Here is a 227001-nt window from a genome sequence, read left to right on the forward strand (position 1 = left end):
GGGGAGCTGGCGGGTCTGGGCGGCGGGCTTGCCGTGCTCGGGCTGGTCGGCGGCGTGGGCGGTGCCGGTCAGGGTGGCGGTGGCGATACCGGCGGCACCCAGGACGGTCAGGCCGGTGGTCAGCTTGCGGTTGCGCAGAGCAGTACGCATGTGAAGGGGGGATGCCTTTCAAAGGGGGACACATCCGACCGCGTCGTGCGGGGCGTACCCCGGCTCTCGTCGCGATCCGGCACCCACCCTGGAAACCGGCTCCCCGAGCCGACAACTGTGTGACCTACGACCCCGCTTCGTCCCCAACCCCCACCCCGACGCGCCGCACCGCCCCCACCCCCGCACCCCGCACACGGAACCTGCGAACCCGCTTCGTACGTGACCTGGCTCCTATGGGCACCCTCACAAAGCGGGCCCCCGGAGGCCCGCTGCTGCCTACGCCAGGAACGGTGACTGCATGCAGACAGTCACCGTTTTCGACTCGCCGGCCACCGTTCCGAAGCGTCCGTTGCCGCGCCGCCCGGAAGTCGACGGGAAGAGCCCGGCGGTCGGGCGGATACTCCATATGTGGACCCCGGGACCGGCCCCGGCGCCGCCCGCCCCCTCGGCCGGTTCAGCCCGGACACAGCCGAGGGGTCGGGGCACGGTCGGTCCGAACGCAGGCACGGGAACGGTCAGCAGACAGGGAGCACCATGAGGATCGTCGTCATCGATCACGTCACTCTGGACGGCGTCATGCAAGGTCCCGGCCGCCCCGACGAGGACACCCGCGGCGGGTTCACCCATGGTGGCTGGGCGGCGGAGCGGGCCGGCGACGCCGCCATCCACCGGGAGTGGGGGCGAAGGTTGGCAGCCGGCAGCGGGTACCTCCTGGGCCGCCGCACCTACCAGGACGTGCTGACCTACTGGAACACCCGGGACAGCCCGTTCCGCGCCGCCCTCAACGACGCTCCCAAGTACGTCGCGTCCCGCACTCTGACCGACCCCCTCCCGTGGCCCAACTCCACGGTGCTCGACGGCGACGTCCCCGCGGCCGTCGCCGCACTCAGGGACACCCCGGGCGGTGACCTGCACATCATGGGGAGCGGAGCGCTGATCCGCAGCCTCGCTCCGCTCGGCCTCGTCGACGCCTACCTGCTCTGCATCCACCCGATCGTCCTGGGCACCGGGCGCCGCCTGTTCGACGACGGTTTCGCCCCGGCCGCATTCGACGTCGCCGACGTGACCCGGACGGACAGCGGCGTCCTCGTCGCCGACTACCGCTCCCGGACGTGACGGAGCACCGTTCCCGGACGTGACACGGTCCCTGCGGGCTCAGCCCTCCGGGTAGAAGAGGAACAGCGTGCAGCCGGTGGGCGTCGCGGGGACATGCCAACTGCCCGCGGGCGCGTGCAGGAACGTGCCGGCCGGATAGTCGCGTGCGCCGTCGTTGAAGGTACCGGCGACCACATAGACCTCCTCGGGGCCGGGCTCGTGCACGTCGCGGTGCGGCCAGGAGGCACCCGGGTCCATCTCCAGCACGTTGGCGTGGGCTCCTGACGGGGCACGCCACAGCGGACGCAGCCGGATCCCGGGGAAGAGCTCACGCACGGGGGAGTCGTCGACCGAGACGGAGATGTAGCCCTCCTGGGCGAGAATGTCGGTTTGCATGTGCCACACGGTGCCGAACGTGGGCCGAGGCCCGACAGAGCCTGGGACGACACGGTGGGGTACTTTTCCGTCATGCATCGTGTGGTGGCCCTGGTGCGGCCGGTGCAGTCGACGTTCGAACTGGGCTGTGCCGTCGAGGTCTTCGGGACGCGGCGCCCCGGGGTACCGCAGCACTACGCGTTCCAGGTGTGCACGGAGAGCCCGGGCCCCGTCCCCACGTCGGCCGGGTACGCGATCTTCGTCTCCCTGGGGCTGGCGGCGCTCGACACCGCGGACACCGTGCTCGTCCCCGGCTGGCAGCCGGTGGACGCGCCGCTGCCCGGCCAGGTGCGCGACGCGCTGCTGCGGGCGCACGCGCGGGGCGCCCGGCTGGTCACCATCTGCTCGGGAGTGTTCGCGCTGGCCCGAACGGGGTTGCTGGACGGACGCACAGCCACCACTCACTGGGCGCGCGCCGCCCAACTGCGGCGTGAGTTCCCCCAGGTGCGCGTGGAGCCGGACCGGCTGTACGTGGACCACGGCGACATCGCGACCAGCGCCGGTGCAGGTGCGGGCATCGATCTGTGCCTGCACCTGGTCCGCCGGGACCATGGCGCCGCTCATGCCGCCCTCGTCGAACGGCACATGGTGATGCCGCCGCACCGTGAAGCAGGTCGCGTGCCGGCGGGACCGCACCCGCCGTCCGCGGAGGAGACACTGGACGGACTCCTCGCATGGGCCGCCGCGCGACTCGGCACACCGCTGTCGGTGGGCGACCTGGCAGCCCGTGTCGGTCTCTCCCCTCGCACACTGACCCGGCGCTTCGCGGAGCAGGTGGGTACCAGTCCCGGGGCGTGGCTGCTGTCCCGCCGGGTGGCTGAGGCACGCACCCTGCTGGAGGAGACCGATCTGCCGGTGGAGGCGATCGCGACCCGGGTCGGCCTCGCCTCAGCCGTCAATCTGCGCCGCCGCTTCCGGGCCCTGGTAGGCACCACCCCCGGCGCCTACCGGCAGGCGTCCCGGTGCGGTGCGGCCCGTCCAGCGGCACCGGCCTGCTGCCCACCCCGTGAGAGCGGACCCGGCCCCGAGCCGCCGGACGGCTGCCCGGCCACCGGCCGGGACGGAACTGCCGGGCCGGGACCGAAGCCGGGAGCGGTGACGGAATCAGGAGCGACGAGCGAAATCCCGGGCGGTGACCGGGCTCACGAGCGCGACATCCGTCACCGGGCGCGCTCCGACGGGAAAAACACGGGCGCGACCGGCGACCGCGCGAGAGGATGAGACATGCGCCCGGACGACTGGCACCGCATCGACGACCTCGACACCTTCCTCGCCCGCGCGGGCGACTTCCTGTGCTCGCGCCCCTCGCTGCACACCGTCCTCCTGACGGTGACCGAGACGCTGCGCACCCGCGGACCGTACGCGTACGGCACGGAAGCACCGGTGTTCGGCGTCCTGGAGGAGGCGGGCGAGGCGCGTGCTGCCTACTTCCGGACCCCGCCCCACCGCTTGTACCTCAGCCCTCTCACCTCCGGCGAGGCGGACGCCCTCGCCGGTCACCTCACCGCCCTCGATACCCCCGTACCCGGTGTCACCGCGCAGCGCAGCACCGCTGCCGCCTTCGCCGAGGCGTGGCAGCGGCACACCGGAGCGACGCCGGGGCTCGACAAGCGCCAACGGCTCCACCGCCTCGGCACGCTCACGCCTCCGCAGCCGCAACCGGAGGGCCGCAGCCGGGTCGCCGCCGCACAGGACCGGGGGCAACTCGCGCAGTGGTACGAGGAGTTCTGCGCCACCGTCGGAGAGCCCGCTCCCCGGGACGCCGCCTCCTGGGCGGACGCGCGCATCCGCTCGAGGCGGGTGATGCTGTGGGAGACCGCGGACGGTGCTCCCGTCTCGATGGCAGCCAGGACCCCGAAGGTCGCCGGACAGATCAGGGTCGCCCCCGTCTACACCCCGGCCCACCTGCGCGGGCGCGGGTACGCGGGCGCTGTGACGTCCGCCGTCAGCCGGGCGGCCCTGGCGGACGGCGCGTCGCAGGTGCTGTTGTTCACCGACCTGGCCAATCCCACCAGCAACGGCCTGTACCGGCGGATCGGTTACCGCCCCGTCGCGGACTTCGCCGTGTACGACTTCTAGGCGTACCGGTCACGAGTGGTACCGACGTCGTCCGTCGCGCCCCGCAGCACCCTTTGAAGCCGGTAAGGCTCCGGTGGGCGTGGCCGCCGTGGCGGCGTGCCGGCTGGGCTCGGCGGCCTGGCATGATCGAGGCATGCCAGAACGTATGGTCGCGGCCTGTGACGGTGCCGCCAAGATCAATCCCGGTCCCGCAGGCTGGGCGTGGGTGCTCGCCGACCCGACGGGCACCCCGCAGTCCTGGGAGGCGGGCCCGCTCGGTCGAACCACCAACAACGTGGCCGAGCTCACGGCGCTCGCCGAACTGCTGGAGGCCACCGACCCGGGGGTACCGCTGGAGATCCGGATGGACTCGCAGTACGCCATGAACGCGGTCACCAAGTGGATCGCGGGGTGGAAGCGGAACGGATGGCAGACCGCGTCGAAGAAGCCCGTAGCCAACAAGGACCTCGTCGTGCGCATCGATGCCCTGCTCGAAGGCCGGGACGTGGTCTTCCAGCACGTCCTCGCCCACCAGGTGAACGGTGACCCGCTCAACGCCATCGCCGACGCCGCAGCGAGCGTCGCGGCCTCCGAGCAGGCCCCCGCGGGTACCGCCCACGGCGCCATCGACGTACCGCGGCCCAGCCCCGCGACCGAGGACAAGCCGCGTGCGGCCCGCTCCCGCACGACGGGCACACGCCGCCCCCAGCGCAAGGGCGCGGGACCGGTGATCAAGGCCAAGTTCCCTGGCCGCTGCGGCCACTGCAACTCCCGCTACGAGGTGGGCGAGGAGATCGGCAAGATCGCCTCCGGCTGGGGCCACCGGGCCTGCCGGGAGGGAGCCGCCTCGTAGCCGGACGGGCACGACGACGGCTGCCGTGCGGGCCCCCGCGCCGTCCGTCCGGCGCCACCCGGACCCGCGCCGGACGGCTGCACCGGGCGGGACGAGGCCCGTGCAGTCGCGCCGCTTCGTGCGGACCTGGCGCACGCGTCGAGGACGACGTGCCGTGGTCACGACGTGGCGCGCGCCGGCCGTCCGTACCGCCGACCGCGCGGCGTCCACGCCGGGCTGCTGCCGGTTGTGCCGCACCAGGGGCCGATCAGCCCGTCGTGGTGACGGCGCGTGTCAGTGCGAGGGGGTACACCAGGCGTGCGGAATGCAGGGGACTCCAGCGTGCGAGGTCGGCGTCAACGGCCACGACGTCAGCGCCCAACGGCGTCGACGCTCATTACTGTTGCGGCTGGCGGACCTGTCCTCGCCGCGCGCCTGCACAACGCCGTCCGTAGGGTGACGGGTGTGGAAGCGGAGGCAGAGAACGTACTGGTAGCCGTCCCGCCGGGGCGGGTGACGCTCGCGGACCGGCGGACGCGGAGCAGTTGGACGGTCGAGGTCGCGCCGTTGCGGATGTCGGCGTTCCCGGTGACGCAGGCCTGGTACGCCCACGTCACAGGGCGGCGACCGGGCAGCGCACGAGGTGACCGGTTTCCCGTCGAAGGCGTCTCGTGGTGGGACGCGGTCCAGTTCTGCAACGCGGCGTCCCGGCGCGAGGGCCTGACACCCGCGTACCGGCTCCAGCGCGACGCCGAGACGGCCGAATGGGACACCTCCGCGGACGGATACCGGCTGCCGACCGAGGCGGAATGGGAGCACGCCTGCCGCGCGGGCACCACCGGTCCGCGGTACGGGGAACTCGACGAGGTCGCCTGGTACCAGGGCAACTCGTCCGGACGGCCGCGTCCCGTCGGCGGTAAGCAGCCCAACGCCTGGGGCCTCCACGACATGCTCGGCAACGTGTGGGACTGGTGCTGGGACCTCTACGACGCCGAGGTGTACGGCAGCTATCGCGTGCTCCGCGGCGGGGGATGGGCCGACGAGCACTGGAGCTGCCGGGCATCGGTGCGACGGCGCAGCCACCCCACCTTCCGGATCGACGACGTCGGTTTCCGCGTCGCGCGCTCCGGGTGAGGCGACGTCGCACCCTCGCACCGAGCGCCCGTCCTCGGCGCAGCCCCGAGCGGATCAGGCGTGCGTGTCGAAGGGCACGTCCGACGGTTTCGCGTCGGCGAGGTGCTGGTCGAAACGCTCGTCCGTGATACCGAGCTTGGCCGAGCCGAAGTCCGCCTGGACCAGCTTGTCGCGCAGGCCCTCCGGGTAGCCGTCCCAGCCGACCAACGCCGGGTACTGCCAGGTGCCCTTGTGGTTCTCCGGGGGTTCGTCGCCGCCGTCGTTCTTGGCGGCACGGAAGCAGTGGGTGGAGACGCCGTCCTTGTGGTAGACGACCTTGGCGTGGGTGTCCTCGAAGGGCAGATCCGCCTTCTTGTGCACGTCGAAACCGCCGTGCCGGGACGTCGACACGTACTCCACCTGGTCCGCGTGCACCCAGACCACGACATGCTCCCAGTCGTGCCGGTGCCCTGCCGCGCCGCCGCCGAGAGCAGCCTGGTCCTTCTCGAAGTAGGAGGCGTACAGCACGGCGCACCAGTCGTTGCTGCACTTGCTGCGGGAGTACACGTTGGTGTTGTCCAGATCGGACGCGTCGCGGCACTGGCCGTTCTCCGCGCCGCCGATCGCGAGCCCGCCGTTGAGGGTGCCGTCCGGGCCGATGGCGGGCGTGGCGTAGCAGCCGTCCTTGTCGTAGTCGTACGCCGGCTGGAACCTCTTCTCCAGCTCGGAGGCGCTCGTGGGCAGGGCGCCCGGCGGTTCGGCCAGAGCTGTGCCCGGCAACCCGACCACCAACGCGAGGGCGCCGACCGCCACGCCGAGCGTTCCGGCTACGCGCTGCCTCCTGCGGGCGGGCGCCGGGGCCGTAGAGGTGTCCGGTGCGACGTGTTGAGCTGTCATGCATCACTCCAGGTGTGGGGGGAGAGTGGCGCTGCGTGAGATGACCTCACGCGGGCATTCACCCTCGCGGCTCCGCCCTGCCCGCACAACCCCGCGTGCTCCGGGTGCTGTTGCGCCCGTCGAGTTTCCGCACGTCCACCACATGTACGCCGACGGTCGGGACATTCCCCCGGCGGTGTCGTCGACCGGCGGGAACCGCAACGACGGCACCAACTGTTGCCCGCGCCTGTCATGTCCGACACCCCTTGTCAGGGTGAGCCAGTCCTGTTCGGCGGCCCAGGCCCGCATCGCCCGGCTCCAGTGGGGGGCGGGCAGCCCGCCCCAGACCAGGACCACTGGCTCGCCGCGGTAAAACACTTTGATCTGTTCCAGGATCTCGATGAGGGACGCGGTGTCGTAGCTGCCGGGCTTGAGGTGGAAGCACAGGCGGGCCCGCGATCAGGGTCGGTGGAGTGGTGGACCCAGGGCCCCGGCCATTGACGCACGCTTCCAGTTCAGCCGGTGGCGCAGGAGCGGGGTTTGTCCTCGGGGCGCGTAGGTGCGGCGGATCCGAGGCAGCAGGGAGACGCCTGATTTGTCGAGAAAGATGATCCGGGCACGTGTGTTCACGGCCCCTTTTCGATGCGCGGCACCACTCGTGGGCGATCCAGCGGGTGATCTCCGACTCGTCCCGCTCTACCGCCCGCCGCTGGGGCCGATGCAGGCTCCACCCGAGCCGGCTGGTCACCAGCCGCCACACCGACGTCCTCGACAACACCACCCCGTCACCCGGGTGACGACCGTACCGACACGTGCCAGGGTCCACAGATCGGCTGCGAAACCATGAGGCCGGGCACCTTGCTCCAGTGTGGCTCCGACCATCTCGCCCTGGATGTCGTCCAGCTTGGGTAGGCGTCCGGTGGCTGCCCGTCTGGGCAGGGCCCGAAGCACCGCCTTGCTCCCATAGCCGCCGCCAACGCCGCACGCTCTCGGCACACTCGCCCACCGCCGTCGCGATCTGCGCGTTCAAGGCGCCGCCCTCGAACAACTCGACTGCCCGAACTCCACACGCCTCCGCCAACTGAGGCCGTGGCAACGGAGGAAGAGAAGAACCAGCCGCAGCGGTCGGAGGTCGACAAGCTACCCCGACAGCCTCCCACCCACGAGGCCATCCCATTCACCGAACTTACGAACAAAGAAGTAGAGGTCATCTCATTCGATCTCGCCCCTGAGGAGCGCCGAGATGCGGAGCCGGCCTAGGTTTTCGGGATGCCGTCCGGACGGTATCCGGGTATCCGAGGGATGTGGGTGCGCGCGGTACCGCTGACCTGAGCGGCGGCGAACTCGGCAGCCGGTACGGTCGCCGGCCGGGAACGGCTGGGTGGTGCGTAGCCGGCCCGCGGAGTAGGCGCCGTGGAGGCAGATCCCGGCCGCCGTGATCGCGTACGTACGGCCGTCCGTCTCGTCCAGTCGAGGCTGGGCGCGTTTGTCGCATCGGCCGGCGTCCAGGTGACCCCGATGGATGGCGGTGTCCAGTGTTCCGGGTCGGGGGCGCGACAGCCAGGTCTTGGCCGTGTCAGAAGGAGGGCGGGGTCATCGCCCCGACGATGACGGCGGGAATGGCCTCCTTGTTGTGAAGGTGGTGCGGCACCGAGGCGTCGTAGGTGATCGCGTCGCCCGCTTCCAGGACGGACTCCTTGCCGCCTACTGTGACATGCAGGGTCCCCGCCAGCAGCAGCATCACCTCCTCGCCTTCGTGCCGATACGGCGCGAGGGCATTGCTGTACCCGGGCGGAATCTCGGCGCGCATCATGCCGAGGCGGCCGCGCAGAGAGGGGGTGAGCATTTCGTAGACGAGGCCTTCGTCGCTCAGCGACAGCCGTCGGCGGTCTCCCGCCCGGACGACAGCCACGGGCTCCCAAGCATGCTCGGCGCCCCCGAAGAAGGCGCCCACGGGCACCTGCAGTGCGTCGGCGAGCTTGATCAGGGTCGTGTACGAAGGGTTGCCCGCCCCTCGTTCGATCTGGCTCACGAGTCCCTGGCTCACGCCCGCCGAGGCGGCGAGGGCCGAGATCGTGAAACCGGCGCGGGCGCGCAGCGCGGACAGCCGCCGCCCGAGCTGATCCACGCCTCTCTCGTCGGCTTCGGCCACGTTGCCGCCCTCCTCGTCCTGTTCCGGGCCGCTTACGCGGCGGCGCTCCGGCACCATCCTAGAAGCCCAAGGAGCGGCGAGTAGACACGCGTTTCATTATTCTGATGGCAGTGCAGTATATTGAACCCAGAGGTGGGATGACTGCCTCCCGAACGAAGTGGTGAGACACATGACTTTCCTCCCCCCGACCACCCCGTCCGAGGAGGCTGCCTGGCTCGTCCAGGTCGACTTCCCTTCCGAGGGCCCCTTCGGCGCCGACATGGCTGTGGCGTACGAGGAACTGGCGCACACCATCACGCGTGAGCCCGGCTTCGTCTGGAAGCTGTGGACGGAGAGCGTCGAGACGCGGGAAGCGGGCGGCGTCTACGCTTTCCGCACCGAGAAGGACGCGCGGGCCTACCTCGACAAGCACACCTCCCGGCTCCGCTCCTGGGGAATGTCGGGCATCCGGGGCCGGGTCTTCCGCGTCAATCCTGTGCTCTCGCAGATCACACGCGGACCGCAGCCGGGCTGAACCGACGGAGTTTCTTCCTGGCCTGGCAGCCGTCGGCGAAGTTCCCTTCCAGTTTGCGCATCCCGTCGCAGAGCTGCCGTTCGGCCGCTGCCAGCACCTTGGGATCGATGTGCTGGGGCCCAGGCGGCGGCGCGCCTCACGAGCTGGTGCGTGATAGTGGGTGAGGCGTCGTAGCTGGCTGATGGCATGATCCGGATGTGGCGGTCATGATCGATCGGACGGTGCCGGCGCATCGGCTGTTCACAGGGCTCTCTCGGGCTCATCCCGCCTGTCGGCCGGGGGGGGGGAGGCGTCATGGCAAGCCGGCCTCGAAGGGGCGCTGTCACGTTGCACGAGGTGGGGCCAGAGAGCGGGCTGTGGGCGCTGGCGCCCGTCACCAGCTGGTGTTCGTTGACCGGCTGGGGGCCACTCTGATCCATTTGCGCCATGATCTGCCGCACTCGGTGCTGGGCCTGCTCTTCGGCGTCGACCGCTCCACCGTCATCCGCGCCATCGGTGAGATTCGCGCCCTGCTGGTCTCACGCGGATGCGCGGTACCCGACCGACCCGGGCTTCGTCTGCGCACGCTGGCGGACGTGTCCCAGGCCAAGGGCATCGACCTGCGTCTGGACGCCACCGAGGTCCAGGTCCGCAGGCCACTGGCCGGCCGCGGCGGGCGACGGGCGTTCGTCTCGGGCAAGAAGAAACAGAACACCATGAAGGCCACCGTCATCGCAGACGAGCAGGGCCGCACGTTATGGACCGAGGCCCTACGATCCGGGCGGATGCATGATGCGACCGCCGCCCGCAACGGGGGCATCGCCGCGTGCTTCCACACTTTCCCAAGGCGGAAGTGCTGCTGGACGACGGCTGTCTCGGACTCAGACGCGCCCCCGGCCAAGCCGTCATACCGCCCAGAAAGCCGGACAAGGGCGCCTTCCCACATGTGCACGCGGCCAGAGAAGGAGCCCGTCACGAGCACTCATCGAAGCGCATCACCGTTGAGCATGCCCTCGCCGAACACAAACGCTGGAAGCAACTGACCCGCTGGATGCACCGCCGCGACCGTCTGCCCGGCACCTACTGCGCCATCGCCGGCCTTGTCTCCGACCGCAACATCACCGCCTGACAGCAGGCCACGACCGGGACAGACGCACCTCACCTGTTATCACGCACCAGCTCGTTAGACTTCGAGGTGGCAGGTGCCGTGCGGTAAGAATCTTCGGGGGAGTCGCATGACAGGCGAGAGCGGAGCGTCGCAGTTTCGTATGCAGTCACACATGGCTGCGGTCGACATGACCTCCCCACCTCCCCGGCGCACGAAGACGGGCATCATCGCCTGCGGCGCCGCACTGGCACTGGTGTCCGGCATCGGGTTGCTGAAGACGGACTACTACGACCCGAAAAGCATGGTCACCGAGGGGAGGCCCGGTGTCTTCACCCTGCAGCGCTGCGACCGCACCGGCGGCAGCGAACAGGGCCCCAGCACCTCCTGCTACGGCGACTTCCGCTCCGACGACGGGAAGCTGAAGCTGCCCGCCGTCGACTTGGAGGAAAGCCACGACACCGAAGGGACGAAGAAGGGCGAAAGCTTCGAGGCGCATGCCACAAAACCGGCTCAGGGCCGCCCTGTCCGCATCCTCCGCACCGACGACCAGGGGCAGAGCGATCTCACGATGCGGGGTGTCGGTGCGCTGGGGCTCGCACTCCTCGGCGTGATGCTGGGTGGTCTCGCCGGTCGGTCGGTCATGGCTCCGGGACCAGCGCGGTCCCGCCTCGGCGCCTGGCTGGGCTTCGGGGCTGTGGTGTCCACGCTGCTGTGGCTGCTCGGTACGGGTACGGGAAGCGGGTTCTGGGCCTGAGGCGATCCGGCGCCGGGGGATACCGCCGTAGCACCGCCCCAGCTGCACGAACACGAAACCTCGCCCCGATGCGTGAGCCACCGAACCGTGCCCGTACCAGGTGCCGGGCGTCGTGGGCCGGATCGTATCGACGTCTTACGGCCAGGGCGCCCGGACGAGGGCCCGCCGCGGTTCGCGCACACCGCGGTCCGCGGCTCCGCGACGTGCTGCCGACCGCGACGGGCTGGGCACGACGGGCTCACGTCATCCGCAGAAACTCCAGCAGGGCCGCGGCGGACCAGGAGAAGTTGCTGGAGTTGCGGCCCCGGCCGGTCAGCGGGTCGTAGTTCTCGTGGATGGGGCCGTCGCCGAGCAGCCCGTGGGCGCGGGTCAGCAACCTCTCCGTGATCCTGCGGGCGTCCCGGTGGTAACCGTAGGTACGCAGGCCGAGGACGGCGAAGTACGCCTGGTCGAGCCAGACCAGTCCGCGCCAGTATCCGGTCGGGTCGAAGGCCGGGTTGTCCCGGGCGACTGTCGGCATCGGCAGCGGGGTCCCGAACTGCTCCTCGTCGGTGAGTGCCGAGCGCACCCCGGCCGCCTGCCGGGCGGTGGCAGTCCCGGCCCACAGCGGGACGGCGCCCTCGATGCCCTTGCCGGCGCCGGTTCGGGGGCCGCCGTCCAGAGCACGGTCGTAGAAGAACCGGGTGTCCGGATCCCACATGCGGGAGCGGATCCGCTTGTCCAGCACGGCGCGCTCCCGCAGCAGCCGCTCCGCCTCGGTGCGGTGTCCGAGCACGCGTGCGGCCCTGGCAAGGTACTGCTTCTCGGCGGCGAGGTAGCAGTTCAGATCGACGGACTCCTGGCGGAGGGAGTAGCCGACCGTCCTGCCGCCGGCGTCCTTGTTGGCGGAGAGGGCCACGTCGTCGAACCGCGGGGCGTTGTCCATGCCGCTCTCCCACGCGGCGGCGGCGCGGCGCTCCTTGGTGGAGTCGTTGGCGGGGTCCACCGTGGCGCCGTACTCGGCCAGGCCGTTGCCGTCGTGGTCACGGTTGCGGTACCACCACGCGTGGTAGGCGGTGAGCTTGGGGTACATCCGGCGCAGAAACCCGGTGTCGCCGCCGCGCCGGTAGACCTCCCACACCGCCCAGGCGGCGAGCGGCGGCTTGGAGTTGCGCTCGTTCCAGTTGATGCCGCCTTGGCGCACGTTGTTGTAGAACACGGCGTCGGGGATCATCCCGGCGTCCTGCGGACGCTGGGCGGAGTGTTCGGTGATCTGGTAGTCGAACATCGCCTCGATCGCGGTCGCCGCCAGGCGCGGAGCGAACAGGGCGGTGGAGACGGCCTCCTTCCAGGAGTCCCAGGCCCAGGCTCCGCCGGCGAAGCCGGTGTAGGTGAGGGAGGGGGTGATGATGTCCCTCTTCAGTAGACCGGCCGGGCTGCGCCAGTTGGTCACGAGGGTCTGCACGGCTTTGGCCGCCGGGCGTCGCCGGTGCTGCGGCACCTGCGCCAGCGCCTCGGTGAGGTATCCGCCCCAGCGGCTCTCGGACCGGTCGGCGGCCCGCGCCGGATGCCTCAGCGCGCTGCGTACCGCTTCCGCGTCGGCGTGCCGCTCAGCGGTGGTGAAGGTGTAGCTCTCCACCCAGGCGAAGACGGCGCGCTCCCCGGGCCCCAGCCGCCGGGCCCGGCGTGCCGTGGTGCGGTAGTGGTCGGCGTGCACAGTGGTGTGCACCGGGTCCGCGTGCCGTACCTCGAAGCGCGCCTGGTCGGTCGTCAGGTACTGCTCGTAGTCCCGCACACGCGCGAAGCGCACGGCCACACCGGTCCTGGTGGCGGACAGGTGGGGCGCGCTGCGGACCGGTTCCTCCGTGTGCCGCAGCAGAGCCCCGGACCAGTCGGCGCGCACGGTACGCGCAGTGTCACCACGGTTGTCCACCTCGGCGGTGACCAGCGCGGTGCGGTTGCTGACGTAGCGCAGGGTCAAAGTGATGTCGAGCCCGGACACGGTGCAGTGCTGGGTGAGCCGTCCGGGGGCACTGTGTGCCTGGGGCGCGGAGCCCCCGTTCAGGTCCACCCGCTTGCCGGTGGGTTCATCGGTGAGACCGAACCGGGTGAACGCCCGGCTGAGGTACCACGGGTACTCCTCCGCGAGGTACAGCGGACCGCTGAAGCCGGAACCGGTTCCCAGGTGCTTCCGGGCCGCCGCCGGATCCGGCAGACCGTAGGCGTGCCAGGCACCGAGGTCCGCGAACGCGTTGAGCGGATTGTTCTCCGGCGGCTTGGCGGACGCGGGGAAGCCACGCAGGTCCAGCAGATCCGAGAGCTCGTCGGTCCGGTCTCCGTGCGGACGCCCCGGGTGCCGCTCCGTTTCCGGCCCGTCTCCGCCCGCTGGGCGCTGCGCCGCGAACGCGGGGGTCGCGCTGAGTGCTACGGCGCCGACCGGCGCGAGTGAGAGTGCGGCGAAGCCCCTTCTGGTGACATCCGACATGGCGCGGCTCCCGGTCCTTCCACGGCCCCGCGGCGGTACGGGCGTCGGCCACGTGTCATGCGTTCACTCATTGACCGCACCCGGCGCCCCGGCGGCGCTGCCGGGCCTGTTCACATTCATTTTCCGAAAGCGAACCTATGAGTTCACTCGTGCGGTGGCAAGAGGTTGATCGATCACAGCGGACCAGTCGTCCCTGCGCACCCGTGTCACAGTGCCCCACCGTCGCCCACTGACTCACGGTCAGCCACGCCGTCCAGACCGGCGGAACGCGCCCCGCCGCGGGAGCGGCACCGAGTGGCCGCACAGACACGAAGCAGCCGCGAAGAAACGCTGCAAAGACAGTCCGCAAAGCCCAGTGCGCCGTCGCGTAGGGGCCGAGGAGGCAAGTGACTGCCGGGGCACCGCTCGGGCCCGGTGCGTGCGGTGTGTCATCGGAGTCGTTGCGGCCGAGTCGGCTGGGGAGGCACAGAGGCCGACCGGGGTAGACGACAGGCATGCACCCGGCCGGCACCTTGCGCACGCGGATCGTGGGTGCCGTCTTCGCGCGTGTGGCGGGCTCGGAGGGGCCGGCGCGTCGCAGACGGATCCATCACAGGCCCGGACCGCGCTGATTCGACCCCGGGCGGCCGATCCGCGTCGTCCACGCGGACGCTTCCATGTTCGTCGGCGGTCTGGCAGCGCTGCTGTTGCAGTCCTTGCACCCGCCGGCCATGGCGGCAGTCGCCGGCCACTCCGGCTTCCGGAGCGATCCGTGGGGACGTCTGCAGCGCACCAGCACATTCCTGGCCACGACACCTTCGCGACCGCGCAGGACGCCCAGGCGGCCGTCGACCGGGTCCGCACCCTGCACGAGCAGATCCCCGGTACCACGCCGGAGGGGGAGGTCTACCCCGCGTCCGACCCGCGCCTGCTCACCTGGGTCCACACTGCCGAGGTCTACTTCTTCCTGCACGCCCACCACCTCTACGGCGCCCGTCCGCTCGGTCCGGATGCCTACGACGAGTACCTTGCCGACGCCGCTCAGGTCGCCACCGCCCTGGGGGCCGACGAGCCGCCGCGCAACCGGACGGAACTCCGTCAGCGGTTGGACGGCTGTCTTCCGTACCTGCGGGCCACACCGCCTGCCAAGGACGCCGCACGCTTCCTTCTGCGCGAACCTCCTCTCCCCGCCGTCGTCCGCCTGCCGTACAGCGCACTCGCCCTGGGCGCCATCGAGCTGCTGCCCGACCGGGCCCGGGCGCGGTCGGGGCTGCGCCCTCTCTCCGTGCCGGGCACACGGGTGCCCCGGGCCGGTGCCCGGACGGTGACCCGCACCATCCGCGGGGCGATGACGCCGCCACCGTCCGACGTGGGCACGCCCCGAGCCGCCCGCCCTCCACGGCAGGCGTAAGGGAGGCGCGACGGCCCCGGCAGCCGGGGCGGGGTGGGCGGGTGAGAGGGGCCGCGGTCCGGTCCCGGTGCACCGGTTGCACGTGTGCTGGGGCGGCGGAATGCGTACGTCAAGCGGGTGTACGCGCTTTGCTGAGGTTTGTCCAGGAAAAGTGGGGGTTATTCGTCGGGCGTCCGGGACCGAGCAGGCGTCCAGGTGCTGCCGGACGATCGCGGTGGCCCCCACGCTCACCTTGCGGGGGCCGGCGACCGCAGCGAACGAGAGGCCCGATGGGACAGCTTGGGGGCGAAGGCGACGCGATGCGGCACACGGGACCGACCGACCAGGTGCAGGCCCCGGCGGCGGGTCACGTAGCGCCCGACAGCACGGGACGGACCGGTGCCACGGGGCAGCCGGGTGTCGCGGAGGAGGGGCCGCGATGAGGTCGGTGCCGGGACCCAGCGACCATGTGGTGGTCGTAGGAGCCGGTCTCGCGGGTCTGTCGGCGGCACTGCATCTGCTGGGCGCCGGCCGGTCGGTCACCGTGGTGGAGGAGCAGGACGTCGTCGGCGGACGGGCAGGACTCCTCCGGCTCGGCGGCTACCGCATCGACACCGGGCCCACCGTGTTGACCATGCCCGACCTGGTCGAGGAAGCGATGGCGGCGGCCGGCGCCCGGATGGCCGACCACCTCGACCTGGTGCGCCTGGACCCCGCCTACCGGGCGCTGTTCGCCGACGGTTCCCGCATCGAGGTGCACACCGACGCCGGCGCGATGGAGGCCGAGATCGAGCGGGTGGCCGACGGGCGGGAAGCGGCAGGCTACCGGCGGATGCGCCGATGGCTGCACGAACTCCACCGGGTGCAGAGGCGCACGTTCATCGACGCGAACTTCGACTCGCCTCTCGGCCTCCTCACCCCGGACCTCGCCCGGCTGGCCGCGCTGGGCGGTTTCGGGTCCTGGCACGGCCGCATCGCCCACTTCCTCAAGGACGAACGGCTGCAGCGGCTCTTCTCCTTCCAGGCCCTGTACGCAGGGGTGGCGCCGACCCGCGCCCTGGCCGCCTACGCGGTCATCGCCTACATGGACACCGTGGCAGGCGTGTGGTTCCCCAGGGGCGGCATGCACGCGCTGCCCCGCGCGATGGCCGCCGTCGCAGCCGCAGCCGGGGCCCGCTTCGTCCACGGCAGCCGGGTCGAGGCCCTGGAACGCGCGGCGGGCCGTGCGGTGGCCGTACGCACCAGCCGTCAGGAACGCATCGAGTGCGACGCCGTCGTCCTCACCTGCGATCTGCCGGTCGCCTACCGGTTGCTGGGCGCGGCACCGCGCCGTCCCGTACCGCTGCGGTACGCGCCCTCGGCCGTGCTGCTGCACACCGGCGGGAAGCGCACCTGGCCCGCGCTGTCCCACCACACGCTCTCCTTCGGGCACGCCTGGCAGCACACCTTCCGTCAGCTGACCCGCACCGGCGAGCCGATGAGTGATCCGTCCCTGCTGATCACCCGTCCCACCAGCACGGACCCGGACCTGGCTCCCGCGGACCGGCATGTGCACTGTCTGCTGGCGCCCTGCCCCAACCTCCACCGCGGCCGCCACGACTGGGACCGGCTCGCCCCCGCCTACCGCGACGAGCTGCTGGCCGTACTGGAACGGCGCGGCATGCCGGGTTTCGGCGAGGTCCTGGAGGTGGAGAAACTGGTCACCCCTGCCGACTGGGCGCGTCAGGGCCTGGCCGCGGGCACCCCCTTCTCCGCGGCGCACACCTTCGCCCAGACCGGCCCCTTCCGGCCCCGCAACCTGCCCTCCGGATGGGAGAACGTGGTGCTGGCCGGCTGCGGCACCACCCCCGGCGTCGGCATTCCGACAGTGCTCATCTCCGGCAAGCTCGCCGCCGCTCGCATCACCGCCCGTACGGCCGCGCGCCGTCCGCGGCGGCCCGCCCGTTCGGCCCGGCCCGCCGGCCTCGAAGCCCGCGCGCATCCGCCCGCCCCCCACGGCCCGCCCGCGGCGGCGGCCGGCACGAAGGAAGGCCGTCCATGACCGCTCGCGAGCTCGACGCCGCAGGCGTGCGTGACGCAACGCTGCGGGACGCCTACACGCGCTGCCGCACCATCAACGCGCGAGGAGGTACCACCTACTTCCTGGCCACCCGCCTGCTGGCACCCGCCCAACGGCCCGCCGTCCACGCCCTGTACGGCTTCGCGCGGTACGCCGACGACATCGTCGACGATCTCCACACCGGCAGGACCCCGCGCCAACGAGCCCTCGACCTGGACACCCTCGGCGTACGCGTCGACGAGGCGCTGACCACCGGGCGCAGCGATCACCCGGTGCTGGCCGCACTGGCGGACACGGTGGCCCGCCACCGCATCGACCCCGCCTGCTTCGCGGCCTTCATGCGCTCCATGCGCAGCGACCTGACCACCACGGACTACCCCACCTGGCGGGAGCTGCGCTCCTACATGCACGGCTCCGCCGCCGTCATCGGGCTGGAACTGCTGCCTGTGCTGGGCACGGTGGTGCCCTTCGAGGAGGCGGCCCCGCACGCCGCCTCCTTGGGGGTGGCCTTCCAGCTCACCAACTTCCTGCGCGATGTCGGGGAAGACCTCGACCGCGGCCGCATCTACCTGCCCGCCGACCTGCTGGCCGCCCACGACGTCGACCGGCCCCTGCTGAACTGGTGCCGCACCACGGGCCGCACCGACGCCCGGGTACGCGACGCACTGCGCGAGATGATCGGTCTCACCCGAGGCATCTACCGGCACGCCGCCCAGGGTATCCGGCTGCTGCACAGCACGTCTCAGCCGTGCGTGCACACCGCGTTCGTCCTCTACAGCGCCATCCTCGCCCGCATCGAAGCGGCCGACTGCGCCGTCATCGGCCACCGCACCGTCGTACCCCGCCGGTACAAGGCCGCCGTCGCGCTGACCGGCCTCGCCCACCGGACCGCCCACCGCGCCGGCCGCCGGCCCACCGTCACCGCCGCCCCCACGTCCACCCCGAGCTGCGCCGGTGCTGCCCGCGGTCTGGTGGAAGGAGCCGTCTCGTGAAGCCGGCACCCCGGTGGCGCAGCCCCGTCCGCCTTGCCCCGTCACCGGCGTGGCACCGGCAGGAACCGACCTGGCGGGCTGCCAGGGCCCAGGTGATCGCCGCCGCGCTGAAGCGTGCCACGGTCCGCCCCACCGGCAACTGGTACGTGCTCTGCGCCAGTCGAGGGCTCCCTCCCGGCCGGGCCCGGGGCCGCACCGTCGCCGGTGAGGAGGTGGTGGCCTGGCGTACCCCGGCCGGCCAGGTCGTCGCAGGTCCCGGTGCCTGCCCTCACCTGGGGGCGCCGCTGTGCCGGTCGCCGGTGGTGGCCGGGGAGTTGATCTGCCATTGGCACGGGCTGCGCCTGTCCGCCGACGGCGGTCCCGGGTGGTCGCCGCTGCCCGCCCATGACGACGGCGTCCTGGTGTGGGTCCGTCTCGACCGCTCGGAAACCGAGCCGCCCGCGCCGCTGCCGGCCGTACCGGCGCGGCCGCCGCTGTCCCGGTCGGTGTCGGCCGTCACCGAGTTGGAAGGCGTCTGTGAGCCCGAGGACGTCGTCGCCAACCGCCTCGACCCCTGGCACGGAAGCTGGTTCCACCCCTACGCCTTCACCCAGCTGACCGTCCTCGCAGCACCTGCCGAGGACAGCGGGGAGGACGACGACCGCTTCCTCGTGGAAGTGTCCTACCGCCTCGGCGCCCGCGCGGCAGTGCCCGTCCTCGCGGAGTTCACCGCGCCGGGGCCGCGCACCGTCGTCATGCGCATCCTCGAAGGCGAGGGCACGGGCTCCGTCGTGGAGACCCACGCCGTCCCCCTGTCGGCACCCGGTGACGAGCGGCCGCGCACCGCCGTGGTCGAAGCGGTCGTCGCCGCCTCCGGGCGGACCGGCTTCGCGCTCGCCCGCGCCGCCGCTCCCGCGCTGCGGCCGTTGATGAAGCGTGCCGCGACCCGGCTGTGGCGCGACGACCTGGCGTACGCGGAACGCCGCTGGCGCCTGCGCAGCACCGGCCGCTTCCCCGGCAACTGACCGCCGCGCAACGCCGACGCCCGGGGCAAAGGAGGGAGCACATGAGGGACGTGGACATCGTCGTGGTCGGCGCCGGCGCGGCCGGGCTGTCCCTGGCCCGACGCCTGGTCGCCCCACCGGGACCGGGCAGGTGCGCGCCGTCGGTGGCGGTCCTCGAACCGCCTCCCGGGGCCCTCACCAGCCCGCCGCGCACCTGGTGCTTCTGGGAGCGGGGGAGTGGCCACCTGGAGGAGTTCGTCTCCGCTTCCTGGGGCGGGATGTGCGTACGGGACGCGACCGGCCGGCCGATCACCGGGGCCGGCCCCTACCGGTACAAGATGATCCGGTCGGCCGACTACCTCCCCGTGCTGACGAGGGAACTGTCCGCCTGCGACCACGTGCGGCTGGTCACGGCGACCGTGACCGGCGTGACCGGCGGCAGGGAGGGCGGCCAGGTCACCGGCGTCGACCCGCGGGGCCGGACCGTCCGCATGTCAGGCCGTTGGGTCTTCGACACCCGGCCGCCCCGCCACCTGCCGCGCGCCCGTACCACGCTCTTCCAGCACTTCCGCGGATGGTTCGTCGAGACCACCACCGACCGGTTCGACCCGCAGGTGGCGGAACTGATGGACTTCCGCACGAGGCAGCCGGCGCGGGGACTGTCCTTCGCGTACGTGCTGCCGTTCTCCCGGCGCCGCGCCCTGGTCGAGTACACCGAGTTCTCCGCCCAACCCCTGGACACGGCCGCCTACGAGGCAGCGCTCGGCGACTACACGCGCCGTGTCCGCTCGTTGGGGACGTTCGCGGTCACCGGCGCCGAGCAGGGCGCCATCCCGATGACCGACGCCCACTTCCCCCGCCATCGCGGCCCCTCGATCTTCGCGCTCGGAACCGCCGGGGGCGCCACCCGCCCCTCAACCGGGTACACCTTCGCCGCCGTGCAGGCCCAGGCCGCCGCCGTCGCGGACGCCTGCCGTGCCGGGCGGCACCCGGTACCGCCCCGCGTGCACAAGCGCCGCCACCTGCTCATGGATGCCGCCTGGCTGCGCGCCCTGGACGGCGGCCGACTCGACGGACCGGACTTCTTCACCCGCCTGTTCACCCGCAACCCGCTCCCACGGGTGCTGCGCTTCCTGGACGGCTCCTCCACCCCCGCCGAGGACCTCGCCCTCGGACTGCACTGCCCGATCGGTCCCATGAGCCGGTCCCTGGCCGAACTGCCGCTGCTGCCCCGCCGTACCGCACCGGGCACGAGCCCCGTGCCACCCCTCGCGCCGTCAAGGAAGCACACCCCGTGAAGACCCGCCGCCCCGAGCACCGGCTGTCCCGCGACACGAAAGCCGCATACCGGCCCGCTCCGCCGGGAGCCCCGCGCATGACCGCGCGGGCCCGTACCGCAGTCGTGGGCGGTGGCATCGCCGGGCTGACCGCCGCCACCGCCTTGGCCGAACGAGGCATGCGGGTCGATCTGTTCGAGCAGGAGGACGTTCTCGGCGGGCGGGTGGCCGGCTGGCCCGTCCGACTCGCCGACGGCACCACCCAGACGATGACCCGCGGGTTCCACGCCTTCTTCCGCCAGTACTACAACCTGCGCAATCTGCTGCGCCGTACCGACCCCGCACTGGGAATGCTCACCCCTCTCGCGGACTACCCCCTCCAGCACGCGGGCGGCGCCCGCGACAGCTTCGCCCGCATTCCGCGCACCCCGCCGTGGAACGTGCTCGGCTTCACCGCCACCAGCCCCACCTTCACCGCAGCCGGACTGAGGCGGATGCACCCCCGCGCGGCGCTTCCCCTGCTGGACGTGCACCCCACCGGCGTATACCGGCAACTCGACCGTCTCAGTGCCGCCGACTTCCTCACCGCCGTCAACTTCCCGCCGCAGGCCCGGCATCTGGCGTTCGAAGTCTTCTCGCGGAGCTTCTTCGCCGACCCCGGTGACCTGTCCGCCGCCGAACTGGCGCTGATGTTCCACATCTACTTCCTCGGCTCGGCCGAAGGGCTCCTCTTCGACGCCGCCGCCGAACCCTTCCCCACCGCGCTGTGGGACCCGCTCGCCGACTACCTCTCCCACCGGGGCGTCGACCTCGTCACCGGCACCACCGCCCACCGACTCACCGTACGGCCGCAGGGCGGCTTCACCCTCACCACCGCACCCTCCACCGCCCCCGGGACGCACCGCACCCGGCACTACGACGCGGTGGTCCTCGCCCTGGACACCGCGGGCCTCAACTCCCTGGTCGCCGCCTCACCCACCGTGGGCGGGCCCGACTGGCGGGAGCGGATCGGCGGGCTGCGGCAGGCCCCGCCCTTCCTGGTGTCCCGCTACTGGCTCGACCGGCCCGTCCGCGCCGAGCGGCCCGCATTCCTGGGCACCAGCGGGTACGGCCCGCTGGACAACATCAGCGTCCTCGACCGCTACGAGGGCCAGGCCGCCCGCTGGGCCGCGCGCACCGGCGGCAGCGTCGTCGAACTCCACGCCTACGCCGCCGACCCGCACGCCGACCAGGCCGCTCTACGCCGCCGCATGCGGTCCGAACTGTCCCGCGTCTACCCGGAGACCGCTGCCGCGACCACTCTCGACCAGCGTCACGAATGGCGCGACGACTGCCCCCTGTTCACCCCCGGCAGCTACCTGCACCGCCCCACCACCGCCACCCCCCACCCCCGGCTCGTCCTCGCCGGCGACCTGGTACGCACCGACGCCCCCGTCGCACTGATGGAACGCGCCGCCACCAGCGGATTCCAGGCTGCCAACGCGGTGTTGGCCAGCTGGCACGTACGCGGGCACCCGCTGCTGACCGTCCCGCGGCAAGGACGCCTCGCACCGGTACGTCTGCTTGCCCGCACACTCGCCCCCGCCTTCGCGCGAGCACCGTCTCCCGCGTAGCCGGAGGCGACGTCTCCCGCGGCGGGTCTGCGAGGGCTCGGGCGACGGTGAGCGGGAGGCGCCGCGCAAAGCGGCGAGGGCGGTGCTCCAGACGACGGCGGCGAGGTGACCGTGCGTGCCGTGCATCGGCCGCGGCGCGGGCCCGTACGGCTGCGTGGGGGGCGGAGTATGCCTGCCATCATCACGGGACGAGCACGCCGCGATGCGGGTGACCGGTGGCATGCGGGTGCCCGTAGGGTGACGGGCACCGGGGCGCCCGCCGCCCCGCCCGACCACAGACGTCCCTCCCACCATGCAAGGTCCAGCATCTTGGAAGCCTCCGACGACGCCGCGCTCGACGATCCGGTGGGCGCGTCGCTGCGCGGCCACCACGCACACCTGGCCCGCCGGCTCGGCCGGGCCGTCACCTATGCGCCGGAAGTGGCGACCTTCTCCGCGACGACCGCCCACCCGGGGCCGGAGGCGTGGGCCGACCTGGCCCGGCTGCTCGGCCGGGGCGAGTTCGCGGACCTGTTCAGTTGTCCGGCGACCCCGCCCGGCTGGGAGCCGGTCTTCGTCCTCGAAGGGCGTCAGATGGTCCTGGCCCGCGGCAGTCGGCCCGGTCCGCCGCGGCACGACGGCGACACGGGCGTCGTCGAGCTGGGGGCGGACAGCGTGCCCGAGATGCTCGACCTCGTGGCGCGGACCCGACCGGGCCCGTTCCGGCCGCGGACCCACGAACTCGGGACCTACCTCGGCGTCCGCGACAACGGCGTTCTCGTCGCGATGGCGGGCGAACGCCTCCGGCCACCGGGGTGGACGGAGATCAGCGCGGTCTGCACCGCTCCCGAGGCGCGTGGGCGGGGCCGTGCCGCTCAGCTGGTCCGCGAGCTCGTGGCGCGCGTCACGGCGCGCGGCGAGCGCCCCTTCCTCCACGTGGCCGAGGCGAACCCGGGAGCGCTTGCCCTCTACGAACGACTCGGGTTCGAGACCCGGAAACACGTGACCTTCCGGGGATACCGCACGCCCTGACGGCCGGTTCGGCACCTGGGACGAGCGCCGGGACGCCGGATGAGCCGCTTTCCAGGCGCCTGCCCGGTGTGCGTGCGCTCAGGTCCTACTGGGAGGGGGCGAGTTCTGCGAGGGTCCGGGCCGCTGGTGCGGGCTCCACGAGCCATTTCAGGTGGCTGCTCGCCAGAGTACGGACGTCGTAGACGTTGTCCGGCGTCAGTGCGTCGCCCTCGCGGATCAGCCGGTCCTGCATGGCGAGCGGCATGCTCGCGTCGTCGGTCAACCGCACGAACGCCTTCGGGATGCGGCCCCACGTCGCGGCCTGCGCCCGGTCGGCGGAGGTGCCGGCGTCCAGGTTCTCGTCGGGCTGGAAGGTGTTCAGGAACGTCAGGAACTCCTCGTCCGTACCGTCGGCGAGGAAAGCCGCCTTGAAGGCCGCGAGAGCATCGGGGTCCGAGGTGCGGAAGTTGACGCGGAGCAGGCCCAGTTCGGCAGGGTTCCCGACGGCGGCAAGACCCAGGGAGGCGGCGTCGACCGTCGCCATCTCCGGCTCGGCGTAGTACGCGCCGACGTCGAGAGCGACCGGGCACCAGGCCGAGACGTAGACGATGCGGTCGATCAGATCCGGCCGCGCGTTGGCCGCCGCGGTGGCCGTGACGCCGCCGCGGCTGTGCGCGACGAGGACCACCGGCCCGTTCTTCTTCGCCCGTTCCAGAACGCTGATCAGGTGCGCGGCGTTGTCGGCCAGGGTGACGCCCTTGATCGAGCCGGACGCGGTGGCGAGACCTTCGGTGTCCTGCGGCGCCTGGTAGGCGTGGGTGTAGGTCGCTGCGAAACCGTGCCCGGGCAGGTCGACGGCGACCGAACGGTGCCCCAGCAGGCCGAGTTCGGCCTGGAGCGGCGCGAAGGAGAAGGAGTTGGCGAAGGCTCCGTGCACCAGCACGAAAGTCGGCTGCATCTGTCTCTTCTTTCTCTGACCCCTGTGCATCGGCGGAGCGCGGCCGAGGTCGGACGGATCGGGGGAGGGGCCAAGGGCCCGCACGGTGCGCCAGGTGACGGCCGGGAGGCCGGAGAGGGAAGCGACGGCAGACGTGAAGGTAATAAGAAGGACCTGGGGAGTCAAGCGTGATCGTGGCGCCCGCCCCGAGCTTCCGGCCTCCACCTCCCTCCGCCGTCCCCGCGGGATTCCCGGCTTCCGGTCACAGCGCCGCGAAGAGGGGCAGGGTCCTCTCCGCGCCGGCGATCTCCTCGGTGAGGGGATGGTCCTCGGCGACCACCGGCAGCGTTTCGCGGGCGGTCCGGAAGGCCTCGGCGACGGGCGCGTCGGGCAGTTCGGCCGCACCGAGGTGCAGGGCGCGTACGGCGCCCAGGAGTTCGCAGGCGAGCACGGTGCGGTAGGCGCTGATGGCCGCGGAGGTGCTGCGGGCGGCCTGGGTGGAGAAGCTGGCATGGTCCTCCAGGCCGCGGGAGATGACCGCGGTGCCGAGGGTGACGGGCGCGGCCGCGTGACGCAGCTGGCTCAGGGCGTCGTGTGCGACGTACTCCAGAATCATGATGCCGGAGCTGCCGGGCGGGCCGGCCGACAGGAAGGGACTCAGGCCGGTGAGTTCGGGTTCGACCAGGTCGCTGAGGCGCGCAGCGGACAGTTCGGCGACGTGGTGGAGGGCGGCGCGCAGGTGGTCGAGGGAGAGCGCCAGGTAGGCGGTGGAGAAGTGGCCGTGGTGGTAGGCGTTCTCGGTGTCGATGTCGATGAACGGGTTCTCGGCCGCGGCGTTGAGGTCGGTGGTGAGCACCTTCTCCAGGGCGTCGACGGCGTCCAGGGCCGGGCCCTGGACCTGCGGGAAGGCGCGCAGCCCGAAGGGGTCCTGGATACGGCTGCCGGGTCCGGGTTCGCCGTCGTCCCACAGGAGTCGGCGCATCTCGGCGGCGCAGTGCACCGATCCGGGGTGCGGGCGCTGGGCGTGCACGCGCGCGGAGAACGCCTCGGGTGAGCCGTCGAGGGCGCAGTAGGACAGGGCGGCGACGGCATGGCTGGCGCGCAGCAGCTCCCGCAGATCGTGCCAGGCCAGTACGGACTCGGCCAGGGTGGCGGCGTTGCTGGAGATGAAGGCGAGCGCGTCGCCCGGGCTGATCGGGAGCGGGTCGAGCGAGCCGACGGCCCACGGGCGGCGCCCGGCGAGGGTGAGGGCGATCTCGGCCAGTGCGGTCAGGTCCCCGGTGCCGATGGCGCCGAGGGAGTGGACCTGCGGGACCGCGCCGACGCGGAGCGCCGTTTCGAGGGCGTCCAGCAGGCGGGGGTGCACACCGCTGCCGGCGGCTGCGAGCTGGTTGAGCCTGATGAGCAGAGTGGCCCGCACCAGGTGCGGGGAGACGGCCGGGCCGGTGCCGCCCGCGTGGCTGTGCAGCAGGCGGAGGCCGTGCTGGTCCGCGGCGTCGGGGTCCACGACGTGGTGCCGGTTGGCGCCGACGCCTGTGGTGCGCCCGTACACGGCTCGTTTGGCGCCGATCTCCCCGGCGACCACGTAGGCCTCGTGAGCGCGTTCGCGGGCCGCCGGGTCCAGGACGGCGGAGGCGCTGGAGCGGGCCACCCGTACGACGTCCGGGCAGCGCAGCCGGCGGCCGTCGACGTTGACGTGGCTGCGGTCGGTCATCATCACCCCTTGACAGAAAACTATTCACCTTCAAGGCTGCATGAAACCCTTCATTCATCCGGGTTGGCAAGAAGGGCGGCCAAGACGTCGGGTGGTGTGTCCCCGCACCCGCTGACGTGCGCCGTGCGCAGCGCAGACGGGTGGGTGGCCCATGCCCGACAACGAGGGGAGACCCGTGGAGAACGTCCCGGACACGAGTACGGAAACGAGCGAGCGGCACACCGCCGGGTCCGACGGCCGCACCACGGGTGCCGTCGATCCCGCGGAGCCTCCCGACCCCTCCGGCGCAGCGGTCTCCGGGCCCGGCCGCACGGGTCGCTTCGGCCGCCTCGGCCCGCTGCGCAGGCAGCGGCGGAACGAACCCGGCGCCGGCGCGGCGACCTCCTTCGACGACGCGCCTCTCAACCGCTTCCACGTCAAGATCACCGCGCTGACCTTCGGTGCGAACTTCTCCGACGGCTACCACCTGGGCATCATCGGCATCGCGCTGACCCTGGTCGGCCCGCAGATGGGGCTGGGTGCGGCCTGGGAGGGGCTGCTGGGCGCCTCCGCGCTCATCGGCATCTTCGTCGGCAGCATCGCCGTGGGCTGGGCGGCGGACCGGTACGGGCGGCAGCGCCTCTACATGTGGGACTTCCTGCTCATCACCGTGGCCTCGGTGGCGCAGTTCTTCGTCACCGGGCCCCTGGAGCTGTTCGTCCTCCGGCTTCTGATCGGCTTCGGTATCGGCGCGGACTACGCGCTGGGGCCGACGCTGGTCGCCGAGTTCTGCCCTCGCCGCTACCGCGGCGGACTCCTGGCATCCCTCACCGCCATGTGGACGGTCGGTTACACCGTCGCCTACTTCTTCGGCAACTACCTCGTCGGCTTCGGCGGTGAGAGCTGGCGGTGGCTGCTGGCGTCGAGTGCCGTTCCGGCGGTCTTCGTGCTGGTGATGCGGTTCGGCACACCCGAGTCGCCGCGCTGGCTGATCAGCAAGGGGCGCATCGACGAGGCCCGGGCCGTCGTGGCCCGGTACATCGGGCCCCGGGTCGACTTCTCCACCCTGCTGCACCGCCAGGAGCCGGCCGACTCCTACGACTACCGGGCGCTCTTCCGTGCACAGCACCGGAGGAACACCCTCTTCGGCGTCCTCTACTACAACTGCCAGGTCATCCCGTACTTCGCCATCTACACATTCCTGCCGGTGGTGATGGCCCGCGTCGGCCTGGGCGACGACGACTTCCTCGGCAACGGGCTGCTCAACGTCTTTTTGCTGCTGGGCGGAGTGGTGGGGCTGTGGTTCGTCTCCCGCTTCACCCGGCGCGGGTTCCTCATCTGGTCGTTCGTCGTGATGGCGCTCGCGCTGGCGCCCATCGGGGTGTGGCCGCACGCGCCGACGTACCTGCTGTTCCCCCTCTTCCTCGTCTTCACGTTCACCATGTCGGCCTCCTCCAACCTGGACCAGGTCTACCCGCCGGAGCTGTTCCCCACGGCGCTGCGCAGTTCCGGGGTGGGCCTGCTGAACGGGCTGAGCCGGGTCGGCTCGGCGGTCGGCACGTTCCTGCTGCCGATCAGCCTGTCCGCGTACGGCTTCTCCGTATCGATGCTGGCCCTGACCGTGCTCCTGGTCGTCGGGGCCGGGGTCTCCCTGGCCTGGGCCCCGGAGACCAAGGGCGTGGTCCTCCACTGAGCGCGCCGCCGGCCCGTGTCTTCCGCCCGGACAACGCCGCACCCGCCGACGCGGCGCTACCGGGCGTCGCGGAGCTGAAGGACGTACGCCGCGGTGAGTGCGACGGCACGGTCCTCGTCGCGTGACAGATCCGCGAGGACACCGGCGGCCTTCGCTCCCGGGATGTCCGCGAGCGCCTGTGTCATCCGTCGGCGGGCGGAGGGCGAGACGGACGCCTGGGTGAGGCAGTCGGCGAGCTCGGCAGCGATCCGGTCGGCCACTGCGGGATCGCTGGCCAGGGTGCTCAGTGCATCGGCCGCGTCGGCATCGGGGGAGCGCTCGCCGGGTCCTGCTTCCGTCTCCTCGACCACCATGCCGACGAGCGTCGGGACCGCGTCGGCTGCTCCACGCGCCCCGAGTGCCAGCGCCGCACACCTGCTGACCTCGGTGTCGGAGTCGGTGAGGGCGTCCCGTAGCACCGTGGTCGCCTCGCTGCCGGGAAGCTCGGCGACGGACCGGACGGAACGCTCGCGGACCTCGGCCACGGGCGAACAGAGGCCCTCCGCCAGAGGTTCCAGAGCTTCGGCGCCCGCGCGAGCCAGCGCCCATCGAAGGGCTCCCGCGACGTGCGGGTCCGTCTCGCTCAGCACGGCCTCGACCAGGGCATCCACCGGCACGGCTGCCCGGCCCACGGAGGACAGGGCGGCGCGCTGCCGCTTGCCGGCGCTTTCCGACCCCAACTCCTGAAGAAGCGCGACGATGTGCAGGACGCTCTCCCAGTCGGCGGGGTCCGCCGCGCCGATCCGGCGGAGTCGCGTGAGCAACTCCGTCTCACGGACGATGCGCTCCCGCGTCTGACGCACGAGGTCGCCGACCAGAGCCGAGGGCTCGAAGCCGGGATCATCCAGCGCACGCCCCACTTCGCGCAGCGACAGGCCCAGCGACCGCAGGCTCTCGACATGGAAGATGCGCCGGATGTCCTCGCTGGAGTACTCGCGGTAGCCGGCCCGGGAGCGGCCTGTGGGCCGCACGAGGCCGAGCGACTCGTAGTGCCTGAGCATCCGGGCGCTCACCCCGGAGCGCTGTGCCACCTCGCCGATCAGCACTCCGTCACCCCTTCCGCCCGGTGGGGCCGAGGGCAACGATGCGCTTCGCCTCCTCGATCGCGAACTCGAAGCCGGCGTCCGGGTCGCGCAACAGGCGCTCCGTTGCGAGGGCGTGCCGGCGTGCGCGGGTGTCCTGGGCCGTCATGGCGGCGCGCAGGGACGGCGCGATCGCCTCACCGAGCGCGATCAGCGCCCGGCTGAGGCTCAGCTGCGTCGCATGGTCACCGCGCCCGAGCTGCGTCACCAGCACGGCCGCCAGCGCGGGTCGCTCACCGTCGGGCACCAGCGCGACGGCTGCCCGCCAGGCGCACTTGGCCACCTCGTCGTCGGTGTCGGTCAGCAGCGCACGGGTGAGCGCGGGCCACGCCTGCCGATCACCGATCTTGGACAGCGTGTGCAGCGCCTGGCTGCGCGCTTGCGCATGCGGTGAACGGAGCTCGGCGACGAGCTCGGGTACCACGGTCGACGCCGCGTGGCGGGTGAGTGCCCACGTGAGCATCTCGCGCACGGAGAAGTCGGGCTCGGTCCCGCATCGTTCGACGAGCGTGTCGACGTACTGCGGGTCGGGGGACGTACCGACCGCCAGTGCAGCCTGCAGCCGTACCGATGAGCTGCTGTGCTCCAGCCTGTGAAGGGCTCCCACCGTGTGCGGGTCCCCTGCCGGTGTCGTCATCAAGACCACCTCCTCGACCGCAGTGAAGAGCTTGCCACCGTGTCAAGGTCAAGCGGCTCCGGCGCGGAGGCACTCACATCGCGCGCAGTCCGCGGTCGGCGAAGGTGATCAGCCATTCGAAGCTCTCGTCGATGTCGGCGCTCCATTGGAAGCCCTTGGCCGACTGCAAGGTGGCGAAGCCGTGGCAGAGACTGCGGAGCATGCGCAGCGCGTGGTCCACCTCCGGTTCCCGGATCTCGTAGCCGCGCAGGACGGCGGTGAACGCCGCGAGCAGGCGCCGGCCCGCGGCGGCCAGCGGCTCGTCCGGGGCGGACGGTTCCACCCCGATCGTCGCGGCGTAGCGCCCCGGGTGTTCCAGGACGAAGGCGCGGAAGGCGCGGGCTGCGGCCGCCAGGGCGTCGCGGCCCGCGTAGCCCTGGACCGCGCCGCCGACGGCGTCGGCGGCCTCGCCCACGTGTCAACGCCTCGCCGCCATGCGGGGATCGGCTGCGGTGACCTGGTCGACGCAGCAGCAGTCCCCGGTGGGGCGGTCTGCACCACCGGGGACTGCGTTCTGATGGGTCAGTCCTCGTACTGGGAAAGCGCCAGTCCGAGGCCGAAGAAGGTCGGGGCCCACTCGCCGACGAAGATGCCCCATCGGTCGGCCCGGTCCGTCTCGGCGGACTCGCCCTTCAGCGAGCCCATCCAGGCGACGACCGTCAGCCCGATCGAGGCGACGGCGGCCGTGTAGGCGTGCTCGCTGCGCAGGCCGGCGTCGTGCAGTTTCTTCACGATCATGGGGCTCCCTCCAAAGGGATCGAGTGCAGGGCCGGTCTCCAAGGTCACCCGGGTGGCGTACGGCTGCGACTCGGCACGGCCGAACGGGTGAAGCCGCCTCCTTTGCCCATCCGTGACGGCACGTGGCCGACTTTGTTACGGCGGAGTCACAAGAGAGACCTGGGGCTTCTGTGGCCGGGCGCCCCTCATAGGCTTCGAGGCATGCACATTTCATGCAGGCGCCCTGGTGCGCCCTTGCTCGCTCGTGGCGCCGCGGTATGCGGGACAGCTCTCGCTCTCGCCCTCACGGCGGGAGTCGGCACCTCCCAGGCCGCGGCCAAGGGCAACACCGTCGACTACTTCTACGCAGGCGGCAAGAAGGTTTCGAGCGTCGTCTTCGAGCCTCGTGACTCGGCCAAGGACGACGAACGTGTCGTCCTGGACGACCTGCGCAAGGACGGCTACGGGGTCTTTGCCGAGGTCTACGACGTCACTGCCGGTAAGCGCAAGGGGAGCTGTGAGACCAGCTCCTTCCGCTCGTGCCCGTTTCCGATAACCGAGGGGCACAAGGTGCGGATCAACGTCTACCGGAAGAACAGCAAGAGCATCGAGTTCCTGGACGAGGTGCACACCAAGAGCGGCAAGCTGCCGACCGCCTGACCCCCGGGCGCTCGCGCACCACGCTGCCGCGCCAGACCGCGCACCACATCCACTGCGCGCGCCGCCTCGTCGCGGCGCGCGCAGTCGGCTGTTCGGCGGCCGGTGCGGGACGGCCGCCGGAGCTGCCGCCCCCGGACGTGCGGCCGCCACGGCGCCTGCCGCGCCCGGCGCCCATGTCGTCGTCCACAGGCGGTGATGTCCGCTCGGACTTCGGGGGGCGGTCCGGTCGGTGCCGACGGTGCGAACGAAGGAGGGGTCTCCCGGTGCCGGGCCAGGCGGGGCCCCGGTGCCTGGGGAAGGCGACGTTCCACGGAAGAGGAGGCGGACAAGTCCGCCTCCTCTTCGCGTAGTTGCCGCCGCCTCCGGCCCGTTATGCGCGCCCCCTCGTGAACGGGCGGCCCGGCGTCTGCCCTCACATCTGAAAAACAGATCACTTACCACGGAAACATCTGTTGGACAGAATTCCAGGCCCCGCTGAGGATGTCTCGTGCGGCAGCACAGTCGACGCGACACCAGGATGGGCTGCCGCCTGAGTGGAGGCTGAAATTGCCGAGTGAAGAGACTGAAGTAGTCGTCGTCGGGGCCGGCCAGGCAGGCGTGGCGATGAGTGAGCATCTGGGAGCTCACGGGATACCGCACCTCGTGCTGGAGCGGCACCGCGTCGCCGAGCGGTGGCGTTCCGAGCGGTGGGACTCCCTGGTCGCGAACGGCCCCGCATGGCACGACCGTTTCCCGGGGCTGGAGTTCTCCGAGGTCGCCCCCGACGCCTTCGCCTCGAAGGAACAGATCGCGGACTACCTCGCCAGCTACGCCCAGAAGATCGGTGCCCCGATCCGGTGCGGTGTCGAGGTGAACTCGGTGCGCAAGCACGCCGGCCGGCCCGGATTCCGGGTCGAGACGTCGGAGGGCTCCGTCGACGCGCGTTTCGTCGTGGCGGCGACCGGACCCTTCCAGCGCCCCGTGATCCCGCCCATCGTTCCCGACGGCGCCGTACCCGTGCAGATCCACTCCAGCGGGTACCGCAACCCGCAGCAGTTGCCCGAGGGCGCGGTCCTCGTGGTCGGTGCCGGCTCCTCGGGGGTCCAGATCGCCGACGAGCTGCGCCGGTCGGGCCGCCGCGTCTTCCTGTCCGTGGGCCCGCACGACCGTCCGCCGCGCTCGTACCGCGGACGTGACTTCTGCTGGTGGCTCGGGGTGCTCGGACTCTGGGACGCGGAGACGCCTCCCCAGGGCGCCGACCACGTCACCATCGCCGTCAGCGGCGCACGCGGCGGCCACACCGTCGACTTCCGCGCCCTGGCCGACACGGGAATCGAGCTCGTCGGCCTGACGGCGTCCTACGACGACGGCGTGCTGCGCTTCGCGCCCGATCTCGCCTCGAACATCGCGGTCGGCGACGCCAAGTACCTGGCGCTCCTCCAAGCGGCCGACGCGTACATCGAGCGCAACGGGCTCGACCTTCCCGAGGAGCCGGAGGCCCACATCCTCGGGCCGGATCCGGAGTGCGTGACCGAGCCCCGGCTCGCACTCGACCTGGCCGAGACGCAGGTGACCTCGATCGTATGGGCGACGGGCTTCGCCACCGACTACGGCTGGCTCGACGTGGACGCCTTCGACGAGCAGGGCCGGCCGGACCAGCGCCGAGGCGTCTCCTCCGAGCCCGGCGTCTACTTCCTGGGCCTGCCCTGGCTCTCCCGCCGCGGGTCGAGCTTCATCTGGGGCGTCTGGCACGACGCCAAGTACGTCGCCGACCACATCATGACCCAGCGGGGCTACCTCGCGTACGGCACCACCGACCGGTCCTGCGCCGCACCGGCGACCCGGCACAACTGAGGAGCAGACGATGACCTCCAGCAGCGAGGGCCACCGGGCGAAGCCCCCGGTCGTCGCCGGCGGGCACACCCGGATCCGCCCGTTCAACACGCGCGACACCTATCCCGAACAGAACCTCGACAACGACCTGTGCCAGGCCGTCGTCGCCGGCAACACGGTCTACGTGCGCGGCCAGATCGGCCAGGACCTCGACACCAGCCAGTCCGTGGGCATCGGCGACGCCGAGGCGCAGGCCGAACAGGCCATGGCGAACATCAGGATGCTGCTCGAAGAGGCGGGCAGCCGGATGGAGCACCTGGTCAAGCTGACGATCTACCTGGTCGACCCGCGGTACCGCGAGGCGGTCTACCGCACGGTGGGCCGCTGGACCAAGGGCGTCCACCCGATCTCGACCGGCCTGGTGGTCTCGGCGCTGGCCCGCCCGGAGTGGCTGTGCGAGATCGACGCCGTCGCCGTGCTCCCCGAGGAGGAACTGGCATGACATTCTCTCTGGTGGTCCGCGACGGCGACCGGTTCGGCATCGTGGCCAGCTCCTCCAGCCCGGCGGTGGCCGCTCGGGTGGCCCATCTGCGGCCCGGCGTCGGAGTGGCCGCTTCGCAGAACGTCACCGACCCCACGCTCGGCACCAGCCTGCTGGCGGGACTGGCGGAGCACGGTGACGCGGAACGTGCCCTGGCCGACGTCACCGGCGCGGCGCGGAACGCGGCGACCATCGAACACCGGCAGTTGACCGTGCTGGGCCGCACCGGGCCCGGCCGCGCCTACAGCGGCTCCCGCACGCTGGGCAAGTACGCCGCCGCCACGGCGGACGACGCGGTGGCCGCCGGCAACATGCTCTGCGGCGAGCACATCCCCGGCGTCCTTCTCGACACCTGGGCCGCCGCCACCGGGGAGCTCGAAGAGCGTCTGCTCGCTGCCCTCAAGGCCGCCGTCGAGGCCGGCGGTGAGGAAGGGCCGGTGTATTCGGCGGGCATGGCGGTGGTCGCGGACGTCGACTGGCGGGTGACCGACCTGCGGGTGGACTGGGCGGACGACCCCGTGGACCGGCTCGGCGAACTCCTCGACGTCTGGCTGCCGCAGCGGGACGACTACGTGCGCCGCGGCCTCGACCCCGCCTCCGCACCCTCCTACGGCGTCCCGGGCGACCAGTGAGCGCCGCGCTGAAAGAGGCCGCCCGGCAGGCGGTCGACCGCCGGGCGGAGCAACTCATCGGCCTGTCCGAGCGGTTGCACGCCGACCCGGAGACCGCCTGGGAGGAGCACCGGGCCGCTGCTGCCGTGCCCGAGCTGCTGGACCGTGCGGGGTTCGACGTCACCCCGGCCTACCTCGGCCTGGAGACGGCCTTCCTCGCCCGGTTCGGCAGCGGGCCCCTCCGGATCGCGGTGTGCGCCGAGTACGATGCGCTGCCCGGCCTCGGCCACGCGTGCGGGCACAACCTCATCGCGGCGAGCTCGGTCGGCGCCGCACTCGGCCTGGCCGCCGTCGCCGACGACGCCGGCCTCACGGTCGAGGTGTACGGCACCCCCGCCGAGGAGGGCGGCGGCGGCAAGATCGAGATGCTCGACCGAGGAGCGTTCGCCGGCGTCGATCTGGCGATGATGGTGCATCCGGCGCCGGTCGACGTCGCCGAGGCCCGCCCGTTCGCCGTCAGCCACTCGAAGGTCTCCTACACGGGCAGGTCGGCACACGCAGCCGCCTATCCGGAGGCCGGGGTGAACGCGGCCGACGCCTTCACCGTGGCGCAGGTCGCCATCGGGCTGCTGCGCCAGCAACTGCCGGCCTCGGCGCGGGTGCACGGCGTGGTGACGCATGCCGGGGACGCTCCGAACGCCATCCCCGAGCGGGCGAGTGGCCGCTGGTACGTCAGGGCCGAATCCCTTGCCGAGCTGGCCACGTTGGAGCCCCGTGTCATGCGGGCGTTCGAGGCGGGTGCTCTCGCGACCGGCTGCGACCTGGAGATCGAGCCGGAGAGCAAGCCGTACGCGGAGTTCCGTACGGATGACACCGCCCTCGGGTACTACCGTGCGAACGCCCTCGACCTGGGGCGGGAGTTCGCACCGCCCGGCCAGGCCGCACGGATGAACCGCGCCTCGACCGACATGGGCAACGTCTCGCAGCGGGTACCGGCCATCCACCCCTACATCGGCGTCGGTTCCCTGCCCGCGACCAACCACCAGCGCGAGTTCGCGGCCTACTGCGTCGGCGGCACGGCACAGCGGGCCCTGCTCGACGGAGCGGTCGCGCTCGCCTGGACCGGCGTGGACCGCGCGTCGGCGCGGAGCACCGCGATGTGACGGGAGGCGGTCCGGCCGCAGCCGCACGCGTCGCCTACGTGCCGGATCGGTCCCGGGGAGCCGGCGCCGACCCCCCAGCGGTGGCCACCGTCGGCCGAGCGGCCGGACACGAGCCCGACGGCCGTGGCATCCGGGCACGCCCGTCCGGTGTGCTGCCGCCGGCACGACCCCTCCTGACATGCCGCCGTCGGCACAGCCCCTCCCGACGTGCCGTCCCGACCCTCGCCCCGACCCCCGGAGGAGACCGATGCCCACGACCCCAGCCCCCCGGCGTCCCGCCGGCATGAGGTACCGCACGGAGCGCGACATGCTCGGTGACGTCGACGTCCCGGCGGACGCCTACTACGGAGCGCACACCGTTCGGGCGGTCGCCAACTTCCCCCTCACCGGGGAGACCCTCGCCGCCCGGCCGCATCTGGTCCGTGCCCTGGCGGCGGTGAAGCACGCGGCGGCCGACGCCAACTCCGAGGTCGGCGCCCTCGACCCGGCCCTCGCCTCGGCCATCACCGCGGCCTGCGCCGAGATCCGGGACGGAGCGCTCCAGGATGAGTTCGTGGTCGACCTCATCCAAGGGGGCGCGGGCACCTCGACCAACATGAACGCGAACGAGGTGATCGCCAACCGGGCACTGGAGCTGCTGGGGGAACCCCGCGGCCACTACGCCGTCCTGCACCCCCTCGACCACGTCAACCTCGGCCAGAGCACCAACGACGTCTACCCGACCGCGGTGAAACTGGCGCTGGACGCGCACCTCGCCGCACTCCTCGCCGCCCTGACCGGCCTGCGTGCGGCCCTCGCCGCCAAGGCCGCGGAGTTCGCCGAGGTCCTGAAGATGGGCCGTACCCAGCTCCAGGACGCCGTACCCATGACACTCGGCCAGGAGTTCGGGGCGTTCGCCGCGACCCTCGCCGAGGACGAGCAGCGGCTCACCGAGGCCAGGGCGCTGCTGCACGAACTCAACCTCGGCGGTACGGCGATCGGTACCGGGCTCAACGCCCGCCCGGGATACCGGGAGCTGGCGGTGGAGCACCTGCGCCGGCTGACCGGGACGGCGACACTCGTCTCCTCGCCCGACCTGATCGAGGCCACGCAGGACGTGGGTGTCTTCGTCCAGTTGTCCGGAGTGCTCAAGCGGGTCGCCGTCAAACTGTCCAAGATCTGCAACGACCTGCGGCTGCTCTCCTCCGGGCCGCAGGCCGGGCTCGGCGAGATCTCTCTTCCCGCGCGCCAGGCCGGGTCGTCCATCATGCCGGGCAAGGTCAATCCGGTGATCCCCGAGGCGGTCAACCAGATCGCCTTCGAGGTCGTCGGCAACGACGTGACTGTCACCCTCGCCGCCGAGGGCGGTCAACTGCAGCTCAATGCCTTCGAACCGGTCATCTACCGGAGCCTGAGCGCCGGTCTCGACCACCTCACCGCGGGCATCACGGTCCTGACCGAGCACTGCGTGCGCGGTATCACCGCCGACGCGGACCGGCTCGCGGCGACCGTCGCCGCCTCCACCGGGCTGGTCACCGCGCTCGGTCCCGCACTCGGCTACGAAACCGCCTGCGCCCTCGCGCGGGAGGCGCACCGCACCGGCAGACCCGCGCTCGACCTGATACGCGAACGCGCCCTGCTGACCGAAGCAGAACTCGGTGCACTCACCAGCCCCGCCGCCCTGACCGGCGTGCCCGCGGCCTGAGAGCGCGGCGCCGGCGGCACCGTGCAGCGCCGGCTTCCCCACCCACCCCACAAGGAGGCGCGTATGTCCACCTGCAAGACCGGCGCCACGACGGACACCGAGGTCGAGGTGGCCACCGACGTGGTCACCCTGCGCAGAAGCGTCGTCGCGGGAGCCGTCGGAGTCTTCGTGCACTGGTTCGACTGGGCCGCCTACGCCTACCTCGCCGGCACCGTCGCGACCGTGTTCTTCCCGGCCGAGGACAGCACGACCGGACTGCTGGCGGTCTTCGGCGTCTTCGCCGTCTCGTTCGGCATCCGGCCGGTCGGGGCCCTGGTGTTCGGGCCGCTCGGTGACAGGATCGGCCGCAAGCGCACCCTGTCACTGGTGATCTTCATGATGTCCGGTGCGACCCTCACCATCGGGCTGCTACCCGGCTACGCGTCCATAGGGATCGCCGCCCCGGTGCTGCTGGTCGTCCTCCGCCTGATCCAGGGCTTCGCCGCGGGCGGCGAGTTCGGCAGCGCGGCCAGCTTTCTCGCCGAGAGCGCACCACGGCGCCGCCGCGGATTCGGGGTGAGCTGGCTGGAGGTCGGCTCCCTGCTCGGCTTCCTCGCCGGTTCCTTCGTCTTCCTGCTGCTGTCCACCGGGCTCGACGACGGCCAGCTCACCTCCTGGGGATGGCGCATCCCCTTCCTGGTCTCCGCGCCGCTCGGCGTCATCGGCTTCATCATCCGCAACAAGATCGAGGACACCCCGGAGTACCGGACGCTCGAAGCCCACGACACCGTCCCGCGCAGCCCCGCACGCGAGCTGCTCCGCTCCCACAAGCGGCAGTTGCTCCAGGCGGCGGGCCTGATGGCGGCCATGCACGTCCCCTTCTACGCGGTGCTGACCTACCTCGTCACCTACGAGACCGATCACCTGGGCCACTCGGACGACAGTGCGGCCCTGCTCTCCACCGCCATCTCCCTGCTGGGACTGGTTCTCGTGCCGCTGTTCGGCGCGCTGTCCGACCGCGTGGGACGTAAACCGGTCTTCGTCGGGGCGACGTCGGCCCTGCTGGTCGTCTCCTTCCCTGCCTTCCTCCTGATGCGGGCCGGGCTCGCCGGAACCTGGGCCGCCGGGCTGCTGCTCGGCGTGATCCTCGCGGCGATCCTCGGCACGTACGCCGTGTGGTCGGCGGAGGTCTTCCCCACCCGGACGCGGCAGAGCGGACTGTCCATCGCCTACAACCTCACCGCGGCGCTGTTCGCCGGCACCGTGCCCTATCTGATGACCGTCCTCATCTCGGCGACGGGCAGCACCCTGGTGCCCGGTCCCTACCTGATGGTGTTCGCGGTGGGCGGCCTGGTCGCCGCCCTGTCCCTCAAGGAGACCGTCGGCTCCCCGCTGCTGCGCCCCGAGGACCTCTCCGACGCACCCTCCGAGCGGGTCTAGACCCTGGCGCATAGGGTCGGGCGCGGACACGGTTCACCGGCGCAAGGGTCTCGCATGACGTCACCGTTGGGTTTCACCCTCGTTCAGCTCCGCTACTTCCTGGTCGCGGCGGAGCGTGCCTCGATAACGGAGGCGTCGCAGGAACTGCACATCGCGCAGTCCGCCGTGTCCGCGGCCATCTACAACCTGGAGCGGGACCTTCAGGTGCAGCTCTTCATCCGCCGTCGCGGCCGGGGGCTGATCCTGACACCGGCGGGGGAGCGGCTCCGACAGCAGGCGCGGGACCTGCTGGCCCGCGCGCGCGAGGTCGAACGGGAGGCCAGGGGAGACGGGGAGACCGTCTCCGGTCCGGTGGCCGTCGGCTGCTTCGTCACCCTGGCCCCCTACTATCTGCCGTCCCTCTTCAGCGAGTGCACCGCACGCTATCCGGACATCGAGATCGACGTGGTGGAGGCGGAGACGGACCAGCTCGTCCACTCCCTGGCGGCGGGCCGCATCGACTTCGCCCTCACCTATCATCTCGGGCTGTCGGCCGAGCCCGAACTGCACAGCGAGACGCTCGCCCGCGCCCCGGCCTACGTCATCGTCTCGGCCGAGCACCCGTTGGCAGGGCAGGGGAGCGTGGAGCTGACGGAGCTGTCCGCGGAGCCGCTCGTCCTGCTGGATCTTCCCCACAGCCGGGACTACTTCCACGCACTGGTGGCCGCCACCGGCACCGCGCCCGACGTCCGCTACCGCACGCAGAGTTACGAGACCGTGCGGTCCCTGGTGGCCAGGGGACTCGGGTACTCCGTTCTCAACCAGCGCCCCGCGACGAGTCAGACCTACGGCGGCGGCGAGATCGCGGAACTCCAGCTGGGCGACGCCGGCCCTCCGCTCGAAGTCCGGCTCGTGTCCATGGCGGGCATGGCCCAGACCCCACGTGCCCGTGCGGTGATGGAGCTGCTCAAGGAGATCGCCGCCCGGCCCGCCGAGACCTGAGCGGACCGGGCGCCGACCGGAGCTACGAGGAGGCAGCCGCCGACCGGGGCGGGCCGGAGGGGCAGGGCCGTCGGGTCTACGGATCGGCGCGTGCCGTCACGTGCTGTGCCTGATCCTGTTCTCCAGGCCGCCGCACAGGGGCCTGCCCCTCGCCCGGTGCCTCTCCCGCCCGTTCCCCGGACAGGTGGACAGTCGTGATGCCGGCGAGGACGAGATCGACCCCCGCGAGGAACTGTGCGCGATCGTCGTGCTCGCGCACCTGGTCCGCGACGGCATGGATGAACGGGAACTCGTCGCGGTCGAGCTCTTCCCAGGTCGTCGACACGGCGTCGAGGAACGCGGCGCGGTCGGTGCCGGGCTCCGGCACGCGCGCGTTCGCGGCGTTCTGAGCGGCGGCGCCGAGGATGTAGTGCACCAGCCCCGAGGTCGCGGTGAACCAGGCGGTCTCCGGTACGCCCAGGGCGCGGACCTGTCGGCCGACGCTCTCGAAGAGCCGCGGGGTCACCGGTCCCCCGGGGTTGCGGGAGAGCTGCACCGAGAGCTGCGGGGCGAGCCACGGGTGCGCATCGATCGCGTCGAAGAGGCCGAGCGCGACGGTGCGGATCCCGTCCTCGGGCGAGCTGCCGGGCTCCGCGGGCTCGACGGTCAGGGCGGTGGCGACGACGGCGTCGGTCGCGGCGCCGAGCAGTTCGTCCTTGTTCGCCACGTGCCAGTAGATCGCTCCTGGCCCGGTGGCGAGGCGTTCGGAGAGTGCGCGGAACGTCAGCCCGCCCTCGCCGGCCGCGTCGAGCAGTTCGACGGCCGCCTCGACGATCTGCTGCCGCGAGAGGGCTTCTGTGCGCCGCTGTGACCGGCGTGTCCGCGTTGCCATGCTGCCATTTTGACATGCCTGGAACGATGTTCCACAGTGGAATGGAACGACATTCCAGCAAGGTCGGCCCGGTCCCGCAGTCCCCGGCCGCGCCGCCTTCCCCTCGAAGGAGTCACCACGTCCACTCCCGTCACGATCATCGGCGCCGGGCTCGGCGGGCTCGCGCTCGCCCGCGTCCTGCACGTCCACGGCATCGAGTCCACCGTCTACGAGGCGGAGGCCTCCCCCTCGGCACGCGCTCAGGGCGGCATGCTCGACATCCACGACCGCAACGGCCAACCGGCTCTCCACGCGGCAGGGCTCACGGAGGAGTTCCGCGGCCTCGTCCTGGAGGGACGCGAGGCGATGCGGGTCCTGGCCCCGGACGGAACCGTGCTGTTCGACGAGCCCGACGACGGCACGGGGGGCCGCCCCGAGGTGCAGCGCGGCGCGCTGCGGCAGGCCCTGCTCGACTCGCTGCCGACCGGTACCGTCCGGTGGGGATGCAAGGCCGAGGGCGTCCGTGCGCTGGGCGGGGGCCGTCACGAGGTGACGTTCGCCGACGGCGGTACCGTCGTCACGAGTCTGCTGGTCGGCGCAGACGGCGCGTGGTCGAAGGTCCGCCCCCTGCTGTCGACCGCCGCACCCGCCTACACCGGTACCTCGTTCGTCGAGACCTACCTGTTCGACGCCGATATCCGGCACCCTGCCGCCGCCGAAGCGGTCGGCGGCGGATCGCTGCTGGCGCTCGCGCCGGGGAAGGGGATCCAGGCACACCGCGAGAGCGGCGGCACCCTGCACACCTACGTGGCACTGTCCAGGCCGCAGGACTGGTTCGCGGCAGTCGCTTCCGGTGACGCCGCCGAGGCCACCACCTGGGTGGCGAAGGAGTTCGACGGCTGGGCACCGGAACTCACCGCCCTGATCACCGACGGAGACACCGCGCCCGTCCTGCGCCCCCTCAACACCCTGCCGGCCGGACACCGGTGGGAGCGGGTGCCGGGGGCGACCCTGCTCGGCGACGCCGCCCACCTCATGATTCCGTCCGGCGAGGGCGCCAATCTGGCCATGTACGACGGCGCCGAACTCGGCAAGGCACTCGCCGCGCACCCCGACGACGTCGAGGCGGCTCTCACCACCTACGAGCAGGCCATGTTCCTCCGCAGCGCCGAGGAAGCCGACGAAGCCGCCCGCCTCCACGCGCACATGTTCGGCGCCGACTCACCGTACGGCCTGATCGCCATGTTCGCCGGACACGAGCAGACACCGTGACCGACGGGTCACGCACGAGAGGCCCTGCACACCCGCCGTTCTCCCGGCCGGGTGACCGATCCAACGCCTGGCATCCCGGCATCAGCGGGTCTTGAGGCACCTGACCGCGAGGACGGCTGGTGTGGGGGTGCCGCTTTCGGCGAACCGGTCGGGTACCAGGCCCGCGTCGAGGAAGGCGTGCAGGAGTGCGGGCAGGGGGAGATGGGTGGCACCGACCTTGTCGCGGATGCCCCGGTCCGTCCAGGAGGCTTTCGTCCAGTGGCTGTCGAGACAGCCGGGCCGGATGACCACCGCGTCAGGATCGTCACGGTCGGCGAAGCCACCGCAGAAGCAGGGATGGACTCCGATGTGCACGAAAGCGCCGCCTGGGCGCAGAACCCGGGCGGCTTCACGCAGCACCTGCGGGTAGCGGGGCATGTCCGTGTGCACCATCACCGCGAGGACCGCCGGCAGCGAGCCGTCCTGGACCGGCAACCGCTCGGCATCCGCCTGGGCGACCGGCAGCCGCTCACGCGCGAAGTGCAGCATTCCCCCGGACAGATCGACCCCGACCGGGGACCAGCCCTGTGCGCGGAGACGACCGGCGTGCACGCCCGTGCCGCATCCGACCTCAAGACAGGTGCCGCTGCCCTTGCCCAGGAACTCGTCCATGAGGTCACCCAGGCTCAGCGGGTGCCCGTCCTCCCCGGCGCTGTACGGGCGATCGAGGAACTCGGTCTCGTACCACTCAGCGATTTCGTCGTACGCCGCCGTCGGTGCCATCTCCTCCGCCTTCCTCGGCCGTCGTCCGGCCGTCCGCAGCTTTGACCAGACCTGCCCCGGAAAGCTGCCCCGAGGGGCGGACCCTTCCCCGGATTCCGCCCCAGGCGGAACCGTATGGTCCTTTGGACTCCCGCGCGTGTCCCTACGTCCCCCAGACCCGGAAGGCCGTCGGAAGCGACCTCAGCGCGTCCAGGTCGGCGCCCCGTGGGCGTGGCGGCGCGGGGGAGTCCCGGAGAGAGATCGGGAGCTGGCCCGGCGGCACGCGCGGAATGCTAACGGCCGCCTTCCAGCAGTGCGTTGAGTTCCGCGTACTCCAGCCCTTCGGCCAGCGACTCGTAGGTTCCCGAACCGAGCAGTTCTTGCGCGGCGCGGCGGACCAGGGCATGTGCGGCCTCGAAGAGGCGCGGGCCGACGCTCACGCGCGCGACCCCGCAGGCGGCCAACTCCGCGACCGGCGGAGAAGCGGGGCCCGCCAGCACGTTGAGCGGGGCGTCGATGCCCTCGGCGAGGGTTCGTACGGTCACAGGGTCGGCGACCCCCGGCACGAAGATTCCGTCCGCGCCCGCGGCCACGAAGGCGGCTGCCCGCTCCAGGGTGAGGTCGATCCCGCCGGCGCCCCGGAGAAAGGTGTCGACCCGCGCGTTCAGGAAGAGCGGCACGCCGGCCGCGTCGGCGGCCTCACGCGCTGCCGCGAGCCGCTCGGCCTGTTCGGCGACCGGGCGCAGCGGGCCCTCGCCGGTCCCATTCCGCGCGTCCTCGATGTTCACGCCGACCGCGCCCGCCGAGAGTACGGCGCGGATCGTGTCCCCGACACCGGCCGCGTCCCGCGCGTATCCGCTCTCGATGTCGGCGGTCACCGGCACCGCGACCGCCCCGGCAACGCGGGCGACGGCGTCGAGCGCCTGGCCGCGGTCCACACGGTCGCCGTCCGCCGCTCCCAGAGCCCAGGCCAGCCCCGCGCTCGTGGTGGCCACCGCGGCGGCGCCCGCCTCCTCGACGAGGCGGGCGCTCGCGGCGTCCCAGGCGTTCGGCAGGACGAGTGGAGTGCCGGGTACGTGTCCGGAACGGAGGCCGAGAGCCTGCTCACGCAGCACATGATGCGATGTCATGCGGACCACTCAACCAGCCGGATCCTGGAGGCGGCTGGCGGAAATGCGACGCGCACACCCCGCGGGGACGGGCCGATGCCCCCGCCCTTCGTGTCCGCCCTCCAGCGCGTCGCCCCTGTCGTCCGTCGAGGACCGATGAATTGCCGGCGTCCCGGCTGTCGGTCCCGGCGGAGCAGCAAACGGACACATCGTGTGACTGAGGGGAACCCGTGATCGACCTGGAACCCGCCTGCCGCCACACGATCGACCTGCCGGCAGCCGTGACCGACGAACAACTGACCGCCGCCAGCCCCTGCACCGAGTACACCGTCCGCGGTCTCATCGAGCACATCGACGAGGCCGCCGCGGGCGGCCGAATCCGTCGCCGCGCAGCCGGCGTTCCTGCGGTTCGGCGACGCATGGCGGGAGGGGGTGACCGACAGCGTACGGGCACGCGGTGAGGCGTGGGGCGAGCCGGCGGCGTGGTACGGCACGGCGCATGCGGCGGGCATCGCACTGGCCAACGACGTGTGGGACCGGATCGCCCTCACCGAGACGGTCGTGCACGGCTGGGACCTCGCCAGGGCGACCGGATGGGCCTACGACCCCGACCCGGAGACGCTGCGGGTGTGCTTCGACCACGTCGCCGCGTCCGTTCCGCACGCTCCCGTCGAGGGGCTGTGGGGCCCCGCCGCCGAAGTGCCCGCCGGCGCGCCGCTCCTGGACCAGGTGGTGGCCGTCACCGGGCGCCGGCCGTGACACCGGCAGCGGAAGACCCCGGCTCACGACGACAGCGCTGCCGCGAACCGTGTGGCCAGGGCGGCGGGGGCGGTGATGGCGGTGCCGACGACGACAGCCCAGGCCCCGGCGTCCAGAGCGGCGCGTGCGTCTTCCGGAGTACGCAGCCGCCCTTCGGCGCAGACCGGCACCTCCAGCCGGGCCGCCAGGTCGCGCACCAGGCCGAGGTCGGGCCCCGGCTGCTGAGGGCTGTCCGGCGTGTAGCCGGAGAGGGTGGTGGAGACCAGATCGGCGCCGAGCGCGGCGGCTTCCAGGCCCTCCTCGACGGTGGCGACATCGGCCATGAAGAGCTTGCCCGCCTCATGGACCGCGCGGATCGTCCAGGAGAGGGCACGCCCGTCCGGGCGCGGGCGGGAGGTGGCGTCGGCGGCGACGACATCGGCACCGGCGCGCGCGACGGCGCGCGCGTGCTCGGCGGTCGGGGTGATGTAGACGCCGTCGTGACCGTCCTTCCACAGGCCGATGAGGGGGAGGTCCACGACGGCGCGGACCGCTTCGACGTCCGCGACCCCCTGCACGCGGACCCCGGCGACGGGCGCGCCCCGGGCGACGGACGCCGCGATCGCGGCGATGTGGGCGGGGGAGCGCAGCGGGTCTCCGGGCGGGGCCTGGCAGGAGACGACCAGCCGGCCGCGCAGCATCGCGAGCAGTTCGCGGGCGTCCGCGGCGGGCATCGTGGTCCGGCTCGGCTCCGGAGTGCCGGTCGCGGTCTCGCTCATGGTGCGTCCTTCGTCGACGAGGGGGTGTGTACGTGTGCGGTCGCCCCGGCGCCGGTCGGGTGTGCGCGGTCCTCCCACAGCAGGGCGGCGGCCCCGACAACGGCCGCGCGGGGGCCGAGAGCGGCCGGTACGGGGCGGAGGCGGGAGGGTCCTGGCAGCAGCTCGGCGGCGAAGGCGTCGGTCAGTGGTTGCCAGAAGGGCGCCCCGATGGAGGCGACCCCGCCACCGACCACCACGCGTTCGGGGTCGAAGGTGTTGACCAGACCCGCCAGTGCCCGGCCCAGCGCCCCCGCCCCCTCGGCGAGCGCTTCGCGGGCGACGGCGGCGTGCGGGTCGCCCCGGAGCTCGACGGCGTCGTGCCCGTCGTCGGCGCCGTACCCGCGGCCATGCCCTCGCCCGTCGTCGTCCGCTCCCGTACCGTTCCCGCCGTCCCCGGCCAGGGCTGCCACATGCCGTAGGTCGACCGGCCGGGCGGCTTTGGTCTCCTCCGCGAAGCGGGCGGCGATGGCGGGTCCGGAGGCGACGGCTTCCAGATGCCCGGCCCGCCCGCAGTTGCAGGGGCGCCCCGTGGCTTCGGGCACCGCGATGTGCCCGAACTCGCCGGCCGTCCAGTGGCTCCCTCGCAGCAGTCGGCCCGCGGTGACGATGCCGCCCCCGATCCCGGTGCCGACGCTCACGTAGAGGGCCGTGGTGCACCCCGCGCCCGCACCGTGCACCTGTTCGGCCAGGGCGAAGACGTTGGCGTCGTTGTCGGCCGCGACGGGCATGCCGAGCCGTGCTTCGAGCTCCTCGCTCAGCCGGGTACCGGCCCAGCCGGGCAGCAGTGCGTTGGCGGACAGGACCGTTCCCTCGTCCCGGTCGACGACCCCTCCGGTGCCCACGCCCAGGCCCGACGCCTGTGCGTACCCGGGCAGTTCGCGGACAGCGGCGGCCACGGCGTCCAGCACGGCAACCGGGCCCTGTGCCGCGGGGGTGGGCCGCACGGCCGACGCCAGCAGAGCGCCGTCCTCCGCCACCAGGCCCACGGCGATCTTCGTGCCGCCGACATCGGCGCCCACTCGTGTCCCGCGCCCGACCGCGGCTGTCCCGGGTGCGGTCATGAGCGGGCCGCCCTGCGGACGGTGAAGCGGATGTCGTACCGGTCGGCACGGTAGAGCGTGGTGGTCGCCTCGACGGGGCTGTCCCGGCGGTCGAGGCCCACCCGCTGCACACGCAGGCCCGAGCTGCCGACCGGGACGCCCAACAGCGCCGACTCGGTCTCGCCCAGGTCCACGGCGCGCACGATCTGCTCGGCGGAGCTGATCTCCAGGCCGTGGCGGACGCTCAGCAGCTCGTACAGCGATCCGCTCAGCTCCTCCTCGGCCAGCCCGGGTACGCGCTCGGCCGGCAGATGGACCGTCTCCAGGCACATCGGCGAGCCGTCGGCCGTCCGCAACCGGCCGATCCGGACCACCTCGGCCTCCGGGTCGATCTCCAGCAGCCCGGCGATGTGCCGGCCGGCCCGTACCGTCCCTGCGGCCAGGAGCCGCGAGCCGGGCTCCAGGTCACGAGCGCGCATGTCCTCCGAGAAGGAGGTGAGAGCGAGCGACTTGGAGACCACGTGCGGTGCGACGAAGGTGCCTGCCCCCTGGACCCGGTAGACACCGCCCGCCGCCTCCAGGGCGTCCAGCGCCTGGCGCACGGTGTTGCGCGAGACGCCGTGGCGGGCGGAGATCTCCCGCTCGGTGGGCAGGGGCGTGTGCGGGGGAGAGCCGGCCATCTCGGCCAGCAGAGTCATCCGCAGCTCCTCGTACTTGGCCTGTCTGGCCACGCTCGGCCCTCCTGTGTCCTTCGTCGTCCATGGCGCCCGCCGGCGCGGTATGCCGCAGAGGCATGCTTGATAGGTACCAACCAATACGAGAAATTTTACGGTGAATCTTGTGCAAGGCCAAGCCTGGTGCCAGATTGGTACCGTCCAATACGGAGGGGCGCTCGAAGGGTGCCGAGAAGGGAAGCGTCATGACGTCACCCGGCAGTACCGTCGCACACCAGGGCCGAGCCGCCTTGCGGCCGGTCCTCGGGGTGACCCTGGTCGCCGCGCTGGGCGGGCTGCTGTTCGGCTACGACACGGGCGTCGTCTCCGGAGCGCTGCTGGCGATCGAGTCCGACTTCCAGCTGTCGGCGTTCGGCTCCGGCGTCGTCGTCAGCTCCCTCCTGGTCGGCGCGATGGCGGGCGCGGCCGGTGCCGGCGGCCTCGCCGACCGGCACGGGCGCCGCCCGGTCCTCGTCACGGCTGCCGTGATCTTCACCGTCGGTGCCCTTCTGGCAGCGCTCGCCCCCTCCGCTGCGGTCCTCGTGGCAGCCCGCGTCGTCCTCGGCCTGGGCATCGGCATGGCCTCGAACCTGGTGCCCGTCTTCATCGCCGAGCTCGCACCGCCCCGGTACCGGGGGCGGCTCGTGGGCCTCAACCAGCTGATGATCACCTTGGGCATCGTCCTCGCCTACGTGGCGAACTACGGGCTGGAGCATGCCCCCCACAGTTGGCGGTGGATGTTCGGGATCGCCGCCGTCCCGGCCCTCCTGTTCGGCACGGGCATGCTCCTGCAGCCCGAATCCCCGCGCTGGCTGGCCCTCAACGGCAGCCAGGAACGGGCCCGCGAGATCCTCGGCAGGCTGCGCGGCCACACGGAGGCGGCCGTCCTCGACGCCGAGCTGGCCGACATGGCCTCCACCTCGGGGACGCGGCGGACCGGTGCCGGACGGTGGCGTGCCCTCACCACGCGGACGGTGCGGCCCGCCGTCGTGGCGGGCGTGGGCCTGCAGATCCTGGGCCAGGCATCCGGTGTGAACACGGTGATCTACTACGCACCGAAGATCTTCGAAAGCAGTGGTCTGGGCTCGTCGTCCGCCATCCTCGCCACCGTCGGGGTCGGCGTCGTCAACCTGCTCATGACGCCGGTCGGAATGGTCGCCGTCGACCGCTTCGGCCGCAAGAAGCTGCTGGCGAGCGGCGCTGCCGTGATGACCGCGGCGCTCGCCGGACTGGCGGCCGCGCTGGCCGGGGGCGGCGCGGGGTCCTCGTACGCGTGGCTCGCGGTCCTGTGCGTCGTCGTCTTCGTCGCGGCGGTGGCCACCACCTTGAACGTGGTGGTCTTCATCATCCCCTCGGAGCTGTATCCCCAGCGGATCCGCGGCACGGCGATGAGCGCCACGATGTTCTCCAACTGGACGATGAACTTCGTCGTCTCCCTCACCTTCCTCACGCTGCTCGACGCACTCGGCGGCCCGAACACCTTCGCGCTCTATGCCGCCGTGTGTGCCCTTCTCACCCTCTTCGCGATCCGCCGCATCCCGGAGACCCGCGGCAAGAGCCTTGAGGAGATCGAACGCGAACTCACCTCGCGTACGGCCTGAGCCCCGCGGGCCGCCGGCCGTGAACCGCCGGGCCTGCCCCGCACGGCCCCTGGCCCGGAAGCGGGAGGAGCTGCACTGTCGGTCATCTGTCGGTGCTGTCGGTCGCGTGCAGGTGGTCTGTCGGGAGAGCGCTGAAACCTTGCACACGACGCTGCCGGTGCCCATCCGGCAGGCAGGCGACAGGCAAGGAATCAGCATGACCACTCATGTCACGATCATCGGCGCCGGGCTCGGCGGCCTCACGCTCGCCCGTGTCCTGCACGTGAACGGCATCCCGGCCACGGTCTACGAGGCCGACGCCTCACCGGCGGCGCGCGCCCAGGGTGGGATGCTCGACATCCACGACTACAACGGTCAACTGGCTGTGCGGGCGGCCGGATTGATGGAGGAGTTCCGCAGCATCGTCCTGGAGGGCCGTCAGGCGTTGCGGGTCCTCGACCGGGAGGGAAACGTCATGCTCGACCAGCCCGACGACGGCACGGGCGGACGCCCCGAGGTGCAGCGCGGCGAACTGCGGCAGATGCTGCTCGACTCGCTTCCGGACGGCACCGTGCGCTGGGGCCACAAGGCCGAGAGCGTGCGTGCTCTCGGCGGGGGCCGCCATGAGGTGACCTTCGCCGACGGCACCACCGTCGTGGCGAGTGTGCTGGTCGGCGCGGACGGCGCGTGGTCCCGGGTGCGGCCCATGGTCTCCGACGCCGTATCCGAGTACACCGGTACGGCTTTTGTCGAGGCCCACCTGTTCGACGCCGAGACGCGGCATCCTGCTGCCGCGAAGACGGTCGGTGGCGGATCGATGTTCGCGCTGGAGGCGGGGGAGAAGATGCTCGGGGCGCAGCGGGAGCAGGGCGAGACTCTGCATGCCTACGCGATGCTGTCCAAACCGCAGGAGTGGTTCGCCGCCGTCGACTTCACCGACACCGCTGCGGCCGCCGCGCGGATCGCGCGGGAATTCGACGGCTGGGCACCGGAACTCACCGGCCTGATCACCGCCACCGACACCGCGCTGGTGCTGCGCCCCCACCACACGCTGCCGGTCGGTCACCGATGGGAGCGGGTGCCCGGGGTGACGCTCGTCGGCGACGCCGCCCACCTCATACCCCCGAACGGCGAAGGCGCCAACCTGGCCATGCTGGACGGCGCCGAACTCGGTGAAGCCCTCGCCGCGTACCCCGGCGACACCGAGGCCGCTCTCGGCGCGTACGAGCTCACGATGTTCCCCCGCAGCGCCGAGATGGGCAAGGCCGAAGCCGACGTCCCTGACCACCCCACCATCGAAGACGTGATCGACTTCTTCACCGGACAGGAGCCCTCCGTGCAGGAGGGGTGAGGAACACGGGAGAAGCGGACGAGCGCACCGGCGCGGCGGTGCCTGGAGCTCCCGTCTAGTCGAGCATGCGGATCTTCACGGGGCCGCAGTCCAGGCGCTCGGCCTCGGAGGAGACGTACGAGGGGAAGACCTTCTTGATGAACTGATGGTTTCCCGTGTCGTGCCGGTCGTCCGCCATGAAGTCGACCACGCCCTTCGGGCACTCGACGCGCAGGGCTGCGGTGGTACCGGAGAAGGTGCCCGTGGCCTCGCGACTGCCCTTCTTGCCGCGGATGAAGTGCCCGAGCTCCACCACGGTGTGTCCGAACGCTCCCGTGACGTCTTCTTCCTGCACCGTTCGCAGGCGCACCGTGGGGCGGGGGTCGACGCCGGTGGCGATCTCGCAGCCGTGCACGGGGCTCTTGCCGTCGGTACCGGTGACCGAGGCCCGCATCCGGGGATGCGAACCGAGGTAGGAGGTGGGAAGCCGCACGCCCTTGAGGTCACACATCTGCCGGCTGTGGGGCATCGGCCGGAACTTCCGCGGTACCGGCTTCAGGCCCTGGGGGCTCTCCAACGAGCCCGTGCAGCCGAGTTCCTCCATGGTGCCGTTCGCGACATGAACGGCCGTGCGCGCGAGTGCCCGCTGGTAGTGGGCGGTGGCGTGGGCGCCGGAGGCACCGCTGCTCTCGTCGTCGCCCAGCGCCACATCGACCACACCCGGGCCGGAGAAGTCCCCCGGCTCACCGGTGCACGCGTCGGGCATCGCCACCCAGGCACGCGTGTCCGAGGCCATTCCCAGCAGTTTCCCGGAGAGGGGCGTCAACCGTGTCGAGAGGAATTCGTTCGCCCAGGGGATCTGATCCTGGTCGAGACCGTCCAGTTTGTGGACGCCGATGTCGACGGTGAGCCCGCGCGGGCGTTCGTCGGAGGGCATCAGGCGGCAACTGCCCTGCAACTCACCGTCGTCCACCCACGCCGGGCGTATCCCGGAGGCTTCGGTGTCACGGTCACCGAGCAGTTCCTCGACATCCTGATCGGTGACGGAGTCCCAACACGGCTTGGAGCTGAAGAGCGGCAGCGTGTCGGAGCGCCACGCCACGATGCCCGCACCGAGCAGTGCGCCCGCCGTCACCAGGGCGAGTACGTGCAGCAGACGTCTCCGGTCGCCGGTCACCAAGTTCACGGGGCTCCCTCACGTCGCTGTCCGCTGGTGAACGGCGAGCCTAACGGGACTTGTTCTGCTTCCCGTCGTGAGGGTGCCCGGCGGTTTCGGGGCCGCCGGGAGATCGGCCACGCCCTCGCCGGCCGTTGGGCGCGGGCCGACGCCTTCCATCGGCCCGCCAACCACTTCGCCTACGTCCGGGTTCCTCGCCCCGCCTTACTCGGCCGCAGCGCGGGCGGGGCCGGCGGCCGGGCTGCGGCCGCGTCCGAACTCTGCCAGCGCATGGAAGGCGGCCTTGGGCTCCCATGGCAGGCCCGGACGTGTGGTGCTCGTGCGCCCCTGGGGCAGGACCTTGACGACGCCGAGGGACGCCTTGTCGAAGTCGCGGTCGTCGCTGTCCGCGTCGTGCGGCAGGTCGTAGCGGGCGAGCGTGTAGACGAAAGCCGCGTCGATCCCGGAGTCCTCGAACAGGTCGAGGAGTTCCCGCACGTAGTCCGCCTGTTCCTGCTCGTCACGGTCGACCGGTCGGTTGAACCGCGCGGGGCGGGCCCCTTCGTCCCAGTCGATGACCGCGTCGCCACGGCTCGCAACGGCGGCGGCCCCGCGGTAGGCGGCGCACCCGAACTCGGTGACTGCCGCGGGCTTGCCGTGCGCTGTGACGGCCTGCAACCCGTCGGTCAGCCTGTCGGCGTTCTGTGCGTCGCGGTATCCGGCGTCGGTGGCGACGATGTCGAACGGCTCCCAGTCGACGCCCTCGAACGGCAGCGACGCGTATCCGATCCGCCCCCCGAACCGAGCCCGCACGGCGGATGTCACCTTGCCGAGAAAGGCGTTCATCAGGGCGGGCACCGCAGGGATCGCAGCACGCAGCCGCTGCGGGTCGGAGAGGACGGCGGCCCTCTCGGTGAAGGTCTCTCCAGGCAGGAAGCCCGACGTGAACAGCGAGATCTCCGAGCCGGTGAGGAAGACCACCTCGGCCCCCGTGCGCCGCAGCTTCTCGGCACGCCCGGCACTGTCGGTGAGGAAGTCGAGAAGTTCCTCCTGGGTGAGTCCGTTGGTGAAGGGGCAGTACCAGACTTCGAGTCCGGCTTCGGCTGCGAGACGGGCGCTGGTCTCCAGCCGGTCGCGGTCGCCGCCGGTGATCCGGACCGCGTCGCATCTCAACTCGTTGCGGATGACCTCCATCTCGCGGCCGACGGTGGCCGGGTCGAAAGGTTCTCGGGTAGTGGTGCCCCCGTTGGTGAAGCCGGTGTCGAAGTTGATGCCGAAGACGCGCACGGTGATTCCCTCCACGAGCTGTCGAAGGTACGGAGCGTACCCTGAAAACTTCAGAAGCTGCTCCGGGAAGATTTGTGACGCGTACGACCCGTACCTTGGAAGGCGCCATACGCAACGAGAGGGGCATGCAGTGCCGGAGTCCACGGACACGGGGCGGCGATCCGGGGCGCCGCGGCGGCGTGGCACCGTGCTGGAGGAGGCGATTCTCCGGGCAGCGGCCGACACATTGCAGGAGTCCGGCGTCCCCGGGCTGACCATGGACGCGGTCGCCAAGCGGGCGGGCACGAACAAGAACGCGATCTACCGCCGCTGGCCCAACCGCGTCGCGCTCGGCGTCGCCGCGTACCGCCGCCTGGCCGCCGTGCAGACCACGGTGCCCGACACCGGCTCACTGCGGGAGGACGCGCTGGAACTTTTGCGGAGTGCGAACAGGACCTGGTCGTCCCCGTACGGAGAGATCCTGCGCGGCCTCGTCGCGGCGGCCGGCGGCACGCGGGAGCTGGTCGCCGAGCTGCGTGACCCGGCCGTCGGAGACGATGCGCACGGGGCCGCATGGCTGACGGCGCTGGGCCGGGCGGTGGCCCGGGGCGAAGCCGCACCCGAGGCGCTGCACCCCCGGGTCGCGGCGACCCCGGCGGCACTGTTGCGCAATGAGTACCTGACACGGGGCATTCCGGCCGTGCCGGACGCCGCGCTCGTCGAGATCATCGACGAGGTCTTCCTCCCACTGGTCCGCGGCCGGAACCCGGCCTGATCGCGCCCCTGCCCCGCACCGGCACGAACGGGACGCCGAGCAAGGAACAGCCAGGGAGAACGGTGGCCCGTCGGCCGTGCCGGCGCCCCCGCCACCGGCTACGACGCGCGCGTGAACGGTGTCCCTCCCGGCGCCGAGGCCACGAGCTGGTCGGCGCCGACCGCGCTGCGAAGTCGCAGGACGGCACCGGGAGACGTGCACCGAACCGGGTGACCATGCGTCGCCCTACGAAGGTCGGTCCGGTGGGGTGACACCGAGGTCGACGCGCATGACGCGACGCATGCTGAACAAGGGCTCCCACACCTCGTCCAGGTTCACCCAGGCAGTTTCCACGCTCTCGCCCTGCTGCGGCGTGGCTGCATCGAGCCGCATCAGTAGACCGTAGAGATGACCGAGGTGCCGGTTCGCCGTGCCGGCTTCCTGCGCCACGGTGTCGGGCAGCACCATCTGCGCCTCGGCGTGACGCAGGCGGTGCTCGCGGCGAGCCCGGTCCAGGTCGGACCGCAACTCTTCGGTGACCTCGCCCTTCTCCAGGGGATGCAGGAATCTCGCCATCACGTTGGCCTGGTCCCGGGCGCCGGCGCTGAGGGTGGCGCAGCACGTGCGCCGCGCTTCGAGCCGGGCGTGGCGCGTGGCGTACTTGCGCTCGTCTTGTTGGAGCTGCCTTGTGTGTGCCCACTCGCGGGCCCTGGCGCGGTCGACGCCGCGTTGGGTGATCACTGCGGCTGCAAGCGTGCCGCAGATACCCAGAACGGCGACCACTACCTGCTGACTGAGCTGTTCAAGCTCCCCCGGGCGAATCCGTGTCGGCGCGCCGGGACTGTACCCACTGACGGAGGGCCGCGCTCAGCGGGAAGAGCACCACCCTGAGGTGCCGGTGGGGGGACGGTTACTCATCCGGGTGCTGCCGCTGGTTCGCCCGGGCCCATGTCCGGGGTGTGATCGCTCCACCGTAGAGCGGCATGGGGATCGGTTCGTCGTCCTCCCGCAGTTGGCTCCACACCCGGGAGAGCCCGAAGCTGCCGTAGCGGCGGGTGTGGGTGACCGCATCCAGGTCGACGACGGCGGTCAGCACTCCCGCAGTGGCGCCGGGAAGTTCGGCGATGACGGAGCCCTCGGGGCCGACCAGCACCGAGTGGCCCATCCCTGAGGGGCCGGCCGCGTTGACGCTGGCCACGAAGACCTGGTTGACCGTGGCGTTGGCACGGGCAAGGACGATCTCCTGTGGACGGTCCACAGTGCCCGTCCTGACCAGGTTGAGGACGAGGTCGGCGCCCAACCAGGCCAGATGCCTGGTGCACTCGGGGAACCATGCGTCGTAGCACACGGACAGCCCGACGCGGCCGACGCCTGGAAGGGGGAAGACCACGAACTCCCGCCCGGGGCGGGTCTCTTCGAAGGGGCGCCAGGGGAACACCTTCCGGTAGGAGGCTGCAAGTGCGCCCTGCGGGGAGTAGACGACCGCGGTGTTGTAGACGTGGCCGTCCTCACCCCGCTCGGAGACGCTTCCCGGGCACAGCCAGACGCCCAGGTCACCGGCGATCTCGCTGAAACGCCGGTGGCGCGGGCCCGAGGTGAGCGGTTCGGCGCTGTCGAGGACCGCCCGCTGGTCCAGCGGATCGGTGTCGTCCGTGGCCAGGTGCAACTCGGGGTACACCAACAGGCGGGTGTGAGGGTGCAGGCGCACCGTGGTGTCGGCGTGCGACGCGAAGGCGTCGAGGTCGTCCCGGTTGCGGCCGGGAACCTGCGCGAGTGCCAAAGGGAGCGGGCGGCTCATCACGACTCCTGCGTTGTCGGCGGCGGGGTGTGCGCTCGAATCGGCCCGTCGTTCCCCGGCGTCGGCGACGCGGCACACGCGGAGCCGTCCCCGATCCGCTCCGTCACCTCCTGGGTGGGACTCCCGAACCCGTCGCGACATGGGTGGGGGAGTGGGCCGGGACGGACGCCCTCCCGCCGCGGAGGAATTCCGGCGCCCTGCAATGTATCCGTATGCATCCACGGGTACAAGACCTGGCCTTCGCCCTCCGGCCTCCGGTGGGATCCGGACTCTGCGCCGCCTATTCGCCGTGACGTATCGACGCGACATGTTTGTCCAACTTGCGGGCGGAGTGGTCATTTCTGCGGTCTTCCAGGTCGAGGAAGGGTGTTCCCGCCGGGAAGGTCTTCCGGTCGGGAATCGGGCCGAGCGGTGGCGGGGTCGCATGCCTTGACGGTGTATGTGACCTGGCTTACGGTGCCTCGAAATACGTATGCACGGCAGTTGTGCCGCGTGCCGTCGGAGGTGCCATGACCACTGTTGCGCCACCCACCGCCCCACCCGCCGATGTGGCTGCTCAGCGGAAAGTTGTCCGCCGGGCCATCACCGCGGGCAGCATCGGCAATTTCGTGGAGCAGTTCGACTTCGGGTTGTACGGCTACATGGCGCCCGTGCTGGCCCCGGTCTTCTTCCCCGCGAGCGACCACACCGCCGGTGTGCTGAGCTCGTACGCGGTCATCGCTGTCGCGTGCCTTTTCCGTCCGTTCGGCGGCAGTCTGATCGGACGGTGGGGAGACCGGTTCGGCCGGAAGAAGGTGCTGCTGTGGACCATCGTGTTCATGGGCGTCTCCACTGCGGCGATCGGCGTCCTGCCCACCTATGCGCAGATCGGCTTCGTCGCGCCCCTGGCCCTGGTACTGCTGCGCGTTGTACAGGGCATGGTGGCGGGCGGCGAGTACGTGGGCGCGGTGGCGTTCGTGGTGGAATGGGCAGAACCGCACCGGCGGGGCTATTACACGTCTTTCGCTTCCAACAGCTGTTTCCTCGGGGTGCTGGCCGGAGCGGGAGTGGCCGGCCTGATGAGCGCGGTCCTCGACGCCTCGGCGCTGGAGAGCTGGGGTTGGCGCATCCCCTTCCTGGCGGTGCTGCCGCTGTCCTTCGTGGGTGTGTGGCTGCGCAACCGCGTCCCAGAGACCCCGGAGTTCGTCCGTGCGACGGGCGACGGCACCCACGTCGTCAAGGCGCCGTTCAGGGAGGCGCTGCACTCTCAGTGGAAGCCGATCCTGGTGTTCTGCGGTTCCTCCAGCATGCTGGCGATCCTGTCCTACACCTGGGTCACCTTCTACCCGGAGTACCTGACGGACACGTTGCACCTGTCGCAGTCCGCGGCCTGGTGGTCCAACGCCGTCTCGGTGGCGGTCCTGATCCCGCTCCTGCCGCTGGCCGGCACCCTCTCCGACCGGATCGGCCGCAAGCCGATGCTGATCACCGGCTCCGTCGCCTGCATCGTCGTCGTGCCGTTCGCCTTCCTGGTAGGCCAGCAGGGCACCTTCGGTGCCGCGGTGCTCAGCCAACTCATCTACATCGTTCCGGAGTTCTTCCTGACCGGGATCGTCACCGTCTGCACCGCGGAGCTGTTCGCGACCCGCACCAGGTTCAGCGCCAGTTCGCTCGCCTACAACTGCTCGTTCTCCATCTTCATGGGGATCACGCCGTTCGTCGCGGCGCTGCTGGTCTCCACCTTCGGCACCATCTACGCGGTATGGGTCTACCTCGCGGTCGCGGCAGTGCTTGCGCTGGTGGTCGTCACGATGTTCATGCGGGAGACCTACCGGAGCGATTTGGGAGCCGACAAGTTCGCCGCGTGAAGCCCGGGTCGTGGTACGCGTCCGGTGCACTGCCCTTCAACGGTCCGCCAGGCGGCCGGTCCACGTGGCTCAGGACGGACGGGGCCGGGGCTCGGTGATACGGGCGATCGCCTCGACCGTCAGCGACCGCCGATGGGGCCGGGTGTCGAGAGCGCGGTGGATGGACAGGCCCTCGATGAGCGCGTCGAGCTGCCGCGCCGTCGCCGGGTCGAAGTGCCGCTCCAGGACCCGCCGGCTGCTGTGCATCCACGAGCGGGTCAGCTCCCGGTAGGCCGGCTGCCGGGCCGCCAGGGTGTACAGCTCGTGGGTGAGCACCAGCTCCCTCTCACCGCCGTCCGAGAGCCGGTGTACGAGATCAGCGACCGCCTTCCGGGCTTCGGCGGGGGTGGTGGCGGCTCCCAGATACTCCTCGAAGAGCGCGATGATGGTGCCGGAGAAGCTGGTGAACGCTTCTCGCAGCAGTTCCTCCCGGCTCCGGAAGTGGTAGGTCATCGAACCCAGGGGCACCCCCGCACGGGCTGCGACCTTGCGATGGGAGAGGCCCGCGACGCCTTCCTCGGCGATCAGGTCCAGCGTCGCGCCGATGATGCGCTCCCGCCGTGCGGGGTCGACGTGTCCGGTGGCCACGGGTCCTCCTGACCGAGTAAGCGGATCACCTGGGCGGGGCCCGGCGGCCACCAGGCGAGGTCAGTTTGCCACGCCGAGGTGCAGGACCGTCGCCGTTCCGGCCGGGCGGGCACATCCTCATCTGGCGGAGACGGTGCCTGGGCCGGGGAGGGCGTACGACTCGTGCGGGCGTACGATCGTACGTTCCGGAGCGTACGGTTGTACGCCCGCTGCCGTCCTCTCCCTTCGGAGGCCCCATGCCACCGGCTCGTCGAGCGTCCCAGCGACGTTGGCGTGCATCCCTGTTCGTCTTCACTCTCGTCACCGGCATCGGGATGGCCTCCTGGATCGCGCGTACCCCCGCCATCCGGGACACCCTGGAGGTCTCCAGCGGGGGCATGGGCCTGGTCCTCTTCGGGCTCTCGGCCGGTTCGATGACGGGTGTGCTCCTCTCCGGCGGGATGGTGCGGCGCGCCGGTGGGCGGGCCACCGTACTCGTCAGCGCGGTTCTGATGGCGGTGGGGCTGGCCGTCGTCGCGGGTGCCACCGCCGCCTCGCTGGCCCCCGGAGTGTTCTGCGGGCTGGCGCTGTTCGGAGCGGGCGTCGGTCTCGGCGAGATCGCTCTCAACATCGAGGGGGCCGCCGTCGAACAGTGCACGGGACGTCCTGTCCTGCCCGTGCTGCACGGGGGGTTCAGCCTCGGCACCGTCGTGGGTGCCGGGGTGGGGATGGGACTGACGGCCTGGCGGTTCCCCGTCGCCTGGCACCTGTTCGCGGCGGCCGTGGTGGTCGCCGCGGCCTCCGTGTGGGCGATACGCGGCATACCCGCGGGTACCGGGGAGGCGGCCTCCGACCCGGAGACCGGCGGGCGTCGGGGGTGGCGGTCCAGGTTGCATGTATGGCGCGACAGGCGGTTGGTGCTGATCGGTCTCGTCGTTCTGGCCATGGCCTTCGCCGAAGGCTCCGCCAACGACTGGCTGCCGCTGTTGATGGTGGACGGGCACGACACCAGCGCCACCGCAGGCTCACTCACCTACCTGCTGTTCGCGGCTGCGATGACCTGCGGCCGACTGGCGGGGAACATTCCCCTGGCCCGCTACGGCAGGGTGGCGGTGATCCGCGCCGGCGCTGTGATCGCGGCAACCGGCCTCGCCGCGGTCATCTTCTCCTCCAGCCCCTACCTTGCCGTTGCGGCCGTCGTGCTGTGGGGCCTCGGCGCGGCCCTCGGGTTCCCCGTCAGCGTGTCCGCCGCCGGAGACGACGCGCAGGATGCCGCCACCCGGGTCGGTGCGGTCGCCACCGCCGGGTACTGCGCCTTCCTCGTCGGCCCGCCGCTGCTGGGATTCCTCGCCGACCACGTCGGGTTGCGGGCGGCCATGACCACCGTCCTCCTGCTGGTGATCGCCGCCACCTTCGGCACCGGTGCCATGCGCCCGCAGCGGCGCCCCACCGCCGTCGGATGAAGGGCCCACGGTTGTCCGTGTGCCGCCTCGCCCGGTCCGCCGCATCGACGACGGCGAACGCCCGAGAGCGCGGCAGTCCCTTCAGAGGGTGACGGGAACGGGCCGCGCGCTGCCGGACTTCGACGCACGCGCCACCGGCGGCCTCTACAGGTCACGGGCCTCCCGGGAGCCGTAGTACCTCCTGTGCCGAGCCACCTGCCCGGCACGCGTCGACGAGAAGATGGCGTACACGTCACCGACACATGCGCCCGGCCGACGCTCCTCCCTCTCAAGTGCTCTGCGCGTGAGGACGGAGACCTGGGAGGCAGGTTGCCGATGCATGGTGTATTCGGGTGCGTCGGGGCCCGGGACGTGCTCCAGGTGCATGCCGCGTCCGGCCAGCAGCCGCGCCAGTTCGTCGCAGCGGAGACGGCGGTCGAAGCGGCCGTACCGCTCCCGGACCGCCCTGTTGACACAGCGGCCCCCAGGGACGAGAGCCGATGCACCTGGAGGCTGAAGTGGTGCCCCGTCCACGGGTGGCCGCGCGCTTCCCTCTCCCAGAAGAACTCGACCATTCCGTAGTCGCGCCACATGCTGTGACCGCCGGAGGAGTTCTCGGCGAAGTCGGAGCCCAGGATCGCGGTGACCTATTCGGGACTGTCCGTCGGCTCGGCGCCGAGCACCGTACCCGACGTGAGCACATCCACGTAGAACGCGAGGGAATGCGGAGTCAACTGGTGTTCCTCGAAGGGCCGAGCGACCTGCGGTGGCTGCCTCAGCACAGGTGTCCGCTACCGCGCGGGCGCGGCCGGACGGGGTGATCCACTGGTCTTCGCCGATCACCGCGTGGCCGCCCCTCGGTCCCGAAGAGCAACTCGTGAACCTGCATCGTCGGGATCGGCGACGAATTCTCGTGCCCGCGCTGCGGTGAGAAATATTCTTGAAATCCAGCGGAAGCGCGGCAAGGCATTTACCGGGGGTATTGTTCTGCGAAGGGAATGGCGTGGCCGTCATCGATTTGTAGGATAAACCAATGCGCCGGGAGGCGGCTGCTCCTTGCGTCGTAGCTTCGTCTGAACCGCTGTCTGTTTCCGCAGGTCGTCTTGACCGATGGGCCCGCCGCAACTTAGCTTCAAGCACACCGACTCGAGAGCTGCTGGAAGGAGGCGAAGTCGGATGTCGACCCTCTCCGACCTTCATCGTCTCGCTCAGCGAGCCGCCTGGGTGCCGGGTCGTGTAGCACACGGCTGCTGAGCGGCCTTCCACCGTGCGTGCCCCATTGCGGCCCCCGGTGCCTCCCGATATCTTTCCCCGCCTGCGGCGCGACGCCGCGTGCCGATTTGCGTTCCGGGTTCTCAAACGGCGCCACCGAAAGAGAAAGTCCCTGTGATGGCGACTAGGATAGTCAGAACGACCGCGCACCGAAATGAGGTTGTGTCATGGTAGCGGCGCGGATCACGGTCAACGGGAAAGTCACCTCGATTTCCCCGGCCGCGTCCCACACAACGGTCCTGGATTTCCTGCGTGAGCGTGGCCTCACCGGAAGCAAGGAAGGCTGCGCCGAGGGCGAGTGCGGCGCGTGTTCGGTCCTGGTGGCTCGTCCCGGGGTGAACAAGCCCACCGACTGGGTGGCGGTCAACGCCTGCCTGGCTCCGGTCGCGGCCCTCGACGGCCAGGAGATCGTCACCTCCGAGGGGCTCGCCACCGTCGAGCCCGGGACGCCGCCCACGCTGCACCCGGTGCAGGAGGAGATGGCGGTCCGCGGCGGCTCCCAGTGCGGTTACTGCACGCCCGGGTTCATCTGCAGCATGGCCGCCGAGTACTACCGGCCCGACCGGTGCGCACACGCGGACGGGCAGGCGGACGCCGACTCGGCCGCCTGCGTCGACTCCGAGCACGGCCCGAACGGTTTCGACCTGCACTCCCTGAGCGGGAACCTGTGCCGCTGCACCGGCTACCGCCCCATCCGGGACGCCGCGTTCGCCGTCGGCGCGCCCACGGAGGACGATCCGCTGGCGCAGCGGCGGGAGCAGTCTCCGCCCGAGCCGGTCGCCACCGCATACACGCAGGACGACCGGGTGTTCCTGCGGCCGAGCACGCTGGCCGCAGCGCTGCGGATACTGGATGAGCGGCCCGACGCGGTCGTCCTGGCCGGAAGCACCGACTGGGGCGTGGAGGTCAACATCCGGTCGCGCAGGGCGGACTGCGTGGTCGCCATCGACCGGCTGGCCGAACTGCGGGAGCTGCGCGTCGAGTCCGACCACATCGAGATCGGTGCGGCGCTGACGCTCACCGAGATCGAACGCCGCCTCGACGGCCACGTCCCGCTGCTGGCCGAGCTCTTCCCGCAGTTCGCTTCCCGGCTGATCCGCAACAGCGCGACCCTCGGCGGCAACCTGGGTACCGGCTCGCCCATCGGGGACAGCCCGCCGGTGCTGCTCGCGCTGGAGGCCTCGGTGGTGCTCGCCGGTGCCGACGGTGAGCGAGAGGTCCCGCTGGCGGACTACTTCACCGGCTACCGGCAGAGCGTGCGCCGCCCGGGGGAGCTGATCCGCGCGGTACGTATCCCGCTGCCGCTGTCACCGGTCGCGGCCTTCCACAAGATCGCCAAGCGGCGCTTCGACGACATCTCCAGCGTGGCGGTCGCCTTCGCGCTCGACATCCAGGACGGGCTCGTCCGCAGGGCCCGCATCGGGCTGGGCGGCGTGGCGGCCACTCCGGTCCGCGCCCTGGCCACCGAGGCGGCCCTGGAGGGCAAGCCGTGGGCGGGGGAGACCGTCGAGGCCGCGGCCCAGGTGCTGCGGGCCCAGGGCACGCCGATGAACGATCACCGAGCCAGCGCCGACTACCGCTCCGCGATGCTCGGCCAGAGCCTGCTCAAGCTGTACGCACAGACCACCGAGGCGGTGCCGTCATGAGTCATCTGTCCGAGCGTCCCGAAATGCCTCTCGTCGGCGTCTCGATGCCGCACGAGAGCGCCGGCCAGCACGTCACCGGTACCGCGCTCTACACCGACGACCTGGTCCACCGCACCAAGGATGTGCTGCACGCCTACCCGGTCCAGGCCACGAAGGCCCACGGCAGGATCACCGCGCTGCGCACCGAGGCGGCGCTCGCCGTGCCCGGTGTGGTCCGTGTGCTGACCGGTGCGGACGTGCCCGGTGTCAACGACGCCGGGATGAAGCACGACGAGCCGCTCTTCCCCGACGAGGTCATGTTTCACGGCCATGCGGTCGCCTGGGTGCTCGGCGAGACCCTGGAGGCGGCGCGGCTCGGTGCGGCGGCCGTCGAGGTGGAACTGGACGAGATGCCCTCCCTGCTCACGCTGCGGGAGGCGATCGCAGCCGACAGCTTCCACGGCGCACAGCCCGTGGTGGTCACCGGCGACATCGACGAGGGCTTCGCCGAGTCCGCGCACGTGTTCACCGGCGAGTTCCAGTTCTCCGGACAGGAGCACTTCTATCTGGAGACGCACGCGGCGCTGGCGCAGATCGACGAGAACGGGCAGGTGTTCATCCAAAGCAGCACCCAGCACCCCTCGGAGACCCAGGAGATCGTCGCGCACGTGCTGGGCGTCCAGAGCCACGAGGTGACCGTGCAGTGCCTGCGCATGGGCGGCGGTTTCGGCGGCAAGGAGATGCAGCCGCACGGGTTCGCTGCCGTCGCGGCCCTCGGCGCCAAGCTGACCGGCCGGCCGGTCCGGTTCCGTCTCAACCGGACGCAGGATCTGACCATGTCCGGCAAGCGGCACGGATTCCACGCCGAGTGGAAGATCGGCTTCGACGCGGACGGCCGTATCCAGGCGCTGGAAGCCTGCCTGACCGCGGACGGGGGCTGGAGCCTGGACCTGTCCGAGCCGGTGCTGGCCCGCGCGCTGTGCCACATCGACAACACGTACTGGATCCCCAACGCGCGCGTCGCCGGTCGCATCGCCAAGACCCACGCGGTCTCCAACACGGCTTTCCGCGGCTTCGGCGGCCCGCAGGGCATGCTGGTGATCGAGGACATCCTGGGCCGCTGCGCGCCGCGGCTCGGACTGGACCCCATGGAGCTGCGGGAGCGCAACTTCTACCAGCCGGGCCAGGGCCAGGCGACACCGTACGGGCAGCCGGTCACTCAGCCCGAACGGATCTCCACCGTCTGGCAGCAGGTCTACCAGGACGGCGGCCTCGCCGACCGCAAGCGCGAGATCGCGGCCTTCAACGCCGCACACCCGCACACCAAGCGGGCCCTCGCGCTCACGGGCGTCAAGTTCGGCATCTCGTTCAACCTCACCGCCTTCAACCAGGGCGGCGCGCTCGTGCTGATCTACAAGGACGGCTCCGTCCTGATCAACCACGGCGGCACCGAGATGGGCCAGGGCCTGCACACCAAGATGCTGCAGGTGGCCGCGACCACGCTGGGTATCCCGCTGCACAAGGTGCGGCTCGCCCCGACGCGTACCGACAAGGTACCCAACACCTCTGCCACCGCCGCCAGTTCGGGTGCGGACCTCAACGGTGGCGCGGTGAAGAACGCCTGCGAGCAGCTGCGTCAGCGGCTGCTGCAGGTGGCCGCCTCCCAGTTGGGTACCAACGCCTCGGATGTGCGCATCGTCCAGGGGGTGGCCCGCGCTCTGGGCAGTGACAAGGAGCTGGCCTGGGACGACCTGGTGCACACCGCGTACTTCCAGCGGGTGCAGCTTTCTGCGTCCGGCTTCTACCGGACCGAGGGGCTGCACTGGGACGCGAAGACGTTCCGGGGGACCCCGTTCAAATACTTCGCCCACGGCGCCGCGGCGACCGAGGTGGAGGTCGACGGCTTCACCGGCGCGTACCGCATCCGCCGGGTGGACATCGTGCACGATGTCGGCGACAGCCTCTCCCCGATGATCGACATCGGTCAGGTGGAGGGCGGCTTCGTGCAGGGTGCGGGCTGGCTGACCCTGGAGGATTTGCGCTGGGACACCGGCGACGGGCCCCACCGCGGCCGGCTGCTGACCCAGGCGGCCAGCACCTACAAGCTGCCGAGCTTCTCGGAGATGCCCGAGGAGTTCAACGTCACGCTGCTGGAGAACGCCACCGAGGAGGGCGCGGTCTACGGCTCCAAGGCGGTGGGTGAGCCTCCGCTGATGCTGGCGTTCTCGGTACGGGAAGCGCTGCGGCAGGCGGCCGCGGCGTTCGGTCCTGCCGGAGTCGGCGTGGAACTCGCCTCTCCAGCGACCCCGGAGGCGGTGTACTGGGCGATCGAAGCCGCCCGCAGCGGTGACGTACAGCTCGACGGCCGTGCTCACAAGGCACCAAGCGGGCGTGGGGTACGCACCGGCACCAGCGCCTTGAGCAATGCCTGACATGACCTGGGTGGCCGCGGTCGCGCGGTTGCGAGCACGCCGGGAGCCCGGCGTGCTGGTGACCGTCGCGACCGTGCGCGGCCACGCGCCCCGCCGGGCCGGGGCCAAGCTCGTCGTGGGACGGAACGAGACCTGGGGCTCGATCGGCGGCGGCAACATCGAGGCCGTCGCGATCGATCGGGCCCGCGAGCGGATCGGCACGAGCGATCCCGATCCGGAGCTGGTGGAGTTCGCCCTCAACGACAAGGTCACCAACCGGCACGGGGTGCAGTGCTGCGGCGGAGCGGTCGGCGTCCTGCTCGAACCACTGCCGGTGGTGCCCGCGGTGGCGCTCTTCGGCGTCGGACACGTCGGGCTGGAGCTGGCCCGCATCCTGGCCCGTCACAACCTCGACCTGCACCTGGTCGACACCCGTACCGAGCTGCTCACCGACGAACGGCTCGCACCGCTCGGCGGAGCGGTCGCGCAGCTCCACGTGCACCACACACCGCTGCTTCCGGAGGAGGTGCTCGCGCAACTGGCTCCCGGCACCCACGTCCTGATCATGACGCACGATCACGCCGAGGACGCCGCACTGGTCGACGCAGCCCTGCGCACCACCGGTCTCGGCTCGATCGGACTCATCGGCTCGGCCGCCAAATGGGCGCGGTTCCGCAAACGGCTGGCCACCGAGGGCGGCCACGACGACGCCGCCATCGACCGGATCAAGAGCCCGATAGGGATGAGCGAGATCACCGGCAAGGAACCCGCCACGATCGCCGTGAGCGTCGCGGCGGACCTCCTGCGGACCTTCGAGCGGGAACGCTTGTAAGAAGCGGCCACCGCGACGGGCCCGTCAGGCCGGGGCCGACTACGCCGACTACGCCGACTACGCCGACTACGGGGCCGGGGGAGTGGTGAGGAACCGGCCGATCTCGCGCGCCACGGTCTCCGGCTCGTCCAGCATCGACAGCACGTGCGCATCGGGTACCTCCGCATAGCGCCCTGCCGGCAGCAACTGCGTCAGACGGTGGCCGTGTTCGGGAGGCATCACACGGTTGCGGGGCGACCACAGGACGAGGGCCTCGCCGGTGAAGTGGCGCAGCGCCTCGGTGTCCCGCACGAGTTCCTTCTTGTCGAAGGGCCCGCGGCAGTACGCGACCAGATCGCGCCGGACGCCGGGATCGCTGAGGAGAGGCTCGGTCCAACGCCGCATCATGTCGTCCGGCACCGGTCGCCGCGCCATCTGCCCGAACAGCATCGGTAGCCGCCGGAGCGCGCCGATCCGCAGCTGACGAGCAGCGAACTGCAGCCCGCCGGGGACGCGGGCAGCGAGGGACACCATGGCGCCGGGGAGGCCGGGCGGAAAGTTGTCGAATGCTTCGCAGGGGAGGATCACCTGCCGGGCGACGCGCTGATCCCGGCCCTGGGCGGTGAGGAACAGTGCCCCGCCCCAGTCGCTGTGCACCAGCGTGACGGCCTCCAGAGCGAGCGCGTCGAGGAGGTCGGCGACGAGGCGGACCTGTCCGGGCAGCGTCAGATCGGCGTCCGGCCGCATCGGCCGCCGATGGGCTCCGAGCGGCAGAACGGGGCGCAGGTAGGTGAACCCCGACGGCAGCAGGGGCAGCACACGGTCCCACACCGTGTGGTCCATGAGGAGCCCGTGGAGCAGAACGACCGGTGGGCCCGACCCCACCGTGTCGTACTCGATGACACCGGCCGGAACCTCGACGTCGCGCACAGCAGCCTCCAGCTCGCGGGAGAAGGTTGGGGGACCTCTCTAGAATGACCGTTCTATCATGAGCGCATGAGAACCGAAGAGCGCATCATGCTGGCCATGGCGGAACTGCTGCGCCGACAGGGCTACGCCGCCACGGGCATGACCCAACTCGCCCGCGCCGCAAGTGCACCCACCGGCTCCCTCTACCACCACTTCAAGGGAGGAAAGCGCGAGATCGCAGCGGCCGCACTGCGGCAGACCGGGGCTGTCTACCTGGAGCTTCTGCCGTTGCTGCTCGACGCGCACGACGATCTCGCCGCCGGGATCGAGGCGGCTTTCGCCGAGGCCGCCGAGGACATGCGCGACACGGGCTGGGCCAACATGTGCCCCGTCGGCACCGTCGCGGCCGAGATCGCCGACACCGAGCCGGAGCTGCGTGACGTGGCCGCAGAGGTGATGGAGACCTGGGTCGACGCGGGCAGCCGGTACCTCACCGCACGCGGGCTGACCGAAGCCGATTCCCGCACCCTCGTCTTCTCTCTGCTCGCCGCCCTGGAGGGGGCGTTCGTCCTCGCCCGCGCACTGCGCTCCACCGAACCGCTCCTCGCCGCCGGGCGCACGGTCGCCGCCCACGCCGCGGCGCTGCGCCACTCGCAGACGGAGGCCGTACGGTGACGCCTGTGCGGTGACCGCGGACACGGGTACGAGCTCCGCGCGCGGCCCGGGCCGGTCACCGGCTGCCGGGGAGCTCCCCGGTCCCGGCAACAGCGCGGGCGACGTCGCGGAGCTTGGTGTTGCTGTCCTGGGAGCTCTTCTTCAACACGGCGAAGGCGTCGTCCTCGGTGACCTGGTAGCGCTCCATGATGATGCCCATCGCTTCGCCGATCTCGTGCCGGGAGGCCATCGCCGTGTGCAACTGGGCGTGGGTGCGGGCACTGGAAAGCGCGACGGCGGCGTGGGAGGCCAGGAGCCAGCCGATGTGTTCGGACTCCTCCGTGAACGCTCCAGGTCGGGTCGAGTACATGTTGAGGGCGCCCAGGTTGTCCTCCTCCGTGTAGAGGCAGAAGCCCATGACGCTGCCGATGCCCAGCTCCCGGGCCCGTGGAGCGTACCGGGTCCAGCGGCTGGAGGTCGCGGTGATGTCTTCGATCCGGTACACGTCCTGCGCGTGGCGGGCGGCGTCGAAGCAGGGGCCCTCTCCGGTCTCCTCCTGCAGCTTGTCGGAGGCGTGCACGAGGTCGCCGTGCGCGGCCAGGGTCTGCACGCGGCCGGTCTTCTCGATGACGAGGACACCGGCGTCGGCGCAGCCGTCGACCAGTTCGACGGCGTGGGCCGCGATCCGCTGGAGCGTCTTGTCCACCGAGTCCTGGGCCAGGAGATCGCGGGCCATGCGTGCCAGCCGTATGTTGAACCCTGCGTCGTCCACCACGGCCCTCACCTCCTGTTTCGCGTCGCCGTCAGTGCGCACCTACGCTACCGTGCCCCGGTTCGGACGACGCCGCTCGTACCCGGCAGGGGGCTGCGGCCCGCATACTCCCTCCGAGGCATCTGCTCAGCCGATGTGGACGACACGTGCCCAGGACGGAGGGAGGTCCGGGGTGTGATCGGGGTCGTCCTCGTCGACGGCACGGGCGGGGCGGGGGAAGAGGCCCACGACGGTGCGGCAGGGCGGCTGGGCGGTGGGCCACGGCGTCTGGCCGTCCGTGAGAGCGACGACGACGTCCGGGCGAGGGCGGGAGCGGAGCGCCTGGGCGAATCCCGAGCGCAGGTCGGTTCCCCCACCCCCGATCAGTCCTATGTTCTCGGCGCGGCAGAGCGGGACGGCGACGCCGGCCGCGGCGTCGCAGGAGACCACCGAGACGAGGTCGCGTCGCCCGCCCACCGTCCGGGAGATCGCCGCCACCTCCAGCAGCGCGCTGCCCAGCTCCGCATCGCTCACCGATCCGGAGGTGTCGATCACGACGCAGACCCGGGGCGGCGTACGGCGCAGACTCGGCAGCAGCACCCCGGGCACGCTTGCCGAGCGCCGGGAGGGACGGCGGTAGCTGTGGTCCTCGCCCACGCCCGGCGCAGCCGCCGCCGAGCGCAGCGCCGCCCCCAACAACTGGCGCCACGGCTGCGGCGGATGGAACGCCTCGTCCGCCCATCGGCGCCAGCCCTTCGGGGCGTCGCCCGGCCGGCCCTTGATCCCCTCCGCGACCCGGAAGCGGACCGCGTCCTGCTGCTGCCTCGTCAGCCCGTGCGCCCCGCCGGGCCCCCGCTCCCACGGCCGGACCTGCCCGTCGGCGCCGCTGCCGCAGTCGAGCCAGGCCAGCTCCGTGGGCGGTCCGGACATCGACGCCGTCCGCAGGTACTCCTCCATCAGAAGCCCTTCGGGAAGCCGCAGCATCGACGGCAGCGCCGCCCCGGCAGGGCGTGGAAGCCCGTACCCGTAGATGTCGTCGTTGATCTCGAAGTCGGCGGCGATGTTCCGCCGGAGCCTCGCCACGCCGTCGGCCGCCGCGCAGGCCCCTGCCCCGCTCCGTGCGCCCGGTGCCTGCTCCTCGTGGTCCCGTGCGTACCGTTCGCCGCGCCCGTGGTGGTCCCGGAGCAGATGGGAGACCTCGTGCACCCACACGCCCGCCAACTCCTCGACCGGGGTGCGGGACACGAAACCGGAGGAGACGTAACAGCGCCAGTAGGCGTCCACCGCCATCGTCGGTACGGAGCGGTCCTCCACCACATGCAGCGCGAACAGCGCATCGGCCAGGTAGGGACGGACCTTGACCGCGTGCAGCCGGGCGCCCAGCAGCTTTTCCCGGTCCAGTGGGGCCCCCGTCCCGGCGGCCGGCCCACCCGCGCTGGTCGGCCTCGGCCCGCGGGGCCGCGCCTGGCGTGGCGGGGACGGGCGGGGCACCCGTTGCGGTCTCGGGCGCGGCCCCGGGCGCGTGTCCGCCCCCGTCATCGGGACGTCCTCGCCTCCTGCGTTCGTGATCGCAACGTCCTCGCCCCGTGCCCGCGTCACCGGACCGCCTCCGTCTCGTGTCCGGCACCGTCGGCGGCCGTGGCCTGCGTCACCGACCGGTCCGCCCGCCGGGCGAGACCGACGACCCCGGCCAGCCGCTCCACCGTCTCCGGCACCTCCCAGTCGTCGCGCCGCAGCGCGGCCAGCGCGGTCGCCGGCGCGACCAGCAGGTCCGGCGGGCCGGTCTCCAGCGCCCGGACCAGCACCGCCCAACCGGCCTCCCACCGTTGCCGCCGCGGCCTCGTACCGACGGCCGCCACCACCGCCTCCAGCGCCGCCTGACGCAGGTCACCCCGCTCCGGCAGGTCGGCGGAGGCCGGGTCGGCCAGCATCGACTCCGGGTCGGGCAGCTCCATCCGGTCCAGATGGGCGAGGAGCTCCAGCCCGGGGCCGTCCCCGACCGCGCCCCGCACCACGAGCGCCAGCACTTCCCGGGAGACTCCGGCCGCCGTACCGAAGGCCAGCAGGGTCAACGCGGCCTCCCAGCTCCGGGGCGAGGGCCAGGCGCCGCCGCGCCGCGTCTCCGTGCTCGGCAGCCGGTGGATCAACGTGGGCCGGGCTTCCAGGAACCCGCACACCGCACGCCGGGCGAAGGCCACCGCATCCGACAGCCGGTCCGGCTCCAGGCGGGGCAGCTGCGCGCGGGGCCAGACCCCACCCAGCCCGCGCACCACCACGTCCCGGTCGTGCACCCAGTGCAGGTGGACGAACCGGTTGGCCAACGGCGGGCTCAGCTCCCACCCGTCCGCAGCCGATGCGCGCGGATTGGCTGCGGCCACGATCCGTACGCCGGGCGGCAGTTGCAGCGCACCGACCCTGCGTTCCAGGACGACCCGCAGCAGCGCGGCTTGCACGGCCGGGGTGGCGGTGGACAGTTCGTCGAGGAAGAGCAGCCCCCGCCCGGCCCGTACGAGGTCCACGGCCCACTGCGGCGGTGCCATCGGCACCCCCTGGGCCGCCGGGTCGTCACCCACGATGGGCAGCCCGGAGAAGTCGGACGGTTCGTGGACGCTGGCGATCACGGTCGTCAACGGCAGGTCGAGCGAGCGGGCGAGCTGCGTCAGGGCAGCGGTCTTGCCGATGCCCGGCTCGCCCCAGAGCAGTACGGGCAGGTCGGCTGCGACGGCCAGGGTGAGTGCTTCGAGTTGCGCGTCGGCGCGCGGTTCGCTGGTACTCGTCCGCAGCAGCGACAGGAGGTCGTCGGCGAGGTCCAGGTGGGTTCCGGCACCGGACTCGTGGAGGCGGGCAGGCTCGTTCGGGGCATCGGCCAGGACGCCGTCCGAGGCCGTGACGAAAGCAGAGGAAGTCATGGGCATCACCTAGGGAGGGGAGAAGGGCGCGGGCAGACGGGGCGGCCCGTACCGGCTGTTGTGGGCGCAGGGCGTGGGACACGCGGCTGGGGCAGGGCATCGGCAGAAGCCGTGGAGAGAGGCCGGGACAGCGGGGAGAGGAAGGAGTCAGGAGTGCAGGCCGGTGCGGGGCCGGGCGCGGCTGTTCCGCTTACGGAGCACTGCGCCAGGCGTACGGCGGTCGAGCCGGGCACGACGACCGCCTCCCGCCGTGCCCGTGCGGGTGCCGGTGCCGGGGTGTGCGGGGACCAGCCCCGTGCGCCACAGCCCGTGGTCGACACGGCGGGCCGCAGCCGACTCCAGTTCCCTCCGCAGCGGTCCGTCGCGCAGGACCGCGCCGGGACCCAGGAGCCCTTCCACCACGGTCAGGGCCCCGGTGATGTCCCCATGGCGCAGCCGCTCCCGGACGGCCGGGAGGGCCTCCGGGCTACGGTGCACCGCGTCGATCGCCCGCAGGCAGGGCAGCGGTGGCCCGCCGAGCGCCACCAGCAGCTCCTCGCGCCGCAGCTGCGCCGGGTCGTGGTCGACCGCCGCCAGCGCCCCGTCCCGCAGCGCGATCCGGTGCACCTCACCCCGGCACTCCACCCGGTGGGGATCGCCGGGCTCGGGGACAGGACCGGCCGCCGCCGGGTACGACGGTGCCAGTGCCGCCGCGACGAGCGGATGCAGCCGCTCCGCCGTGACGAGCCCGGAGCGCAGCAGTTCCACATCGGGCAGCACCCTGGCCGCCGCCTCCGGCAGCACCGGAAGCCTCGCGACCTCCTGCGGCGGCACCGTGTCCTCCAGCGGCCGGAGAGTGGGGGCATGACTGTCGTCGGGGGCGACGAGTTCGAGTGCGGCCCGTTTCCCGGCGCCGAGCCGCACGGTGAAGGGCCCGCGGTGCCGTCCCCCGTCCCGCAACAGCAACTCCGCTTCGGCGGCCCACCGCGCCGTGGCCCACGGTGAGCTGTGCGCGGTGAGTTGGCCGAGTCGGACCGACCGGTCCGGCGGCGTGATGGAGGGTTCGCCGGCCGCACCGCACCGCGTCGTCAGTTCGCCGCTGCGTGCGGCGTCCCAGAGGTGCCGGTGCAGGTCGAGCCGGAAACGCCGGTCCGGATGGGGGTGCGGGTGGGGGCGCGGGACCGGGTGCGCAGGTGGGCGTCCGCACGGCTCCGGAGCGTGCTTGCCCGTCTCCTCCCACAGCCCCAGAGACATCCGTTGCCCGGCGTCCGCCCGGGCCGGCGGGGTCCGCACGATCAGTTGCAGCGGCGTGGCGCCGAGGTCCCGGTAACGGGCCAGACAGATGGTGAGGCCGGGGCGGAGCCGACCGTCGGGCAGGATCCGTGGCATGTGCCAGCGGAGGAGGTCCGGTGCCAGTCGCCGCAGATCCGCGCGAAGGCGGGTGAGGAGACCGCAGCCGTGACGGTCACGCACGGCGTGCAGGTCGAAGTCGATGTCGATCCGGGCGGCGGCGCAAGCCCCTGCCCAGTCACCGGCCTCGCGGCGCGCCGTCGCGGTCTCGATCATGGAAGGGGGCACGGCGTATTCACGTACGCGCTGCCACAGCAGGAGTCGGGCCGGGAAGTCGTCCGGGAGGTGAGGTGCCATCAGCACTCACCTTGCGCGGACGAGTCCCCCAATCCGTACGAGGAGAAGTTCATCATCGTCGGCATCGTAACCACTTGGCCCGTGGTCTGTCAGTCCCCTTCTTGCTGAGCCGCTTCGGTCCCCGGTGCCGCGGTGCCCCGTGCCAGGAACCGTGCCCGCGGCAGCAGTTCACGCCCTCGCCTCGGTTCGTGGCTGGAGTCCGGCCTCGGAGGAGGCGTGTCAGCGGCCCGTCGAGCCGTCGGCCTGCTCGCGGAGGATGTCCGCGTGGCCGGCGTGACGGCCGGTCTCCTCGATCATGTGCGCCAGGGCCCAGCGGACGCTGGGAGCGGGCCGGACCGGTCGCGGCCGGGGGACCGGGGCGCCGGCATCGGTGCATCCGTCGAGCACCTCGTTCGCGTACCGGACCGCCTCCCGGTAGCGGGCCACGACCTCGGCCACACTCTCGGCCGGTGCGGCTCGGAAGGTCGTCTGCCAGTCGGTGACGTGCTCCCCGAGAAACGTGGAGCGTTCGACGGACGTCAGGTGGTTGAGCAGGCCGAGCAGGTTCGTGCCCGACGGTACGGCGGGCGTGCGCACCTCCGGTTCGGACGCCCCCTCGACCTTCGCGGCGATCGATGTCCGGAGGTGGTCGAGGAAGCCCCGCAGGACCTCGATCTCGCTGTCCCCGGTGCGGGGCGGCGGGGTGTCGCCGCGGCGGACGCGGCGTGCCGTGCTGGGCACAGGAGGTTCCCTTCCTCTTCGAGAAGCACCGGCTGTCCGGCCCTGATGTCAGGCCGTGCGGCGGATGAGGAGGACGTGGTCGGTGACCTCGGCGGTGCGCCCGTCCGGCCCGGTGGCGATGCGGCGGGGCGCGTCGGCCCGTTCGGTCCGCCACGTCGCCGGGTCCAGACCGATGTCCGCGGCGACCTCCTGCGGGCCCGGGTACCGGATGTCGGGGTCCTGGATCCACGACCACGGGGCCGTCGAGCCGTGGTCGACGACCAGCAGCCGCCCGCCCGGGCGCAGCGCGTGCGCGGCCGAGCGCAGGACGGCCGTCCGGTCCAGGGTGAAGGGGGTGTGCAGGTAGTGGGCACATATCAGGTCGTATCCGCCGGCCGGACCGGACGGGAAGGATGCGTGCAGGTCGTGCCGGACGGCGTCGAGGCGCGCGTCCATGCCGCGGGAGCGGGCGAGGGCGGCAAGCCGCTCGACTGCCACGGCTGAGATGTCGGTGGCGGTGACGTGCCACCCCTGGCCGACGAGCCACAGCGCGTCGCCACCCTCGCCGCATCCCAGGTCCAGCGCGTTCCCGGGCGGCAGGCCCGTCACCATCTCGGTGAGTCGCGCGTTCGGCCGGGGACCGCTGGGTGCCTGCCGGTCCGCGTAGACGCCGTCCCAGAACGCGACTGCATCGGTGCTGCTCATCAAGTCTCCTTGCGTCGGGGTGCGGCCAGTCTTGCCAGGAACCCCACACTCCGGCACGCGAAGTTGCCGATATGGCAAGGATTGCCCGTGCGCCGACGGGGGAGAGAAGACGACATGCTCGACGCGGTGGGGCCGCGGCCTCACACGCTGTGCCGCGACGGCGGCATGTCCCCCTCCGACCTGTGACAGGGACGACCGGCGTGCCGGAGAGCGCCCTGTCCCTGCTGGAGAGCGGGAAGCGCAGGCGGCGGCGCGGTCGCGCTGCTCATCCTGTCCGGGCTTCAGGGGTGCATGCCCACGGGACATAACGGCCCGTGTCGCCCATGCCGCGTCGCGCTCGGGGTAGGTACTCGTCATGCGTTTCACCGATCAGCAGTCCTACCCCCTGCCGGCGGACCGGGTGCGGAAGTTGCGTATCGGCAGGTGGCTCTACCTCGCCGCGATCGTTCTCGACGCCGTCGCACTGCTGGGTGAGCTGTTCCACAACTCTCCTTCCGCTGTGCGGCTTTCCGTCACAGGCACGGGCGTCATCCTGTTCTCGCTGCTCCTGCGGGAAGTGTTCAAGTGCCTGCACCGGCACGAATCCGCACTCCGGCATCGGTAGCCCGGGATTCGAAAGGGGCCAACTGTCGCAGCCCGGGTCGGGTGCCGTCCGTCAGGTGCGGTCCGCCGGAGACGGGCTTCAGGTCAACATCTTCAGCTCTGCAAACGTGTCCCGCAGGTGCCGCGCGAAGCGGCGCTCGTCCGGGTCCGTGAGCCAGCGCCCGTACGCGACCTTGAAGACGGCCACGCCCGTCTCGGCGGCGAGGCTTGCAGTCGGCTCCGTGGTGCCGCGGTCACGCAGGCCCCCGGCGAGCGCCGAGCCGATCGCGGCGAGCTTGATCAGTTCGCGCTCCTGCAGCTCGGCATGGGCGGCGATGACGGCCTGTCGCTGCCGCACGCGCTCGCGGCGCTCGTCGAACACCGCCGCGGCCGATTCCAGCGTGGCGGCCACCGCGTCCAGTGGCGCCGCCTCCGGTGAGATCTCGGTGAGGGCGGAGACCAGGCTGTCCTGCAAGGCGTTCCCGCCGAAGAGGACCTCGCGCTTGTCGGCGAAGTGCCGGAAGAAGGACCGCTCCGTGAGGCCCGCCCGACCGGCGATCTCCTTCACGGTGGTCGCGTCGAACCCGCGCTCGCTGTACAGCGCGAGCGCCGCCTGTTCCAGGCGCCCCCGCGCGTTCGGCTCCCATCTACCCATGTTCCAGATCGTACGGGGACCCGGAGCACAGATGAGGTCAGTCGCTGTCGTCACCTGTTAGTCTGACGACAGTCACTGTCATCACCTCTCCAGTTGTCGCCTCCCGCCGCGGCACTGACAGTGACTGAATGAGGAGGTTCGTCCTATGCGCGTTCTCGTAACCGGTGCGTCCGGCTGGATCGGCTCCGCCGTCGTCCCCGACCTGATCGACGGAGGTCACCAGGTGGTGGGCCTCGCTCGGTCGGACGCATCCGCCGATGCCCTCGCCGCGGCCGGAGCACAGGTGGTTCGCGGCTCGCTCCAGGACCTCGACACACTGCGTGCGGCCGCCGACGCGGCAGACGGTGTGATCCATCTGGCGTTCAACCATGAAGTCGCCTTCGCACAAGGCGACTTCATGGCCGCCGCCGAAACCGACCGCGCCGCCGTCGAGGCGATGACGGCGCCACTGGCCGGCACCGACAAGCCGTTCGTCCTCGCCTCCGGCACGCCCGTCGAATCCGGTGGCCGCGTGGCGACCGAGCGTGACGGGCACGACCTGCCGCCGCTCGACGCCGTGCCGGACAGGGCCGCCGGCATGGTGGCCCGTATGGCCACTGCCGAGTACGTGCTCGGCTGCGCCGATCACGGGGTCCGCTCCGCTGTCGTACGTCTGCCGCGCACCAATCACGGCGACGGCGACCACGGCTTCATCGCGACCTGGATCGGGACGGCCCGCGACAAGGGTGCGGCCGGCTACTACGGCGACGGCACCAACCGCTGGCCGGCCGTCCACCGTCTGGACTCGGCGCACATGTTCCGCCTCGCGCTGGAATCGGCTCCAGCGGGTTCGACGCTGCATGCTGTCGCCGACGAGGGTGTGTCCCTGCGCGACATCGCCGAGGTCATCGGCCGCCATCTGAACCTTCCGGTGGTCTCCGTCCCACCGGCGGAGGCCCAGGACCATTTCGGCTGGCTGGCCACGGTGATGACCTCCGACCAGCCGGCGTCCAGCACCCTCACCCGCGAGCTCGTCGAGTGGCGCCCGACCCGGCCGAACCTCCTGGAAGACATGGACAAGGGGCACTACTTCCGCTGAAACCCGCTCGCCGGACCGGCCCCACCCAGCTCATGCCGAGCCCCGGCCGTGGCCGAGTGCATCCACGGACGAAGCCGGTGCTCCAGCCGTAGTGTGTGAGGTGTGGCCCGGCCTCACGGCTGTCTGCCACCCGCGGACACTCGTGCTGCCGCGGGCGGAAATACATATGGCCTCGGCACGCCGTCTGCACAGCGTCGGGCCGTGCCCGAGTTGAAGCAGTTGCACGCCGGTCACGTACCGGCGGCCCTCGCCTTCGCGTCGGCGAACCGTGCCTACTTCGCTGCCTCGGTCCCCGAGCGCGGCGACGACTTCCTCGACCGGCTCACCGACCGGCACAACGCCCTGCTGGCGGCGTCCGCGACCGTTCGGGAACTGTGCCTGCCGGCGGCGTCGCGGCATGGGCTGCACACAGTGCGGGCCGCCACCGTTCAGCAGGATGCGGCGCCCCGAAAAGTGCTGGCCGAAGCCGGGTTCGTCCCTGTCGGCCCCGCCGACCCGGCTCGCCTCTGCGGCAAGCCAGGCGCCCGGTACCAGCGCGATCCGGTGCCGGAGCCGTAGGACGCAACCCCCGCCGGTGGGGCCGTCCGGGAGACGGGCACGGGCTGCCGCCTGCGGCGATCCGGTGGAGCCCCTGTTCCGTCGGTGCCCACGAAAAGCCCCTGCCCGATCACCGTTCCCATGCCACCGCCCGCAGGCTCCCAGGTGCACGAAGCGGGAGGGTTCGCCCTGACGACGAGGCAGGGTACGCATGCGCGACCCGCCCACGCCGACAAGTGCGCCTTCGCAGCGAGCAACGTGGACGAAGGTGGCACCTCGCCCACGGCGTCGGGGAGCCGCTTCTTCGGTCCCGGCCCCCCGCAGGGGAGTCGTGGGCGGCGCACGCCTCCCGAAAAGGGGTGCGATGCTGTGCTGACGTGCTCCCCGCGGAAACGAGTCGGGGGACTCGGTGGACATGTCCGTCCTCGGGCAGGAGAGTAGGCGCCGGGACCTGGAAGGTGGACCGATGGACTGGCAAGACTTCGCCACGCGGATGGCTTCGATGGCGCGGGATCTGCTCGCGCAGGACTCCGTCGACGCGACGCTGGAGCGGATCACGGGCTCCGCGACGGAGATCGTCGAGGGCTGCGACGCCGCCGGCATCCTGATCATCCAGGGCAGTCGGGTCCAGACGCTCGCCCCCACCGAGGCCGGCGTCGTCCTCAGTGACGAGGCCCAGGGCCGCCTGGGCGAAGGCCCCTGCTTCGAAGCGGCTCGCCGCGGCGGCCACGAGCGCATATTCCGCATCGAGGACCTGACCGCGTACCAGGACCGGTGGCCCCGCTTCACGGCCGAAGCCCGCGACCTCGGCATCGGAAGCATGATGGGCTTCCTCCTCTACACCGAGAACGAGCAGCTCGGAGCACTCAACCTCTATGCGAGGCGTCCTGCCGCCTTCAGCGACGAGAGCGAGACGGCCGGCTGGCTGCTGGCCTCCCACGCGGCCGTCGCCCTCTCCAGCGCCCGCAACGCCGATCAGCTGGAGCAGGCACTGGAGACCCGTCACACCATCGGTGAGGCCATGGGTATCGTGCGGGAACGGCATCAGCTCAGCGAGGTCGATGCCTTTGCTGTGATGCGGCGGCTGTCCCAGGAGCGCAACATCAAGCTGCGGGAGATCGCCCGGCGTGTCTGCGAAACCGGCGGTATCGACACGTAGGGCCTGGCAGCTCCGGCTCCCGGCTGACCAAGCAGCGGACGGCAGGCAGGAGTTGAGCATCATGGGAACGGTCACCTCACGGGCGCCGGGGACCGACGTCACGTGCCGGGAGGAGCCGCGCTCCACACTTCGCCGCCCTCGTCCGCGCCGCCCAAGTCCCCTTTCCACGGGGTCACGTCGGGGAACGCCCCGGTGACCGTGCAGCCCGCAGTTCATGCCTGGCGGATCGAGGAGCGGGAGTACGTCCGCCAGGAGCAGCGGCGTGGTCGGCGTCATGCGTACGCACACCTCACGCCCGCGCGGACGGCGCTGATCGTGGTCGACATGGTGCCGTTCTTCGTGGCCGAGGCGCCCTATGCGCTGGGCATCGTCCCCCACATCACGCGCCTGGCGACCGCCTTGCGCGCGGCCGGAGCCACGGTGGCCTGGGTCCTGCCGGCGGGTACTCCCGCGCGTGAGGACTTCTTCGGTCCCCGCGCTGCTGAGCTGCTCGGCCACTGTGCCGGCGCCGGGCCGTTGCGGGAGCGGCTCTGGCCCGCTTTCGGGTCCACGACTCCGACCTTGTTGTGGAGAAGACCGCCGCCAGCGCCTTCTTCCCGGGGCGGTGTCTCCTCCCCGAACTCCTCGCGCAGCGCGGCATCGACACCGTCCTCGTCACGGGAACGGTCACCAACGTGTGCTGCGAGTCCTCTGCGCGCGACGCGAGCACCCTCGGATACCGGGTCGTCATGGTCGCCGACGCCAACGCCGCCCGTCGCGACGAAGACCACAACGCCACGCTCCACACGGTCTACCGCAGCTTCGGCGATGTGCGGTCCACCGACGACGTACTCGAACTCATCGACAGCGTTTGACCATGACGCACAGCGGACGCGCCGAGGCGGACAGACCTCCGAGCCGGGCGAGGCGACTGTGTGACGGACCGAGCCCGGACGGTAGGTGACCCCCTCTCGCCGCCTTCTCGGGCAGCGTGGGTGAGATCCCGTACCTGCGGCACCGGCCCCGAGCGGCATCAGGCGGTCGGCCGGTTGGCCTCGGTGGCTTCCTGTGCGGAGGCGAGTGCCTCGGGGGACCAGGACAGGTCCCCATTCCTCATGTCGTCGAGCACTGCTTGCAGCCAGCGCACTTCGGCATCCAGCAGTGCCAGACGGTACTCGTCCTCGATCAGCGTGATGCGGGGCAGTTCGGTCGCGGCCTCGTCGGTCTGACGCTCCAGGTCCGCGCGCTGTGCGAGGAGCCGCGAAGCTCGCCGCTCCAGCACCGGTACGGCTTCGGCCGGGCTGAGCATGAGCAGGTTCGACAGTGCCGCGGGGAAGACCGGGAACTCCGCTTTGGGGGACGACAGCATCTGCTCCAGCCACTCCCGGGCGACTGCCCGGCCCTCGTCGGTGACCTCGTAGAGCGTCCGCTCCGGGTACTGCTGGGCGCGTTCGGTCTGCCGGACGGCGATCAGTCCGCCGGCGAGGAGCCGATCGATGGTGCGGTACAGACCGGCCCGCTGGCTGACGTTGACCACCTGGTCCTTGCCCCATTCCTTGAGGAGTTGCTGGATCCCGTAGGGGTGCAGAGGCCGGTGGTGCAGCAGTGCCAGCACGGTGAGCCCCAGTGGCGAGCTCTTCACGGAGGTGGTCATGTCGGCATCGTAGACAACTGATAACTAGTTGCATTGATACTAGAAATGATGCAACTATGAGGCCACGGTCGGCACAGGGGAGGGCGTCAGCGACATGAGCGGCAACGGTTCTCGGGTACGTACAGCGTTGGTCATCGGCGGTGGTGTGGCGGGCCCGGTGACCGCGCTCGCACTGCGCAGAGCGGGCATCACGGCGACGGTGCACGAGGCGTACCCCAGCGCGGCCGACGGCGTGGGCGCTTGGCTGGCGCTGGCGCCGAACGGCCGCAGCGCGCTGGCCACGGTCGGCGCCGAAGAGGCGGTGCGAGCCGTCGGACAGCCCGTACCCGGAGTGGTGTTCACGGACGGCGCCGGCGGGCGCACGGCAGGCTTCGAGGGTTTCCGCGGACTGCCGGCCACTCTGGCACTGCGGCGGGATCGGCTGGCCCGGGCCCTGGCCGAGCGTGCGGCCGACGCAGGGGTGCGATGCGACTACGGCAAGCGCTTGGTGACGGTCGCGGAGATGCCCGACCACGTCACCGCCCACTTCGACGACGGCACCTCCGCGTCCGCCGACATACTGATCGGAGCCGACGGCATCCGCTCGACCGTCCGCTCCCTCATCGATCCGTGCGCACCCGCACCCGAGTACGACGGTGTGCTGAGCTTCGGGGGTTCGGCTCCGGCCGAAAGCGCGCCCGAAGCCGAAGTGGGCGTGATGTACTTCGCGTTCGGCCGTGCCTTCATGGGGTACTGGCAGGGCCCGGACGGCGGGATCGTCTGGTTCGCCGGACTGCCCGCGCACACCCCGCCGGGCCCGGCCGGTCCGGCCCGCGAAACCGCCGAGGACTGGCTCGCCAGGCTGCGTGAGCTCTTCGCCGGTCACGTCCCCGGCGAACGGCTGCTGCGGCACACGCGCGCCGAGGAGCTGATGATGGTGGGCCCGATGGAGCGTCTGCCCTCGGTGCCGCACTGGTACCGCGGCCGGATGGTGCTCGTCGGGGACTCGGTGCATGCACCGTCCTCCAGCTCCGGACAGGGCGCCTCGCTGGCCGTCGAAAGCGCCGTCGAACTGGCCCGCTGCCTGCGCGATCTGCCCGGGCCGGACGAGGCGTTCGCCGCCTACGAGGCACTGCGACGCCCGCGCGTGGAGGCGATCGGTCGTGCCGCTGCGGCCGTCAACGAGAAGAAGGCAGGCAAGGGCGACGCGTCCGCACGGCCCTTCCCTCCGCTGGAGGACACCTACCGCCCGCTCCATCTGCACCGGATCGACTGGGACGCGGCGGTCGGCGCCGAGCGTCGGCACAAGCACTGACAGCAGTACGGCGGCGGGGACGGCGCGTGTGCTCGGCCGGCCGCCTCGGAGGGGCAGGGTCCCTCTCCTCAGCGGACCGCAGCGCACTCCTGGCGTTCGCCCGCGTCAGGTGCGGGGACGGCGGACTCGCCGGCGGAGGCGCGACGGCCCCAGCCTCTGCGGCGGACGGTGCCGAGGAGGGCGCAACCGGTGTAGAGCAGGAAGGAGAGCGTGGTGACGTAGGGGCTGATGGGAATGTTGCTCCCGAGGGCGAGCAGAATGCCGCCCTCCATGGCGACGACCGCCAGGCTGACACTGAGCAGGGGAAGCAGGACGGGGGAGGCGGTGACGCGGGAGGCGGCCGCAGCCGGCGTCACGACCAGGGTGAGAACAAGCAGCGCACCGACGACCTGGACGGAGAGCGCGACTGTCACACCGAGTACCAGCATGAAGGCCAGGGAGAGCCCCTGTACGGGAACGCCGCGCGAGCGTGCGACCTCCGGGTCGGCGCTGGCGAAGGTCAGCGGGCGCCATATCGCGGCCAGTGCCACGAGGACGCCGGCGGAGGTGGCCAGCAGCAGCGTCGTCTGCGGCGCGTCGACGGCGACGATCTGCCCGGTGAGGAGGCCGAACTTGTTCGCGGCCCGGCCCTTGTACAGCGCGAGGAAGAGGACGCCGAGCCCCAGGCCGAACGGCATGAGGACACCGATGACCGAGTTGCGGTGGCGGGCCTTCGCCCCCAGGACGCCGATCAGCGCCGCGGCCACCAGAGATCCGAGTATCGACCCGGCGACCACGTTGACGCCGAACAGCAGCGCGGCCGAGGCGCCGGCGAAGGAGAGCTCGCTGATGCCGTGCACCGCGAACGGCAGGTCGCGCATGGTGACGAAGACGCCCGCCAGCCCTCCGATCAGGCCGAGTGCCGCCCCGACGACGAGGGAGTTGCGCACGAGGTCGAGCAGCGCGGCGTAGTCGTCGAAGTTGAAGAGCTGCGGCCACAGGTCGGCTGCGACGGTCATCCGACTGCTCCTTGCCGCTGTCGGGGCACTGCGTGGACCCGTGCGGACCGCGCGGGGTGATGCGGTTTCCCCGGTTCGTCCGGGACCCCCACCACCACGACTCTGCCCTGGGCTCTGACCACCTCGACGTGGGTTCCGTACAGTTCGGAGAGCGAGTCGGAGGTGAGAACCTCGTCGGGGGCGCCGACGCGGTGCCGTCCACGCGCCAGGTAGAGGACGCGGTCGGCCATGCCGAGTACCGGGTTGATCTCGTGGGTCACGAAGACGACCGCGGTCTCGTGGGAGCGGCGGCGGGCGTCGATCAGCTCCGTGACAGCACGCTGGTGGCGCAGGTCGAGGGAGAGCAGCGGCTCGTCGCACAGCAGCACACGCGGGTCGGTGGCCAGGGCCTGCCCGACCCGCACGCGCTGCTGCTCGCCGCCGGAGAGCATGCCGAGGGGCACGTCGGCGTAGTCGGAAGCCCCGACGGCGTCGAGGATCTCCGCGATGCGCTGCCCGCGTGCGCGCGAGGGCAGGCTTGGACCGAAGCGGTGGCCGTCGATGCCGAGGCGGACCAGGTCGCGGGCCCGCAGCGTGGCTTGGGCGGCGAGCGTGGCCCGCTGGGGGACGTATCCCAGGTGGCGGCTGGCTCTTCCCGGGGCCTTGTCCAGGACGGTGACCGTGCCGGAGGCGAGCGGCACCTGTCCCAGCAGGGCCTTCATGAAGCTGGTCTTGCCCGAACCGTTGGGTCCGAGAACCGCGAGGAACTCGCCGGGCCGCACGGTGAGGTCGAGGTCGCGCCAGACCGTGCGGCTGCCGTAGGCGAGCGCCGCCTCGCGTACGCGCACGACGGGGTTCACCTCAGACATGGCCGTCCCCCGTGGCGACAGGGCGGGGGACATGTGCCGCTGCGGAGTGCCTCACTTGTCGACCGCCGCGGAGAGTGCGTCCAGGTTTCCGGACATCCAGGACAGGTAGGTCTTGCCCTTCGGCAGGGTCTCGGTGACGGGAACCACCGGGACGCCGGCCTTCTTGGCCGCGGCCTTGACCTTCTCCGTCTCGGCCCCCGAGGTCTGCTCGTTGTAGACGAGGGCCTTCACCTGGTGGCCGGAGAAGAGTCCGAGAGTGGCGCGCAGGACTTTCGGGGAGACGTCGTCGCCCTCCTCGATCGCCTCGCTGAACTCCTCGGGCGTCTTGTTGGTGAGTCCGGACGCGTCGGTCATGTAGAGCGGAACGGGTTCGGTGATCGCGATGCCGTCACCGGAGTGGCTCTTCTTGAGGGCGGTTTCCTTCTTCTCCAGCGGCTTCAGCTTCGTCCTGTAGGACTCGGCGTTCTTCTTGAAGGTGGCGGCGTCGTCGGGTGAGGCCTTCGCCAGCCCGTCCGCGATGCGGTCGGCGACCTTCTCGACGGTGGGGAGGTCGTACCAGACGTGCTCGTTGAGCTCGCCACCATCCGCAGGCGCCTGGTGACCGGAGACATCGACGGTGTCGATCCTTTCGGCCGAGGTGTTCTTCTTGGCCATCCGCTTGACGAAGTCGTCGTAACCGCCGCCGTTCTCGATGACGATCTCGGCCTTGGACAGGGCCAGTTGGTTCCGGGTGCTGGCTTCGTAGGAGTGGGGGTCCTGGTCCGGGTCGCTGATGATCGAGGTGACGGAGACCTTGTCCCCACCGATCTGCCGGGCGATGTCGCCCCAGACGTTCGTCGAGGCGACGACGGAGATCTTGCCGGAGTCGGAGTCCGCAGCGGTGTCGCCCTTGTCGCTCCCGCTCCCGGAGCCGGAGGAGGAACTGCAACCCGCCAGCACGAGAGCGGCGGCGATGCCGGATATGACGGTCAACGGACGGGTGAGCGGTGTGGGCACGGGTCCTCCGTGGTTCGGGCGGCCGGTCGGGGCCGGGCGGCAGTGCAAGGGGGTGAGGTTCGGCCGCCTGCACCCGTTCTTCGCCGACGGCCCGTCACGAGGCCGACGTGGGCAAGGGCGTACGGGCGACGTCCGTGAATCGACGCACCCGGCGGCCGGACACCAGACTAAATGAAAATGACTATCAAAAGCGCACTGAAGTGCCGTCCCCGACGTTCCTTTGTCAAGGTTTGACCTGGCCTCGCAGCGGTGCTGACCTGGCAGCGGTGACGGCCACGCGGCAGTGGCGACTGCCCGTCACAAGGGAGTCCGTTGCTCTCACTCGTGCAGACGCTCCGCCGCACCGCATCCGCAGTCGTCGCACACACCGGTCAGCTCGACGGTGTGCTCGATCCGCGTGAAGCCCGTCGCGGACGGAAGGCCGGCTGCCCACGCCTCCACCGGTTCTGCGTCGACGGCCTGGCTCACGCCGCAGTCCCGGCACACGAGGTAGTGACGGTGGCCGTCGGCGGGCCGGGAGCGGTAGAGCCGCTCACCGTTCTTGTCGCGGACGACATCCACGTGACCGGCGCGCTCCAGCATGGAGAGTGTGCGGTAGACGGTGGTGAGGCCGACGGGCACGCCCGCGGACTGCGCCGCCGAGCACAGCTCCCGGGCAGAGACGAAGTCAGGGGTGTCCTGCAGGATGCGGACGATGGCCTCGCGCTGGCGGGTCACACGCCACGCACCGACCGGGGATCCGCGCACGGACTGCACCTCCCTCGGTGACGTGGTGGCGCCCGCGGTACCCGACGCGGAGAACGGTGTCCACCGGGGCGCCGCAGGCTCGAACGGGGGACCGGGCGGCCGGGCCGGGTGGTGCCGTGGCCGCACCACCACCCGGCCCGGGGTCTTCAGACGGTTACGGCAGAGCCGGTGAGCTCGTGCACCGCGGCGCTGTGGTGCTCGTGTGCACACGCTTCGGCGACATCGGGTGCGTCCCACGCGGGAAAGGGATCCTCGGCCGGTACCGGCTCGCCGTCGCGGAGCAGGCAGGCGGTCAACGCCGACTGCAGCGCGGGAGCGTCCAGGGCGGTGCCGATGAACACCAGCTCCTGTGCTGCCGGGTTATCCGCCTCCCGCCGCCCGGAGGGTTCGAAGCGGGCCACGGAACCCGCCTGCGACCAGAGGCCGGTGACTCCCGGACGGCCCGCGAGGGCGAAGAACCCCTTGCTGCGCAGGACCTTTCCGAACCGCCCACTGTCGAGCTGCTCGGTCACCAGCTGCCAGAGCCGGCCGGGGTGGAACGGCGTCGCGCTGCGGAAGACGGTGGAGGAGATGCCGTACTCCTCCGTCTCCGGTACGTGGTCGCCGTTGAGCTCCCGCACCCACCCCGGGGCCTGCTGAGCCCGGTCGATGTCGAACAGCCCGGTGCCCAGCACGTCGGCGGAGCGCACCCGGCCACGGGTCACCGGCACGATGCGGGCGGCCGGGTTGAGCCGGCTCAGGACCGAGCACAACTGATCGGCGCCCTCCTCGTCCACGAGGTCGAGCTTGTTGAGCACGATCACATCGGCGAACTCGACCTGGTCGATCAGAAGGTCGCTGACGGTGCGCTCGTCGTTCTCGTACTGGGCCAGACCGCGCGCGGCGAGGTCGTCACCGTCCTCCAGCTCCCCGCGGAAGTTGGCCGCGTCCACCACGGTGACCATCGTGTCCACGGCGGTGACGTCGCCGAGCGTCGCGCCGTCGTCCCGTTCGAAGGCGAACGTGGCGGCCACCGGCATCGGCTCGGAGATGCCACTGGACTCGATGAGGAGGTAGTCGAAGCGCCCCTCCCGGGCGAGCCTGTCCACCTCCTCCAGGAGGTCGTCGCGAAGAGTGCAGCAGATGCACCCGTTGGTCATCTCGACCAGCCGCTCCTCGGTGCGCGAGAGGGACGCCTCACCGCCGCGGACGAGCGCCGCGTCGATGTTGATCTCGCTCATGTCGTTGACGATCACGGCGACACGCAGTTCCTCACGGTTGGCGAGGACGTGGTTGAGCAGCGTGGTCTTGCCGGCCCCCAGGAAACCCGAGAGCACGGTCACCGGCAGCCGGGCGGGAGGCACGTCGACTCAGCCTTCCAGCCGCAGCAGGCCGCGTTCGTAGGCCTTCCGCAGATGCTGCGGCACCAACTGCGTTCGGCCGCCCACCGTGACGGGTACGAGTTGCGGCCGGGTCGCCTTCCACTGTGCGCGGCGGTGGCGGGTGTTGCTGCGCGACATCTTGCGCTTGGGGACTGCCATGGTGGGTGCCTTTCGGTGGGACGGGTGGGCCGCGGCGGGTGGTCGGGGTCAGCGGCTGGAGTAGGGCAGCAGAGCCATCTCGCGGGCGTTCTTGATCGCGGTGGCGATCCGGCGCTGCTGTTGAACGGTGACGCGGGTGACGCGACGGCTGCGGATCTTGCCGCGGTCGGAGATGAACTTCCGCAGCAGGTCGGTGTCCTTGTAGTCGACGTAGGTGATGCCGGCGGCGTCGAGCGGATTGGGGCGGCTCTTGCGCTGTTCCCGGGGTGTTCGGCGGGTCATGTGGGCTCCTCGCGTCTCGGCGGGCGGATGTCAGGCAACGGGGTCGAGCAACTGGTCGAAGCCGGAGGCGCGGCTCAGCGCGTGCGTTCCGGCGGCGAGTTCGGCGTCGGTGAGAAGGCAGGATTCGAGCAGCGCCGTCAGACCGGCGCGGTCCAGCTCGGGTGAGGTGAAGACCAGATGCTGGCCGCGGTCGCCGTGTTCGGGGTGCCACGCCAGGGCCGCGGCCGCCCGCCGCTCGGCGGACACCAACTCCCAGGCGGCGTCCGGCAGGGAGGCCAGCCAGGGTCCGGCGCTCTCCACGCACAGTGCCCCGCCGGCGGCCTCCCAGGCCAGGAGCGTGTCGGGCCGGTCGGCGAGCCAGAACCGCCCCCGGCTGCGCGCCGCCGCGCAGCACAGGTCCTCCAGCGCTTCGTAGAGGCGGACGGGATGGAACGGCCGACGGCACTGCCATACCAGGGTGCTCACGCCCTCCTCGTCGCAGTCGTGCGGCAGCCGGGCACTTGTCGGATGGGTGGCGGCCGCGGCAGCCGCGACGTCGAAACCGGCAAGAGCCACTTCGGCCAGCCGGCCCGGTTCCGCCTCGGGCCGTACCCAGGTGGCCGTGGGGTGCAGTTGCCGCAGCAGGGCCAGGTCGGTGGAGTCCGTCGCTTCGCCGTCCACCAGGGCCAGGACCGGTGCGTACTCCAGCTGCCGGGCCCAGGTGTCCCCGACGGTCCGCTGGTCGGCCCGCGCGGCGGCGAGCCCGGCGTCGAAGAGGTCGTCGCCGTTGGCCAGGCAGGGCAGGACCAGCACCGGATCGACGGCGGTCACCACGGCCGTCAGGCGGAAGGCGCCGTCACCATGGGCGGAGACGACCTCGGCCATGCCCTGGGGCTCGACGGAGTCCCACAGTTCGACAACAGCCATACGGGTGGCCCCGCCGTCGGCGAGGCGGTGGAGCTCCGGCACCAGGTCCTCGCGCAGGGCACAACAGGCGCAGTCGTTGACCAGGGGCCTCTCCTCCTCCGACTGGTCACCGGAGAGGTCGCGGACGACGCGTGTGACGACGCCGAGGGCGGCGGTGGACATGTCGTGGTGGAGCACGACGCTTCCCGGTACCTCGCGCAGCAGGTGGTCGACGGTGTCTCGGCGGGCGTCGGCGTGCATGCCGCCGACGACCACCACGGGCATGGCGGACTCCTCGCGGCTCATTCACGCCCCCCGCGTCGGCCGTACCTGCGCTCGAAGCGCTCGACGCGGCCCGCGGTGTCCACGACCCGGGTGTTGCCGGTGTAGAAGGGGTGGCTCGCCGCCGAGATCTCGACGTCGACCACGGGGTAGGTGTTGCCGTCCTCCCACTCGACGGTGTCGTCGCTCGTCATCGTGGAGCGGGTGAGGAAGGCGAAGTCGCCCGCCCGGTCACGGAAGACGACGGGACGGTAGGCGGGATGAATACCGGGTTGCATGAGAGCTCCTCGTCAGCGGCCCGCAGCGGGGGAGCGGGCCGGGGGCGGTCGGTCGGCGGATGCCTGTCGGGGGCGCACGCCGCCGGTGGGCGTCAGCGTTCCTCGCGGAACTGGACGTGCCGGCGGGCGACCGGGTCGTACTTGCGCAGCACGAGGCGGTCGGGGTCGTTCCGTCGGTTCTTGCGGGTCACGTAGGTGTAGCCGGTCCCGGCGGTCGAGCGGAGCTTGATGACCGGGCGTACGTCGGTGCGAGCCATGCGAGGTACTATACGACAACGGTTTTCATTTTCTCTACCGCCCACAGGGCGAGAAAGGACGGTACCGATGTCTGCTCACTGCCAACTGACAGGCGTGCAACCGGCGTTCGGGAAGAAGATCTCCCACTCGCATCGCCGCACCTCGCGCCGGTTCGATCCGAACGTCCAGCGCAAGCGCTACTGGCTGGCGAGCGAGGGCCGCCATGTGCGGCTGACCCTCAGTGCGCGGGCGATCAAGACGGTCGACGTGATCGGTGTCGAGGCAGCCGTCGCCCGTATTCGAGCCCGAGGGGGACGCGTCTGATGGCCAAGAAGAGCAAGATCGTCAAGGACGAGAAGCGCAGGGAGGTCGTCGCCCGGTACGCGGAGCGTCGGGCCCACCTCAAGGACGTGCTGCGCTCTCCGCGCAGCAGCGAGGCGGAGCGGGACGCGGCGCAGGCGGAGTTGCGGCGCCAACCGCGCGACGCCAGCGCGACGCGGGTGCGCAACCGCGACAGCGTGGACGGCCGCCCCCGTGGGCACCTGCGCAAGTTCGGGCTGTCCCGCGTCCGAGTCCGCGCGCAGGCGCACGCCGGTTTCCTGCCCGGGGTGACCAAGTCGTCCTGGTAGGGCGCCGCTGAGAGGTGTGGGCGAGGCGGCGTTCGGCTGAACGCCGCCTCGCCCCGGCTCGCCCCCCCCCCGGGACCCTGTCCGCCGACGGCGGCGCCGAGACCGGCGTCCGCTGTCGGTCGCGGACCCGCTCGGCCGGGATCAGGCCGGGACCGACTCCCCGGCGAACCCACGGGGCGGCGGCGGAGTGCCCCGCGGCCGCCCGGGGGCACCGTGGCTGCCCCTCGTCCGGTGAGCGGGCAACTGTCTACGCCTGTGCGGCTGTCGGGTCGGCACTGACGGAGAGCCAGATGCGCTCGGGGAGAATGCGTGCCGCCTCGACGAGGTCCAAGTCATGGATGCCGGCGAGCCAGCGGCGTGCGGTTCCGACGATCGGCGCGAGCAGCAGGGACTCGATCAGGGGCGGAGGCAGGTCGGCGAGTTCGCCGGAGGCGATGTGTGCCCGGACCCACTGCTCCAGGGGGGAGAGACGGGCCTCCTGCAGGTCGCGCAGTTCTTTGCCGCGGGTCATCGTGTCCCGGTCGGTGTCGGCCATGTGCAGGAACAGTGCGGCGTCCCGGTTGTCGAGTACGAAGCGCATGTACGCTTCGACCAGGGCGTGTACGGCGTCCCGGGCCTTGTCGTGCTGCTGGAGGGCCGTGGCCATCTCCGTGATCAGCGCGCCCGTCCAGCGTTCCGCGAGCGCGGTCCGCAGGCCCTGGAGGCTGCCGAAGTGGTGGTAGAGGCTCCCCATGCTGACACCGCTGAGATCCCGGACCGCCGTGACGGTGAAACCCTTCTCGCCCTCGGCGAGGTAGACCCGCAAGGCAGCGTCCATGAGTCGTTCGACGGTGGCTTCCCCGCGGTGCTGCTTGCCGCTCATGGCGCAATCGTATGCGCCCTCCCATTTTCTGGAATGAATTTCTAGAAAATGGTTCCATGCGGGTGCTCCGAGGCCTCAGACTGGGCATGCCGCAGGGGCGCATCGGGGGGCTACGCCCCTGCGGCTCTCCATCTGTCAGGCGCGGGGTATCCCTCCGGCAGAGCAGAAGGAGAGGACACAGAATGTCCGGAGCGGGACCGACCGCCGCAGCAACCGTCGCGGAAGTGACAGCCGGACCCACCGACCGCCGCGCGCCGGTCCCGTTGCCGGACGAGTCACCGGACGACCCGGACGCCTCACGTGTGAGCCTTCAGCCCCAGATCGCCTGGGCCAGCGCTGCGCCGGTGAAGGCGGCTCCGAGGCCGGCCACGATGCTGGCCGTGACGTTCACGGCAGCGAAGAAGCGGGCGCCGTCCTCGGTCAGGCGCAAGGTCTCGTAGGAGAAGGTGGAGTAGGTGGTCAGGGCTCCGCACAGGCCGGTGCCCAGGAGCAGTTGTACGTGCGAAGAGGCTGCTCCGGCAGCGACGGCCCCGGTGGTCAAGCCCATGATCAGACAGCCGGCGACGTTGACCGTGAAGGTGCCCCAGGGGAAGACGGTGCTGTGTCTGGACTGCACGGTGCGGTCGGTCAGGTAGCGCAGAGGCGCTCCGACCATGGCTCCGGCGATCACGAGCAGCCAGTTCACGACTCCTCCCCGGCGCCGCGGCCGCTGTAGCGGATGACCTCGCAGTCGTCGAGGATGACCAGCCCCTCGGTGACCAGTTCGTCGAGTTGCGGGAGGAAGGCGCGGATGCGGTCCTCCGCATCGACGATGACGACGGCGACGGGCAGGTCTTCGCTCAGGGAGAGCAGCCGCGTGGTGTGGACGAGGGAGGAGGCACCGAAGCCTTCGACGCCCCGGAAGACGGAGGCGCCGGCCAGGCCGGCCTTGTGGGCGCGGTGCACGATCTCGGTGAAGAGCGGCTTGTGGTGCCAGGTGTCGTTCTCGCCGACGAAGATCGTGACGCGCAGGGCGGAACCGGTGAGTCTCACTGTTGCCTCCACGCGAGGACGCGACGGGTCAGGAACGCTGCCGCCCACACGGAGGCCAGCGCGGTGACGACCGTGAGGGCGAGGTAGGCGAGGCCGGTGCGGGGTGCGCCTTCCTGGGTGAGGCGCTGGATGTCGGTGGCGTACGTGGAGAACGTGGTGAAGCCGCCGAGTACGCCGGTGCCGAAGAAAGGACGCACGAGCCGGTGGGCCGCCCAGACATCCGTGATCACGACCATGAACATGCCGATGATCGCGCAGCCGGTGGCGTTGACCAGCAGAGTGGTCCAGGGGAAGGCGTCCGGTGGCGTGGGCCACAGCAGCGAGGCCCCGTAGCGGGCAGCGGCTCCCAGGCCCCCGCCGAGGGAGACGGCAGCCACGACGGGAGCCTGCCGCCGCCGTGCCTCCGTGCGCTGGGCGGGCACGTGGAGGTCGATGTCCGGGTCGACGGGTTCGTTGAGCACGTGGGGGCGGGCCTTGGCCACGTTCACCTCTCCTACTCGTCGGGCACGACTGAGAGCCGTCGCGCGCGTCACAAGTAGGGACCGTTGGCGGCGTCGTCGCCGCGGTTCGGGTACGGCGGGCCCCACCGCCGTCGCCGTGGCCCGAGGCCACCGCTGCCCACCAGGATAACGCCCCGCCCCGCGCGGTTCCTGCCGAGGGAGGGGCTGCCTCACCGCGGCGTCGTGGCCGTGCAGCCGAAGGGGAACCCCCCGGGGTGGGCCGCGGCCAGTTCGATGAGCCGGTTGTACTTGGCGATGCGCTCGCCTCGTGCGGGCGCGCCCGATTTGATCTGCCCGCATCCGGTCCCTGTCGCCAGGTCGGCGATGAAGGTGTCCGGTGTTTCTCCGGAGCGGTGGGAGACCATCTGGGCCCAGCCGGCGTCGCGGCAGACCTTCATGGCTTCCAGGGTCTCCGTGACGGTGCCGACCTGGTTGGGTTTGATCAGCGCGGAGTTCCCGATCCGCCGCTCGACGGCCTCTCCGATGAGCGCCGGGTCGGTGACGAAGATGTCGTCGCCCATGAGTTGCAGGCGGGAAGAGAGCCGCTCGGTGAGCCGCGCCCAGCCGGCCAGGTCGTCCTCGCCCAGCCCGTCCTCGATGCTCCAGACGGGGTACTGATCGCTCATCGTCCGGTAGCGGTCGATGAGCTGATCACAGGTGAGTTCCTCCCCTTCGAGGCGGTAGCGTCCGCCGTGGCCGAGCTCGCCGGCGGCCGGATCGAGGGCGATCGCGACGCCGTCCGGACCGGGTGTGCAGCCCGCGTCGGTGATGGCCGCGGTCAGCAGCGCGAGGACGTCTTCCGGGTGACTGATGTCGGGCGCGAAACCGCCTTCGTCGCCGAGTCCGGTGGGATGTCCGCTGTCCGCCAGGCGGGCTTCCAGACGCTGGTAGATCTCGGCACCGGCCCGTACGGCTTCGGGCAGCGACGGAGCGCCCAGCGGGGCCAGCATGAACTCCTGGAAGTCCAGTGCGCCGCGCGCGTGGGCACCGCCGTTGACGACGTTGAAGTGCGGGACCGGCAGCCGGGGTGTGGTGCCGGCACGCTCGGAGAAGTACTGCCACAGCTCTCTGCCGCTGATCGCCGCTTCCGCGCGGGCGGCGGCCATGGAGACCCCGACGAGAGCGTTGCCGCCCAGCCGGGACTTCGTCCGTGTCCCGTCCAGCTCGATGAGGACGGCGTCCACCTCGGCGGCGGAGTCGAAGCGGCGGTCGCACAGCGCCTGTGCGATCTCCTCGTTCACGTGCTGGGCGGCTGTGCGCACCCCCTGTCCCCGGAACCGGGCTGTCTCTGTGTCGCGCAACTCGACAGCCTCGCGGGTGCCCGTGGAGGCACCAGAGGGAACCGCGGCGCTCACCGAAGTGCCGTCGTGGAGAGTCAGGTGGACGCTGAGAGTGGGGCGGGCGCGTGAGTCGAGGATCTCGACGGCGTGCAGCGTGGAGAAACGCAGTGCCATGGACAACTCCTTGACGGACCGGGAGATCAGGCGGTGCGAGGGGGCACTTCCGGGCGTCCCCGATCTGCCGGCGCGAGGGTCTCGGGAGATACCTGCCTGCGCGGCGGGACCGACTCCGTGCCCTCCCGTGCCGGGCGGGGCCCCGCATCTGCGCGCAGCACAACCGCCGGACCGGGCATCGGGCATGGGGCGAGGCGGTGAAGTGCGGGCATGGCCACCGAGCGTCGTCCTTCCGCGGGCCCGACGCTCTTGCCCGCGTCCGAGGGATTCCGCAGCCGCACCGTCCCGGCTACGGTGTTCCTGCACTCCGGCGGAGGGGCTCGCCGAAACCGCGGTCGTCGCGTACCGCCAACGGTCCCTACCTGAAGCCTGCTTGCCAGCAGGGAAAACCCAGGTAGGAGACGTATGCCCCGCTTCTTTCGCGCATCTCGTGCTCCCGGAACAGGTAGAGCGTCTCTCCGAGCCGACCGCGTGCTCCTTCCCCTTTCCCTTGCTGACTGTTCTCCAGCACCGACTGTGCGCACGACGGGAGTTTCGTCATGTCCCTGTTGGCCATGCTCGTGGGCGGAGCGGCGGGTGCCGTTCTGCGCTACCAAGCCGAAAGAGCCCTCCGGCTGCGGCACGGGCTGCTCTCCCGCTGGGTGCCGGCCTTCGGGGTCGACCTCAGCGGGTGCTTCCTTCTCGGCCTTCTGACGGGAACTGCGGTCGCGCGTGACCTCTCGTCCGTGACCGTGCTCCTCGCTGGAGCGATCACCGCGTTCAGCGTGTGCGGCTACGAGACAGTGCGCCTCGCGCAGAGCGGTGCGCGCGCACAAGCCGGGCTCGCTGCTGTCGCAGGGTGGTTCGTCGGGACAGCGGCAGCAGCCGCAGGCGTCGTGGTCAGCATGCGCTGACGGTCCGCGGAGCCGCCGGCCGGGGCGTGCTGTCGGCTTCCTTCCTGCGCAAAGCCTTCGCAGCCTCGCGGTGGGGCTCAGGTCGGTGCGGGTCAGCGGTCTCAGGTCGGCTCCGTGGTGCGCGCGAAACGGCCGTGCAGCATGCCGGTGGCCTGACCGACCTCGATCAGGTAGCCGTCGGGATCACGCAGGTAACAGCGCAGTTCGGCCTCACGGTCGATGGGCGGGGTGAGGAAGACGGCTCCCCGGGCCGTCCACTCCGCGTACACGGAGTGGATGTCCGCCACACGCAGATTCATGAAGCTGGAGACCGTGTGCGGGTCGTCCGGAGGGCGCAGGCTCACGTCGGGCTTGTCGGGCGTGGGGCCACCGCCCGGGTTCATGATGATCCAACTGTTGGCGAGCTTGATGGTGCAGGGGTTCTCCTGGAGAACGACGTCTCCTCCCAGCACCTCGCTGTAGAACCGGCGTGAGCGGGCCACGTCACTCACGGTGAGGAAGAGAGTGAGGGCCATGCCTTCACTCGGTGCGGGAAATGCGTTGCTTCTGGTTTCGTCCGGCGACATCACTGACTCCTCCACGCTCGACAGCCATGTGCTCGACCAGGACCTCGGAGCCGAGTCCCGCCGGACGGCATCCGGGCACCGGAGTCTCGTCACCCCACAGGACGGGTCGTTCGCGCGATGGTCCGCGGTGACCAGCTCGGTCCGGGTGGTTCGAGCGTAAGCGGCCGCCTCGGTGTCGGCATCCGGAGCCCGGCTGCACCGTCGGCGGCCCTTGGCCGGGCGCCCCGGCTACTGCGAGGGGGCGGCGGCAGCCCAGGCGGCCTCGATCATCCGGAAGATCTCGTCCACCGCGGCCTCCGGCTCGGCCGCCTCACGGGCCAGCGCATAGGCATCGATGACGAATCTCGCGATCGTCCGGCTCGCCGTCGCGGTCTGCGCCGGTTCCGGATCGGCGGCGATGGCAGCCGCCAGCGTCTCCGCGTGGCGCAGCCTCATCGACTCCTCGTACTTCCGCAGGGCGGGTGACTCGTCGATCATGCGCCAGATCGGTGCGGCACTGTCCGCCGTGCAGTGCCGCACCAGGGCCTGGACCTCACGGCGCAGTGCGGGGATGAGCGGCTCATCAGGTGCCCGCCGGCTGACGGCCTGCGCGAGGCGCTGCTCGAAGTCGTCGTCCTGCTCGAAGACCAGGGCCTCCTTCGAGGCGAAGTGGGAGAAGAGCGTGGTGACGGCTACGTCGGCCTCGGCGGCCACGTCACGGATGCCCACCGCGTCGTACCCGCGGTCAAGGAAGAGCCGCAGAGCGGTGTCGGCGATCTTTCGGCGGGTCGCGGCCTTCTTGCGCTCACGGCGTCCGGTCGGCACGGTCATGCGTCGACACTATCAAGGCCAAGAATGGAACGGATTCGAAAAGCTAACAGTTAGTGTTATGGTCGGCCGCATGAAGAAAGTGAGCTACGCCGAGTTCGGCGGTCCGGAAGTGCTGCACCTCATCGACGCCGCGGAGCCCCATGCGGGCCCCGGACGGATACGTATCGCCGTGCGGGCGGCGGGTGTGAACCCCGTCGACTGGAGAGTCCGGGAAGGCCAGATCCTGGGGGCTCATCCGACCGTGCTGCCCGCCGGAGTCGGGCTCGACGCCTCCGGCGTGGTGGACGAGGTCGGTGAGGGCGTCGAAGGGATCGAGGTCGGTGACCACGTGTTCGGGGAAGGAACCAGCACCTACGCCGAGTTCGCCGTGCTGTCGGCCTGGGCGCGCATGCCCGAGGGGCTGAGCTTCGAAGAAGCAGCCGGGTACCCCTCCGTGGTGGAGACCGCGCTGCGCATCATCCGGGAGGTCGGTGTGCAGCCGGGACAGACTCTGCTGGTCAGCGGCGCATCCGGGGGAGTCGGTTCCGCGGTGCTCCAGATCGCCCGCGAGCGGGGCATCACCGTCATCGGCACGGCCGGGGCCGGGAACCAGGACTATCTGCGTAGCCTCGGTGCCGTCGCCACGACGTACGGCGCGGGCTGGGTCGAGCGGGTGCGACAGCTCGGCCCTGTCGACGCCGCTCTCGACCTGGCCGGCTCGGGCGTGATCCGCGAACTCGTCGAGCTGACGGGGGATCCGCGGAAGGTGATCTCCATCGCCGATCTCGCCGCGCCGGAGCTCGGCGTCCGCTTCTCCGGCGTGGCCGGAAGCGTGCCGGAGGCACTCGCCGAGGCCGCCGGTCTCATCTCACGGGGGAAGCTGCACATCCCGGTTGAGAAGTCGTACCCGCTCGCCGACGCCGCGGCGGCGCACATCGACAGCCAGGCCGGCCACGCGCGCGGGCGCCGCGTGATGGTCGTCTGAGTCGATTCCGGCCCGGCCCGGGTTTCGAGGTGGGGGCCCTCGGCGGCAGGAGGGCACCTCACCGCGAGGCCGGTCTCCTGGGCCGGCTCAGTCGTTACCCTCCGCGTCGTACCGCGCGAGCATGGGGCGGAGGGGCTGATCGCCGCTGTCGGGCAGAAAGAAGCGCACCGCGCCGGCCGCCAGCACCGTGCGGGTGCCGGGGACCAGACACACGGCAGCGCACTCCATCGGCTGTCCGGAGTCGTACTTCTCCCGGGTCGGCGAGGGGTGTCCGGGCGGGCCGGGGAGCCTGTCAGGATCGTCCAGACGCTTGACCTTCCCGTGCTTCGTGAGCCGGTTCTGCGAGTCCAGCAGCAGACTGCCGGTCCCGTCAGGAACCGTGGTGGCGGTGTCGATGCCACGGCTCATCCGGGGCACACGGTGCTTGGCCCAGCTGCTGCCGTCGCCCGTCAGCACGATGGTCTGAGTATCGGGTTCCTCGTCGACCTCGCCGTGGTTGAAGTCGGTGCGGCCGAGGGCCCACAGGCGCTTGTGCTCGGCGTCGTGGACGACTGTGTCGAGGGAAGCGCTCGCCTCCGGAGGTACGGGGTCGGGAAAGCGGTAGGCCGGTGTGTCCAGTCGCTGCCAGCCGCCGTCCGCCCAACGAGCGCTGGCCGGCTGGGGGTAGCACTCGCCGGACCCGCAGTCGGTGTCCACCAGTCCCACGACCCAGGCCCGGGGCGCGTCGTGCGGTCCCTCAGGACGGGCGGAGGTGAGCGCCGCCGCACGGAAGGGGAGTTCGGGCACGTGCCAGGCATGCCCGTCCCAGTGGAGCGTCTTACCGCCGACGCAGAGCCACAGCCGGGAGCCGGCCGCGGCGAGCCAGGACCCGGAGAGCTCGTCGCCCCCGGTGGCCTGCCCTTTCACCGCCGGCGGGGTGGGCAGGGTCCGCCACTTCCTGCCGTCCCAGTGGTGTGCGGAGGGGCCGGCTCCGTCTGTCGAGCCACTCGCGAGCCAGAGATCGTCCGGACCGCCCGCAGCGAGTGCGTAAGGCCCGCTCTTCGCGGTGAAACCATCGGGCAGCGGCCGATGATGCCACCGCTCACCGTCCCAGTGGTCCAGGAACAGGAGGGTGAATTTCGTGCTGTCCTTCCGCTTGCCGCGGATACCCAGCGCCCACACGTCGTCGCGGGAGGTGGCAGCGAGCGCCTCGTACGAACCGTTCCAGGAATCAGCAAGGTGCGTGTAGCGCCAGGCGTCCGCCGGTGAGCGCGCGGAGGCGGCCGCGTCGGCAGGCGGGCCGTTGCCGAGGCGGGCGAGGTCGGTGGTGGAAGGGGTGGGTGACGGCTTTCCCTTTCCACCGCCCTTCGACCTGTCAGGGCTGTTCGTCGCACAACCGGGGAGCGCTGTGGCTCCGGCGAGGGCGACCACGCTCAACAGCTGACGCCTGGAGGGGAGGCCTGCATCCATGCACACCGACTGTAATACGACCGGGTGCGCGCTCCGCGTGGTGTCCGTGCGATGGCGCCCGGGGCGGGGGTGGCAGGGGAGTGGGAAGAGCGGGTGGCGGGCCGACTGGTGGGCCCGGAGGTGCGGTCGCCGATGTGCTCGCGGCGTCGGCAACGGCGCCTGCGCAGAAATCGTTTGGCGGACCACGGTGACCGCTGCTAGCTTCCCGGAGGCCGTGCGAGAGAACGAGGAGGTGGTACCCGTGAACGCAGTATCGACATGGGTGCTCCCCTTCGGGGTCACGGTCGGGCGATAGGTCGTCCGGGAGCGCCGTCCAAGAGCTCTCCCGAAAGGCACGACCATGCAGTTCACTTCCGCACGACGCTTCGACGACGGCGTCCTCGCACGCGAATTCACCCTCGGCGAGATCCCCGGCACTCTGTGGACGCCCGGCTCCGCTCCGGCTCCGCTGATCCTGATGGCCCACAACAACGGCCTCCCCAAGGCGGAACCCCGACTCGTGGCCCGAGCCCGGCACACCGCGGCGAGCGGATACGCGGTGGCCACCATCGACGCCGCCGGATGCGGTGACCGGCCCCGTTCCGCCGCTGACGAGCAGGCCCGTGCCGACCTCCGCCGGGCTGTGCGGTCGGGTGGGCCGACCGACGAGATCTTCGAGTCCCTCATCGGCCCACTGGTCGAGAAAGCGGTCCCGGAATGGCAGACCGCCTTGGAAGCCCTTCTTGTGCTGCCCGGGATCGGCGGCCCCGTCGGGTACTCGGGCTGGACCGCCGTCGGCATTCGGCTGGCGCTGGTCGAGCCGCGCATTGCGGCTGCCGGTTTCTTCGCCGGGGGTCATGTGCCCCGCGCCCAGCGCCGGGAGGCCCGGCAGGTCACCATTCCGCTGCTGTTCCTGCTGCAGTGGGACGACGAAGGAAACCCCCGGCAACGGGCCCTGGAGCTGTTCGACACCTTCGGCAGCCGGGAGAAGACGCTGCACGCCAACCTGGGCGGGCACACCGGCACCCCGTGGTTCGAGGTGGAGGACGGGGACCGGTTCTTCGGCCGACACCTGAAGTGAGGCCGGGCCGTCAGGCCGGTAGGAGAAGGTGCGTGATGACGACCAGGATGCCGCTTGTCGAGGACAGGCCCGCTCCTGCTGGAGAAGCTGTCTTTCCCGTCGATCGCGGGCCTCGCAGTCCCGTGGTCGACGTGTGGGCACCGGGATGGTGCGCGTCCACGGGCACTGCGCTACGGCCAGCGCTTCTTGCTCACGGTGCGGCACCTGGTCGTCTCCGCCCCGTGGAGGAGGTGCATGCCTTGAGAGTTGATCACGCCATGACCCGCACGTCTCACGTGGGGATCCGGAGTCCCGAACACAACGACCGCACCGAGCGGCACGTGCTCGCGCTGTTCGGTCGGGCGGAAGTGCCGGCGGACGGGGACACGGGGGATGGATCCCGGTGTGCAATACCACGTACAAGATGTCGGCACAGCACGGTTCTGGTCCGGCAGCAGACGTGTGGCCGGGAGACCGGACCCGCGCTCACGCTGCGGCCGCCAGTGGCGCCAGGCGGTCCCACAGCTCGTCCGACACGCCGTAACGCGGCGTACCCGCACCCCGGAGCACACCTTCAACTCCGGCCCAGGACACCGCGACCAGGACCCATCCACCTCATTGCGTCAGCCGCTGCAAGAGCGGGTCACTTTCTCCAGAACAGGTGATGCGAGACGCCGCTCGGGCTGGGCACGACCTCCAGATGGAATCGGTCGAGCAGGTCATCGGGGGACTCCCACAGTTTCAGTCCCGACACGAGCTGCACCGGCGAGACGGCCACATGCAGGGTGTCGACGAGGTCGGCGTCGAGGAACTGCCGGATGGTGGTGACCCCGCCGCCGAGTCGCACGTCCTTGCCCTGTGCCGCCTTGCGCGCCTGGTCGAGAACCGTGGCCGGGTCCCCGTCGACGAAGTGGAAGGTGGTGTCGGACAGCGTGAACGACGGACGCTGGTGGTGTGTCATGACGAACACCGGAGTGTGGAAAGGGGGTTCGTCCCCCCACCAGCCGCGCCACTCGTGGTCGCGCCAAGGGCCGCGCTGGGGTCCGAACTTGTTACGCCCCATGATCTCGGCGCCGATGTTGCGCGAGAAGTCCCGAGTGAAGTAGTCGTCCAGACCCCGGCTCCCACCAGAATCCGTGCGCATGGGCCAGCTCGCTGTGGCACCGGCCCATGCGAAGAGCTGCGTGGGATCGACATGGCCGAACGGCCTCTCGAAGGTCTGGTCCTCGCCGGCCCCGATGCCGTCGCTGGAGACGGTGAAATTCTGGACTCTGAGTAGTTGAGCCACGTGTTCCTCCTGTGCTGTCGTACAACATGAATGAGACTCTCCGGCTCGGGAAAACTCATCGCTCCCTCGGCCACCGGTCGGCAGGTTTGCTGACCCGATGACTTCCGCCCGCCTCCGGCTGCCCTCCGCGGCCGCTTCTGGGAGATGATGGCCCGGTGACAGAGGACACTGCCTCGACGCCGGCGCACGTCGTTCTCGGCATCGACGACCTGCGCCCCCTTCCCAGGGCCACACGGATCGCCCGCACCAGCCGGGAAGGTGTCGACCTTCTTGAGGAACACCGCGGCCGCTACGTCGACGAACTCTGGCTCGACCACGACCTCGGCGGGGACGACAGCATCCTGCCCGTGGTGACTCTCCTGGAGGAAGCCGCCTTCGAGGGACGGCCCTTCCTCATCGGAACGGTCTACGTGCACAGCGCCAACCCCATCGGTTCGCAGACCGTCGTCCGTGCCCTCACACGGTGGGGCTACCACGTCCGCCGGGCAGTGGCCCAGGAGAGCTGACATCCGCTCCCTCCGGGCGGGCTGGTAGCTGTCGATGAGCGAGAGGACGAGAACCCCATGGACGTGTACGAGGCCGTGGACAGCCGCCGGGCCGTGCGGGCGTTCAGCGATGAGCCGGTACCCGGTGAAGTACTCGAACGAGTGCTGACGGCAGCGGCCCGGGCCCCGTCGAGTGGGAACCTTCAGCCGTGGCATGTGTACGTGGTGAGCGGCGAGCCCTTGGCCGAATTGAAGAAGCGTGCGACGGCCAGGGCGCTGGCGGGAGACCCGGGCGACGAGCGGGAGTATCCGATGTATCCGGCCGCACTGACCTCACCGTACCTGGAACGCTTTTCCGCGGCTGCCGCCCAGCGGTACGAAACGTTGGGAATCGAGCGCGACGACCCCGACAGGCCCAGAAGGATTGCCGCCTTGAACTCGGAGGCGTTCGGGGCGCCGGTCGTGCTGTTCTGCTACCTCGACCGGACGATGGGGCCCGGAGAGTGGGCGGACGTGGGCATGTACGTGCAGACGGTCATGCTGTTGTCGAGAGCGGAAGGGTTGCACACCTGCCCGCAGGTGATGTGGACGATGTACCGCAAGACCGTCAGCCGGACAGTCGGAGCCGACGACGGGCTGGTGCTGTTGTGCGGTGTGTCGATCGGGTTCGAGAAGGAAGGCGTGTCCCGGCTGCGCACCGGGCGGGCGGACATGACGGAAACCGTGAGCTTCATCGGAAGGTGACCGTCATGTCCGCCGGTCGCCTAGCGGTCCCGCTTGAACCAGGTCTTCGCCGACGACTGCGCCAGCAGAACGATCAGCGCGATGTCGGCGGCCAAGGGCAGGAGACCGCCACCTCCGGCCAGGCGGGTCAACGCACCGAAGGTGAAGAGAACTTGCATCGCGGCGAGCACGATGCAGGTGATGCGCAGCCCGTTCCGCCCCGCGGAGAAGCCGAAGGCGAGCATCCCGAGCACAAGGTTCAGCAGGTTCGCGCCCATGACGGCTCCGGCGAGTCGGGAGTCGCCGAGTACGCCGGCCAGTACGGAGGCGGCAACGGAGAGCACCGCGACGACGAAGGCCACGATCCTGGCTGCCCGCACACTCGTAGGCATCGGCGTCGGCCCGTATCCGGGCGGACGGTGCCCGGAGCCGCTCTGACTGGGGGCGGGCGGGGGCGAAGCGGGATTCATGGGTATCTCCGTGAGTGACTGGGACGTGCTTACGCGACGGTCTGCGGTATGTCGCGTACGCGATCCGCACGAGCAGGCGGCGTGGGCGCTGGGAAGGCGGTCCCCTCACCTGCGTCGTCCCGCGACTCCTTCTCGGATCCGCATGCCGCCGATGTGCCGGTCAGTAGCCCGGCAACCACCCTCGCGGCCACTGTTTCACACGCCGTACGCTTCACGAGCCCCCCTGGTTGCCATGCAACTGCCTGCGAAGCGTATGCCACCGCCTACGGGCAGGTGTGGGGCGGTCGGACTACGGGGTGCGGCGACGTCTCCGTGTCGACATCCGGAGCGCGGTCTAACGGTTGAAGAGGACGGCGAAGTCCTCGGGGAGCTGTGTGACGACGTGTCGCACCTGTCCTGCGGACACCGCCTGCGGTAGAGCGGAAAGGACCGCCGTGGTGTGTGTCCGCCCGGCTTCCGCACTCGACGAGGTCCGCTCTGCGACACGTCGGTAGAACTCCTCGACGCCGAACGCCTCGCCGCTGGCCTCCGCATCGACTCCGCTGCCTCGCAACGGCCGGTCCAGCGGTGTGGGCATCTGGTCGGCCAGATCCTGGGCTTCGTCGGCGGTGATGCGTGAGGCCAGCACACCCAGGACCGCTTCCGTGACCTTCCGGGCCTCGTCCTGATCGGTGTAGCCGCCCTGGTCCCGGACCAGTGCCAGGAACTCGTCGTCGCGCATGGAAACCTCTCAGTCGCTCTGCGTCTGTTGCTGGAGGTCCCGGTTTCCCGTCAGCACTGGTCTTATTCATCAGTGCTTCATTCGCACGTGCGAGCACCGCAGGCAGCACACCGTCGGCTGATCGGACACATGTATCCAGGCGCTCTGCGGCGCGGGTTCCCCGCCTCCTGTCTCATGCTCCCGGGCGGTGGGTCGGAGCCCCCGGTTCACAGCTCCTCCTCAAGACGGATCGCCTCACGCAAGGAGTCCCGCGCCTGGTGCGACGCGCCTTCCTGCGACTCCAGCAGTGCCGCCGCAATCGCGTCCAGCTTGCGCTGGAGAGCGGCTTCCGCGCGCCGCTCCGAGTTCTTCAACAGGGCCAGCATGAGGAGGTTGACGGAGGTCAGCACGTCGCCCGCGAAGATCAGCCAGGGCACCGGGAGATGCACCAGATGGACGATGAGCATGCCGGTGATCAGGACCAGGCACAGCAAGAAGAACAAGGGGGAGCTGGTCAGGTTCGAGGCGGTCTCCGCGAGGCGTGCGAAGCGGTCGCGGTGCTCCCCGCCACGATCCGAGGGGTGCTGAAGAGTCATGCGTCCCTGTGTTCCCCGAACGCTGCCGGTCTGATCAACAGGTGGAGGGGACTCGCTGGACGGGGCTGCACTCCGCTCCGGGGCGGCGGGTCTCACACGGGCAGCATAGGCCGCGGTGGCACAGGGGTGGAGACGACGAGGGAACTGGTTGTCTGCCCATGGACGAGGAAGCGGTCAAGGACAGCTTCGAGGCCGGCGACCTCCGCCACGTGAACCTTCAGAAGGAAGCAGTCCTCACCGGAGATGCGATGGCACTCGCTGACCTCCGGCGTTCGCTCGGCCAGCTCGGCGATGCGGCTCATCTGTCCGGGCCCCGGTCGCAGCCGTACCCACGCAGTCACGGGGAGCCCGAGCGCCGCGGGATCGACATCGAGGCGGTAGCCGCGGATCACGCCCGTCTCCTCCATCCGGCGAATGCGCTCTCGCACGGTGGGAGCGGAGACACCCACGTCGCGAGCCAGTTCCGAGGCGCTGCGGCGTGGATCCTCGGCGAGCCGGCGGAGCAGGGCGCGCCCGAGCTCGTCCAGCACCGAAGCGGCGTTTTCGCTCTTGGAAGCAGGTGCGCGCATTCTCTTTCCTCCTGGAAAACGATTCGGGATGCAAGCCGTCGACTGTTCATGTGATTGTCGCTCGTGGCTTCTTAGGGTGGCATCCATGTCGGCTGATGAAGCTACGCCACCTGCCCGCTTGCCACGCTCCCGCCTTCCCGCGCACGCCTACTTCGTGGGCAGTGCCGTCTTCCACTACCTCGGCCCGGCGTTCGCCGTGATGCTGTTCACCCGGGTCCAGCCGCTCGGGGTGGCGTGGCTGCGCATCGTCTCGGCGGCTGCTGTCTTCGCGCTGTGGCGGAGACCATGGCGCGGGTGGCGTGACGCGGACGCGGCCACCCGGCGTCTGCTGGTCTGGTGGGGAGCAGTGCTGGCGGTGATGAACAGCTGCTTCTACCTCGCCATCGACCGGCTTCCGCTGGGTACCGTCGCCGCGATCGAATTCCTGCCCGTCGTCGTCCTGGCCGCCTACGCCGTCCGCGAGTGGCGCAATCTGGTGGCTCTGATCGCGGCCGCCGGCGGCGTCTACCTCGTCACCGACGTGCACCTGGTGGCCGAACCGGTGGGCCTGGCCTTCGCCGGGGCCAACGCCGTGCTCTTCGCGGTCTACGTCGTCCTGGCCCACCGCGCCGCGCAGCACCCCGCGGTGAGCGGCATCGACGGGCTGGCCCTGGCCATGCTGGTCGCGTCGGCGTGCGCGCTGCCCTTCGGGGTGCGGCAGGCGTCGGTGGCCTTCACGGATCCACGGCTGGCGGCCGCCGCGGTCGGGGTGGGAGTGTGTTCGTCCGTGATCCCGTACGCGTGCGACCAGATGGCGATGGCCCGCCTGCGGCGCGGCACCTACGCGCTGCTGGTCTCCCTGCTCCCCGCCACTGCCGTCGTTGTCGGAGTCGTCGTGCTGGCCCAATTCCCGTCGCTGCCGGAAACCGTCGGCGTGGTTCTTGTCGTCGCGGGCGTGGCGCTGCATCGTGACGCCTCCTCCGCGGGCGACACGAACTGAACTCGCCGACCACCCGCTCTCCCTCCAGCTTCACGGCGGCGGAAACTGCGCAGGCTCCCCGCCGGTCAGTGGTTGCACCGGGCGGGGAGCCTCGTCGTCGGAGCCTGCCTGCGGCTGCGACAACCCATCGTTCACCGCAACGTTCGGCCTACCGGAAAGGCAGCGGCTCGTGCGGAGAGGGCGATGAGGGCGGGGTCATGCCGACTGGCCGCTGCCCTTGGCCAGTTCGTCGGTCATGTCGGCGGTCTCACCGGACGGCGGTGCCTCGACGTCGACCTTGGTGCCGAAGTCGGAGAGGTCGACAACGGTCTTGACCTTCGTCGACTTGGCGGATTCTTCGCCCTTGGCGGGTTTGACGGTCACCTCTACCTGCTGGCGCCGGGTTCGTCCCTCGTCGTCGATCCACAGCTCGACCGGCACGTCGTCGCCGAGCTGCTGACGAAGCTTCTTCTCCTGCGCGGCATCGCCCTTGGCGAGCTTCGACAGGTCGAGTCGCACCCGGTAGTGGGTGGTCCTGGTGCCGTTCACGTCCGCGGTGCCGAGCTTCTTGACGTCCTTGTCGGAAAGGGACTCGGAGTAGGCGAGGGAGTCCGCCGGATTCTGCACGCCCGCCTGGCCGTCGCCGCTGTTGGCCTGCAACTTCTTCAGATCGATCTTCGACCATGTCTTGCCGTCAGGAAGCTGGGCGGCAGCCTTCTTGGGAAGTTTCTGGTACAGGGTCTTGCCGACGACACGCTGCTGGAGACGTTCCCCTCCGACTCCCATCTCCAAGCGGCTGGCGCCGTTCTGCAAGTTCATGACACCGTCACCGCTGAGGGTCTTGCTCTGGCTTCCCGAGGCCGTGACCGTAAGGTCGATCTTGGCGGTCTTCGCCTCCGCGGTTCTCTTGTGCGTGGTCTGCACGGCCTTGGCAGTGCTCTGCTGGGTGGCGGCGGACCCGTCCTCCTTCTGGTCCTCCTTGCCACCTCCGTCGCCCCCGCAGCCGGTCACCAGGAGAACTCCGGTCACCAGGCCTGCTCCGCCGGCGACCATGCGCTGAGTAACGGCATTCGCGAACCCCATACGTCTCCACTCCCCATGGATGTCAGATGGTCGACTCCGTCACGACTTCCCCCGTCCGGGGCGGGCATGCCGCATTCCCTGGCGGGCGGCAGCGGGACGAGGCCGTACCGGGAGGGGGATCGGGCTGTCGACCGTGCGGCGCCAACCACTGCCGGGGTCGCAGGGGGTGGGGGCGACAGCCGTCAGACCTCGCTGTCCAAGCGGGGGAGAAGCGTGCGAACCCACCGGGGATCGGGATTGGTGTACGGCCGGCCCGCCACGACGAGAGTAGGGACGGTCTCGTTGCCACCGTTGGCTGCCTTCACCTCTGCTGCACCGGCCGAGTCACGCCAGATGTTCACCCAGTGGAGCGTGCGAGCGCTGCGGCCCAACCGGATGCGCAGCCGTAGGCAGTACGTGCAACCAGGCCGCCAGTAGACGACTGGCCGTCCGTCCACCGTGCTGCGGCGCCGTGCCTCGGCCGCACCGATGGACCTGGGGAAGAACAGAGGCGAGTTCATGCCTGCGAACAGCACGTACGCCAGCAGAAGCGCTGTGGCTGCGCCGGGCTCTCCCCTCGACATCAGCCACGTGGCAACGGCAAGACCGCACAGCACCAACAGCGCGGGCACAGACCAGGCACGCCTCATGTCGGCCAAGATTACCGCTGCCCCACCATGGCCTCCGAGCCGGCCGTCCGCTGCAAGGCCGCACCGGCCGGCCCTGCATGCCCCGCATCCGGCTGTGCGTCGAGATACCGATGTCCGACGTCGGCCGGTGCGCTGAGGAGGTGCCCCTCGGGGACCTGCCATTCCCTGGCCCGTCGACTTCGTGGCTGACAAGGAGCAGACCCTGAACGAGGCCGCCGTCGTCCGAAGAGGGGAGCCGAGCGAGCTGTCGAACCTGGTCGGCGCACCACTTCACGGCTGGCTCCTGGATGTCGGCGCCGCGGGGCGGGCGTGGTGGGTCCAGGCGACGTGCGGGTGCGGTGCAGGAGTCACCTGGAGACCACGAGGCGGGGCGGCTCACACAGTGGCCCGCTCCAGGGCCTCCAGGGAGCGGCCCGCGGTCTCTCGTATGAAGACGGCGGTGAAGGCGAAGGCCAGGACGCAGATGCCGGTGAAGAGGGCGAAGGCTGCCCCGGCCCCGGCGGTGAGCAGGACGGGGAAGACCAGGGAGACGGCGAAGTTGGCTGCCCAGTTGGTGCCGGAGCCGACGCTGACGCCGATGCTGCGCACCCGGAGCGGAAAGAGCTCGGGGAGCATGACCCACAGCAGCGGAGCCCAACTGAGCGAGTAGGCCACCTTGAAGACCGCGAGGGCGGCGACGGCGGCTGCCTTGCCCGCATTCAGATCCAGCAGGTGGAGGGAGAAGACGACGCACAGGGTGCTCATGCTGGCGACCATCAGGACGAGGCCGGTGAGCAGGAGGGGTTTGCGCCCCACCCGGTCGACCAGGCGGCCGGTGACGAACGTGGTGCAGATCGACAGGGCGCCGAGTCCGACGCTGTTGAGCAGCGCGGCGGAGTCGCCGAAGCCGGCGGCTTTGAGGATCGTCGGAGCGTAGAAGACGATGGTGTTGGAGCCGATGACCTGCTGGATGACGGCCATGGCGACGGCGATGCCGAGGCCGCGGCGCACACGGCGGTCGGCGAACAGTTCGCGTACGCGCCCCCGGCGTTCGCGTCCTGCCTGTGCGGCCGCGCGGATGTCGCGCAGTTCCGCCTCGGTTTCTTCCGGGCCGCGAAGCCTGAGCAGGACGGCGCGGGCCTCGTCGTCACGGCCGTGCGCGACGAGCCAGCGCGGGGTCTCCGGCTGAGGCCACATGCCCGCGTACAGCACGGCTGCGGGCACCACGGCCAGGCCGAGCATCCACCGCCACGCACCCGCGTCGGAGAGGGCATAAGAGGTCAGGTAGGAGACGAAGATGCCGACCGCGATCATCATCTGGTTGAGCGTGGAGACCCGGCCACGGATGCGTGTGGGCGCCAACTCGGAGAGATAGCTGGGAATCACCGCGGACGCTGTGCCGACACCGACACCGGTCGCGGCGCGGAAGGCGATGAGCATCCAGGGTGTGGTGGACAGGGCCATCCCCAGCGCGCCGCCGCCGAACACCACGGCGGTCACCAGCATCACCGGGCGGCGCCCCCAGCGGTCGGTGGCGGGGCCCGCGCCGAAGCAGCCGACGACGGCCCCGATCATCAGCGAACTGACGAACGCTCCCTGCATCCAGGGGCTCAGGTGGAGGTCGCGGGTGAGGAACAGTTGCGCGCCGGCGACGATGCCCATGTCGTAACCGGAGAGCAGGCCGCCGAACGCGCCGCACAGGTACAGCAGGAAGGTGCGGCGCGAACGTGTGCTCAGGCCCGTGGCGCTGTGCTCCGTGGCCGGCGTGACGGCAGGCATGACGAGCTCCCTTGCTTGACGGCTGCGCCTCATTAGTGTCAACAGCCCGTCGGAAATCAAGGGGGTGGCGCACACTCCTTGGATTAATGTTCTGAGTGTTGACGAAAATGCGAGGGGTGGGGACGATGACCCCCATGGCAGTGGACGAGAACCTCACCGTGCTGCGCCAACTGCGCTACGGTCACGTCAACCGCGTGCTCGACGTGCTCCGTCGGCAAGGACCCAGCAGCCGGGCCGATGTGTCCGCGGCCACCGGGCTCTCCCGTACCACGCTGTCCGGCATCATCGGACAACTCCTGGCGGATCAGGTCGTGTCGGAGCGCCCCGCTCCGTCGGATACAGGTCCCGCGGGCCGCGGACGTCCTGTGCAGCAGCTCGCCCTCAACCCACACTCGGCGCAGGCCGTGGGGATCGAACTGGGCCGTGAGCGGATCAAGGTCGCGATCGCCGACGCGGCCCATGAGGTCACCGCGTTCGAGGGGATCCACTGTGCTCGGCGGACAAGCGCGCGGGAGCAGGCGGCGGCCTCCCTGGAGCTGCTGTACGACCTTGCCGACCGGAAGGGGATCGAGCTCGCCGGACTCGGCGGCGTCGGCATCGGAACGCCCGGTCCCGGTGAGACCGCCGGCGGGAGAGGCGGCGGCGCCTCGACCGACCCGGGACACGGAGTGCCGCGGCGCCGTCAGGTGGTTGCGGACACGGTTGCCGAGGCTCTCGACGTGCCCGTTCTCGCCGACAACAACGTCCGTCTCGCCGCGCTCGGGGAAGCGATCTGGGGTGCCGCGCGCGGCGCCGGTGACGCTTTGCACGTGACGCTGTCCCACGGCGTCGGTGGCGGCCTCGTGGTGGGTGGCCGGCTCTTCCGGGGCGCGCAGGGCGCGGCAGGCGAGATCGGCCACATCAGCGTCGACCCGGAAGAGTCCCGCTGCTGGTGCGGCGGGCGCGGCTGCGTGGAGCAGATCGCTGCCGTCCCCGCGCTGCTGCGTGCAGCGGGACGGCGAAGCTGGGACCGCTTCGCAGCAGCCGTGACCGCTGGTGCGGACACGGAGTGCGCTGCCCTGGAACGTGCCGCGCACGCGGTCGGCCGCGCGCTCGCCGCCGCCTGCAGTACCGCGAATCCGCAGCGTGTCGTGCTGGGAGGTGAGGTCGCCGCACTGGGCGGCGTCTTCCTCGGCCCCGTCGAGTCGGTCTTCCGCCGGTACGCACCCACGCGTGTCCACCGCGGCGTGCGGCTGGTGCCGGCCGCGCTGGCCGACCGGGCCGGAGCCCTCGGCGCGCTGGCTCTCGTCTTCCACGAGTCCCCGCTGCTGGCCGGATACCCGACACCCGACGCGGCCGCCCCCGGCGCGTCCCCCGAACCGGCCCCCGCCACGGCGGCGTCCTGACGGCCTTCTTGCCCGACCGCACACGTACGACCCCGAAAGGCACCGCCGTGCGCCACAACATGCTTTTCCTCATGACAGACCAGCACCGGGTCGACACCCTGGGGGCGTACGGCAACCCGCACGTGCGCACCCCCAACCTGGACCGTCTCGCCGCCGAGGGCACCCGGTTCGACAGCGCTTACACCCCCACCGCCATCTGCACCCCGGCGCGTGCCAGCCTGCTGACCGGTGCGGCTCCCTTCCGGCACAAGCTCCTCGCCAACCGCGAGCGCAATGTCGGGTACAGCGAAGACCTCGCCGAGGGCCAGTTCACCTTTTCCGAGCAGCTCCGCCGCGAGGGCTACAACGTGGGCCTGCTCGGCAAGTGGCACGGTGGTGTGCGGCGGACCGCCGCCGACTACGGGTTCGAGGGCCCTGACCTGGCCGGCTGGCACAACCCCGTCGATCACCCCGACTACCTGGCCTACCTGGAGGAGAACGGCCTTCCCGACTACCGCATCAGCGACCGGATGCGCGGCACGACCCCCAACGGCAGCCCGGGCAACCTTCTCGCGGCCCGCCTGCACCAGCCGGTCGAGGCCACCTTCGAGTACTACCTGGCGACGCGCACCATCGAGATGCTCCAGCGGTTCGCCGGGGCCGAGCGCGCAGGCGAGGGCCGACCGTTCTTCCTCGCCGCCCACTTCTTCGGCCCGCACCTGCCGTACATCCTCCCCGACGCGTACTTCGACATGTACGACCCGGATCTGGTGCGGATGCCCGCCTCCGTGGGGGAGACCTTCGCGGGCAAGCCGCCGGTGCAGAGCAACTACAGCAAGTTGTGGGCGTTCGACACGATGCCGATCGAGGACAGCCGGAAGCTGATCGCGGCGTACTGGGGATATGTCACGCTGATCGACGAACAGATCGGGCGCATCCTGGACGCCTGCCGCGAGCTGGGACTGGAACAGCGCACCGCGGTCTGCTTCACCGCCGACCACGGAGAGTTCACCGGAGCCCACCGGCTGCACGACAAGGGTCCGGCGATGTACGAGGACATCTACCGCATCCCCGCGCTGCTGCGGGTTCCCGGCGGTGTCCCCGGCCAGGTGCGCGACGAGTTCGTCTCCCTCACCGACTGCACCGCGACCATCCTGGAACTCGCCGGCAGCAGCCCGGCGCCCGCCGTGGACAGCCGGAGCCTGGTGCCGCTGGCCTGTGGCGAGCGTCCCCCGTGGGACGACCATCACGTGGCCGAATACCACGGTCACCACTTCCCCTACCCGCAGCGCATGCTGCGCACCCGGCGCTACAAGCTGGTGGTCAACCCGGAGTCCTGCAACGAGCTCTACGACCTCGAAACCGACCCTGACGAGCTGCTCAACCGCTACGACCACCCGGAGCTACGAGGAGTGCGCACGGACCTGATGCACCGCCTGTACCACCTTCTGCGGGACCGTGGTGACAACTTCTTCCACTGGATGACGCCCATGTACGACGTACCGACCGACTACGACGCCACCCTGTCGGCGTTCGAGTCCCAGGACGCCGACGCCCCGACCGGCGTGGGTCCGGCGCGTGGATGACGGCACGCCTGTCCGCACGTGGGGGCCGAAGGAGCAGGAGCGCTGCGTCAGTCCTCGGTGCCTGCTGCGGGCGGTGAAGGCGGGGGAGTACGGCCCGCGATCCCGATGAACTGGACGTCGAGTTCGTCGGCGACCTGATCCAGGGCGCCGGTGGGAGCGTGGACGGTGGCCGTGTCGAGGCGCACCGTCTCCTGGCTGTCGCTGGTGCGGACGGGAGCCCCATGGCGTGTGCTGTACTCCCAGGACCGCGCGATGGAGCGCAGCAGGGCGGTGACGTCCTGGGCAGGGACGCGCAGGCGCCCGTCCGGACCGACGTCGACACGTGGTGCCGACAGCGGCATGTCGTTGTCGTCCGTGGTCAACCTCGGACCTCCATGTCTCCCGTCGCGCGCCGGGCCGGGATGCCCGAACGGCTCCCACCTCGTAGCTGCACTGCAGCCCGCGGCGTCACCCCGGTCCGGGCCGCAGCCCGCCCCGAGTGGAAGTCGACGTCGACCTGGTGTCCGTCTCCCGACCCGGTGACGGCGAAGGCCGACTCGACCGGGCTGCGGGCCGCGGAGTGCGTCAGGAACCCGGTCTCTCCGCGGGAGCCCAGGTAGCCGGAGCAGGCGGTGTCCGCCCTCGGGCAGGGGGGCGCACTGCCGAGCACCCGGAGCAGAAGGGGAGCGTCCACCATGTCCGGATCGTAGATCATCCCCTCCGACGCCCCTGTCGGCTCCGCTTCCCGGCCGGCACCGTCCTCCCACCGCGTACCGAGACCGGTGTCCGCCGTGCAGGGCGTCAGCTCCGCAGCACTTCGTGCGGGAGGGCGTGCGCGACGCGCCCGCCGGGTGTCCGCACGGTGCGCGCCGCCAAAAGCGCGTCGACCACCGCCTCCTCCACGCTGTCCAGAACCGCCGTGAACACCAGATCCAGGTCCGCCGGCGCCAGCACCACCGGCGCCTCGGCGACCCGGGTGGAGAACGCCACCCCGTAATCGCCGCTGCCGTGGCTGAACGCGGCGCCCACCCGTCCCAACGCCAGCACCCCGCGTGCCGCGATGCGCTCCATCTGGCGGCCTGTGCACGGCACGTCCACCGCCACGACCACCACGCAGGAGCCTCGCGGGGAGGAGTGCCCGGCCCGCTCCAGCCCCAGCTCCTCGGGCAGCACGGTCCGCCCCGCCACTCGCAGATCACCGTCCATGTTGGCCTGCACCAGGACCCCCACGGTCGCCGGTCCGCTGCTCAGCGGCACTGCCCGGGACGCGGTGCCGATGCCTGCCTTGAAGCCCAGCGCGCACGCTCCGGTGCCGCCCCCGACGTTGCCCATCGCCACCGGGCCCTCGTCGGCTCCCTCCAGTGCCGCCCGCACGTGTGCCCCGGTCACCGGCCGGCGCTCCGCCGAGAGCCAGGAGTCGTTGATCTCGCCCACGACCGGGTTCAGTGACGTCACCGGCGCAGCGGCCCGGTCCAGTACCCACCCGACCAGCGCGTCCGCTGCGCGGAACGCCGAGAGCGTGGAGGTGAGCAGCACCGGGGTCTCCAGCTCGGCCAGCTCCATCATCTGTGTCGCACCGATGAACTTCCCATAGCCGTTGACCATGTGGAAGCCGGCCGGGACCGCCCGCGCGTCCTCCAGTGCCACCGGTACCAGCGCCGTCACCCCCGAGTACACGCCCCGGTCTCCGTCCTCCAGCGTGGTATGGCCGACCAGCAGCCCGGGCACATCCGTGACCGCGTTGAACGGCCCCGGCGTCATCCGCCCGACCGGCCACCCTGCCTCCCGCAGCCGACGTACCGGTCCCTGTGTCCGCCGCACCATCCGCCCGCCCTTCGTCCGCCGTGCGGGCCGTCCGCACGGCGGCTGCACTCTACGTCGGTTGCGGGGCCCTGTGGACTCGCAGCGACAGGTGCGGGGGCGCGGTCGCGGAGGGGAGAGCAGACGGCCGCCGTCGGTGCCCACGGCGTCATGCCCCGAGCTGCCTTCGCTCCTGCTGCGAGGCCGCGGCGGACTCCGGGGCGGGGGAGGAGAGCCGCCGGGCGAGCAGCTGCGCCAGATGCTCGCCCTGGCGGTCGGCCAGGGCGCTCAGTTGGGTACGGCAGCTGAAGCCGTCCGCCAGGACGCCCGTGTCCTGCGCAGCCTCGCGGACGGCGGGCAGGAGAGCGTGTTCGGCGACGGCGACGGAGACGTCGTGGTGACCGCGCTCGACGCCGAAGTTGCCCGCCAGTCCGCAGCAGCCGCCCAGGCGACTGACGTCGGCGCCCGCCCGGGTGAGGAGGCGCAGGTCCGTTTCCCAGCCCATGACGGCGTGGTGGTGGCAGTGCGGTTGGGCCACGAACGTGGTCGCGGACAGGTCGGGAGGCGCCCATCCCGGAGTGCTCTCCAGCAACTCCGCGAGGGTGCGGGTCGCGGCGGCGACCTCCGTCGCGGCGGCGGCGTCGTCACCGTCGAGCAACTCGGTGGCGTCGGCCCGCAGCACACCGGTGCAGGAGGGTTCGAGCCCGACGACCAGGGCTCCCGCGCGGACATGAGGTGCCAGCGCCCGCACGGTCGCGCCTATCCGGTTGCGTGCGCCGTCCAGCTGGCCGGTGGAGATCCAGGTCAGTCCGCAGCACACCGGCCGGTCGGTGACGGTGACCCGGTAGCCGGCGTCCTCCAGGACGGTGACCGCGGCCTGCCCCACCTCGGGTGAGAACGCATCCGTGAAGGTGTCGACGAACAGGACGACGTCGCCGTGCCGCGCCGCCCCTGCGTCCGGCCGCAGGGCGAACCAGCGCCGGAAGGAGGTGGTGGCGAAGGCGGGCAGCGGGCGGCGGGCGTCCACGCCGGCGCTCCAGGTGAGGAGCGGGTGCAGCGTGGGGGAGCGCAGCACCCTGTTCACGAGCCGGGTGAGCACGGGGAGCCGGGTGGCCAGGCGGGCCCACACGGGCAGCCGGCCCAGGGAGTAGTGGCTGCGGGGGCGCAGCCGTCGGCGGTAGCGCTGGTGCAGGGCCTCGGCCTTGTAGGCGGCCATGTCGGTACCGGTCGGGCAGTCCGAGGCGCAGCCCTTGCAGGACAGGCACAGATCCAGCGCGTCGTGCAGCGCCTTCGACCGCCAGCCGTCGGGCCCGAGCCGCCCGGAGACGACGTCCTGGAGCACGCGGGCGCGGCCGCGGGTGGAGTCCTTCTCCTCGCGGGTGGCGAGATAGCTGGGACACATCACGCCGCCCGCGGCCGAGGTGTCGGCGCGGCACTTGCCGACTCCGGTGCAGCGGTGCACGGCCATGGACAGGTCACCGCGGTCGTGCCGGTGGGCGAGGGAGAGGGTGGGCAGTTCCTGGCGGCGAAGGGGGCGGGCGTCTGCCAGGCGCACGGAGGCGTCCACCCGGGCGGGCCGCACGATGACACCGGGGTTGAGCAGGTCGTCGGGGTCGAAAAGAGTCTTGACGCGTGCGAAGAGGTCGATCGCGGCGGGGGAGTACATCAGCGGCAGCAGCTCCCCGCGGGCGCGCCCGTCACCGTGTTCGCCGGACATGGAGCCGCCGTGCCGGGCAACCGTCTCACCGGCCGCGAAGAGGAAGGCTCGCAGCGCGTCGGTGCCGCCCCGGGCGCCGAGCGGGAAGTCGATGCGCACGTGGACGCAGCCGTCACCGAAGTGGCCGTAGGGCAGGCCGGTCAGCCCGTGCTCGTCCAGCAGCGCCTCGAAGTCCCGCAGGTACGCGCCGAGCCGCTCGGGCGGCACGGCCGCGTCCTCCCAGCCGGCGTGCGCGGGTGCGCCGTCGGGCGTGCGTGCGGCCAGCCCGGCGCCGTCCTCCCGCATCCGCCACAGGGCAGCGGCTTGTCGGGGATCGGCGACCACGCGGGAGTCCAGTGCCCCGGCGTCCTTGACCAGCCGGGACGCTGCGGCGGTGAGCGACGCCGTCTCCTCGCCCGCCAGCTCGACCAGCAGCCAGCCCTGGCCGTGCGGGAGTTCGGGGACCCGTACGCTGCCCCGCCGGTCGGTGACGGCGCGGACGATGCGTGCGTCGATCCCCTCGCAGGCGACCGGCGCGTGCGCGAGCACCGTGGGTACGGCGTCCGCCGCAGCCGCCATCGTCGGGTAGCCGAGGGTGACCAGGAGGCGGGCCGGCGGGTCGGGGACGAGTCTCACACGTGCGGCCGAGGTGAGGCCGAGCGTGCCCTCGCTGCCGACGAGCGCGCGCGGGACGTCGAACCCGCGCTCCGGCAGGAGGTGTTCGAGGGAGTATCCGGAGACCTGGCGGGGGAAGCGGCCCAACTCGGTGCGGATGACGGCCAGGTCCGCGCGGACGGTCTCCGTCAGCCGCTCCAGGAGGGCCGAGCGCGCCGACGGCTCGGGCACGTCGCCCAGGCGCAACCGCTCGCCGGTGCCCGTGAGGACGTCGAGACCGAGGACGTTGTCGCTGGTGCGCCCGTAGCCCAGTGCCCGGCTGCCGCAGGCGTTGTTGCCGAGCATGCCGCCGAGGGTGGCGCGGTTGTGGGTGGAGGGGTCCGGGCCGAAACGCAGGCCGTGCGGGGCGGCAGCGCGCTGGAGACGGGCCTGGACGACGCCGGGTTCGACGAGTGCGGTGCGGGTGTGCGGGTCGATCTCCAGGATGCGGTCGAGGTGCCGGCTGGTGTCGACGACGACACCGGGGCCGACGGCGTTGCCCGCGATGGAGGTGCCGGCGCCGCGCATGGTGACGGGGACACCGTGTTCCCTGCACACGGACAGCACGGCGGCGATCTCGTCGGTGTGGCGGGGGAAGACGACGGCGCGGGGCGGAATGCGGTAGAGAGAGGCGTCGGAGGCGTACAGGGACTGTGCGAGTGGCGAGTCGTCGGTCTCCGCGACGCCGGTGCGGCGCAGGGCGGCGGCGATCTCGTCGGTGCGGCGGGAGGTGGAGGTGGACACGGTCACTGCCTTACGGGCGGAGGGAGCGGTCGGCTCTGCGGGGCGGGTACGGGCTCGCGAGCATCCGCTCGGGGGCGGCGCCGTACCAGCACGGCGATGAGGATCACCGACACCAGGCTCACGACGGACATGCCCACGATGTAGGCGACCATCAGCCAGGGGCTGCCGTCCCCCGCGTTCAGGAGGCTGGTGAGGATGAGCGGCGTGCAGCCGCTCGCGAAGACCCCGGAGATCTGGTAGACGAACGACACGCCGCTGTAGCGGACATGGGGCGGGAACAGTTCGGCGTACAAGGCCGCTTGCGGCCCGTACATGGCGCCGTAGAACAGGCCGAGCGCCACCACGAGCGTGCCGCCGATCACCAGGGCCGACCCGGTGTCGAAGAGAGCGAAGGCCGGTACCGCCGAGGCCCCGAAGAGCACGGCCCCCAGCCCGAAGGTACGCAGCCGGCCGAACCGGTCGGAGGCTGCTCCCCACAGCGGGATCATGGGCACGCACACCGCCGAGGCCACCATCACTCCGATGAGCGCATGGGTTCTGGGCACGTCCAGTTCGGTCGTGGTGTAGGAGATGGCGAAGACACCCCAGGTGTTGAAGGCGATGCCCTCGGCCATGCGGGTCCCCATGCCCAGCAGCAGGTTGAGCTTGCAGGTGCGCAGGAGCTCGACGACCGGGATACGGGCCTGCCCCTCGTCCTTCCGGACGGCCTGGAAGTCGGGGGTCTCGTACACCTGGAGGCGGATCCAGAGCCCGAGGAGGACGAGGACGGCGCTGAGGAGGAACGCGATGCGCCATCCCCAGGACAGGAACTGCTCGCTGGAGAGGGAACTGGAGAGCAGGGCGAACACACCGGTGCCGAGCATCAGTCCGGCCGGGACGCCGATCTGGGGCCAGCTCCCGTAGTAGCCCTTGCGGCCTTCGGGTGCGTGCTCGACCGACATGAGCACGGCCCCTCCCCACTCGCCGCCGATGCCGATCCCTTGCACGATGCGCAGGACGACCAGGAGTACGGGCGCCCAGATCCCGAGCGTGTCGTAGGTGGGGAGGAGACCGACGAGGAAGGTGCCGATGCCCATCAGGAACATGGTGGTGACGAGGGCGGTCTTGCGGCCGATCCGGTCGCCGAAGTGGCCGAAGATCATGCCGCCCAGGGGGCGGGCGACGAAGCCGACAGCGAAGGTGGCAAAGGAGATGAGCGTGCCGACGGCGCTGTCGAAGCTGGGAAAGAAGAGTTTGTCGAAGACGATTCCGGCGGCGGTGCCGTAGAGGAAGAAGTCGTACCACTCGATGGTGGTGCCGATGGCGCCGGCCAGGGCGACCTTACCGGTCGGAGTCTGCGCGGGTGCGGGCATGCGAATGCCTCCGGAGGGATGGCGCAGGGTGCGGGACGTGCAGGGGCGTGCCGGTCACCAGTTGCGCAGCGACTCGGAGAAGATGCGGTGGGCGGCTTCCGCCGTCAGGGGGCGGGGGGTGACGGAGAGTTGGCGGGACTGTTTCAGCGTGCCGGACACGAGGGTGTCGAGGTCGTCGTCGCTGAAGCCGAAGGCGGTGACGCCCTGCGGCATGCCGATGTCCTGCTGGAGTTCGCGCAGGACGCGGGGAAGGGCTTCGGCGCCCTCGTCGGGGTCGACCGGGCGTCCGCCGATCAGTTCGGCGGCGCGCAGGTGCCGCTGCGGGTTCGAGGGATACGTGAAGCGGAACGCCGCCATCGCGGTGGAGGCGACGGCCTGCCCGTGCGGCACCATGGGCATGGGCGGGTAGCCCTCGGCCTGGTAGTTCTCGACGGCGCCGGCGATCGGGTAGGCGTTGGCGTGCGGGATGTGGGTTCCGGCGTTGCCGAAGCCCATGCCGGTGACGGCTGAGGCGTAGGCCATGCCGTAGCGGGCGTCGAGGTCGTTGCCGTTCATCACCGCGCGGCGCAGGTGGGTGCCGACCAGTTCCATGGCCTTCTCGCACCACACGTCGCTGACGGGGTTGGCCCCGCAGAAGGCTGCGCGCGCCGCGGCGTGCGGGAAGGCGGGACGGGCGTCGAAGGAGAGGGCTGTGTAGCTCTCGGCCGCGTGGGTGAGGACGTCCATGCCGCTGGCAGCGGTGACCGCGGACGGCACGGACAGTGTCGTGAGCGGGTCGACGACCGCGAGCGCGGGCCGCAGCCGTGGGTGGCTGACGCCGGCCTTGAGGCGCAGGCTGAGCAGGTCGACGACGCAGATGGTGGTCGCCTCCGAGCCGGTGCCGGATGTCGTCGGTACGGCTATCAGCGGCCGGACCGGCTGGTCGGGGACCTTGCCGCCGCCGATGGGCGGGGCGATGTAGTCCATGAGGGTGCCGGGCTGGGTGGTGAGCAGGTTGACGGCCTTGGCGGTGTCCATGGCCGAGCCGCCGCCCACGGCGACGTAGCCGTCCCAGGGCCCCGAGCGAGCGAAGGCGACGGCTTCCTCGATGCTGGCGTCGGTCGGCTCGACGGCGACGCCGTCGAAGATGTCGACGTCCAGCCCGGCCGTCTTGACGGCGTGGGCGACCCGGTCGGGGACACCGCTGGCAGCGACACCCGGGTCGGTGATGATCAGGGGGTGGTGGACGCCGAGGGCCTGCAGGTCCTCGCCGATCTCGGCGAGGGCGCCGAGCCCGAACTTCAGGGGCGGTGCGGCCCAGGTGAAGACGGACTCGGTCGGGTGGTCGAAGGACGGCACGGGGCCTCCTCGTAGTCGGAGACGGTGTGGGCCGGTAGCCGTGCTCCGGGGCGGCGGACCGGTCGTTGGCCGAGAGCCGGGCCGTGGCCACCGCCGGGAGCGACGGTTTTGGAAGGCCATCCACATTGTGGAGTGAGTGGCACGCTAAGGGTGCCCGCAGGGAGCGTCAAGGGTCTTGCAGAAGCCGGTCGGTAGCGCCGGTAGGCTGCACGGGGGCGCGGGCCCGAAGCACCGTAGGGGCGAGAGGACGGAGGCCGCCTGCAGTGGGAGACACCTCGGAGCGGCACGGGCGCAGAACATCCGACAGCCCGGCCGGAACGCAGGCCGTCGGCCGGGCTCTTGCCGTCCTGCGGCTGTTCCTCGAAGCTGAGGACGACGTCCAGATCGCCGAGATCACCCAGCGTCTCGGCCTCACCCCGGGGACCGCCCACCGCATCGTGGGGGCCCTGGCGGCCGAAGGCTTCCTCGTCCGTAACCCCGCCACGGACGGCTACTACCTCGGCAGCACCGCCATCCTCCTCGGCCAGGCCGCTCAGCGGACGTTGGGCGCCGACCGTGCCATGCCGCTGCTGAAACAGCTCAACGCCGAGACCAACGAGTCGGTGAATCTCGTCGTGAGGGACGGTGACGAGTCGGTGGTGGTGATGCGGGTCCAGTCGACGCTGCCGCTCCGTTTCGAACAGCACCCCGGCGCACGGTTTCCGCTGTACTCCACGGCGTCCGGCAAGGCGATGATGAGCCGCGCGCACGACACGGCAGAGTACGTCCGCTCCCTCCCCGCACGCCTGGAGGCGGTCACCCCGCACACCGTCACCACGCCCCGGCAGCTCACCGAGGAGTTGGAGCGCACACGCGCACGCGGCTACAGCATCGACAACGAGGAGAACGTCGAGGGAGTCCGCTGCATCGGTGCGCCGGTGCTCGACGTGCACGGCCACGCCCATGCGGCCGTGGTCATCCAGGTGCCGTCCGTACGCCTGCCCGACGCACGTATCGAGAAGCTTGCGCCGCGGCTGGTCGAGGCGGCCGGCCAGGTGGCCCAGGTCGTCCCCTCGGACCGCACGATGCAGTCGGCACACCGGCGCGCCGAGCCGGGCCGCTGAGCCGCGGGGAACGCTCCGCGGCTCAGCGGCCCGGCCTTCCACCGGACGGGCGGCTCTCGGTGCGCGGAGCCGTCACGGTGGTGTGCGCAAGCCCCGTTCCGGATGTGCGAGGTCGTGCGGAAGGAGGCAGCAGGTCATCCGGACGAGGTGGGTCAGCTCTGCCCTCGGCGTCGGCGCAGGGCGTACGCCCCGAGAACCACCGCCAGGGTCAGGGTGCTGGCGACGAAGTCCATCCGGGTGTCGGGGAGGAAGGCCATCGTCAGGATCACGCAGCCCATCGCGGCGACCGTGAACCAGCTCAGGTACGGGTACCCCCACATCTTCAGCGTCAGCGCTCCCGGGTCCTCGCGCTCCAGACGTCGCCGCAGCCGCACCTGGGACAGCGCGACGAGCAGGTAGACGAAGAGCGCGACGGCTCCGTACGAGTGGACGATGAAGGAGAAGACGGTGTCGGGGGAGACGTAGGCGAAGACCACCGAGACGTACCCGAGGACGGTGGCCAGCAGGATGGCGCGGCGGGGCACCCCGTTGCGGCTGAGCCTGGTGAGGCCGCGCGGGGCGTCGCCGTTCCGGGTCAGCGCGAAGACGATGCGGGACGCACTGTAGAGGCCGGCGTTGAGCGCGGACAGGACGGCGACAAGGATGATCACCCGCATCACGTCGGCGGCTGCCGGTATCCCGATCTGCTGGAGCGCGGCCACGTAGGGACCGTCGCTCATGCTCTCGGCGTTCCACGGCACGATGGCCACGATGAGGAAGATCGAGCCGACGTAGAACAGCAGGACGCGCAGCACCACCGAGTGCGTGGCGCGGGCGACCGCCCGGCGCGGTTCGGTGGACTCAGCGGCGGCCAGCGCCGCGATCTCCGCGCCGGTGAAGAAGCCGACGGCCGGGATCACGGAGGTCAGGGCACGTCCGAGCCCCTTGGGCGCGAAGCCGCCGTGCCCGGTGAGGTTGCTCGCGTCCGCATGGGCTCCGGGCCACAGGCCGACGACGAAGACCAGTCCGACGACGAGGAAGACGACGATCGCGGCGACCTTCAACGAGGCGAACCAGTACTCGAACTCGCCGAAGGACTTCACCGAGAAGAGATTGACCACGGTGAGCAGCACCATCAGACACAGGCTGATGACCCACAGGTCGATGCCGGGCAGCCAGGCGTGCAGGATCGTGGCTCCGGTGACGGCCTCCAAGGCGACGACGTTGACCCAGAAATACCAGTAGAGCCAGCCGATGGTGAACCCTCCCCAAGACCCGAGGGAGAGCCGCGCATACGCGTAGAACGAGCCCACCGCCGGGCGGGCCACCGCCATCTCGCCGAGCATCCGCATCACGAGGATGGCGAGCCCGCCCGCCAGCAGGAACGAGAGGATGGAAACAGGTCCTGTCTCGCCGATGACGACACCGCTGCCGACGAACAGCCCGGCTCCGATCACCCCGCCCAGCGCGATCAGTGTCATGTGGCGTTGCTTGAGCCCGTCGCGCAGCCCCGCGCTGCCTCCCACGCTCCCGGACTCACCGGGCCCCCTCGGCTCGGTGGCGGCGTCCGGCCCGCCGGGAGATGCGGGGTCCTCGGCACGCTCGGGTGCGCCGGACACCGGTTCGGGCGCGCCCGGCGGCTGCGGTGTGGTCTCGGCCGTTCCGTCCTGTCGCACAGGGAGCCCCCTCAGCCGTGGACGCTGTGCGCCACGTCGTCCACCATCACCGCGACACCGGACAGCAGTTCGTCCAGCACCTCGCGGTCGGCCACCAGGGGCGGCGAGATCATCAGCATCGTGGCGCCCCGGTCGTCGGGCCGCAGCACCACTCCGGTCCTCCGGAACGCGGCGGGCAGCACCTCCCGCAGTATCCGCCCGGACTGCGCCTCGCTCAACTCCACGCCCGCCTCACGGTCGGCGGTGAACTCGACCGCGTAGAAGAAGCCCATGCCGCGGACCTCCTTGACGACCCGGTGCCGCTGCTTGATCTCCTCAAGACCGGCGCGCAGTTCGGGGCCGAGAGTGCGCACGTTGTCGAGCACGTGCTCGTCGCGCATCGCGGTGATGTTGGCGACCGCGACGGCCGTGGACACCGGGTGGCCGCCCCAGGTGGCACCGTGGGTGAACGTGCCGCCGAGCGGTGAGTCGAACAGGGCGCGCACCAGCGGCTCACGGGCGATCATGCCGCCGAGCGGTGCGTAGCCCGAGGTCGCGCCCTTGGCGAAGGTGATCATGTCGGGTACGACGCCGAAGGCGCCGCTCCCGAACCAGTGCCCCAGCCTGCCGAACGAGCAGATCACCTCGTCCGCGACCAGCAGCACTCCATGGCGGTCGCAGATCCTGCGCAGCTCCCGCCAGTAGCCGTCGGGCGGCACGAGCGCGCCGCGCCCGTTCTGCACCGGTTCGGCGAAGACGGCGGCCACGGTCCCGGGACCCTCCTCGATGATCGCCTGCTCGATGGCGCGCACGCACTCCAGCTCCGCGGCCGGTCCTTGATCGCCGGTCACACCGAGTGTGTGGGGTACGTGCCGCACGCCCTGGAGCAGGGGCTCGAACGGCTCCCGGATCTTCGGCAACCCGGTGACGGACAGGGCTCCCAGTGTCACCCCGTGGTAGGCCATGTGGCGGCTGATGATCTTCGTGCGCCCAGGCTGTCCCTGGCTCCTGTGGTACTGCCGTGCGAACTTGATCGCCGTCTCGACCGCCTCCGAGCCGGAGTTCACGAACCACGTCACGTCCAGGTCGCCCGGTGCCAGCTCGGCCACGAGGCTCGCGGCTTCCACAGACGGCGGGTGTGCGGCGCCCCAGTTGGTCGAGTACGCCATCGTCTCCATCTGCCGGGCGGCGGCCGAGACGATGTCGGAGCGGCTGTGGCCCATGTTCACGCAGAACAGGCCGGCCAGCCCGTCGAGGAACCGCCGTCCCTGCTCGTCGTAGAGGTGGCAGCCCTCGCTGCGGACGAAGACGGGCAGCTCGTCCCCTTGCCAGACGTCCCGCCGGGTGAAGTGCTGGCCCAGGTGCGCCTGCGCTTTGGTGCGCAGCGCGCTCCCGGTGGTGGTGGTCACGGTCATGAGGTGCTCCTTCCGGAGGCAGGGTTGTTGGTCAGTGCAGAAGGGAAGCGGCGTCGGCGTGCTCCAGGCCGTGGGCCTCGGCGACGGGCCGGTACGTCACCCGGCCGTCCAGCACGTTGACGCCCCGCAGCAGGGCGGGGTCGGCCTGGGCCGCGGCCGGCAGCCCCTTGGCGGCGATGGACAGGACGTAGGGGAGGGTGACGTTGGTGAGGGCGTAGGTGGAGGTGTTCGGCACGGCGCCGGGCATGTTGGCCACGCAGTAGAACAGCGAGTCGTGCACGTGGTACACGGGGTCGGCGTGTGTCGTGGGGCGCGAGTCCTCGCAGCACCCACCCTGGTCGACCGCGATGTCCACCAGCACCGATCCCGGGCGCATGCCGGAGACCATCCGGTTGGTGACGAGCTTGGGTGCCCGCGCCCCCGGAACCAGCACGGCCCCGATGACCAGGTCGGACTCCTTCACGGCCCGTTCGAGCTCGTACGCGTTCGAGGCGACTGTCGTGATGCGGCCCTGGTACATCCGGTCGGCGGCGCGCAGCTTGGCGACGTCGAGGTCGAGGAGCGTGACGTCGGCCCACATGCCGGTGGCCACGGCGACCGCGTTCATTCCCGAGACGCCCGCACCGATGACCGTGACCTTCGCCGGACGGGTACCGGAGACCCCGCCCATCAGGACGCCGCGTCCGCCGGCGGCGCGCATCAGGTGGTAGGCGCCGACCTGCGGCGCGAGCCGACCGGCCACCTCGGACATGGGGAAGAGCAGCGGCAGCGAACCGTCCGCGGGCTGTACCGTCTCGTAGGCGACCCCGGTGATGCCGGAGGCGAGCATCGCCTCGGTGCACTCCCGGGAGGCGGCGAGGTGCAGGTAGGTGAAGAGCGTCTGTCCGGCCCGCATCCGCGGGTACTCCTCGGCCACGGGTTCCTTCACCTTGAGGACCAGGTCGGCCTCGCCCCACACCTCCTCGGGGGTGCGCAACACGGAGGCGCCCGCAGCCTTGTAGTCGGTGTCGGCGATGGACGAGCCCGCGCCTGCCTCCTCCTCCACGTACACCGCATGGCCCGCGCGGGTCAGTTCGTGGACCCCGGACGGGGTGATGGCCACCCGGTACTCGTGGTTCTTGACCTCGCGGGGGATGCCGATCCTCATGACGAACTCCCATCTGTGCGGCTGTGTCCAGCGGCGGCGACGGGGTTTACCTTGCGAGTCCGCCTGGTCCGGTGGAAAGTGCCAGGACCGGCGGCTCTGATGGGACCAGACTGCGGGAGGCGGCATGCCACGCACGGTTTTCGAGGTGGACAGGGCTTCGGACGAGCCCCTCTACCGGCAGCTCCGCAAGGCGATCGAGCACGGCATAGGGTCCGGCCTGATGGATGCGGGCGGCCGGCTGCCCTCGTCCCGTGAACTGGCCCGTGAACTGGGGCTTTCCCGGAACACCGTGAACGCCGCCTACCAGGAGCTGGTTGCCGAAGGGTTCGTCGAGAGCCGCGCCCGACAGGGCCTGTACGTCAACCGGGAGATGCGACCGCACTGCGCCGTCGAACCGGACACCGTGGCCCGGCCCTACGACTGGGCCTCCCGCCTGCGCAACCTCCCGAGCCGGGCGGACCCGCTCCCACACATCGAGAAACAGAGCGACTGGGTCGGCTACCCGTATCCGTTCCTGGCGGGGCAGGTCGACTTCCGGGCCTTCCCCGCGCGAGCCTGGGCCCGGTCCCTCAACGATGCGCTGTACCACCCCCACGCACAGTTCAGCCTCCAGGACAGCATCGCCGCCGACGACCCGCTGCTGGCGGAGACGCTGTGCACCCGGCTGCTGCCCGCCAGGGGCGTACGTGCCGAACCGGACGAGGTCCTGGTCACCGTGGGGTCGCAGCAGGGCCTCGATCTGCTCAGCAGGGCGTTGCTGAAGCCCGGCTCGCACGTTGCGGTCGAGGACCCGGGCTACCTGGACGCACGGCACATCTTCGCCCGCGCCGGGGCGGACCTGCTGCCGCTCCCCGTCAACGCCTCGGGCCTGCAGCCACCCGCCACCCTCCACGGCACGGACCTGCTGCACGTCACCCCCAGCCACCACCACCCGACGAATGTCACGCTCGGTATCGGCCGCCGCCGTGAACTGCTGGCGCTCGCCCGCGAGTCGGGCACCGTGATCGTCGAGGACGACTACGACAGCGAGTTCCGCTACCAGGGCCGGCCCACACCGGCGCTCAAGGCTCTGGACGAGACAGGGCAGGTCGTCTACCTGGGAACCTTCTCGAAGTTCCTCGCACCCGGGCTGCGCCTCGGCTACCTGGTGGGTTCCCGGGAACTGATCCGCGAACTGCGCGACATCCGCCGCTACTCGGTACGGCACCCTTCGGGACATACACAGCGGGCCCTGGCGCTGTTCATCCGCTCCGGCGAGTACCACCGGGCCGTACGGCGCTACCGCACGCGGCTGATGCGCAAATGGGAGGCGGCCTGTGCGGCCGCCGACACCTACCTGTGGCGCTGCTCGCCCCCGCCGGGCGGTGTCAGCCTCTGGATGACAGGGCCCGACGGCCTCGACGGGCGCCGCCTGGCACAGCTGGCCCAGCAGCGGGGGGTGCTGATCGAACCCGGCGACCTCTACTTCCTGGGGGAGCGTCCCCCTCGCAACCATTTCCGCATCGGCCTGGCAGCGCCCCAACTCGCGATGATCGACCCGGGCATCGCCCTCCTGGGAGAGCTGGTGGAGGCAGCCACCGACCACGCGTGACGTGACCGGCACGGCACGGATGGCGGGGCTTGTTCGCGCCCGTGCGAGCGGGGCACCACGCGCCACGTACCGCTGATGCCGTGAGGTCTGCGCAGAAACCTCTGCCGAAGGCGTCCCCCTCAGTGAGATGGCCGGTCGCAGGCTGCGGGGAGCAGCCGTGTCGAACGGGTCAGCGGGTCGGCCGGATCCAGGGAGGAGGTCCGGGACAGATACGGGCTCAGGTCTCCGCCCACCGTCAGCCCGTGCAGCTCCACCATCCCCTCCGCCTCGATCCGTGCGGCGACCGACGCCAGGTGGGTGTCCAGCAGGTGCCGTCCGCAGGCCTGCACCGTGGCGCTGTCCATCGGCCCGCCGTCCGAGACGAGGATCAGCAGGCGGCGTCTCTCCGGCCGCCCGGCTGCACGGCGGGAGGCCCACTCCACCGCTTCGCCGCCCACGCCCTCGCGGTAGAGGCTGGGTTGCAGCAGCGCGGCGAGAGCCGGCCGCGCACGGCGGTAAGGCGTGTCGGCGTCCTTGACGAGAAGGTGCAGCCGCTCGTTGAGCCGCCCGGGAAGGGGAGGCCGCCCCGCACGGAGCCAGTCGCGGTGAGCGCGCCCGCCGTGCCAGGAGGACGTGGTGAATCCCAGGACCTCGCTCGCCGCGCCTGCCAGCTCCAAAGCGCGGACCCACACGTCGAGCAGGGCCGCGAGCTGTTCCCTGTGCTGCTTCATCGAGCCGGAGCAGTCCAGCAGGAAGGTCACCGAGGTGTCCATGAGCGGCCCGGTCCGCTCGGTGCGGAACACGTGCCGTTCGGCGGGGGAGACCACCAGCCGGGCCAGCGCCCTCCCGTCGACCAGCCCCTCCTCGCGGCCCCCTGTCCAGCCGTCGGTGCCGGGCAGGGACAGGCGTGTGCGCAGTTCTCTGGCCAGCCGTGCCGTGTGCGGACGCTGCTCGTCGAGGCGCTGGTCCAGTCGGGCACGGAAGGCGTCGATCAGCGCCGGGCGGACGAGCGTGCGCACGGCGCACTCCCGGTCGTAAGCGGTGGTGAAGACGCGGTAGCCCTGTGCGCCGTGCTCACCCTGGGTGCCGCAGCCGGAGACGACGACTCCCTCCGCCGGGCCCCCGTCACCTTCCGCGTCGTCGTCCAGCAGCAGTGCGAACTGCGGATCCCGCTCCGACCTGGGCCGGCTGCGGCCCTCCCGTCCGGCGGCACCCTCGTCGAGCATCGCGGCAACCCCACGGGCCACGGCCAGCGCGTGCGGCGCGTACGCGGCCTGGTCCGCGCGGTGGCGCCGCAGCGCCGCGAGGTGCCGGCCCAGGCGTGCGGCGAGCGCCGCACGTGTGGCCTCGATCAGGTCCTCGGTCTCCGCGAGCACCGGTGTCCCCAGCACCCGGGAGCGGCAGACCTCCAGGGTGGTGTGGAGCAGCAGGCCGCGCGCCGTCTCCGTCAGCCCCGCGTGGTGGAAGGCACGGGCCTGTTCGGTGTGGCGGCGGCGCAGGTTGCGCACTGCGCCCGGCAGCTCGGGCGGGACCTGGGACTCGGCCCGGTACTGCTCCAGCGCTTCGAACAGCAGGCGCTCGACCGGCCCCTCGGGGAGCATCCTGGCGTGCAGCGCGGCGTCGGAGCGGAGGAGCCGCAGGGCCAGCCCGTCCGCCACCCCGCGCAGCGCCTGCGCGCCGTCGTCGGGGGAGTGCCGCAGGTGAGGGGCGTGCACCCGCACCGGAGTGCGGCCCTGATGCAGCCGGTGGCCGCGGAAGGTGAGCCCCGGAGTGCCGCTCAGCGCCCGTACGGCTGCCGCACAAAGCTCCTCGGCAAAGGGCCCCGTCATGCCTCCTCCAGCTCCTGGTCGAAGCAGCGCTGGAACAGCTCGGCGACGAGGGAGCGTTCGTCCTCCTCGCACTTGTTCAGGAACGACAGCCGGAAGGCGAGCGCCGTGTCGTCGAACAGCTCGGTGTTCTCCGCCCAGGTGATGACCGTCCGGGGCGACATGAGGGTGGAAAGGTCGCCGGCCCGGAACCCGGAGCGCGTCAACCCGGCGAGCGCGACCATCGCGTCCACGAGAGCGGGGTCACCGAGTCCGGGGACGCGGGCCCTCACGATCGCGGCCTCCTCGTGCGGGGCCATGTGGCCGAGCGTGGCGACGATGTTCCAGCGGTCCATCTGCGCGTGGTTGAGCCGCTGCGCACCCCGGTAGAGGCCGTACGGGTCACCGAGGCCGACGGTGTTGGCGGTGGCGAAGAGCCGGAAGGCCGGGTGCGGCTCCAGGACCCGGTTCTGGTCGAGCAGCGTGAACCTGCCGTCGCGCTCCAGCAGCCGCTGGATCACGAACATCACCTCGGGCCGCCCCGCGTCGTACTCGTCCAGGACAAGTGCGACCGGCCGTTGGAGTGCCCAGGGGACGATCCCCTCCTGGAACGCGGTGACCTGCTTGCCGTCCCGCAGCGTGACCGTGTCCTTGCCGACCAGGTCGAGCCGGCTGAGGTGCCCGTCCAGGTTGACACGGACACAGGGCCAGTTGAGGCGCGCCGCGATCTGCTCGATGTGGGTGGATTTCCCCGTGCCGTGCGGGCCCTGGAGCAGTACCCGGCGGTTGTGCGTGAAGCCCGCGAGAAGCGCGAGGGTGGCGTCCGGGTCGAAGCGGTATGCGGGGTCCCGCTCCGGTACATGTGCGGAGGACTCGCGGTACGCGGGGACCTTGAGGTCGGTGGGAACGCCGAAGACCTGCCGGGCGCTCACCCACGTGTCCGGAGCCGTCCCCTCGTGCACGGTTGCCGCCTGCGATGCCACGTCGTTCATTCCTGTCCTCCTTCGTGCTCGACGCGGGCGATGGCCTCGGCCGCGCGCTGGAGCGCGGGCAACAGGTCCAGCGCCTTGTCGGCGGTGAGCCGCATGACGGGTGCCTGGACGGCGACACACTGGTTGGAGCGGCCTTCGGGGGTCGGTACCAGCACGGCCACGCACACCAGGCCGGGCAGGAACTCCTCGTCGTCCACCGCGAAACCGTCCCGGCGTACGCGGGTGAACTCCTCCTCCAGCGGCCCCGGGGCGGTCACCGTCCTGGGCGTGTACTGCTTCAGCGGGGCGTGCGAGAGGAGTTTTCCGCGCTGGGCGGGGCTCATCTGGGAAAGGATCATCTTGCCGCTCGCCGAGCAGTGGGCGGGGACGCGCGAGCCGGGGCGCAGGTAGAAGCGCAGCGGCTCAGGGGTCTCGACGCGGTCGAGGTAGACGACCTCGTTGCCGGAGAGGGCCGTGATGTTGCAGCTTTCGCCGATCTCCTCCACCAGGCTGCGCAGCACCGCGTGCCGGGCGCCGTGGTGCGTGGCGTTGAGCAGCAGGTTCTCGGCCAGTCTGCGCAGCCGGACGCCGGTGCCGTAGTGCCGTCCGTCGCTCTGCCGCACCAGCAGACCCGCGCCCTCCATCTGCTGGAGCATGCGGTGCAGCGTCGGTTTCGGCATGCCCGTCTCGTCGACCAGGTCCTGAAGGGTGACGAGACGGTCCTTCGCGGCGATCAGTTCCAGCAGGGCGAACAGCCGCAGAGTGGGCGTGTCGCCGTTGAGTGCGTCCATGGGACGTGCCTCCGTGACGGGTGCTGCGCGGGCGAGGGGTGCGGGTCACCGGGACCGGCCCGGTGACGACCGCGTTCCGAAAAACAAGCTAGCAGGTACCGATTTACGGAACGCATGGTTGACGGGCCTGAGACCGGCTCCCTATGGTCCGGAAAGATTCCGTTTTCAGGAACACGACGTACCGATTCCTTGCCTGCCGCAGCGGGTTGCCCGTGCCCCGGGGCGCCTCTGGGCCCGGCCTGCCGCACGGACCGGGCCGACATCGCGCGCCGCACTTCAGTGAAGGAGCTGGACCATGAGCGAGCAGCAGAAGATGACCCCCTCCGAAGCCTTCGTCGAGACGCTGGCCGCCAACGGCGTGACCGACATCTTCGGCATCATGGGCTCGGCGTTCATGGACGCGATGGACATCTTCGCGCCCGCCGGTATACGCCTCGTACCGGTCGTCCACGAGCAGGGCGCCGCACACATGGCCGACGGATACGCCCGCGTCAGCGGACGGCACGGCGTCGTCATCGGCCAGAACGGCCCCGGCATCAGCAACTGCGTCACCGCCGTCGCCGCCGCCTTCTGGGCGCACAGCCCGGTCGTCATGATCACGCCGGAAGCCGGCACGATGGGCATGGGCCTGGGCGGCTTCCAGGAGGCCCACCAGCTCCCCATGTTCCAGGAGTTCACCAAGTACCAGGCACATGTGAACAACCCGCGGCGGATGGCCGAGTTCACCGCACGCGCCTTCGACCGCGCGATGTCCGAGATCGGGCCCACCCAGCTCAACATCCCCCGTGACCACTTCTACGGCGAGATCGAGACGGAGATCCCGCAGCCGATGCGCGTCGACAGGGGCGCGGGCGGCGAACGCAGCCTCAACGAGGCCGCGGAACTCCTGGCCACGGCCGAGTTCCCCGTGATCATCTCGGGTGGCGGCGTCGTCATGGCCGACGGCGTGGAGCAGTGCAAGGCGCTCGCCGAGCGGCTGGGCGCACCCGTCGTCAACAGCTACCAGCACAACGACTCCTTCCCGGCGAGCCACCCCCAGTGGTGCGGCCCGCTCGGCTACCAGGGGTCCAAGGCCGCGATGAAGCTGATCTCCCAGGCCGATGTCGTGGTGGCCCTCGGTACCCGTCTCGGCCCCTTCGGCACCCTGCCTCAGCACGGCATGGACTACTGGCCCAAGAACGCGAAGATCATCCAGATCGACGCCGACCACAAGATGCTCGGCCTGGTCAAGAAGATCACCGTCGGCATCTGCGGTGACGCCGCCGCAGCAGCCGACGCCCTCACACGGCGGCTGGAGGGCAGGAACCTGGCCTGCGACGCCACGCGTGAGCAGCGCGCGGCGCACACCGCGCAGGAGAAGGAGGCCTGGGAGACCGAGCTCGCCGAGTGGACCCACGAACGCGACCCCTACAGCCTCGACATGATCGCCGAGCAGGACGCCGAGGAAGGCAACTGGCTCCACCCCCGGCAGGTGCTCCGCGAGCTGGAGAAGGCCATGCCGCAGCGCGTCATGGTCTCCACCGACATCGGCAACATCAACTCGGTGGCCCACAGCTACCTGCGCTTCGAGGAACCCCGCTCCTTCTTCGCCCCGATGAGCTTCGGCAACTGCGGTTACGCGCTGCCCACCATCATCGGCGCCAAGGCCGCTGCCATGGACCGGCCCGCGATCGCCTACGCCGGCGACGGCGCCTGGGGCATGAGCATGGGCGAGGTCATGACGGCGGTGCGCCACGACATCCCCGTCACCGCGGTCGTCTTCCACAACCGCCAGTGGGGCGCCGAGAAGAAGAACCAGGTCGACTTCTACGACCGGCGGTTCGTCGCCGGTGAACTGGAGAGCGAGAGCTTCGCGGGCATCGGCCGGGCCATGGGCGCCGAGGGAATCGTCGTCGACGAACTCGAAGAGGTCGGCCCCGCACTCCAGCGCGCCGTGGACCTGCAGATGAACGAGGGGAAGACCACGGTCCTGGAAATCATGTGCACCCGTGAGCTGGGCGACCCGTTCCGGCGGGACGCACTGCAAAAGCCCGTGCGCTTCCTGGAGAAGTACCAGGACTACGTGTAGAAGCCGCGGTATCCGGACGGGTGACCTCCCGATCCGGCCGGGAGCGGGAGGGGCGGCTCTCCCTCACCGCCGCCCCTTCCCGTGCGTCCGGCCGGCCGTCTGCCCCAGTGGCCCGTCCCCTCCGCAGCACCGTTCTCTCCGGGCCCCTCCGTTTTGCAGCACCGAGCGCGTCACCGCCCAGCAGGAGGACCGACGCTCGTCGAAACCCATCAGGAGCACTGATGCTCGTCGAACCGCACGACCCCCTCCCTTTCCCCGGTGCCGCCGGACCCGCTGTCAGACGACTGGCACAAAGGTGGGTGGATCAGCTCGGCGGTGCGGAGCGCAGGCCTCGCGTGGCACTCGTCGAATCAACGGACCCCCGCGTGCTGTGGGCTGCCGCCCGCCTCGCCCAGGAGCGCGCCGTCACACCCGTACTCGTCGCGGACGATCCCGCCGCTGTCCGCGACCGCGCTGCCGACCTCGGCCTGAAGCTCCCCGAGGACCCGTCGCTGCTGGAGATACTGGAACCCTCCCGCTACACCGCAACCCTCCAGGGGCTGCTTAGCGAACGGCCCCGGCTCGCGGCCCACGCCTGCACCGACCCCCTCTTCCTCGCCGCCGCCGCACTCCGCAGCAAGGACGTGGACGTGTGCGTGGCGGGCAGCAACCGTCCCACTGCCGACGTACTGCGGGCCGGACTGCACGTCGTCGGACTGGCACCGGGAATCCGCACCCTCTCCAGCAGCTTCCTCATGGTGCGGCCTGACGGTGACGTGCTCACCTACGGGGACTGCGCCGTCGTCGTGGACCCCGACGCCGGACAACTGGCCGACATCGCCCGTGCGACAGCGGCCACGCACCACGCCCTCACCGGCGAGCGGGCAAGAGTCGCGCTGCTCTCCTTCAGCACGCGCGGCAGCGCGGCCCACCCTCGTGTGGACGCGGTGCGGGAAGCCCTCGCGCAACTGCGCGCCTCCGTCCCCGAACTGCCCGTGGACGGCGACCTCCAGTACGACGCGGCCGCCGACCCCGACGTCGGCGCGGCGAAGGCCCCCGGCTCGCCCGTCGCCGGGCGGGCGAACACCTTCGTCTTCCCCTCCCTGGAGGCGGGGAACATCGGCTACAAGGTCGCCCAGCGCGTCGGCGGCTGCGCCGCCATCGGCCCGCTGCTCCAGGGACTCGACGCGCCCCTGCACGACTTGTCGCGCGGCTGCACCGGATCCGACATCGCGGCCCTCGCCCTCGCGGGCGGTGTGCAGGCCGTCACCGCCGCCCAGGAGACGTCATGACCACCATCAGCCTCGCCGTGCTCGACCTCGCCGGTACGACAGTGACCGACGGCGGAATCGTCGAGGACGCCTTCTCCCACGCACTCGCGGGAGCAGGCGTCCGCCGGGAGGACACGCGCTACGACGAGATGATGCGCTACGTCCGCGACACCATGGGGGAGTCCAAGATCGGTGTGTTCCGGCACCTCTTCCCCGGCGACGAGGCCGTGGCCCAACGGGCCAACACCGCCTTCGAGGAGGCGTACGGGCAGATGGTCGCGGCCGGCCGCTGCTCCGCACTGCCCGGCGCCCGCGAGGCCGTCGAGGCACTCCGCGCCCACGGCTGCGCCGTCGTCCTCAACACCGGTTTCTCGCCCGGCACCCGCGACGAACTCCTCTCCTCCCTGGGCTGGTCCCACCTCGCCGACGCCGTGCTGTCTCCCGCCGACGCCGGACGTGGCAGGCCCTACCCCGACATGGTGCTGACGGCACTGCTGCGCACGGGAGCCCCCTCGGTCGACTCCGTCGCGGTCGTGGGGGACACCCCGCACGACATGCTGGCGGGCCGCGCCGCAGGAGCGGGCCTGGTGGTCGGCGTGCGGACGGGTGGGCACACCCCCGCGGCCCTGCGCACCGCGGGAGCCGACCAGGTACTCGACTCGGTGGCCGACCTGCCCGCCCTGCTCGCGGCAACCAGGCCGGCCGCATGATCCGCACCTGTGCGGGACGGCAGGGCGACGTGACTCGGACACGTGTGTGCCGTACAGCGTTCTCCGGGCACCGCGGTGGTCTGCATCTGATCACGCGTCCCGGTCAGGCCCGTCGTAGGTGCAGAAGCCCTGGCCCGACTTGACGCCCAGGTACCCGGTGTCGACGGGAGCGGTACGGGGCGGTTACGTGAGCCTCCTGAGCTGCCTCTGCCTCCCCGCCATGCTGTGGGCCGCCGTCGCGCAACTGCCCGGAATCCGCGTTCACCTGCAGCACGATTCCTCGGCCGGGGTGGTCGACCAAGCGGGCAAAGGGACCCTGGATCCCGGATTCGTCCGCGACCCGGCCCGGCTCACCGGCGAACTGGTCAGCACCGTCATCGCCACCGAGCGGATCGGCGCCGTGCTGCCCCACGGTCACCGTCTGGCCGGGAGGGACGGGATCGATCTCGCCCAGCTCGCAAACGAGGACTTCGTGCTGCCCGACCCGACCGCGCTGCCGGCACTGGCCGGGCAACTCCGCGTCGCCTGCCGCGAAGCCGGATTCACCCCGCGCGGGGTGGCCGTCGCCGACGACCTCAGCGGCCTGTTCAGCTAGGTCGGCGCGGGCCTCCGCGTCAGCCTCGTACCCGAACGGCTGCGCCACCTCGCCTTCGCGGGGTGTGCCCGGCACCGCTCCACGGACCCTCCGGGCACTTCGACACAGCAGTGCACGCTCTCCACCGCTCCGACGCCGACCCCGGGGTGATCCGCCTCCTGGCCGTGGCCCGGAGCGCGCAGGTCCCAGAGCGCTGATCCGGCGTGCGGAACGCGCCCGCTCGCTCAGGCGCCCACGGTCCCGTCGACACCCTCACGCAGGAAGTCCGCATGCCCGTTGTGGCGGCCGTACTCCAAGAGCACGTGCACCATCACCATGCGCAGTGACACTTCCTCTCCCCATCGGGGCTGGCGGCCGACCCGGTCCAGGGACCCGGCCTCCCCCTCGATGCGGCGTGAGTTCGCCACCTCGGCCTCCCAGACTGCGAACGCTTCGCCCCTGGTCGACAGGCGCGCGTCGTACGCCGCCTGGAAGTCGACCGTGTCCGACCAGACCATGGGCGCGTCGTTGTCCTCGAAGACCCGGCGGAACCATGCACGTTCCACCTCTGCCATGTGCCGCACCAGACCGAGCAGCGAAAGCGTCGACGGCGGCATCGACTGCTGCCGCAGTTCCTCGTCGGTGAGCCCCTCGCACTTCATGGCGAGGGTTGCCCGGTGATAGTCGAGGAAAGCCCGCAGCGTGTCGCGTTCGCCGCCCGAACGGGGCGGTGCTGTGCGCTGGTCGTCGGCCACTTGGCGTGCTCCTTGTCCGTGCTGTGCTCGGGACCAGTATCCCGTCCCCGTCGGCTGTCGCCGGACGACGGCCGGCTCCCGCGTCCCCGCTTCGGCTGCTACCGGGTGCGGGTGGTTGTCAGCGGGAGCAGGATCTCCTCCACGACGGCCTCCACCTCGGACGGGGGTACCGAGCCGGTCTGCATCGACTCGGCGACGATCAGGCGGGGGCCGACCGAGGCGATGCGCCCGGTGACCGCATCGGGACGGGCTTCGCCGCGGTCGGCGGCGGAACGCAGCATGCCCAGCAGGAGGCGCTGGTGCGGCACGATCAAGGTACGGAAGACCTCGTCGAACAACTCCGGGTGCCGCGGGCGCTGTGCGATCAGCGGTCGCAGCGCCCGTCCGCGGGGTTCCTCCAGCGCGCGGGCGAAGGCGCCCAGCACGATCAGCAGATCCTCGCGGAGCGAACCTGTCTCCGGTGCGTCGGCCGCGGGAAAGCCGGTGGCCGGGTCGGACAGCGCCGCCAGGACGAGCTCCGCGGGGCAGGACCACCGGCGGTAGAGAGCGGCCTTGCCCGTGCCCGCTCGGGCGGCGACCTTCTCGAAGCTCAGCTCTTCGAAGCTCGTCTCGGCCAGCTCTTCCAGAGTGGCCAGAAAGATCGCCCGGGTGAGCGCGGCCCCTCGCCGGCGGGTGGTGGTGCTGCCGGGTTCCGGCGGAACGGGTCGGGGCGAGTCGGCGGGCCGGCGGTCGGAAGGCATGCCCATGGTTATAGCTCTCCGACGGCGGGTGCGGCGAACGCGCGCAGTCGGGAGCAGGGCGTACAGTCAGTAGTGAACATTTTGGTTCTCTATTCGGAGGTGTTCCCTTCCGTGGTGGTCCCGCGTATCGACGTACACGCTCACTACCTCGGCGGGACCGTCGCGGAGCTCTTCCGCTCGGGCTTCGCCCTGGCCGGCGGCTACACGATGAGCGTCTCGTGGTCGCCCGAGGAGGCGCTCGGCTACATGGACCGCCTCGGCATCGCCACCCAGATCCTCTCCACGCCCTGGATCTGCACCGGCACCGCGGACGACCCCGACTTCGGCCGTCGCTTCGCGCGTGCGGTGAACGAGGAGTACGCGCAGCTCATCGAGGGATACCCAGGCCGGTTCGGCGCCTTCGCCGCGCTGCCGGGCGACTCCACGGAGACGATGCTGGAGGAGTTGGCGTACGCGCTCGACACCCTCCACCTGGACGGTGTGCTGCTGACGTCCAACACGGCCGGCCGCTATCTGGGCGAGGAGTGGGCCGAGCCGCTGCTGGCCGAGCTGAACCGGCGGCAGGTACCGGTCCTCCTCCACCCGACCGACAGCCCCACAATCGTGGACAACCTCGGTTTCGGCCGCCCCAGCTCGGTGTGCGAGTTCCCCTTCGACACCGCGCGCAACATCGTCAACGCGCTCTACCGCGGCGTCTTCCGGCGCTGTCCCGACCTGAAGCTGATCCTCGCCCACTGCGGGGGGCCGTTGCCGACCCTGGGCTGGCGCATCGCCGAGCACAGCACCATGGGCCAGGGCCCCGACGACGCAGGCGTCGACCCGGACCACGTCACCAGCGTGCTTGCCGGGCTGCACTACGAGACCGCTCTGGCCGGGGCGCGGCACTCGATCCTGCCGACGCTGGAGGTCACGGGCGCTGAGCAGCTCCTGTTCGGAACCGACTGGCCCGCAGCCCCCGAGTCCACCGCGCTCCGCAACACGGAGCAGTTGATGACCGGCGGCGCCCTCACCGACGCACAGCTCACCGCGGTGCAGCGCGACAACGCGCTGCGGCTCTTCCCCCGTTTCGCCTGACACCTGCCCTCTTCGTCTGGAGTACGCATGGCCGACAAGACGGCCCTCACCAACGTGCGCGTCTTCGACGGCGTGGACCTGACCGGGCCCACGACCGTGGTCGTCGACGGGCCGGTCATCGGCACGGACGCGAGGGGCGTGGAGATTCTCGACGGCGGGGGCGGCACCTTGCTGCCCGGCCTGTTCGACGCCCACGTGCACATGAACGCCCCCGGAGAGCCGGCCGAGCTCCTCGACCACGGCATCACCACCGCTCTCGACATGGCCTGCTTCCCGGCCGAGAAGATGCGCTCCTTCCGGGGCATGGCTCCCGACATCCGCAGCGCCGGAACGCCTGCCATCGGCCCCGGCGGGCCGCACTCCCACATGCCGGGCATGCCCCGGGAAGCCGTTCTGGACGGACCGGAGGGGGCAGAGGAGTTCGTGGCCCGGCGCGTCGCGGACGGTGTCGACTACATCAAGATCGTCGTCGACGGCGACCGGCTCGGTCAGGCCACGGTCGACGCCCTCGTCGCCGCCGGGCAGCGCAGCGGCAAGCTCACCGTCGCCCACGCCGCTTCCCTCGCCTCCTTCCGGCGTGCCGTACGCTCCGGCGTCGACGTCGTCACCCACGTGCCACGGGACGGCGTCCTCGACCAGGAGACCGTCGCGCAGATGGTGGAACAGGGCCAGGTCGCGGTGCCCACCCTCGCCATGATGAAGGCCGTGATCAAGGGAGCCGGTACGGAAGGCGAGGACTACTCCTGCAGCCGGGAGAGCGTCGCCGCACTCCATCGGGCGGGGGTGCCGGTTCTGGCGGGCACCGACGCCTTCGCCGGCCCCGCCCCGGTACCCGACCCCGTCCCCCATGGAACGGGCCTCCACCACGAACTGGCCCTCCTGGTCGATGCCGGACTGACCGCAGCGGAGGCCCTCCGAGCCGCAACCGTCCTGCCCGCTCGCCACTTCCGCCTCCGCGACCGCGGCGCCCTCACCGCCGGGCTCCGGGCCGACCTGCTCCTGATCGACGGCGACCCGCTGACCGACATCACGGCCACCCGCAACATCCGGCGCGTCTGGTGCGCCGGCGCAGAGCACGCGCGCGCCCACTGAGAAAGCGGGCTGCCTGGTGGTCCGCCGTCCCGGGGGCACCGTTGCCCCGTACGACAACGAAAGGCCCGGCACCTCATGGCGGAACAACGTGACGAACTGATCGACGTGCACGCCCACTTCGTCACCGACACCTATGTGGCCGCAGCCCGGTGCGCCGGTCATCTGCATCCCGACGGCATGCCCGGCTGGCCGGCCTGGAGCGCCGAGGAGCACCTGCGGATGATGGATGAGCACCGTATCCGTACGTCCGTGCTGTCCGTCTCCTCACCCGGCGTCCACTTCGGCGACGACGCGGCGGCCCGCACGCTGGCTCGGGAGGTGAACGCATACGGAGCCCGTATCTCCCAGGACCACCCAGGGCGTTTCGGCCACTTCGCCTCACTTCCGCTGCCCGACGTGGACGGCTGCCTGACCGAGCTCGCTCATGCGCTGGACGAGTTGGGAAGCGACGGTGTCACCGTCGAGTCCAACGCCCACGGCCGCTACCTCGGTGACCCTGCGTTCGAGCCGCTCTGGGCCGAACTGGACAGCCGCGAGGCCGTCGTCTTCGTCCACCCGACCTCCCCCGCGTGTCCGGAGACGGTCGCCGTCGGACGGCCCCGCCCGATGCTGGAGTTTCTCTTCGACTCGGCCCGCACGGTCTCCGACCTGGTGCTCGGCGGTGTGCTGGCGCGTTACCCGAACGTGCAGTGGGTCCTCACCCACGGCGGGGGAACTCTCCCGCTGCTGGCCGACCGGATCGAGCTCTTCCGCACCGCCCTGGGCGAGGGCTCGTCCGCCGGTCCCACCGTGCAGGAGCAGGTGGGCGAGCTCTGGTTCGACATCGCCGGGACTCCGTTTCCGCACCAGGTCCCCGCCCTCGCCACGGCCTTCGGAACCGAGCGGGTGCTGTACGGCAGCGACTACTGCTGGACCCCCGCATCGGCGGTCGCACGGCAGATCGCCTCCGTGGACACCGCCCACCAGCCGGAGCCCGCCACGTGGCGGTCGCTCACCTCGGCCAACGCCTGCCGCCTCATGCCCCGGCTGGCCTCGGGGAAGGGGCCCGGAGACGCAGAGGAGGGGAGGAGAGGCTGAGCATCGACCGCGACCGCGCGGCAGGTGCCGTGGGTGTGTGCGGGTGGGGCTGCGCAGTCCGCGGGTGGCCGTGCGGACGGTTCAGCCGAACCATCGGGCCAGGGCGCTTTCGAGGGTTTCCGCATCCGTACTGGACCAGGCGATGTAGCCGTCGGGCCGGACGAGGAGGGCGTCGGCGCCTTGCGTGTCCTCGTCGGTGGCGGCGACGACCTGGCGGACCCGGTCGGAGCGGGCTCCCAGTCGCCTCTCCTTTCCGTCGAGGCAGAGGAGCAGCCCCTGGCCTGAGTGCATCAGATCGCTGGCGCGGGTGGAGCCGTCTTCCGTGGTGAGATGGTGATCGATGAGGCGGGGGCCGAGGCCCGGGTAGCGAAGATCGAGCCCGGACATCAGCCCGGAGAGGTAGCGGTTGGTGTCGGGCAGGCGCAGCAGCTCCGTCATCAGTTCGCGGAGTGCGCCGGCGTCCTCGTCGCGGCCGGGATTCATCAGCAGGCCCTGCGCCTGGGTGTGCCGCAGCACGCGCGAGGCCACGGGGCGGCGTTCTTCGTGGTAGCTGTCCAGCAGGCCTGCGGGCGCCCAGCCGTGCACCGTGGCGGCGAGTTTCCAGCCGAGGTTGACGGCGTCCTGTACGCCCAGATTCACTCCCTGGCCGCCGATGGGCATATGGATGTGCGCGGCGTCCCCCGCGAACAGGACGCGGTTCTCGCGGTAGCGCTCGACCTGTCGTACGGCGTCGCTGAACCGCGAGGCGGCCCGCAGCTCGCCCAGTTCCGTCCCCGGCCCGTACACGGCCTGGAGCGGCTCGTTGACCTCGTCGGCGGTGACGGGCGCCTCGCGTCGCGGACCGTCCCCGGACAGCTTCCCGAAGAGCATGCGGTACAGGCCGTCGTCCAGGGGGTGAAGGATGGTGAAGAAGCCGTTCGCGAAGCGCGGGTAGCGGCTGAAGTGCCCGCGCGTGGTCGCAACGGTGTCGGACGCGGACGCAAGGGTCAGGTCGGCGGCCACCGCTGACATCCGGCCCGGCCTTCCGGGGAAGGGCACGCCCAGCAGGGAACGGACGGTGCTGTGCGCCCCGTCGCAGGCGACCAGATAGTCGGCGTGGATGTTCCCGGCCCGCACGCCGTGTCCGTCCTGCGCGACATCCGCGACCTCGTGGCCGCGCAGCACCGGGACGCCCCGGCCGACCAGGAGCTGTTCCAGGTGTGCCTCCAGCCGCGCCTGGGGGAGTGGGACCGGATACGGGTGACGGCTGCGCCAGGGGCGGCAGTCGAGCTCGACGGGGAGCATGGCGAAGTGGCCGCCGATCGGTTCGTGAGGCGGTGCGCCGTCGAGCAGCGGGTCCAGGAGCCCGCGCAGGTCGAGCACCTCGGCCGTGCGCGGCTGCAGGGCGCCGGCGCGGGACTGTGTGCCGCGCTCGCGCTGCTGCTCCAGGACCACGACCGACACCCCTGCCAGGGCCAGCTCGTAGGCCAGCATCAGCCCGGTCGGCCCGGCGCCCACCACTGTCACCTGGGTACGCATGCCACCCCTCGATTCCACATCTGTTCTGCATCAAGTGCAAAGATGCACTCAGTCTACCCCAAGGTAGACTGAGTGCATGAACGCACGGATGGGCCTGCGAGAGCTCAAGAAGGAACGGACGCGGGAGACGATCGCCGAGACGGCGATCCGACTGTTCCTGGCGAAGGGGTTCGACCAGGTCTCGGTCACGGAGGTCGCTGCCACGGCGGAGGTCTCCCGGCGGACCCTGTTCACCTACTTCCCGACGAAGGAAGACCTGGTGCTGCAGCGGTTCGCCGACCACGAGAGCGAGGCCGCCCGCATCGTGCGCGCCCGCACGGACGGCCAGGACCCGCTCGAAGCCCTCCGGGACGCCCTGCTGACGGCCTTGGAACAGCGGGACCCGAACACCGGGATGAACGACAACCCGGAGACCAGGGCCTTCTTCCAGATGATCCTCGACACCGAGAGCCTGGCGGCGCGGCTGACCCGGTACGCCTCACGCGGTGTCGACGCGCTGGCCGAGGCGTTGCAGGAGGCAGGGGCGGACCCGTTGGCCGCGCGTCTCACGGCGGCTCAGGTGCTCGCGGTGCAGCGCGAACTCGCGGTCATGAACCACACCAGCCTCATGGACGGTTCCTCCGCCGAAGACCGTCACCACGAGGCGGTCCGGGCAGCCGAGCGCGCCTTCGATCTGCTGCGTTTCGGGACGGCTGCCGGACGCCGGATGTGTTGAGCACGCGGCGCGGCGCCCACGCGCGGAGAGCGCCTGGGCGTCGTTCACACGCGCTCGCAGCGGTGAAATCACTCTCGCGGGCTTTCGGGCCTGGCGCCTGTCGCTCGCGCGGTGGCGGCGGCCTCCAGCAGGGACCATCCGTCGATGTCCGTCACCTTCCGTTCTCCCGCCTGCCGGTCGCGCGCCGGTGCCACGTCGAGCAGCGATCGGACAGCACCGGGCTCGTGCAGGTTCAGGGTGGCGCCCCGGGTGAAGCCCACGTCCCCGGAACCGGAGGGCGCCCCGCCCGGTATGTACCGGCCGGGGCCGTCGGCGAAGACGATGCGCAGCGGGCCGCTGGAGCCGGGAGGCTGGGGGAACAGCGTGAGGATCTGACGGCAGTCCACGGAACGGCCCTCGTGGTCCCTTCGATGACTGTGACGCAGGGTCCACATGTACACCCGGCCGTCGACGACCAGCCGACGGGGCTTGTTCGAACGGCGAGGCATGCAGCCGAGGATACGTGTCCTGGTCGACAGGAAGCCCTTCAGCGGTGGTCGCACTCCGTTGCGGCGGAACCGGATCCTCGGCTCGGTTGCTCCGGGGGGCCTGGCCGCCGGCAACTCATGCGAGGGGCACCGTGCCGCAGGGGGACCGTGTCAGCGGTAGCGGGCAAGTGCGTCGTAGTGCTGTTGCAGGGCCGGGGAGAGAGCGACCCGGTCGTCCTGGAGGAGGTTGTTCGCCATGGCCCGGGCTGCGGGCTCACCCTTGCGGAAGGCTTGGGCGATGTGCTGGGCGTGGACGGGTTGCAGGCTTTCGCCGAAAGGTGCCTCGTTCGGGTCGGTGACCGCCTCGATCAGGCAAGGGCCGTCGGTGGCCATCGCCTGGGCGAACACCTCGGCGGCGTCGGCCGGCTCCTCGATGCGGAAGGCCTGCAGGCCGCAGGCACGGGCGACTGCGGCGAAGTCGATCGGGTACAGCTCGCACCCCATCTGCGGATTGCCGAGCAGACCGGTCTGTTCCCAGACTTCCAGCGCGAGGGAGTTGTTGCGCAGTACGACCACCTTGATCGGCAGGTCGTACTGGGCGAGGGTGGCCAGCTCGCCCAGGCCCATGCTCATCGAGCCGTCGCCGGTGAAGGCGATCACCGGGCGGTCCGGGTGGGCGAGCTGCGCGCCGAGGGCGTAGGGCAGCGCGGAGCCCATGGTGCACAGCGTGCCGGAGAAGGAGTACCGCATTCCCCGGCGCAGCCGCAGGCGGCCTCCCCAGGCGGTGACGGTCCCCGCGTCCCCGGTCACGATCGCTCCGTCCGGCAGCGCCTTGGACAGCTCCCAGGTCACCACCTGCGGCCGCATCGGTGTGCCCGAACTCGCGGCCTGCTCACCGATCAGCTGCCACCACCGCCGGTAGGTGTTCTGCGCCTGCTGGAGGAAGGAGCGGTCGTTCTTGCGCTCCAGCAGGGGCAGCAGGCGCTGCAGGACCGCTTGCGCATGGCCGACCAGGCCGACCTCGACGGGGTAACGCATGGCGATGCGGTCGGCGTTCAGGTCGATCTGCACACCGCGTGCCTGGCCGGGCCAGGGCCAGAACTCGTAGTAGGGGGTGGAGGAGCCGACGATGAGGAACCCGTCGCAGTTCTCGAACGCCTCGTGCGAGGCGCGCGTGCCGATCAGTCCCATGCCGCCGGTGGTGTACGGGCTGTCGTCCGGTACACAGTCCTTGCCCAGCCCCGCCTTGACCAAAGGAGCCCCCAGTACGTCCGCGACCTGTTCGAGAAGGTCACCGGCGCCGCGAGCTCCGGCCCCCGCGCAGATCGCCACCCGCTCGCACCCGTTCAGCACCTCCGCGGCGGCCCGCAGCTGCTCCTCGGGCGGGATCACCGTGAAGGGCTGCGGGGCGAGCGACAGGTGGCTGGGGACGTTCTTCGGCGACGCCGTGTCCTGATCGAGGGTGAAGGACTGGACGTCGATGGGGATCGCCACATGGGAGGGGGTGCGGTTCATCAGTGCGCTGCGCACCGCCAGGTCGGTGACCGCGAGCGCATGGGTGGGGCCCATGATCCGCTCGGAGAACAGGCAGGCGTGCTCGAACAACCGGTCGGAGGGCAGATCCTGCAGAAAGTGCGCGCCGACCGTGTCGTGATACGACAGGCCGGTGAGTGCGATCACCGGGGCGCCGTCGATGCGGGCGTCGTACAGGCCGTTGAGCAGGTGGACCGCTCCGGGGCCCGCCGTGGCGACGCACGCAGCCGGACGGCCGGTGAACTTGGCGTAGCCCACACAGGCCAGGGCGGCGCTCTCCTCGTGCCGCACGTGCACCAACCGCATCTGCGGATGGGTCCGCAGCGCCTCGAAGAACCCGTTGACCTGGTCCCCGCAGATGCCGAAGACGGTGTCGACGCCCCACTCCAGCAGCCGCTCCACCACCAGGTCCGACGTGGTCCTGGAACCGGATTCCGCCGCAGACCGCTCACTCACGGGCAGATCCTCTTTCCGTACTCGGCGTGACGCCCGCCTGGCCGGCCGGGCCCGCGGCTCCTCCGGCGCAGGGTCCCCCGCCGTGGCCCGCCCTACGTCCGCACATGACGCGTTCACCGGTACGGCCCTCACCTGAACGCTGAACGGAACCGGGACGCCGGGACGGTGCGCCCGCCCTTGTCCGACCGACCGTGCCCCGCAGCCTGTCAGGACAGCGCGGAGGCGACATGCAGGTCCGTGTTCTTGGTCTCCGGCGCCATCAAGAGGCTGACCACGGCGCCGACCAAAGCGATTGCTGCGGCGATGTACATCGTTGCGCTCAGGCCCAAGGACGTCAGTGCCCAGGGGGTGGCGAAGGTGCCGATCGCGGAGCCGACGCGGCTGATCCCGGTGCACAGGCCCACGGCTGTGGCCCGGACGTTGGTGGGGAAGAGTTCGTTGGGGTAGATCCACTCCAGGATGGAGGGTCCTCCGTTGAACACGGCGTAGACGGCGAAGGCGCACGCGATCATCCACAGGCCCGAGTCCGGCGCGACGGCGAGGTAGAGCAGGCCGAGCGCGGAGACCGCGAAGCCGCCGATGAGGATGGGGCGCCGCCCCAGGCGGTCCACGAGGAGCAGGGCGACGATGTTGCCGACCAGGAAGAACAGGTTGATCAGGCCGTATCCGAGGTTTGCCTCGTCGCTGCCGCCGTTCAGGTCGAAGAGCGTCAGCATCTGCGGACCGAAGGCGTATATCGCGAACAGTGTGACGATGGTGCAGGTCCAGAAGACCGAGATGAAGACCACGCGGGTGAGGTAACCGCCGCTGAGCAGGCCACGGATCGAGGTGGTCCCTTCCTCCTCCGGGAGATCGTCGAGCGTGGCTCGGTCCCCGACGGTCTTGCGCAGCACCTTGAGGGCCTCTTCCCTGCGCCCCTTGCTCAGCAGCCAGCGAGGGGATTCCGGGATGCTGGTACGGGCGATCACGATGAGCGCCGCAGGGAGAGCGGAGGAGGCGAGCATCCATTTCCAGCCGTCGGGTGAGCGCAGCAGGAAGTAGCCGACGAACGCCGCGACCGTCGCCCCGACGAACCACATGGCATTGAGCCCTCCGAGGAGTTTGCCCCTCCAGGACTTCGGCACGAACTCGGTGACGAGCGAGGTGGCGATGGGGTAGTCCGCGCCGACCGCGATCCCGATGAGCAGACGCAGTACGAAGAGTTCGACCTCGTTGGTGACGAAGAACTGCGCCACCGAGCAGACGATGATCGCGATGAGGTCGATCGTGTACATCAGCTTCCGGCCGATGCGATCTGTCACCGCACCGAACACTGCGCCGCCGAGAAAGACACCGATGAGTGCCGAGGCGCCGATGAGGCCGGACCACAGGGTGCTCACGTCCCAGAGCGACTGTATCTGCACCATGGCGATGCCGATGATGGCGAGTACGTAGCCGTCGAGGAAGGGGCCCCCGGAGGAGTAGAGGGTCAGTTTCCGGTGGAATCCGTTGAGTCGGGCACTGTCGAGCGAGACGCGGGCCTGGTCCGGTGCGGAACTGGCGGTGTCGACGTTCATGGGGACCGTCCCATCAAGGGTTCGAGAACGCAGGGAGCTCTCGGCGCGGTGCGTGAGAGCGGGGACTTCCGGGGCGCTGAGGCCGGGGCGCATGGCGGGGCGACCGCATGCGGTCCTGTTCCGTGGCGTTGCGCCGTCGGTGTCGGCGGGCGGGGCCGTCCGAAGGGATGCAGAAGCCGGCCGGGACCGCCACGACGGTGCCGACTTTGATGCGCTCGCCGCCTCGGCACCGCGCGACCCTGTGGGGGCGTCGGAAGCGGCGGCGGAATGCCTGTCAGGCGGTCAGGTCGAGACGAGCCGGGGCAGGTTGTCGCGGTAGCACCCGGTCGGGCCGAAGAGATGACCGGTGGCGTCGAGTGCCGTGGCGCGTGCGGGCGCCGACCTCACGGTGCTCGGACTCCGGCTCCGGCCGGTTCGGGAAGGAGGAACCGGCGTGCGGCGGCGCAGGCGCTCGACCATACGTCACGGTCCACGTGCAGGCCGTCCTTCCGCGCGGTGGTGAGGCGTTCTTGCTGCTGCGCCGCGCTGCGGGTCGGCGCGAGGCCTGTCGGGAGGGTCTCCTCGGTCCACCGGCTCAGCAGGACGCCTTCGCCGCACGAGAGGGGGATCTTCGTGGAGAAAGCAGCGCGGGGGCCGCGTGCGACGCTGCCTGGGGAGTGGCCTGCCCGGTACACCGCGCCGTGCGGTGTGGCCCGTACCGAGACGTCCGGCGACCCGTCTGCTCGCATCGCGGTGGCGAGGAGCGGAGTCGTGGTGCGGGCGGCGGAGTCGAGAAGGACCCATTCCAGAGCCCGCGTCCACCTCAGCCCTGACAACAGCACCAGCCGTTCGCCGGCCGCGGCCAGATCCGCTGCCAAAGTACCCAGCAGCAGTGGCCCCCGGCCCGCCGGATCGTGCAGGACGTCGATGCTTCCGCCCTCGCGTGAGACCGGCACCCGAGCGTGCGGTACGTGGTCGAGCTCTTCGATCAGCGCCCGGACGCCCTCACCGTCCAGGATCTCCCCCGAAACGGTGAGGTCGGCGACCGTGGCGGCTTCGCCGCCCGAGGCGCCTGCCGCGAGAGCCGCACGGAAGGCGACTTCGCGGACTTCCCGGACCGAGACGCGGCATGGGGCGCCGCTGTCCGCTCCCGTCGTGCTCCTGGCCGAAGCGTCGGGATGCGGGGTGGCAGGACGGACACGGCCAGTGGTCAGGGGAGTCACGATGCCTCCGCGGAGTCGAAGACCTCGGTGAAGAGCCGGAGCCAGTTCCCTCCGAGCACCTTCGTGAGGGTGTCGTCGTCGAGGCCGACCGACTGCAGACCTTCGGTGACGGCCGGAAAGTCCGCGGGCCCCGCGAACCACTGGGGCCAAGCGGGCCACTCGGGTTCGACCGGGTTGGCGGATGCGGGTCGCCATCGGCCGTTGCGCAGCCAGGCGACGAAGTCCTGCGACCAGTTCCGTGTGCAGTCGCTGCCGATGGCCACATGGTCGGGCCCGATGTCGTCGACGAGACGGGCGACCATGGTGCAGAACTGTTCCCGTGTGGTCAGTTCACCGCCCAGTACGTTGGGGTACAGACAGCAGCCGATGACGCCTCCGCGCCCGGCCAGGGCCGTGATGACCTCGTCCGGCTTGTTCCTCGGATGGTCCAGGAACCAGGTCGGGTTGGCGTGGGTGATCGCCACGGGCTGCTGGGAGGCGTCTATGGCGTCGCGTGAGGTCCGGTTGCCCACGTGGGAGAGGTCGACGAGCATGCCGACGCGGTTCATCTCTGCGACGACGAAGCGGCCGTACGCGCTCAGCCCGGAGTCCTCCGCGTCGTAGCAGGCGCCGCCGACCAGGTTCTGGATGTTGTACGTGAGTTGGGCGACGCGGACGCCGAGCCGGTGGAAGACCTCCACGAGCCGGTAGTCGTCCGCGAACGGCGAGGTGTTCTGGAACCCGAGCAGGACGGCGACCTTGCCCGCGGCTTTCGCGGCCCGTATCTCCTCAGCCGTCTCCGCGAGCACGACCACGTCGTCGTTGTCCCTGGCCAGTTGGTACCAGTCGGCGATCGCCCGGGTGGTCTCGGCCGGCCCCTCCCACACGGCACAGGTGGCGTTCACCCCCGTGACGCCGCCGGCGCGGAGCTCCTGGAGGACCTTGCGGTCCCAGTTGTTGATCTGCAGGCCGTCGATGACGAGCAGGTCGTCGTGGTCGAGTGAGCTCACTGAGCATCCTTTCCGGGCTTGCGGGTGAAGATCCAGTCGTGGTCGGTACCGGCTGAGACGTCCGCGGCCCTGGGCGCTCCGGAGAAGAGCGTGACCCGCAGCCAGTCCGTGGACTGAGGGCTGTAGTTGTCCATGCCGTACAGCGCGAGCTGGAACCGTTGCAGATGGAGGGGGAGGAAGTCCTCGGCCAACAGGTTGGCGCGCACCTCCGCGTACGGGAGGTTCGCCAGCGTCTGGATCCTGGCGACCGCTCCGCGGTGCCAGGGGTGGGCCAGCAGGAACTCGGCCACCGTCTGCGTCCCGTCGCTCCCGGTGAGGTCGTCCAGCAGTGCGGACACCGCACGCGCGATGTCGACGGGGTGCTCCAGCTGCTCCCCGGGATCGTTGCACCGCCGCCCGCGTCGGGGTTCCTCGTTGTTCGCCGAGGAGAACCAGAAGTGCGCCTGCTGCGCGGGATCGGTGAAGTCGAAGCGCCTCGCCCATCCGTAGCGGTCGAGTGCGATGCCGCGCAGTTCTTCGCCGGTCTGGGCCGGCCGCACGTGGAGGGACTCGTCGCAGCGCAGCAGTGCTTCGATGTCGGAGTCCAGCTCGTCGTGGACCTCGACCAGCACCGAGTCGAGAACCCCGCGGGCTTCCAGCCCGATCGCCTCGGCCGCCGCATGCAGCGTCTGCCAGGCCCGGTCGGTCGGCTCCCCCCGGACGGTTCCCGATGCCACGTACTCGGCCAGCAGCACCGCCAGTGCGTCGAGCTGCTCAGCGAGCTGTGGACAGGGCAGATACGGCTCCGTGGCCAAGGTGTCACGCTCGCGGTAGTAGCCGCGGGCGCGGTCGAGCAGAGCGCACACCCGGGCCGTGCGCGGGTCTCGCGGCGATGTGCGCTGGTGCAGGGCGTGGGCGAGGGGCAGTTCCCGTACGGCGCACCACGCGTCCAGCACCTGCGGGTGGTTGATCACGTACGGCACCATGCCGAGCCCGGTGGCGTTGCCGAGCCCGAGGAAGCATCTCCAACCGCCGGCGAGCTGGACCGCGCTTGCGCTCCTCGCCGCCGCGCAGTGCTCCACCAGGTCGTAGCTGAGCTCGCGCAGCAGCCACGCGGCCAGCATCTGGGCGCGGTAGGGCGGCCGCAGGGGATGGCCGGCATCCAGGCGGTCGAAGTCGGCGAGCCCGAGCTTCCCGTTGCTGTAGAAAGCAGTGCTGCGCAGGACGTACGCCGCGTCTCCCATCGCGGCCGGATCCGGTTGACGGCCCTGGGCAAGCCGGTCCACGACGTAGTCGAAGAACCGCCGGCTGCGGTTGGCGCGCGTCCACACCAGCGTCTCGGCATCGGCCCGCCCCTCCTCCTGACGGGGCACCTGCGTGCGAAGGCCCGCCAAGCGGCCCTCGTCCCAGGGGCCTTCCACCAAGGCCGCGGTGACGTCCCACGCCTCGGCGATCACCCGGTCGGTGCGCTGCTCTTCGGGCAGCACCGTGGAGAAGGCGACGAATCGCAGTTCATGCCCGCCGGCGTCCACCTTGTAGACGGCTTCGCCCCTGCCCTGGGCATCGAGGTTCCAGACCTCACGGCGTACGGTCCAGCGCTGGGCCGCGGCCACTCGCAGGAAGGACCGCGCGAAGCTGTGCCGCGTACAGCGGGCGGCCCCCATGTCCAGCGGGTCGAGGACCTGGTCGGCCGGGCGGGCCAGCTCCTGCGCCCGCCGGAGCCGTTCGGTCGGTCGCGTCCCCTGGGCGGCGGTCACTGCCCGCTCCCGCGGGGGGTCCCCGTCCGCAGGTAAGCGGTCTTGGTCCAGGTGAAGAACTCCGCGCTGGTGTCGCCGTTCTGCTCGCGCGGTGCCGGGAAGGAGGAGTCCTTCAGCCCGCCGAAGGGAGCGTGCAGCTCCGACCCGGTGGTGGGAGCGTTCACCTTGACCAGGCCCGCGTCGAGCTCGGCGAGGCACCGCCGCACGGCCCGCTCGTCGCACGTGAACACCGCGGCAGTGAGTCCGAAGGCGGTGCCGTTGGCGATGCGGACGGCCTCGTCCAGATCGGTCGCCCGCAACAGGGTGGTGACCGGGCCGAAAACTTCCTCCCGGCAGATGGCCAGGTCCGGGGTGCCGGCGAGCAGCGTCGGCGCGAAGTGGCAGCCGTCGGAGGAAGCGGGGGCGTCAGCGCGTGCGAGGACGCGTGCACCTCCCGCCACGGCCTGTTGCACGGCGGACTCGACCTGTTGGCGTGCCTTCGGCGAGACCAGCGGGCCGATGTCCACGCCTTCGTCCTGGCCGTCGCCGACCACGAGCGCCTTCACCCGGCTCTCCAGCTCCGGCACGAGCGCCTCGTATGCCGCTCCGACCGCGATGATCCGGCGGGTGGCCGTGCACTTCTGGCCCGTGCTCCCCATGGCTCCGGCGACGAGGGAGGCCGCGGCCTGTGCCGGGTCGATGTCAGGCAGCACGATGGCCGCGTTGTGCCCGCCGAGCTCCATCTGCACCTTTGCCCCGCGCGGGACGACCGCCGCCTGGATCGAGCGCCCGACGGGCACGGAGCCGGTGAAGGTCACTCCGGCGATCTCCTCGCGCGCCACCAGGGCCGCGCCGAGGCTGCCGGGGGCGAGGAGCAGGTTCAGCACGCCCGCGGGAAGCCCGGCCTCCTCCAGCACCTCCGCGAAGGCGACAGCCACGGCCACGGTGTCGCTGGCGGGCTTCCATACGACCGAGTTCCCCCACAGCAGGGCGGGAGCGATCTTCCATGCCGCTATCTGCAACGGGAAGTTCCACGGGGTGATCGCCGCGACGACGCCCAGCGGACGCCGGACGGTCCGGATCACCTCGTCCGGGTGGCCCGACGGGAACGTGGCGCCGTCGGCTGCCCGCGCGCGGCCCGCGTGGTAGTACAGGGTCTCCACAGCCGCACCCACCTCGGCACGGGACTCCGGGAGGGTCTTGCCCTGCTCGCGCGTCATGAGCAGCGCGATCGCCTCCGCCCGGTCGGCGAGCAGCCCGGCAGCCCGGCGCAGCACCAGGCCGCGTTGTATGAGGCCGCTTGCGGACCAGTCCGGCTGTGCTTCCTGCGCGGCGGCGACTGCCCGCTCCAGCAGCGCCGCTCCCGCCGGGCGGTAGACGGCGACCGCTCGCTCAGGGTGCGCGGGGTCGAGACTGACCGTCTCCTCGGCCTCGCCGTCGGTCCATTCCCCGGCGACCAGGTGCCGAAGGTGCTTTCGTCCGTCAAGGGGGGTGCGGGTGGCTGTCACGGCGGTGCTCCTCGGTCGGCAGCAGGCGGCTACACCGAGCACGTTAAGGAGCAGGATGCTCGCCGGGAAGTATCTATTGCCACCACTTCGATAAGCTGCAAGTATCAATGAAATGGAGCTACGGCAACTCCGCTACTTCGTGGCCGTCGCGACGGAGAAGAACTTCCGCCGTGCCGCCGAACGGCTGCACATCGCTCAGCCGGCGCTGAGCCAGCAGATCAGCAAGTTCGAAAAGGAACTGCGTACTCCCCTCCTCCGGCGAACCACCCGGCGCGTCGAACTGACCGACGCGGGACGCGTACTCCTCACTCACGGACGCAGAGTGCTGGCCGAGGCCGAGCACACGCTGGCCGCCGTCGGCCACGCCGCACACGGCGAGATCGGACTGCTGCGCATCGGGTTCGTCGCCTCGGCGGCACTGAGCACCGTGCCGCAGACGGTGCTTGCCCTCCGGGAGTCCTGGCCCGGCCTGCACCTCGAACTCAGCGAGTGCACCACCGGCGCCCAAGTCGAAGCCATCACCGAAGGGCGGCTCGACGTCGGGCTCGTGCGGGAGGTTGACCGGGCATCTCCACTCCATGTACGGCCCCTGCTGCGCGAGCGGCTCGTCGTCGCCGTCCACGCATCGCACCGCTTCGCCGACGAGCCGTCCATCAGACTGGCCGACCTCGCCGAGGAACGGTTCCTGACCTTTCCCCGGCACCAGGTCTCACGGCTGTACGACCACATCGCCGCCCTGTGCCACCGGGCGGGCTTCCGCCTCGAAGCGGCTCAAGAGGCCCTCCAGTTCCCGACCTTGCTCGGACTGGTGGCCGCCAACACCGGGGTCACCGTCGTGCCGGAGTGCCTACGCGCCCTTCACCTGCCGGGACTGCACTACGTGGAACTCAGCGATCCCGACGCGTTCTCCACCGTCTCCGTCATCTGTCATCCGGACCGTCAGGACGTCCCCCCAGTGAGCCACTTCCTGACCACGGCGACGGCACTCACGCCCGCGGGGGCGGCCCAGGCTTGAGACGGGAGGCCGGGTGAGCGTCGGGTTGCGCGTCCAGTCCACACTCGGGACCGCGTCGCCGCACCGGGGAGTGAACGGCGTCGAAGCGGGAGGGTGGCCTGTGGGGCGGTGTCCTTGGCATCATGGTGAGGTGAACGATGAGCAGCGCACACGCCCCTCGATGGTCGCCGACGATCGTGCGTCACTCACCTCGTTTCTCGACTACCAGCGGGCCACGCTGGCCATGAAGTGCCAGGGGCTGTCCGGTGAGCAGCTGAAACGGAAGGCGATCCCGACCACGGAGCTCACCCTTCTGGGCCTGGTACGCCACGTGGCCTCGGTCGAACGCAGCTGGTTCCGCTTCGCGTTGGGCGCCGAGGACGTCACCACGCTGTGGCCCGGGCAGGTCGACGGGGCGTCGGCCGAGTTCCACGTCGAGGACGCCGACGCGGACGAGGCGTTCGAGGTCTGGCGCGAGGAGTGTGTCCGCGCCCGTGCTGTCGCTGAATCCTTCGCTTCCGTCGACGACACCGTCGACTGCGGCGGTGCGACCATCTCGCTCCGCTACGTCCTCACCCACATGATCGAGGAGTATGCGCGGCACAACGGCCACGCCGACCTGCTGCGCGAAGCGATCGACGGAGCCGTCGGCGAGTAGGCGCCGGTGGCGGCCCGGCTGGCAGCGATCGCTCCGTGGGAGCGAACATGCCGCACACCATGTCTGTGCGCCGATTGCTCAGCGATCGCCGTGATCGTTCATCCGGACCGGGACCGCGGCCTCTCCGCCGCGGGTGTGGCAGTCAGGACGGTGTGACCGCATGAAGCAGACCCTGCTCTTCGACCTCTTCGGCGTCATCGCGCACTCCCAGTCCGGCCACGGCCGCAAGCGGTTGACCCGGACCGCAGGTGTGGCCGGTGCGGCCGAGCGGGAGTTCTGGAACGCGTACTGGCAACTTCGCCCGCCCTACGACCAAGGGCTGGTGACCGGCGCCGACTACTGGCAGCGCGTCGGCCACACGCTGGGCATCGAGTTCGATGAGCGGCACAGTGCGGAGCTCGTCGAAGCGGACATCGCGAGCTGGAGCTCCGTCGACGCCGCCATGGTCGACTACCTCGGTGAACTCGCCGGGTCCGGACATCGGCTCGCGCTGCTGTCCAACATTCCCGCGGAACTCGCCGGCCACTACGACCGTCACCCCTGGCTCGACCGCTTCCAGGTGTGCGCCTTCTCCTGCCGCATCGGCCACGTCAAGCCGCAGCCGGCCGCGTTCCGCTGGTGCCTGGAAGCCCTCGATGCCGAAGCCGGTCACGTCCTGTTCATCGACGACCGCCCGGACAACATCCGGGCTGCCCGTTCCCTGCACATGCAGAGCCACCTCTTCAAGGGGCTTGCGCCTTTGCGGGACCGAGTCCGCGCTCTGACGGCGTGAACTGCGGACAGCGATCCCCATAATTCCTGTCGCGGCCCGTCGAGTTGGTGGCGCCGTGATGCCCACCGGCATGACGTGATGCCCACCGGCACGAGATGCAGGAGCGACCGCCAAGCCGAAACCGTTTCCCTGCCGACTGGGGGCGTGCCACGGGCGGTGCGCATCCTGTGCGTGAGCGGTCAGGGGGCCGCCCCCGGAGTGGCGATCGAGGTGGTGCGGCAGTGGCGGTCGGGCGCCGTGCCGGTTTCCTGGGAGGTGAGTGCGGGCCTCACCCGGCCCAGCTCGCGCAGCACGGTGCGGGCCACCTCGTCGTTCTGGCGGAAGGCCGGTGCATCGGTGCGGGGCCGTGCGAAGGCGGCGATCGACCGGCTGTTGGTGGGGGCGCCGAGGGCGAGGCGCCGGGGGTGGGGGCCGTCGAGGGAGGGATCGACGAGGTGACTGCCGGGGGAGGAGACGGCGAGGAGGCCGGACCGGTGGGTGTGGTTGGCGTCGGCGACGACTTCCTCGGTGAGCTCGCCGGCCCGGTGGAGCCGGCTCAGCAGAGGATCCTCGGTACGGGTCAGTGCGGGGCCGGGCAGGTAGGCGTCGACGAGTGCGGTGGCATGGACCGTGTGGCCGGGGACGGTGGGGCTGGTGGCGGTGAAGGTGCCGGTGGCCTCGTCGGTCCCGACGCGTATGCCGGCACCGACGAAGTGCACGATCCCGGCCCGGGACAGCGCGAGGAGCTGGCGGAGCCGGAAGCCCGGCGGTCCGGACGCAAGGAAGCTGAAGAAGCCGCGCCACCAGCCGTCCAGCCCGCAGGCCACGGACCGGGCAGTGAGCAGGCCCGCGGCCACGAGGCGGGGGAGTTGGCCGTAGACGGACAGCAGGGCGTAGAACGCGCCGAGGTCGGCGCTGAACTCCGGGTCCTCGCGGCGGGTGACGTCCCGCAGGATGTGGTCACGCAGGTGGTCCTGGAAGGCCCCCGGCGTGGCGAAGGTGCGGCCCGTCAGCGGGTGGTCCAGGGCTTCGAAGTCGAGGCGGTCCGCCGCGCCCGGCACGGCTCGGCCGACCAGAGCCTTCATCTGCTCGGAGTACCAGTCGAGGCGGTCGTAGGCCGCGAGGAAGTCCGGCCACGGCAGGGCGGTGCGCTCGGGATGGGCGTGGAACAGCTCGTGGTAGTGGCCGAAGCCGATCTCCTTGGCCATCAGGGGCCACACGTCCGCACGCAGGTCCAGCGGGCGGCCCGCGGAGGCCAGGGCGTCGACGGTCCCGGGGCCGAAGTGGCGGGGCAGCGGGGGGCGGGGCCCCTGGAGCGCGTAGCGGGTCTTGGAGTGGTAGGGCACCCCGCGCCGTGATCCGACGTGGATGACGGGTTCGCGGCCGGAGGGCAGGTAGGTGAGGTCACCGTCCGACCCGGTGCGATAGGTGCCGCCACGGCCCTCGGTCAGCAGCGCCATCAGGTCGATGAAGGCCAGTCCGAAGCCGCGCAGCACGACGTGTTCACCGGGGCGCAGTCCGGACAGGTCGGCGTCGGCGGAGAAGGCGGGCGGCAGGTGGAAGCGGCCGTGGCGGCGGGCGAAGGCGCCGTGCCCGCGGTGCTCAGCGGCGGGGGAGGAGCCCAGGTGCCCCTGCGCGAGCAGCACCAGGTCGGCGGTGAGCGGGGAGGCCCGGTCGGCCAGGTGGACCTGTTGCGGCCCGTCCGGCGGGCCGGTGACAGCCGTCGCGGTGGCGCGGTGCCATGTGACGGTGATGGAGGACGGCAGCTCGGCCAGCGCCCTGCGGAACACCCAGTCGAGGTAGGCGCTCTGTGCGCGCCGGGTGGGGAAGTCCGTCCCCGCCAGCGTGCGCAGCTCGGCCAGCACCTCCGGGTCCGTGGGTTCCTCGTGCGGCTCGTGGCGCGGGCCTCCTCCGGAGAACTGGGCCGCCCATTCGGCCAGTGAGGGCCCGGGCCGTACCGGTCCGTCGATCGTGGAGGTCTCGTCCGTGAACAGGGTGACGTCCTGGGCCATGGAGTTCATCCGCAGCAGCGGGGACTGGTCGTGCCGCCAGATGCGCCCCGGCCCCGGCGGATGCGGGTCCACCAACTGGATGTGCAGGGCCCGGGAGCCGTCCCACAGCTCGGGGGCGTTGGCGGCAAGGCGCTCCAAGAGCCCGGTGGCGCGTGGCCCGGCTCCCACGACGACCAGGGTGGCGGTCGGAACGGGGTTCACCGGCGGCCGCCGGTCTCCGGACGGGCGTCGGGGGCCGTCAGCGAACTCAGCCGGGAAAGCACTGCGAAGAGCCGGCCCCGCAGCCGTTGCAGCGGTGTCTGCGGCAGGGCGCGGGAGCTGCCACGTGCGTAGTACCGCTCGACGTAGTACTGGCCCGCGCTCAGAACGCTGGTGACCGCGATGTACCAGAGTGTGGCGACGACCAGCAGCGGGATGACCTGGTAGGTCTGGTTGTAGATCAACTGCACCGAGTAGAGCAGGTCGTGGACGGCCAGCACGCTGACGATGCTGGTGCCCTTGAGGGTGCCGATCAGCATGTTCCCGGCGGTCGGCACGATGGAGCGCATGGCCTGGGGAATGACGATCCGCCGGAGGGTGCGGCGGCGGCTCAGGCCGAGCGCCTGGGCGGCCTCGGTCTGCCCGGACTCCACGGTCAGGATGCCGCCCCGCACGACCTCGGCCGCGTAGGCGGTCTCGTGCAGGGTCAGGCCGATGACGGCGGTGAGCGTGGGACCGAGCAGGTTGACGGTCTTGACGCTGAGCAACTCCGGGCCGAAGGGGACTCCGATGCCGAGTGTCGGGTACAGCGCCCCGATGTTGAACCAGAAGAGCAGCTGCACCAGCAGCGGTGTCGCCCGGAAGATCCAGATGTAGCCCCAACTCAGCGTGCGCAAAACGGGGTTGGCCGACAGGCGCATCACGGCCAGCACCGTGCCGAAGAGGAATCCGAGCACCATGACCGCACCGGTCAGCCACAGGGTCAGCAGCAGTCCGCTGAGGACGGCGGAGGTGGTGAAGTACCGGCCCACCACGTCCCACTGGAAGTTGTCGTTGCGGACGACGGAGCGGACCACCAGGGCGAAGGCCAGCAGCGCGGCTGCGGCTGAGGCACGGCGGCCGAGATGCCGACGCGGGACGATCTTGGGCAGGCCGGACACCGGCCCGTCAGCGGCCTTGGGGACGGGCGCGCCCGGCTGCTCCGCGGAACCGTCGCCGGAGGCGGGGGTGGGGGCAGCGGTGGTCGCAGTGGTGCGGGAAGAGGTGATCATCGAAAGGCTCCGGGGGAGGGGCGCGGGCGTGAGTGACCGCCGGCACGGGGTGCAGCACACGTGCTGCACGGCCGCAGTGCGGCTGGGGTCATGTCGTCGTCACGCTCGCCGCGTCCCTCAACGCGGCCGGAGAGGCGCCGCACGAGGCGGAGCCCGATCCGTCTTCGATCGTATGCGCACGGAGTACGAGTCTGTCAACGTGCCGTCGGGCAGGCGTCATCCCGGGCGTGCCGCGGGCCGGCGGGACACCTCGGCGGGAGGTCCGGCATCCGGGCGCGGCTTGACGAACCGTGCCTCGCTCTGCTCAATTAAGGCCATGGCCGCCCAGCAGCGCTTGACCTCGCGCAACCACATCGACTTCGGTCGAGTGTGGTCCGCAGCGTGTTGCGCCTGATGCGGCAGCGGGCCGCCTGACCGGCCCATCCCTCCCTCGGTGTCCCCGTCGCGGGCCGAGTTCTCCCTTCGCAGCACCGCTCCCCGCGCAGGTATCCCCCTGTGTGCGGTTCCGGTGCCGTGAACCCGGGCGCACGCTGCCGCTCTCCACCGTCACTCCCGACGCGCCAGCGTCACCGTTCGATCCCGACGCACTCGCGTCGTCGTCGCGCCTGCTCCGCCTCGGCACCAGCCCGGTGTCTGCCCTCAGCCTCTGACAGCCGTCCCTGACAGCTCCTGGCGCCGCCGCATCCGACGGCTCCCTGAATCACGCCCGCCGACGGGCCTGCCCTGCCTGCGTGCGGGCGGCCCGCCGTCCTTCGGACCACCGCCCCGCGAAAGGCCCTCCCATGCCTGTGGAGTTTCTCGGCATCGCCGCCACCAACAACGGCTCGGAAACCACAGCCCGCTCCGGCGCCGCCTTCGACAGGGACTACACGCTCCGCCTCGCCCGTGCCCACGAGGAACACGGCTGGGACCGCGTGCTGTTCGCCTACGGATCCGGATCGCCGGACCCCGCACCGGCCGCCGCCTACATCGCCGCCCGGCTGGAGAGCCTGCAGATCCTGCTCGCCCACCGGCCCAACGTCTCCTGTCCCACCTACGCCGCCAAGACCTTCGCCACCCTCGACCAGATCAGCCAGGGCCGGCTGACCGTGCACTTCATCACCGGCGGCAACGACCATGAGCAGGCCCGTGAGGGCGACACCCTGACGAAGGACGAACGCTACGCGCGCACCCGCGAGTACATACGGATCGTCAAGAAGATCTGGACCACTCGCGAGCCCTTCGACCACGAGGGTGCGCACTACCGCTTCCACGACTTCGTCAGCGACGTCTTCCCCGTCCAACAGCCCCGCCCCGCCGTCTCGTTCGGTGGTTCGTCACCCGCCGCCTACGCCGCGGGAGGTGCCGAGGCGGACATCTACTGCCTGTGGGGCGAGCCCCTGGAGAAGACCGCCGAGCAGATCGCCGCCGTCCGGGAGGCCGCGCGTGCCGCCGGCCGCAGTGACGTGCCGCGCATCCAGGTCGCCTTCCGCCCGATCATCGCCCCGACCGAGGAACTGGCCTGGGAGAAGGCCTACCGCACGGTCGGCGCCATCCGCGAACGGCGCGAGGCAGGCGTCGTTCGGCACCACCGCAGCGGCGCGCCGCAGAACACGGGCTCGCAGCGGCTGATCGCGATCGCCGAGGCGGGGGAGCGGTACGACCGCGCGCTGTGGACGCCGACCGCCGCGGCCACCGGCGGGGCGGGCAACTCCAACGCGCTGGTCGGCACCCCGGAGACGGTCGCCGAGGCGCTGCTGGACTACTACGACCTCGGTGTCGACATCCTCTCGGCCCGCGGCTACGACCTGCTCGGTGACGCCATCGACTTCGGCCGGCACGTGATTCCCCTCGTCCGCGAAGAGGTCGCCAAGCGCGACGCCGAACGCGCCGGACAGGGCACGCGTGATCTTCCGGCGGTGCACGGATGACCTCGCCGGCACACCCGCCCGTCCATCGCGCGGAACGGGCAGTCGTCCACGTGCCCGTGTCCGATCCCCGGGTGCGGCCCCTGCTGCGGGAGCTGGGCGACGAGTACTCGACGCGCTACGGCAAGGACGCGCACGCCGAGATGGCGCGCTACCCCGACGAGGAGTTCACCGCCCCGTACGGCGGCGTCCTGCTTCTGCTGCTGGAGGACGGCGATCCCGTCGCGGGGGGTGCCTTCCGCCGCTACGACGAGCAGACGGCCGAGTTGAAGCGGATCTGGACGCACTCCACCCACCGCCGCCGCGGCCTCGCCCGCCAGGTGATCGCCGAGCTGGAGCGGGAGGCGGGCGCCCGCGGCTACCGCCGCGTCTACCTGACCACGGGGCCGCGCCAGCCCGAGGCCCGCGGTCTGTATCTGGCCACCGGCTACACCCCGTTGTTCGACACGGGAAGCGACCCGGAATCCATCGGCCCCCTGCCCTTCGAGAAACACCTCACCGCCCCGGCACCTGACCGAAAGGCCCCCGCCCCGTGAAACGCACCACGACCAGAACCCCTCGCCGGCTCCTCGCCGTCCTCACGGTGCTGCCCGTGCTGGCGCTCGCCGGCTGCGGCTCGGGCGGCAGCGGGACCGCGCCCGCCGGTTCCCAGGCCTCACCCGCGCCGACCGACGATCCCGTCGCGGCCGTGCACAAGGTGGACGCGGTCGCCGACCTGCTGCCGTCCGACGTACGCAAGGCGGGCACGCTGAAACTCGGCAGATCGATCGGCACTCCGCCGGGCGCCTACTACCCGAACGGGTCGGACAAGGCACCGGCAGGTCAGGACGTCGACATCGCCGAAGCAGTGGCCAAGGTGCTCGGCGTCAAGCTGGAGCGGCAGAACGCCTCCTTCGAGACGATCCTGCCCGCGCTGCGCAGCGGCAAGTTCGACTTCGGCACCGGCAACTTCGGCGTCACCAGCGCGCGCCTGAAGACGATCGACTTCGTCACGTACATCAACGACGGCCAGGGCTTCGCTGTCCGGAAGGGCAACACGGAACTCGGCAAGAAGGTCAGCGACCTGTCCCGCCTGTGCGGACGGACGGTGGGCATCGGCGCCGGCACCACCTTCGAAGCCACGCTGCGGGCCAACAAGCGGGCGTGCGCCAAGGCGGGGAAGAAGCCGTACGACGTGAAGGTCTACTCGGACAACGGGGCCCTGCACACCGCACTGCAACAAGGCCGGATCGACGCCGTCATGTCGACCATCAACGGGCTGCGTTACCAGGCCGCCCAGCCCGCTGCCCGCACCACCTTCCTCGGCGAGTACCACCGCCTCGACGTGGGGTTCGCCTTCAAGAAGGGCTCACCGCTCACCAAGGCGTTCCAGGCCGCCGTCGACAAGCTGATCCAGAACGGCACCTACCACCGGATCCTCCGCAAGTGGGGCACGACAGCGTCCGCGCTGAAGACCTCGCGCATCAATCCGCCCGAGCACAAGTGACCACCGAGCAGGTACGCCACCATGGGACCCACCACTGATTCGGCCTCCGCGCCGCCCGGTAGGGCGCGACGCGGCACCCGCCCCCGGGCGCTGCCGGAGCCGGGAACCACGAGCACCCCGGACGCCTTGAGCGACCCGGCGGCAGCCGAGGTCGTCCCCGTACGCCACTACGCACGATGGGCAGCCGCCGTCGCCGCGCTCGTGCTGGTCGCCCAGTTCGTGCACGGCCTGGCCACCAACCCGGTCTGGGAATGGGGGGTGTTCAGCGACTACGTGCTCTCCGTGACGATCGTCAAGGCCGTGTGGCTGACGCTCCAGCTGACCGCCTACGCCACCGTGCTGGGCTTCCTGCTCGGCACCGTCCTGGCCTTCATGCGGCTCTCGCGCAGCCCGGTGCTGCAGACCGTCGCCTGGACCTACGTCTGGATCTTCCGCTCCATCCCGATGATCGTTCAGCTGGTGTTCTGGTTCAACCTCAGCGCCCTCTACAAGGAGTTGGGCGTCGGCATCCCCTTCGGGCCGGTCTTCTGGTCGGTCGACAGCAACAGCCTCGTCGGCACCATCGGCGCCGCCGTGATCGGGCTGTCGCTCCACCAGGCCGCCTACGCCGCCGAGATCGTCCGGGGCGGTGTGCTCTCCGTGGACCAGGGCCAGAACGAGGCAGCCGCAGCCCTGGGGATTCCCCGGCTGCGGCAGATCCGCCGGATCGTGCTCCCGCAGGCCATGCGGGCCATCCTGCCCACGGCCGGCAACGAGGTCATCGGTCTGCTCAAGGGCACCTCGGTCGTCTATGTGATGTCCATCGGGGAGCTCTTCTACCAGGCGCAGGTGATCTACGGACGGACCGGGCGGGTGATTCCCCTGCTGCTGGTCGCCACCGCCTGGTACGTGGTCCTCACCTCCGTGCTGTCGGTCGCCCAGTACTACGTGGAGCGCCGCTACGCCCGGGGCACCGACCGCACCCCGCCGCAGACCCCGCTGCAGCGCCTTTGCCGGCTCGCCCGCACCGTCCGTGCTGCGGCCGCCCGGCGCGATCAGCCCGTCGTACCCCGCAAGATCCTGGGAGAGAGCCGATGAGTGAGGTCATGGTGGACGTCCACGGCGTCCACAAGAGCTTCGGACTGCTGGAGGTGCTGCGCGGCATCGACCTGCAGGTCCGCTCCGGTGAGGTGACCGTCGTCGTCGGCCCCTCCGGCTCGGGGAAATCCACGCTGCTGCGCACCATCAACCACCTGGAGAAGGTCGACCGCGGCTGGATCAGCGTCGACGGGGAGCTCGTCGGCTACCGCCGGCTCGGCGACAAGCTGTACGAACTCAAGGAGAAGGAGGTACTGCGGCAGCGCACCCACATCGGGTTCGTCTTCCAGAACTTCAACCTCTTCCCGCACCTGACCGTGCTGGAAAACCTCGTCGAGGCCCCCGTCTCCGCGCTGCGCCGCAACCGCAAGGAGGCGGAGGAGACGGCTCGCGGGCTGCTGGAGAGGGTCGGTCTCGCCGACAGGGCCGGCTCCTACCCGCGGCAGCTCTCCGGCGGCCAGCAGCAGCGTGTGGCCATCGCCCGGGCGCTCGCCCTCGAACCCAAGGTGCTGCTCTTCGACGAGCCGACATCGGCGCTCGACCCCGAACTGGTCGGCGAGGTGCTGGAAGTCATCAAGGACCTCGCCCGCTCCGACACCACCATGATCGTGGTGACCCACGAGATCGGCTTCGCCCGCGAGGTCGCCGACACCGTGGTGTTCATGGACGAGGGCGCCGTCGTCGAACACGGCACGCCCGCGGCTGTTCTGGACGACCCGCGGCACGAGCGCACCCGCGCCTTCCTCTCCAAGGTCCTGTGAACAACCCGCCCGCCGCTTCCCGCAAGGAGAACCACCGTGACCACACGCGTCGCCCGTAGCGCCGCGACTGCGCTCCCGCTCGCCACCGTCCTCCTGGTCGGCGGCTGCAGCGACCCCTCAGAAGGCGGCAGGACGGAGGTGTCGGACACCAAGGGCGCCAAAACGAAGATCGACCTCAGCCCTGACCAGCACCGCATCACCACGGACAAGGTCGGCGCGACAGCCGCGAAGGTCCCGGAGAAGATCCGTGAGCGAGGAACGCTGGAGGTCGTCGACTCCTCCTCCTCGGCCGCACCGCTGTCCTTCTACGCCACCGACAACAAGACCGTCATCGGCGTCGAGACGGACCTGGCACATCTGGTCGGAGACGTCCTCGGCCTCAAGGTGCGGCTCCACCCGGTCTCCTGGGAGAACATCTTCGTCGGCCTCGACAGCGGCAAGTACGACGCGGGGTTCAGCAACATCACCGTCACCGAGGAGCGCAAGGAGAAGTACGACTTCGCCACCTACCGCAAGGACAACGTCGCCTTCGAGGCGAAAAAGGGCAGCGGCCTGAAGGTCTCGGGCCCGAAGGACGTGGCGGGCAGGACCGTCGCCGTCAGCAGCGGAACCAACCAGGAGAAACTCCTGCTCGACTGGGACAAGGAGAACAAGAAGGCCGGCCGCAAGCCGGTGGACGTCAAGTACTACCAGGACGAGAGCGACACCTACCTGGCTCTCCAGTCCGGCCGGATCGACTTCTATCTCGGCCCCCATCCGACCGCGTCCTACCACTCCGCCACCACCGGCAGGACCGAGGTGGCCGGCACGGTCTCCGGGGCCGGCGACGGCCTCCAGGGCCTCATCGCCGCCACCACCAGAAGAGACAACGGCCTCTCCGAGCCGCTCGCCGACGCCCTCAACAAGGTCATCGACAACGGCACGTACGCCAAGGTCCTCGAACGCTGGGGCCTTTCGGACGAGGCGGTCACCGCCTCGAAGCTGAACCCGCCAGGGCTGCCCAGGACCGCCGGGTAGACGGTCCGGGCCCCGACGGGGGCGCAGGACGGCCACTCCACCATCTCTCGTACAGGACGAGGTCATGCCCCGCGAACTGCACGTCTCCATCGGACTCGACGCCGACACGCGCGCACACCGCTCCGCCGCGCCCTTGACCGCGGCACACTGGACGGACCTGATCGGCCTCGCCGAACAAGGCGCCGCGGACTTCGTCACCGTCCACGACTCCTTCGCGCCACCGGCGGAGGACAGCCGCGGCAGACCCGACGCGGTGGCGCTGCTCGCCCGTGCGGCCCCCGTCACCAGCCGCATCGGCCTGGTGCCGACGGTGACCACCACACACACCGAGCCCTTCCACACCGCCACCGCGCTCGCCACCCTCGATCACGTCAGCGAGGGCCGGGCCGGCTGGCTGGTGGACGTCTCCACCGGCGAGGACGAGGCCCGCGCGGTGGGCCGGCGCACGGCAGCGCCAGAGGCCGAGCTGTGGGACGAGGCCGCCGACGCGGCAGAGGTGGCGGCCCGGCTGTGGGACAGCTGGGACGACGACGCCGAGATACGTGACACCGCCACGGGCCGGTTCATCGACCGTGAACGGCTGCACCACATCGACTTCGAAGGCCCCTACTTCTCCGTCCGCGGGCCCTCCATCGTCCCGCGCCCCCCACAGGGCCGACCGCCGGTGGTGGTCTCCGTCGCAGCGGGCCCGCCGGACGGAGCGCCCCGTCACGACGGGCACGGTCGGCACGAGGGGCAGGGCACCGGCGACGGCGCCGCCGCGCGGTGGGAGACGGCCGCCCGCCACGCCGATGTCGTCCTGCTGGACGCCCGAGACCAGGAGGCCGCCCGGCACGCCCGCTCGGAGCTGCTCGACAGGGTCGCGGAAAGCGGACGCGACCCGGACACCGTCAGGATCCTCGTGCGCGTAGCCGTCGCTCTCCGAGGCATCAGCGGGCCTCCTGCCTCGCCGCCCGCCGACACGGTCGGGCACACCGGCTCCACCGAGCAGCTCGCGCGGCTGCTGAGCGACTGGCACGCCGCCACCGGCGTCGACGGGTTCCACCTCCACCTGGGCCAAGACAGCGGCGATCTTGCCGCACTCGTACACGAGTTGCTGCCCGGGCTGCGCGAGCGCGGCCTCTTCCGAGACGGCTACACGGGACGCACCCTCCGGGACCACCTGCGCCTGTCCCGCCCCCTCGGCCGCTACACCCGACCGCGACAGACGGAGACAGCCCCATGACCCGGCCCGCAGCCGCACCGCCCGCCTCCGGGCGCAAACCCGTCCACCTCGCCGCGCACTTTCCCGGCGTCAACAACACCACCGTCTGGCAGGACCCCGCCTCCGGCAGCCAGATCGACTTCTCCTCCTTCCGGCACCTGGCCCACACCGCGGAACGCGGCAAATTCGACTTCTTCTTCCTGGCCGAGGGGCTGCGACTGCGCGAACGCAAAGGGCTGATCCACGACCTCGACGTCGTCGGCCGGCCCGAGTCCCTCACCGTCCTCAACGCCCTCGCCGCCGTCACGGACCACCTGGGCCTGGCAGCCACCGTCAACGCCACTTTCAACGAACCCTGGGAGCTCGCCCGCCGCTTCGCATCCCTGGACCACCTCTCCGGCGGGCGCGCCGCCTGGAACGTGGTCACCACCTCCGACGCGTTCACCGGTGCCAACTTCCGCCGCGGCGGCTACCTGGACCGCTCCGACCGCTACCGCCGCGCCGGCGAGTTCCTCCAGGTCGCCCGCGCGCTGTGGGACTCCTGGCCGCCCGGAGGGACCCCGCAGCCCGTGCGTCACACGGGCCCGCAGTTCGACCTCACCGCACGTCCCACGCTGCCCCGTTCACCGCAGGGACACCCGGTAGTGATCCAGGCGGGCGACTCCGACGAGGGCCGCGAGTTCGCCGCCGCCGGCGCCGACGTCGTCTTCAGCCGCCACGGCACCCTGGAAGCGGGCCGTGCCTTCCACCGGGACGTCAAACGGCGCCTGGCCCGGCACGGACGCACACCGGACGAGCTGAAGATCATGCCCGCCGCCACCTTCGTGCTCGGCGACACCGACGAAGAGGCGGACGAACGTGCCGCCCACATCCGGCGCCGACAAGTCAGCCCGCAGACCGCGATCGCCTTCCTGGAGAACGTCTGGGGCCGCGACCTGTCCGGCTACGACCCCGAAGGGCCGCTGCCGGACATCGATCCGGTGCCCGACAGCGACGTCGCGCGGGGCTGGGCCCACGCGGGGGACCGGTTCGGCATCGCGGCGCAGTGGAGGACTCTGGCGAAGGAGAAGAACCTGTCCATCCGGGAACTGGCCATCGAGCAGACCGCCCGGCAGTCCTTCGTCGGTACGCCGGCCTCCGTCGCCACCGCCATCGACGCGCATGTGCAGGCCGACGCGGCCGACGGCTTCATCCTCGTACCCCATCTGACCCCCGGCGGGCTGGACGACTTCGTCGACCGGGTCGTGCCGCTGCTCCAGGAGCGCGGCGTCTTCCGTACCGAGTACGAGGGCCCCACGCTGCGCGACCACTTGGGTCTGCCCACTCCGGAGTACGGGAGGACACGGTGAGATTCCAGGTCCTGACCCTCGTCGGGCATGCGCCCGATCCGCTGACCGGCGCTCTCGGCCCGGCCGCCGACCGGCTGGCCGAGGTCGTCGAGACGGGCGTGGCCGCCGAAGAGCTGGGTTTCGACGCGTACGCCGTCGGAGAGCGGCACGCCGGGGCGTTCCTGTCCTCCGGCCCGACAGCGATCCTCGGAGCCCTCGCCGCCCGCACGCGCCGCATCCGGCTGCTCACCGGCGTCACCGTGCTGGCGATCCTCGATCCGGTGCGGGTCGCCGAGGACTACGCCACCCTCGACCAGCTCTCGCGCGGCCGGATCGAACTGGTCATCGGCAAGGGCGCGGAGGCGGGCCACTTCGACCTCTTCGGCCTGGACGAAGCCGCCCAGTGGGACTACCAGGCCGAGAAGTACGAACTGCTGCGCCGGCTGTGGAGGGAGGAGAACGTCACCTGGGAGGGCCGCTACCGCCCACCGCTGGACGGCGTGACCACCGTGCCCCGCCCCTACGGCGGCCGGCCGCCACGCGTCTGGCACGGCTCGGCCACCAGCCTCAACTCCCCCGAACTGGCCGCCCGCCACGGCGACCCGCTGTTCAGCGCCAACGCCATCCAGCCCCGCGCGGCCTACGCCCGGCTGATCGAACACTACCGCGAGCGCTACGCCGCCTACGGCCACGACCCTGGCGAGGCGTATGTGGGCGCAGGCTCCGGCGGGCTGTTCCTGGCGGACACCACCCAGGAGGCGGTCGCACGACTCAAACAGTTCTACGAGGCGCGGGTACGGCAGACCTACCGGCCCCACCTGGAGGGCAGAGCCGGCTACAACACGCCGTTCCGCACCGTCGAGGACGCCGTCGCGCACGGCCCCCACCTCATCGGCAGCCCGCAGCAGGTCATCGACAAGATCCTCGGCTTCCACGCGGCGTACGGCCACGATCTGCAGTCCCTCACCGTCGACACCTGGGGCCTGTCCCTGCCGCAGCAGATCGACCAACTGCGGCGCTTCGCCGAGGAGGTCGCCCCGGTGGTACGGCGGGAGGCTCCCACCACGCTGTGGCGCCGGTCGGCGGTCCCGCCCCGTGGCGCCCGGCCGGACCAGGAAGCCGCCGCACCCCGGTGACGGCACCGGTCACGCATCCTCCGCCTTCCCTCCCGCACCGGAACCGGCCACGCTTCCGGCACTCCTGAAAGGCTCCACCATGGCCACTGTCCTGTCCGTCTCCGGCAGCCCCTCCGAAACCTCGCGCACCGCCCGCCTCCTGCGCCACCTGGACACCCGGCTGGTCTCGCAGGGGCACCACGTGGTGCCGCTCGACGTGCGCACCCTGCCGCCCGATGCCCTGCTGCACGCCGACACCGGTCATCCCGCCCTCGTCGAGGCTGCCGCGCTGTTCGAGCGGGCGGAAGGCATCGTCATCGGCACGCCCGTCTACAAGGCCGCCTACTCCGGTCTGCTCAAGTCCCTGCTGGACCTGCTCCCGCAGTACGCGCTGACGGGGAAGACGATCCTCCCGCTCGCGACCGGCGGCACCACCGCGCATGTCCTGGCCATCGACTACGCGTTGCGCCCCGTGCTGAACTCCATGGGAGCCGACCACATCACGCAGGGCTGGTTCGTTGTTGACAAGGACCTGTCCGTGGAAGCGGACGGTACGCTGGCCGTCGCTCCGGCCTCGGCGGAGGCCCTGGCACAGGTCACGGACCAGTTCTCCGTCGCGCTGGACAGCCGTGCCACGGTGCTGGCGGCGACCGGCTGAGCTGACGGCTCCGCGATCCGACAGGCACGACCCGCAACCGCGCGCACATCCGCCCGGGTTACCCGCCGCCCCGTCTCCCCCCGGGAACCCCGCGGAAGGCGGTACCGCACCGCCTCGCGGCCGCACGGGTCATGGGGCGGTGCGGGCGCGCCCCTTGACAGCGACGGCCTGCCGGGCGGAACCTCCACAGGGAAAAGTCCTAGTGGATCGGTAGGGAAATGGGCTCCTCCGTGCTGCACCTCCTCGGTGGTGACACTGTCCGCCGGGCCCTCCGGGCCCTCCCCCTCCTCACCACGCGCCGGTACATCGATCTCGCACGGGTGTGCAGCGCCGCAGGTGCCTCCCTCGGCCGCAGCGCAGCAACCCCTGTGTGACCCGGCGCGCAAGCAACGCGTCCCGTCCCGCCCTGTTTCCGCCGCAGTTCCCCAGCCGTCGCCGCCGAGCGCACCGGCCGACGAGCTGCCCGGCGCCCCCGCCGTCGTGCGGAGCAGGTCGCGAGACTCGGAACACATGTCGCGAACAGCTTTCGAGGGAGAAGTATGTCCGCCTCACTCTCCACGGCCCCACCGCCGTTCCGGTCCAGGATCGGGAGGGACGCGCGCAGCGGCCACTACCCCGTACCGGGCCGCTACCGGCTCCACCTCGCGCTCTCCTGCCCGTCCGGCCTGGAGGTCGCCCTCACCCACGCTCTCCTGGGTCTCGCCGACACCCTGCCGCTCTCGCTGCTGCCCGCCGTCCCCGACGCACCCGGCGGAGGCTATCGGGCGTTGCGTCTCCTGTATGAGAACAGCGCGCACCAACACCCTGGGCCGGCGGTCCCACCAGTGCTCAGCGACACCTGGACCGGACGCGTGGTCAGCACACACGCCCCCGACATCATCAGGGACCTGGCCCTGCGCTTCGGCGGCGGCGTGCCCGACCTCGACCCCTCCGGCGCGGCGGAGGAACTGGCAGCGATCGGCCTGCTGTGCGACCAGGACGTCACTGCGTCGGCGCAGCGTGCCGGGCGCCCCGGGGCCGCCCCCGCGGCGGTCGCGACACTGCTGTCGGGGCTCGGCACGTTGGAGCAGCGGCTCACCTCCCGGCCGTACATGCTGGGCCACGCGCTGACCCTCGCCGACGTGAAGGCATGGGTGACGCTCTTGTACCTCGACACGGTGCACCGCCGGTATCTGGACGCGGAGACGGTGAGCCGCCTCGACCGTCATCCGCGGCTGTGGGCCTACGCGTCGCGCCTGGCGGCACTGCCCGCCTTCGGCGCGCATCTGGACCTCGACGGCATCGCCCGCAGGCACCGCGCCCGCTGCCCGGGCCGTGCACCCGCCGGTGCAACGCCACCCCTCGTGGACTGGGCGGCTTGACCGGGCGGGACCGGCTCGGCAGTGGCTCACTCGAAGGCGGCCGCCGCCTCGCGCAGTGCGGCGGCCGCCGTCTCGGGGGAGTCGGGGCCAGGAGCGCCCGGACGGTAGGTGACCGCACGCAGCCCCCCGGTGTAGCGGAAGATGCCGTGCCGTTCGTGAACCGGCCACGAGACGGGCGACTTGCGGTCCACACCCACGCTGATGCCCTGGAACGGTGCCATACCGATCAACTGGTGGACGGGTTCCGGCGTGCCGCGCCGCTCCCCGTCCACCGTGAGGGCGAAGCTCCAGCGCAGGCCCGGCTGCGCGGTGGCATCGAGCCGGACCGTGCGGGTGCCGGGGACGAGAGAGCCCGCGTCGAACTCGCGGAGTGCGCCGTACTCGTTGTACGCGAAGTAAAGCTGCCCGCCCTCGACGTACAGGCTGTAGCCGCCGCCCTGGTCGCCGTGTGAGACGAGGACACCGCAGTCGCCCTCGGCGTACGGCCCCAGTTCCACCGTCACGGCGAAGGAACGGAACGCGATCAGCCGCGAGGAGCGGTACCGCTCCAGCTCGGGAGTGCCGGGCAGCAGGGTGACAGGACGGGAGAGCCGCTCCTCGGCGGGGCCGCGCAGCGCGAGAGCGCCCGACGCGTCAGGGAGGGGGAAGACGCCGTTGCGCCAGGCCGCCGCCTCCCAGGCTGCGGCCAGCTCCCGGACCACCTCCGGGCGCCGGCCGGCCAGGTCGTGGATCTCGGTGGGGTCGGTGCGGATGTCGTACAGCGCCCACTCCGAGTCGTCGTACGGCGCTCCCGGCCGGTGCAGCGTGACCAGCTTGTGCCCGTCGCGGTAGTAGCTCCGGTTGCCGGTCATCTCGCAGTACTGCTCGGGGTGGGTGCTCGCGGCGGCCGGGTCGGCGAGGACGGACACGAAGCTGGTGCCGTCCTGCTCCTGGAGGCCGGGGCCCGAGCGTGTGACGCCGGCCAGTTCCAGCAGGGTCGGTGCGATGTCGGTGACGTACTGGTACTGGTGGCGGAGCCCGTCGTCGCCCGCGGACCGGGGCAGGCCCCTGGGCCAGGAGATGACGAACGGTACTCGGACGCCGCCCGCGTACGTGTGGCGCTTGTACAGCCGGAACGGGGTGTTGGAGGCCATCGCCCAGCCCCGCGGATAGTGCACCAGGCTGCGGGGTCCGCCGATCAGCTCGGGATCCCGCTCGACGTCCGCGGGCCAGTCCTCGGGCAGCCCCGGATGGTGTGCGAAGCGGCTGAAGTAGCTGCGGCTGCCCTCGGCACCGCCCTCGCCGCTGCCGCCGTTGTCCGAGGTGAACACGATGAGGGTGTCGTCCAGTTCACCCAGCGCCTCCAGGGTGTCCAGCAGCCGCCCGAGGTTCTGGTCGACGTTGTCGACCATGGCCGCGTAGACCTCCATGTAGCGTGCGTAGAGCCGCTGTTCGTTTTCGCTGAGGGCATCCCAGGCGGCCACGTCCAGGCCCTCCTCGCCGTTGCGGCCCGGAAGCGCGGTCTCCTCGGAGAACAGCCCGGCCGCCTTCTGCCGTGCGAACCGGGCTTCGCGCAGGACGTCCCAGCCCCCGTCGTACCGCCCCCGGTGGCGGGCGAGGTCCTCGGCCTTGGCCTGGAGGGGCGCGTGGACGGCGTTGTGCGCGAGGTAGAGGAAGAAAGGCTTGTCGGGGTCGTGGGCACGCAGCGATGTGACCATCGCGACGGCCTGGTCGGTGAGGTCGTCGGTGTAGTAGTAGCCCTCGGGGAACCGGTCGATGTCCAGCGGGGAGTTGTCGCGCACGAGCTGGTGCGGGTGGAAGAGGTTGGTCAGCCCTTCGAGCACGCCGTAGTACTGGTCGAATCCCTTCTGGAGCGGCCAGTTGGCGCGGTCGGCGGCGGCGCCGGAGGCGGAGTCGCGGGCCAGGTGCCATTTGCCGACTGCGTACGTCGCGTACCCGGCACGGCGCAGCGTCTGTGCCAGCGTGGGGATGTCGTCCGCGATCTCCATGCCGTAGCCGGGGAAGCCGGGGTCGGAGTTGGCGACCGAGGCGTAACCGACCCGGTGCGGGTTGCAGCCCGTGAGCAGCGCGGCACGGGAGGGGGAGCAGAGCGGCAGGGTGTGGTAGTTCGACAGCCGGATGCCGCGCTCGGCGAGCCGGTCGAGCACCGGAGTGGGGACCTCGGACCCGAACGGGCCGACGTCGCTGTAGCCCATGTCGTCGAGGTAGACGAGCACGATGTTCGGGGCGCCGTGCGCAGGAGCGGGCCGCTGCGGCCAGGCAGGAGTGGAATCGGCGAAGGTGCGGCCGACGTGGCCGGGAAAGTCCGCGTAGGGGTCGCGGCGGGCCGGTGGTGCGGAGTCGTTCATGCGAGTCCTTGTCAGACGGCTGCGGGATCGAACGGCTGCGGGATCGAACGGCTGCGGCGCCGGGCGGCGTCGGCCGGTTCCGTCGCGGGAGCTATGCCGCGGGGGCCTCCGCAACTGCTGCGGGTACGGGGTCGGGCGCCGCCTCCAGCAGCGCCCGGGTATAGGGGTGCTGCGGGGAGTCGCACAGCGCGTCCGCCCGCCCCGTCTCCACGACCCGGCCCTGGCGCATCACGGCGATGCGGTGGCTGACCTGGCGGACGACTGCCAGGTCGTGGGCGATGAAGACCAGGGCGAGTCCCAGGTCGCGCTGGAGGTCGGAGAGCAGATTGACGATCTGGGCCTGGACGGAGACGTCGAGGGCCGAGACCGGCTCGTCGCAGACCAGCACGGCCGGTTCGGGCGCGAGGGCGCGGGCGATCCCGATCCGCTGCCGCTGGCCGCCGGAGAAGGACCGCGGCAGGCGTCCCGCGGTGGCCGGATCGAGTCCGACGAGCGACAGGAGCTCACCGACGCGCCGCTCGCGTGCTGCCCGGTCCCGGTGCAGACCGTGCACCAGGAGGGGCTCCCCGACGATGTCGCCCACCGTCATCCGCGGATTGAGCGAGGCGTACGGGTCCTGGAAGACCATCTGCACCTGGCGGCGCAGCGTCCGCAGGGCCCGGCGCGAGGGACGGGTGACGTCCTCGCCCCGCAGCCTGAGCGTGCCGCCGTCGGCCGGGTGTGCGTGGACGAGCATCCGGGCCAGAGTCGACTTCCCGGAGCCGGACTCGCCGACGATCCCGAGAGTTTCCCCCGCCTCCAGCCGCAGCGAGACCCCGTCGACGGCGACGAGGGGACGGCGACGCCCGGCCCTGCCGCGACCCGTGAACTCCTTGCGCAGCTCCGACGCCTCCAGCAGCGGCCCCTTCTCGTCCCTGGACGCCGGCGCGGAAGCTGCGCTCGTGGGCACCGATGCTGCGGCGGCGAACGGGGACTCAGCCTCGCCCGCATGCCAGCACGCCACCCTGCGGCGGGGGTCACCGGGTTCGCCTGTCAGCGGAGGCGGCTCGCTGCCGCACCGGTCGTCGGCCAGCTCGCACCGGTCCGTGAACGCACAGCCGACGAGTGGAAGGGCCAGATCGGGCGGTGAGCCGGGGATGCCGGTGAGCCGGGTGCCGGAGGGCGCGGACAGTCGGGGAACGGCGGCCAGCAGCCCGGCCGTGTAGGGGTGGCGCGGGCAGGTGAGGACCTCGGCCGTCGGACCGTCCTCGACGACCGTACCGCCGTACATCACCACCGTCCGCGCGCAGGTGCGGGCGACGACGCCCATGTTGTGGGTGATCAGGAGCAGCGCCGTGCCGGTCCGTTCGTTCAACTCCGTCAGCAGCCGCAGGATCTGCTCCTGCACGGTGGCGTCGAGTGCGGTGGTCGGTTCGTCCGCCACCAGCACGTCCGGCTCGTTGGCCAGAGCCATCGCGATGAGGATGCGCTGCCGCTGGCCGCCGGAGAACTGGTGCGGGTGGTCGTCCAGCCGCAGCGCCGGGTCCGGGATGCCGACCAGGCCGAGCAGTTCCTCGGCGCGGGCCCGGCGTGCGGCCCGGTGCCGGTGCCCGTGGGCGCGCAGCACCTCCTCCAGGTGGGTACGGACGGACAGGACCGGATTCAGTGACGTCATGGGGTCCTGGAAGACCATCCCGATCCGGGCCCCGCGCACCGCGCGCAGCTCCTCCTCGTCCGCCGTGGCCAGTTCGGTGCCCTCCAGCCGCACGGAGCCCGCGGTGATACGGCCGCTGCCCGGCAGCATCCGGGTCAGTGCCAGGGCGGTGGTGGACTTCCCCGAGCCGGACTCACCGACCACGGCGAGCGTCTCGCCGCGCCGCAGGGTCAGGTCCACCCCCCGTACGGCGTGCACCGGGGTGCCGTCCGGACCGGTGAAGTCGACGCTGAGCCCGGTGATGTCCAGCAGGGGCCGGTCGTCGGGGGTGGCGGTCATCGGCGGATCTCCCGGTTGAGGGCCTCGGACAGCAGCGAGAAGCCGAGGACGAGCAGCAGGACGGCGAGCAGCGGCCCGGCGGCGAAGTGCGGGGCCTGTGCGAGATAGGGCAGCGCTTGGCTGAGCGTGCTGCCGAGAGTGGGCTCGGGCGCGCGCACCCCGACACCGAGGAAGCTCATCGCCCCTTCGAGGAACACGGCGACCGTGAAGGAGACGGCGATCTGGACGACGAGCGGGTCGGTGCAGTTGGGCAGGATGTGGCGGGCCAGCAGGCGGGTGCGCGCGGTGCCGCCGATCCTCGCGGCCAGCGCGTACTCCCGCTCGCTCTGCACCAGGATCCCGGCGCGCAACTGCCGTCCGAACACGGGGATCTCGGCCAGGGCGATCACCACGACGACCGGCAGGCGGCCCGGCCCGAGCACGGCCGTGACGGCGAGTGCCAGAATCAGCCCGGGGAAGGCCAGCGTCAGATCGAAGAGCCGCTGGACAGCCGTGTCCAGCATCGGGTGTACGGCGGCGAGCAGGGCGAAGGCGCAGCCCAGCAGGGCGCCCAGCGGCACCCCGAGCGCGATGACCTCCAGGTCGGTCCGGATCCCGTAGAGGAGGCGGCTCAGCAGATCGCGGCCCAGATCGTCGGTGCCCAGCAGGTGTCCGGGCGTGCCGAACCCCGCCAGCGCCTCGCGGCTCTGCTCGGCCGGGCCGTGCGGGCTGAGCAGCGGTGCGAGCAGCCCGGCGAGCACGACCAGACCGAGGAGGGCCAGGCCGACGCGCCCGTACACGGTGGAGAGGGCGGCGCGGGCCGTGGAGCGGGTCTTGCGGGCGCGGGGCCGGGCGGGAGGGGAGGCGGGGCCGGTCATGGCGGCGGTCACGTGCGGTCACTCCCACCGGATGCGCGGGTCGAGCAGGGCGTACAGCAGGTCGGTCAGGAGCTGCACCAGGACGAAGACGGCCACCAGGAGCAGCAGCAGGTTCTGGACGACGGGATAGTCGCGCTGGGTCACACCCTGCTCGGCGAGCTGGCCGAGGCCGGGCCAGGCGAATATGGCCTCCACCAGGACGGCGCCGGCCAGGAGCTGGCCGGTCTGGAGGCCGAGCAGCGTGACGATCGGGGGCAGGGCCCCGGGCAGCGCATGCCGCCACAGCAGCCTGCGCCGGTGCACTCCGGCGGCTGCGGCGGTCCGGACATGGTCCTCGGCCAGGGCGCGTTCCAGGCCGTCCTTGAGGTAGCGGGCCACCACGGCTGCGCTGGGCAGCGCGAGACACAGCGACGGCAGCAGCAGGTACTGCACCTCCAGGTCGGGTGCCTGGAACAGTCCGACGCGTCCGCCGGACGGCAGGAGGCGGAACCCGGTGACGCCGGTGGTGAGAACCAGCACCAGCAGCACCCCGGTCACGAACGGCGGCACCGCCAGCGCGCCCGTGGTGAAGACGCGTACGGCGGCCCGGACGGCACGGTGTCGTGCGGTCGCCCCGAGCAGTCCGGCGGTCACTCCGAGGACGACGGTCAACAACAGGGCACCTGCGGTGAGTTCAGCGGTGGCGCCCAGTCCGTCACCGATCAGGTCGCCGACCTGGCCGCCGACCGAGTACGAGGGCCCCAGGTCACCGCGCAGCAGGTCGCCGAGCCAGGCGACGTACTGCGTGAGCAGCGGCTCGTCGAGGCCCAGCCGGTGCCGGACGGCGGCGACCACCTCGGGACCGGCGTCGGGGCCGGCGAGTGTGGTGGCCGCGTCGCCCGGCACCAGGCGCAGGATGCCGAAGATCAGGAAGGAGGCGAGGAGGAGTACGAGAAGCGCGGACGGTATCCGCTTCAGCAGCACGGCAGTCATGGTCACACCAGGTAGGCGTTGTCGAGGTCGAGGTAGCTGAACTTGGTGAGCCGCGCGCCGCGCAGCCGTTCGGCGGCGATCTGCACCTGGTCCTGGATGGCCAGGGTCGCGATGAACGCCTCGTCCAGCAGCAGGTCGGTGATCCGCTGGCAGGCGGCCCGGAAGCCGGGACCGCCGGTCTCCTTGCGGTTCCAGGCGGCGCGCACGGTGTCGGTGTAGGCGGCCGAGCGGAAGTGGGAGGTGTTCTGCTTCTCGTTGAAGGGGTACGCACTCAGCGCGAGGGTGGCGGGCTGCACCTGTGCGAAGCCGTGCAGATTGACCCACAGGGCGGGCATCGTCCCGGAGATCAGCTTCTTCTGGTACGTGGCCGAGTCGTACGGCTCCAGACGCACCTTCAGCCCCACCTGCCGCAGGTCGTACTGGACGATCTGGGCCACCGCCGTCAGCAGCGGATCGCTGCGGTGTCCGAGCGGCAGCGTGCGCCCGGTGGCCCCGGCGGACTTGAGCAGGGCGCGGGCCTTGCCCGGGTCGTACCGGTAACGGGTGCGGTTGGCCTCGGAGTAGGCGGGGGAGGAGCGGGGCCAGGGCACGGCGGAGGCCAGCCCGTAGCCACCCAGGGCCTGGTCCACCACACGGTCGCGGTCCACGGCCCAGGCCAGCGCCTGACGCACCCGTTTGTCGGCCACCCGCTCGTCGGTCACGGTGGCACCGAGATAGGCGGCGCCCGAGCCGGTGTCGTACCGCGTGACGGTGAACCCGGGGGTGTCCTCGAACGCCCGCAGATAGGTGCCGGTGATGTCGGTGGACAGGTGTGCCTGCCCGGAGCGCAGCGCGGAGAGCAACGCGTCGGACTGGGTGTAGACGCGCAGTTCGACCTCGTCCAGGTAGGGCCTCTCCCGCACCCAGTAGGTGTCGTTCCGCACGAGGGTGAGGCTGGTGCCGGGGCGCCATCGCCGGAGCCGGTAGGGGCCGGTGCCGTTGAGCTTCGTCCCCTTGAGTGCCTGGTCGATGGTGTGCCGGTCCGGGATGATCATGAACTCGAAGAGGTCGAACAGGTTGGCCACCGGATGCGCCAGCTTGAGCACCAGCTCGTGCGGACCGCGTTTCTCGAACCCCGTCACCGCCTTCGCCGTCGTCGCCAACTGCGCCGCGCGTGCGGGCTTCTTCAGGTTCTCCACCGCGAAGACGACGTCGTCCGCGGTGAAGGGCCGCCCGTCGTGGAAGGTCACGTCGTCGCGCAGGTGCAGCGTGATGCTGCGCCCGTCCGCGGCGTACGACCAGGAGCGGGCCAGCTCGGGCCGGGGACGCAGCTCGTCGTCGTAGCTGATGAGGGTGTTGAACAGCAGACGCTGCTGGAGCGCCTGGTCGCTCTGGGTGAACAGCAGCGAGGGCACGAAGTCCGAGCGGACCGCCACGGTGGCCTTGCCGCCGCGCCGCGGCCCGCCCCGCCCTCCCGCTCCGGCCTCGGCCACGGCGGAACGGCACGCGGACAGTGCGCCACCCGTTCCGAGCAGCAGGGCACCCGTACCCGCGGCACGCAGGGCGGCGCGACGGGAGAGCGGTTGCAAGGGCGGGTCAGTGGTCAACTGGGGCATGGCGGTGAGCCTGTTCGTTTCGCTGCGGCAGGAGGTCAGGAGGTCAGGAGGCCGGACAAGGAAGGGCGGCGGGGTGGCGCGCGTCGAAGGCGCCAGTGGCAGGGGAGAGGAGCCAGGGAGCGGAAGCGGCACTGGTCGGTGTCCGGAGCACAACCCGCCCACGTTGACGCGAAGAGCGTGGGGACAGCCGGGGCGTTGCGCAGCCGGGCAAAGGAAGCGGCGCGGTGGTTCTAGTGCCCGCGCCGCACCACGGCGGAAGTCAGTCGCACACCGCACACACCGCGCTCGACTGCCGACACAGGTCGACATGCCAGCGGGACACGAGGCGCAGATCCGGGGTCACGCGGAGCAGAATGGCAGTGGCTGTGCACCGGGTCAACCGGGCTCGTGACGGGCCGGGGTGCCACGTTGACGACGCCATTGCGGTCGTGTTGCCGCACCATTTCCGCGCCCGCCTGAACAGCGGTTCCGGCAGCGCCGTGGCAGCCACCACAGGAGAATCAGCGCGTCCGGGATGTGGGACGGCCGTGACACACCAGGACGCCACCCGCTGCCGCCACACGCCCCTGACGGGTGGTCACTCGGCGCCCTGTTCCGGCGGTGCCGGGGCGAAGAGGGGCGTCCTTCGGGGCGCGGTCCGTACCGGGGATGTCAGCCGTATTGCAGGCTCGTGAAACGGGCCGTGCAGAGGTTGACCGGCCCGGTGGCAACCACCATGCTCCCGGACATGACCGCGACGACGGCCTACCTCGTGGCGCGACGCCACATCGACCTGGGGCAGCTCGCCTCGGCGGCGTGTCCCCTCGGCTGACGGCACCCGAGCTCTCTCCCCGCCCTGCCACCCGGCCTACGCGCCTCGCGCCCGTCTCGGCGCCGCGTCCCGGCACCGGCACCGGCGCCCCGCCAGGGGCCGCGACAGCGCTTCCGCCGGCCCCGCAGGCGTCAGCTCCCCGGCAACGACTTCCCACTTCGGTGAAAAGGACCTTCCGCATGACCACCGCCCCCGCGCAGTCCGCCGCATCCGCACAGCCCGCCGCCCCGCAACACGATGCACACGGCCCCGTCACCGTCGAGAAGGTCGGTGGCCGGATCGGTGCCGTGATCTCCGGGGTCCGGCTGGGCGGTGACCTGGACGAGGACACCGTGGCGGCCATCCGTGCCGCGCTGCTGGCACACAAGGTCGTCTTCTTCCGCGACCAGCACCACCTCGACGCGGACAGCCACGAGGCGTTCGGCCGCCTGCTCGGCACACCGGTCGCACATCCCACGGTCCCCTCGGTGGACGGACGGTACGCCTTCGGAATCGACAACGAACACGGCTCACGCGCCAACCAGTGGCACACGGACGTCACCTTCGTCCCCGCGTACCCGGCCTTCTCCATCCTGCGCGCCGAAGTCGTCCCGCCGTACGGCGGGAACACGCTCTGGTCCAACACCGCAGCCGCCTACGCGGAACTGTCCGAGCCGCTGCGGGCACTGGCCGACACGCTGCGCGGCGAACACACCAACGACTACGACTACGCGGCTTCACGCCCGGAGTCCTCCGCCGCGGCTCGTGAACAGCACCGCAAGGTCTTCACCGCGGTCAAGTTCCGCACCGAGCACCCGGTGGTGCGGGTACACCCGGAAACCGGCGAACGCACCCTGATCCTGGGCAACTTCCTGCAAAAACTCAGCGGCTACCGCTCCACCGACTCCCGGGCGCTGATCGACCTCTTCCAGTCACACGTCGAGCGCCCGGAGAACACCGTGCGCTGGCAGTGGCGTGCGGGCGACGTGGCCATCTGGGACAACCGCGCCACCCAGCACTACGGCGTCGACGACTCCGACGACCAGGAGCGCACCCTGCGCCGTGTCACCATCGACGGCGACGTCCCCGTCGGCGTCGACGGGCGGCGCTCGGTGCTGCTGGCCCCCGAGACGGTGCCCGACCCGACATACGGCATCGCCTCCGGCAACTCCACCGACGGCGCCCTCGCGGAGCGGTGACCCGGCGCCCGCCAGCGTGAGCGAGCCGCCCGTGGGGTGTCCGCTTTCGTCCCGGACGCCGGGCGGCCCCTCCCGCACACGCCGTGCGGGAGGGGCCGGGGACCGCGGTGCGGACCGGATCAGGTCAGCCAGTGCCCGTTGCACTCGCTGTTCGCGACGAACTTGCTGGAGCTGATGCTGTTGTTCGCCGAGACACCTCCGGTCAGCTCGTTGTCGCTGAGGTCGTCGGCCCACTTCTCACCGCGGGAGATGCAGGCGTAGTTGCCGCCCCAGTCCTTGCCGGTGCCGTTGAAGACCATCACGGCGTCGTGCGGGTCCGCTGTCGCGCGGTTCAGCAGGGAGCTCGCCTTGTTGGTGTCACCGCCCTGGAAGGGGCCGGTGGAGTTCCCCCAGTCGGAGTCGTAGTTGTCCATCTTGCCCAGGTAACCGGAGCAGTTGGCGCTGTTGTAGGCGTAGAAGTAGCCGGCGGAGGCCTCGCCGTACCGGGCGGAGCAGCCGTCGGCGGCCTGCGCGGAGGCGGCGGGGATCGTCACACCGAGGGCGGCGACGCCGAGGGTGGCCAGGGTGGCCAGAATCCTGCGCATGAGTGCATCACTCCATTTCTGGTGTTCCAGAAGGTCTGGAACCGGTCGGGCCGGGCGCTGCTGCCGTGCGCGCGCCGGCCTCTTCTTCTCTGTGCTGCTTCTTCTCTGTGCTGCCGCAGCGGACGGGCCGGCGCGGACGAGGAAGGGCGACGAGAGGGGCGACGAAAGGGCCGATGAAAGAGGCCATGAAAGAGGAGGGGAGAGCGGCAGTGCCGCGGGGTCAGGAGGCGGTGATCTCCTGGGCACGGGGCAGCGCGGCGAGCCGCATCCGCCGGTAGTCGGCCAGGGCCCGCCGGTACGGGCCCAGCCGCTTCGCACGGTAGGCGCGGTCCAGGGAACGGGCGGTCGCGCCCAGGGAGGTGCGGGTGGCACAGGTGGCCTCGGCGACCGCCAGGTCCACCTCGGTGGCGTGTGCCCGCGCCGGCTTGAGACCTCGGGTGAGCCCCGCGAGTTCGGCGCGGATCCGCTGCGGACTCCGGTACGGGTGGCCCGCCTTGCGCATGCAGGCCGACCAGGCCCGCAGCGCCCCCCGGAAGCGCGCGTCCCTCACCAGGTCGGGAACGTAGAGACGGGACACCGAGTTCGCCGTCTTACGGGCCCGGAACCACGCGGGAAAGTCACTGTAGAGGCGGCCCTGGGCGTCGGCCACGCAGCTGCTGCGGGCCACTGCGACCGAGCCGCCGCCGGGCAGTCGGACCGTCACGGTGGCGCCGGTGGTGTCACCGTCGAGGGCCGTGGTGTAGCGGCGGGCCTCCGCCGCGGACAGGCTTTGCACGTAGGTGCGGTTGGTATGTGTCCGGGCCGCATGCTCTGCCGCGGCCCGCAACCTCCCGCCGTAGCCGTGCTTCCTGGCCCAGGCCACGTCGAGCAGGACATAGCCGCGGCCCTTGCGTTCGGCTGCGCTCGGCACCGGCCGCTCCCAGTAGCGGAAGCCTGCCTTCGCCATGCAGCGCCGGACGAGGATCTCCTCGGCCTGCTCGACGGTGACCTCCTCGGCCGCGGTCAACCTCCTCGATGCCGAGGCGTGTCGCCCCGCCCCTCCGTCGCGGGGGGCGCCGCAGCCGGTCGCGGCGAGCACCGCTGCGGCGACCGCGCACGCCGCTTTGTGTACGGCTTTCATCCCCCGGTCCCCCCCTCGCGTTCACGGCGCCGTTCTGCTCGGCACCGTGGTTCCACCGTGCGGCACCGCGGCCTCCGGCGGTACCTCGCAGGTGTGAGGGTGGGGAATGCGAGCGGGGGGGGGGTGACGGGTCAGCCGGGATCGGCCCCGAGGCGGGACACCGAGCGGACGGACGGCCGCACACGGCGCTGCGCGCCGACGGGTGCGCAGCCGTGCCGTTCTTGCTGGACCGCTTCGCGCGCGGGAACACGGGCCAGCGGCAGAGGCGTCCTGATCACAGCTGCGAGGTCCTGGCCGCCCCGTTGCAGCGGCACCGGAGGCGTCGGAGCCCCGGCGAGCGCCTCCGGCCCTGCTCGCCGCGTGGACGCAGTAGGCGGCGATATGACGCCGGTCGTGCACGCACGGCTCGTGCACACCGTCCGGACCCGACCCAGGCTGTCACCCGAGCCTGCCGACCGCGTGTGACTCTCCCGGTGGGACTACTTCGCGTCCTCGGCTGAGGCCCGGGAGGCGGATGCCGTCGCCGACTCGGGTGCACCGGCAGCCGTGTAGTAGACCGAGGAGCCCTGCTTGCTGCGCTGCACCTGCTGCTTGGCCACGAGGTTTTCGAGCGTGTTGCGTACCACGGTGGTCTGCACGGGACGCTCCGGGTGGGCCTCGACCAGCGCGGCGCAGACCTCTGCGGCGGACCGCGGTTCGCTCTGTGCGGTGAGGTGACGGCGGACGAGCTCGACGAGGGTGGGCGTGGCACTCTTCCCGGCCGTACCCTTGGCCGCCGCCTTGGTGGCGGGTGTCTTCTTGGCGGCGGGCTTCCGCTCCGCCGTGCGCTTCCGCGGGGCAGCAGCGTTTCCGGCGCGCGTGCGCTTGCCGCCGGCCGGCTCGGAGGCCGTCGCCGTGCGCGGTGAGGGCACCGTGGCGCCCTTGTCCCCCGGAGCGGTCCCGGCCAGTGCCTGCTGGATGTTCACCAGCATGCCGTGGTCGTGCTGCAGAGCCGTGAGCTGCTCCTGCAGCGTGGCGATCTTCGCACTGATGCGTTCCTGCTCCTTGGCGTTGCGGTCGAGGTCGCCGGCCACCTGAGCGGCATACTGCGAAGCCATTTCGGTGCTGGTCAAGTTCTCGGACATGGTGGGGGTTCTCCTTGACTGGACGTGGCGTGCAGAAAGGTACGGCAGCCATCACACACGAGGGACGCAGTAGTTGTCGTACCCAGTCAAGAGATAGTACGGGCGAGTGGTGAGGAATGTTTTTCCGGTAGGGCCCTGTCGGGCGCTGTTCCCGGGTGCGGCGAGCGGTCATGCCGCCTGCAGGTGTCTGTCCGTACGTCAGGTGTGCGTTGACAGACTGCTGTTGACCTGGGCGAAGCAGTGCGTCCGTGCACCGTTGGTGGCCCGGCCCCAGAACATGCGTACGCGTGCTGACACCTGCGGAGCCATTGTGTGCCCTTGCTGTCCGTGGGTGAGCTTCGTCGTCACTCCGCGAGCCGGTGCGCGAGGGGAAGCAGGGGCCGGTGAATCGGTGGTTTGGGTCGGTGCGGTGTGGTGACCCGTTGCGGTGCGACCGGAAGTCGATGTGAGGAAAGCGAGTTGAGAACGGTGGCTGCCAACGAGAAGGCGCGGGCAAAGGCCGAGCAGGCAGCGGGCAAGGCGATGCGTGCCGCAGGACGCGCGACCGGCAACAAGAAGATGCAGGCCAAGGGGCACGCTGCGCAGGCACACGGCCAGGCACTGGAGGCCCGTGAGGACACCACGGACCGCTTCCGCCGCTGACTGCGTCTCCCTCCGGTAGGAACCGCGCGCCTCGGGGCGGGGCCCGCACCCCAGCGGGCCCCGCCCCGAGGCATGTGCGGATGCCGCGCCAGGAGCGGCAGGTCGCCGTACGACCTGCCGCTGACCTGCACGTTCATGCGGGAGGACTCGGGCAGAGCGGGATGGCCTCGGCGTGGTGAGGCCCTGTCCCACCCCGTGAGGCGCCTTCAGTCCTGCGTCAGGGCTGTGAGCACCAGAGCGGTCAGGGCGGCGCGTTCGGTCATGCCCCGCACCGAGGTGTTCTCCGAGCGGGCGTGCGCTCCGGAGCCGACCGCGCCGATCCCGTCGAGCACGGGCACCCCCGCGTCCACGACGAAGTTCCCGTCGCTGGCGCCGCCGACCGACGTCTCCCGCAGATCGAGGCCGAGCAGGGAGCCGCAGCGCCGGGCCAGGTCCGCCAACTCCGCGACCGGCGGGGTCCGTTCGAAGACCGGGCGGTTCCAGCCTCCCGTGACCTCGATCCGGGTACGTGCGTCGACCGGGAGCAGCGTGGACAGCGCGGCGTCGATCCGGTCCCGCTCGGCGGCGGAGGCGACCCGGACGTCGAGCCGCGCCACTGCCTGCCCCGCCGTCACGTTGCTGCGGGTGCCGCCCTCGATCACCCCCACGTTGAGGGAGGTGCCGGCTGCGGGGTCCCGCAGTCCGGACAGCCGCAGTATCTGGTGCGCCAGCTCCTCCACCGCACTGGCCCCCGCCGTCGGGTCGAGTCCGGCGTGTGCCTCCACGCCCTTCACCGTGACGGTGAACAGCCCGACACCCTTGCGTGCGGTCTTGATGGCACCGTCGGCCGCCGCTTCGAAGACCATTGCCAGGCGGCTGCGGTGCGCCTCCGCGACGATCGCCTCGTGGGAGGCCAGGCTGCCCGTCTCCTCGTCGCCGTTCAGCATCAGGGTGCAGGCGGGGCGCGGCAGACCCAGCGCGTCCAGGGCGCGCAGCGCCCACACCGCCTGGACCAGTCCGGCCTTCATGTCGAAGACCCCGGGGCCGGTGAGGCGGTCACCGTCACGCCGGAAGGGCCAGCTGTCGAGGGTGCCGGTGGGCCACACCGTGTCGTAGTGCCCCAGCAGCAGTACCGGGCCCGCGTCGTTCGACGCGCCGCCCGTCGCGGGGCAGCGCCGCACCAGGATGTCTCCCGCACCCTCGCGGGGCAGCACCTCCTCGGCCGCGGGCTCGCCCAGGGAGCGGTCCAGCCATCCGCGCACCCACTTCAGGCAGGTGTCGAGGGCGTCCAGGTCGTCGCTTGCGCTGCCCTGGGAGGTGTAGGCGGCCAGGTCGGCAACCATGTCCGCGCTGCGCTGCGCCAGCCACTCCCGCACCGCCGTCGCCTGCTCCGGCACCGGGCCGTGTGCCGCCTTTGCTGCGCGGGGCGCAGCCGACGCCACGGGAGCGGCCGGGTCCGCCGTCCCGGCGGCGAGGCGGTCCAACTCCTCCAGCCGGGACTCCGACATCGCCTCCGGGGCGCCCTCCAGTGTGCGCAGACCGTCCAACACGGCACGGAGCACGACCGTGGGGAGGCCCTCGCGGTCGGCGTGGGCGAGGACATCGGCGTAGTGGGTGGTGACCTCCACAGGCCTGCGGCGTACCGCCAGGTCACGCCAGATGCCGCTGCGGTCCTTGGTCTGCGTGCGCAGCCAGGCGATGAGTCGGTCGGTGGCGGCGGCCCTGGCCGAGGGGTCCGCGCCGCGCCGGAAGGCGTCCGGCTCGAAGGCGTCGAAGGGCTCCAGCGTGACGCCGAGGTGGTCGGCGACGTCGAAGACCTCGGCGGTCAGGGCGCTCATCGCGGGCCTGTGCCGGTCGATGAGGTCGGCCATCGGGGCGTCGGCGAGCGCCGTGGCGGCCAGCATCGCCCCGAAACCGGCCTTCGCCCACAGGTAGCCCTCGACGTTGTCGCTGGCCTGCGCGGGACCCCAGCTGTGCAGGTCGGTGACGATCTCCCGCACCCGCGGGCTCACCTGTGCGCCGCCCGGTTCGCCCACCACCAGCGCGCCCGCGCCGCCGTCCAGCACCACGCCCGGCTCGATCACGTCGGCGAAGATGTTGACGAAGGCCGCCACGGTGCGCTCGGCGCCCACGTAGCGGGCGATCACCTCTTCGTTGAAGCCGTTCTGCAGCGAGACGACGCAGCCGTCCGCCGCCAGCCGGGGCGCTATCCACTCCAGCGCGTCCCGCGTGGCCTGTGCCTTGACCGCCAGCAGTACGCGGCCCAGCGGCCCGTCGAACTCCTGCGGTGTCACCGCGGTCACCCGCACGCTGGTGCGCTGTCGGCCGTGGGCGACGGTCAGCCCCTGGGAGCGGATCGCCGCGACCTGCGCGTGGTCGGTGTCGACGACCGTGACCTGATGCCCGGCCCGCGCCAGGGCGAAGGCGAGGGTGCCGCCGATCGCTCCCGCGCCGACAACCGTGTATCCGGCCGCGTGCTGCTGTTCCTTGCTCATCGGCAGTGTCCTTCGTCGGTGCTTCGGGCCGGGGCGTTCGGTGGTGCGGGCCGGGTGGCCGCCTCGGGCGGCCAGATACGGGGCAGGTTGAGGGCTCCGGTGCTTGAACCCCCGTCGACCCGCAGGACTTCGCCGGTCACCCACGAGGCGTCGGGCCCGGCGATCCAGCGGACGGCTCGGGCGATGTCCTGGGGCGTGCCGGGGCGCCCCAGCGGGTTGACGCCGATGGCCGCCGCGTACTCCTCGGACACGGGGTTGCAGCCGCTGTCGACGGGGACGAATCCGGGGCTGACGGCGTTGACGCGGATGCCGCGCGCCCCGAGTTCGAGCGCCGCGGCGCGGGTGGCCATCTCCAAGGCCGCCTTCGAGGCCGCATACGGCCCGCCACCGGGGCGGCTGCGCAGTGCGGAACCCGAGGAGATGTTGACGACCGAGCCGCCCGTGTCCGCCTCGGCCGCCAGCCTGGCGTAGGCGGCGGTCGCCAGCACGGGAGCCCGCAGATTGACGGCGAAAAGCTGGTCCCACGCCTCGGCGCGGAGGCCGGCCATGTCGAGTGACGGGTAGCGGCCCGCGGCGTTGACGAGGACGTCGACGGGGCCGCGCTCGGCCCAGGCGCGCTCCACCAGAGCGGCGGGCTCCTCCGGCCCCGTGAGGTCGACGGTGCGGGTCACGGCGGCGCCACCGAGGTGTGCGGCCTGCCTCTCCAGTGCGGCCCGGTCCAGATCGGCCAGGGTGAGGGCCGCCCCGTGCGCGGCGAACTCCTCGCCGATGGCCGCGCCGATCCCGCCCGCGGCGCCGGTGATCAGGACGTGTGTCATCAGCGGAACCTCTTGTCCTTGGTCTCGGGCATCGTCAGGTAGACGACCAGTGAGATGAGCGAGGCGCCCGAGACGTAGAGCCACAGCAGGTCGCTCTGGCCGCTCTCGTGGAGCCAGGTCGTCACATACGGTGCCGTCCCTCCGAAGAGCGCGACCGCCAGTGCGTACGGCAGCGCGATCCCGGTGGCCCGCACCTCTGCCGGGAACTGCTCCGCCATGATCACGGCGCAGTTGGCGGAGTAGCCGAGGATGAGCAGCATCCCGACGAGCTGCACCAGGAAGACGCTGAGGAAGCTGTCACCGAGCAGGTGGAGCAGCGGCCAGGCCAGTACCACGAAGCCACCGGCGAACGCGGTCATGGTCGGCTTGCGGCCCACACGGTCGGAGAGCAGGCCGGCGAAGGGCAGCGCCACCACGAAGACGATCAGGCACAGGGTCTGCGACAGCAACGCCGTCTCAAGCGGGATGCCGGTGGTCAGATTCGCGTACGTCGGCAGGTAGTTGACCCAGATGTAGTAGGTGAGGGTGCCGGCGACGGTGATGCCCGCGACGCGCAGCGCTGCCGCAGGGTGGTCGACGAACATCGCCCTGATGGGGTTGCGGCGGGTGCGGCCGTCTCCCTTCGCCTCGGCGAAGGACTCGGTGTCCTCGACGGAGACCCGCAGCCACAGGCCGATGAGGCCGAGCAGCCCGCCGGCGACGAACGCGAGGCGCCAGCCCCAGGAGTGCAGTGTCGCATCGCTGAGGACCGAGGTGGCGACCGTACCGAGCAGCGAGGCGATGAGCACGCCGCCCGCGACCGAGACCTGCTGCCAGGACCCCGCGAAGGCCCGGCGTCCCCGGGCGGCCGACTCCACGAGGAACGCGGAGGAGGAGCCGAACTCCCCTCCGGCCGAGAACCCCTGGGCGAGCCGGGCCAGCAGCAGCACCACGGGGGAGAGGACCCCGATGGTCTCGTACGACGGGGTGAGCGCGATGACGAAGGCGGCCGAGGCCATCAGAGCGACGGTGAGGGTCAGGCCCTTCTTGCGGCCGTGGCGGTCGGCGTACGCGCCGAGCACCGCAGCGCCTATGGGCCGCATGACGAAACCGACGGCGAAGACGGCGAGGGTGGACAGCAGCGCCACGGCCTCGTTGCCCTTGGGGAAGAACTCGTCGGCGATGATCTTGACGAAGATGGAGTAGAGAGCCCAGTCGACCCATTCGACGGTGTTGCCGATGGTCCCGGCGACGATGGCTTTGCGCTGCGCCGGACTCAGCCGGCGGGACGTGGTGGCGGCGCCCGTTGCGGGCGCCGCGGCGGGCGGGCCGGAGTGGTTCACGGGGTGGCCTCCGGAGTGTCGGGGCGAAGGGCGTGCGCAGCCGCCGAGTCCGGCGGCGTGTGCAGTACGGTGCGGGCCGCCTCGGCGATCTGGGCGTGGGTCGCGTACCAGACCCCGGTGTGGGCCGCGATGTGGTCGAGCAGCTCCCGCAGCGCGACGAGCCGGGAGCGGTGCCCGATCACGTGCGGATGCAGGGTGAGCTGGAAGACCCCGCCTGCCTGGTAGGCGGCGTCGAACTCGTCGGTCCAGATCTCGCGTACGTCGCGTGGCCGGCTGTGCGGCCGCACGGATCCGTAGCGGTCCATCGTGAAGTACGGGGCGTCGTCGCGAATCCAGTCGACCGGGAGCTCGACCAGGCCGGTGGGCCGTCCCTCGGCGAGGATCTCGTAGGGCTCGTCGTCGGCCATCAGGGACGAGTCGTAGGAGAAGCCGAGCTCCAGCATGATCCGGAGCGTCGAGTCGGAGAAGTCCCAGGACGGAGTCCGGATTCCGGTCGGCCGCTGCCCCGTGAGCTGGGTGAGGGAGTCCAGGGCGCGGGCCGTCAGTTCCTTCTCGTCGTCATAGCCCAGCAGCGTGTTGCGTTCGTGTATCCAGCCGTGGACGGCGAGTTCGTGACCGTCCCGTGTGTAGGCCCGTGCCTCCTCGGGGTGGACGAGCGCGGAGACGGCGGGCATGAAGAAGGTGGCGGGCACCTGGTGCCTGGCCAGGAGCTCCAGGATGCGCGGAGCACCGGCCCGCGCTCCGTACTCGCCCTGCGCCAGCCGTCCCGGGCTGGTCTCCCCGTCGCGCAGCGGGATCGTCTCGTGGTCGGAGTCGAAGGAGAGGGCGACGGCGACGCGTGCGCCACCGGGCCAGCGGGCGGGCACCAGGCGGCGGCCGGCGCGGACGGCCTCGATGTGGCCGCGCCAGGTGTTCTCGGACCAGCGCCAGCTCTCTGCGGGCGAACCGGTATCGAGTGTGGGCATGGCGGATCTCCAGAGAGGGTCGGGGGACGGGGAAGGAGGATGCCCGCGGCGCGGCGGCCGGCCGGCCGTGCGACGGGGAGTTCAGGGGCGGGGATGGCGGGGATGCGGACCCCGCTCCGGAAAGGTGCGGCGCCGGCTCAGCCCGCCTTGGCCATCCGGTGCCAGGAGTACTTCAGGGTGGCGAGGTGCAGGGTGATGTCGGAGGCATGGAGCCCGGGCAGGGCGCCGATGACCTCGCTGGTGTAGCGGAACAGGTCGGCGCGGCGGGGCAGCACCATGTGGCCGACGAGGTTGAAACGGCCGGTGGCCGCACTCAGGAACTTGGTGCCGGGGTGCGCGGCGAGCCTTCGTCCGGCTGCGTCCAGCCGGTCCGGCTCGATGGACAGCCACACCATGAACTCGGCCTCGTAGCCCAGCAGGGAGGGCTCCACCAGGGTGCGGAACTGGAGTACGCCCCGGCCGATGAGCCGGTCCAGGGCCCGCGCGACGCTGGACTGGCTGCGTCCGAGACGGCGCGCCAAGGCGCTGACCTGCGTGCGGCCGTCCGCTGCCAGCGCGGAGGCGATCTCCTTCTCCAGGCCGGAGAGCGCTTGTGGCGCCCGGCCCCAGTCGTCGCGGTCGCACGGCGAGGCGGCCTCACCGAGCCGCAGAGCGGCTGCGGCATCGGCCGGCAGCAGACCTGTGTCCCACCTCGATGCCGACGTGAACGTCCTGATGACGGCGACGCACTCCGTACCGGTGATCAGGTCGGCGCCGGGCAGGTCGGTGAAGAGCATGCGGATCATCTCGTCGTTGTCGCGCGCGACGAAGTCGACGATCAGGTCCGCCGTGCCCGTGACCACCGCCAGGAAACGGACATCGGGACTGGCGGCGAGCTGCTCCGCCAGATCCAGCCCGCGGCCCGGCTTGGCCTGCACCCGCACCAGCATGGAGGAGCCCTGGCGGGTGCGGTCCAGTTCCACCGTGCCGACCACCCGCAGGAGTCCGCGTGCGCACAGCGACTGGTAGCGGCGCTGCGCGGTGGACTCGCTGGCCCCCACCCACTGGGCGACGGCGCTCCACGGGGCACGGCCGTTGAGCTGGAGCGCCGCGATGATGCGGCGGTCCAGCTCGTCGATGGTTTCCGCGTGGGCCCGGTAGGTCATGCCGCGGACGCTAATCACCGGCTTCTCCCCGCGTCAACGGTGAAATCCTGCATATCCACTGGTCAGAGCCGTGATAGGCGGCAACGGGGAGGTTACACGCGGCGAGAATCAGCAGTTCCCGGGCTCTGTCGGCCTGACCAGGGCGGCGAGGGATCGCGTCACGGGCTCCGGAAATCTCCCGCCCCTCCGTCGCCGCGGTGCGAAACGGGGGCCGCACCCGCCTGGCGGCCGTCGATGAGCCGGCTCCCAGGGACGACGGCCGCGCGGTGTACGCAGACGTGCGGGGACGTCTTGAGTACGCCTCCCCGCAGCCAGGTCCAGGGACCCGGCCACGGGGAGGCGTGGCTCAGCGCACCGAGAGCCGGACGAGTCGCGCCCCCGGGCCCCGCTTCGGCAGGTGCAGGGCGACGTAGCGCGCTGTGCCGTCCGTCGTGAGGCGGTGGACGCGGCCGTGGCCCTCCAGCCGGCCGGCTTCGCGGTAGTCGATTCCGTCGAGGCTGAACTCGATGCCGGCTCGCGGGGCGTCGCGGCCCGTCCATACGGCCTCGATGCGGTGGACGGGGAGTTCGGCGCCCAAATCCACGACCATGCGGCCGCCCGTGCCGGGGGTCCATGCGGTGTCCGGGTCGTCGTCCACCGCGGCCGCCGGGTCGGTCATGCCCTGGGGGAGCGGGCTGGTGGGGAAGACGGTCCTGCCCAGGGCGAGGTCGTCCTTCGGGTAGGCGACGGCCTGGCGTACCCTGACCGTCACCTCGCGCCCGGACCGCACCACGGCGTCCGCGCTGTGCCCCTGTGCCTCGATCCGGAGGCGGCAGGCGGCTCCGGAAACCTTGAAGGTGCCGCCGTCGACGACTCGCACGCGCAGTCCGACAGGCAGCGACCCTCCCGAGAGCGGCGTGAGTGTGCAGCGAGGTGCGAGGAGAACGCCTGCGGAGGATCCCAGTTCCGCCTCGTACGTCATGCCGTCGCGGGTCACCGTCTGCACACCGTCGAAGCACCGCAGGTGAGCTCTGCTCTGCGGCAGCCGGACACGGGCGGTGACCGCTTCGTCCGACAGGTTGAACAGGGACAGATGGTCGTCGGTGAGGGCCGCCCGAACAGCAGTGGGTACGGCTGTGGGCGCCGGTTTGCGGGACAGCGAGCGCAGATCAGCGCCCGATGCGGCAGGGAACCCCTCGACGACGACAGGCGCAGCGGGGCCGTCGGCGAGGACGATCGTGTCGTCGTGGACGGCGAGTGGCAGGTCCGTGCCGCGTACGACGAACCCGGCCCGGCCGTCCACGTCGAGCCAGCCGCCACGGCTGTGCACCGCGGGCACCGGCCCTGCTGCAAGGTCGTCCCAGTGCTCACCGTCCGTCGAACCCTGCAGACGGTACGCACGCCCGGCGGCGGCCTCCCAGCGCAGCGTGACCCGGTCCACCTCATGCGTTCCGCCGAGATCCACCGTCAACCAGCTGTCGGTGCGCGCGCGTTCCTCCTTGGCGACGGCCCAGCGGCTCTTCCCGTCACCGTCGACCGCCGACTCCGGGCCCTTGCCCTCTTCGGACGACGATGCTCTCGCGTCCCGGCCGCGGGCGAGGTCTGCTCCCTCCGCGCCGGAGCGTGCCTCGAACGCGTACAGCGAGTACCCGTACGCCGGATCGGGCCGTTTCCCGAGCATGCGCAGGTGCCGCACGGCGCGGGACGGGAAGCGCAGTTCGTCGACCCGCCCGGTACCGGAGCCGGGGTCGGTGTCCTTCGCCCGCACCGAGGCGTGCCCCTCCTCGAACCGGTAGGAACGGGAGCCGTCGAGGCCCGCCATGCCGGGCATGGTCAGGTTGTGCACCTCCACGTGGCCCTCACCGGCCGCCGTACCGGTGGTTGCGTAGACGACGGCTCCGGTCGGCAGGGTCGCGAAACCCGCGTGGCCGCTGTCCAGGCGTAGCACTGTCGCACTGCCGTCGTAGCCGTCGCGCAGGGTCTCGTACCGTCGCACCTTCCGGCCGGCGACCTTCGCCGCTGTGGCGGGCAGGAACATCGGGGTGGCGCCGCTGAGGCGGAACAACCAGTCGTCGTGGGCGGGTTGCCAGGCGAACTTCACGAAACCGGGCTTGCTGACCGCCCCCGACCACGCGGTGCGCGTCTGGTGCGAGACGAGCCCGGGCCCCGTACCGAAGTCGCTCACCCCGGACGCCTGGGCGAACAACTCGTTCCGGGAGACCGGCTGCACGCGGTTACCCTTCGCTGCCGCCCACACGTGCAGGAGATAGCTGATGGCGACCTCGGCGCGCGCCTCCGGCTCGTACTTCGGCTCGCCCGAGAACTTCGCCAGCCGGTACTCCGGCGGGTACTTCTGATACGCCTCAAGGCGCGCGGCGAGTTCCTGCTCGGCGCGCGCCGCCGCCCGGTCGCCGGTCACCTGGGCCAGAAAGGCGAGCGGGATGACGTCCCTGCCGTACAGATGCTCACGGTCGTCGACCATGGGCATCAGTGGTTCGCCGGCATCGCTCATGACGCCGAGCAGAGTGCGCCACAGCAGGTGCGCGTTGGGCTGCTTGGTCAGCACCTCCGGCAGCGGCTGTCCGGCCGCGAAGAAGTGGGCGGCGTTGCGGCCCGAGGTGCGCCACAACTCCTCCTGGTAGTGGGGACCGAAAGAGCCGTGGTTCTCGATGATGAAGGTGTCGTACAGGTTGCGGGCGGTGTTCTTCGAGACGGAGGCGCCGGACACGCGGGCCGGATTGGCCAGGTCGGCGGGCGGCAGCCCCGCCTCGTTCCGCGACCACATGCCGAAGCCGTTCTCCCAGTCCGGTCGGCGGGGATCGTGCGGTGCCCAGGCCAGAGCGGGTGCCAGGGTCTGCGCGTACAGCCCCATCTCCTCCAGCTTGGTGTCTCCGACGTGCCCGCCCTGCACTCCGTTGGGTGTCCAGTCGCCGGAGTCGGGGTCGTCGCCTGTCCCCAACGAGGTGGTGTAAGCGGCCTGTTCACGTGTGATGGTGACGATGTTCTTGCGGGTCGTGCTGTCCAGGTCGTCCCACAGCAGCCGCGCGGCGAGAACGAAGTACGACTGGAACGTCGTGTCGAAGAAGAGTTTGCGGCCCCACACGGTGCCGCCGGCGAGCCGGTTCGAGGCGGCGAAGCGGCGGATGGTGGCGAGGGTGCGCCGCTTCAGTGTCGCCCGGTCGATGCCTGCCAGGCCGCTGTCGTACGTGCCGTGCGTGAGCAGCACGGCGTTGCCCAGCACCACGGCGAACCCGAAGTCCTTCTCGGTGTAGGCACCTTGGGACGCATCCCACTGCGTCTCCGACCAGTGGGTGTGCTGGAGGAGGACCCGGTGGTACACCGCTGCGATCGCGTCCGGGGGCGTGGCCGTGTCCGGGGGAGTGCCGGACCGGGCAGCTGCCCATGCCGGGGCGGTGCCTTCCAAGAACGGGAGCGCTGCGGCGGTCCCCGTCGCGCCGAGGAGCTGCAGAAACATCCGTCGGTCGAGCTGGGAACGGAATTCCGGCACGTCTGGGCCTCCTGGTTGGACAACGTTGTCGAGAACGGGCGGCGCTCATCTTTCGTTCGCACGACCGGCCGCGTCAACAGGTGCGACCGGTGTCGCGGGAACCTCGCAGGCGGTCCGCGACGGGTGTCGGTTATTAGTCGATTATTAGTCAACGCCCCCTCTTGACCAGTGGTGAGATGCGGGGCGAGAGTGCTGGCTAATCCGCATTAGCCCCAGGGACGCCCTTCGCAGCCGCAGCTAATGCGTATTAGCGAAAGAGGTTGAGCATGGCTGAAAAGAGCGGGGAGCGAAGCCGTCGCGGTCGGCCTCGGCAGGCGGAGGTCGCCCGGGTTGCCGGAGTGTCGCAGACGACGGTGTCACTGGTGCTGGGCGGCAACAAGCAGGGCATCGCGCTGCACGAGGACACCCGGCGGCGCGTCCTCGACGTGGCTCGCGAGCTGGGCTACGTACCCGATCCGGCGGCCCGCCGGCTGGCCGCGGCGCGCAACAACCTGCTCGGCGTCTTCAGCTTCACCGCCACCTTTCCCACCGCCGTGGAGCACTCCTACTACCCGATCCTGGTGGGCGTCGAGCAGGAGGCCGCGGCCCACGGCTACGACCTCGTACTGTTCACCGGCTCCAGCTTCGGCGGCGCTCAGGCCGACGCCCCCGGCGCACTGGAGCGCGTCCGGCTGGCCGACGGCTCGCTCTTCATCGGCCGGCACATACCGGCCGACGAACTGCGCCGCCTCGTCGAGCACGGCTACCCTGCCGTCCACATCGGCCGCCGTGACGAGCTGGAGGGGCTGGCCTGGGTCGGCGCCGACTACGTGGCCGCCACCGTCGAGGTCGTCCGGCACCTGACCGGGCTCGGGCACCGGCACATCGTCCTGGTCCGCGAGGACGACGACGCGCCTGCCTCCACCGACCGTGAGAGGGGCTTTCGCACCGCACTCGCCGAGGCCGGACTGCCCGGCGGCGACGCCGCGGTGGCCCGCACCGCGCAGCCCACCGCTGACATCACCGCCGACTGGCTGCGCGCCCGCCGTGCGGAGGGGGCCACCGCTTTCGTCGCGGAGGAGACCGACACCGGTGCCGCCTGGCGGGCCCTGCTCGCCGCGGCCGACGCCGCCGGACTCGGCGCACCCCGCGACCTCTCCCTCGCGCTCCTGGGCTTCCCGCCGGCCGACCTCGCCGGACGGCCCGTGCCCACCGGCTTCGACATCCCGCGTGCCGAGCTCGGCGCCGCCGCCGTACGGACCCTCACCGCCCAGCTCACCGGCCAGGAGGCCGTGGAGTCGCTGGTGTCGTGCGCCTTCCGAAAGGGCGCCACCGCGGGACCACCGCCCGGCCGGGCCGACTGAACCGCCCGCCTCACGCTCACCCCCGAGGAGACCGCACCACATGCCCACCATCCCCCTCATCCCCACCGAGACCGACGTGCTCGTCGTGGGCGGCGGCCTCGGCGGCGTGGCCGCCGCCCTCGCCGCCTGCCGGGCCGGCCGCCGCGCGGTCCTCACCGAGGAGACCGACTGGCTCGGCGGACAGCTCACCGCGCAGGCGGTCCCCCCGGACGAGCACCCCTGGGTGGAGCAGTTCGGCACGACCGCCTCCTACCGGACCCTGCGCGAGGGCATCCGCGAGCACTACCGCCGCTGGTATCCACTGCGCGCTCAAGCCCTGGAACTGCCGCAGCTGAATCCGGGCGCCGGCCGGGTCAGCAAGCTCTGCCACGAGCCGCGTGCCGCGCTCGCCGTGATCGAGGCCATGATCGCCCCGCACCGCAGCGCCGGCCTGCTGACCGTGCTCACCGAACACCGCCCGGTGGCCGCCGAGACCGACGGTGACCTCGTACGGGCGGTGACCTTGGAGGACGTGCGCACCGGTGACCGGCACACCACCGCCGCCCCGTACGTCATCGACGCCACCGAGACCGGCGAGCTGCTGCAACTGGCGGGGGTGGAGCATGTGGTGGGCGCCGAGTCGCGCGACGAGTTCGACGAACCGCACGCCCCCTGGAGCGCCGACCCGCTCAACCAGCAGGGCATCACCGTGTGTTTCGCCGTCTCCCATCACGAGGGCGAGGACCACACCATCGACCGTCCCGCCGACTACGCCTTCTGGCGGGACTACCGGCCCGAGTTCTGGCCGGGCCCGCTCCTCGGCTTCCTCGCCCCCGATCCTCGCAGCCTGGCGCCGGTGCCGCGTACCTTCGAGCCGAACCCGGACGTCGACCCCCTCGACGTGAACGCCGACCAGAGCGCCGACGCCGGGGACAAGGAGCTGTGGGGCTTCCGCCGCATCCTCGCCCGCAAGCTGCACAGGCCCGGTGCCTTCGGCTCGGACATCACGCTGGTCAACTGGCCGCTGAACGACTACTGGCTGCAGCCGCTCATCGGCGCGGACGGGGAGACGTCACCCCAGGCACTGGCGGGAGCACGCCAGTTGTCACTGTCCGTTCTGCACTGGCTGCAGACCGAGGCCCCCAGGCCGGACGGCGGCACCGGCTTCCCCGGCCTGCGGATCCGCCCCGATGTCACCGGCACCACCGACGGCCTGGCCAAGGCCGCGTACGTGCGTGAGGCGCGCCGTATCAAGGCCGTCACCACCGTCACCGAGCACGACGTCGCCGTCGACCTGGTCGGCCCGTACGGCGGCACGAGGCACCGCGACTCCGTCGGGGTCGGCGGGTACCGCATCGACCTGCATCCCTCCAGCGGTGGCGACAACTACATCGACATCGGCTCGGTGCCGTACGAGATCCCTCTGGGGGCGCTGGTTCCGCGCCGGGTGCGCAATCTGCTGCCGGCCGGGAAGAACATCGGCACCACCCACATCACCAACGGCTGCTACCGGTTGCATCCCGCCGAGTGGAACATCGGCGAGGCTGCGGGCGCGCTCGCCGCGCACTGCCTGGACGAGGGCGTGCAGCCGCACCAGGTGCAGGAGGAGGACAAGCGGTTCGAGGAGTACGCCCGGCTGCTCGACCGGGCAGGGGTGCAGCGCCACTGGCCCGACGTGCGCGGCTACTGACCACCGGGCGGCGGGCGGCGCGGACCGCCGCCCGCCCGCTGCCCGCCCTCTCCTGACGTTCCGCACCGCCCACCCCCGCGGCCCACCGCCCGCGCGTCATCCACCCGATCCGTACAGGACACAAGGAGGTGTCCCCTCGTGACTCCACCCCGCATCCGCGTCGGTATCGACGTCGGCGGAACCTTCACCGACGCCGTGGCGGTCGACTCCGTCACGCTGGAACTCGTCGGCCAGATCAAGGTCCCCACCAGCCATCAGCACGAGGACGGCGTGGCTCACGGCATCGTCGAGGCCCTCAAGCGGCTGCTGAAGGACGTCGGCTGCGGCCCGGAGGACATCGCCTTCCTCGCCCACGGCACCACCCAGGCCACCAACGCCCTGCTCGAAGGCGATGTCGCGCCCGTCGGCCTGCTCGGCATCGGGACCGGCCCGGGCGCGCTGCCCACCCGCCGCCTCGCCGGGCTCGCCAAACTGGAGCTCACCCCCGGCAGACGCCTGCCGCTGCACTATGCGCACGTGGACGATCCCGACGACACCGCGACGGTCCACGCCGCTGTGCAGAAGGTCACCAGCGCGGGAGCCGAGGTCCTGGTCGCCAGCGAACCGTTCGGAGTCGATCTGCCCGAGGGGGAGGACGCGGTACTGGAGACGGCACGTCCGTACGGACTGCCGATGACCGCCGCACACGAGATCACCTCGCTGTACGGTCTGCGCAAGCGCACCCGTACGGCCGTCGTCAACGCGGCCATCCTGCCGAGGATGCTCGCCACGGCCGACCTCGTCGACTCCAGCATCACCGCCGCAGGTGTCTCCGCCCCGCTGATGGTCATGCGCTGCGACGGCGGCGTGATGTCGCTGGAGGAGATGCGCCGCCGGCCGCTGCTGACCGTGCTGTCGGGACCCGCTGCCGGTGTGGCCGGTGCGCTGATGCGGGAGCGGGTCAGCGAAGGCGTCTTCCTGGAGACCGGCGGCACGTCGACGGACATCAGTGTGATCCGGCGCGGCAAGGTCGCCGTCCGGCACGCCACCATCCTGGGCAAGCCCTCCTACCTGTCGGCGCTGGACGTCCGCACGGTCGGCGTCGGCGGTGGATCGATGGTCCGCGTCGGGGGCGGAACGGTGCGCGGCGCCGGGCCGCGGAGCGCGCACATCGCCGGACTGCCGTACGCCTGTTTCGCGGACGCCGACGAGCTGGCCGGTGCGCGGCTGGCCACGCTCAGCCCACTGGACGGCGATCCGGACGACTACGCCGTGCTGGACGCCGCGGGCGGCCGGTTCGCCCTCACCATGACCTGCGCGGCCAACGCGCTCGGACGCGTCCCCGAGGGCGACTTCGCGGCAGCTGACAGGACGGTGGCGCGCGCCGCCTTGCGGCCACTCGCCGACGCCCTCGGCACCGACATCGACGGCGCGGCGGCGCAGTTCCTCGACGCGGGGGTGAAGCAGGTGCGGGAGGTCGTGGAGACCATGGTGCGCGACTACCGCCTCGACCGTGACACCGCCGTCCTCGTCGGCGGCGGAGGCGGTGCGGCCTCCGTCACGCCGCATCTGGCGGAGCGCGCCGGTCTCACTGGACGGATCGCCGCGCACAACGAGGTCATCAGCCCGATCGGTGTCGCTCTCGCCCTGGTGCGCGAACAGATCGAGCGGATCATCCCCGGTGCCACACAGGAACAGATCCTCGGCGTACGAGGCGAGGCCGAGGCGGCAGTCGTCGCCCAGGGCGCCGCGCCGAGCGCGGTCGAGGTCGAGGTCACCGTCGACCCGCAGACCAACACCGTACGCGCCATCGCCACCGGCGCCACCGAGCTGCGCACCCAAGGCCGCGCGGAACACCTCGGGGAGGCCGAGCGGTTGGCCACAGCGGCGGCCAGTCTCAAGGCGCCGGAATCGGCCGTCGAGGTGCTCGCCGCCACGGATGCGCACACCGTCTACGGCACCGAGCGGCGCCGCCGCTTCCGTCGCACCCGCCGACCCGTGCGGGTGCTCGACGCCGACGGCGTGATCCGGCTGCACGCGGCGGACGCGCAGGTCGCGACCACCACCGTAGGAGAGGCACCCGACCTGCTGACCCGGCTGATCGGGCAGGCCACGTCGTACGGCGACGGCGGTGTGCGCGCGCCTGCGCTGCGGGTGCTCATCGGCTCGCGCATCGCCGACCTGACCGGCGTCATGGAGGCCGGTCCGCTCCTGGCCCTGGCCCGCAGCGAGCTGCGCTCCAGGGCGGCGGACGAGCGGGTGGTGGCGGTGGTGGAGGCGCGGTCATGACGGCAGCCCTGCTCGCCCCGGCCCGCCGGGACGTACTCCGCGCGGAGTGCGGACGGCTCGCAAGGAGAGGCGACGTGGAGTTCGGCGTGCGGGTGTTGGCCAACACACCCACGCACGAGGGGCGGGACACCGCAGTGCTCCGGCAGTGGGCCGCCGCCGCGATGGCGTTCGGCGCCGAGGGGGCGGGGCTGCTGGAGGGCCGCCCGCCCGCGCACAGCGGGGTCACCGTACGGGAGAGCACCGGCGGACTCGATCCCGGCCGGATGCTCCTCGCCCGGTACGTCTCCCGCCCCGCGCCGACCGTCGAGTTGTTCACCGACACGCTCGCTCTCGCAGAGGAGCTCGTCGACCTGTTGGGCTGGAGGGAGTGGTTCCCTCCCGGCAGCACCCGGCAGGCCGCCCTCGTACACGAACAGGCCCACGAGCTGTTCCACCACGACAAGACGTTGCGGGCCGCACTCAAGAAGCGTCTCGGACACCGTTGGCTGGGCGGGCGGCTCCCGGCACACGTCGCCGGCGCCGACGAGCTGGCAGCGCACGCCGCCGCTCAAGCTGCCCTCGGCCTGCCCCGTACACCCCTGTTGCTCACCGCCGCCCTCGCGCGCGCGGCCCAGGCCCTGACCGAGAAGAACTGAGGCCCGCCATGGGAATCGTCATACTTGTGCTCATGCTCGCCGGGGTCGGGCTGATGCTTGCCCGCAAGCTGCCCACCGCCTTCGCGCTCGTGCTGCTCGGCGTCGGCATCGCGATCACCGCCGGGGCCCCGCTCAAGGGCAAGGGCAGCCTGTTGGACTCCGTGCTCCAGGACGGCTCGGTGATGCTCGCGTCCACGATGCTCGCCGTGCTGATCGGGTCGTGGCTCGGCAAGCTCATGGAGGAGACCGGCATCGCGGGCACGCTGGTCCGCAAGATCGTCGAATTCGGCGGTGACCGTCCCACCGTCGTCGGGCTCGGCGTGCTCGCCGTCTCGGCGCTGATCGGCACCGTCACCGGCTCCGCCCCGGCGGCCATGATGGCGGGCATCATCGGCATCCCCGCCATGATCGCCGTCGGGGTACCGAAGACGACGGCGGCCGGCACCGTCCTCATGGGCATCGCCGCCGGCATGCCGTTCGAACTACCGGTCTGGCAGTTCTTCTCCAGCGCGCTCCACCTGCCCGTCGGCACCGTGCGCGGCTTCCTGCTGAAGCTGTTCCCGTTCGCACTGGGCTTCGCCGTCCTTTATGTACTGGTGGAGAACCGCCGCAAGGGCGTCGAGTACGCCTGGTCCCTGTCATCGGTCGCCGAGCGGCCCGCGAACCGCAGGCCCAGCCGGGCCCGACGCCTCGGTGACGCGCCCTGGTACGCGCTGCTCGCCCCCGTCGTCCCGCTCGTCCTCGCGCTCGGCTTCAAGGTCGAGATCATCCCGTCGATGCTCGCCGGCGTGCTCTACACCCTGCTCACCACCACACGGCCCGGCAACCTGAACAAACGCCTGCTGCGCACGCTCTACGCCGCCTTCGAGGTCGCCGCGCCCCCCATCGCGCTCTTCGTCGCCATCGGCATCCTGCTGACCGCGGTCAGCCTGCCGGGTGCGATCGAGGCGCTCAACCCGCTGGTCGAGGCCGTCACGCCGGAGAACCCCGTGGTCTTCGTGCTGGTCTTCACGGTGCTCGCGCCGCTGTGCCTGTACCGCGGCCCGCTCAACGTCTACGGACTCGGCGCCGGCATCGCCGGCGTGCTCATCGCCTCCGGTATCTACCCGGCCGTCGCCGTGCTCGGTCTGACCAGCTCCTACAACCAGATCTTCGGTGTCAGCGACCCGACCAGCACCCAGACGGTGTGGGCCGCACAGTACTCCGGAGTCAGCCCGCAGCAGGTGATGCTGCGCACGCTTCCGTACGTGTGGTGCGTCGCGCTGGGCGGGCTGTGCGTCACCGCCGCCACACACCTCTGACCGAGTACCTCCGTCCCCGCCTCCCAGCCATGGGGGCGGCCGGTTCCCCAAGGAGCACCTCATGGAGTTCGCCCGACGGCACTTCCTGCGCACGGCCACCGCCGGCGGAGCCCTGCTCGCGGTGGGCGGCCTCGCCGCCCGCCCCGCGTCCGCCGCGCCCGGCGGATTCCCCGACTACCGTCACCTACGCACGCTGCTGAACCCCGACGATCTCGCGTACAACCCGACCGGCGAGATCATCTTTCCGTGCGTCCGCGGGGTGTACGACAAGCTCGCCGACCCGCTGGGACGCTATTACCTCTACTACGCGCCGCACGATGCGCCCGGCGGCATCTGCCTCGCCTACGGTGACTCCCTGGAGGGTCCGTTCACGGAGTACCCGCACAACCCCGTCGTGTCGAACGTCTGGCAACCGCACTACGACGTCAGCCACGTCTCGTCACCGCACGTGATGTGGCACGAGGGCGCGCGCGAGCTGTGGCTGTACTTCCACGGCGAGAACACCACGACCCGGCTCGCCCGCTCCACCGACGGCATCCACTTCACTTACGACAGCACGGTGCTGACCACGGACATGCTGCCCGAGGGCACGACGGAGACCTCCTACGCCCGGGTCTTCCCCCATGAACTTCCCGCACGGGGCGCCCATTACGTCATGCTCTTCATGCGCAACAAGACGGACGACCACCGTGACGTCGGCTGGGGCTGGTCGGCGGACGGCCGCACCTGGGAGTTCGATCAGGAGCCGCTGATCGATCACTCCGCGGTGGGCGCGGTGAACGTCGGTGGCCCGCATCTGCTCTCCCGGAACGGCACCACCTACGTCGTCTACAACAGCGACAAGGAGAGCGGTGGCAACCTCCTGGTCACCGAGGTCGGCAACGCCTTCGACCGGCGCACACACCTCGGTGTCTTCTACGACTCGGCCGGCACAGCGCCGGAGAACGGGCGGGTCGCGTCGCCGACCTTCGGCACGGAAGGCGGCGTCCCCTACATGATCTACGAGGCCGGCGAACGCCTCTCCGGCGCCATCGCCGTGGCCCGAGGCCGACCGCCGGGGGCGCAATGGTGATCACGACGGTGGACGGGCTGCGACTGGAATCGGTACGCCACGGCAGCGGCCCGGCCGTGGTGCTCGCGCACGGCATCACGGCAGACCTGGACGAGCAGGGCCTGTTCGTCCACCTCGCCGAACGGCTCGCGGCGGACGGTTTCTCCGTACTCCGCTTCTCCTTCCGCGGACACGGCCGGAGCGACGGCGCACCGCACGAGACGACCATCGCGGGGGAGCGGCTGGACCTGGCCGCGGCGGTGGCAGCCGCCGGCGGCCAGGTGTCGGTCGTCGCCTCCAGCTTCGGTGCGGTCAGTACGACGCTCTCCCTGCGGGAACTGCCTCTTGTCTCGGCCGTGCTGTGGCAACCCGTACTCGATCTGCGCGGCACGTTCCTCACTCCGTCGCTGCCGCGGGCTCGCGCGCTCTACGGGGACAAACGGCCGTTGGAGGAGACGGGGTGGCTCGACATCGAAGGCAGGTTCCAGCTCGGGCGGCGGCTGTTCGAGGAGTGTGCGGAGGCGGACCCGCTGGCCGCCTTCCTGGCGTCCGAGGTGCCGGCGCTCGTCGTGCACGGGGACGCCGACGAGCACATCTCCTTCACGGTCGCCCGCGACGCCGCGGCCCGTCGCCCGCGCACCGCATGGCACCCGGTCGCGGGAGAGGGCCATGGGTTCTGCACGTCCGGCCGCGAGGTGGTGGACGTGACGGCGCGCTGGTTGTCGGCCCGCTCCCGCGTGTGACCCCTACGGCAGCCGCCGCTATGCGCCGTGAGCGGGTCGGGTGCGGACCTGGGTGAGGATGGCGCGCAGCTCCTCCAGAGGTATCTTCGGCCGGCGGTCCGGAGTGAGGAGGCCGTTGGTCTCCTGCTCGGTGTCGGTGAACTGGGTGTAGCAGAACCCGGCGAGCCCCGAGTTGACAGCCGCTCCCACCAGGGCGGTCAGCCGGTCGGTGAAGTCCTGCTGAGTGGCGACGGTGTCATAGCCGAACCACGTGGCACCTGTGGCGGGTTCGTAGGTGGCCCCGCCGAACTCGGTGAGTACCACGGGCTGTCCTCGGTGGTGTGTCCCCTCCAGCGTGAGCCTTCGTGCGCCGGGCCACCGTTCGGTGAACTCGCCCTGGCGCAGAGTGGAATGGCCGTAGCGTTCGCGCAGCGTGTCTGCGCGCTGGGTGTAGTCGTGGACGCCCCAGATGTCGGCTGCGGAGATCTCCCATCCGTCGTTGGAGACGGCCGGACGTGAGGGGTCGAGGGCCTTGGTGAGGTGGTACAGCGCATCCATGAAGTGGCGCTGTGCCGGGACGAGCGCGGGATGGGGAACGGACCAGGACTCGTTGACCGGTACCCAGGCGACGATCGAGGGATGACTGAGGTCGCGGGAGATCGCCTCGGTCCATTCACTGACCACGCGTTCCATGGTCGTGGTGCCGAACGCGTACGCGGACGGCATCTCCTCCCACAGCAGCAGACCGAGACGGTCGGCCCAGTAGAGGAAGCGGGGGGACTCGATCTTCTGGTGGAGGCGCAGCCCGTTGAGGCCGATCTGCTTGGCCAGTTCGGCCTCCTGGCGCAGTTCGTCGTTCGAGGCGGCCAGGTGGGAGGCGGGCCAGTAGCCCTGCTGAAGGGCGAAGCGCAGGAAGTACGGCTTGTGGTTGAGGAGGAAGACGCCGTCGTCCCAGCCGATGTCGCGCAGGCCGAGGTAGGAGGTGACACGGTCGACGGGGGTGTCGTCCGTCGCGTCGTCGAGGGCCACGGAGGCGTCCACGAGGTGGGGTTGCTCCGGGGACCACAGCAGCTCGTCGAGGTCCTGCGCATGCCGCAGCGCGGGTATCGAGATGTCGAAGGCCGTCTCCTGCTCGTCGGCCCTCATCCGCTGTTCGGCCAGGACACGGCCACCGCTCGTGAGCCGCACCGTCAGGTGCAGGGGAGCCTGTGGCCAGCGGTTCAGGTGCACTCGGCAGTGGACGCGGGCGTGGGCGACGTCGGGCGTCCAGTGCAGGGAGGTCACATGGGTGTCCGGAACATCCTCCAGCCACACCGGCTGCCATATGCCGGAGGTGCGGTGATACCAGATGGTGTGCGGGTCCTGGCGCCAGTCCTGTTTTCCGCGGGGCTGTGCCGCGTCGAGCGGCTGGTCCTCGCTGCGGATGACGATCACCTGCTCCCCGTCCCGGACGACGGCGTTGGTGAGGTCGCAGGAGAACCCGGTGTGTCCCCCCTCGTGGCGGTCCACCAGGAGGCCGTTGACCCACACGTCGGCCCGGTGGTCGACGGCGCCCAGGTGCAGGACAAGGCGCCGGCCGGGAGCGGGCCTGGCCACCTCGACGGTGCGCCGGTACCAGAGAACGGGATGGAATCCGGTGTCGTGAACACCCGAGGCCGCGGACTCGGGCGGGTACGGCACGACGATGGTCCCGGTGAAGGGAGCGGTCACATCCGGGTCCATCCACCGCTCCCGGCGGCCGTGGCCCGCGTCGTCGTAGGCGAACTGCCACGGACCGCCCAGGTCCTGCCAGTCGGGGTCGCGGACCAGCTGCGGCCTGGGGTGGCCTGCGGCGTCCAGGTGAGTGGGGGGCATGCGGGATCTCCGGTCGTGTTGTACGCAGTGGTGGTGGGCAGGAAGGGCGTCAGTCGGCTTGTCCGTCTGTGGGGGCGTTGAGGTCCACGACGGTGGCGGCGAACGCGAGCGGTCCGGGCAGGAGCGGAAGCAACAGCGGCATGCACCAGGCGAGGGCCGCGGCAAGCAGTACGGCGACGGCCAGCAGCAGGGTTCCGCGCGGGTCGATGGCGGCGCGGGTCAGTGCCGCACGGGCGGACAGCCGGTGCGGGGCTTCGAGAGCGGTGGCGCGCAGGCCCACGACCGCGGCACCGAGGGCGGTCAGGGCCAGCGCCGGTGCCAAGGCGCCGGAGCCGGGCAGCGAGCTGCGCAGCAGGGCGGCATCGACCAGCAGGACCAGGGAGAACAGGGGCGGGAGCAGGCCCGCGGCCAGGTTCGCCACGGACAGGTGTGCGCGCAGATGTCCGAAGTAGGCGCGGGCGCCGGCCGGTGTGCCCTGCGCGGCGCTGCGGACACTGCGGGACGCGGCGGCGAACGCGGCGGGAGCGGTGAGGACGGGCAGGCAGGCGGCGCTCGTGAGCAGGCCGACGAGCAACATGTCGGCGAAGAGGGTGAAGCCGGCCGGGAAGAGCTCTCCCAGGCCCCGGCGTTCTGTGCGTTCCCCGCCGGTGGGAAGAGGCGCGGTGCGCAGCCGTTCGTCCATGGCGGCTCAGCCCTTCAGCCCGGAGGTCGCCATGCCCTGCACGAGATAGCGCTGGAAGACGAAGAAGAACAGCACGATCGGCAGCACCGAGAGTACGGACATCGCGAACATGGGCCCGTAGGCGGACGTGCTGGACTGGTCGACGAAGCTGCGCAGGGCCAGCGTGATCGTGAACTTCTCCGGCGCGAACAGGTAGATCATCTGCGTGAAGAAGTCGTTCCACGTCCAGATGAAGGTGAAGATGGCCGTGGTGATCAGCGCGGGACGGCTCAGCGGGAGCGTGATGGACCAGTAGGTGCGGAAGGCGCCGCAGCCGTCGATCCGCGCGGACTCCTCCAGCTCGCGCGGCAGGCCGCGCATGAACTGCACGATCAGGAAGACGAAGAACGCCTCGGTGGCCAGGAACTTCGGCAGGATGAGCGGCCAGTAGGTGTCCACCATGCCGAGCTGGTTGAACATGATGTACTGCGGGATCAGCACGACGTGGTGCGGCAGCATCAGCGTCGCCACCATGAAGGTGAACATCACCTTGCGCATGCGGAAGCGCAGCCGGGCGAAGGCGTAGGCGGCCAGCGAGCAGGACAGCACGTTGCCGACGACGGCACCCCCGGCGACCAGCAGCGAGTTGCCGAGGAGCCGGGTCACGGAGATCCCGGACACGCCCTCCAGAGCCGTCGTGTAGTTCGACCACGCGATGTGGCTGGGCCACAGATCGAGGCTGGTGATCACCTCGTCGGCCGGTTTGAACGAGGTGGCCAGCAGCCAGGCCAGGGGGTACAGCAGGACGAGCAGGCCCAGGAGAGCGACCGTGTGCGGCAGCAGGCGCTTGGTGGCGAGGTTCATCGTTCCTCCTCATCCGCGTAGAAGACCCAGGACCGGGAGGTCTTGAAAAGGACAAGGGTGAGGGCGCCGATGGCGAGGAGCAGCATCCACGCCATGGCCGCCGCGTAGCCCATGTGCGAGGCGCTGAAGCCGCGCTCGTAGAGGTAGAGGGTGTAGAAGTTGATGGAGTCCGCGGGCCCGCCGTCGCCGGAGCTGATGGCGAAAGCCGGGGTGAACACCTGGAAGGACTGGATCATCTCCAGGACGAGGTTGAAGAAGACGACCGGGGAGAGCATCGGCACGGTGACGGAGACGAACTGCCGCCAGCGGCCCGCGCCGTCGAGCTCGGCCGCCTCGTAGAGGTCGGGCGAGATCTGCTGCAGCCCCGCCAGGAAGATCACCATGGGTGCGCCGAACTGCCACACCGTCAGCAGGACGACGGCGAACACCGCCAGATCGGGATTGCCGACCCAGCCGCCGGTGTCGATGCCTACCCAGCCCAGGACGTGGGAGACCGAGCCCCCGTCGTTGAACAGCGCGCGCCACACCAGGGCGATCGACATGCTCGCCCCGAGCAACGAGGGGGCGTAGAAGGCGGAGCGGTAGAAGGCCCGGCCGCAGCTGAGGTTCTTCAGCAGTATCGCGGCCCCGAGTGCGAGAGCCAGCTTGAGCGGAACGGCGACCACGACGTACAGCAGCGTGGTGCCGACCGACCGCCAGTAGCGGGGATCCTCGGTGAGCATCTCGGTGTAGTTGCGCAGCCCCACCCAGTGCGGAGGGTCGAGCAGGTTGTAGTCGGTGAACGACAGGTACAGGGACACGGCCATCGGCAAGAGGGTGAGCACACCTGCGCCGATCATCCATGGGGAGAGGAACACATAGGCGGGCCACTGCTTCTCGCGTCGTCGGCCCGGGCGCCTGGTCGCCTTGTGCGGTTGCGTCGGGTGCCGGCCGGGCGCAGGGGCTCTGGTGGAAACGGTGCTCATGACCTCAGCTCCCGGTTGGCCTCGTCGATGAGTTCGCGGGCTGCCTGCCGCGGGGAAGTCAGCTCGTACATCACGCGCTGATACGAGCGGTTGAAGGCGGTCTGGATCGCTACGTCGCCCCGCGGCGGCGCGGGCGGCGGTGCGTCGATGCCGTACTTCTTCATCCGTTGCGCGTAGCCGTAGATCTCCCGCTCAGGTCCCGTGAGCGTCGTGGCGACGCGCGCTGCGATCTCCCGGTTGGGCGGAGTGGAACGGGTGAAGCCGAGGATGTCGCCCGCACGTGGGTCGTTGAGGAGGAAGTCGACCAGGGCCATGGCCTCCTTCGGGTGCTTGCTCTCGGCCCCGATGCCCAGGAGCATCGACGGCTTGAAGTAGGTGCCCTGGCGGCCGCGGGTGGTGGGTACCGGCGCGAAGTGGATGTCCTTCTCGCCGAGCAGCGCGGGGTATCCGGGGAACGTCGCGTCCCAGGTGAAGTCCGCGGCGGCGAGTCCGCGGCCCATCGGGGTCAACTCCGTGGTCCTGGCCTGTGAGGTGTCCTTGGCCTGTGCGACGGCTGCTTCCTTACGGAGCGTGTTGCAGAACGTCCAGAAGTCCGTGAGGTCGTCCTCGGTGAACCCGAGTTCGGTCTGGCTCGCGTAGAGCTTCCCGCCGCGGCTGCGGAGCCACACCTCGAAGACGTCCTCGTTGGTCCCGCCGTCGTTGGCGCCGGCGACACGGCGCCCGTCGGGGGATCTCAGATGCAGCGCCGCGATCCGCCTGTTGGCCTCGGCCCAGTCCTGCCAGGTCCAGCTCGGCTCGGGGGTGGGGAGGCCGGCCTTCCGGTACATCCGGGAGTCGAAGGCGTAACCCGTGATGCCCTGGCCCATGGGCAGTGCGTAGGACTTTCCCAGGAAGGTGCCTGTACGCACCAACTCCCTGTCCATCTTGGATGTTCGGATCGTGCCGTCCTCGATGGCGTCGCCCAGCGGCAGCAGCGCTTTCCCTCCGGCGTACTGGGAGATCTGGCGGTAGTCGAGCTGGGCGACGTCGGGGATGCCGCCACCTGCGGCCTGGGTGGCCAGCTTCTGCATGTAGGACGCGAAGTCCGCATTCGACGTCTGGACGGTGACGCCGGGATGTTCCTTCTCGAAGAGCCGCACGGCCTTCTTGGTGCGGGTGGCGCGGTCGTCGTTGCCCCACCAGGCAAAGGTGAGGGTGACGCCGTGGGACGATTCGCCGCTCGCGGTGGAACACGCGCTGAGTGTGCCTGTCAGGGCGGTGCCGAGACCGGCGGCTGCCGAGGCCAGAACAGCCCGGCGCGGCAGCCGGGGCCGGTCACGTCGTGGCTCGGGCATGGGTGCCTTCCAGGATGGGGGAGTGGATGGAGGGGCCCGCGGACAGGCGGGCACGGCCGTCTGCGCAGACGGGGGTGTCAGATGCCGGTGTAGACGTCCAGCCGGCCACACATGCCGAAGCGTCCGTGTGCGGTGGGCCCGGTCGCGGTGACGCGCCCTTCGGTGAGGTGGTGCGCGTCGCGGTCGCGCAGCGCGGCGAGTTGGGCCTGTGTCGTGGCGGCGGCGGCCCGCGCCCCGCCGTGCCATCGCCGCTCCCACGTCTCCAGCAGAGGCCGCACCAGCTCGGCGGCCGCCCGCTGGAAGGCCGCCAGCGGCCCGGGGTCGCCGCCCTCGGTGGCCTCGCGCAGTTCCAGGAAGCGGCGGGTCGCCAGGTCGCGGCGGGCCCGTACCACCTGAGCCTGCGCCTCCTCGGAGGCGTCGCCGGGGATGCGGACCGCCTCCGCGTACGTCCCGGCATCGGCGAGAGAGTCCTGCGGCAGGGTGAGCACCGCGTCACCGTCCTCGGGCAGACCGCTGTTCTGCATCACGACGGTGATCTCCAGTCCGCCCTCGTTGGTGAGGCGGTGGATCGTGCCGGGCGTGAACCAGGCCACGGTGCCCGGCTCCAGGGGCGTCTCCCGGTAACCGGAGGTGGTGAGGGTCTGTACGGTTCCGCGGCCCGCCGTCACCATGTACCCCTCGCTGCACGCGAGATGCAGGTGCGGTGTGCCGCCGCCGGGCAGCCCGTCTACGGTGGGCCAGTCGTACACACGCAGCCGGGAGACGCCGACGGCGCCCGGGAAGCCGCTGTAGCCCGCGCTGCTGCTCACCACGCGAGTGACTCCAGGTGTGCGGCGACCCGCTCGCGGTCCCATGCCCCGTCGGCGACGAGCACGCGGTAGCTCCGGGAGAGGGTGTCGCCAGGTGCCAGGATCAGCTCCTCGTGGAACGCCCAGGAGGGCGCGACCGCGGCGAACGGATCGCTGCGCACGAACCAGTGGGCCGGGTGTGTCCCCTTCTCGCCCGCGTGGTCGTTGGCCGGGGCGTGCTCGAAGACGAGCGTGGCGTGGCCGTCGCGTCCGTCGTGCTCACCGACGTAGGCGAGCCAGGGGGCCTGGCTGCCCATCAGCTCACCGTCACCGCCGTCCGCCTGTGCGGTGAAGACCCGGCCGTCGCGGAAAGCGCGTGGCCCGCGCCAGAAGAGCCCGGTGTAGCCGGCAGCGGGTCGGCCGTGGGTGGTGGGGCTGCCGAAGCGCAGCGGCTCGGCACGCCGGTTGGTCACCGCGGACGTCCAGGTGAACGCCCAGGAGCCGGACTCCGTGTCGACGTCGCCCACCTCGATGCGCCGCTCCTCCTCGGCCCACAGCTCCCCGTCGTGCGGGTGCCAGACCAGGTGCTCCGCGATGACGGCGCGGTCGCCCGTGACCGAGACGTCCTCGAAGGCGACGTGCGCCATCGAGCCGACCCTCTCGGGCAGAGCGAGGTATCCCTCGCCGTGCACATAGGTGTTGCCGCCCCACAGGTTCTGGCCCGACAGGTGGGAGGCGGTGAGCTGGAACCCCTTGTGCCACCGGTGATCGTTGGGGCGGTAGTCGGTGACGAGCCCGCCGGCCAGGGTCCGGACCGGATGGAGGTAGGGCTTGGGCGCCTCCCACGCGGCCTCGGGACGGTAGACGTAGGCGAACAGCTCCGTTCCCGACGCCTCGTGGGCCACGGTGATCCGGTCACCGTGGGCGTGGGTCAGTGCGAGCGTCATGCGTGCTCCTCCTCCTTGAGGGACTCGGCCGGGGCCCAGCCCGGAGCACCGCCGTGCAGCGCGGTGTAGTAAGGGTCGCCGGGTCCGACGTCGCCCGTGCGCACGGGCGTTCCGGTGAACGCGGACTTGTACAGGGCCGTGATGAATTCGAGCGTCTGCCGGCCGCCGGTGCCGCTCGTGGCGTGGCGCCGCCCGGCCTTGATGTCGGCGACGAGGGCGCGCAGCTGGGCCAGGTGTGAGCTCGGCTCGTCGGGGCCGAAGTCGCGCCAGGCGGCGACCGTTTCCTCGGGGACGCCCGGGGCCGGGGTGATCCGCCAGTCGGCGTTGCGGTGGCCGTACAGATGGGTCAGCTCCACCGTGGCGCGTTCGCAGTCGATACGGATCCGGCTGACCTCGTCCGGGCTCAGCACACTGTTGACGACGGTGCCGACGGCCCCGCCGGCGAACCGGACCTGCGCCGTGGACACGTCCTCGGTCTCCACGTCGTGCACGAGCCGCGCCGCCATGCCCCGCACCTCGGTCCACGGCCCCATCAGGTCCAGCAGCAGGTCCGTCTGATGGATGCCGTGCCCCATCGCCGGGCCCCCGCCCTCGGTCGCCCAGCGGCCGCGCCACGGCACGGCGTAGTAGGCGGCGTCCCGGTACCAGGTGGTCTGGCAGTGGGCCACCAGCGGCCGGCCGAACGCGCCGCCGTGCAGCAGCCGGCGTACGTGGCGCGCGCCGGAGCCGAAGCGGTGCTGGAAGACGATCGAGGCGTACGGATCGTCTTCGCCGCCCTTCTCCTCGGCGGCGACCGCGTCGTAGTCGGCCAGCGAGGGACACGGCGGCTTCTCGCACCACACCCAGGCGCCGGCCCGCAGCGCGGCTATGGACTGCTCCCGGTGCACCGCGGGCGGGGTGCAGAGCACGACGAGATCCGGGCGTATCTCGGCCAGCATCGCGTCGAGACCGGTGGCGGCGTACGGGATCTCGGCCATGTCGGCGAAGGCACGCACCGCGTCGGCGTCGAGGTCGACCGCGGCGACGACCTCGGCTTCGCCCTCGATGGCCAGCGTCTGCAGCGCGGGCAGGTGGCTTCCTCGGGCGATATCTCCCGTGCCGACCACGGCCGTGCGCAGCGGGGTGTTCGAACAGTGCGGAGACATGCGGACCCTCTCATGAGGCGGGTGGCGGAGCTCGGATGCCAGTCAGCGGGCAGTCGTGGCGGCTCCCGCTGCTGCGGGCCCGACTGCGGTGGTGCAAGCGCTTGCTAGCGGTTCCAACGTTGTAACTTCCGTGCGTCTCCGAGGTCAACCCTCCGACGGGAATCAGTCGGCGGAGGCCAGGCCCCCTCCTGGCTGCCGCCCGCACGCGAAGCTCGTGCATAATCAAGGAAGAGCAAGCGCGAGGGGGCTTTTCGTGGCAGCGGTGACGCTCAAGGACGTGGCCGAGCGCGCAGGGGTGTCCATCAAGACCGTGTCCAACGTCGTACGCGGCGCTCCGCGGGTGTCCGAGTCGACACGGGCCCGTGTGATGCACGCCGTGGGTGAACTCGGCTACCGCCCGAACGTCTCGGCACGCCGGCTCCGCACCGGGCGCAGCGGCCTCATCGCCCTCGCAGTACCGGACCTGGCCACGCCGTACTTCGCCGAACTGGCCCACCACGTACGGACGGAGGCCGCGGCGCTGGGCTTCACCGTGCTCATCGAGGAGACACTGGGGGACACGAAGGAGGAACTGCGGCTGGCGACCGGCGTCGGCGCCTCGCTGCTGGACGGCGTGATCCTCTCGCCCCTGCGGGTGACGCCTGCGGAACTCGCCCCTGTCGCCAGCGAGTTCCCACTGGTCCTGCTCGGGGAGCGCAGCTACGACCGCGAGCACGTGGTCGCGGACCATGTCCTCATCGACAATGTCGCCGCGGCCCGCGAGGCAACCGCACACCTGGCCGCTCTCGGCCGTACCCGGATCGCCGCCATCGGCGTGGACCGGATGGCGACAGCGACCAGCAGACAGCGCCTGGAAGGGCTCCAGCAGGCCCTGCACGAGGCCGGTCTTACCTTCAACCCCCGGCTTGCGCCACCCGTGGACGACTTCGACCGCCGCAACGGGCTGCTGGCCATGCGTACCCTGGCCGCCCTGCCGGCCGACGAGCGACCCGACGCGGTCTTCTGCTTCAGCGACCTGCTGGCGGTCGGCGCCCAACGGGCCCTGCACGAGGCGGGCATCGGCATTCCCGAAGACGTCGCCGTGGCGAGCATCGACGGGACGGAGGAGGCCCGCTACAGCATGCCTCCCCTCACCTCCGTCGTCCCCGACAAGACCGCTCTGGCCGCCCTGGCCGTGAAGTCCCTGACGGCCCGTATCCGCGCGACGGAACAGGTACCGTTCCAGGTCCACCTCGCCCCGTACCGGCTGGACGTGCGCGGGTCGACGGACGGGAAGTGGCGCAAGCCGCGGTGCTGATCCGCCCGGCTTGCCGCACGCAGACGGTGCACCCGGTGCACCGCGGTCCGGGCAGAGGCGGAACCGGCACACCGGACGCCTGCCGACCGCCACGTGCGCCGGCGCGGTGGCCCGGTCCGTACGGAGCACCGCCCCGGACCGCGCCGACGTGGTCCGGGACGGCGCCACCGGAGCGGACAGGTCAGACGAACACCGAGATCAACAGGGCCATCAGCAGTCCGCAGACGCTGACCAGGGTCTGGATCGCCGTGTGCGACTTGGTGGCCTGCCCGAGGGTCATGCCGAAGGACTCCTTGACCAGCCAGAACCCGGCGTGATTCACGTAGTTGAGACCGATGGAGCCGGCACCGATGGCGACGACCAGCAAGGAACTCTCCTCACCGCCGTGGCCGGCCATGGGGCTGATGATGCCGGTGGCGGCGACGATGCCGACAGTTGCCGAGCCGGTGGAGAAGGAGAGCACCAAGGCGATCAGCCAGCCGAGCAGCAGCAGGTTGAGGTGCGCCCCTGTCGCAGCGGACTCGATGGCCTTGCCGATTCCGCTGTCCTCCAGCACCTGGTTGAACGCACCGCCGCCCGCGATGATCAGAAGTACTCCGGCCACGGACTTGATGCTGTCGGTCAGCGACTCGCGCACCTTCTCCGCCGACTGTCCGCTGCGGTAGCCCAGCGCGAAGAGCGCGAACAGGAACCCGGCGAACATCGCGACCACCGGCTCCCCGGTGAAGGTGAGCACGTGCCGCACCGGGCTGGATTCCGCCAGAGCCAGCTCCGCGACGGTGCGCAGGAGCATCAGCACCACCGGTACCAGGACCACGGCCAGGGCCCAGCCGAGCGCGACCCCGCCGCCCCGTGCGTCTCGTCCGTTCCGTGCGGGCGCGGCCGTACGGAGCTGCCCGGGGTCCTCCGCCGGGGCGTCGCCGCGGTCCGACCCGGCGGCGCCGTCCCCCGCGTCGCTGCCGCCGGCTCCCGAGTCCGTGCCTGCCGTGTCCGTGCCGCCTGTCTGCGAGCCCCCGCCTGCCGCAACCGGTCCGGAGAACTGTGCGACCAGCTCCTTGTCGGGGTGGACGGCCAGCCGCGGCGCGATCCAGCGCCCGTACACCGGTCCGGAGAGCACGATCGTCGGTACCGCGCAGATCAGACCGACCAGGATGGTGGTGCCCAGGTCGGCGTGGAGCCCCTCGACACCGATCAGCGGACCCGGGTGCGGCGGCACCATGCCGTGCAGGGTGCACAGCGCCGCGATGGTCGGGGTGGCGAGGTAGACGTACGGCGATCCCTTGAACCGGCCGCTGTCCTGGAGCCGCCGCGCGACGCTGAAGATCAGCGGCAGCAGCACGATCAGCCCGATCTCGAAGAACATCGGGATCCCGATGACGAACGCAGCACCCGCCATGTACCAGGGCAGCGAACGCACCCCGGCCCGGTCCACGATCACCCTGGCGATCCGCTCGGTGGCACCCGAGTTCGCCAGCAGTCGGCCCAGCATCGCGCCGAACGCCAACGTGATGCCGACGTCGCCGAGGATGCCCCCGGCACCCTTCTCCACGGACTCCGCGATCTGCTCGGTGGACAACCCCGCCACCAGCGCCACGCCGACCGACACCAGCATCAGCGCGACGAACGGATGGAACCGGAGCCGCGAGTTGATCAGCAGCACCAGCACGCCGATCGCGACGACGAGCGTGACCAGCAGCAGCCACGCGTGCCCCGTCACGACTGCCGCCCGGCGGACGCGACGCGGCCCGAGAGGAAGGAGGGTCGCCGGCGAACGACGGTGGCGTCGAGGAGGGAGGTGCGGGCGGTGCCGTCGCGCCACGCTGCGCGCGGTATGTACATGCGGACTCCAGGGTTTGCGGTTCGTGCTGCGACACCCGCGGCGCCCAGCCGGCCGTGCCGCGTCCGCAGCGAGCGGGCCCGGAGACCCGGCCCCGAGGGCTTACCGTGGTGCGGGGCCGGAGATCATCGCGGGTGTCCCAGCCGGGAAGCTATCCGCAGGCCCCGGTGACGTTGAAGCATTCGTGCGCAACCCGCGAAAACACACTTCCGCGAGTTGTGTGCATTGTGCTCATCGCGCGCGGAGGGGGCTACCGTGGGGGCAGTGAAGCCCCCGCCACTCCCGCCCACCGTCGAGAGCCGCGCGTCGGCGGCGCTCCGCCGGCGGCCGCGTGCGTGGCCCTGGCTGCGCCTGCGCACCCGCACGCTGCTGCTGCAGTGCGCGGTGGTCACCCTGGTCGTGGGCACGGCCTTCGGCGCCTTCGCCTACGACAGCGAGCAGCGGCTCACGCGTGAGTACCAGCAGCGTGCACGGGCCGTCGCCCGCACGGTTGCCGGGGAGCCGGCTGTGCGGTCGGCGGCGGCTCGCTGGTCGTCCGCCGCCCGACGGTCCGGTGGCGGCGCCGCGCACGCTCCCCGTGCCGTCCTCGCGGACAGCGCACTCAACGCACGCGCCGAGACGGTGCGGCGCCGCACCGACGCACTGTTCGTGGTCGTCACCGACGACCGCGGTATCCGGCTCACCCACCCCGACGACGCACAACTGGGCCGCAAGGTGAGTACCGACCCCTCGGCCGCCCTCTCGGGCCACGAGGAACTGGCCAGACACCGCGCCCACCTCGGTGAGGAGGTCGTGGCCAAGGTCCCGGTGCGGGCTCCCGGCTCCCGCAGGGTCGTCGGCGAGGCGAACGTCGGCGTCTCCGCTGCGGCCGTGCGTGCCGAGCAGACCCGTGTGCTGCTCGGCGGGGTGGGCTGGCTCGTCGCGGCGCTGCTGGTCGGCCTCGGCTCCTCCATGCTGCTGGCCCGCCGCTGGAAGCGGCTCACCCTCGGCCTGGAGCCGGAGGAACTGGCCACTCTCGTGCAGGAGCAGGAGGCCGTGCTGCACGGCATCGGCGAGGGTGTGCTCGCGCTGGACGCCAGCGACCGGGTGACGGTCGCCAACGACGAGGTGCGCGCACTGCTCGGCGTGGAGGCGGCCCCCGGCACGCACGTGGCGGAGCTGGGACTGACCCCCCGGGTACGCGCCGTGCTGCGGCAACCGGCTCCCGGGCGCACGGCGATGGCTGTCGTGCGGGAGCGGGTGCTGGTGGTGTCCGCACGGACCGTGCGGCGCGAGGGGCGACGGCTGGGGACGTTGCTCACCGTCCAGGACCGCACGGCAGTGGAGTCGCTGACCCGGCAGTTGGACGCCGTCCGCACCATGAGCGCAGCGTTGCGCGCGCAGCGGCACGAGTTCGCCAACCGCCTGCACCTGCTGTCGGGCCTGGTGCACTCCGGGCAGCCGGAGGAGGCAGCCGCATACCTGGACACCCTGCTGGTCTCCGGGCCGCTCGGCGAGACCCTGCCCGACCTCGACCCGCACGCCCTGCGGGACTCCTCGCTCCGCGCCTTCCTGTCCGCGAAGGCCGCGGCGGCGCGCGAACGCGGGGTGACTCTGGTGCTGGGCGGTGGCACCTGGGTGCGCGGCGAGGTCTCCGCACCCGTCGATGTCACCACGGTGCTCGGCAACCTGGTGGACAACGCCGTCGACGCCGCACACGCGGGAAGGCGCAGCCCGCCGCGGGTGGAGGTGGAACTCATCGGGACGGGCGACACACTGCTCGTCACGGTCGCCGACAGCGGCGACGGTGTGGCCGCGCCACGCCGGCACGACCTGTTCGACGAGGGCGTGTCCACCAAGGAACCGGGTGCCGATGTCCCCGGGGGACGTGGCATCGGTCTTCCGCTGGCCCGCCAGGTCGCCCGCGCACGCGGCGGCGACCTCCGGCTCACGGAAGCGGGAGCACCGCCCGGTTCCCCGGCGCCGGGTGCGGCTGGAGAGACCGGAGCCGCCGGAGAGGGCGCGGCGGCTGCGGAGGGAGCCGGGACACCACAGGGGCCCGCCAACGGAGCCGACGTGCCCCGCGGCGGCCCGGACGACCGGGTGAGCGGCGGTGCCGTCTTCGTGGCCCGCCTTCCCGGAGTGCTGCGGGGAGGCGAGACCACGGCATCCGCGGCGGACGGCGCCTCGATGGAGTCCGACGAGGCCGGGGAGGGGCCCGCCTTCCGCACGGCAACCCGGGCCGGGTCGCCGCCCGATACCCCGGCCTCGTCGGACACCCGCCCGCACTTCTCCACAGCCCGCCCCGACGAGCCTCCGGAGCATCCCGCATGAGCACCAGCACCCTGACTGCCGATCCGCAGCAGCCGCTGTCCGTCCTGGTCGTCGACGACGACTTCCGCGTCGCCGGGCTGCATTCCGACATCGTGACGGAGACGCCGGGTTACGGGGTCGCCGGGACGGCCCACTCCGCCGAGGAGGCCATGCGGACCGTGCGGCAAGCCGATGCGCCGGTCGATCTCGCCCTCGTCGACCTGTACCTGCCGGACCGCTCAGGGCTGGAGCTCCTCCGCGCGTTGCCCTGCGACACGTTCGTACTGAGCGCGGCGGCCGAGGGACAGACAGTCCGCACGGCCCTGGCGGCGGGCGCACTCACGTATCTGATCAAGCCCTTCACGGCGGAGACGCTCGCGGAACGACTGCGGGGTTACCTGCGCTACCGGCATCTGACCGGCGCCGAGACCGTCGACCAGCAGGCTCTGGACGACGCGCTCGCGGCCCTGAGAGGAGTCGGCTCCGTCGGCCGGCGCACCACCACAGCCGCACACGCGGTGACCCGGGATCTGGTGCACGACGCCGTCAGGGACGCCGGCGCTCCGCTGTCGGCCGGCGAGGTCGCCGCCATGGTCGGCGTCTCCCGCGCCACCGCGCAGCGGTATCTGGCCGACATGGTGGGCCGCGGCCTGCTCCGCATGCGACTGCGCTACGGGGCGGCGGGCCGTCCGGAACAGGAGTACCGGGCCGTGTAGGCCGTGCCACGAGAGTGCGCCCGTAGGGTGGCGACCTGCACAAGGAGCCGCCGGGCGGGTTGTGCACCGAACCCGGTGGGTCCCGAAGCGACAGTCCTGGCCGTGGCTCTCAACGGGTGGCCGGGACCAGCGGGTTCGCTCACGACGGTAGAGTGACGCCGACCCCCTGACTCGGCATCAGCTACCAGGAGAGGCAGCATGTCCAGGCTCTACGCCGTCACCGGTGCCCCCGGAGCCGGAAAGTCCACCCTCCTGCCACACCTGGCGGCATACGCGTTCGGCACGGTCGACTTCGACGAACTGCCGGACCGCGACGGCAGCTTGCTCGGCATCGACATCACCTCGCCCACGGCGGACTCCGTATGGCCCGCCTACAACAGGCTCTGGGTGAAGATCGCGGCCATGATGCTCCGGGCCGGCGGAGACGTACTGGTGCTGTGCCCCCTGACACCGGCCGAGTGGGCCGTCGCGTCCGCAGCGACCGCGAGTCCGCCGCCCGTCACCTGGGCGCGCCTCGACTGCGCCGACGCGGACCGCCGCACCCGCCTTGCCGCCCGCGGGTGGGGGCCCGAGCAGATCGGGGAAGCACTCAGGGACGCGGAAGAACTGCGGCACGCAGTGAACCGCGAGTTCACCACCTCGGGCCGCAGCCCCGCCCGGACCGCTGCGGCCCTGGGCCTCTGGGTCGACAGCCACACGGCGTAGCCCTCTCCAGAGCAGCCCACCATGGACCGGACCGTGGGCTGCGTCCCGCAACTCCGCTCCGCAATGCACGTCCGCAACCGGCCCCGGCACCGGCGGACTCGTGGGAGACCCCCTCCTCGTCCCGACGCCCGCTCGCCCGGCTCCGCCCCGTCCGAGAAGTTCCGGTGGGGCTTTCCCGGCCGGCAGGACGACGTGGGCGCCCGTGGTGGACCGGATCGGTGAGGGGAACCCGCGTACCGACGGTCATCGTGCGGCCTCGAAGAAGCCCGGGTTGCGGCGTGCCCAGGCGGTGTACTCGGCGATCTGGTCCGCGAGCGCGGACGGTTTCCAGGACAGTTCCCGCCGTGCCTTGTCGGACGGGTAGACGCCGTTCTTGCCGTACTCGGTGGCCGGGTCCATGTCGGCGTCGGCCTCCGCGGCCGGCACCGTGAGCGCCTCGACTCCGAAGAGCTGCAGGAGTTCGGGCACGCCGGTGCGGACGCCGCTGGAGATGTTGTAGGTGCCGGATCCGCTCCCCTCCCCGCGAGCGAGCAGGCGCAGGGCGCGGACGGCCTCCGGGGCGCTGAGCCAGTCGCCGCCCGCGGCGAGGGTGCGCTCGGTGAGCCGGGCGGGCCGCCCGTGCACCGCCGCGGCGGCGAGATGGTAGGGGAGCGACATGACGGCGCGGCCGGAGCTGAGCCGTTCCATGGGACCGAACACCTTGGTCAGACGGACGATCGGGACGTCGAGGCCGTACAGCCGGGCGAACCGCCGGGCGACGAGTTCGCCTGCCACCTTGCTGATGCCGTACATCTCGTCGGGCGCCGTCGCGGCATCCTCGGGCAGCGAGCGCTCCGGGGAATCCCCGTAGACGGCACCGCTGCTGAGAAGAAGGACGCGCCGTACTCCGTCGGTGCGCCGGGCCGCATCCAGGACGTTCGCCGTGCCGTCGACGTTGACGCGGACGAAGCGTGCGGGGTCGGACAGCTCGGTCGCCGCGTCGTGGGTGACGGTGGCACCGTGGACGATCACGTCCGGGGCGCTCGTCGCGACCGCTTCGGCCACCGCCTCCGGGTCGGCCACATCGGCGCGGAGATGACGGACGCGGTCCCCGTGTCCGGCGAGGTACGCGGCGAACGCGTCGTCGGGGTCGTGCAGATCGAGGGCGGTGACGAGGGCGTCGGGCTCGGCGGAGAGGAGTTCTTGGACCAGGACACTCATGACGAAGCCGCGTGCTCCGGTGACGAGACAGCGCATGTTCAGCAGACCTTGTCGTCGGGAAGAGAAGAGGGGCGGGACCGGGCGGGGACGCCGCTCATCTCGCGGACGGCGTCGTCCACCGTGAGCACTCCGGTGAAGCCGAGTTCGGCGGCGAGCAGCGCCGCCTGCGGGGGCCGGATGTTGGTCTCCTGGAGGACTTCGCGTCGGGAGAAGACCTCGGCGGGCGTGCCGTCGGTGAGGACGTGGCCCTTGCGCATGGCGATGACGCGGGTGGCGTACTCGGCAACCAGGGCCATGTCGTGGGAGATGATGACGACTGTGCGGCCCTGGGCGTGGTGATGGGCGAGCGAGTCGAGGATCTTGCGGGACTCGGCCCGGTCCTGACCGGTGGTGGGCTCGTCGACCACCATGACGTCGCATCCCATGATCAGGGTGGAGGCGATGGCGAGGCGCTGGCGTTCGCCCCGGGACAGGTGGATGGGGTTGAGCTCCTCGCGCCCGTCGAGTCCGACCAGGTCCAGGGTCTCGGACACCTGCCGGGCCAGGGTGGCAAGGGCGGCGCCGAGGTTGCGCGGGCCGTACTCCAGTTCCTCGCGGCAGGTGTCGTGGAAGATCTGCCGGTCCGGGTTCTGGAAGACGTACCCGACGGTGCGGGCGATGTGGTGCAGCCGCGTCTCGCGGGTGTCGACCGTCTCGCCGTCACGGGTGTGCAGGCGGACCGCTCCGCCGGGGTTGGTCGGCCGGAGCAGGCCGTTGAAGTGCTTGGCGAGCGTGGTCTTGCCTGAGCCGTTCTTGCCGATGATCGCGACGAACTCGCCACGTCCGATGGTCAGGTCCACCCCGGCCAGGGCCTTGGTGGTCCCACCGTAGGCATGCTCGACGTCCGAGAGCGCGATGACGGTGTCCGGGTGGTTCATGGGCGGATCCTGTCGCTGTGCGGGGCGTCGGTCATCGACTGCCAGGCGCCCACCGCTGCCGGGACGGACAAGGGGAGCTCGGCTTCCCAGCGGCCCCCCTCACGCAGGCGCAGAGCGATGTCGAGGACCTGGGGCCGGTCGGGTGCCGACGAGCCGGTGAGTACCTGACGTGGAGTGCCCACGGCCTCGATCCGGCCCTGGCGCATCACGAGAAGGCGGTCGGCGTGGACGGCGAGTTCCTCGATCTTGTGCTCGACGATGACGACGGTGACGCCCTCGTCGGCCAGGACCCGGACGGCGTCCATCACGCCCTCGGTGCCGGCCGGGTCGAGTTCGGACGTGGGCTCGTCCAGGAGCATGATCCGTGGGCTGAGGCAGAAGATCGAGGCGACGACGACGCGTTGCTTCTCGCCGCCCGACAGGGCGTGGGTGAACCGGTCGAGCAGGCTGCCGATGTCGAACAGGTCGGCGGCCCGGCGCAGGCGTCGGTCGATCTCCGGGACGGGGATGCCCCGGTTCTCCATGCCCCAGACCAGCTCCTCGCGCACGACGGTGTTGACGAGCTGGACCTCGGGGTCCTGCATGACGAGGCCGACGGTCTCGGTGATCTCGGCGAGGCCGGAGAAGTCCGTCAGGGAGCGTCCGAAGACCGCGATCTCACCGCGCATGGCGGCGTCGTCCTCGTGCCGTGGGATGACCCCGGACAGACACTGCAGGAGAGTGGACTTGCCGGCGCCGGTCGGGCCGAGGATGCCCAGGATCTCGCCCGGGGCCACCTCGAAGCCGACCTCGTCGAGAGCGCGCCGGTCGGCTCCCTCGTAGCGGGCGGTCAGTCCGGAGACCGCCAGTGCTGGTGCGGTCATGGTCACGCCCCTTCGGTGAACGGTGCGGGCAGTTGCCACTGCATGGCGAAGAGCGCGGCGGCCAGCAGGAGGACGCCGAGGAGGAGAAGGGTGTCGCCCGCCCGGAACGAGGAGGAGGTGTGGAAGGTCCGCGGGCCCGGCAGGCTGTAGCCGCGCAGCTCCATCGACAGGGCGATCTGGCTGCTGCGCTTCATGGAGCCGGCCAGCATGGGGAAGAGCATCCGGACGATGGCCCGGCCGCGGCGCAGCGGGTGGCGCGAACTGCTCTCGGCCGATCCGCGGACCGCCATGGCGGTGAGCAGTGTGCGGGCCTCGTCCTGCAGCAGCGGCAGGAAGCGGAAGGCGAAGCTCGTCAGGTAGGCGAACTTGTAGGGCACGCCCACCTTGTGCAGCGCGAGCGCGATCTCCGACGGGCTGGTGGTCACCGAGAACCCGTAGAAGCAGATGCCCATGGCGAACAGGCGCATCCCGATGCCCAGTCCCAGGAGCACCCCCGACCGGGAGAGGGACACCCCGCCGATCGTGGCGAGCGTCGGCCCGCCCTGGACGAGAGCTTGCAGGAGAACCAGCAGCAGGACGAGCGGGATGACGAGCAGCAGGGCCTTGGCGTACGAGCGGGGAGTGAGGCGTGCAAGAGCGGCCAGGCCGATGACGACGACGGCGGTGAGCGCGACCAGGACGTCGATGCGGGTCGTCGTCAGGGCGACGACGAGGACGACGATGATGGCGGCGATCTTCGCGCGCGCGTCGGCACGGTGCAGGAACGTCCTGCCGGGCTGGTAGAGCATGGTTCCGCTCATCGGGGCAGCTCCCTGGTTCGGTGGGACCGGTCAGATCGCATCGGCCGCCGCCTTGAGGTCGCGCTGCTTCGGGACGAGCCCGGTGTTGACCAGTCGGCGCATGATCCCGTAGGTGATGAAGGAGCCGACGAGGTAGCAGGGTTGGACGACGAGGATCTGTCCGGTGATGAAGCCCCAGGGCAGGTGGAGGATGAGACGGTTGCCCACGCCGAACATCAGAGCGTCGGCCAGGCCGCCGATCTGCCCGATGAGGACGAGCTGCCACAGCTTGAGGCCCTTGTCCCTGGACTTCATGACCCAGACCAGGAGCGCCACAGGGACCGCGTGCGCGGCGTTGGTGAGGAACAGGAAGGGCGCCATCGGCTGGGAGGCCGTGAGGTTGGAGATGACCGGGTTGATCCACGCGGTGATCAGCGCCCCGGTCAGTCCGTAGAACGCGGCGGCGGGTACCCAGATCGCACAGACCACGATGGCCGAGACGATCGGAACGCTGCCGCCGGTCAGGGCGAGATCCAGGCGCTCGGTGATCTGGAGGATCACCGCCATGGTGAGACCGAGGAACACGCACGTGATGATGGTGCGGGTGTCCCGGGGCAGGAGCCGGAACTTCCAGTTGGGGAGCGTCGTCCACCGCTTGGCCGACAGTGACGGTGTCGTTGCCATGGATCATTCCTCTGCTGGTGAGTGCGGGTGCGGCGGCCGGGGGGCGCCCTCCGCGGGGTGGTCGGCGGGATCGCCGTGGTCGCCTGGCACCCGGTGGTGGCCGGGTGCGGGCCGTGCGGACCCGCCGCCCGCCGGCTCGGGACGGGCCAGGGCGCGGTTGACGAGGACACGGGCTGCGGAGCCGGCGCTGTCCATCCGGCCGGCCAGGATGTCGGCCTCGGTGAAGCGGGCCAGATAGATGCCCCGGTCGCCGAAGCGGTCGTGGTCGTAGACGACGAACAGTTGGCCGTCGGGGCCGATGGCGGCGTCCGGGTAGGAGACGTCGTCGCGGTCGTCCAGCAGCAGCCGGTGCGGCCAGGTCGCGCCGTCGTCGTCGCTGAGAAAGGCGGTGAGGTTGGTGCGGCCCTTCCACTCCTTGACGTTGCCCTGCTGCTCGATCTCCGCCCGGGACCGCCGGTCGCCGAAGTCCGCATGGTTGATCATGAGCAGCCGGCCCGAGGGCAGCCGCCGGATGTGGAAGCGGGAGCAGGGGCCGTCGACGTGGCTGCGGCGGCCGGGCGACCAGGTCTTGCCGCCGTCGTCGGAGAAGCTCTCGCCCATGCCGTCGAAGCACCGCACGAGCATCCACAGACCGCCGTCGCGCTTCTCCACGACCATGTGCTCGTCGAAGCTGCGATTGGGCACGTCGGCTCCGCCGAGGTAGCTGATCGTCTCGCCCTCGTCGGTGGAGGCGTAGACGTTGGAGAACCGCTCCGCCGCCAGCGGGTGCTCCTCGGTGGGGGTGTGGCAGGCCCAGATGGCAGTGGGGAACAGCCAGGTCCCGTCGGAGAGCACGGTGGGCTTGTTCATCATGAGCCCGTTGGCGATGCGGCGCGGCTCCGACCAGACCGGCTCGTCGTCGTCCGGGTTGTCGCTGATGGCGGCCCAGGTGCCGACCCGGCCGTCGAAGAAGTCGCGGCTCTGGTTCCACGTCAGCCAGAGCCGGTCGTTCGGGTCGCGCCACAGACAGGGGTCGTAGACGCGGATCTCGGGGTCGTCGTGCTCCACGACGAACCGGGGGCCGTCCCAGGTCGCGCCGTCGTCGTCGCTGCTGGTGACGACGACGAAGTTGCCCCCTGTCTCCGTGTCCATGCCGGTGTACCAGTTGACGTGGAGCCGGCCGCCACGAGTGCGCTCGATCGACGGAATGCCCTGCCACTTGCGGTGCTCGTCCTGGTACCTGGCGTGGGTGGGGCGCGAGGAGATCCGGGCGGGGGCCATGGCGCCTGTCTGGGGCATGCCTGCTCCTGTCGTGGGGTGGTGCGGTGCCGCCGGTTGTGCGGCGGTGCACGACAGTGTTGGCCAGCCCTTCGGTGTCTGTCAATACTGACAGACGCTGCTCATCCGGACGTCACCTCGGGTACCCACTCCAGCAGCCTCTGGACCAGTACCTCGTTGCCGCCGACAACCGATGTCTCCACGGCCGCGATCATCGCCTCGAAATGCGCCCGCATGGCCTCCTCGGCGCCCCCCGGATCGCGGTGCGTGATCCGGTCCAGGACCGCCGTGTGCTCGGCAACCACCTGCTCCTCCTCCCGCCGGGTCGCCAGCACCGTGTCGAGTACCGCCTCCACCCGGTCCAGCCGCGGGGCGAGCATCATCTCGGCGGCCACCTTGAGCATCCGGTTGGTCGACATGCCGACGACGCCCCGGTGGAAGCTGAGCCCCGGCTGCTCGATCATCGGCGCGCTGCCGACCACCCGGGCGTGCTGCTCGCACAGGTCCCGCAGCTCGGTCAGCCGGTCCTCCTGCGGGGCGCGCGCGGCGTCGCCCGCAGCCGCGCTCTCCACGGCGAGCCGCGCCCTGAGCAGGTCGAGGAGGTCCTTGGTGTCGCGTACCGCGTGCTGCAGCGAGTCGGAGGTGCGGTGGGTCAGGACCGTCTCCGCGGCGCGGCGCCGCCCCTCGGGGGCGAGGACGCGGCCTTTGGCGCCCACGGGGCGGGTCCACCCTCTGGCGTCCATCTCCCGCAGCAGCCGCGAGACGGAGGACTCGCTCAGCTCCCTGCCCCGCCGCGCCAGTTCGCGTTGAGCGTTGCGCGTGCCCAGCGGGCCGCTCGACGCCGACAACAGCTGGAGGAGCGCGAGCATGGCTCCTTCGCGGTCGTTCATGGTCTTCCTCTCACTCGTCCCGCCGGACACTCCCCGCCGGCCGTTCCGCCCCGCTCGGCGGGGGAGGGGCGGCGGCGACGAGGCTGCGCACTTGACGCGGACCGCTCCGCCGACGATGGTTGGTCAAAACTGACCAGCGCCTGCCGGGCTCAGGATACCGCGCCCGATCCTGTGGCGGCACGGCCTTCCGCGATCGAGGCGGGTACTTCTGATGACACTCCCTTCCCCCTCCGGCCCCGCCGGCCCCTCCGGATCCTCCGGCCCAGCCGCTCACTACCCTCGCGACCTGGCAGGCTACGGCGGACTGCCGCCGCACGCACAGTGGCCCGGCGGGGCAAAGGTGGCCGTGCAGTTCGTCGTCAACGTCGAGGAGGGCGGCGAGAACAACGTCCTGCACGGCGACGACGCCTCGGAGGCCTTTCTCACCGAGGAGCCGACCACCGCGCTGCGGGGCCGCCGCAACCTCAACGTCGAATCGCAGTACGAGTACGGCACCCGGGCCGGATTCTGGCGGCTGCACCGGCTGTTCGAGGAGCGCGGGCTGCCGGTGACGGTCTTCGGCATCGCGGAGTCGTTGCGCCGCAACCCCGGCCTGGTGCGGGCCGCGCGGGGGTCCGACTGGGAGATCGCCTCGCACTCGTTGCGGTGGATCAACTACGCCGGACTCGACCCGGAGACCGAGCGCGAGCACATCGAACGGGCCGTGCGCATCCACACCGAGGTGTGCGGGCACGCGCCGCTCGGCTGGTACACGGGGCGCAACAGCGCCGACACCCGCCGGCTCGTGGTCGAGCACGGAGGTTTCCTCTACGACTCGGACTCCTTCGGTGACGACCTGCCGTACTGGGTGGACGTCGAGGGCACAGCCCAACTCGTGGTCCCCTACACCCTCGACAACAACGACGGCCGGTACCTCAACACCTACGGCTTCCAGTCGGAGTCGTTCTCGGCCTACCTCACGCGGGCCCTGGAACTCCTGCTGGAGGAGGGTGCACAGCGGCCGCGGATGATGAGTGTCGGGCTCCACCTGCGCATCAGCGGGCGCCCCGGACGCGCCGCCGACCTGCGCCGCTTCCTCGACCTCGTGGCCGGGCACCCCGATGTCTGGGTCGCCCGGCGGGTGGACATCGCCCGCCACTGGCGCTCCACCCACCCGGCGGCACAGTGGCTGCCGCACGCCGGAGACCCCCTGGCGGCCGCCGACCCGCTCCCGGCCCGGCCGGGGCTGTGAGCCCGTCGACGAGGTTTCCTCCGCGCTCGGGGCGAGTGGCATCGCGCTCTTTCGAAGTCGGTGCCAGCGGTGTTGCGTTGTGTGCCTGGTGTTGCAGTGCTGCGTGCCGACGGCCGGGACATCGACTCGCTGCTGGTGGTGGTGGGCCGTGGCGCTGACATCGACGTGGCCGTACGGCTATCATCCCCGGGATGCCGCTTCGCCAGTACGCCTACTTCGCGCTGTTCAGCCGGCACACCTCGGCAGACGGCATGACCTCACGGCTGGGCATCAGCCCTGACGAGGTGACTGTTCGCGGTAGCCGGTGCACCGAGCCGACGGTGGTTCCGGTCGACCACTCGTGGAGGGTTGTCTGCCGGGAGCCGGGCCTGTGCGTCGACGAGCAGATCACCCGCGTTCTCGGCAGGCTCCAGCCCCACACGGACCGCATCTGCGACCTCACCCGGCAGCTGACCGGTACCGGCGACGGCGCAGTGCTTCAGGTCGTGCGCTACTTCGACGCCACCGACCGAACCCGTCCGGGCGCGGCGGACGCCCGCGACCTCTTGGGTTGGCACCTCGACCGCGAGGTCCTGGACTTCCTCAAAGTCACCGGAGCCGAGCTCGACATCGACGAGTACGACATGGCCGGAGCCGAGGACGCCGGGTGAGCACACGACCTCGTGGTCACCCGGCACATGGGCGAGCGGGTGTGGGGCTCCCGATGCGGTACGTGAGCCCCACACTGCGCTGGCGGCGAGGCAGGGTCAGAAGTCCCAGTCGTCGTCGTCCGTGTCCTCGGCCTTGCCCATGACGTAGGAGGAGCCGGAGCCGGAGAAGAAGTCGTGGTTCTCGTCCGAGCCGGGGGAGAGGGCGGCCAGGATCTCCGGGTTGACCTCGGTCTCCGCGGCGGAGAAGCGGGTGTCGTAGCCGAGGTTCATCAGGGCCTTGTTGGCGTTGTACCGGACGAATACGGCGACGTCGTCCATCAGGCCGAGAGGCTCGTACAGTTCCCCGGAGTAGGCGAGTTCGAGTGCGTAGAGCTCCTCCAGGAAGGCGAAGGTGAACTCGCGCATCTCCTCGCGCTCGGCCGCCGTGCGCTTCTCCAGGCCGCGCTGGTACTTGTAGCCCGAGTAGTAGCCGTGCACCGCCTTGTCCCGCAGGATCAGCCGGATCATGTCGGCGGTGTTCGTCAGCATCGCATGGCAGGAGAAGTGCAGCGGGAGGTAGAAACCCGCGTACAGCAGCAGCGACGACAGGAGGGTGGCGGCGACCTTGCGCTTGAGCGGATCGTCCCCGTAGTAGTGCGCCAGGACCTTCTTGGCCCGCTGCTGGAGGACGTCGTTGCCCACGGCCCAGCGGTAGGCGTCGTCGATCTCGGGGGTGGTGGAGAGGGTGGAGAAGACCGAGGAGTAGCTGCGGGCGTGCACGGCCTGCATGAAGGCGATGTTGGTGTAGACGGCCTCCTCGTGCTCGGTGCGCGCGTCCTGGATCTGGGCGATCTCGCCGACGGTCGCCTGCACGGTGTCGAGCAGGGTCAGGCCGGTGAACACCCGCATGGTCAGCGTGCGTTCCTCGGGCGTGAGCCGCTGCTGCCACGCCTGGAGATCGTTGGAGAGCGGGACCTTCTCGGGCAGCCAGAAGTTGGAGGTGAGCCGGTTCCAGACCTCCAGGTCCTTCTCGTCGGTGACCCGGTTCCAGTTGACAGGGCGCAGCCGGGCGGATGGGTCGTGACGGAAGAACGGAGGCGTGGCCGAGTTCGCCAGCAGGTCGGTCACGGGCGCTTCGGTGGTGGTCATGTGCGAGCCTTCGCGGACGTTACGGGGACGGTCACAGGGTGCAGGAGAGGCAGTTCTCGATCTCGGTACCTTCCAGGGCCTCCTGGCGCAGTCGGATGTAGTAGAGAGTCTTGATGCCCTTGCGCCAGGCGTGGATCTGCGCCCTGTTCAGGTCGCGGGTGGTGGCCGTGTCACGGAAGAAGAGGGTGCAGCTCAGGCCCTGGTCCACGTGCTGGGTCGCCGCCGCGTAGGTGTCGATGATCTTCTCGGGGCCGATCTCGTACGCGTCCTGGAAGTACTCCAGGTTGTCGTTGTCCATGTGCGGCGCCGGGAAGTAGACGCGGCCGAGCTTGCCCTCCTTGCGAATCTCGATCTTGGAGGCGATCGGGTGGATGGAGGCGGTCGCGTTGTTGATGTAGCTGATCGAGCCGGTCGGCGGCACGGCTTGGAGGTACTGGTTGTAGATGCCGTGCTGCTGGACGGAGCGCTTCAGCTCCCGCCAGTCCTCCGGGGTGGGCAGTGCGATCCCGGACGCGGCGAAGAGCTTGGCGACCTGCTCGGTGGCCGGCTCCCACACCTGCTCGGTGTACTTGTCGAAGTAGGAGCCGTCCGCGTAGCCGGACTCCGCGAACCCGGCGAAGGCCTTGCCGCGCTCGATCGCCATCCGGTTGGAGGCGCGCAGGGCGTGATAGGTGACGGCGTAGAAGTACATGTTCGTGAAGTCGACGCCCTCCTCGCTGCCGTAGTGGATGCGCTGCGAGGCGAGGTAGCCGTGCAGGTTCATCTGGCCCAGGCCGATGGAGTGGGAGAGCGCGTTGCCGTTGGCGACGGAGGGGACGGCGCCGATGTCCGACTGGTCGGAGACGGCGGTCAGACCTCGCACGGCGGTCTCGACGGTGGCGCCGAGGTCGGGGGAGGCCATGGCGGCAGCGATGTTGAGCGAGCCCAGGTTGCAGGAGATGTCCCGGCCCACCTGCTCGTAGCCGATCGCCTGGTCGTAGGTGCTGGGCGTGTTGACCTGGAGGATCTCCGAGCACAGGTTCGACATGTTGATCCAGCCGGGGATCGGGTTGGCCCGGTTGACCGTGTCCTCGAACAGGATGTACGGATAACCCGACTCGAACTGCAGCTCGGCGATGGTCTTGAAGAACTCCCGCGCCGGCACCGTCGTCCTGCGGATGTTCGGGTTGGTGACCATCTCGTCGTAGTGCGCGCTCACCGACAGGTCGGCCAGCGGTTTGCCGTACTCGCGCTCCACGTCGTAGGGCGAGAACAGGTGCATGTCCTCGTTCCGCTTGGCCAGCTCGAAGGTGATGTCCGGGATGACCACGCCGAGGGAGAGGGTCTTGATGCGGATCTTCTCGTCCGCGTTCTCCCGCTTGGTGTCCAGGAACCGCATGATGTCCGGATGGTGCGCGTGCAGATAGACCGCGCCCGCGCCCTGGCGTGCACCGAGCTGGTTGGCGTAGGAGAAGGAGTCCTCCAGCAGCTTCATCACCGGCACGACACCCGAGGACTGGTTCTCGATCTTCTTGATCGGGGCGCCCTGCTCGCGCAGGTTGGACAGCAGGAGCGCCACACCTCCGCCCCGCTTGGAGAGCTGGAGCGCGGAGTTGACGCCGCGTCCGATGGACTCCAGATTGTCCTCCACCCGCAGCAGGAAGCAGGAGACCAGTTCACCGCGCTGTGCCTTGCCCGCGTTGAGGAAGGTGGGGGTGGCGGGCTGGAAGCGGCCGGTGAGGATCTCGTCCACCAGGCGGGAGGCCAGCTCCTGGTCGCCTGCGCCCAGGTAGAGGGCGGTGGCGACGACCCGGTCCTCGAAACGCTCCAGGTAGCGGCGCCCGTCGAAGGTCTTGAGCGTGTAGGAGGTGTAGTACTTGAACGCGCCGAGGAACGTGGCGAACCGGTGCTTGTGCGCGTATGCCTGCCGGTACAGCGACGTGAGGAACGCCTCGTCGTACCGGCGGAACGGCGCGGCCTCGTAGTAGTCGTTATCGATCAGGTAGGCGAGCTTCTCCTCCACCGAGTCGAACACCACCGTGTTCGGGTTCACGTGCTGGAGGAAGTACTGGCGTACGGCTTCCCGGTCCTTGTCGAACTGGATGCTGCCGTAGCAGTCGTAGATGTTCAGCATCGCGTTGAGCGCGTGGTAGTCCTTGCGCTCCATCGTCGAGACGGGCGAGCCCTCGCCCGCGCTCACGCCGCGGCTGAAGTCCGCGCCGTCCGTACTGCCTGTGTCGACGAGTGTCGTGTCCAAAACCTCTCCAGACCTTCCCGCACGGCACGGACGTCCCGCTCCGTGCCCAGCAACTCGAACCTGTACAGCTCGGGAACCCCGCACTTCGCCGAGATCACCCTTCCGGCCTGGCAGTACGCCTCGCCGAAATTGGTGTTGCCCGACGCGATCACCCCGCGCAGCAGCGACCGGTTCTCCGCATCGTTGAGGAAGCGGATCACCTGCTTGGGCACCGCACCCCTGCCGTTGTCGTGGCCGCCGCCGTACGTCGGCACGATCAGCACATACGGTGCGGCCGCCCGTGGCATGCCCTCCAGCTGGGGGCGCAGAGGGATGCGCTGCGCGGGCAGACCGAGCCGCTCGACAAAGCGCTTGGTGTTCTCCGAGACGCTGGAGAAGTACACAAGACCGCTCACGGTCTGCCGCCTCCTCTCGCTCGTACCCTGTCCCTCCGGGGGCGGGGAGCGGATGCGAGGCAGCACGTGCGCCGGTTCACGGACGGTGACGACCGTGCCCGCTGCGCACACAGCCACGCGGCCCTCCCTCGGGGCCCCGGAGCGCGCACACCACGTCGATGTGCGCACCGATGGCAGGTCTTCGGACTCGCGGGCGCGCCTGCCGGCCACCGGATCCCGGTGACGGCGGGCCTTCTACTGGCCGTCGCTTCCCGGACCCGGGTGGGCCCAGTGCTGTGTGACGGCGGTCGTTCCCGCTCACCGCTGCGGGGCAGTCCCGGACTTTCACCGGGTTCCCTCTTGCCTCGCGGGACGCCGCTGCGCCTCGCGAACCATCAGCGCGGCCAACACTACATCTAGGTGGGGATGCGTGTGGGAGGGGGTACATCTTGTGTCGCGAGGAGTGGGTGGTAGCACGCACATCCGAGCCGTGCCCCGGGTGAGGGAGGCTTGTGCGCTGCTGCGGAGCCGCCTCAGCGCTTCGGCTGCCGCTTCGTCGTGCCCGCACTCCGGCGGGCCCGGTGTATCCGCTCGGGGAGCGCGGTCAGCAGCGAGTCGGCGCCGGGAATGCCGGACGAGGGGTAGGCGCCGTCCCGTCCGCGCAGCGCGGTGTCGAGGGCTTCGAGGTAGTCGGCCGTCTCCAGCAGGGCCTCACGCAGCGTGCGCATCCGTACGCTCTGGCCGCCGAGTTGCCGCCGCATGGCAGCGAGGTTCTCGAAGTCGTGCGGGGTGAGAGCCACCATGGGCTTCCCGTCGATGACGATGTGCTGTGGAGGTCTCCTGGCCATGCCGCCTCCTGTTCGGTGTGCCGACTCGTCTCGTGCCCTGGCGGGGGCGGGCGGTACGGCGTCCGCCCCCGCCGAGGACGTGTCTCAGGACGTGCTGGCGGGCAGCTCCGTGCGGACGGTTCGTGCGGCGGCGACCAGGTTCTCCAGGGAGGCCCGGGTCTCGGGCCAGCCGCGGGTCTTCAGGCCGCAGTCGGGGTTGACCCACAGGCGGTCGGCGGGAATGGCTTCGAGGCCCTTGCGCAGCAGGGCTGTGGCCTCCTCGGTGCTGGGGACGCGGGGGGAGTGGATGTCGTAGACGCCTGGACCGGCCTCGCGCGGGTAGCCGTGCTCGGCCAGTTCGTGTGCGACCTGCATGTGGGAGCGGGCTGCTTCCAGGCTGATGACGTCGGCGTCGAGGTCGTCGATGGCCTGGACGATGTCGCCGAACTCGGCGTAGCACATGTGGGTGTGGATCTGGGTGGCCGGGCGGACGCCCGCGGTGGAGAGGCGGAAGGCATCGGTCGCCCAGGCGAGGTAGACGTCGCGGTCGGCGGCGCGCAGCGGGAGGGTCTCGCGCAGCGCGGGCTCGTCGACCTGGATGACCGAAGTACCCGCGGCCTCCAGATCGCTGACCTCGTCGCGCAGGGCGAGGGCGACCTGGCGTGCTGTCTCTCCGAGGGGCTGGTCGTCGCGGACGAAGGACCAGGCGAGCATGGTGACCGGGCCCGTCAGCATGCCCTTGACGGGGCGCCGGGTCAGCGACTGGGCATAGGTGGTCCAGCGGACCGTCATCGGTTCGGGGCGGGAGATGTCGCCGGCCAGGACCGGCGGGCGCACGTAGCGGGTGCCGTAGGACTGGACCCAGCCGTGCTGGGTGGCCAGGTAGCCGGTGAGCTGCTCGGCGAAGTACTGCACCATGTCGTTGCGCTCGGGCTCACCGTGCACGAGCACGTCGATGCCCGCCTTCTCCTGGAAGGCGAGGACGTCGCGGATCTCGGTCTTGATCCGCTCCTCGTACCCCGCCGTGTCGATGCGGCCGGCGCGCAGGTCGGCGCGGGCGGTGCGCAGCTCGGTCGTCTGCGGGAAGGAGCCGATCGTGGTGGTGGGCAGCAGCGGCAGGCCCAGCCGTGCGCGCTGGGCCTTCGTGCGCTCCGCGTAGGGCTGCGAGCGGCGGGTCTCCGCCTCGGTCACCGCAGCGGCGCGGGCCCG

The 227001-nt window shown here is 71.2% G+C and carries 204 protein-coding genes, 4 pseudogenes and 1 riboswitch (1 of these 209 only partly in view); of the genes and pseudogenes, 91 read left to right on the forward strand and 117 right to left on the reverse strand.

All coding sequences use genetic code 11. The annotated features are described in order from the left end of the window. Positions 1-684 precede the first annotated feature (684 nt). A complete protein-coding gene (locus H297_RS0115955; protein WP_027737874.1) occupies positions 685-1266 on the forward strand; it encodes a dihydrofolate reductase family protein in 582 nt (193 codons plus the stop codon). 39 nt (positions 1267-1305) lie between these two features. Here the strand turns inward: H297_RS0115955 and H297_RS0115960 are convergent, their stop codons facing one another. Next, positions 1306-1641, reverse strand: coding sequence for a cupin domain-containing protein (locus H297_RS0115960; RefSeq protein WP_027737875.1), 336 nt, complete (start codon positions 1639-1641; stop codon positions 1306-1308). Between the two features lie 72 nt (positions 1642-1713). Between H297_RS0115960 and H297_RS36635 the strand changes: the two are divergent. The 4 genes and pseudogenes from H297_RS36635 to H297_RS0115980 form a co-directional block, all read left to right on the forward strand. Continuing rightward, a pseudogene (locus H297_RS36635) lies at positions 1714-2649 on the forward strand (GlxA family transcriptional regulator); the annotation flags it as partial. 255 nt (positions 2650-2904) lie between these two features. Continuing rightward, positions 2905-3759 (forward strand): GNAT family N-acetyltransferase, encoded by an 855-nt coding sequence (locus H297_RS0115970; protein WP_027737876.1) that lies wholly within the window; start codon positions 2905-2907, stop codon positions 3757-3759. Between the two features lie 145 nt (positions 3760-3904). Next, positions 3905-4591: a ribonuclease H family protein gene (locus H297_RS0115975; protein ID WP_037794377.1), complete on the forward strand. Its 687-nt coding sequence runs from the start codon at positions 3905-3907 to the stop codon at positions 4589-4591. A gap of 468 nt (positions 4592-5059) precedes the next feature. Then, complete coding sequence (locus H297_RS0115980; protein ID WP_078514191.1) at positions 5060-5704, forward strand: SUMF1/EgtB/PvdO family nonheme iron enzyme; 645 nt, start codon at positions 5060-5062, stop codon at positions 5702-5704. 54 nt (positions 5705-5758) lie between these two features. Here the strand turns inward: H297_RS0115980 and H297_RS0115985 are convergent, their stop codons facing one another. From H297_RS0115985 to H297_RS0115990, 3 genes are all read right to left on the reverse strand, one after another. After that, positions 5759-6580: an NPP1 family protein gene (locus tag H297_RS0115985; protein ID WP_027737879.1), complete on the reverse strand. Its 822-nt coding sequence runs from the start codon at positions 6578-6580 to the stop codon at positions 5759-5761. A gap of 229 nt (positions 6581-6809) precedes the next feature. Continuing rightward, complete coding sequence (locus H297_RS44280; protein WP_486589533.1) at positions 6810-7736, reverse strand: winged helix-turn-helix domain-containing protein; 927 nt, start codon at positions 7734-7736, stop codon at positions 6810-6812. Positions 7737-8135: 399 nt separating this feature from the next. After that, entirely contained in the window at positions 8136-8711 is a 576-nt protein-coding gene (locus H297_RS0115990) for a cupin domain-containing protein (protein WP_486589534.1), read from the reverse strand. A 169-nt stretch (positions 8712-8880) separates the two neighbouring features. On the opposite strand from H297_RS0115990, the gene H297_RS0115995 reads away from it, so the two are divergent. The 3 genes and pseudogenes from H297_RS0115995 to H297_RS0116005 all read left to right on the forward strand — a co-directional run bounded on the left by H297_RS0115995 (position 8881) and on the right by H297_RS0116005 (position 11066). After that, the gene (locus tag H297_RS0115995; RefSeq protein ID WP_027737881.1) at positions 8881-9225 is read left to right on the forward strand and encodes a monooxygenase; all 345 of its coding nucleotides are present in this window, start codon (positions 8881-8883) and stop codon (positions 9223-9225) included. A gap of 206 nt (positions 9226-9431) precedes the next feature. After that, positions 9432-10333: pseudogene (locus H297_RS36640) on the forward strand (transposase). Positions 10334-10484: 151 nt separating this feature from the next. Further along, positions 10485-11066, forward strand: coding sequence for a hypothetical protein (locus H297_RS0116005; RefSeq protein WP_027737882.1), 582 nt, complete (start codon positions 10485-10487; stop codon positions 11064-11066). Positions 11067-11304: 238 nt separating this feature from the next. On the opposite strand, the gene H297_RS36645 is transcribed toward H297_RS0116005, so the two are convergent. Next, positions 11305-13530, reverse strand: coding sequence for an MGH1-like glycoside hydrolase domain-containing protein (locus H297_RS36645; RefSeq protein WP_037794379.1), 2226 nt, complete (start codon positions 13528-13530; stop codon positions 11305-11307). A gap of 494 nt (positions 13531-14024) precedes the next feature. Here H297_RS36645 and H297_RS36650 point away from each other — a divergent pair. The 7 genes and pseudogenes from H297_RS36650 (at position 14025) to H297_RS0116045 (ending at position 22834) form a co-directional block, all read left to right on the forward strand. Then, positions 14025-14920 (forward strand): annotated as a pseudogene (locus H297_RS36650) (oxygenase MpaB family protein). Positions 14921-15338: 418 nt separating this feature from the next. Then, positions 15339-16940, forward strand: a complete 1602-nt coding sequence (gene crtI / locus H297_RS36655) for a phytoene desaturase family protein (RefSeq protein WP_078514155.1) — start codon at positions 15339-15341, stop codon at positions 16938-16940. Then, positions 16937-17950 carry a phytoene/squalene synthase family protein gene (locus H297_RS0116025; protein WP_027737883.1) on the forward strand — a complete coding sequence of 338 codons (1014 nt, stop codon included), beginning with the start codon at positions 16937-16939 and terminating at the stop codon, positions 17948-17950. The genes crtI and H297_RS0116025 overlap by 4 nt, the downstream gene beginning before the upstream one ends. After that, complete coding sequence (locus H297_RS0116030; RefSeq protein ID WP_027737884.1) at positions 17947-18954, forward strand: Rieske (2Fe-2S) protein; 1008 nt, start codon at positions 17947-17949, stop codon at positions 18952-18954. The genes H297_RS0116025 and H297_RS0116030 overlap by 4 nt, the downstream gene beginning before the upstream one ends. 41 nt (positions 18955-18995) lie before the next feature. After that, a complete protein-coding gene (locus H297_RS0116035) occupies positions 18996-20231 on the forward strand; it encodes a lycopene cyclase family protein (RefSeq protein WP_027737885.1) in 1236 nt (411 codons plus the stop codon). Between the two features lie 77 nt (positions 20232-20308). Then, positions 20309-21823: an FAD-dependent oxidoreductase gene (locus H297_RS0116040; RefSeq protein ID WP_078514193.1), complete on the forward strand. Its 1515-nt coding sequence runs from the start codon at positions 20309-20311 to the stop codon at positions 21821-21823. Between the two features lie 309 nt (positions 21824-22132). Beyond that, positions 22133-22834 carry a GNAT family N-acetyltransferase gene (locus H297_RS0116045; RefSeq protein ID WP_037794380.1) on the forward strand — a complete coding sequence of 234 codons (702 nt, stop codon included), beginning with the start codon at positions 22133-22135 and terminating at the stop codon, positions 22832-22834. Positions 22835-22919: 85 nt separating this feature from the next. On the opposite strand, the gene H297_RS0116050 is transcribed toward H297_RS0116045, so the two are convergent. Together H297_RS0116050 and H297_RS0116055 are read right to left on the reverse strand one after the other, a co-directional pair. Beyond that, positions 22920-23771: an alpha/beta fold hydrolase gene (locus H297_RS0116050; protein ID WP_027737888.1), complete on the reverse strand. Its 852-nt coding sequence runs from the start codon at positions 23769-23771 to the stop codon at positions 22920-22922. 241 nt (positions 23772-24012) lie between these two features. After that, positions 24013-25464 carry an aromatic amino acid ammonia-lyase gene (locus H297_RS0116055; RefSeq protein WP_027737889.1) on the reverse strand — a complete coding sequence of 484 codons (1452 nt, stop codon included), beginning with the start codon at positions 25462-25464 and terminating at the stop codon, positions 24013-24015. A gap of 151 nt (positions 25465-25615) precedes the next feature. Here H297_RS0116055 and H297_RS0116060 point away from each other — a divergent pair, with 151 nt between their 5' ends. After that, the gene (locus H297_RS0116060; protein WP_078514159.1) at positions 25616-27136 is read left to right on the forward strand and encodes an MFS transporter; all 1521 of its coding nucleotides are present in this window, start codon (positions 25616-25618) and stop codon (positions 27134-27136) included. 56 nt (positions 27137-27192) lie between these two features. Here H297_RS0116060 and H297_RS0116065 read toward each other — a convergent pair whose 3' ends face one another. The 4 genes and pseudogenes from H297_RS0116065 to H297_RS0116080 form a co-directional block, all read right to left on the reverse strand. Further along, positions 27193-28221, reverse strand: a complete 1029-nt coding sequence (locus H297_RS0116065; protein ID WP_027737891.1) for a MerR family transcriptional regulator — start codon at positions 28219-28221, stop codon at positions 27193-27195. A 4-nt stretch (positions 28222-28225) separates the two neighbouring features. Next, on the reverse strand, positions 28226-28894 hold the full coding sequence (locus H297_RS0116070) for a HEAT repeat domain-containing protein (RefSeq protein WP_027737892.1): 669 nt from the start codon (positions 28892-28894) through the stop codon (positions 28226-28228). A gap of 73 nt (positions 28895-28967) precedes the next feature. Then, positions 28968-29348: pseudogene (locus H297_RS36660) on the reverse strand (TetR-like C-terminal domain-containing protein); the annotation flags it as partial. Between the two features lie 107 nt (positions 29349-29455). After that, a complete protein-coding gene (locus H297_RS0116080; RefSeq protein ID WP_027737893.1) occupies positions 29456-29671 on the reverse strand; it encodes a hypothetical protein in 216 nt (71 codons plus the stop codon). Positions 29672-29905: 234 nt separating this feature from the next. Between H297_RS0116080 and H297_RS0116085 the strand changes: the two genes are divergently transcribed. The 8 genes from H297_RS0116085 to H297_RS0116120 all read left to right on the forward strand — a co-directional run bounded on the left by H297_RS0116085 (position 29906) and on the right by H297_RS0116120 (position 38521). Beyond that, the gene (locus H297_RS0116085) at positions 29906-30310 is read left to right on the forward strand and encodes a hypothetical protein (protein WP_027737894.1); all 405 of its coding nucleotides are present in this window, start codon (positions 29906-29908) and stop codon (positions 30308-30310) included. A 546-nt stretch (positions 30311-30856) separates the two neighbouring features. Next, positions 30857-32143, forward strand: a complete 1287-nt coding sequence (locus H297_RS36665) for a flavin-containing monooxygenase (protein ID WP_037794385.1) — start codon at positions 30857-30859, stop codon at positions 32141-32143. 10 nt (positions 32144-32153) lie between these two features. Beyond that, on the forward strand, positions 32154-32624 hold the full coding sequence (locus H297_RS0116095; RefSeq protein WP_051351894.1) for a RidA family protein: 471 nt from the start codon (positions 32154-32156) through the stop codon (positions 32622-32624). Continuing rightward, positions 32621-33295 carry a DUF1028 domain-containing protein gene (locus H297_RS0116100; protein WP_027737896.1) on the forward strand — a complete coding sequence of 225 codons (675 nt, stop codon included), beginning with the start codon at positions 32621-32623 and terminating at the stop codon, positions 33293-33295. Before H297_RS0116095 ends, H297_RS0116100 begins: the two co-directional genes overlap by 4 nt. Further along, a complete protein-coding gene (locus tag H297_RS36670; RefSeq protein WP_037794387.1) occupies positions 33292-34437 on the forward strand; it encodes a M20 family metallopeptidase in 1146 nt (381 codons plus the stop codon). The genes H297_RS0116100 and H297_RS36670 overlap by 4 nt, the downstream gene beginning before the upstream one ends. Before the next feature lie 247 nt (positions 34438-34684). Continuing rightward, the gene (locus tag H297_RS0116110; RefSeq protein ID WP_199787211.1) at positions 34685-36121 is read left to right on the forward strand and encodes an aspartate ammonia-lyase; all 1437 of its coding nucleotides are present in this window, start codon (positions 34685-34687) and stop codon (positions 36119-36121) included. 63 nt (positions 36122-36184) lie between these two features. Then, the gene (locus tag H297_RS0116115) at positions 36185-37540 is read left to right on the forward strand and encodes an MFS transporter (protein WP_027737898.1); all 1356 of its coding nucleotides are present in this window, start codon (positions 36185-36187) and stop codon (positions 37538-37540) included. Positions 37541-37594: 54 nt separating this feature from the next. Next, positions 37595-38521 (forward strand): LysR family transcriptional regulator, encoded by a 927-nt coding sequence (locus H297_RS0116120; RefSeq protein WP_027737899.1) that lies wholly within the window; start codon positions 37595-37597, stop codon positions 38519-38521. Positions 38522-38597: 76 nt separating this feature from the next. Here H297_RS0116120 and H297_RS36675 read toward each other — a convergent pair whose 3' ends face one another. Next, complete coding sequence (locus tag H297_RS36675) at positions 38598-39392, reverse strand: TetR/AcrR family transcriptional regulator C-terminal domain-containing protein (protein ID WP_078514165.1); 795 nt, start codon at positions 39390-39392, stop codon at positions 38598-38600. Positions 39393-39527: 135 nt separating this feature from the next. On the opposite strand from H297_RS36675, the gene H297_RS0116130 reads away from it, so the two are divergent. Further along, positions 39528-40643 carry an FAD-dependent oxidoreductase gene (locus tag H297_RS0116130; RefSeq protein ID WP_027737900.1) on the forward strand — a complete coding sequence of 372 codons (1116 nt, stop codon included), beginning with the start codon at positions 39528-39530 and terminating at the stop codon, positions 40641-40643. An 81-nt stretch (positions 40644-40724) separates the two neighbouring features. Here the strand turns inward: H297_RS0116130 and H297_RS0116135 are convergent, their stop codons facing one another. Next, positions 40725-41405, reverse strand: a complete 681-nt coding sequence (locus H297_RS0116135; RefSeq protein WP_027737901.1) for a class I SAM-dependent methyltransferase — start codon at positions 41403-41405, stop codon at positions 40725-40727. A 272-nt stretch (positions 41406-41677) separates the two neighbouring features. After that, positions 41678-42514 (reverse strand): isocitrate lyase/PEP mutase family protein, encoded by an 837-nt coding sequence (locus H297_RS0116140; protein WP_027737902.1) that lies wholly within the window; start codon positions 42512-42514, stop codon positions 41678-41680. A 260-nt stretch (positions 42515-42774) separates the two neighbouring features. On the opposite strand from H297_RS0116140, the gene H297_RS43740 reads away from it, so the two are divergent. Together H297_RS43740 and H297_RS43745 are read left to right on the forward strand one after the other, a co-directional pair. Further along, positions 42775-42954, forward strand: a complete 180-nt coding sequence (locus H297_RS43740) for a maleylpyruvate isomerase N-terminal domain-containing protein (protein ID WP_486589542.1) — start codon at positions 42775-42777, stop codon at positions 42952-42954. Then, entirely contained in the window at positions 42926-43252 is a 327-nt protein-coding gene (locus tag H297_RS43745) for a DinB family protein (protein ID WP_199787213.1), read from the forward strand. The genes H297_RS43740 and H297_RS43745 overlap by 29 nt, the downstream gene beginning before the upstream one ends. Before the next feature lie 23 nt (positions 43253-43275). Here H297_RS43745 and H297_RS0116150 read toward each other — a convergent pair whose 3' ends face one another. From H297_RS0116150 to H297_RS36690, 3 genes are read right to left on the reverse strand one after another with little or no spacing between them, the layout of a single operon-like run. After that, the gene (locus H297_RS0116150; protein ID WP_078514167.1) at positions 43276-44010 is read right to left on the reverse strand and encodes an N-acetylmannosamine-6-phosphate 2-epimerase; all 735 of its coding nucleotides are present in this window, start codon (positions 44008-44010) and stop codon (positions 43276-43278) included. Further along, the gene (locus tag H297_RS36685) at positions 44007-45110 is read right to left on the reverse strand and encodes an ROK family protein (protein ID WP_078514169.1); all 1104 of its coding nucleotides are present in this window, start codon (positions 45108-45110) and stop codon (positions 44007-44009) included. The genes H297_RS0116150 and H297_RS36685 overlap by 4 nt, the downstream gene beginning before the upstream one ends. Beyond that, positions 45107-45820: a GntR family transcriptional regulator gene (locus H297_RS36690; RefSeq protein WP_037794389.1), complete on the reverse strand. Its 714-nt coding sequence runs from the start codon at positions 45818-45820 to the stop codon at positions 45107-45109. Before H297_RS36690 ends, H297_RS36685 begins: the two co-directional genes overlap by 4 nt. Before the next feature lie 188 nt (positions 45821-46008). On the opposite strand from H297_RS36690, the gene H297_RS0116165 reads away from it, so the two are divergent. Continuing rightward, positions 46009-47403 (forward strand): sugar porter family MFS transporter, encoded by a 1395-nt coding sequence (locus tag H297_RS0116165; RefSeq protein WP_027737904.1) that lies wholly within the window; start codon positions 46009-46011, stop codon positions 47401-47403. A gap of 196 nt (positions 47404-47599) precedes the next feature. After that, the gene (locus tag H297_RS0116170; RefSeq protein WP_027737905.1) at positions 47600-48733 is read left to right on the forward strand and encodes an FAD-dependent oxidoreductase; all 1134 of its coding nucleotides are present in this window, start codon (positions 47600-47602) and stop codon (positions 48731-48733) included. A 55-nt stretch (positions 48734-48788) separates the two neighbouring features. Here H297_RS0116170 and H297_RS0116175 read toward each other — a convergent pair whose 3' ends face one another. Continuing rightward, on the reverse strand, positions 48789-49898 hold the full coding sequence (locus H297_RS0116175; protein ID WP_027737906.1) for a hypothetical protein: 1110 nt from the start codon (positions 49896-49898) through the stop codon (positions 48789-48791). Between the two features lie 195 nt (positions 49899-50093). After that, the gene (locus H297_RS0116180) at positions 50094-51170 is read right to left on the reverse strand and encodes a hypothetical protein (RefSeq protein WP_486589535.1); all 1077 of its coding nucleotides are present in this window, start codon (positions 51168-51170) and stop codon (positions 50094-50096) included. A gap of 115 nt (positions 51171-51285) precedes the next feature. On the opposite strand from H297_RS0116180, the gene H297_RS0116185 reads away from it, so the two are divergent. Further along, the gene (locus H297_RS0116185; RefSeq protein ID WP_027737908.1) at positions 51286-51909 is read left to right on the forward strand and encodes a TetR/AcrR family transcriptional regulator; all 624 of its coding nucleotides are present in this window, start codon (positions 51286-51288) and stop codon (positions 51907-51909) included. A gap of 225 nt (positions 51910-52134) precedes the next feature. On the opposite strand, the gene H297_RS0116190 is transcribed toward H297_RS0116185, so the two are convergent. Both H297_RS0116190 and H297_RS0116195 read right to left on the reverse strand, forming a co-directional pair. Continuing rightward, positions 52135-52671, reverse strand: a complete 537-nt coding sequence (locus H297_RS0116190; RefSeq protein ID WP_027737909.1) for a hypothetical protein — start codon at positions 52669-52671, stop codon at positions 52135-52137. A 127-nt stretch (positions 52672-52798) separates the two neighbouring features. Further along, positions 52799-53686, reverse strand: a complete 888-nt coding sequence (locus H297_RS0116195) for a carbon-nitrogen hydrolase family protein (RefSeq protein WP_027737910.1) — start codon at positions 53684-53686, stop codon at positions 52799-52801. A gap of 509 nt (positions 53687-54195) precedes the next feature. Between H297_RS0116195 and H297_RS0116200 the strand changes: the two genes are divergently transcribed. Beyond that, positions 54196-55533: an MFS transporter gene (locus tag H297_RS0116200; protein ID WP_027737911.1), complete on the forward strand. Its 1338-nt coding sequence runs from the start codon at positions 54196-54198 to the stop codon at positions 55531-55533. Positions 55534-55602: 69 nt separating this feature from the next. Here the strand turns inward: H297_RS0116200 and H297_RS0116205 are convergent, their stop codons facing one another. After that, complete coding sequence (locus H297_RS0116205) at positions 55603-56160, reverse strand: TetR family transcriptional regulator (RefSeq protein ID WP_027737912.1); 558 nt, start codon at positions 56158-56160, stop codon at positions 55603-55605. A gap of 236 nt (positions 56161-56396) precedes the next feature. On the opposite strand from H297_RS0116205, the gene H297_RS36695 reads away from it, so the two are divergent. From H297_RS36695 to xdhC, 4 genes are all read left to right on the forward strand, one after another. Further along, positions 56397-57602, forward strand: a complete 1206-nt coding sequence (locus H297_RS36695; RefSeq protein WP_037794393.1) for an MFS transporter — start codon at positions 56397-56399, stop codon at positions 57600-57602. Positions 57603-59020: 1418 nt separating this feature from the next. Further along, positions 59021-60499: an FAD binding domain-containing protein gene (locus tag H297_RS0116230; RefSeq protein ID WP_027737914.1), complete on the forward strand. Its 1479-nt coding sequence runs from the start codon at positions 59021-59023 to the stop codon at positions 60497-60499. Further along, positions 60496-62910 (forward strand): xanthine dehydrogenase molybdopterin binding subunit, encoded by a 2415-nt coding sequence (gene xdhB, locus H297_RS0116235; RefSeq protein WP_027737915.1) that lies wholly within the window; start codon positions 60496-60498, stop codon positions 62908-62910. The genes H297_RS0116230 and xdhB overlap by 4 nt, the downstream gene beginning before the upstream one ends. Position 62911: 1 nt before the next feature. Then, entirely contained in the window at positions 62912-63721 is an 810-nt protein-coding gene (gene xdhC / locus H297_RS0116240) for a xanthine dehydrogenase accessory protein XdhC (RefSeq protein ID WP_106959644.1), read from the forward strand. Between the two features lie 66 nt (positions 63722-63787). On the opposite strand, the gene H297_RS0116245 is transcribed toward xdhC, so the two are convergent. Beyond that, positions 63788-64630, reverse strand: coding sequence for an alpha/beta fold hydrolase (locus H297_RS0116245; RefSeq protein WP_027737917.1), 843 nt, complete (start codon positions 64628-64630; stop codon positions 63788-63790). Positions 64631-64696: 66 nt separating this feature from the next. On the opposite strand from H297_RS0116245, the gene H297_RS0116250 reads away from it, so the two are divergent. Next, positions 64697-65284, forward strand: a complete 588-nt coding sequence (locus tag H297_RS0116250) for a TetR/AcrR family transcriptional regulator (RefSeq protein WP_027737918.1) — start codon at positions 64697-64699, stop codon at positions 65282-65284. Positions 65285-65339: 55 nt separating this feature from the next. Here H297_RS0116250 and H297_RS0116255 read toward each other — a convergent pair whose 3' ends face one another. The 6 genes from H297_RS0116255 to H297_RS0116280 all read right to left on the reverse strand — a co-directional run bounded on the left by H297_RS0116255 (position 65340) and on the right by H297_RS0116280 (position 71953). Further along, positions 65340-66077 carry a GAF and ANTAR domain-containing protein gene (locus tag H297_RS0116255; protein WP_486589536.1) on the reverse strand — a complete coding sequence of 246 codons (738 nt, stop codon included), beginning with the start codon at positions 66075-66077 and terminating at the stop codon, positions 65340-65342. Between the two features lie 84 nt (positions 66078-66161). Then, positions 66162-67553, reverse strand: coding sequence for a DUF2201 family putative metallopeptidase (locus H297_RS0116260; protein ID WP_078514201.1), 1392 nt, complete (start codon positions 67551-67553; stop codon positions 66162-66164). A gap of 56 nt (positions 67554-67609) precedes the next feature. Continuing rightward, the gene (locus H297_RS0116265; RefSeq protein ID WP_027737921.1) at positions 67610-68923 is read right to left on the reverse strand and encodes an AAA family ATPase; all 1314 of its coding nucleotides are present in this window, start codon (positions 68921-68923) and stop codon (positions 67610-67612) included. A 147-nt stretch (positions 68924-69070) separates the two neighbouring features. Beyond that, positions 69071-70549: a hypothetical protein gene (locus tag H297_RS0116270; protein WP_027737922.1), complete on the reverse strand. Its 1479-nt coding sequence runs from the start codon at positions 70547-70549 to the stop codon at positions 69071-69073. Positions 70550-70768: 219 nt separating this feature from the next. Further along, positions 70769-71269: a DinB family protein gene (locus H297_RS0116275; protein ID WP_027737923.1), complete on the reverse strand. Its 501-nt coding sequence runs from the start codon at positions 71267-71269 to the stop codon at positions 70769-70771. A gap of 48 nt (positions 71270-71317) precedes the next feature. Beyond that, on the reverse strand, positions 71318-71953 hold the full coding sequence (locus H297_RS0116280; protein WP_027737924.1) for a class I SAM-dependent methyltransferase: 636 nt from the start codon (positions 71951-71953) through the stop codon (positions 71318-71320). Positions 71954-72308: 355 nt separating this feature from the next. Here H297_RS0116280 and H297_RS0116285 point away from each other — a divergent pair, with 355 nt between their 5' ends. Further along, complete coding sequence (locus tag H297_RS0116285) at positions 72309-72557, forward strand: hypothetical protein (protein WP_027737925.1); 249 nt, start codon at positions 72309-72311, stop codon at positions 72555-72557. Between the two features lie 78 nt (positions 72558-72635). Here H297_RS0116285 and H297_RS0116290 read toward each other — a convergent pair whose 3' ends face one another. Then, positions 72636-73190 carry a TetR/AcrR family transcriptional regulator gene (locus H297_RS0116290; RefSeq protein ID WP_027737926.1) on the reverse strand — a complete coding sequence of 185 codons (555 nt, stop codon included), beginning with the start codon at positions 73188-73190 and terminating at the stop codon, positions 72636-72638. A gap of 145 nt (positions 73191-73335) precedes the next feature. Here H297_RS0116290 and H297_RS0116295 point away from each other — a divergent pair, with 145 nt between their 5' ends. The 4 genes from H297_RS0116295 to H297_RS44285 all read left to right on the forward strand — a co-directional run bounded on the left by H297_RS0116295 (position 73336) and on the right by H297_RS44285 (position 76818). Further along, positions 73336-74268, forward strand: coding sequence for an SDR family oxidoreductase (locus tag H297_RS0116295; RefSeq protein ID WP_027737927.1), 933 nt, complete (start codon positions 73336-73338; stop codon positions 74266-74268). Between the two features lie 201 nt (positions 74269-74469). After that, on the forward strand, positions 74470-74826 hold the full coding sequence (locus H297_RS0116300; protein WP_027737928.1) for a hypothetical protein: 357 nt from the start codon (positions 74470-74472) through the stop codon (positions 74824-74826). 445 nt (positions 74827-75271) lie between these two features. Then, entirely contained in the window at positions 75272-75964 is a 693-nt protein-coding gene (locus tag H297_RS0116305) for a GAF and ANTAR domain-containing protein (RefSeq protein ID WP_027737929.1), read from the forward strand. A 566-nt stretch (positions 75965-76530) separates the two neighbouring features. After that, positions 76531-76818 carry an isochorismatase family protein gene (locus H297_RS44285; protein ID WP_486589537.1) on the forward strand — a complete coding sequence of 96 codons (288 nt, stop codon included), beginning with the start codon at positions 76531-76533 and terminating at the stop codon, positions 76816-76818. Between the two features lie 158 nt (positions 76819-76976). Here H297_RS44285 and H297_RS0116315 read toward each other — a convergent pair whose 3' ends face one another. Continuing rightward, positions 76977-77597 (reverse strand): PadR family transcriptional regulator, encoded by a 621-nt coding sequence (locus H297_RS0116315; RefSeq protein WP_027737930.1) that lies wholly within the window; start codon positions 77595-77597, stop codon positions 76977-76979. A gap of 94 nt (positions 77598-77691) precedes the next feature. Here H297_RS0116315 and H297_RS0116320 point away from each other — a divergent pair, with 94 nt between their 5' ends. Next, positions 77692-78891: an FAD-dependent monooxygenase gene (locus tag H297_RS0116320; RefSeq protein ID WP_027737931.1), complete on the forward strand. Its 1200-nt coding sequence runs from the start codon at positions 77692-77694 to the stop codon at positions 78889-78891. 68 nt (positions 78892-78959) lie between these two features. On the opposite strand, the gene H297_RS0116325 is transcribed toward H297_RS0116320, so the two are convergent. The 10 genes from H297_RS0116325 to rpmG form a co-directional block, all read right to left on the reverse strand. Beyond that, positions 78960-79889, reverse strand: a complete 930-nt coding sequence (locus H297_RS0116325) for a metal ABC transporter permease (protein WP_027737932.1) — start codon at positions 79887-79889, stop codon at positions 78960-78962. Further along, entirely contained in the window at positions 79886-80737 is an 852-nt protein-coding gene (locus tag H297_RS36710) for an ABC transporter ATP-binding protein (protein ID WP_051351897.1), read from the reverse strand. Before H297_RS36710 ends, H297_RS0116325 begins: the two co-directional genes overlap by 4 nt. A 51-nt stretch (positions 80738-80788) precedes the next feature. Continuing rightward, on the reverse strand, positions 80789-81733 hold the full coding sequence (locus tag H297_RS0116335) for a metal ABC transporter solute-binding protein, Zn/Mn family (RefSeq protein WP_027737933.1): 945 nt from the start codon (positions 81731-81733) through the stop codon (positions 80789-80791). Positions 81734-82051: 318 nt separating this feature from the next. Beyond that, positions 82052-82480, reverse strand: coding sequence for a Fur family transcriptional regulator (locus H297_RS36715; RefSeq protein ID WP_037794400.1), 429 nt, complete (start codon positions 82478-82480; stop codon positions 82052-82054). Between the two features lie 146 nt (positions 82481-82626). Beyond that, on the reverse strand, positions 82627-83823 hold the full coding sequence (locus H297_RS0116345) for a CobW family GTP-binding protein (RefSeq protein WP_027737934.1): 1197 nt from the start codon (positions 83821-83823) through the stop codon (positions 82627-82629). Positions 83824-83829: 6 nt separating this feature from the next. Further along, positions 83830-84000 carry a 50S ribosomal protein L32 gene (rpmF, locus tag H297_RS0116350; protein ID WP_027737935.1) on the reverse strand — a complete coding sequence of 57 codons (171 nt, stop codon included), beginning with the start codon at positions 83998-84000 and terminating at the stop codon, positions 83830-83832. 48 nt (positions 84001-84048) lie between these two features. Beyond that, positions 84049-84282, reverse strand: coding sequence for a 30S ribosomal protein S18 (gene rpsR, locus H297_RS0116355; protein WP_027737936.1), 234 nt, complete (start codon positions 84280-84282; stop codon positions 84049-84051). Between the two features lie 30 nt (positions 84283-84312). Continuing rightward, on the reverse strand, positions 84313-85473 hold the full coding sequence (locus H297_RS0116360) for a CobW family GTP-binding protein (protein ID WP_027737937.1): 1161 nt from the start codon (positions 85471-85473) through the stop codon (positions 84313-84315). After that, a complete protein-coding gene (locus tag H297_RS0116365) occupies positions 85470-85727 on the reverse strand; it encodes a type B 50S ribosomal protein L31 (RefSeq protein ID WP_027737938.1) in 258 nt (85 codons plus the stop codon). Before H297_RS0116365 ends, H297_RS0116360 begins: the two co-directional genes overlap by 4 nt. A gap of 92 nt (positions 85728-85819) precedes the next feature. After that, a complete protein-coding gene (gene rpmG / locus H297_RS0116370; protein ID WP_027737939.1) occupies positions 85820-85984 on the reverse strand; it encodes a 50S ribosomal protein L33 in 165 nt (54 codons plus the stop codon). 67 nt (positions 85985-86051) lie between these two features. On the opposite strand from rpmG, the gene rpmB reads away from it, so the two are divergent. Further along, positions 86052-86288, forward strand: a complete 237-nt coding sequence (gene rpmB, locus H297_RS0116375) for a 50S ribosomal protein L28 (protein ID WP_027737940.1) — start codon at positions 86052-86054, stop codon at positions 86286-86288. Further along, positions 86288-86593 (forward strand): 30S ribosomal protein S14, encoded by a 306-nt coding sequence (gene rpsN / locus H297_RS0116380; RefSeq protein ID WP_027737941.1) that lies wholly within the window; start codon positions 86288-86290, stop codon positions 86591-86593. Before rpmB ends, rpsN begins: the two co-directional genes overlap by 1 nt. 247 nt (positions 86594-86840) lie before the next feature. Here rpsN and H297_RS0116385 read toward each other — a convergent pair whose 3' ends face one another. From H297_RS0116385 to eno, 5 genes are all read right to left on the reverse strand, one after another. Further along, entirely contained in the window at positions 86841-87455 is a 615-nt protein-coding gene (locus H297_RS0116385) for a TetR/AcrR family transcriptional regulator (protein WP_027737942.1), read from the reverse strand. Positions 87456-87765: 310 nt separating this feature from the next. Further along, positions 87766-88140, reverse strand: a complete 375-nt coding sequence (crcB, locus tag H297_RS0116390; protein WP_027737943.1) for a fluoride efflux transporter CrcB — start codon at positions 88138-88140, stop codon at positions 87766-87768. Then, positions 88137-88487: a DUF190 domain-containing protein gene (locus H297_RS0116395; protein WP_027737944.1), complete on the reverse strand. Its 351-nt coding sequence runs from the start codon at positions 88485-88487 to the stop codon at positions 88137-88139. Before H297_RS0116395 ends, crcB (H297_RS0116390) begins: the two co-directional genes overlap by 4 nt. After that, positions 88484-88969 (reverse strand): fluoride efflux transporter CrcB, encoded by a 486-nt coding sequence (crcB, locus tag H297_RS0116400; protein WP_199787222.1) that lies wholly within the window; start codon positions 88967-88969, stop codon positions 88484-88486. Before crcB (H297_RS0116400) ends, H297_RS0116395 begins: the two co-directional genes overlap by 4 nt. Positions 88970-89157: 188 nt before the next feature. Then, entirely contained in the window at positions 89158-90441 is a 1284-nt protein-coding gene (eno, locus tag H297_RS0116405; protein ID WP_027737946.1) for a phosphopyruvate hydratase, read from the reverse strand. 539 nt (positions 90442-90980) lie between these two features. Here eno and H297_RS0116410 point away from each other — a divergent pair. Next, complete coding sequence (locus tag H297_RS0116410; RefSeq protein ID WP_027737947.1) at positions 90981-91334, forward strand: CrcB family protein; 354 nt, start codon at positions 90981-90983, stop codon at positions 91332-91334. Between the two features lie 101 nt (positions 91335-91435). Here H297_RS0116410 and H297_RS0116415 read toward each other — a convergent pair whose 3' ends face one another. Further along, positions 91436-91849: a VOC family protein gene (locus tag H297_RS0116415; RefSeq protein WP_486589538.1), complete on the reverse strand. Its 414-nt coding sequence runs from the start codon at positions 91847-91849 to the stop codon at positions 91436-91438. Between the two features lie 279 nt (positions 91850-92128). Continuing rightward, positions 92129-92710 (reverse strand): TetR/AcrR family transcriptional regulator, encoded by a 582-nt coding sequence (locus H297_RS0116420; protein WP_027737949.1) that lies wholly within the window; start codon positions 92708-92710, stop codon positions 92129-92131. A gap of 70 nt (positions 92711-92780) precedes the next feature. Between H297_RS0116420 and H297_RS0116425 the strand changes: the two genes are divergently transcribed. Next, the gene (locus tag H297_RS0116425) at positions 92781-93674 is read left to right on the forward strand and encodes an NADP-dependent oxidoreductase (protein ID WP_027737950.1); all 894 of its coding nucleotides are present in this window, start codon (positions 92781-92783) and stop codon (positions 93672-93674) included. A gap of 87 nt (positions 93675-93761) precedes the next feature. On the opposite strand, the gene H297_RS0116430 is transcribed toward H297_RS0116425, so the two are convergent. Further along, complete coding sequence (locus H297_RS0116430) at positions 93762-95123, reverse strand: hypothetical protein (RefSeq protein WP_158693697.1); 1362 nt, start codon at positions 95121-95123, stop codon at positions 93762-93764. A 340-nt stretch (positions 95124-95463) separates the two neighbouring features. On the opposite strand from H297_RS0116430, the gene H297_RS0116435 reads away from it, so the two are divergent. Then, the gene (locus H297_RS0116435; RefSeq protein WP_027737952.1) at positions 95464-96183 is read left to right on the forward strand and encodes a hypothetical protein; all 720 of its coding nucleotides are present in this window, start codon (positions 95464-95466) and stop codon (positions 96181-96183) included. A gap of 622 nt (positions 96184-96805) precedes the next feature. Here the strand turns inward: H297_RS0116435 and H297_RS0116440 are convergent. Next, on the reverse strand, positions 96806-97450 hold the full coding sequence (locus tag H297_RS0116440) for a dihydrofolate reductase family protein (protein WP_027737953.1): 645 nt from the start codon (positions 97448-97450) through the stop codon (positions 96806-96808). A 155-nt stretch (positions 97451-97605) separates the two neighbouring features. Between H297_RS0116440 and H297_RS0116445 the strand changes: the two genes are divergently transcribed. Both H297_RS0116445 and H297_RS0116450 read left to right on the forward strand, forming a co-directional pair. Beyond that, positions 97606-97956 (forward strand): cyclic-phosphate processing receiver domain-containing protein, encoded by a 351-nt coding sequence (locus tag H297_RS0116445; RefSeq protein ID WP_078514173.1) that lies wholly within the window; start codon positions 97606-97608, stop codon positions 97954-97956. A 57-nt stretch (positions 97957-98013) separates the two neighbouring features. Then, on the forward strand, positions 98014-98679 hold the full coding sequence (locus H297_RS0116450) for a nitroreductase family protein (protein WP_027737955.1): 666 nt from the start codon (positions 98014-98016) through the stop codon (positions 98677-98679). A gap of 20 nt (positions 98680-98699) precedes the next feature. On the opposite strand, the gene H297_RS0116455 is transcribed toward H297_RS0116450, so the two are convergent. From H297_RS0116455 to H297_RS0116470, 4 genes are all read right to left on the reverse strand, one after another. Then, positions 98700-99128 (reverse strand): hypothetical protein, encoded by a 429-nt coding sequence (locus H297_RS0116455; protein ID WP_158693698.1) that lies wholly within the window; start codon positions 99126-99128, stop codon positions 98700-98702. Positions 99129-99462: 334 nt separating this feature from the next. Further along, on the reverse strand, positions 99463-99849 hold the full coding sequence (locus H297_RS0116460; protein WP_027737957.1) for a DUF2267 domain-containing protein: 387 nt from the start codon (positions 99847-99849) through the stop codon (positions 99463-99465). A gap of 206 nt (positions 99850-100055) precedes the next feature. Continuing rightward, entirely contained in the window at positions 100056-100424 is a 369-nt protein-coding gene (locus H297_RS0116465; RefSeq protein WP_027737958.1) for a hypothetical protein, read from the reverse strand. Between the two features lie 92 nt (positions 100425-100516). Beyond that, positions 100517-100993 (reverse strand): Lrp/AsnC family transcriptional regulator, encoded by a 477-nt coding sequence (locus tag H297_RS0116470; protein WP_051351898.1) that lies wholly within the window; start codon positions 100991-100993, stop codon positions 100517-100519. 118 nt (positions 100994-101111) lie between these two features. Here H297_RS0116470 and H297_RS0116475 point away from each other — a divergent pair, with 118 nt between their 5' ends. After that, positions 101112-101972 (forward strand): EamA family transporter, encoded by an 861-nt coding sequence (locus H297_RS0116475; protein WP_486589539.1) that lies wholly within the window; start codon positions 101112-101114, stop codon positions 101970-101972. Between the two features lie 195 nt (positions 101973-102167). Here H297_RS0116475 and H297_RS0116480 read toward each other — a convergent pair whose 3' ends face one another. The 3 genes from H297_RS0116480 to H297_RS36720 form a co-directional block, all read right to left on the reverse strand. After that, positions 102168-103034: an SCO4651 family lipoprotein gene (locus H297_RS0116480; protein ID WP_051351899.1), complete on the reverse strand. Its 867-nt coding sequence runs from the start codon at positions 103032-103034 to the stop codon at positions 102168-102170. A 182-nt stretch (positions 103035-103216) separates the two neighbouring features. Then, positions 103217-103663: a glutaredoxin domain-containing protein gene (locus H297_RS0116485; RefSeq protein ID WP_027737962.1), complete on the reverse strand. Its 447-nt coding sequence runs from the start codon at positions 103661-103663 to the stop codon at positions 103217-103219. Positions 103664-104038: 375 nt separating this feature from the next. Beyond that, positions 104039-105421 (reverse strand): sugar porter family MFS transporter, encoded by a 1383-nt coding sequence (locus H297_RS36720; RefSeq protein WP_051351900.1) that lies wholly within the window; start codon positions 105419-105421, stop codon positions 104039-104041. A gap of 134 nt (positions 105422-105555) precedes the next feature. Between H297_RS36720 and H297_RS36725 the strand changes: the two genes are divergently transcribed. Then, positions 105556-106806, forward strand: coding sequence for an ROK family protein (locus tag H297_RS36725; RefSeq protein ID WP_051351901.1), 1251 nt, complete (start codon positions 105556-105558; stop codon positions 106804-106806). A gap of 59 nt (positions 106807-106865) precedes the next feature. After that, positions 106866-108371 (forward strand): sulfatase family protein, encoded by a 1506-nt coding sequence (locus H297_RS0116500; RefSeq protein ID WP_027737963.1) that lies wholly within the window; start codon positions 106866-106868, stop codon positions 108369-108371. 47 nt (positions 108372-108418) lie between these two features. Here H297_RS0116500 and H297_RS0116505 read toward each other — a convergent pair whose 3' ends face one another. The 6 genes from H297_RS0116505 to H297_RS0116530 all read right to left on the reverse strand — a co-directional run bounded on the left by H297_RS0116505 (position 108419) and on the right by H297_RS0116530 (position 115934). Then, positions 108419-108733, reverse strand: a complete 315-nt coding sequence (locus H297_RS0116505) for a hypothetical protein (RefSeq protein WP_027737964.1) — start codon at positions 108731-108733, stop codon at positions 108419-108421. After that, the gene (locus tag H297_RS0116510; protein WP_158693699.1) at positions 108730-109047 is read right to left on the reverse strand and encodes an MBL fold metallo-hydrolase; all 318 of its coding nucleotides are present in this window, start codon (positions 109045-109047) and stop codon (positions 108730-108732) included. The genes H297_RS0116505 and H297_RS0116510 overlap by 4 nt, the downstream gene beginning before the upstream one ends. Positions 109048-109151: 104 nt before the next feature. Then, positions 109152-110174, reverse strand: a complete 1023-nt coding sequence (locus tag H297_RS0116515) for a P1 family peptidase (RefSeq protein ID WP_027737966.1) — start codon at positions 110172-110174, stop codon at positions 109152-109154. Positions 110175-110319: 145 nt separating this feature from the next. Continuing rightward, positions 110320-113244 carry an FAD-binding oxidoreductase gene (locus H297_RS36730; protein WP_051351902.1) on the reverse strand — a complete coding sequence of 975 codons (2925 nt, stop codon included), beginning with the start codon at positions 113242-113244 and terminating at the stop codon, positions 110320-110322. Between the two features lie 2 nt (positions 113245-113246). Further along, a complete protein-coding gene (locus H297_RS0116525; RefSeq protein ID WP_027737967.1) occupies positions 113247-114596 on the reverse strand; it encodes an MFS transporter in 1350 nt (449 codons plus the stop codon). A 54-nt stretch (positions 114597-114650) separates the two neighbouring features. Continuing rightward, complete coding sequence (locus H297_RS0116530; RefSeq protein WP_027737968.1) at positions 114651-115934, reverse strand: iron-containing alcohol dehydrogenase; 1284 nt, start codon at positions 115932-115934, stop codon at positions 114651-114653. A gap of 263 nt (positions 115935-116197) precedes the next feature. Here H297_RS0116530 and H297_RS36735 point away from each other — a divergent pair, with 263 nt between their 5' ends. Further along, on the forward strand, positions 116198-117037 hold the full coding sequence (locus tag H297_RS36735) for an IclR family transcriptional regulator (protein WP_078514181.1): 840 nt from the start codon (positions 116198-116200) through the stop codon (positions 117035-117037). Between the two features lie 152 nt (positions 117038-117189). Here the strand turns inward: H297_RS36735 and H297_RS36740 are convergent, their stop codons facing one another. The 3 genes from H297_RS36740 to ald are packed head-to-tail and all read right to left on the reverse strand — an operon-like array spanning position 117190 to position 121233. Beyond that, the gene (locus tag H297_RS36740) at positions 117190-118692 is read right to left on the reverse strand and encodes an amino acid permease (protein ID WP_064744836.1); all 1503 of its coding nucleotides are present in this window, start codon (positions 118690-118692) and stop codon (positions 117190-117192) included. An 11-nt stretch (positions 118693-118703) separates the two neighbouring features. Continuing rightward, positions 118704-120086, reverse strand: coding sequence for an aspartate aminotransferase family protein (locus H297_RS0116545; protein ID WP_027737969.1), 1383 nt, complete (start codon positions 120084-120086; stop codon positions 118704-118706). Between the two features lie 31 nt (positions 120087-120117). Continuing rightward, complete coding sequence (gene ald, locus H297_RS0116550; protein ID WP_027737970.1) at positions 120118-121233, reverse strand: alanine dehydrogenase; 1116 nt, start codon at positions 121231-121233, stop codon at positions 120118-120120. 124 nt (positions 121234-121357) lie between these two features. Here ald and pdxR point away from each other — a divergent pair, with 124 nt between their 5' ends. Next, the gene (gene pdxR / locus H297_RS0116555) at positions 121358-122824 is read left to right on the forward strand and encodes a MocR-like pyridoxine biosynthesis transcription factor PdxR (RefSeq protein ID WP_027737971.1); all 1467 of its coding nucleotides are present in this window, start codon (positions 121358-121360) and stop codon (positions 122822-122824) included. A gap of 119 nt (positions 122825-122943) precedes the next feature. Here the strand turns inward: pdxR and H297_RS0116560 are convergent, their stop codons facing one another. From H297_RS0116560 to H297_RS0116570, 3 genes are read right to left on the reverse strand one after another with little or no spacing between them, the layout of a single operon-like run. Continuing rightward, positions 122944-124632, reverse strand: a complete 1689-nt coding sequence (locus tag H297_RS0116560; protein ID WP_027737972.1) for a cobaltochelatase CobT-related protein — start codon at positions 124630-124632, stop codon at positions 122944-122946. Beyond that, positions 124629-125600 carry an AAA family ATPase gene (locus H297_RS0116565; protein ID WP_051351903.1) on the reverse strand — a complete coding sequence of 324 codons (972 nt, stop codon included), beginning with the start codon at positions 125598-125600 and terminating at the stop codon, positions 124629-124631. The genes H297_RS0116560 and H297_RS0116565 overlap by 4 nt, the downstream gene beginning before the upstream one ends. Beyond that, a complete protein-coding gene (locus H297_RS0116570) occupies positions 125597-126370 on the reverse strand; it encodes an IclR family transcriptional regulator (RefSeq protein ID WP_027737974.1) in 774 nt (257 codons plus the stop codon). The genes H297_RS0116565 and H297_RS0116570 overlap by 4 nt, the downstream gene beginning before the upstream one ends. A gap of 295 nt (positions 126371-126665) precedes the next feature. On the opposite strand from H297_RS0116570, the gene xsc reads away from it, so the two are divergent. From xsc to H297_RS40285, 4 genes are all read left to right on the forward strand, one after another. Then, entirely contained in the window at positions 126666-128438 is a 1773-nt protein-coding gene (xsc, locus tag H297_RS0116575) for a sulfoacetaldehyde acetyltransferase (protein ID WP_027737975.1), read from the forward strand. Between the two features lie 335 nt (positions 128439-128773). Continuing rightward, positions 128774-129709, forward strand: a complete 936-nt coding sequence (locus tag H297_RS36745; RefSeq protein WP_486589540.1) for a phosphate acyltransferase — start codon at positions 128774-128776, stop codon at positions 129707-129709. Further along, a complete protein-coding gene (locus H297_RS0116585) occupies positions 129706-130398 on the forward strand; it encodes a phosphonatase-like hydrolase (protein WP_027737976.1) in 693 nt (230 codons plus the stop codon). Before H297_RS36745 ends, H297_RS0116585 begins: the two co-directional genes overlap by 4 nt. Before the next feature lie 187 nt (positions 130399-130585). Continuing rightward, entirely contained in the window at positions 130586-130993 is a 408-nt protein-coding gene (locus H297_RS40285) for a LysR family substrate-binding domain-containing protein (protein ID WP_158693700.1), read from the forward strand. Between the two features lie 224 nt (positions 130994-131217). On the opposite strand, the gene H297_RS0116595 is transcribed toward H297_RS40285, so the two are convergent. Both H297_RS0116595 and H297_RS0116600 read right to left on the reverse strand, forming a co-directional pair. Beyond that, positions 131218-131727 carry a DinB family protein gene (locus H297_RS0116595; RefSeq protein WP_027737977.1) on the reverse strand — a complete coding sequence of 170 codons (510 nt, stop codon included), beginning with the start codon at positions 131725-131727 and terminating at the stop codon, positions 131218-131220. A gap of 98 nt (positions 131728-131825) precedes the next feature. Beyond that, on the reverse strand, positions 131826-132467 hold the full coding sequence (locus H297_RS0116600; protein ID WP_027737978.1) for a TetR/AcrR family transcriptional regulator: 642 nt from the start codon (positions 132465-132467) through the stop codon (positions 131826-131828). Positions 132468-132578: 111 nt separating this feature from the next. On the opposite strand from H297_RS0116600, the gene H297_RS0116605 reads away from it, so the two are divergent. From H297_RS0116605 to H297_RS36755, 3 genes are all read left to right on the forward strand, one after another. Beyond that, on the forward strand, positions 132579-133541 hold the full coding sequence (locus H297_RS0116605; protein WP_037794410.1) for an amidohydrolase family protein: 963 nt from the start codon (positions 132579-132581) through the stop codon (positions 133539-133541). Positions 133542-133568: 27 nt separating this feature from the next. Then, positions 133569-134633 carry an amidohydrolase family protein gene (locus tag H297_RS0116610; protein WP_027737980.1) on the forward strand — a complete coding sequence of 355 codons (1065 nt, stop codon included), beginning with the start codon at positions 133569-133571 and terminating at the stop codon, positions 134631-134633. Between the two features lie 75 nt (positions 134634-134708). Beyond that, the gene (locus H297_RS36755) at positions 134709-135710 is read left to right on the forward strand and encodes an amidohydrolase family protein (RefSeq protein ID WP_051351905.1); all 1002 of its coding nucleotides are present in this window, start codon (positions 134709-134711) and stop codon (positions 135708-135710) included. Between the two features lie 81 nt (positions 135711-135791). Here H297_RS36755 and H297_RS0116620 read toward each other — a convergent pair whose 3' ends face one another. Further along, positions 135792-137228, reverse strand: a complete 1437-nt coding sequence (locus tag H297_RS0116620) for an FAD-dependent oxidoreductase (protein ID WP_027737981.1) — start codon at positions 137226-137228, stop codon at positions 135792-135794. A gap of 76 nt (positions 137229-137304) precedes the next feature. Here H297_RS0116620 and H297_RS0116625 point away from each other — a divergent pair, with 76 nt between their 5' ends. Further along, a complete protein-coding gene (locus H297_RS0116625; protein ID WP_027737982.1) occupies positions 137305-137943 on the forward strand; it encodes a TetR/AcrR family transcriptional regulator in 639 nt (212 codons plus the stop codon). 68 nt (positions 137944-138011) lie between these two features. Here H297_RS0116625 and H297_RS0116630 read toward each other — a convergent pair whose 3' ends face one another. From H297_RS0116630 to H297_RS0116665, 7 genes are all read right to left on the reverse strand, one after another. Further along, positions 138012-138431, reverse strand: coding sequence for a hypothetical protein (locus H297_RS0116630; RefSeq protein WP_037794412.1), 420 nt, complete (start codon positions 138429-138431; stop codon positions 138012-138014). 150 nt (positions 138432-138581) lie between these two features. Next, complete coding sequence (locus H297_RS0116635; RefSeq protein WP_027737984.1) at positions 138582-140399, reverse strand: thiamine pyrophosphate-dependent enzyme; 1818 nt, start codon at positions 140397-140399, stop codon at positions 138582-138584. A gap of 206 nt (positions 140400-140605) precedes the next feature. Then, positions 140606-141955: an MFS transporter gene (locus tag H297_RS0116640; protein ID WP_027737985.1), complete on the reverse strand. Its 1350-nt coding sequence runs from the start codon at positions 141953-141955 to the stop codon at positions 140606-140608. Positions 141956-142338: 383 nt separating this feature from the next. Further along, positions 142339-143157: a hypothetical protein gene (locus tag H297_RS0116650; RefSeq protein WP_027737986.1), complete on the reverse strand. Its 819-nt coding sequence runs from the start codon at positions 143155-143157 to the stop codon at positions 142339-142341. Then, entirely contained in the window at positions 143154-144146 is a 993-nt protein-coding gene (locus H297_RS0116655) for a membrane dipeptidase (protein ID WP_027737987.1), read from the reverse strand. Before H297_RS0116655 ends, H297_RS0116650 begins: the two co-directional genes overlap by 4 nt. Beyond that, positions 144143-145882 carry a hypothetical protein gene (locus H297_RS0116660; protein ID WP_027737988.1) on the reverse strand — a complete coding sequence of 580 codons (1740 nt, stop codon included), beginning with the start codon at positions 145880-145882 and terminating at the stop codon, positions 144143-144145. Before H297_RS0116660 ends, H297_RS0116655 begins: the two co-directional genes overlap by 4 nt. Further along, the gene (locus H297_RS0116665) at positions 145879-147369 is read right to left on the reverse strand and encodes an aldehyde dehydrogenase family protein (RefSeq protein WP_051351906.1); all 1491 of its coding nucleotides are present in this window, start codon (positions 147367-147369) and stop codon (positions 145879-145881) included. The genes H297_RS0116660 and H297_RS0116665 overlap by 4 nt, the downstream gene beginning before the upstream one ends. 112 nt (positions 147370-147481) lie before the next feature. On the opposite strand from H297_RS0116665, the gene H297_RS0116670 reads away from it, so the two are divergent. From H297_RS0116670 to H297_RS0116680, 3 genes are all read left to right on the forward strand, one after another. Continuing rightward, entirely contained in the window at positions 147482-148384 is a 903-nt protein-coding gene (locus H297_RS0116670; RefSeq protein ID WP_027737990.1) for a LysR family transcriptional regulator, read from the forward strand. A gap of 130 nt (positions 148385-148514) precedes the next feature. Then, positions 148515-149021 carry a mycothiol transferase gene (locus tag H297_RS0116675; RefSeq protein WP_027737991.1) on the forward strand — a complete coding sequence of 169 codons (507 nt, stop codon included), beginning with the start codon at positions 148515-148517 and terminating at the stop codon, positions 149019-149021. A gap of 160 nt (positions 149022-149181) precedes the next feature. Further along, on the forward strand, positions 149182-149793 hold the full coding sequence (locus H297_RS0116680) for an HAD family hydrolase (RefSeq protein ID WP_027737992.1): 612 nt from the start codon (positions 149182-149184) through the stop codon (positions 149791-149793). A gap of 179 nt (positions 149794-149972) precedes the next feature. Here H297_RS0116680 and H297_RS36760 read toward each other — a convergent pair whose 3' ends face one another. After that, a complete protein-coding gene (locus tag H297_RS36760) occupies positions 149973-151985 on the reverse strand; it encodes an FAD/NAD(P)-binding protein (RefSeq protein WP_078514185.1) in 2013 nt (670 codons plus the stop codon). Next, on the reverse strand, positions 151982-153034 hold the full coding sequence (locus tag H297_RS36765) for an amino acid ABC transporter permease (RefSeq protein WP_051351907.1): 1053 nt from the start codon (positions 153032-153034) through the stop codon (positions 151982-151984). The genes H297_RS36760 and H297_RS36765 overlap by 4 nt, the downstream gene beginning before the upstream one ends. A 782-nt stretch (positions 153035-153816) precedes the next feature. Between H297_RS36765 and H297_RS0116695 the strand changes: the two genes are divergently transcribed. The 11 genes from H297_RS0116695 to H297_RS0116745 all read left to right on the forward strand — a co-directional run bounded on the left by H297_RS0116695 (position 153817) and on the right by H297_RS0116745 (position 164948). Continuing rightward, positions 153817-154944 carry an LLM class flavin-dependent oxidoreductase gene (locus H297_RS0116695; protein ID WP_027737993.1) on the forward strand — a complete coding sequence of 376 codons (1128 nt, stop codon included), beginning with the start codon at positions 153817-153819 and terminating at the stop codon, positions 154942-154944. Further along, positions 154941-155477, forward strand: coding sequence for a GNAT family N-acetyltransferase (locus H297_RS0116700; RefSeq protein ID WP_027737994.1), 537 nt, complete (start codon positions 154941-154943; stop codon positions 155475-155477). Before H297_RS0116695 ends, H297_RS0116700 begins: the two co-directional genes overlap by 4 nt. After that, the gene (locus H297_RS0116705) at positions 155474-156427 is read left to right on the forward strand and encodes an ABC transporter substrate-binding protein (RefSeq protein ID WP_027737995.1); all 954 of its coding nucleotides are present in this window, start codon (positions 155474-155476) and stop codon (positions 156425-156427) included. The genes H297_RS0116700 and H297_RS0116705 overlap by 4 nt, the downstream gene beginning before the upstream one ends. A 21-nt stretch (positions 156428-156448) precedes the next feature. Beyond that, complete coding sequence (locus H297_RS0116710) at positions 156449-157504, forward strand: amino acid ABC transporter permease (RefSeq protein WP_027737996.1); 1056 nt, start codon at positions 156449-156451, stop codon at positions 157502-157504. Then, positions 157501-158265, forward strand: a complete 765-nt coding sequence (locus H297_RS0116715) for an amino acid ABC transporter ATP-binding protein (RefSeq protein ID WP_027737997.1) — start codon at positions 157501-157503, stop codon at positions 158263-158265. The genes H297_RS0116710 and H297_RS0116715 overlap by 4 nt, the downstream gene beginning before the upstream one ends. Before the next feature lie 36 nt (positions 158266-158301). Then, positions 158302-159282 carry an ABC transporter substrate-binding protein gene (locus H297_RS0116720; protein ID WP_027737998.1) on the forward strand — a complete coding sequence of 327 codons (981 nt, stop codon included), beginning with the start codon at positions 158302-158304 and terminating at the stop codon, positions 159280-159282. A 64-nt stretch (positions 159283-159346) separates the two neighbouring features. Then, positions 159347-160507 (forward strand): LLM class flavin-dependent oxidoreductase, encoded by a 1161-nt coding sequence (locus H297_RS0116725; protein ID WP_027737999.1) that lies wholly within the window; start codon positions 159347-159349, stop codon positions 160505-160507. Further along, positions 160504-161835, forward strand: coding sequence for an NtaA/DmoA family FMN-dependent monooxygenase (locus H297_RS0116730; RefSeq protein WP_027738000.1), 1332 nt, complete (start codon positions 160504-160506; stop codon positions 161833-161835). The genes H297_RS0116725 and H297_RS0116730 overlap by 4 nt, the downstream gene beginning before the upstream one ends. Beyond that, entirely contained in the window at positions 161832-162950 is a 1119-nt protein-coding gene (locus tag H297_RS36770; RefSeq protein WP_051351908.1) for an LLM class flavin-dependent oxidoreductase, read from the forward strand. The genes H297_RS0116730 and H297_RS36770 overlap by 4 nt, the downstream gene beginning before the upstream one ends. Before the next feature lie 79 nt (positions 162951-163029). Continuing rightward, entirely contained in the window at positions 163030-163587 is a 558-nt protein-coding gene (gene ssuE, locus H297_RS0116740; RefSeq protein ID WP_027738001.1) for an NADPH-dependent FMN reductase, read from the forward strand. A gap of 539 nt (positions 163588-164126) precedes the next feature. Further along, positions 164127-164948, forward strand: coding sequence for a glutathione S-transferase C-terminal domain-containing protein (locus H297_RS0116745; RefSeq protein ID WP_027738002.1), 822 nt, complete (start codon positions 164127-164129; stop codon positions 164946-164948). Between the two features lie 26 nt (positions 164949-164974). On the opposite strand, the gene H297_RS0116750 is transcribed toward H297_RS0116745, so the two are convergent. The 5 genes from H297_RS0116750 to H297_RS0116770 all read right to left on the reverse strand — a co-directional run bounded on the left by H297_RS0116750 (position 164975) and on the right by H297_RS0116770 (position 172692). Further along, entirely contained in the window at positions 164975-167296 is a 2322-nt protein-coding gene (locus tag H297_RS0116750; RefSeq protein WP_027738003.1) for an arylsulfatase, read from the reverse strand. Between the two features lie 91 nt (positions 167297-167387). Then, positions 167388-169268, reverse strand: a complete 1881-nt coding sequence (locus H297_RS0116755) for an ABC transporter ATP-binding protein (RefSeq protein WP_027738004.1) — start codon at positions 169266-169268, stop codon at positions 167388-167390. After that, positions 169265-170125: an ABC transporter permease gene (locus H297_RS0116760; RefSeq protein WP_037794464.1), complete on the reverse strand. Its 861-nt coding sequence runs from the start codon at positions 170123-170125 to the stop codon at positions 169265-169267. The genes H297_RS0116755 and H297_RS0116760 overlap by 4 nt, the downstream gene beginning before the upstream one ends. An 18-nt stretch (positions 170126-170143) precedes the next feature. After that, positions 170144-171097 carry an ABC transporter permease gene (locus tag H297_RS0116765; protein ID WP_027738006.1) on the reverse strand — a complete coding sequence of 318 codons (954 nt, stop codon included), beginning with the start codon at positions 171095-171097 and terminating at the stop codon, positions 170144-170146. A gap of 2 nt (positions 171098-171099) precedes the next feature. Continuing rightward, a complete protein-coding gene (locus tag H297_RS0116770) occupies positions 171100-172692 on the reverse strand; it encodes an ABC transporter substrate-binding protein (RefSeq protein WP_051351909.1) in 1593 nt (530 codons plus the stop codon). Between the two features lie 990 nt (positions 172693-173682). Here H297_RS0116770 and H297_RS0116780 point away from each other — a divergent pair. After that, positions 173683-174681 (forward strand): TauD/TfdA dioxygenase family protein, encoded by a 999-nt coding sequence (locus tag H297_RS0116780; protein ID WP_027738008.1) that lies wholly within the window; start codon positions 173683-173685, stop codon positions 174679-174681. A 119-nt stretch (positions 174682-174800) separates the two neighbouring features. Here H297_RS0116780 and H297_RS0116785 read toward each other — a convergent pair whose 3' ends face one another. From H297_RS0116785 to H297_RS0116795, 3 genes are all read right to left on the reverse strand, one after another. Beyond that, positions 174801-175265, reverse strand: a complete 465-nt coding sequence (locus tag H297_RS0116785) for a hypothetical protein (protein ID WP_027738009.1) — start codon at positions 175263-175265, stop codon at positions 174801-174803. 220 nt (positions 175266-175485) lie between these two features. Next, complete coding sequence (locus H297_RS0116790) at positions 175486-176385, reverse strand: hypothetical protein (RefSeq protein ID WP_027738010.1); 900 nt, start codon at positions 176383-176385, stop codon at positions 175486-175488. A 479-nt stretch (positions 176386-176864) separates the two neighbouring features. Further along, on the reverse strand, positions 176865-177509 hold the full coding sequence (locus H297_RS0116795; RefSeq protein ID WP_027738011.1) for a hypothetical protein: 645 nt from the start codon (positions 177507-177509) through the stop codon (positions 176865-176867). Positions 177510-177977: 468 nt separating this feature from the next. On the opposite strand from H297_RS0116795, the gene H297_RS41755 reads away from it, so the two are divergent. Next, the gene (locus H297_RS41755) at positions 177978-178151 is read left to right on the forward strand and encodes a CsbD family protein (RefSeq protein ID WP_078514186.1); all 174 of its coding nucleotides are present in this window, start codon (positions 177978-177980) and stop codon (positions 178149-178151) included. 206 nt (positions 178152-178357) lie between these two features. On the opposite strand, the gene H297_RS0116805 is transcribed toward H297_RS41755, so the two are convergent. From H297_RS0116805 to H297_RS0116830, 6 genes are all read right to left on the reverse strand, one after another. After that, complete coding sequence (locus H297_RS0116805) at positions 178358-180625, reverse strand: 2-dehydropantoate 2-reductase (protein ID WP_027738012.1); 2268 nt, start codon at positions 180623-180625, stop codon at positions 178358-178360. Next, positions 180622-181443 carry an SDR family oxidoreductase gene (locus H297_RS0116810; protein ID WP_027738013.1) on the reverse strand — a complete coding sequence of 274 codons (822 nt, stop codon included), beginning with the start codon at positions 181441-181443 and terminating at the stop codon, positions 180622-180624. The genes H297_RS0116805 and H297_RS0116810 overlap by 4 nt, the downstream gene beginning before the upstream one ends. Beyond that, entirely contained in the window at positions 181443-182702 is a 1260-nt protein-coding gene (locus tag H297_RS0116815) for an MFS transporter (RefSeq protein WP_486589543.1), read from the reverse strand. The genes H297_RS0116810 and H297_RS0116815 overlap by 1 nt, the downstream gene beginning before the upstream one ends. Positions 182703-182761: 59 nt before the next feature. Next, a complete protein-coding gene (locus tag H297_RS0116820; protein WP_027738015.1) occupies positions 182762-183730 on the reverse strand; it encodes a polysaccharide deacetylase family protein in 969 nt (322 codons plus the stop codon). Between the two features lie 137 nt (positions 183731-183867). Further along, positions 183868-184875: an Lrp/AsnC family transcriptional regulator gene (locus tag H297_RS0116825; RefSeq protein ID WP_027738016.1), complete on the reverse strand. Its 1008-nt coding sequence runs from the start codon at positions 184873-184875 to the stop codon at positions 183868-183870. Positions 184876-185221: 346 nt separating this feature from the next. Beyond that, positions 185222-188329, reverse strand: coding sequence for a discoidin domain-containing protein (locus tag H297_RS0116830; protein ID WP_037794466.1), 3108 nt, complete (start codon positions 188327-188329; stop codon positions 185222-185224). 299 nt (positions 188330-188628) lie between these two features. On the opposite strand from H297_RS0116830, the gene H297_RS0116835 reads away from it, so the two are divergent. The 7 genes from H297_RS0116835 to H297_RS0116865 all read left to right on the forward strand — a co-directional run bounded on the left by H297_RS0116835 (position 188629) and on the right by H297_RS0116865 (position 197372). Further along, positions 188629-189705 (forward strand): LacI family DNA-binding transcriptional regulator, encoded by a 1077-nt coding sequence (locus H297_RS0116835; RefSeq protein WP_051351910.1) that lies wholly within the window; start codon positions 188629-188631, stop codon positions 189703-189705. Positions 189706-189745: 40 nt separating this feature from the next. Then, a complete protein-coding gene (locus tag H297_RS0116840) occupies positions 189746-191374 on the forward strand; it encodes an FAD-dependent oxidoreductase (RefSeq protein WP_037794418.1) in 1629 nt (542 codons plus the stop codon). 138 nt (positions 191375-191512) lie between these two features. Further along, positions 191513-193642, forward strand: coding sequence for a hydantoinase/oxoprolinase family protein (locus tag H297_RS0116845; protein ID WP_027738020.1), 2130 nt, complete (start codon positions 191513-191515; stop codon positions 193640-193642). Further along, positions 193639-194277, forward strand: coding sequence for a hypothetical protein (locus H297_RS0116850; protein WP_027738021.1), 639 nt, complete (start codon positions 193639-193641; stop codon positions 194275-194277). The genes H297_RS0116845 and H297_RS0116850 overlap by 4 nt, the downstream gene beginning before the upstream one ends. 8 nt (positions 194278-194285) lie before the next feature. Continuing rightward, positions 194286-195578, forward strand: a complete 1293-nt coding sequence (locus tag H297_RS0116855; RefSeq protein WP_027738022.1) for a TRAP transporter large permease subunit — start codon at positions 194286-194288, stop codon at positions 195576-195578. Between the two features lie 61 nt (positions 195579-195639). Next, entirely contained in the window at positions 195640-196650 is a 1011-nt protein-coding gene (locus H297_RS0116860) for a hypothetical protein (RefSeq protein WP_027738023.1), read from the forward strand. Further along, entirely contained in the window at positions 196644-197372 is a 729-nt protein-coding gene (locus H297_RS0116865) for an alpha/beta fold hydrolase (protein WP_037794421.1), read from the forward strand. Before H297_RS0116860 ends, H297_RS0116865 begins: the two co-directional genes overlap by 7 nt. 18 nt (positions 197373-197390) lie before the next feature. Here H297_RS0116865 and H297_RS0116870 read toward each other — a convergent pair whose 3' ends face one another. The 8 genes from H297_RS0116870 to H297_RS0116905 all read right to left on the reverse strand — a co-directional run bounded on the left by H297_RS0116870 (position 197391) and on the right by H297_RS0116905 (position 205909). Further along, positions 197391-199205 (reverse strand): glycoside hydrolase family 2, encoded by a 1815-nt coding sequence (locus tag H297_RS0116870; protein ID WP_027738025.1) that lies wholly within the window; start codon positions 199203-199205, stop codon positions 197391-197393. A gap of 49 nt (positions 199206-199254) precedes the next feature. Further along, positions 199255-199887 (reverse strand): hypothetical protein, encoded by a 633-nt coding sequence (locus H297_RS0116875; RefSeq protein ID WP_051351911.1) that lies wholly within the window; start codon positions 199885-199887, stop codon positions 199255-199257. Between the two features lie 6 nt (positions 199888-199893). After that, the gene (locus tag H297_RS0116880) at positions 199894-200730 is read right to left on the reverse strand and encodes a carbohydrate ABC transporter permease (protein ID WP_027738027.1); all 837 of its coding nucleotides are present in this window, start codon (positions 200728-200730) and stop codon (positions 199894-199896) included. Then, positions 200727-201695, reverse strand: a complete 969-nt coding sequence (locus tag H297_RS0116885; RefSeq protein ID WP_027738028.1) for a carbohydrate ABC transporter permease — start codon at positions 201693-201695, stop codon at positions 200727-200729. The genes H297_RS0116880 and H297_RS0116885 overlap by 4 nt, the downstream gene beginning before the upstream one ends. Next, complete coding sequence (locus H297_RS0116890; RefSeq protein WP_027738029.1) at positions 201692-203029, reverse strand: ABC transporter substrate-binding protein; 1338 nt, start codon at positions 203027-203029, stop codon at positions 201692-201694. Before H297_RS0116890 ends, H297_RS0116885 begins: the two co-directional genes overlap by 4 nt. Positions 203030-203106: 77 nt before the next feature. Beyond that, the gene (locus H297_RS0116895; RefSeq protein ID WP_199787215.1) at positions 203107-203883 is read right to left on the reverse strand and encodes a cupin domain-containing protein; all 777 of its coding nucleotides are present in this window, start codon (positions 203881-203883) and stop codon (positions 203107-203109) included. Continuing rightward, on the reverse strand, positions 203835-204764 hold the full coding sequence (locus tag H297_RS0116900) for a DUF6807 domain-containing protein (RefSeq protein ID WP_027738031.1): 930 nt from the start codon (positions 204762-204764) through the stop codon (positions 203835-203837). The genes H297_RS0116895 and H297_RS0116900 overlap by 49 nt, the downstream gene beginning before the upstream one ends. Beyond that, positions 204761-205909, reverse strand: a complete 1149-nt coding sequence (locus H297_RS0116905; RefSeq protein WP_027738032.1) for a Gfo/Idh/MocA family protein — start codon at positions 205907-205909, stop codon at positions 204761-204763. Before H297_RS0116905 ends, H297_RS0116900 begins: the two co-directional genes overlap by 4 nt. Before the next feature lie 253 nt (positions 205910-206162). On the opposite strand from H297_RS0116905, the gene H297_RS0116910 reads away from it, so the two are divergent. After that, positions 206163-207206, forward strand: coding sequence for a LacI family DNA-binding transcriptional regulator (locus H297_RS0116910; RefSeq protein ID WP_027738033.1), 1044 nt, complete (start codon positions 206163-206165; stop codon positions 207204-207206). 181 nt (positions 207207-207387) lie between these two features. Here the strand turns inward: H297_RS0116910 and H297_RS0116915 are convergent, their stop codons facing one another. Then, a complete protein-coding gene (locus H297_RS0116915) occupies positions 207388-208923 on the reverse strand; it encodes a GntT/GntP/DsdX family permease (RefSeq protein ID WP_027738034.1) in 1536 nt (511 codons plus the stop codon). Beyond that, positions 208920-209045, reverse strand: a complete 126-nt coding sequence (locus H297_RS44290; RefSeq protein WP_486589541.1) for a hypothetical protein — start codon at positions 209043-209045, stop codon at positions 208920-208922. The genes H297_RS0116915 and H297_RS44290 overlap by 4 nt, the downstream gene beginning before the upstream one ends. Positions 209046-209307: 262 nt before the next feature. On the opposite strand from H297_RS44290, the gene H297_RS36775 reads away from it, so the two are divergent. From H297_RS36775 to H297_RS0116935, 3 genes are all read left to right on the forward strand, one after another. Then, positions 209308-211356 (forward strand): sensor histidine kinase, encoded by a 2049-nt coding sequence (locus tag H297_RS36775; protein ID WP_064744837.1) that lies wholly within the window; start codon positions 209308-209310, stop codon positions 211354-211356. After that, entirely contained in the window at positions 211353-212051 is a 699-nt protein-coding gene (locus H297_RS0116930) for a response regulator (RefSeq protein ID WP_051351912.1), read from the forward strand. The genes H297_RS36775 and H297_RS0116930 overlap by 4 nt, the downstream gene beginning before the upstream one ends. Before the next feature lie 198 nt (positions 212052-212249). Next, complete coding sequence (locus tag H297_RS0116935) at positions 212250-212756, forward strand: hypothetical protein (RefSeq protein WP_027738036.1); 507 nt, start codon at positions 212250-212252, stop codon at positions 212754-212756. A 243-nt stretch (positions 212757-212999) separates the two neighbouring features. Here H297_RS0116935 and H297_RS0116940 read toward each other — a convergent pair whose 3' ends face one another. From H297_RS0116940 to H297_RS36785, 7 genes are all read right to left on the reverse strand, one after another. Continuing rightward, positions 213000-213992, reverse strand: a complete 993-nt coding sequence (locus tag H297_RS0116940) for an NAD-dependent epimerase/dehydratase family protein (RefSeq protein ID WP_027738037.1) — start codon at positions 213990-213992, stop codon at positions 213000-213002. Between the two features lie 2 nt (positions 213993-213994). Next, positions 213995-214873, reverse strand: coding sequence for an energy-coupling factor ABC transporter ATP-binding protein (locus tag H297_RS0116945; RefSeq protein WP_027738038.1), 879 nt, complete (start codon positions 214871-214873; stop codon positions 213995-213997). Then, on the reverse strand, positions 214870-215736 hold the full coding sequence (locus tag H297_RS0116950; protein WP_027738039.1) for an ABC transporter ATP-binding protein: 867 nt from the start codon (positions 215734-215736) through the stop codon (positions 214870-214872). Before H297_RS0116950 ends, H297_RS0116945 begins: the two co-directional genes overlap by 4 nt. Positions 215737-215738: 2 nt before the next feature. Further along, the gene (locus H297_RS0116955; protein ID WP_037794426.1) at positions 215739-216536 is read right to left on the reverse strand and encodes a CbiQ family ECF transporter T component; all 798 of its coding nucleotides are present in this window, start codon (positions 216534-216536) and stop codon (positions 215739-215741) included. Between the two features lie 30 nt (positions 216537-216566). Continuing rightward, a complete protein-coding gene (locus H297_RS0116960; protein WP_027738041.1) occupies positions 216567-217199 on the reverse strand; it encodes a hypothetical protein in 633 nt (210 codons plus the stop codon). Positions 217200-217202: 3 nt separating this feature from the next. Further along, positions 217203-218477, reverse strand: coding sequence for a sialidase family protein (locus H297_RS36780; RefSeq protein WP_078514188.1), 1275 nt, complete (start codon positions 218475-218477; stop codon positions 217203-217205). 101 nt (positions 218478-218578) lie between these two features. Continuing rightward, positions 218579-219346, reverse strand: a complete 768-nt coding sequence (locus tag H297_RS36785; RefSeq protein WP_037794428.1) for an FCD domain-containing protein — start codon at positions 219344-219346, stop codon at positions 218579-218581. Positions 219347-219557: 211 nt separating this feature from the next. On the opposite strand from H297_RS36785, the gene puuE reads away from it, so the two are divergent. Together puuE and H297_RS0116980 are read left to right on the forward strand one after the other, a co-directional pair. Continuing rightward, entirely contained in the window at positions 219558-220577 is a 1020-nt protein-coding gene (puuE, locus tag H297_RS36790) for an allantoinase PuuE (RefSeq protein WP_051351913.1), read from the forward strand. A gap of 191 nt (positions 220578-220768) precedes the next feature. Continuing rightward, the gene (locus tag H297_RS0116980; protein ID WP_027738042.1) at positions 220769-221227 is read left to right on the forward strand and encodes a DUF4279 domain-containing protein; all 459 of its coding nucleotides are present in this window, start codon (positions 220769-220771) and stop codon (positions 221225-221227) included. Positions 221228-221323: 96 nt separating this feature from the next. On the opposite strand, the gene nrdF is transcribed toward H297_RS0116980, so the two are convergent. The 5 genes from nrdF to metE form a co-directional block, all read right to left on the reverse strand. Continuing rightward, positions 221324-222355 carry a class 1b ribonucleoside-diphosphate reductase subunit beta gene (gene nrdF, locus H297_RS0116985; RefSeq protein ID WP_078514189.1) on the reverse strand — a complete coding sequence of 344 codons (1032 nt, stop codon included), beginning with the start codon at positions 222353-222355 and terminating at the stop codon, positions 221324-221326. 31 nt (positions 222356-222386) lie between these two features. Continuing rightward, positions 222387-224591: a class 1b ribonucleoside-diphosphate reductase subunit alpha gene (gene nrdE, locus H297_RS0116990; RefSeq protein WP_027738044.1), complete on the reverse strand. Its 2205-nt coding sequence runs from the start codon at positions 224589-224591 to the stop codon at positions 222387-222389. After that, complete coding sequence (gene nrdI, locus H297_RS0116995; RefSeq protein ID WP_027738045.1) at positions 224531-224986, reverse strand: class Ib ribonucleoside-diphosphate reductase assembly flavoprotein NrdI; 456 nt, start codon at positions 224984-224986, stop codon at positions 224531-224533. Before nrdI ends, nrdE begins: the two co-directional genes overlap by 61 nt. Before the next feature lie 155 nt (positions 224987-225141). Further along, positions 225142-225377, reverse strand: a riboswitch (cobalamin riboswitch). 121 nt (positions 225378-225498) lie between these two features. After that, complete coding sequence (locus H297_RS0117000; protein ID WP_158693701.1) at positions 225499-225813, reverse strand: hypothetical protein; 315 nt, start codon at positions 225811-225813, stop codon at positions 225499-225501. An 84-nt stretch (positions 225814-225897) separates the two neighbouring features. Next, a protein-coding gene (gene metE / locus H297_RS0117005) for a 5-methyltetrahydropteroyltriglutamate--homocysteine S-methyltransferase (protein WP_027738047.1) crosses the window boundary here: on the reverse strand, positions 225898-227001 show its 3' portion. 1221 nt of this gene lie beyond the right edge of the window; 1104 of the gene's 2325 nt are visible here — the last part of the coding sequence; the start codon falls outside the window, past its right edge; its stop codon occupies positions 225898-225900.

The organism is Streptomyces sp. CNT360 (assembly GCF_000424785.1).

What these genes read in the sequence shown, in the direction of transcription:
- xsc (WP_027737975.1), top strand. Translation starts at nt 126,666, where the DNA reads ATGAGCGAGCAGCAGAAGATGACCCCCTCCGAAGCCTTCGTCGAGACG.
- H297_RS0116890 (WP_027738029.1), bottom strand. Translation starts at nt 203,029, where the DNA reads ATGCCCGAGCCACGACGTGACCGGCCCCGGCTGCCGCGCCGGGCTGTT.
- H297_RS0116835 (WP_051351910.1), top strand. Translation starts at nt 188,629, where the DNA reads ATGGCTGAAAAGAGCGGGGAGCGAAGCCGTCGCGGTCGGCCTCGGCAG.
- H297_RS0117000 (WP_158693701.1), bottom strand. Translation starts at nt 225,813, where the DNA reads ATGGCCAGGAGACCTCCACAGCACATCGTCATCGACGGGAAGCCCATG.
- H297_RS0116795 (WP_027738011.1), bottom strand. Translation starts at nt 177,509, where the DNA reads ATGTCCGAGAACTTGACCAGCACCGAAATGGCTTCGCAGTATGCCGCT.
- H297_RS0116730 (WP_027738000.1), top strand. Translation starts at nt 160,504, where the DNA reads ATGACCCGGCCCGCAGCCGCACCGCCCGCCTCCGGGCGCAAACCCGTC.
- H297_RS36755 (WP_051351905.1), top strand. Translation starts at nt 134,709, where the DNA reads ATGGCGGAACAACGTGACGAACTGATCGACGTGCACGCCCACTTCGTC.
- H297_RS0116480 (WP_051351899.1), bottom strand. Translation starts at nt 103,034, where the DNA reads ATGGGGTTCGCGAATGCCGTTACTCAGCGCATGGTCGCCGGCGGAGCA.
- H297_RS0116870 (WP_027738025.1), bottom strand. Translation starts at nt 199,205, where the DNA reads ATGCCCCCCACTCACCTGGACGCCGCAGGCCACCCCAGGCCGCAGCTG.
- H297_RS0116565 (WP_051351903.1), bottom strand. Translation starts at nt 125,600, where the DNA reads ATGAACGACGTGGCATCGCAGGCGGCAACCGTGCACGAGGGGACGGCT.
- H297_RS36720 (WP_051351900.1), bottom strand. Translation starts at nt 105,421, where the DNA reads ATGCCTGCCGTCACGCCGGCCACGGAGCACAGCGCCACGGGCCTGAGC.
- H297_RS0116285 (WP_027737925.1), top strand. Translation starts at nt 72,309, where the DNA reads ATGCGTTTCACCGATCAGCAGTCCTACCCCCTGCCGGCGGACCGGGTG.
- H297_RS0116935 (WP_027738036.1), top strand. Translation starts at nt 212,250, where the DNA reads ATGTCCAGGCTCTACGCCGTCACCGGTGCCCCCGGAGCCGGAAAGTCC.
- H297_RS36725 (WP_051351901.1), top strand. Translation starts at nt 105,556, where the DNA reads ATGGCAGTGGACGAGAACCTCACCGTGCTGCGCCAACTGCGCTACGGT.
- H297_RS0115975 (WP_037794377.1), top strand. Translation starts at nt 3,905, where the DNA reads ATGGTCGCGGCCTGTGACGGTGCCGCCAAGATCAATCCCGGTCCCGCA.
- H297_RS0116810 (WP_027738013.1), bottom strand. Translation starts at nt 181,443, where the DNA reads ATGACACACGTCCTGATCACCGGCGCCGCGGGCGGGATCGGCGCGGCC.
- H297_RS0116465 (WP_027737958.1), bottom strand. Translation starts at nt 100,424, where the DNA reads ATGACTCTTCAGCACCCCTCGGATCGTGGCGGGGAGCACCGCGACCGC.
- H297_RS0116295 (WP_027737927.1), top strand. Translation starts at nt 73,336, where the DNA reads ATGCGCGTTCTCGTAACCGGTGCGTCCGGCTGGATCGGCTCCGCCGTC.
- H297_RS0116930 (WP_051351912.1), top strand. Translation starts at nt 211,353, where the DNA reads ATGAGCACCAGCACCCTGACTGCCGATCCGCAGCAGCCGCTGTCCGTC.
- H297_RS0116840 (WP_037794418.1), top strand. Translation starts at nt 189,746, where the DNA reads ATGCCCACCATCCCCCTCATCCCCACCGAGACCGACGTGCTCGTCGTG.
- H297_RS0116435 (WP_027737952.1), top strand. Translation starts at nt 95,464, where the DNA reads ATGCAGTTCACTTCCGCACGACGCTTCGACGACGGCGTCCTCGCACGC.
- H297_RS0116485 (WP_027737962.1), bottom strand. Translation starts at nt 103,663, where the DNA reads ATGAGGCGTGCCTGGTCTGTGCCCGCGCTGTTGGTGCTGTGCGGTCTT.
- H297_RS0116515 (WP_027737966.1), bottom strand. Translation starts at nt 110,174, where the DNA reads ATGGTGCGGCGGACACAGGGACCGGTACGTCGGCTGCGGGAGGCAGGG.
- H297_RS0116755 (WP_027738004.1), bottom strand. Translation starts at nt 169,268, where the DNA reads ATGACCGCCACCCCCGACGACCGGCCCCTGCTGGACATCACCGGGCTC.
- H297_RS0116855 (WP_027738022.1), top strand. Translation starts at nt 194,286, where the DNA reads ATGGGAATCGTCATACTTGTGCTCATGCTCGCCGGGGTCGGGCTGATG.
- H297_RS0116760 (WP_037794464.1), bottom strand. Translation starts at nt 170,125, where the DNA reads ATGACCGGCCCCGCCTCCCCTCCCGCCCGGCCCCGCGCCCGCAAGACC.
- H297_RS0116325 (WP_027737932.1), bottom strand. Translation starts at nt 79,889, where the DNA reads ATGACCGTCGCAGCCGACCTGTGGCCGCAGCTCTTCAACTTCGACGAC.
- H297_RS0116385 (WP_027737942.1), bottom strand. Translation starts at nt 87,455, where the DNA reads ATGAGCGGCAAGCAGCACCGCGGGGAAGCCACCGTCGAACGACTCATG.
- H297_RS36675 (WP_078514165.1), bottom strand. Translation starts at nt 39,392, where the DNA reads ATGGCAACGCGGACACGCCGGTCACAGCGGCGCACAGAAGCCCTCTCG.
- H297_RS36710 (WP_051351897.1), bottom strand. Translation starts at nt 80,737, where the DNA reads ATGTCTGAGGTGAACCCCGTCGTGCGCGTACGCGAGGCGGCGCTCGCC.
- H297_RS0116715 (WP_027737997.1), top strand. Translation starts at nt 157,501, where the DNA reads ATGAGTGAGGTCATGGTGGACGTCCACGGCGTCCACAAGAGCTTCGGA.
- rpsR (WP_027737936.1), bottom strand. Translation starts at nt 84,282, where the DNA reads ATGACCCGCCGAACACCCCGGGAACAGCGCAAGAGCCGCCCCAATCCG.
- nrdF (WP_078514189.1), bottom strand. Translation starts at nt 222,355, where the DNA reads ATGACCACCACCGAAGCGCCCGTGACCGACCTGCTGGCGAACTCGGCC.
- H297_RS0116365 (WP_027737938.1), bottom strand. Translation starts at nt 85,727, where the DNA reads ATGCAACCCGGTATTCATCCCGCCTACCGTCCCGTCGTCTTCCGTGAC.
- H297_RS0116305 (WP_027737929.1), top strand. Translation starts at nt 75,272, where the DNA reads ATGGACTGGCAAGACTTCGCCACGCGGATGGCTTCGATGGCGCGGGAT.
- H297_RS0115985 (WP_027737879.1), bottom strand. Translation starts at nt 6,580, where the DNA reads ATGACAGCTCAACACGTCGCACCGGACACCTCTACGGCCCCGGCGCCC.
- H297_RS0116040 (WP_078514193.1), top strand. Translation starts at nt 20,309, where the DNA reads ATGACCGCGCGGGCCCGTACCGCAGTCGTGGGCGGTGGCATCGCCGGG.
- H297_RS0116470 (WP_051351898.1), bottom strand. Translation starts at nt 100,993, where the DNA reads ATGCGCGCACCTGCTTCCAAGAGCGAAAACGCCGCTTCGGTGCTGGAC.
- H297_RS0116875 (WP_051351911.1), bottom strand. Translation starts at nt 199,887, where the DNA reads ATGGACGAACGGCTGCGCACCGCGCCTCTTCCCACCGGCGGGGAACGC.
- H297_RS0116620 (WP_027737981.1), bottom strand. Translation starts at nt 137,228, where the DNA reads ATGCGTACCCAGGTGACAGTGGTGGGCGCCGGGCCGACCGGGCTGATG.
- H297_RS0116270 (WP_027737922.1), bottom strand. Translation starts at nt 70,549, where the DNA reads ATGGCACCTCACCTCCCGGACGACTTCCCGGCCCGACTCCTGCTGTGG.
- H297_RS0116680 (WP_027737992.1), top strand. Translation starts at nt 149,182, where the DNA reads ATGAAGCAGACCCTGCTCTTCGACCTCTTCGGCGTCATCGCGCACTCC.
- H297_RS0116080 (WP_027737893.1), bottom strand. Translation starts at nt 29,671, where the DNA reads ATGATCGTGAAGAAACTGCACGACGCCGGCCTGCGCAGCGAGCACGCC.
- H297_RS0116710 (WP_027737996.1), top strand. Translation starts at nt 156,449, where the DNA reads ATGGGACCCACCACTGATTCGGCCTCCGCGCCGCCCGGTAGGGCGCGA.
- H297_RS36765 (WP_051351907.1), bottom strand. Translation starts at nt 153,034, where the DNA reads ATGATCACCTCTTCCCGCACCACTGCGACCACCGCTGCCCCCACCCCC.
- H297_RS0116905 (WP_027738032.1), bottom strand. Translation starts at nt 205,909, where the DNA reads ATGTCTCCGCACTGTTCGAACACCCCGCTGCGCACGGCCGTGGTCGGC.
- H297_RS0116640 (WP_027737985.1), bottom strand. Translation starts at nt 141,955, where the DNA reads ATGAACGTCGACACCGCCAGTTCCGCACCGGACCAGGCCCGCGTCTCG.
- H297_RS0116610 (WP_027737980.1), top strand. Translation starts at nt 133,569, where the DNA reads ATGGCCGACAAGACGGCCCTCACCAACGTGCGCGTCTTCGACGGCGTG.
- eno (WP_027737946.1), bottom strand. Translation starts at nt 90,441, where the DNA reads ATGGCACTGCGTTTCTCCACGCTGCACGCCGTCGAGATCCTCGACTCA.
- H297_RS0116290 (WP_027737926.1), bottom strand. Translation starts at nt 73,190, where the DNA reads ATGGGTAGATGGGAGCCGAACGCGCGGGGGCGCCTGGAACAGGCGGCG.
- H297_RS0116500 (WP_027737963.1), top strand. Translation starts at nt 106,866, where the DNA reads ATGCTTTTCCTCATGACAGACCAGCACCGGGTCGACACCCTGGGGGCG.
- rpmF (WP_027737935.1), bottom strand. Translation starts at nt 84,000, where the DNA reads ATGGCAGTCCCCAAGCGCAAGATGTCGCGCAGCAACACCCGCCACCGC.
- H297_RS0116700 (WP_027737994.1), top strand. Translation starts at nt 154,941, where the DNA reads ATGACCTCGCCGGCACACCCGCCCGTCCATCGCGCGGAACGGGCAGTC.
- H297_RS0116950 (WP_027738039.1), bottom strand. Translation starts at nt 215,736, where the DNA reads ATGACCGCACCAGCACTGGCGGTCTCCGGACTGACCGCCCGCTACGAG.
- H297_RS0116005 (WP_027737882.1), top strand. Translation starts at nt 10,485, where the DNA reads ATGGCTGCGGTCGACATGACCTCCCCACCTCCCCGGCGCACGAAGACG.
- H297_RS0116670 (WP_027737990.1), top strand. Translation starts at nt 147,482, where the DNA reads ATGGAGCTACGGCAACTCCGCTACTTCGTGGCCGTCGCGACGGAGAAG.
- H297_RS0116785 (WP_027738009.1), bottom strand. Translation starts at nt 175,265, where the DNA reads ATGCGCAGGATTCTGGCCACCCTGGCCACCCTCGGCGTCGCCGCCCTC.
- H297_RS0116315 (WP_027737930.1), bottom strand. Translation starts at nt 77,597, where the DNA reads ATGACCACCTCCGTGAAGAGCTCGCCACTGGGGCTCACCGTGCTGGCA.
- H297_RS0116880 (WP_027738027.1), bottom strand. Translation starts at nt 200,730, where the DNA reads ATGAACCTCGCCACCAAGCGCCTGCTGCCGCACACGGTCGCTCTCCTG.
- rpsN (WP_027737941.1), top strand. Translation starts at nt 86,288, where the DNA reads ATGGCCAAGAAGAGCAAGATCGTCAAGGACGAGAAGCGCAGGGAGGTC.
- H297_RS36780 (WP_078514188.1), bottom strand. Translation starts at nt 218,477, where the DNA reads ATGCCCCAGACAGGCGCCATGGCCCCCGCCCGGATCTCCTCGCGCCCC.
- H297_RS0116055 (WP_027737889.1), bottom strand. Translation starts at nt 25,464, where the DNA reads ATGACCGACCGCAGCCACGTCAACGTCGACGGCCGCCGGCTGCGCTGC.
- H297_RS0116830 (WP_037794466.1), bottom strand. Translation starts at nt 188,329, where the DNA reads ATGTTTCTGCAGCTCCTCGGCGCGACGGGGACCGCCGCAGCGCTCCCG.
- H297_RS0116195 (WP_027737910.1), bottom strand. Translation starts at nt 53,686, where the DNA reads ATGAGCCGCCCGCTCCCTTTGGCACTCGCGCAGGTTCCCGGCCGCAAC.
- H297_RS0115970 (WP_027737876.1), top strand. Translation starts at nt 2,905, where the DNA reads ATGCGCCCGGACGACTGGCACCGCATCGACGACCTCGACACCTTCCTC.
- H297_RS0116695 (WP_027737993.1), top strand. Translation starts at nt 153,817, where the DNA reads ATGCCTGTGGAGTTTCTCGGCATCGCCGCCACCAACAACGGCTCGGAA.
- H297_RS0115995 (WP_027737881.1), top strand. Translation starts at nt 8,881, where the DNA reads ATGACTTTCCTCCCCCCGACCACCCCGTCCGAGGAGGCTGCCTGGCTC.
- H297_RS0116425 (WP_027737950.1), top strand. Translation starts at nt 92,781, where the DNA reads ATGAAGAAAGTGAGCTACGCCGAGTTCGGCGGTCCGGAAGTGCTGCAC.
- H297_RS0116600 (WP_027737978.1), bottom strand. Translation starts at nt 132,467, where the DNA reads ATGCCTTCCGACCGCCGGCCCGCCGACTCGCCCCGACCCGTTCCGCCG.
- H297_RS0116415 (WP_486589538.1), bottom strand. Translation starts at nt 91,849, where the DNA reads ATGGCCCTCACTCTCTTCCTCACCGTGAGTGACGTGGCCCGCTCACGC.
- H297_RS0116135 (WP_027737901.1), bottom strand. Translation starts at nt 41,405, where the DNA reads ATGGCACCGACGGCGGCGTACGACGAAATCGCTGAGTGGTACGAGACC.
- H297_RS0116770 (WP_051351909.1), bottom strand. Translation starts at nt 172,692, where the DNA reads ATGCCCCAGTTGACCACTGACCCGCCCTTGCAACCGCTCTCCCGTCGC.
- H297_RS0116630 (WP_037794412.1), bottom strand. Translation starts at nt 138,431, where the DNA reads ATGCCTCGCCGTTCGAACAAGCCCCGTCGGCTGGTCGTCGACGGCCGG.
- H297_RS0116100 (WP_027737896.1), top strand. Translation starts at nt 32,621, where the DNA reads ATGACATTCTCTCTGGTGGTCCGCGACGGCGACCGGTTCGGCATCGTG.
- H297_RS0116035 (WP_027737885.1), top strand. Translation starts at nt 18,996, where the DNA reads ATGAGGGACGTGGACATCGTCGTGGTCGGCGCCGGCGCGGCCGGGCTG.
- rpmG (WP_027737939.1), bottom strand. Translation starts at nt 85,984, where the DNA reads ATGGCTCGCACCGACGTACGCCCGGTCATCAAGCTCCGCTCGACCGCC.
- xdhB (WP_027737915.1), top strand. Translation starts at nt 60,496, where the DNA reads ATGAGTCATCTGTCCGAGCGTCCCGAAATGCCTCTCGTCGGCGTCTCG.
- ssuE (WP_027738001.1), top strand. Translation starts at nt 163,030, where the DNA reads ATGGCCACTGTCCTGTCCGTCTCCGGCAGCCCCTCCGAAACCTCGCGC.
- H297_RS0116170 (WP_027737905.1), top strand. Translation starts at nt 47,600, where the DNA reads ATGACCACTCATGTCACGATCATCGGCGCCGGGCTCGGCGGCCTCACG.
- H297_RS0116850 (WP_027738021.1), top strand. Translation starts at nt 193,639, where the DNA reads ATGACGGCAGCCCTGCTCGCCCCGGCCCGCCGGGACGTACTCCGCGCG.
- H297_RS0116430 (WP_158693697.1), bottom strand. Translation starts at nt 95,123, where the DNA reads ATGGATGCAGGCCTCCCCTCCAGGCGTCAGCTGTTGAGCGTGGTCGCC.
- H297_RS0116450 (WP_027737955.1), top strand. Translation starts at nt 98,014, where the DNA reads ATGGACGTGTACGAGGCCGTGGACAGCCGCCGGGCCGTGCGGGCGTTC.
- H297_RS44290 (WP_486589541.1), bottom strand. Translation starts at nt 209,045, where the DNA reads ATGTACATACCGCGCGCAGCGTGGCGCGACGGCACCGCCCGCACCTCC.
- H297_RS0116900 (WP_027738031.1), bottom strand. Translation starts at nt 204,764, where the DNA reads ATGACGCTCGCACTGACCCACGCCCACGGTGACCGGATCACCGTGGCC.
- ald (WP_027737970.1), bottom strand. Translation starts at nt 121,233, where the DNA reads ATGAGGATCGGCATCCCCCGCGAGGTCAAGAACCACGAGTACCGGGTG.
- H297_RS44280 (WP_486589533.1), bottom strand. Translation starts at nt 7,736, where the DNA reads ATGGGATGGCCTCGTGGGTGGGAGGCTGTCGGGGTAGCTTGTCGACCT.
- H297_RS0116805 (WP_027738012.1), bottom strand. Translation starts at nt 180,625, where the DNA reads ATGAGCAAGGAACAGCAGCACGCGGCCGGATACACGGTTGTCGGCGCG.
- H297_RS0116260 (WP_078514201.1), bottom strand. Translation starts at nt 67,553, where the DNA reads ATGACGGGGGCGGACACGCGCCCGGGGCCGCGCCCGAGACCGCAACGG.
- H297_RS0116560 (WP_027737972.1), bottom strand. Translation starts at nt 124,632, where the DNA reads ATGACGGGGCCCTTTGCCGAGGAGCTTTGTGCGGCAGCCGTACGGGCG.
- H297_RS0116745 (WP_027738002.1), top strand. Translation starts at nt 164,127, where the DNA reads ATGTCCGCCTCACTCTCCACGGCCCCACCGCCGTTCCGGTCCAGGATC.
- H297_RS0115960 (WP_027737875.1), bottom strand. Translation starts at nt 1,641, where the DNA reads ATGCAAACCGACATTCTCGCCCAGGAGGGCTACATCTCCGTCTCGGTC.
- H297_RS0116865 (WP_037794421.1), top strand. Translation starts at nt 196,644, where the DNA reads ATGGTGATCACGACGGTGGACGGGCTGCGACTGGAATCGGTACGCCAC.
- pdxR (WP_027737971.1), top strand. Translation starts at nt 121,358, where the DNA reads ATGCCACGCACGGTTTTCGAGGTGGACAGGGCTTCGGACGAGCCCCTC.
- H297_RS0116980 (WP_027738042.1), top strand. Translation starts at nt 220,769, where the DNA reads ATGCCGCTTCGCCAGTACGCCTACTTCGCGCTGTTCAGCCGGCACACC.
- H297_RS0116250 (WP_027737918.1), top strand. Translation starts at nt 64,697, where the DNA reads ATGAGAACCGAAGAGCGCATCATGCTGGCCATGGCGGAACTGCTGCGC.
- H297_RS0116860 (WP_027738023.1), top strand. Translation starts at nt 195,640, where the DNA reads ATGGAGTTCGCCCGACGGCACTTCCTGCGCACGGCCACCGCCGGCGGA.
- H297_RS0116095 (WP_051351894.1), top strand. Translation starts at nt 32,154, where the DNA reads ATGACCTCCAGCAGCGAGGGCCACCGGGCGAAGCCCCCGGTCGTCGCC.
- H297_RS0116940 (WP_027738037.1), bottom strand. Translation starts at nt 213,992, where the DNA reads ATGCGCTGTCTCGTCACCGGAGCACGCGGCTTCGTCATGAGTGTCCTG.
- H297_RS36695 (WP_037794393.1), top strand. Translation starts at nt 56,397, where the DNA reads ATGCCACCGGCTCGTCGAGCGTCCCAGCGACGTTGGCGTGCATCCCTG.
- H297_RS0116820 (WP_027738015.1), bottom strand. Translation starts at nt 183,730, where the DNA reads ATGCCCACACTCGATACCGGTTCGCCCGCAGAGAGCTGGCGCTGGTCC.
- H297_RS0116525 (WP_027737967.1), bottom strand. Translation starts at nt 114,596, where the DNA reads ATGCCCGCACCCGCGCAGACTCCGACCGGTAAGGTCGCCCTGGCCGGC.
- H297_RS0116750 (WP_027738003.1), bottom strand. Translation starts at nt 167,296, where the DNA reads ATGAACGACTCCGCACCACCGGCCCGCCGCGACCCCTACGCGGACTTT.
- crtI (WP_078514155.1), top strand. Translation starts at nt 15,339, where the DNA reads ATGAGGTCGGTGCCGGGACCCAGCGACCATGTGGTGGTCGTAGGAGCC.
- H297_RS0116050 (WP_027737888.1), bottom strand. Translation starts at nt 23,771, where the DNA reads ATGCAGCCGACTTTCGTGCTGGTGCACGGAGCCTTCGCCAACTCCTTC.
- H297_RS0116570 (WP_027737974.1), bottom strand. Translation starts at nt 126,370, where the DNA reads ATGGACGCACTCAACGGCGACACGCCCACTCTGCGGCTGTTCGCCCTG.
- H297_RS0116120 (WP_027737899.1), top strand. Translation starts at nt 37,595, where the DNA reads ATGACGTCACCGTTGGGTTTCACCCTCGTTCAGCTCCGCTACTTCCTG.
- H297_RS0116885 (WP_027738028.1), bottom strand. Translation starts at nt 201,695, where the DNA reads ATGAGCACCGTTTCCACCAGAGCCCCTGCGCCCGGCCGGCACCCGACG.
- H297_RS0116545 (WP_027737969.1), bottom strand. Translation starts at nt 120,086, where the DNA reads ATGACCGTGACCACCACCACCGGGAGCGCGCTGCGCACCAAAGCGCAG.
- H297_RS0116360 (WP_027737937.1), bottom strand. Translation starts at nt 85,473, where the DNA reads ATGAGCCGCGAGGAGTCCGCCATGCCCGTGGTGGTCGTCGGCGGCATG.
- puuE (WP_051351913.1), top strand. Translation starts at nt 219,558, where the DNA reads ATGACACTCCCTTCCCCCTCCGGCCCCGCCGGCCCCTCCGGATCCTCC.
- H297_RS0116460 (WP_027737957.1), bottom strand. Translation starts at nt 99,849, where the DNA reads ATGCGCGACGACGAGTTCCTGGCACTGGTCCGGGACCAGGGCGGCTAC.
- H297_RS0116025 (WP_027737883.1), top strand. Translation starts at nt 16,937, where the DNA reads ATGACCGCTCGCGAGCTCGACGCCGCAGGCGTGCGTGACGCAACGCTG.
- H297_RS0116165 (WP_027737904.1), top strand. Translation starts at nt 46,009, where the DNA reads ATGACGTCACCCGGCAGTACCGTCGCACACCAGGGCCGAGCCGCCTTG.
- H297_RS0116585 (WP_027737976.1), top strand. Translation starts at nt 129,706, where the DNA reads ATGACCACCATCAGCCTCGCCGTGCTCGACCTCGCCGGTACGACAGTG.
- H297_RS0116230 (WP_027737914.1), top strand. Translation starts at nt 59,021, where the DNA reads ATGGTAGCGGCGCGGATCACGGTCAACGGGAAAGTCACCTCGATTTCC.
- H297_RS0116265 (WP_027737921.1), bottom strand. Translation starts at nt 68,923, where the DNA reads ATGACTTCCTCTGCTTTCGTCACGGCCTCGGACGGCGTCCTGGCCGAT.
- H297_RS0116060 (WP_078514159.1), top strand. Translation starts at nt 25,616, where the DNA reads ATGCCCGACAACGAGGGGAGACCCGTGGAGAACGTCCCGGACACGAGT.
- H297_RS0116945 (WP_027738038.1), bottom strand. Translation starts at nt 214,873, where the DNA reads ATGAACCACCCGGACACCGTCATCGCGCTCTCGGACGTCGAGCATGCC.
- H297_RS0116320 (WP_027737931.1), top strand. Translation starts at nt 77,692, where the DNA reads ATGAGCGGCAACGGTTCTCGGGTACGTACAGCGTTGGTCATCGGCGGT.
- H297_RS36645 (WP_037794379.1), bottom strand. Translation starts at nt 13,530, where the DNA reads ATGTCGGATGTCACCAGAAGGGGCTTCGCCGCACTCTCACTCGCGCCG.
- H297_RS0116790 (WP_027738010.1), bottom strand. Translation starts at nt 176,385, where the DNA reads ATGAAAGCCGTACACAAAGCGGCGTGCGCGGTCGCCGCAGCGGTGCTC.
- H297_RS0116765 (WP_027738006.1), bottom strand. Translation starts at nt 171,097, where the DNA reads ATGACTGCCGTGCTGCTGAAGCGGATACCGTCCGCGCTTCTCGTACTC.
- H297_RS0115955 (WP_027737874.1), top strand. Translation starts at nt 685, where the DNA reads ATGAGGATCGTCGTCATCGATCACGTCACTCTGGACGGCGTCATGCAA.
- H297_RS0116070 (WP_027737892.1), bottom strand. Translation starts at nt 28,894, where the DNA reads ATGACGACACCGGCAGGGGACCCGCACACGGTGGGAGCCCTTCACAGG.
- H297_RS0116280 (WP_027737924.1), bottom strand. Translation starts at nt 71,953, where the DNA reads ATGAGCAGCACCGATGCAGTCGCGTTCTGGGACGGCGTCTACGCGGAC.
- H297_RS0116895 (WP_199787215.1), bottom strand. Translation starts at nt 203,883, where the DNA reads ATGGGACCGCGAGCGGGTCGCCGCACACCTGGAGTCACTCGCGTGGTG.
- H297_RS0116725 (WP_027737999.1), top strand. Translation starts at nt 159,347, where the DNA reads ATGCCCCGCGAACTGCACGTCTCCATCGGACTCGACGCCGACACGCGC.
- H297_RS0116955 (WP_037794426.1), bottom strand. Translation starts at nt 216,536, where the DNA reads ATGAGCGGAACCATGCTCTACCAGCCCGGCAGGACGTTCCTGCACCGT.
- H297_RS0116510 (WP_158693699.1), bottom strand. Translation starts at nt 109,047, where the DNA reads ATGGTGGACGCTCCCCTTCTGCTCCGGGTGCTCGGCAGTGCGCCCCCC.
- H297_RS36685 (WP_078514169.1), bottom strand. Translation starts at nt 45,110, where the DNA reads ATGACCGCACCCGGGACAGCCGCGGTCGGGCGCGGGACACGAGTGGGC.
- H297_RS36785 (WP_037794428.1), bottom strand. Translation starts at nt 219,346, where the DNA reads ATGAACGACCGCGAAGGAGCCATGCTCGCGCTCCTCCAGCTGTTGTCG.
- H297_RS0116115 (WP_027737898.1), top strand. Translation starts at nt 36,185, where the DNA reads ATGTCCACCTGCAAGACCGGCGCCACGACGGACACCGAGGTCGAGGTG.
- H297_RS0116625 (WP_027737982.1), top strand. Translation starts at nt 137,305, where the DNA reads ATGAACGCACGGATGGGCCTGCGAGAGCTCAAGAAGGAACGGACGCGG.
- H297_RS0116410 (WP_027737947.1), top strand. Translation starts at nt 90,981, where the DNA reads ATGTCCCTGTTGGCCATGCTCGTGGGCGGAGCGGCGGGTGCCGTTCTG.
- H297_RS0116140 (WP_027737902.1), bottom strand. Translation starts at nt 42,514, where the DNA reads ATGACATCGCATCATGTGCTGCGTGAGCAGGCTCTCGGCCTCCGTTCC.
- xdhC (WP_106959644.1), top strand. Translation starts at nt 62,912, where the DNA reads ATGACCTGGGTGGCCGCGGTCGCGCGGTTGCGAGCACGCCGGGAGCCC.
- H297_RS0116780 (WP_027738008.1), top strand. Translation starts at nt 173,683, where the DNA reads ATGACCACCGCCCCCGCGCAGTCCGCCGCATCCGCACAGCCCGCCGCC.
- rpmB (WP_027737940.1), top strand. Translation starts at nt 86,052, where the DNA reads ATGTCTGCTCACTGCCAACTGACAGGCGTGCAACCGGCGTTCGGGAAG.
- H297_RS0116420 (WP_027737949.1), bottom strand. Translation starts at nt 92,710, where the DNA reads ATGACCGTGCCGACCGGACGCCGTGAGCGCAAGAAGGCCGCGACCCGC.
- H297_RS0116455 (WP_158693698.1), bottom strand. Translation starts at nt 99,128, where the DNA reads ATGAATCCCGCTTCGCCCCCGCCCGCCCCCAGTCAGAGCGGCTCCGGG.
- H297_RS0116200 (WP_027737911.1), top strand. Translation starts at nt 54,196, where the DNA reads ATGACCACTGTTGCGCCACCCACCGCCCCACCCGCCGATGTGGCTGCT.
- H297_RS0116150 (WP_078514167.1), bottom strand. Translation starts at nt 44,010, where the DNA reads ATGAGCGAGACCGCGACCGGCACTCCGGAGCCGAGCCGGACCACGATG.
- H297_RS0116825 (WP_027738016.1), bottom strand. Translation starts at nt 184,875, where the DNA reads ATGACCTACCGGGCCCACGCGGAAACCATCGACGAGCTGGACCGCCGC.
- H297_RS0116110 (WP_199787211.1), top strand. Translation starts at nt 34,685, where the DNA reads ATGCCCACGACCCCAGCCCCCCGGCGTCCCGCCGGCATGAGGTACCGC.
- H297_RS0116960 (WP_027738041.1), bottom strand. Translation starts at nt 217,199, where the DNA reads ATGGCAACGACACCGTCACTGTCGGCCAAGCGGTGGACGACGCTCCCC.